Raw genomic sequence first — 215,873 nt, 5'->3', positions numbered from 1 at the left:
CCAGGCCGACCTCGTAGGACTTGGGGCCAATGCACGGGCCGACGACGCCGGTGATGCGCTCGGGCTTGGCGCCCAGCTCGACCATGCAGTCGACGGCGGCCTGCACCACGCCGTCCAGCGCCCCGCGCCAGCCGGCATGGGCGGCGGCCACGATCCGAGCCTCGGGATCGACCAGCAGCACCGGCGCACAGTCGGCCGCCAGGGCGCCGCAGATCACGCCCGGCGTCTTGGTCACCACCGCGTCGCCCTCGGGCCGGACATCGCCCCACGAGCCGTCGGCCTTGATCGCGATGGTCGAGTGGATCTGGTAGCAGGTGTTGAGGTCTTCCGGATCGCCGCCGAACCAGCGCGCGGCGCGGGCGCGGTTCTCGACCACGTCGGCCGGATCGTCCTTGCTGCCGCGTCCGACGTTCAGGCTGTCGTAGATGCCGGTCGAGGTTCCGCCTTTGCGCGTGAAGAAGGCGTGCTTCACCCCCGGCAGGCTGGACAGCAGCGGCGACTGGATGGTCGGCAGGTCGGGCTTCTTGACGGTCATGTCGCGTCCTCGAAGAGGGGGGGCGAAAGGTCGGGCGCGGTCAGGCACGCGACCTTGAACAGAGCGCCCATCTGCGCCTCTCCGATCAGCCGATCAAGCTGTCTTGCGACCTGATCGGCGCGATCGGGGCGAGCCGTAGCCAACGCCTGGGCGCGGGCTTCGATGCCCAGGGCGGTCAGGAACTCGCGCTGAGTGATGACGGGACCGGCTTTCGCGCCGGTCTCGCGCGCGGCGGCGACCACGGCGGGGAAGTCGGCCCAGACGGTCAGGTCGGCCAAGCCGGCGGTCTTCAGCGGATCGACCTTCTGGTGGCCCTGGATCGCCTGCAGCGTATCGCCGGCCTCGGGCTGCGCGCGGCCGTAGTCGATCAACAGCGCCGCGCCGCCGTCGGCCGCGAGGCGGTGGGCGATGTCCGAGGCGAGGGCCGCCTGGGCGGGGGAGGATTCCCAGATCTGGCCAATGCTCCCTTCCCCCTCGATGGGGGAAGGGTTGGGGATGGGGGTGACTTCGGCGGTGGCGGCTTGGCGGCGGCGCGCTTCATCGTGCGCAGCAGTCACCCCCACCCCTGCCCCTCCCCCATCAAGGGGGAGGGAGGTCTTCCCTAGATTTCGAAGCCCGAACGCCAACGCGCCGTCCTCGCCCAGTCCGATCACCCGTTCGGCCCAGCCGTCCTTGGTCCGCACGAACTGCCGCGCGGGCAGGCAGTCCAGGAGCTCGTTAGCGACCAGGATCATCGGACCGGCCGGGACCTCATCCAAACGGCCCACCCAGCGCGGCGCATCACCCAGCTTCGCCGCCTGCCGAGCCCGCAAAGGCGCCGACACTTCGACCAGCCACACCTCAGCCGCGGCCAGAAAGTCAGGCTCCAGCTTCCCCGCCCGCAGCAGGTCGCTCATCAGCGTACCGTCGCCCGGACCCATCTCGACCAGGCGGAACGGCGAGGGTCTCCCCATCCGCGTCCAGGTCTCGATGGCCCACAGGCCGATCAGCTCGCCGAACATCTGGCTGACCAGCGGCGCGGTGATGAAGTCGCCGCCGGCCCCCAGATCAGGGCGCATGGCGTAGTAGCCGTCGCGCGGGTCGTGCAGGCAGCGGGTGAAGAACTCGGGGACGCCGATCGGCCCGTCCTGGGCGATCTGCGCCTTCAGGCGATCAAGCAGGCTCATGGGCCTCTTCGACCACCGGTTCCTTGAACGCCTTCCACATCAGCCAGCCGCCGACCAGGATCATCGGGGTCGACAGCAGCATCCCCATGGTCAGGCCCAGCGGGAAGTCGGGCATGCCCAGGTCGGGGTTGCGGACATTCTCCAGCGACAGCCGGAACAGGCCGTAGGCGATCAGGAAGGTCGCCACGATCGCCCCGCGCCGCTGCAGCCACTTCAGGCGGTAGACGGCGAAGGCCAGGATCGCGAACAGCAACAGGCCTTCCAGCCCGGCCTCATACAGCTGGCTGGGATGGCGCGGCAGCGGTCCGGCCGGGCAGATGTGCTGCGGGTGGCTGGCCTGGATGGTGGCGTTGCAGAAGATCATGCCGAACGGGCTATCGGTCGGACGGCCCCACAGCTCGCCGTTGATGAAGTTGGCGATGCGGCCGAAGAAGATGCCGATCGGCGCGACCGGCGCGATCAGGTCGCCCAGCTTCAGCACGTCGATCTTCTGCTGGCGGGCGAAGAACCAGATCGCCGCGCACACGCCCAGGAAGCCGCCGTGGAACGACATGCCGCCTTCCCAGACCTTGAAGACGTCCAGCGGATGCGCCGCCAGCCAGATCCGCTGGTCCTGGTTCAGCAGCATGTAGAAGAAGATGTAGCCCAGCCGCCCGCCCAGGATGATGCCTAAGGTGATCCACAGCACCAGGTCGTCGATCTGCAACGCCGTGGCCGTCGGCGTGCGACCGCCCCACAGGCTGGGCGTGCGGGTCATGCGGATGGCGAAGCGCCAGCCCAGCAGGATCCCCGCCACATAGGCCAGGGCGTACCAGCGCAGGGCCAGCGGCCCCCATTGCAGCGCCCAGGGACCGATGTGAACGATCGGGTCGATATCGGGGAAAGGCACGCGGCGAGGCTCCGTGCGAGACAAGTGGTCGCACTCCTATAGCCTTGGGTCTTCGCTTTCATCCACCGTTTCCCATATAAGGACGGTCGCCCACCCTCGGGCCTCTCGGAACCACGATGCACAGCCAGAACCCCTTCCTCGACGAATTCGCCAAACTGACCCAGGCGGCCATGGGCATCGCCCAGACGGCCGGCGAGGAGGCGAAGACCGCGATGCGGGCCCAGGCCGATCGTCTGGCGGCTGAGTTCGACCTGATCCGCCGCGACGATTTCGAGGCCCTGAAGGCCGAGGTCGCCGCCCTGCGCGAAGAGGTCGCCAGCCTGAAGGCGGCCAAGAAAGCGCCCGCCAAAAAAACCGCGGGTTCAGGCGAGTAGCCGAATCACCGCTCGCTCGCGACGTGAAGCGAGTTGAGACGAACGCAACGAAGCAGATTAGTGTCCCCTGGTACGTGAGCGATTCATGGCGAGGGCAACCCCCGCCGTCGCGGGCGGGGACGTAGGTTTTTCATGGACACCCAACCGGAAGACGACGACGTCCTGATGGCTCTCGATCCCCTCGAGGTGGTCGAACATGTGCTGTCGGCCGAAAATCTCACCTTTGATCGCACCGAAGACGGCGACCTGGCGTTCGCGCTGAAGGGCGACTGGAAGGACTACGAGCTGTGGTTCGCCTGGCGGCCCGAGGCCGACTGCCTGCAGCTGTGCCTGTCGCTGGACCTGCGCGCGCCGAAGTCCAAACGCGCCAACGCCTATGAGCTGCTGGCCCTGATCAACCAGCGCGTCTGGCTGGGCCACTTCGAGGTCTGGACCGAGGACGGTGAAGTCGTGTTCCGCCACGCCCTGGCCCTGCCGGCCGGCGAGCGCCCGACCATGGCCCAGGCCGCCTCAATGATCGACGCGGCGGTGGAAGCCGCCGACCGCTTCTTCCCGGCCTTCGAATTCCTGCTCCAGGGCGCCAAGACCCCGGACCAGGCCATGGCCGCCTGCATGTTCGAGACGGTGGGCCAGGCCTGATCTGCCGCTTGGCCCTTGGCCGAGACGGTTTCGAAGCTTAAGGGCTCCGGCGAGACATCGTCGGAGCCTTTTCCATGACCCCCATCCTTCTCCTCGGCGCCGGACGCATGGGCGGGGCTCTGGCCGAAGGCTGGCGCGACGCCGGCGCCTTCTCGGCCGCCGACCTGATCATCCGGGATCCGAACGTCGACGCCGCTGCGTTTGACGGCGCGGTGGTCAATCCGGCGTTGGAGGCGCTGGGCGCGGCCAAGACCGTGCTGCTGGCCGTGAAACCGCAGATCTGGCGCGAGGCGGTCAAGGACGTGGTCCCGCACCTGGCGGCCGACGCGGTGGTGGTGTCGATTGCCGCCGGGGTGCGGGCGGCGGATATTTCCGAGGCGTTCGGTGGCCGTCGCGTGGCGCGGGTGATGCCGACGACGGCGGTGGCGATCGGGCGCGGGACGGCGAGCATCTTCGCCGAGGATGCTGATGCTCGCGCGGCGGCTCACGCGTTGTTCGCGCCGGTGGCGACCGTGGTCGACCTGCCCAGCGAAGACCTGATGCACGCGGCGACGGCCGTGTCGGGTTCGGCGCCGGCTTATCTGTACGCCTTCGTCGAAGCGCTGGAGGCTGCCGGCGCGGCCCAAGGCCTGAACGCAGAAGACAGCGCGCGGCTGGCTCGCGCCACGATCATCGGCGCGGCGGCCCTGATGGAGCGCGGCGGCGAGGAGCCGGCCGAACTGCGCAAGCAGGTGACCTCGCCGGGCGGCACCACGGCGGCGGCGCTGAGCGTGCTGATGGGCGAGGGTGGGTTCGGCGACCTGCTGCCCAAGGCCCTGGACGCGGCGGTGAACCGCTCCAAAGAGCTGGGCGGCTGAGCCAAGATCCTCCCCCTAACGGGGGAGGTGGCGCGAAGCGCCGGAGGGGGTAGTTGTCCTGGCCCGGTCTCTTCCCCCTCCGTCGTCGCTGCGCGCCGACACCTCCCCCGCTAGGGGGAGGATCTTCTTGTCGCGGCCGGCATTCGGAGCCATCTGAATCACCATGACCGCCGAAACCCTAGACCGCGCCGCCGACGCCGCCCTGGCCCTCGCCGCCGACAAGGCCTGGCCCGCCGTCACCCTGCGCGACATCGCCATCCGCGCCGACCTCCCGTTCCCCGACCTCTACGCGGCCGCGACCAGCAAGCCCGCCGTCCTGGCCCACCTCTCCGCCCGCTTCGACCACGCCGCCCTGGCGATCGACTACCCCGAGAACGCCGAACCCCACGACCGCCTGTTCGACGCCGCCATGGCCCGCCTGGAGGCGATGGAGCCCCACCGCGCCGCCCTGCTGGCCATCGCCGGTTCCGAAGGCCCGCTGGCCTCGGCCGCCCGCTTCCCCCGCATCGCCCGCGCCATCCTGGAAGCCGCCGGCGTCCCGGCCACCCCGCCGCGCCTCATCGCCATGACCGCCGTCTGGGCCCGCATCGTCCAGGTCTGGCGCGACGACGAAGGCGCTCTGAACCGCACCATGGCCGAGCTGGACAAGCGCCTGAAGCAGATGGCCGACCGCCTGAAGCAGATCGGCGCCGGCTACGTATGACCCGCTTCCCGGTCGCCTGCCCCGAAGTCCCCGTCGCCAGCCTCACCGAGGGCGTCGTCTACTGGCGCGACAAGCTGGGTTTCACGGTCGACTGGGCCGAGGCCGAGCTCGGCCTGGCCGGTCTCTCGCAGGGCGACAGCCGCATCTTCATGGCCGACGCGGCCTATCGCGAACCACTGGGCGCGCGCGGGCCGGTCACGCTGTGGCTGAACGCCAACGACCGCGCCGAGGTCGACGCCATCCACGCCCGCTGGGCCGCCGCCGGCGCGCTCATCGCCGAGCCGCCGCAAGCCCAGCCCTGGAAGCTCTACGAGTTCTTCGCCCGGGACCCGGACGGCAACCACCTGCGGGTGTTCTACGACTTCGGCTGGGAAGAGCGGGGCTAAGCAGCGGGCCCGTCCTCGTCCTTCGACAGGCTCAGGATGAGGACTACTTTTCACTGCGTATCAGTAGAAACCTCATCCTGAGCTTGTCGAAGGACGAGGTTTCGACCCCTAGCCCGGCAGCCGGATCAGGGCCCTCAAGCCCCCCATCATCGACCGCGACAGCACCAGGTCCCCGCCCAGCCCGCGCGCCATGTCCCGCGCGATGGCCAACCCCAAGCCCACGCCCTTCTCGTTCTGGTTCCGGCTTTCGTCCAGGCGCGAGAATGGCTTGAAGGCCTCTTCGTACTTGTCCTCGGGGATCCCCGGCCCGTCATCGTCGACGGCGATCTCGACCCCGCCGGTGAGCCGCGCCGTGGCCGTGACCTTCACCCGATCCGCATGGGCCACGCCGTTGTCGATCAGGTTGGCCAACGCCCGGCGGAAGGCCAGCGGCCGCAGCCTTGCCTCCAGCCCTCGGGTGATCTCGGTCTCGATCATCGCCCCGCCGCGCTCGGCGTCAGCGACCACCCCTTCGACCAGTTCGGACAGATCCACGACCCGCGCGTCCTCCCCGCCCTCGCCGCGGGCGAAGGCCAGGTACTCGTCGATCATGTGCTCCATCTCGGAGAGATCGCCCTTCATCGCCTCCAGCTGCTCGCTGGGTTCGGACATGGCCATTTCCAGCTTCAGGCGGGTCAGGGGCGTGCGCAGGTCGTGGCTGACGCTGGCCAGCAGGGCCGTGCGCTGCTCGATGTGGCGGACGATGCGCGCCTTCATGGCGATGAAGGCGTAGGCGGCCTTGCGCACTTCGCGCGCGCCGTGCGGCTTGAAGTCGGGATCCTCGCCCCGGCCGAAGGCGTCGGCGGCGTCGGCCAGGCGCTCGATGGCCCGCACCTGGTTGCGGATGAACAGGATGGCGATCGCCGTCAGCAGCATGGTCGCCACCACCATCCACAGGATGAAGATGTGGCCCTGGGTGGCATAGGCCCGGTCGCGCAGGGCGTAGATCTGCAGCACGCCCCCCGGCACCTGCACGCGGATGTCGATATAGGCCGTGTAGCGGGTGGTATCGAACCAGAACGGGTTGTCGAGCCGGTCTTCCAGCGCCCGGTCCAGCGAGCGGTCCAGGGCCGCGAACAGCGAGGGGCGGTGGCCCGTCGGCAGCTTCTTGCCCGGCTGGAAGGCCAGGGACAGCGACATCGAGTCCTCGGCGCGCTTGGCCAGCTTGTCGACGGCGGCGGGGCTGGGATCGTCCTCGTAGGACTGCACGGCCCAGGCGATGTCGCCGGCCAGGCCCTCGGACAGGCGCGAGGTCACGGCCTGCCAGTGGGCGTCGAAGAAGGCCCAGGTCACGGCGATCTGCATCACCGCCACCGGCAGGATGATGATCAGCAGGCTGCGCCCGAACAGGGTGGTGGGCAGCAGGCGCTTGAGCGGTCGAGGGATGTTGAAGCGGGCGCTAAGCGGCATCAATCCGGCGCCAGCCTGTACCCGACCCCCCGCACCGTCTGCAGATAGCGCGGGTTCTTCGGGTCGGGCTCGATCTTGCGGCGCAGGCGGGTGACCTGGACGTCGACGGCGCGGCCGGTGGCGTCGGCGGTGTCGCGGGCCAGTTCCAGGCGGTCGACCGGCTCGTGGGCCGAGCGGGCCAGGCGGCGCAGCAGGGTGACCTCGGCCTCGGTCAGGCGCACGGCTTCGCCGTCGCAGGTCAGCTCGCCCCGGTCGCTGTCGAAGGCGCAGTTGCCCAGGCTGAGCGCCTTGCTGCCCGTCGGCCGGGCCTGCGAGCGACGCAGGATGGCCTCGATGCGCAAGAGCAGCTCCTGCGGCTCGAACGGCTTGCCCAGATAGTCGTCGACGCCGCTGGACAGGCCCTCGATGCGGTCGGCGGTCTGATCGCGGGCGGTCAGCATCAGGATCGGCGTGCGGCCGCTCTCGCCGCCCTTGGAGCGCAGGCGCTTGGTGAAGGCGTAGCCGTCCTCGCCCGGCATCATCACGTCCAGCACCATCAGGTCGAAGTCGAGCGCGCCGAACAGCCGGTCGGCCCCGGCCGCGTCGGCGGCGGCGGTGACCCGGAAACCGGCCCGGCTGAGGAATTCCTTGATCAGCTTGCGCAGGCGGTCGTCGTCGTCGACCACCAGGATGTGGCGCTCGCGGCGCTCTTCCGGAGTCATGGAGTCGTCCGTCGCGGGGCGCCGATGCCCTGACGCGGACCGGCCAGGGCGGCCAGGATCCGCCGCGCGCCCGCCACGCCGTCCAACCCGCCGGTGCGATAGGCCCGCGCCAGCAGCGCCCGCAGGCGCTCGGCCGTGCGCTGCTCGAAGGCCACGCCTTCGGGGGTCAGGGTCGCGGGGCGGCGGCGGCCATCCAGGTCGCCCGAGCCGCGCTCGACCAGGCCGGCCTTCTGCAGGTCGGCCAGGGTGCGGCTGGCGGCTTGTTTGGACAGGCTGGTCAGCTTGGACAGGTCCTGCACCCCGATGCCCGGCCGGCGGCGCAGCAGGAAGGCCGCGCGCCAGTGCGAGCGACCCAGCCCCAGGGTCTCGCTCTCCAGCGCCGCGTCGACGGCGGCCCACAGGGCGGCCTCGGCCAGCAGGATCAGTTCCAGCCCGCCATCCAGTTCCTCCTCGCGGAGGATCAGACGGGGATCGTCCGAACCGGGCTGTAGCGGGGCTATCATCACCAAGAGTCCATTTTATTTGACGCGTTGGCCCTCGGGGCGTCTAAGGGCCGGGTTTCCCATAAGGAGGTCTTGGGCCGATGTCTCTGGTTCCCTTCGACGATCGTGACGGCTGGATCTGGCTGGACGGGCAATTTGTACCCTGGCGCGACGCGAAGGTGCATATTTTGACCCATGGCCTTCACTACGCTTCGTCGGTCTTCGAGGGCGAGCGGATGTACGGCGGCGAGATTTTCAAGCTGACCGAGCATACCGAACGCCTGTTCAAGTCCGCAGAGATCCTCGATTTCAAGATCCCGTACAGCGTGGCCGAGATCGACGAGGCCTGCAAGGCGACGGCGGCCAAGAACAATCTCACAGATTGTTATGTTCGTCCGATCGCCTGGCGCGGCAGCGAAATGATCGGTGTTTCGGCGCAACAGACCAAGATCCACGTCGCCATCGCCGTGTGGGACTGGCCCAGCTACTTCGATCCGGCCACCAAGGCCAAGGGCATCCGCCTGACCTGGGCCAAGTACCAGCGTCCGGACCCCAAGACCGCCCCGGTCGCGGCCAAGGCCGCCGGCCTCTACATGATCTGCACCATCTCCAAGCACGCCGCCGAGAAGGACGGTTACGCCGACGCGATGATGCTGGACTATCGCGGCTATGTGGCGGAAGCCACGGGCGCGAATGTGTTTTTCGTCAAGGACGGCGCGCTGCACACGCCCAAGCCCGACTGCTTCCTGGACGGCATCACCCGCCGCACGGTGATCGACATCGCCCGGAGCAAGGGCATCGAGGTCATCGAGCGCCACATCCAGAAGGAAGAGCTTTCGACCTTCACCGAGTGCTTCATCGTCGGCACCGCCGCCGAGGTGACCCCGGTCTCGGAGATCGGCGAGTTCAAGTTCACGCCCGGCAAGCTGTCGCTGGACCTGATGGACACCTATGCGGCCCTGGTGCGGAACGAGGAACTGCAGCCGGCGTAAGCTGACTCAACCTCGTCACAAGAAGTGATGACGCCACCCGGGGCTCTCCCGGGTGGCGTTTTTCTTAGATGGGTAGAGCATCGCAAAAAACACTCGTGGGAGGAGTATTGCGATGACCGACACCTTGTATGTGCTTCATCAGGGCTACGGGAACGACGGCGCGCTGTGGTGCGCCACGTGGGACGGGACGACCTGGTCGGCCGATACGCCGCTGAATGCCGGCATCACCGGTGGGCCGGCGGTCGTGGCCTATCGCGGCGTGATCCACGTGTTCCGGCAGGGCAGCGGCGACAACGAAGGCGTGCTGCTGCACACGACCTGTGAAAACGGGGTGTGGTCGGCCGATCAGTCGCTGGGCGCGGGCCTGTCGTGGAACCCCGCCGCCGTCGTCTATGACGACAAGATCTGGCTCTTCCACCAGGACGGCTCGAATTCCGGCGCGATGTACCACATGACCTATGACGGGACGAACTGGTCGGCCGACACCCAGATCCCGCTGGGCATGGCGTTCAGCCCCAGCGCCACCGTTTTTCGCGGCAAGATCTACCTGTTCCACATCGGCTACGAAGGGCGGTGGTTCAATCACGCCGACCTGCGGGTCTGGTACACGGTCTATGACGGGACCAGCTGGAGCCAGGACACGCTGCTTGCGCCGCCCTACGTGGCGGGCTGGCCGTCCGTCACGACCCACGGCGATCGCCTGTACGTCTTCTACCAACGCTACGACCAAGGGGCCACCGGCAAGATGAGCGCCATGCGCTACGACGGCTCGGAATGGACCTCGTTCTTCACCCTGCCGTGCGGGATGTCGGAGAGCCCCGCGGCGGTCAGCTTCAACGGCTATGTGCGGGCGTTCCACGAAGGCTACAACGAGGACGGCACGCTTTGGTACGTGCACTGGGACGGCAATGCCTGGGCGGCGGACATCCAGTGTCCGCCGATGATGTCCGACACCCCCGGCGTGGCCGTGCTGCCGGGCGGCTGAGCCCTACTTCCCCGCCGCCGCCATGGCCGCCGCGACTTCCGCCCGCGCCATGGCGATGTCGCGTTCGAAGGCTTCCGACGCGTGCTCGGCGCCGTAGATCACCGCGCCGGACATCACGCCGGCCTCGGTGGCGCTGACGGTGTGGCTGCCGCAGATCCAGCGGCTCTGGGCGTAGTCGCGGCCGCGGGCGTACAGGGCGTCGGCGCGCGAGGGGACCACCTCGGCCAGGATCATGGCGACGTGCTCGCCGAACGCCGAGTGGCCCGACGGATAGTCGGGATTGGCCGTCAGGTCGGCGCGCTTGGGCTCGCAGACGGGCGCGGCGTCCTTGCCGACATACGGTCGCTGCGTGCCCCAGTGGGTCTTGGCCAGGCCGACCACCGAGCGGTCGTCGCCGGCGCGTTCCAAGAGGGCGTTGAGGATCGGGGCGTTGGCCGGGGTCAGGGTCACGTCCAGCGCGGCTTCGAAGTGGTGGAAGGCCGTGCCCGTGACGTCGTCGGTCGCCTGCTTCCAGCGCGGGGTGTCCTTCAGGGATCGGGTCTGGTCGAAGATCGCCGCGTCGGCCAGGGCGCGGGGCGAGCCGGGCTCGGGCGGCTGGGCTAAGATCTTGGTCAGGTCCGGACGGGCGGCGGGTTGCAGATAGCCGCGCGTCGGCGCGCCGGGCAGGGCCTCGATCGCCAGGCCGTTGCAGGCCTTGGCGGCGCGGACGGGGTTGCAGACGGCGACGTCGCCGCCGGTCAGGCGCACGGTGTAGCCGCCCGGCAGGCGCGGGTCGGCCCACATGTAGTCGGTCGAGACATATTGCGCGCCGCTGGTCAGGGCGGCGGTGCGCTGGGCGACGTCGTTCTTACGCGCGGCCCAGGTGTCGGCGTCGGCGCGGGTGCGGACGATGAAGCCGGCCTTCACGGCGGCGGCGATGCGGTCCTTCTGGCCGATCGGATCGTTGAGTGTCAGGTAGGCGGCGGCGGGCGAGGCCTCGTCGGTGTTGATGAACACCGCCCGGCCTTCCAGCGAGGCGCGCTTGCCGCGATAGATCGCGACCTTCTCCGGGGACTCGTCGAGCGCGAAGAACACCTTGCCGCGCGCCGCGCCCAGCTTGGGCCAGCCGCCGGCCAGGACGCCCTCGCGCAAGGTCTTGGCCTTGCCCTGCACCTGGTCGGGGGTGATCAGGCGGTCGTCGCCGAACACCGAGCGGATCTCGGCGTCCAGGTCGTCATAGAGCTTTTCGGTGAAGACCAGAGGGACCACGCCGCCGGGGATGGTCGCCGCGCCCTCCTTGGCGTTCATCATGATCAGGATCGGGGCGTGGTCGCGGTGAGCGTCCGACCAGGCGCGGACCTCCTTCAGGCAGGCCACGAAGGTCACGCACGAGCTGCGGAAGTCGACGTCGGGCATGTGGATAGTCTTGAAGCCCGGCTTGGCCATGGCGGCGGCGACCTCGGGGGTCATCACCGTCCCGCGTCCGAACACCGTCAGCGGCTTGGCGTAACGGCCACCATCCGGATCGGCGACGATGTCGATCTCCAGCTGGCGGGCGCCGGCGTTCAGCTGCTCGGCCAGCGGACGGTGGCCGTAGTCGATGCCCAGGGCCGGCTGGCCCTTCGCCGCGACCATGGCCGCCATCTCATCGGCCGGCGGCAGTAGCTTGTAGGAATTGTGGGTGCCCACGGCCATCAGGTCGTTCATGCCCAGAGCGTCCATGCGGGCGCGGACGCAAGGCGCGCTCTCGTCGCCGGCGGGGCAGGGCGTGGCGGCGACCGCGAGGGCGGCGAGCAGGGGCAGCATGGGCGAACTCCGGGAACCAGAGCGTCGCAGTTATCGGCGGTTTGTGAAGCTTTGACGTCAGGGGCGGATCGCCGGCCAGGCGACTGGACTTGATCGAAGCGGCGTTCTTGGGTTTCTGCCTCCCAGGGTAGAGCTTGGGCGCGCATGAAGCCGACCGACGACGAACAGCCGCCGTTTCCGCCGGATCACCGCACCGGGTGGGAGATCGCGGGCGTCTATACGCGGGCGTGGTTCTGGCTGCTGGCCTGGCCGGTGGGCGTGGTCGGACTTCTGCTGATCCTCAGCCAGGCGCCGTTCGGGGACTACGCCTGGGGGCGATGGGCCTTCAAGGGGCTGCTGTTCTGCGGCGGGATCATCGCCCTTGTCTTTGGCCTCATGGCTTTCAACCTGGCCTTATCGTTCTTGTCCTTGCCCTTCAGGCGCAAGCGCGCGACGCCGGAGGCGCCGCGGCGCATCGCGCGGCTTTCCCCGGCCCAGATCGAAGACGAGATCGCGGACGCTCGCGAGGTCTTGGGCTTCCTCCGCGACCCTCGAAAACGGCGCGGCTGGCAGCGGTGGCTGGCGTGGCTGGAAAGACAGTCGAATATTCCGCCAGCGGAGCGTTCGACCCTCGCGCCAGGGGTCTATCACGCGAAGAAGCCGGCCTGGATCAAGGCGAGCCTGGGGGGCGTGTTCATGGTCGCTCTCACGGTCTGGCTGACCTGGGACCGCGATCCATGGGCGCGTTGGGGTATTGCAGGCTTTGTCGGCCTGATCACGGTGGCCGGGCCCGCCGTCCATTTTGGCGAGCGCCTGGAGCTCACGAACGACAGCCTGGCCTACTATCGCTTCGGTCGTCTCCGGTGGACGGTTCCGCGCGAGCACATCGCGACCAAGGGTGAGGATATCGAGACGTCGTCGTACGCGCTCCACGACCTCCGCACCGGCAAATGGTTGGCGTCGATCAATGGCGAGACCTTCGGCGCCGAGATCGTCGAGGCCCTGGCCGACCTCTTCCCGCCGTTGATCGAACGGGAAGAGGCCTGATCCAGAGGCCTTAAGCCGCCTCCTGCTCCTCGTTCGCGGGCACTTGGCGAATGAGATAGTCGAAGGCCGACAGCGAGGCCTTGGAGCCTTCGCCCATGGCGATGATGATCTGCTTGTACGGCGTGGTGGTCGCGTCGCCCGCGCCGAAGACGCCGGGGATCGACGTCTCGCCGCGATAGTCGACCTCGATCTCGCCGCGGTTGCTCAGCGCCACGCCCGAGTCCTTCAGCCACTCGGTGTTGGGCACCAGGCCGATCTGGACGAACACGCCTTCCAGGTCGACGCGGTGGACGCTGTCGTGGTTGCGGTCCTTGTAGGACAGGCCCGAGACCTTGCCGGCGTTGCCGTGGATCTCGGTGGTCATGGCCGAGGTGACGATCTTGACGTTGGGCAGGCTGGCCAGCTTGCGTTGCAGGACGGCGTCGGCGCGCAGCTGGCTGTCGAACTCGATCAGCGTCACGTGGGCGACGATGCCGGCCAGGTCGATGGCCGCCTCGACGCCGCTGTTGCCGCCGCCGATCACCGCCACGCGCTTGCCCTTGAACAGCGGGCCGTCGCAGTGCGGGCAGTAGGCCACGCCCTTGTTGCGGTACTCGGCTTCACCGGGGACGTTGACGTTCCGCCAACGGGCGCCGGTCGACAGGATGACGGTGCGAGCCTTCAAGGACGCGCCGTTCTCCAGCTTGATCTCGTGCAGGCCGCCCGGCGCCTTGGCCGGGACCAGGCCGACGGCCTTCTGCAGGTTCATCACGTCGACTTCGTAGTCCTTGACGTGCTGCTCCAGCGCCGAGGCCAGCTTGGGGCCTTCGGTGTGCGGCACCGAGATGAAGTTCTCGATGGCCATGGTGTCCAGCACCTGGCCGCCGAAACGCTCGGCCGCCACGCCGGTGCGGATCCCCTTGCGGGCGGCGTAGATCGCCGCGGCCGCGCCGGCCGGACCGCCGCCGATGACCAGCACCTCGAAGGCGTCCTTGGTCTTGATCTTCTCGGCGGCGCGATCGGCGGCGCCGGTGTCCAGCTTGGCCAGGATCTGTTCGACGTCCATGCGGCCCTGGCCGAACGGCGCGCCGTTCAGCAGGATGGTCGGCACGGCCATGACCTGGCGTTCCTCGACCTCGGCCTTGAACAGGGCGCCGTCGATGGCGACGTGGGTGATGCGCGGGTTGAGGGCGCTCATGGTGTTCAGCGCCTGCACCACGTCGGGGCAGTTCTGGCAGGACTGCGAGAAATAGGTTTCGAAGCGGTAGTCGCCGTCCAGCGCCTTGATCCGCTCGATCACCTCCGCGTCGATGCGCGGCGGGTGGCCGCCGACGTGCAGCAGGGCCAGCACCAGCGAGGTGAATTCGTGACCCAGCGGCAGGCCGGCGAAACGGACGTCCGCATCGCCCGAGGCGCGGGTGATGGCGAACGAGGGCTTGCGCGCATTGTCGCCGGCCAGGTTCAGGCTGACCTTGTCCGACGTCGACGCGACGTCTTCCAGCAGCGCCAGCATCTCCTTGGACCCCGCGTCATCGGCGAGGGAGGCGACCAGTTCGATCGGCTGGCGCAGGTTCTGCAGATAGGCAGTCAGTTGAGTCTTCAGACCAGCGTCCAGCATGAGGCGCTCCCAAAAAGCTGAGGGGGAGGAAAGGTAGGCGTTCGAATGTCGGGGGAGGAGATCGAACGCAGCGAACGATCGGGTAGGTCGCGCCGCCGCCTACTGAGCGGCGGCGCGGGTAGCTAAGTCTTAGATTTTGCCGACCAGGTCGAGCGACGGGGCCAGGGTCTTTTCACCCTCTTCCCACTTCGCCGGGCAGACTTCGCCCGGGTGCGAAGCCACGTACTGGGCGGCCTTGATCTTGCGCAGCAGCTCGATGGCGTTGCGGCCGATGCCTTCGGCGGTGGTTTCCGTGAACTGGATCACGCCTTCCGGGTCGATCAGGAAGGTGCCGCGGTCGGCCAGGCCGACGCCCGGACGCATCACTTCGAAGTTGTTGGTGATCGTGCCCGAGGGGTCGCCGACCATGTGGTACTTGATCTTGCCGATGGCCGGCGAGCTGTCGTGCCAGGCCTTGTGCGAGAAGTGCGTGTCGGTCGACACGGCGTAGATCTCGACGCCCAGGCGGGTGAAGACGTCGTAGTTGTCAGCCAGGTCTTCCAGCTCCGTCGGGCAGACGAAGGTGAAGTCGGCCGGGTAGAAGAAGACCACCGACCACTTGCCCTTCAGGTCGGCGTCGCTGACGTCGACGAACTTGCCTTCCTTGTACGAGGTGGCGGTGAAGGGTTTGATCTCGGTGTTGATCAGCGACATGAGACGCTCCGGTTGAAAAACGATGCGCCCTTGTAGCGAACGGGTTTCCGATTAATCAAATTGATAAAACTAGTTCTGACGATAGAGTGGATCTATCAATCTCGCAAAAGCGAGATGGGTCCGGGGTTTGACGGCCGGCCGGGTTGGTCGGATGATGAATTATCGAATGTCGAGTACGGTTTTTGGGCGGGTCGTGCGTAAGGCGCGGTCATAAAAACTTGTGGGAAAGCTTGGCCGTGGAGGCGGATGAGCGCTCCTCCCCCCGTTGGGGGAGAGCCATGTCGCCTAGGTCAGCCGCCGTAATCGAAGTTGGACGGCTTCTTCGACTTGCCACCGAAGGCGTAGCTTAGACCCAGCGTGAAACGGCGCGAATTGTTGTCGTAGTCCACGCTCTGTCTCAGGCCAGGCTGGGTGACGTATTCCCGGGCCTGGCTGGTGTTGAGCACGTCGCGCGCAGTGGCGACCAGCGACAGGCGTTCGTCGATCTTGTGGCGAAAGCCCAGGTTCAGCGTGCTGCTGGCCGGCGCGTAGCCTTGCGGCGTCAGGCGCTTGGCGCGGAGCTGGGCGTTCAGCTGGAAAAGATCGGCGGAGGTGATCTGGCAGTTCAGCGAACCCTTGCCACCGACCAACAGCGCCGAACGGCTCTTCGCGCCGGTCAAGCCTTCGGCGTCGATCTCGGAATAGGTCGCCGTCGTGCTGGCGGTGTAGGTGAGCCTGGAGGTCAGTCGCCCTCCCACCGATAGCTCCAGACCGACGTTGCGCTTGCGGCCCAGGTTCTGCTTGGTCGACAGCAAGGTCCCGGCGTTCAGCGGCGTGACGATGTCGGTGACCGTATCGCGGATGTCCCGGTAGAACACCGTCGCCAGATGATAGGCCGGGCCGTCGCGATACTCGTAGGAAGCCTCGACGCCAAGGGTTTCCTCCGGCTTCAGGGCCGGGTTGCCGGCCGTGACCGTCAGCGCGCCGGCGGTGTTGGGGAACGGGTTCAGATCGTCGGGATCGGGCCGCTCGATGCGTTGTGTGTAGGACCCCTTCAACTGGCGCTGATCGTCGAGGGCGTAGCTGAGGTGCAGTGACGGAAAGGCGCGGGTGTCGGTGTCGCGATGCGTCCCGCCCAAAGTCAGCTGCTCGGTCGTGATCCGCGCGCTCTCGACGCGCAGTCCCATCAGTGCGGTCAGCTTGCCGAACGGCCGCTCCAGCGTCGCATAGGCCGCGGAGACCACCTGGCCGTAGTGGAAGCGGTTCGTCAGGCTGGGGTCCGGGCGAGCCGTCGCCGCGTCTGCTCCGCGCGCGCCGCCGTTCTCGTAGAGATAGCCGTCGTCTTCGACCTGGGCGCCGGCCGTCAACTTGGCGTCCTTCGGCAAAGGTTTGCGGTAGTCGGCGGAAAGCCGCGTCAGGGTCTGGTGCTGGTCGAAGTCCATGGCCTGATAGGCGCCCGACGCCGGTGCGCCGCTCAGGTAGGCGTAGGGTTGGCGGTCCTTGTTGATTGTCGCGCTGTGATCAAGGTCCAGCGTCAGGTCGTGATCCTCGCCGGCGAACTTGCGCACCAGCTGAGTCTCGATCTCGTCGTCATAGACCCGATAGGTCTTGCGGCCGACGCGCGTGGACGAGGTCTCGCGTCCCGGGGCGCGGATGTCGAAGGCGTCCGCCTCATGGGTGACCCAGTCGAGCCGCAGGTGGTGGGCGTCGGCGGAAAGCTGCGTGCGCTCGCCGGCCGCGTATTCGGCCGACAGATGGAGGTTGCCGAAATAGGCGGATGTGCGCCCCTGATAGACGCCGTCGCTCTCGACATCGCCAGACAGGTCACGGTGCTCGCGGGTCCTTTTCTTGAGGATGTTTCGCCGGACGGAAAGGTCACCGTTCAGCGACAGCTTGCTGGAGTTGTAGCCGACGTTCCCCGCGCCGTTCGCCAGGCCCTGGTCGCCGACATTGGCCTGCAGTGAGCCGGTGATTCCGGCCCCCTTGGCCTTCTTGCTGATCAGGTTGATAACCCCGCCCGAGCCGTTGGCGTCGAAGGCGGCCGACGGGTTGGTGATGATCTCCACCCGCGCGTATCGGTCGGCGGGCAGCTGTTGCAAGGCGGCGGCGCGACCCGCGCCCTTGAACAGGCCCGAGGGCTTGCCATCGACCAAGATGGTGACGTTCGGATCGCCGCGCAGCGAAAGGTTCCCCTCCGGATCGACCTCGACCGACGGCAGATTGCCCAGCGCATCGCCGATCGAACCCGTCTTGACCTGTAGGTCGTCGGAGAGGCTGTAACTCCGGCGATCGATCCGGGTCTGCACGCCCGCTTGCGAGGGCGCGGAGATGACGACTCCGTCGATCTTGTTGGCTGGCGCGGGCGACGCGGGGGCTTGGGCTAGGACGGGTTGAGCGACAAAAATAACGGCGAGGCCCAACTGGCCAAGCAAAACTCTCATCGCCGCATCTCACCCTGAAGGCTGTAAAAAACCGAGCAACCTAGGGGTGGCGGCCGAGGCGCTGTCAAGCTTGGGTGGCGGCGGGCTGCTGTATTTTCCGCGAAGGTTCAGGACGCACGGTCGCAAGGTCTCAAAGCAGATGCGTCCTGCTCGAACCGGCTTGGTTCGGATGTCCGCAATGGACCAGCTTCGCAGGCCACCCTCTCCCGCAAGGGGAGCGGGACATCACCCCTGGATCTTCGCTTCCAGCTCGTTGAGCCGCGCCCGCGTCGCCGCCAGGTCCGGGCCGAACCGCGCCGGGTCGGCGGCGGCGAGGCGGCCGGCGATGTCGTAGCTTTCGCGGTAGAGGTCCAGGGCCCGCATGCGGTGGCCGCGGTCTTCGCGCAGGTCGGCCAGGCGCTCCAGATTCACCGACAAAGCGCGCTGGGCCTGGGTGTCTCCGGCTTCGCGGCCGCCGCGCGAGCGGCGTAGGGCCAGGGCCTCCTCGAAGGCCGACAGGGCGGCGTCCAGGCGGCCCTCGGCCTCGGCGGCGTCGCCGACGCCGGAGAGCGCGCCGGCCAGCAGTTCGGCGCTGTCGTCGTTCGGACGGGCCTGGCGCACCGAGCGGGCGTAGGAGACCGAGGTCTCATAGGCCTCGGCGGCGTCGTCGGCCTGGCCCTGGCCGCGCGCGAAGTCGCCCAGGTCGCGATAGACGACGGCCAGCTCCTCGTCGGTATGGGCGACGCGCTTCATCGACTGCAGGATGCGGGCGGCTTCGGCCCACGAGCCGTCGTGGCTGAGCGCGACCAGGCGGGCGCGCAGTTGGGCGAAGGTCTCGGGCTTGGGCGGCGAAGGCGGCGCTTCCGGCTGCGGCGCCGGGGCGGCGACCGGCATGACCGGCGGCGCGACGGGCTGCGGTTGCGGAGCTTGTGCCGGGGCCGGCGTGTGGACCGGCGGGGCGCTCACGGGCTGGGCCTGCACGGCGGCCGGCTCCAGCTCCATCCCGAACGCCATCGGCGCGGGTTTCTTCTTGCGCTTACGGCGGGGTAGCAGGGCGGCGATGATGAGCCCTCCGCCCACGATCGCCGCCGCCGCACCGGCTGTGGGGCGATGCGGCTCGAACGGTCCGAGATCGAGAGACGTGGCCCATGTCCCCAGCGAGCCCCAGCCCGCCACCACGTATCCCGATGTCGCCAGGAGCACCCCCAAGATGATCCCAACCAGTCGCGCCAGCATCACGTCCCCCCGAACGTCACCCAGAAAAAGGGCGTCCCACCGCCAGGGCGCACAAGTCAGCGTACCACCCTATCCCCGTCGAGCCGTCTCAACCGGCAGGGGAAGCTAGCGGCGACGCTGACCCGTTGGTAGGCGCCTGGCGCGGACGGCGCCTCTAAATCAGCCATGCGCGAGGACGCGGATAGCCCTCGCCACGGACCAGATAATAGATGCCCATGATGCAGCGGACCACGAACCACAGGCCGACCGCCCCCAGAATGAGGCCGCCGGCGATGATCATCGGCAGGCCGACCAGCACGATCAGCATCGGGATGCCGAACAGGATCAGCGCGCCGCCGATCAGGAACCAGGCGATCGACAGCCAGAAGGTCCGGATGGCGAAGGTGTAGTGGCTCTCGTTGATCGGTCCGGCGCCGTCGCGGTTCGCATAGGCGACGATCAGGCCGATGATGAAGGTCAGGCCGTTGGTGAAGCCCAGCAGATACAGGCCGTAGACCACGGCGGGCAGGATCTTGTCCTCTTCCGCGCGGGGGGCGATGACGGTCGTGTCGGTCATGGCTTAGAGCATCCAGTTCTTGGGAGTGGGATAGGGTTGGCCCTTCAGCAGGACCGACAGGCCGACGACGCCGCGCACCACCAGCCAGACACCCGTGGCGACCAGGGCGACCATGCCGATGCCGACCGGCGTCAGGATGATGCTGACCACGCTGAACGCCAGAGCCAGCCAGAAGGTGCGGATCTGGAATTCGTAGTGGCTGACCAGCCACTCGGGCGCGTCCTTGCGGCTGATATAGGCGATGATCGCCCCGATCAGGCAGGTGAGACCGCCGGTCGGCGCGCCGGCGATGTGCAGGGCGTAGACCACGCCGGGCAGGGTCTTGTCGTCCTGCAGCCGGGGCGGCACGGCGGGGTCGCCGAGGGGTTCTGTAACGGGGTCGGACAAAGCTTGAGCCTAAGAGAACGTCGTTGGCTCAATGGTCGCGCGGTTGGCGGTGCGATGCAAATGAAGGTGGCGTAACTTAGATGCTCCCCCGCGATGCGGGGGAGCTGTCGCGGAGCGACTGAGGGGGCTAGCTGGAGGTCGGCCGAGCTGGCCCCCTCCGGCCCTCTGGGCCACCTCCCCCGCATCGCGGGGGAGGATCTTAGGGCAGCAGGTCCGTCGGCGGATCGTGCGGGTCGAAGGTCGCGCCGCGGTTCAGCCAGGGCAGGGCGGCCAGCATCAGGATCAAAACAAAGCCCATCCGCGCGGCCATCTCGATGCCGACCGCGGCCATGCCGGCGGTCAGCGAGAACATCAACATCGCAACCGCGCCGAAGGCCAGGAGGCCGATCACCCAGGTGAAGGCCTCGCGCACCTGGAACCCGGCCGTGCCGAACCGGGCGCGGGGCGAGAGGTCCGCCCCGACGGCGGCCAGGGCGCGGGCCAGGGTTGAGAAGCTGGCCAGCCGGTCCTCGAACCGGCCGGGGCCGACATAACTCTGCGAGGTGATGATCAGCCGGCGGCGACCGAAGGTGATCAGCAGACTGCGGCGGCGGCCCTCGCGATCGGCGGCCAGGCGGTAGCGGGTCAGGCTCGACAGCGGGAACTGGCGGACGATCTTGCCGCGCGTCTCGGTCAGCGTGCCGGCGTCCAGGGTCCAGACCGTTTCGGGCTGGAAGGGGGCGAGCCGGGCGCTGTGCGAGACTTCCAAAGGCTAGCTCCGGACGGCGGTGATCTCGACGCCGGCGGCGGCCGCGTGCGGGGCCAGGGCCTCGGGCTTTTCGATCCGCACCCGGGCGCGGGTGACGCGGGGGTCGAAGAAGCAGGCCTGGGCCAGGCGCTCGGCGAAGGTCTCGACCAGGCCGACATGCCCCTCGGCGGCGATGGCGCGGGCGGCTTCGCCGATGCGCTCGTAATTGACGGTGTCGCCCAGGCGCTCGAAGTGGCTGGCGGCCACGTCCAGCTCGACATCGACGATCAGGGTCTGGGTGCGGCCGTACTCGTGGTCGTAGACGCCGATGCCGGCGTCGACCTTGAGGCCGCGCACGAAGACCTTGGTGACGATCACGCGGGCCAGGTCCTGCGGCGCGGTGTTTTCGGCGAGGGGCGAAGCGGCCAAGCGTGGCCTCCTACGGAGCAACAATATCCGGCGTTTGCCAGCCCAGGTGCTGGCCGCCGTCCACGGCGATCATCTGGCCCGTGACCGACGTTGCGTCAATCAGATAGCGCAGGGCGGCGGCGACCTCGTCCGGCGTGGCGCGGCGCTGCAACAGCACCCCGGCGGCCTCGGCCTCGAACTCGCCGGGGGCTTGGTGCACCGAGGGCAGGGTGGGGCCGGGGCCGATGGCGTTGACCCGCACGCGCGGCGCCAGGGCCTGGGCCAGCGTCTGGGTGGCCCACCACAGCCCGGCCTTGGCCAGGGAATAGCTGAAGAACTGCGGGTTCGGGCGCAGCACCCGCTGGTCGACGATATTGATGACCAGGCCCTGCGTGTCGGCCGGCAGCGCCGCCGCGAAGGCCTCGGCCAGCACGATCGGGGCGCGCAGGTTGGTCTCGAGGTGCAGGTCCCAGGTCTCGCGCGACAGCCCGCCGACGCGATCGTCCTCGAAGGCCGAGGCGCTGTTGATCAGCAGGGTGAGGGGACCGATCTCGGCGGAGGCGGCGATCAGGCCGCGCACGGCGGTCTCGTCGGACAGCTCGGCGCGGACCAGGACCGCGCGGCGGCCCAGCGCCCGCACGGCCTGCGCCGTCTCCTCGGCTTCGTCAGCCGAGGCGCGATAGTGGACGGCGACGTCGTAGCCGGCGCGGGCGGCCTCAAGGGCCAGGGCCTTGCCGATCCGGCGCCCCGCGCCGGTGACCAGGGCCGCGCCGCGGGTGCCCATTAGTCGATGCGGCCGAACTCGACGTAGTTCAGGGCGAGCACGACGCCCAGGAAGATAACGATGACACCGATCGCGAGCATGGCGCGGCTCCGGAAGAGAGAACAGGTGTTGCGGCTTTAGCCGTGCGCGGCCTGGACCGCAAGCCGTGGGGCCGCCCTCGTCCTTCGACAGGCTCAGGATGAGGGCTACTGTTGGGGCGGTTCACTAGAAAACCTCATCCTGAGCTTGTCGAAGGACGAGGTTTTCGGGCCCTCGGTGTTGAGGCTAGAACACTCAAATGCTCTGGCGACGCCGCATCGAACCCTTCACCCGGCCCCTGGTCTACGCCTTCTTCCGGTTCAGGCGCGGCCTGACCCTGGGCGTGCGAGCGGTGGTCACCAATGACGCCGGCCAGGTGCTGCTGCTCCAGCACACCTACATCCACGGCTGGTACCTGCCCGGCGGCGGGGTCGAGCGCGGCGAGACGGCCGAGACCGCCGTCGTGCGCGAGCTTGAGGAGGAGGCCGGCGTCCGCGCCCTGTCCCGCCCGCGCCTGGTCTCGGCCCACAGCAACGAGGTCGTCCACCCCGGCGACCACGTCCTCGTCTACCGCGTCGACGCCTGGGAGCCCTGCGCCTCGGACGCCGCCGGCGAGATCCACGAGCTGGGCTGGTTCGACCCGAACGCCCTGCCAGAGGGCGTCTCGCCCGGCACCCGCCGTCGTCTGGCCGAGATCTTCGGTCAGACTCCGACCGATCCGATGTGGTGACCCCTTCACACCTGAACGCCGATCACATTAAATGCTTGTTTGAAACCGCCCGCCGCCTCTCCAATTAGAGCGGGCTCCAATCCAAGGGCAGGAGAACGGCATGCGCGAGTACACCAAGTTCTACATCGACGGCGCCTGGGTCGATCCCGCGACGCCCAAGCCGCTGGACGTCATCAACCCGGCCACCGAAGCGGTCGCCGGCGTGATCTCGCTGGGCTCGGAAGCCGACGTCGACAAGGCCGTCCGCGCCGCCCGCAAGGCGTTCGAGACCTTCAGCCAGACCAGCCGCGAAGAGCGCATCGACATCCTCGAGCGCATCATCGCCGAGTACCAGAAGCGCTTCGAGGACATGGCGAAAGCCATCACCGAGGAGATGGGCGCCCCCGCCTGGCTGGCCCAGCGCGCCCAGGCCGCCATGGGCATCGCCCACGTCCAGACCGCCGCCGCCGTGCTCAAGGGCTACAAGTTCGAGGAAGACCGGGGCACGACCCGGATCGTCAAGGAGCCGATCGGCGTCTGCGCCTTCATCACGCCGTGGAACTGGCCGGTGAACCAGATCGCCTGCAAGGTTGCGCCGGCCATCGCCACGGGCTGCACCATGGTGCTGAAGCCCTCGGAAATCGCGCCGTTCAGCGGCTATGTCTGGACCGAGATCCTGCACGCCGCCGGCGTCCCGGCCGGCGTCTTCAACCTGGTCAATGGCGACGGCCCCACGGTCGGCGCGGCGCTGTCCAGCCACCCGCAGGTCGACATGGTCTCGTTCACCGGCTCGACCCGCGCCGGCATCGAGGTGGCCAAGAACGCCGCCCCGACCGTCAAGCGCGTGCACCAGGAGCTGGGCGGCAAGAGCCCCAACATCATCCTGGACGACGCCGACTTCGCCCGCGCGGTGGGCGGCGGCGTGGCCTCGGTGATGATGAACTCGGGCCAGTCGTGCAACGCCCCGACCCGCATGCTGGTCCCCGGCCAGCGCATGGACGAGGTCATCGCCATCGCCAAGGCCGCCGCCGAGGGCCACACGGTCGGCGACCCGAACGGCAACCACAAGATGGGCCCGGTGGTCTCCGAGGTGCAGTGGAACAAGATCCAGGGCCTGATCCAGAAGGGCATCGACGAGGGCGCCACCCTGGTCACCGGCGGCGTCGGCCGGCCGGAAGGTCTGGACAAGGGCTACTACGTCAAGCCGACCGTCTTCGCCAATGTGAAGCCCGACATGACGATCTCGAAGGAAGAGATCTTCGGCCCGGTGATCTCGATCCTGGGCTACGACACGGTCGAGGAAGCCGTCACCGTCGGCAACGACACCGAGTACGGCCTGGCGGCCTATGTCTCGGGCACCGATCCGGAGGGTGTCCGCGCGGTCGCTTCGAAGCTCCGCGCCGGCCAGGTGAACCTGAACGGCGCCAGCCCCGACCTGATGGCCCCGTTCGGCGGCTACAAGATGAGCGGCAACGGCCGCGAGTGGGGGGATCACGCGTTCGGGGAGTTCCTCGAGACGAAGGCGATCCTGGGGTACGCGCCGAAGGCGGCGGCGGAGTAGGGGTTTACTGAGGTTGGACTTGGAGAGGGCGGGGCCGGGAGGCTCCGCCTTTTTCATTCTAAGCGTTTCTTGTTGCCAACAATAATCCAGAATGACGGCTCGCTTGCACTTGGATCATGTCGGATTTTAGCTTCTATGCCTGAGCCATTTAGTATTTTCGCCAATAATTTAGCTCGAGGTCGAAGGCTTTTTTCATATCGGTCTTGATTGAAGGCTATTGTTACAAATTCATCTGTTGCGAATAGGCCGATTATTCGGTCGCCAGTTGTCTCATGCGCTCCATGATCAGGAGCAACTTTCTCCCAACCAGCACTCTCTAGAGCTTCAATTACGCTGTAGGCTAACCGTACACTCTCTCGATCGTCAGCGGCACCAGGCTCAAATTTCTGACCTTTGAAGGCGGACAGCTTTTGGGAAATCGCTTTGATCGCTTCCGGCGTCAGATATCTCCAACTTGCCTGCGCCTTTAGTTTTTCCGTCTCCAGCCTTGCTATTGCGGTCTCTGCTTCTAAGCCTGCGGCGCGAACAGCCAGCTCAGCAGTTTCTTGTTTGGCTTTCCTTGCTGCTGAATTCGCTTCTGCAGCGCCTCTCAGTGCTTCGGCGATTCTAACCTCAGCCTGTTTTTCACGAAGATCAGCTCTGTGATCTTTTTCGGCGCTGCTGAGCGCCGAGATGAAGCCGCCGATTGTGGCCAGGACGGCAGCGAAGACGCCTGTCCAAGTTGCGACGGAGGCGACTAGAGCAAGCGTCGCATCACTCATCTTGCGCATAGCCTTCGCATCTTTCTCTCTTTTCCTGGCGGATTACATTCACCGACCGCCTCCAGGGGCGGAGCCAACCTTGCATTTCTTGGAAGCTGCAGCGTGCCGGACTGACCCGGTCAGTCAAGGACCGCCCACCGGAAACCCTCTCTCATGGAGAGAGGGAGGGGCCCGCGCCGGAGGCGTGGGAGGGTGAGTGGGTAGGCTGAGCCAGTGGACGATCTTGGCGCCGTTGCGGGCGATGTGCCGGCGCGCCGGCTGAGGGTGTAACCACTCACCCTCCCGCCGCTGCGCGGCGGGCCCCTCCCTCTCTCTAAGAGAGAGGGTTATAGTCGCTCAATGACCGCCGACTCTCCGCCGCCCGACGAGACCCCCATCCAGCGCGCTCTGCGCCTGAAGCAGGCCGCTCTCGACGCGCGGCCGAAACCGCCGCGGGGCGGCAAGTTTCAGCGACAACAAGCCAACCGCAACGCGGCGGGCGATTCCAGACCGTGGGGGAGCCGCTGATGGCCGGCCTGAAGGACAAGCGTGGGTTCATCGACAAGGAGCGCCTGGATCTCTCCGAGCGTCAGGCCGTCGAATACTGGATGAAGCGTTGGGGCGTGACCCGCGACCAGATCACGGCCGCCCACCGCAAGGTCGGCAAGATGACCAAGGACATCGCCGCCGAGCTGGGCAAGAAGCGCTAGGTCTTCGAGGCTTCCACCCACACCTGGTGCTGATCGTCATAGGCCCGCTGGAACGCCGGCCTAGCCTCGGCGCGCGCCACATAGGCCGTGAGCGTCGGATAGTCCGCCAGCACCCCTGACGAGCCCAGCCGCCGCAGCACCCCGACCATCATCAGGTCGCCGGCGCTGAAGGCCCCATCCAGCCACTCGGCGTCGCCCAGGCGGGCGGCCAGCTGGTCCAGCCGTGTACGGACGGCCTGCTCCAGCATCGGCTGACGGGCTTCGAACCACGGCTTGTCGCGCTCCAGGATCGTGGCCATGCCGAACTCGACGATCGGCGGCTGCATCGTGCTCATGGCGGCGAACATCCAGGCCAGCGCGCGGGCGCGGCCGTCGGCGTCGGCCGGCAACAGTCCTGCATGGTTCAGGGCGATGTGGTGCACGATGGCGGCCGACTCGAACAGCACGAGGTCGCCGTCCTCAAAGGTCGGGATCTGGCCGAACGGCTGGATCGCCACGTGCTCGGCTTCCTTCATCTGCGCGAAGGTCACCAGCCGCACGTCATAGGACTGACCGACCTCCTCCAGCGCCCAGCGCACCTGCATGTCGCGCGCCAGGCCTCGGCCGCGGTCGGGGGACGCCTTGAAGGCGGTGATGGTGGGGCTCATGACGATGTCTCCGCGCTGTTGGGCATCCTAAGGACGAATGGCCAAAGCGCATCCCGACATGGGCGTGAATTTTCTTTCGCGTTGGCGGGCAGGCCGGAGGGCAGGTTTTCTGAAATCGAGTCCGGCCCCGGAAAAAGAAAATCGTCCGTATTTTTGATCAATCGGGCGGGCGTTTTATTTCTGTCCTGCAAGAAAAACCGCGCGCCATAGGCGGATTTTATTAATCCGATCGGGCGTTCGATTTTGTGTTATCGTAGCTCATGCGCACAATCACAGACCGAATTGTTCTCACCGTCGCTCACCGCGAAGGCTTTTGGAGCGTGGAGCAGGAGGGCGCCTATTTCGGCCAATCCTCCGAAAAGGAGGTGGCCAAGGCCGCCGCCACGCGCCGAGCGCGTGACTTGCAGGACGGCGGTCGCCCCTGCCAGATCCGGATCAGCGGCGAGCACGGCTTCTGGGCCAAGGCGCTGTGAACAAGGTTTCTTCCATGAGCAAGGCTCCGCCCAAGCCTGCACCGCCGCCCGCCGTGCTGTTCCAGCGCCAGATCCAGGACGCCCTCACCGGCGGCGCCGGCCTGGCCGACCTGACCCTGCGCCTGACCCTGGGTGACTCCCGCCGCCTGCGCCGCGATTCCGACTTGCCGCTGGACGCGATCAGCTATCGCGACGGGGTGATGTGTTTTCTGGGTGTGAAGGTGGTCGAGGGCGGGGTTGAAGCCAGCGTGCTGGAGCGCGGCGAGTAGGACCAGAGGTAGGCTGGGCCCTCCCAGATCCTCCCCCTAGCGGGGGAGGTGGCGCGAAGCGCCGGAGGGGGTAGTTGTCCTGGCCCTGCCTCTTCCCCCTCCGTTGGCTGCGCCGACACCTCCCCCGCTAGGGGGAGGGTCTATGAGCGTTCAGCCGTCGCTATCCCCGGCGTTCGCGAGATCGACCCGAGCGAAATCAACGCCTTGTCGATTTTACACGCCCCTGAATGATCCGCGTTCAGCCCCGCTCCATACTCTTCCTCACCCGATAGCGCGGAAGGGACGTCCGGCCGGCGATCGTGACGGCTGTCGGGGGTGGTCGAGCGGGAAGCGCTCGCCGGGGTCTCTTCGGAGGCTCGTCTTCGCGACGGATCCAGGCGCAGGCTCCCTGAAACATCGGGACAAAGCCCTGGCGGCGACGACTTAGGCGAACGCAACAGGCACGGGCTGAAATCGCCTGTGCATTCCGGAGGGAAGCCAAACCCTCCGACCGTCGAAGGCGCGTTCGGGAGCGGGTTAAAACCCCGCGCCTCGGAGGCTTTCGGATAACGGCCGCGCGGAGCGTCCTGGCTTCGTCGAAACGGTATTCAACTTCCACACTCCGGACGTCGTCCGGCGCTCCGCAGTCCCTTCCACCCCTTCAGCGGCTTGGCCGCGTGAGGCCGAGAACCCTTGCCCTTGTGACCCCGCCAGCCCACGGTCGCCCGCAACTGACTCGCGGAGAGGTTTGATGAGCGCGGACTGGAGCGGCGGCTATGCGGTCGAGACGGGCTACACCTACCACACCTATCCGGAGCTGAATCCCGTCCGCGCCGCCCTGCCGCTGCTGCTGAAGGGCGTGCGGGCGCCCAAGATCGAGACGGCCTGCGAGTTGGGGTTCGGCCAGGGCTGCTCGGCGGCGGTGCATGCGGCGGCTCAGGCGGACATCGAATGGTGGGGCTGCGACTTCGCCCCGGCCCATGCGGTCTTCGCGCGGGACCTGGTGGCCGCCAGCGGCGCGCCGGCGCGCTTCACCGACGACTCGTTCGAGGAATTCGCCGCTCGTCCGGACCTGCCGGACTTCGACTTCATCGCCTTGCACGGCATCTGGAGCTGGGTCAGCGACGAGATCCGGGGGCAGATCGTGGCCTTCCTGCGCCGCAAGCTGAAGCCGGGCGGCATCGTCTACATCACCTACAACACCATGCCCGGCTGGGCGACGGCCGCGCCGCTGCGCCACCTGATGAAGCGTCATGTCGACCTGATGGGCGCGCCGGCGCGCGGGCCGCACGCCAATCTGGACGCCGCTCTGTCGACCATGCAGCGGTTCTTCGCCCTGGATCCGGCCTATGCGCGGGTCAATCCCGGCGTGGTCGACCGGCTGGACGGGCTGCTGCGCCAGGACCGCACCTATCTGGTCCACGAATATCTGGGCGGCCACTGGCAGCCGATGTGGTTCGCCGAGCTGGAGCAGCGGTTGGCGACGGCCAAGCTGTCTTTCGGGGCCTCGGCCTGGATGGCCGACCATATCGAGGGGCTGAACCTGTCGCCCGACATGCTGGGCTTCCTGGCCGAGCTGCCCGATCCGTCGCTACGCGAGACCTTCCGCGACGTGGCGGTGCAGGCCCAGTTCCGGCGCGACTACTGGCTGCGGGGCGCGCAAGGCTTGAACCCGGCCGATCAGCGCCGCGCCCTGCGCGACCAGCGCGTGGTGCTGGCCAAGCCCGTCAGCCAGCGGCCGGCCAAGACCACCGGGGTCTATGCCGAGACGACGCTGGAGGGGCCGGTCTATGACGTCCTCTACGACGTGCTGAAGGATCACCAGCCGCGGTCGCTGGGCGAGCTGGAGGCGGCGCTGCCGGCGGGGACGCCGCTGCCGGACCTGACCCAAGCGGTGGTGGCGCTGATGAGCCAGGGGGCGGTGCTGCCGGTCCAGACGGCCGAGACGGCGACGCGCTCGGCGGGCACGGCGCGGGCGCTGAACCTGGAGCTGGCCCGGCGGGCGGCGGAATCGACGGATCTGGGCGTCCTGGCCTCGCCGGTGACGGGCGGGGCGCTGAACGCCTCGCGCTTCGACCAGTTGTTCTGGCTGGCGATGCAGGAAGGCGGCGGGCCGGACGACTGGGCGCGGCATGCGGTCGGCGTGCTGGCGGGGCAGGGACAGACCCTGGTCTCGGGCGGCGCGCCGATGTCGCCCGACGCGGTGCGGGCGGCGCTGGAGGCCCAGGCGCGGAACTTCGCCGAGGTCGAGCTGCCGTGCTGGCGCGGGCTCGGGGTGGCCTAGGAGGGAGAGACAACCTGCCGCAGGGTCGGCCTGCCATCGCCCTGTCATCGTTTGCATGATCTCCTCGCGAGTCGGTGACGAGGATCGGCGGAGCGACCGGATGGCGGGCGTGGACGTTGGCGGCGTTGAACTAGACTTTGCCTGCCCTCGGTGCGGGAGCCCGGCGCGTGCGGCGATTGAAGCCGTGCGCATGCTGCCGGTGATCGACTGCCTGGCCTGCGGCGAGCGGTTCGGCGTCGACCTCGAGGCCTTCAGCGCCCAGGTCACCCAGGCCGAGGCGGCGGCCAAGGCGGCCCGCAAGAAGCGGAAGGCTTAGGGGGCTTCCCCGAAGGGCAACCTTGCCGCGCGCGGGGTTTCCGCTACCGTCAGGATAACAACGATAACCTGAGGGAGTGAGACCATGTCGCCGCCAGACGGCGCGTCGCCCTCGCGCGACGTATCCAGCGTGCCGTTCAAGCCCCTGGCCATGAAAGGCCCCGACGTCAGCGTCGAGCGCCGGGCCGACGGGACCATCGTCATCACCTCGAACCACGCGCCGGGCCAGGGTCCGCGCTCGATCGCCCACCTGATCGCCGCCAAGGCCGCCGAGCATCCGGACCGGCCCTACATCAAGCAGCGCGAGCCCGGCCACGGCCCCTGGCGCGGCGTCACCTACGGCCAGGCGCTGCGGGCGATTGAAGGCATTGCCCAGTGGCTGCTGGATCGCGGCCTAAAGGCCGACGACAGCGTCATGATCCTGTCGGGCAATTCGATCGAGCACGCCCTGATCACGCTGGGCGCCTACACCGCCGGCGTCCCGGCCGCGCCGATCAGCCCGGCCTACAGCCTGATCTCGACCGACCACGCCAAGCTGAAGCACTGCTTCGACAAGGTCGCGCCCCGCGTCGTCTTCGCCCAGAACGGCGCCCTGTTCACCAAGGCGCTGGAGACGCTCAAGGGCATCGACCCGACCATCGCGGTGATCACGCTGGACGGCGAGGGGGCGATCCCGTTCGCCGAAGTTGCCGGAACCGAACCAACGACGGCCGTGGCGGCGGCGCTGGAAACGGTCGGGCCCTCGACCGTAGCCAAGTACCTCTTCACCTCCGGCTCGACCGGCCTGCCCAAGGCCGTGCCCCAGACCCACGGCATGATGGCCGGCGTGATCGCGGGCCAGGAGGGTATCCGCACCGATACGCCGGAGCCGGACGAAGTTCCGCAAAGCCTCGAGTGGATGCCTTGGAGCCATATCTCGGCCGGCAATATCGGCTTCAACGGCGTGCTCTGGGCCGGCGGCACCCTGCACATCGACGAGGGCAAGCCGCTGCCGGGCATGTTCGAGACGACGATCAAGAACCTGTACGAGGTCTCGCCGATCGTGTTCGGCTCGGCCCCGATCGCCTTCTCGATGCTGGCCGAAGCGATGGAGAACGATCCGGCGCTGCGGGCCTCGTTCTTCAAGAACCTGCGCTACATGGGCTATGGCGGCGCGACGCTCAGCAACGACGTCTACAATCGGATGCAGGCCCTGGCCGTGGCCGAGACCGGCCAGCGCATCCCGCTGACCACGATGTACGGCGCGACCGAGACGCAAGGCATCACCGTCACCCACTGGATCACCGAGCGGGTCGGGCTGGTCGGCCTGCCCCTGCCGGGCATCCAGCTGAAGCTGGCGCCCAGCGGCTCCAAGTACGAGGTCCGCGTGAAGGGGCCGACCGTGGCGGCCGGCTATCACAAGGATCCTGAGCGGACCTCGGCCGCCTTCGACGAGGAAGGCTTCTACAAGCTGGGCGACGCGGCGCGGTTCGTGGATCCGGAGGACCCGGCCAAGGGCCTGGTGTTCGACGGCCGGGTGACCGAGGATTTCAAGCTGGACAGCGGCACCTGGGTCAGCGTCGGCGTGCTGCGGCCCGACATCGTGGCGGCGTGCAGTCCCTACATCCACGACGCGGTGATCACCGGCCAGGACAAGCCGTTCATCGGCGCGATGCTGTGGCCCTCGCCGGCGGGCCTTGCGGCCCTGGTCGCCGATCCGGGACCGGGCACGCCGCTGGAGAAGCTCGTTTCGATCCTGCGCGACCGGCTCGGCGCCTTCAACGCGGCGGCTGGCGGTTCGTCGCGGCGCATCGGCCGCTTCACCATCCTGACCGAGCCACCCTCGATCGACGCCGGCGAGATCACCGACAAGGGCTACGTCAACCAGCGCTGCACGCTGGATCGACGGGTCGAGCGGGTCGAGGCGCTGTACGCCAAGGACCCGGGCGAGGGCGTGTTCGCGGTCTAGATCACCAGGAAAGGCCGCCGCGCACCAGCACGGCGGTCTTGTCCGACATGCCGTAGGCCATCAGCTCGGCCGGCTTGGCGGGCGGGGCCTTGGCCAGTTGCGGCCAGCCGTCGTGATACTCCAGCGCGGCCACCTCGACCTTGCCAGCGGTCGTGGTCGTGAAGCTCAGGGTCACGCCGTTCGGATCGGGGGCGTGATAGGTCAGGTTCGACCACTTGCCGGCCTCGGCGTTCAGGGTGATCGGCCGGCCATTCAGGCGCGGCGCGCTGAGCGGGGCGCTGGGGCGCAGGCGGATGCTGACCAGCTCGGCCCCAGGCGCCGGGATCAGGCGGATCAGCAGACGGTCTTCAGCGCGGTCGACGGTCAGTTGCGGAGCGGCGACGGGGGCGGCGCGGGTCTCGGACATCCAGACCGGCTCGCGCCAGAACGGGGCCAGGGCCTGCCTCTTCGGTTCGGAGCCGCCGTCGTCGGGCAGGGTCCGCTTCGTCCAGGCGTCCAGGCGCGGCTGGTCGGCGACGCGCCAGGCCTTGCCGGTCGAGAGGTCGGCGACGTGCAGGGCGGTGGTGATGGCCGGACGCTCGGGCTCGCCCCCCAGGCGGGCGGCGTTGGCGATCAGGGCGATCCCGGCGATGGCCAGGACGCCGGCGGCGCGCCAGGCCCAGCGGGTGGCGGCGAAGTCGTGGGCCAGGGGCGACAGGGCGGGCGCCGCCAGCATGGCGAACAGGGCCAGAATCGCCGGCTCCAGCAGGCCGACGCCGGCGAAGGTCCAGGCGCCCCAGGCGCTGAGCTGGGCGGTCGACAGGGTGGCCAGAACGCAGAGGGCCAGCGTGAGGGCCAGGGCCACCCGCTTGTCCCGCGTGCCGCCGACGCCGATGACGAGGGCCGCGCCGACCGCGGCGACCAGCAGTGGCCAGGTCAGCATCACGGTGGCGCCGGGGGCCAGGACCTGGGCGGTGGTCGCCAGGACCAGCAGCACGATCATCCCGCCGATCCAGGCGCCCAGGGCGTCGGTCTTGAAGCCCAGGGCCAGGGCGGCGAACACACAGGTCGCGACGCCCAGGCCCAGGCCGATCGGATCGAAGCCGCCGGCCAGGCTGCACGCGCCGCCCAAAGCCAGGGCGACGACGCAGGGGATGACCCGCTTGGCGCCCCGCGCCTGGGCCGTGGCGACGCCCAGACCAGCGGCCACCGCCAGGATGCCCGCGCCCCACAGCAGGTGGTCGAAACGGACCAGCAGGCCGTAGTAGCGCTGGACGTCCTGGATCATCAGGGCGCGCCCGGCCAGGTGCAGGACGAGGCCGGCGCTCGAGGCGATCAGCAGCAGGCCCGCCGCGCCGCGGGCGATCTCCCAGCCGCTGGCGGCGCCCAGGGTGATCGTGCGCCAGGTGGTGACGGCGATCAGCACGGCGGCCAGGCCCAGCAGCACCCAGCCGACCACCGGCGGATAGCTGACCAGGAACAGGCCCAGCACGTCGGAATAGATCGCGTTGTCAGTCTTGGCCGGCAGGGCCGGGGCGTCGGCCAGGGCGCGGATGGTCGGCAGGGCCTGGTCGCCGATGTGCTGCAGGCTGCCGCGCTCCAGGTGATCGGGGCGGGCCAGTGGCGTGTGATAGGCCAGCTGGTCGTCGATGAAGGCCAGGTTCAGGCCCGGCAGGCCCTTGCGCACCGCGTGGGTAAAGTCGGTGTCGTTGGGCATCTTCTCGTAGACGGTCGAGGCCATCGAATTGGCCGACGGGCCCTTGGCCTCGCGGGCGAAGACGCCCATCAGCGCGCCGTTGCCGGGGCCGGTCTGGAACATGGCCGCGCGGCCGGCGTCGCCTCGGGCTTCCATGTTGAGGACCAGGCCGACGCGGCTCAGCATCGGGTCGCGAGCGAAGAAGGCGTCGGCGCCCAGCAGGCCCGCTTCCTCGGCGTCGGTGAACAGGAAGATCACGTCGCGCAGGTGCGGCCCGTCGGCCTTGAGGGCGCGGGCGATCTCGAGGGCGGCGGCCGTGCCGGTGGCGTCGTCGGCGGCGCCGGGCGAGTTGTGGACCGAGTCGTAGTGGCTCATGACCAGGATGGCCGGCAGCTCGCGGTCCTTGCCCGGCAACACGCCGACCAGGTTCTGCACCGCCGCCACGCCCAGGGCGCGGCCGTCCTTGCCATAGGGCAGGAAGCCCTCGCCCGGCCGCACCGAGACCTCCAGGTCCATGCCGTTGATGCGGGCCAGCAGGTGGTCGCGGACCTTGGCGATCTCGGTCGAGCCGGTCGGGTGGGGCTTCTGGGCGATAGCGGCGACGTCGGTCATGGCGCGGTCGGCCGAGAAGGCGGCGGCCGGAGCGCTGGCGGGCACGGACGCGGGCGGTCGCTGGCTCCAGGCGCCCAGGCCCAGGCCGATCACGAGGCAGATCCAGAACCCGAGGAAGCGGATCGTCTTCATGGGCGTGGCTCCGGCGTGTCTACGAATCCCCCAAGCCATGCTGAGGTGATGCGGCCTGCTCGGAAACCCCTCCCGATACGGAAAAGGGCGACCCGGTCGCCCGGATCGCCCTTCCTCTTCCGAAAGCCGGCCGCGCTACGAGGCGCGACCGGTTCCCCCTCCCGGCTAGAACTTCGAGCGCAGGGTCACCCCGTAGGTGCGCGGCGCGCCCAGGAACGCATCGTAGGTGATGGTGTCGTTCGCCGGGACATAGGTGTTCTGCGTGGCGCCCAGGCCCGAGGAGCCCTGCAGGAAGCCGTTGAAGGCGACTTGCGTGTACTTCTCGTTCAGCAGGTTCTGGGCCCACAGTTCGGCGGTCCAGCGGTCGTCGGCCGAACCGACGCCCACGCGGCCGTTCACGACGGTGAAGGCCTTCTGCATCTTCGGCGGGAACAGGTCCGAACCCGTGTTGTACGAGGACGAGTACTTCGCGCCGATGTTGAAGCGGGCCTTCAGGCTGTCGCCAACCGGGGTTTCGTAGGTCAGCGAGCCCGAAGCCGAGTACTTCGGGGCCAGCGACATGCGGCTGCCCGGCAGCAGGGCCAGGGCGTTGGTCGGGTCGTTCGGGATCGCCTGGTTGCCGTACTTGGTCAGGGCGTAGGTCAGGCCGCTCTGGACCATCAGGCCCTTGATCGGCGTGAACCACAGGAAGTCGGCGTCGATACCCTTGGACTTCACTTCCGGGATCGAACGGACCGCGAACGAGGTGCCCAGGAAGGTGTTCAGCTGGAAGTCGGTGAACTTCTGATAGAAGCCGCTGACGTTGAAGAGCACCGTGCGATTGAACAGGGTGTTCTTGACGCCGATTTCGTAGCTGTCGACGAACTCGGCCGGGAACGAGGTGTCGAGGATCGGGGTCACGCCCGAGCCGCCGGTCGGCAGGCCGTTCGAGGACTGGGTGCGGTCCAGGTTGTAGCCGCCGCCCTTATAGCCGCGCGCGAACGAGGCGTAGCTGAAGACCTGCGGGGAGAAGCGGTACGAAGCCTTGACCGTGCCGCTCCACTCCTTGTCCGTCCGCGTCTGCTGGGTGCCGCGGCCGTTGAACAGCGGGTTGGCCCAGGGCAGGCACATGTTGCCGATGACCGTGGCCGCGTTGGCCGCGCCCACGATGCCGGCGACGCGGGCCTGGCCGGCCGGGGTCAGCACCGTGCCGCAGCCGACGCCGCCGTCGCTGGTGGTCTGGTAGGTGTCGAGCTTCTTCTCTTCCGAGGTGTAGCGCAGGCCGGCGGTGATCTCGAACGCGTCGGTCACGTGCCAGGTGTCGTTGGTGAACAGGGCGACCGTCGTGGCCCGCTGGTTGTAGCGGTCATACAGGCCTTGGCCCGGCGTGAAGGTCGTGTTCGGCGCGCGGCCGGTCAGGGCCGCGATGAAGTTGGCCACGCCCGCCGGATTGGCGGCCGAGCGCGACAGCAGACGGCCCAGATACTGCTCGTAGTCGTTGCCATAGAGGAAGTTGGCGCGGGTCTCGAGCCGCTCGTCGGCCAGGAAGGCGCCGAACATCCAGTCCAGCTTGTCGCTCTTGCCGGCCAGGCGCAGTTCCTGGCTGTAGGTGCGGAACTCCGAGAAGTTGCTGCCATCCTTGTTGCGATAGGCGATGTCGGCGAGGCTGAAGTCGGAGTCCTGGCCGTTGTCGGTGCGCCAGTTGCGGATGGCCGAGATGCTGGTCAGCGTGCCGATCGGCAGGTCGATGTCGCCTTGCAGCGAGACGCCCATGTCCTCGATCTTGGCCGGGGCGCCGCGGTTCGAATAGGCCACGCGCTTATAGGGATCGGCGGTCATGGCGATCGGCGCGGCCTGGCCCGAGACCAGGGCCAGGATGCCGGCCGTCGGGCCGGTGCGGATCTGCACGGCGCCGCAGCAGTTCTCGTCGCGGCGGCTGTAGTCGGCGATCACCCGGAAGGTGGCCTGATCGTCCGGGATGAACAGCAGCTGGCCGCGCACGGTGTAGAAGTTGGAGTCGGCGTCCTGGTCGCGCGTGGACGGGCCCTTGCCGGTGACGACGTCGTTGAAGCCGTCGCGCTTGCGGGCGGCGACATACAGGCGGCCGGCCAGCTTGTCTTCGTACAGCGGACCGGTGACCGAGGCCGAAGCGCCCTTGGCGTCGTAGTTGCCGAAGGTCAGCTCGCCGTTCGCGCCGAAGCTGAACTCGGGCTCCTTGGTGACCACGTTGATGACGCCGGCCGAGGTGTTCTTGCCGAACAGGGTGCCTTGCGGGCCCTTCAGCACTTCGATGCGCTCCATCTCGCCCAGGTCGCCGAAGCCGACGCCGTTACGGGGACGGTAGACGCCGTCGATCACCACGCCGACCGAGCTTTCCAGGCCGGGGTTGTCGCCGACGGTGCCGACGCCGCGAATACGGGCGGTGGTCGAGGCTTCCGACGAGGTCGAGGTGACGGTGAGGCCCGGAGTCAGGATCGTCAGGTCCTTGATGTCCCGGACGCCGGTGTCCTGCAGCAGCTTGGCGCCGACGGCGGTGACCACCACCGGCACGTCCTGCAGGTTCTGTTCCCGCTTCTGGGCGGTGACGATGATGCTGTCGATGGTCTGGGTATCGGCTTCCTGAGCCTGCGCGACGCTGGTAGCGCCAAGACCGGCGAGGACAACAGCGGACGCAGTGCCGCAAAGCACCTGGGTGAAGCGCATTTCCTACCTCGGTTTGTTGGCCGAAAGCGCTTGCCCGCCCCCGGCTTGTTTTTCGTTGGTCCGTCGAACGATTGTTCGAATGGATGGCCAAGGGTTAGGCGCCGTATACGGGCTCGGCAAGCAAAATCCCTTGTCGTGGCTAGGTTCGGAAGATTTCTGTTGCCCGGAAGCGACAGCGTTCGTTCGCCGTCATCGAAATTCGAAAAGGGCTTGCGCGGTCGCCGGGGCGCTCTCATCTGGCGGCCATGAGCCTCTCGTCCGCCTACCGTCCCGATCCGCGTTTCCAGACCCTGGGGCGCGACTTTTCCGATCCGGTCGAGGCGGCCGATTTCCCGCAGACGATCCTGCGGTTCCGCAACGATCGGGCGGCCGCCACGGTGGGCCTCGAGGCGTTAAGCGACGATGGCTGGATCCGCCACTTCGGCCGCTTCCAGCCCCTGCCGGACAACCAGCCGCTGCCGCTGGCCATGCGGTATCACGGCCACCAGTTCCGCGTTTACAACCCCGACCTGGGCGACGGGCGCGGCTTCCTGTTCGCGCAGCTGCGCGAGCAGGGAAGCGACCGCATCCTCGACTTGGCCACCAAGGGCTCGGGCCAGACGCCATGGTCGCGGGCCGGTGACGGCCGCCTGACCCTGAAGGGCGGCATGCGCGAGATCCTGGCCGCGTCGATGCTGGAGGCCCTGGGCGTGCCGACCTCGCGCGCCTTCTCGCTGGTCGAGACCGGCGAGGCCCTGACTCGAGGCGACGAGCCCAGCCCGACCCGCTCGGCGGTGCTGACCCGGCTGTCGCACAGCCACATCCGGTTCGGGACCTTCCAGCGCCAGGCCTATTTCGATCGGCCCGACCTGATCGGCGTGCTGGTCGACCACGTGGTCGAGACCTACTACCCGCACCTGGCCGACGCGCCCGATCGTCCGGCGGCGCTGCTGCAGGCGATCATCGCGGCCAGCGCCAAGCTGCTGGCGCGGTGGATGGCGGCGGGTTTCGTGCACGGGGTGCTGAACACCGACAACATGGTCGTCACGGGGGAGAGCTTCGACTACGGCCCCTGGCGCTTTCTGCCGCGCAATGATCCGAACTTCGTGGCCGCCTATTTCGACCACCAGGGGCTCTACAGCTTTGGCCGCCAGCCCGAGGCGATGTTCTGGAACCTGCAGCAGCTGGCCGCTTGCCTGACCCTGGTCGGCGATCAGGCGGGGCTGCTGGCGGCGCTGAACGGCTTTTCCGACGCCTATCGCCTGGCCCTGCGCGGCGCGATCCTGGATCGGCTGGGCGTGAAGAGCCGCGATCCGGATGCTGACGTCGAGCTGGTCAACAGCGCCTTCCGCGCCCTGGCCGAAGGGGGCGAGGGGCTGCGCTGGGAGCCGTTCTTCTTCGACTGGTTCGGGGGTGAGGCTTCGACCGGCCGCGCCATGGACGGCCCGCGCGCCGAACTCTATCGCACCGAGACGTTCGAGACTTTCCGCCGCCAGCTGGCGTCCTTCGAGCCTGACCGGCCCGAGCGTCTGGCCGATCCGGTGTTCCAGCGTCCGGAGCCGGAGGAGATGCTGATCGAGGAGGTCGAGGCCCTTTGGGCGCCGATCGCCGAAGCGGATGACTGGTCTCCGCTGCATGCCAAGCTGGACCGGATCGAGGCGGCCCGTTCCGCTTACGCGCTCGGAAACCAAGGCGACAAAAACGCCGCACCCTGAAAATTTTCGTTCGCCGGCGGAACAACCGTCAAGGTTCCGTCTTACAACTCCGGCACAGTGCCCTCGACGAACGCCGGCCGGAGAGTCCCGATGCGCATCTTCCAACCGATCATGCTGGTCTGCGCCGTGGCCATGTCGTTCATGGGCGCGCTGGGCATTCCGGGCTGCTTCCGCGCGATCGGCGAGTGCCTGCGCGACCGTCCCGAGCCCGCCTAAGCACCAAGCTGACTAGGCTCTGAGCGCTTCCGGCTCGACCGCCGCGTCGCCCATCAGGTCGGCGCGCGCCTTGACCGGGAAGACCGCCAGGAAGCGTTCCAGGAACAGCCACGTGGCGTGATCGTGATCCAGGTGATGGGTCAGGAGGCCAATCGGCTCATCCCATTGGCCGGTCAGGCGACGCTGCTGCAGCAGTCGCCGCATACGGATCAGGAATTTCCACTGGCCCCGGAAGCGGGCGCCGTCCTTCCAGCGCAGCACGTCCAGGTGGGCGTCCAGGCGGGCCACGCCATCCTCGACGCCGGCGTCCTGATTGAAGCCCGAGACCGCGCGTAGCGGCGAGTCGGGCAGGGCCGCCAGCAGCTGCGGCTGAAGATTGTTCCACGGCGGCACGAACAGCGACGGGCTGACGCCAGCGCGGTGGAAGGCCATGACCGTGGCGCGCAGCTGGTTGCGGACCCACTCGATCTCGTCGGTCTCGACGATCTCGCCAAAACCCCGGCCCTCGGGCTGGCGGTTCTGGTGGGTGAAGCCGTGCACGGCGATCTCGACGTGCGGGTGGCGCTCGATGCGGCGGACCAGCAGCGGCAGGTGCGGACCGGCGATGGCGGCCAGGGTCAGCGGAGCCTGGTGACGGCGCGCCAGGTTCAGCAGCTGTTCCAGCGCCCCGGTCGGGCCACGGGCGTCATCGTCGCGCCACCACAGCACCGGCGCATGACCGGCTTTCGTCCAGAGCCGCAGCTCCGAACCCAGCACCAGACGGAAGGCGAAGGGCAGACGGGCCGACACGAAAGGCGACCCTACTGAGCGGCTTCGACGCGACGCAGCGGCACGGGGGCCGGCGCCACGACCGGACGTTCCTCGGCCTCGGCCTTGGCGCGGTTGCGCAGGATCTCGCGGGCCCGCAGGTTCGACAGGATCGGGTACAGGCCGGCCATCAGCGAGATCAGGAAACCCAGCTCGCCTTCCGTGTAGCCCTTGCGCGAGACGTAGCATTTGAAGAAGCGGCGCACGCCGCGGAAGGCGTCGTCGGGCACGCTCTTGATCTTGCCGCTGTCGGCCAGGTCCTGGGCGCGAAGGGCGGTGTAGCGGCCCAGGCGCGCGAACATGTCGGCGATGTCTTCGTCGACCATGTGCTGGATCGGCTGGGTCAGGCGACCGCCGAAACGGCCTTCCAGCTTGGCGCCCGGATGGACGCGCTCGGCCTTCCACGACTTGTGGCCACGGCGGAACAGGCGGGCGACCGACGAGGTGCCGAACGAGCCGCCCCAGCCGTGGCGGACCAGTTGGTCGCCGACATAGTTGTCGACCGGGATCTGGTACCAGTCGGCCGCGTCGGCGGCTTCGATGGTGTCGCGGATTTCCTTGGCGAAGGCCGGGGTCACGCCTTCGTCGGCGTCCAGCTCCAGGATCCAGTCGCCGGTGCAGCGGGCGATGCCGGCGTGCTTGCGCGGGCCTTCGATCGGGAAGATGCCGGACACGACCTTGGCGCCGTAGTGGCGGGCCACGCCTTCGGTGCCGTCGCTGCAGCGGTCGGCGACCACGACGATCTCATCGCAGAACGACAGGGCCGACAGGCAGGCGTGCAGACGCTGTTCTTCGTTGTGCGCGCAGATCAGGGCCGAGAGCTTGGCCATGGCGTTTTCCTCGATCGAACAGCCACGCCCCCGCAGCCGTCTCGATGAGTTGACGTCGCCGCGCGGGGCCGCCCCCCGCCCGCGCGTCAATAAATGTGTAAGCTTTGCAACAAATGGCCCGGCGAGGGCGCTAGAAGTTGGCCGTCAGGGCCAGGCTCCAGGTGCGGGGACGCTGCGGCGTCACCTGGCGGACCTGGCCGAAGCTGAAGGGGTTGCCGTAGGCGAAGGTGTCGCTGGAGCTGTTCCAGGGATTGCTGACGAACAGCGCCGCGCGCCAGCGGTCGGTCATCAGCTGGGCCGACAGCTTGCCGGTGTAGTAGCCGCCCATCGACGGCGAGTAGCGCGGGTCGAAGGTCAGGCGCGACTCGCCGATGTAGCCGGTCTCGGCCGTCAGCATCAGCGTGGTCAGGGCCGTGATCGGCCGCTGATAGGTGACCAGGCTGCCGAACGAGACGTCCGGCACGCCAGGCAGGCTGGCAGTGTCGGCGATGCCGTAGCCGGGCTCGATGCGGGTCAGCTTGGGCTCGTTGAACAGCGCGTTGCCGCTGATGGTCAGGTGCGGCGTGGCGCGCCAGGCGGCCTCGATCTCCAGCCCCCGGTTGCGGCCGTCGCCGATATTGGCGGTGTAGGACAGGCCCGAGGCGAAGTACTGGTCGGTCTGGATGTCGCGCCAGTCGTCATAGAACAGCGCCGCCCGCAGGTTCACCCGTCCCCGGAACGGATTGAGCGTCGCGCCGATCTCGTAGTTGCGCAGGTGGTCGGGCCGGAAGGTCCGCCGCGTCTCGCTGGGCGTGGTCAGGCCGCCGGAGTTGAAGCCGCCGGCGCGATAGCCTTCCGAGCTGAGGGCATAGATCAGGCCGCCGCCGGACAGGTCGCGCTGCACCGAGACCTTGGGCGAGAAGCCGCTGAACGAGGCCTCGCGGTCCAGGTCGCGCGAATTGCCGGGATAGGGCGCGGTGACGTACGAACGGGTGTGGACCGTGGTCTTGAACGCCCGCCCGCCCACGGCCGCCTTCCAGCCGGCGCCCAGGTCGTAGGTCGCCTCGCCATAGAGGGCGTATTCGTTCAACCGGTCCTTGCGGTCCTCGTCGTAGTAGCTGCGGGTGACGTTGCCGACGCGGGCGCGCAGGTCGGCGTCGCCTTCCTCGATGCTGGTCGCCAGGAAGCCGCCGACCATGAAGCGCAGGCGGCCGATCTCGGGCGCGGTGTAGATCAGGTCCTGCACGGCCATGCGCACGCGGGCGGACTCGTCGTACAGGCCCAGCTCCAGGCCCGTTTCGGCGAATTCGGTCAGGGCCAGGGTGGCGTCGTAGCGGCTGGCGTAGCGGTGGGTGACATAGCCGGTGACCGACTCCAGCTGACCCCAGTCGCCCGATCCGGAGATCTTCATCGAGGTCTCGGCCAAGCGATTGCGGTGGGTCTCGCGCACCTGGTTGGCGCGGCGCGGACCGCCGGGGGCCAGGGTGACGTACTGGGTGTCCTTGGACGAGACGCTCTGCACCGTCGCGCCCAGCTTGACCTGCCAGTCGCCCAGGTCCAGCCGCCAAGCGGCGCGGCCGCCCCGGCGCGTGGTCTTGTCGACGTTGGACAGGCGCAGGTTGACGTCGTCCAGATAGCCGCCGTCGACGTCGTGATAGGCCACCGCCCGCAAGGCCGACTTCTCGCCGATCGGCGCGTTGACCACGCCTTCGAAGCGATAGCTGTTCGAGCCCGACTCGGTGGTGGCGATGGTCGTACCGACGGACGCCGAATAGGTCGAAAGCTCCGGCGCGCGGGTGACGATGCGATAGATGCCCGACAGCGAACCGCCGCCGTAGAGGGCGCCCTGCGGACCGCGCAGCACCTCAACCCGGTCGACGTCGATCAGGCGCAGGTCGGGGTCGGGGGCGTTGTAGTTGACCGGCACGTCGTTGAGGTAGGTGCCGACCGTCGACTGGGTGCGGCCGGTGAAGGTGCCGTCCGACAGGCCGCGCAGCAGGATCTTGTTACGTCCCGCGCCCAGGTTGGTGGTGATGAAGCCGGCCGTCTGGCGGGCGACCGACGAGGTTTCGCCGACGCCGGTGTCCTGCAGTTGCGGGGAGCCGATGACGCTGACGCCGCCGGGCAGGCTGCCCAGGCGCGCGGGACGCTTGCCGGCGTTGATGATCAGGGGGGCCAGGGGCGCGACGGGTTCCGGCGTCGCGATGATCGCCCTGGCGATGACCAGCGGGCGAGGCGGCGGGGCCGGGCGAGCGGCCGAGAAACGGACGGTCTGGCTGTCGATGAAGCTGTAGGCGCAGCCCTTGCCGGCGGTGGCGCGGTCCAGCGCCTGACGCAGGTCGAAGGTCCCTACCAGCGGAACGCCGGGACCTTTGCAGGCCTCGACCCCGCCGATCGTGACGCCCATGCGGACGCCCAGCTCGATCAGGGTCTCGGCGACGGTGGGCTTGCGGATGTCCAGACGCGCGCGCGCCGGCGCCGCGGCGCTTGCTTGTGCGCTGGCGCCGATACCCAGAAGACTGGCGGCAAGGAGAAGCGAGGCCCGTCTCAGGATCGGGCCCGCGCGTCAGTTCGGCGTGGAGGTCTTTCCGCGCAGGACAATCGAATCATCAGTCGGCGTCGCCGCAATCGGCATGAGGCTGGTCAGGCGGCGGACCATCGCATCCTGCCCATCCACGATCAATACGCCGGAGAACTTGAGATTCGCCGTGTTTTCACCTTCGAGGCGAAGCGGACGCTCGAAGTAGTGGTTCATGTCGCTGACGATGCGGCCCAGCGGCTGGTCGCGATAGACCAGACGGCCTGAGCGCCAGCCCACCTGATCCTCGGCCGCGACGTTGCGGACGACGATCCCGGTCGCGCCTTCGACATGCTCCAGCATCTGGCCGGGGCGCAGGCGCACGGGCGAGTCCTCGCCGTCGGTCGAGACCTCGACCAGGCCGCGCAGCACGGTGACGGTCAGCTGACCGTCGCGGCGGCGGACGTCGAACTTGGTGCCGACCACGCGCACGGTCTCGTCGCCGGCGGTGATCAGGAAGGGGCGGGCCGTGTCGTGGGCCACGTCGAACAGGGCCTGGCCGTCGTGCACGGTGACGCGGCGGGCTTCCTTGTCGAAGCGGACCGACAGGTGCGAGTCGGTGTTCAGGTCGATGTGGCTGCCGTCGGCCAGCTGGACCGCGCGGTTCTCGCCCTTGGCGGTGGTGTACAGCGTGTCGGGCTGGGGCAGCAGTTCCCCCCACGGCGCGACGACGATGGCGACGGCCGCCGCGGCGGCGGCGGCGCCCAGACCGCCCAGCCAACGCCAGTCGATCGTGAACGCCCGCTTCGCCGCCACGGCGCGCTTCGGAACGGCCAATTCCCCCCGGACGGCCGAACCTCGCTGGAAGATCTCCTCGTCGACGGCCTGGATGGCGTCATACGCCTCCTGCGCACCGGGCTCGCTGAGCCAGGCGTCAAACGCCAGCCAGTCGGTCTCTTCGACCTCCGGCCGCTGCAGTCGGGTCAGCCAATCGGCCGCCTCTTGCAGATGTTGCGCTGACCGGCTCATCCGGTGTTGCTCCGACGAGGATCCATCATCCCCCAGACCGTAGACGGCGCCGATGAGCATCGTCCCCCATGTGCGAATGCATAAATCACCGGAGACGCCTCGTCAGGGTCTTTAAGGCCGAGCTTATGTGTTTTTCGACGGTGCTGACGCTGATGCCCATGCGTTTTGCGGTTTCGACATGGCTGTGGCCGTCCAGTTTGTGCAGCTGGAAGGCCTGACGGGTCTTCTCCGGCAGGTCCTCGACCGCTTCGACCAGGGCCTTCAGCCGCTGACGGCCGGCTACGATCTCGTCCGCCGCCGGTTCGTCGGCGATCTCCTGACCGGCGAAGTTGGTGGTGTTGACGCTGCGCCACTCGTTGTCGCGCGTCCCCGACCGCTTCTGGCTGCGCAGGCGGTCCAGCATCAGGTTCTGGCCCATGCGGTGCAGCAGGGCCGACGGATTGTCGATCGGACCCACGGCCTCCATGGCGCTGATCTTGAGATACAGATCCTGGATCAGGTCCTCGGCCTCGGCGCGCGAGCCCAGGCGCGCGGCGAAGAAGCGCACCAGATTGGCGCGCTTTTCCTCGTACAGGCCCAGCAGTGCGGCCTTGTCCGAGTCCGCTACGCTCAAAAGATCACCCACATCCGCCAATCGACGCCCCCAGGGCGCAGCACTATCCATCTTTTTGGCGGAAAGACGATCGTTTGTTCGACCGTCAGTCGCCACCCCCGGGACGCTGGATAGGCTACCGCGCGGGCCGCGAAAAGGCGCTTTGCGGGTCCAATAGCGGCGTTTTTCCTACCGAAGCTTCGAAAACACTCCGGTCGAGACAGGGCGGCGCTCGCCCGTCCGATATATTTCTGTGGCGAAATGTCGCGGCGGTCGCCAGAGCGCGGCGCCGTCTTTCGCAGCGCTGCCGTGGGGCGCGAAATGTCCGGGTTCGGCGCGCCTGGACAATGTAATCCATTGTAAAATCAAGGCCGCAACCTCTGGTCCCGTGCGCGCACGTGCTCTTTAACCTTGTTCAACGCGAATGGGAGCGCGCGATAAGAATGAGCCGGATCAGCGCCATGCCGCAGCCCTCGGGGCGTCGCCGCCGTCTGGCGCCGCTGATCCTCGCCATCGGTCTCGCCGCGCTCATCTGGTTGGCCATCGCCCTGGGCGGCGCGGCCGTCGGCGCCTGGCTAGCGTGAGCTTTCTGGTAAACGTGACCGGAAGCTCAACCCGCGCTATCTTCTGAACGATCGTGGTTCTCGGGGCGAAAAACATCATGCGCGCACCTATGCTTGTCCTGGCCGGGACGGCGCTCCTGGCGCTGAGCGCCTGCGCCACGCCGCGCGCGGTGGGGCAGGGCGATGTGTCCGCCGTGAAGGGCGCGGCGGTCGCTGCCTTCTCCAGCCAAGCCGATGGCGACGACGCCGCCTTCGCCAAGGCCGTGCAGGGCCAGGCCATCAACCGCCTGGGCGGCGTGACCGGCGGCCAGCCCGCCTATCTGGTCCAGGTCGGGGTGGCGGTCGCGCCGCTGGCCATGGGCGTCTCGTCCGCCGCCGGCGCCCTGGACACGACCGCGTGGCGCAGCCAGGCCGAGAAGCGCCGCTGGTGGCAGTTCTGGGGTCACAAAGGCCCGGCCCGCACGGTCACCTTGGCGGTCGTCGACGCCAAGACCGGCAAGACCACGGCCTGGTCGTCGATCCGCGTGCGCAAGGGCGAGCCGGCCGACGTGGCAGACCTGCTGGTCTACGCCCTACAGGCGCCCGCCCTAAAGACGCCCACTAAGAGCTGAAGCCGGTTCCACGCTGAGGCCGTGGCGCGGCAGGCGTACGGTGAATTCGGCGCCCACGCCCGGTTCGCTGCGGCACGAGACTTCGCCGCCATGGCGGGCGACGGCGGCGTGCACGAAGGCCAGGCCCAGACCCACGCCATTGGTCGCGAAGTCGTGGCCGGGACGCTCGAAGCGTTCGAACGGCCTGAAAGCGGTGGCCGCCTCTTCGCGTGAGAAACCCGGACCCTGGTCGGCGATGGCGACATTGGCGGTCGGGCCGGTGGCCGAGGGTTCTTCCGACAGGGTGACGGTGATGGTCGAGCCCTCGGGGCTGTACTTCACCGCATTGCCCAGCAGGTTGACGAGGGTTCGGGCCAGGACGCTGCGATCGCCCAGCACCATCAGGGGCATGTCGTCGCCGACCTGCTTGATCTTGATCTTGCGCTGCGCCGACTGGGGCCAGACCTCGTCGATGGCCTCGATGGCGACGTCGGACAGGTCAACGGGCTCCAGCGACACCGGCGTCACCTCGGCCCGCGCCAGCTGCACGAAGCCGTCGGCCAGGGCCAGGGTGCGCTTGGCATAGGCCGACATGCGTTCGGCCAGCTCGGGCGGCACGTCGGGCGTGGTGGCCAGCAGGGCCAGGATCGAGGTCTGCGGCGAGCGCATGTCGTGGGTCAGCAGTTGCAGGGCCTGCTCGCGCTGGCGCATGGCCGCCGTCAGGATCGAGATGTCGGCCAGGCGCACGATCCAGCCGGCCCCGGCCCCCACTTCGTTGGTCCGGAACACGGTCTGCAGCTGGTAGGCGCGACCATCGGGCAGGTGCAGGTCGATCGGGTCGTGACGCTCGGTTTCCTGCGGCCAATCCAGCTCGAAGCGGCGGCCCAGCGGCTCCAGGGTGTTGATCAGATCGGCCAGGGACGCGCCGTGCAGCACCGCCTGCGATGGTCGGAACAGCATCTGGGCGGCGGCGTTGGCGGCGATCACCCGGCCGCGCGCGTCGGCGACCAGGGTGGCGTCGGGCAGGCTGAACAGGGCGTCGGCCGAGAAGCGGCGCAGGTCGTCGATGCGGGTGATGGCCTCGCCCAGGTCCAGCGCCTGGCGGGCGACGACGTCGCTCTCGAATTCCTTGGCCGTCTCGCGGGCGGGCGCGCCACGGCCCCGGACGATGCCGCGCACCCGGGTCAGCTCACGGCTCAAGAGGTCGTTGACCCGGCCCAACTGCATCCAGCCCCAGACCAGGGCGACCAGCTTCAGCCCGATGACCGTGGTGATCGGCGACAGCCAGAAGTGGCCCAGCCAGAACATCGCCGCCGAATAGGCCAGGCCCAGCAGGCACAGGCCGATGGTCAGCACCAGGTTGGCGCGCGGCGGCAGGACCAGGAAGCCCACCATCAGCAGCCACAGCAAGGTGAGGCTGAAGGCGACGCGACCCCACGGCCCGGCCGGCTTGACCATCAGGCCGCTGCGCAGGCCGTCCAGGATCGAGGCCTGCAGCTGCACCCCGGTCATGCTGGCGGCGTCCGGCGTCACCGGGGTCGGGAAGGCGGGGCCAAGACCCGGCGCGGTCAGGCCGACGAAGACGGTGCGGCCGGCGATCAGCGAGGGCGGCACCTCGCCTTCCAGCACGCTGGCGAAGCTGACATGGCGATAGATCGACGGCGGGCCGGCGAACGGGATCAGCAGGGTCTGGTCCAGGCCGCGGGTCGGATCGCGGTCGCCGGGCGTGCGGGTGGCGCGGTGGACCACGGTCATCAGGTCGGGGCTCAGCGCCGGGCCATTGGCCTCGAACGGGGCCATGCGGCGCACCACGCCGTCGTCGTCGAACCGCACATGGGCCAGGCCGACGCCGGCCGCGCCGTGAGCGATCTCGGGCGTCGAGCCGACGATGCGTGGGGGCGCGTTCCCTCCGGCGTCCTGCAGGAACTGGGGCAGATAGACCTTGCCCGAGCGGGCGATCGCCTCGCCGAGGGCGCGGTCGTGGGCGGCATCGGGCGACGGCTGGCTGAACAGCACGTCGTAGACGATGGTCTTGGCCCCGGCGTCGTTCAGCCGGTCGACCATCGCGCCGTGCACGTCGCGCGACCAGGGCCAGGCGCCCAGCTCGGCCAGGCTGCGGTCGTCGATGTCGACGATCAGGATCGAGGCGTCGGGCGTGCGGCCGTTGGAGCGGGCCAGGACGTCGTACAGCACGTCGTCCACCCGCTTGGGCGGCGAGACGGCGAAGACGGCGAACACCAGGCTGGAGACGATCGCCAGCAGCAGCCATGACAGCAGGCGGCCCCCACCGATGATGGAGGCGCGCTGGGCCCTGGCGCCGCCCTGTGTCACTTGCCGATCTGCAGGGTTTGCAGCGCCCCGACCTTCTCGGTCGTCGTCCCGTTCTTGAAGCGGACGGCGACGACGCGCCAGGCATAGGCGCCGGGCGGCAGGTCGGTCAGGGTCACCTGCGGTTCGGACAGGCCCGGCTGGTCGACCAATGCGACCTTGCCGCCCTCATTGAACAGCTGGAAGCGATAGACCCGCACGCCGTCGCCGGCCGAGCTCCAGCGGAACAGGAACTTGCGGTGCTTGCCCTCGCGGGTGTCGCCCGGCGCGCCGGCGTCCAGGGTGTCGAGGTCGCGGTCGAAGCTGTAGTCGGCCGGGAAGCCTTCCAGCCCGCCGCCGTCCAGGGCCGTCAGGCGAACGAAATAGGTGCCGTTGGCGACCTCGCCGAAGTCGGTCGCGGGTTCCTTGACGGTGGCCTCAGCGAAGATGTCGACAAAGCCGGCGTCGCGCGACAGCTGCAGGCGATAGGACGCCGCGCCGGCGATCGGCTGGACGGTGAAGTGGACGGTCTTGTCGCCTTGCGTCTGACCGCCGTCGCCCAGCTTGGGGGCGGGCAGCAGCTTGACCGGCGCGCTGACGCCGCCGGCCGTGGCGCTGACGCCGAAGCCGGCCGGCACGGGCGGATTGGCCGAGGCCACGGCGCCCGGATCGACGCCCACGGCGCCCTTCAGCACTTCGGTCTGGGCCTTGTCGCCATCGGCGCCGACGCGGAACTCGGTGCCGCGCACGGCCGAGACCGAGACCGGCGTGCGGACCTCGAACTGGCCAGCCGGATTGGTGGTCGGGGTGGCCGAGATCGTGCCGCGGCCCTGGTCCAGCTGGAACACGCGCTGCGGGGCGTTGTTGATCAGCACCTGGCGCAGTTTGGCGATGCGCACGCGGGTGTTGGACGGCAGGGTGACGCGCGAGGCGTCCTCCAGCTCGAAGGTGGCGAAGGCATTGGCGCCGGTGATCACCACCTGGCCCTCGGTCAGGGCCATGCCGACGCGGGCCGGGGCGCGCTGGCCGTTGGTTTCGATGAACACCGGGCCGGTGAAGGCCGACAGGCTGGCGGCGATCGGCGTCGACTTCAAAAGGTTCGGGTCGATGTTCAGCTGCGAGCCCGGACGCAGGCGCGTCGGCTGCTGCACGCGGTTGGCCTTCTGCACCGTGCGATAGTCGCCCGGCTTGTTCAGATAGGCGCGGCCCAGGCCGATCAGAGTGTCGCCCGGCTTGACCACATAGGCCACCGGCGCCTCGCCGGCCGGCCTGGCTTGCGCATACGCGCTGCCGCCCAGCATCGCCGCCAGGATCAGACCCGCCCCCACAGCCTTGGTCATGGTCTTCAGTCTCCCCCGCCCGCGCTCGCTTCCGCCGTCTCGGGATCGCAGGCTTCCAGACGATAGCCGAAACCGTAGACCGTGCTCAGTCGGAAACCGTTGCTGGGCCGCAGGTGCAGCTTGGCGCGCAGGCGTGAGACGTGGGCGTCCAGGGTCCGGGTCTCGAGATCGGGCCGCTGTCCCCAGATCCGGCGCAGCAGATATTCGCGCGACAGCGGACGGGACAGGTTGTTGAAGAGCAAGCTGGCCAGCTGGAATTCCTTGGGCGTCAGGGCCTCGACGTGACCGTTCCAGCTGGCGGTCTGGGCGCCGGGGTCCAGGCGGTACTGGCCGTGCTGCTCGGTCTGCGGCTGGACCGGCGGACGGTGGATGCGGCGCACCACGGCGTTGACCCGCGCCAGCAGTACCTGAGGTTGCAGCGGCTTGACGATGTAGTCGTCGGCGCCGGCGTTCAGGCCCGCGACCAGGTCGGCCTCGATCGAGCGGCTGGTCAGCAGCAGCACGGGCGGCGCGGTGGCCGGATCCTCGCGCAGCAGCTTCAGCGTCTCCACGCCCGACAGCTCGGGCATGTTCCAATCCAGAATCACCAGGTCGAACGTCTGCTTGCGCAGCTCGGCCAGGAAACGCGAAGGTTGGGTGAAGCTGGTGCACGTGAAACCAGCGGGATCTAGCACAGAGGCGACAAGCGCATTGTGGCTTTGATCGTCGTCGAGCAGGGCGACTTTCATCTGGTCCATTAAGCTGGGAGGTGGCGCGCCTCGCGGGGGAGCGAGACGCGCCGCGGTCAGCTCACTGTCGGTGGGGCGACGAGAAGGCGACCAGCCATCCATCTCTACCTTGCCCCGCCCTTGGTTGCTCGACTTTGAGCAGCATTTTTACAATGCTTTACAGTCCAGTCGAACCCTCTTTCATGTCCCGAGGCGGACGATTGAACCCAGAGCGGGCGCCAGATCGCCCGTGGGGCGAACTCCCACGCCGGAAAGCCCCAACCAGGACGCCATAAGGGCTAGCTCGCCGGCCAGCCTGGTAGCGGTATCGGCGTTCGCGTTAGGTTCGGCATGGGCGGCTAGCACCAGGAGCTTGCCGGCCTTGCGGTCAGCTTTCAGGTCCACGCGGGCGGTGATCGCCTCGTCCTGAAGAAAAGGCAGAACATAGTAGCCGTGGGTGCGCTTGTGGGCCGGGGTATAGATTTCCAGTCGCACGCGGACGCCAAATATTCGTTCCGTCCGGTCGCGGAACCAGATCAGGTTGTCGAAGGGCGAGAGCAGAGCGTTGGCCTTCACCGCGCGAGGGCGGCGGGTTTCTGGCCACAGATAGGCCGGAGCATCCCAGCTCGTTACTGCGACCTTCAGTAGAGTGCCGTCGGCGACTAGGGACGCGACGCCGTCGCGGGCGTCGGTCACGCCAAGCCGGAAATAGTCCCGCAAGTCGCGCTCGGTGGCCACGCCCATGGCGCGGGCCGAGATCTTCAGCAGTTCGCGGCAAGCCTCTGCGCGATCGGGCGTCGGGGTGTCCAGGATCGCCTTGGGCAGCACCCGCTCGGGCAGGCCGTAGACGCGCTCGAAGCTGCCCCGGCGCGTGGCGGTGGTCAGGCGGCCGGTCCAGAACAGGCACTCCATGGCCCGCTTGCCCTCGCTCCAGCCCCACCAGCCGCCTTCGCCCTTGGCCCCCAGCTCCAGCTCCGAAGCCGCCATCGGACCGCGCTCGGTGACGGCCGCCAGGGCCTGGTCGATGAAGTCGGCGTGGCTATGCAGGAAGGCCGAGACGTTTTTCCAGACACCGACGCCCTGAGCGGCGTCCTCCATGCGCCAGCGCAGGTGCGGATGGATCCACAGCGGCGTCAGCGAGGCCTCGTGCGCCCAGTACTCAGCCAGCGCGCGCTTCTTCCCCCAGGCCAGGTCGTCCAGCAGGGTCCGGTCGTAGGAACCCAGGCGCGAGAAGAACGGCAGGTAGTGCGAGCGCGAGAGAACATTGACCGAGTCGATCTGCACGACGCCCAGGGCCTCGATCGTGGAGAGCAGGTGGCGCTTGCCGGGCGCGGCCGGGCGGGGGCGTCCGAAGCCCTGGGCCGCCAGGGCGATGCGCCGCGCGTCCTTGGCGGAAAGGGTCTCGACCATGCGGGCAGTTGAGCTTGCGTCGGGACGGGGCGCAAGGCAGTGAGACCGCTAACAATCTGGGAGCAGCGTCCATGACCGTGATCGAAAAGGGCTCGGCCCGTCTCGTGCTCGCGCCCGAGGTCGGCGGCGCGATCGCCGCCTTCACGATCGACGGCCGCGACGTGCTGCGGCCGATGGCGGACGGCGCGACCGACGCCTTGCTGGCGTCGAGCTTCCCGCTGGTGCCGTTCTGCAATCGCATCCCGAACGGCCGCTTCACCTTCGAGGGGCGCGAGGTCGTGCTGCCGCCGAACCTGGCGGGCCATCCGCACACGCTGCACGGCCAGGGCTGGCGCGCGGCCTGGACGGTGGAGAAAGCCGAGGGCGGCGAGGCGGTGCTCTCTTATGACCACGCGCCCGGCGACTGGCCGTGGGCCTATCGCGCCGAGCAGCGCCTCGTGCTGAGCGAGACCGGTTTGCGCATAGAGCTGACCGTGACCAACGTCGGCGACACGGCCATGCCGGCCGGCCTGGGCTTCCACCCCTACTTCCCGCGCCGCGACGGCGAGGTGCTGACGGCCGCCAATGATGGCGTCTGGATGATCGACGCCGATGTGCTGCCGACCGTCCACCATGCGGGGCCATGGGAAGCCGACTGGGCCGCCGGCGCGGCGGTCGAGGGCCATGGCCTAATCGACCACTGCTACACCGGCTGGAACCAGCGGGCGGTGCTCTCCGCGCCCGGCCAGCCGGACACCGTCGTCACCGCCTCGGCCGAGTGCCGCTGGCTGCACGTCTATGTGCCGCCGGGCGAGGGCCACTACTGCGTCGAGCCCTGCGCCAGCCGCCCCAACCCGTTCGGGGAAGGGGAGACCGGCATGGTGACGCTTCAGCCGGGCGAGAGCCGCGGTATCTGGATGGAAGTGGTTACGGGGTAATCCCGGCCTGGGCCTTCAGCCGGGCGACCATGTCGTTCGACAGATAGCCGTCCGCCGGCAGCTGGTTGCTCTGCTGCCAGGCGCGTAGGGCCTTGCGGGTGCCGGCGCCGATGACGCCGTCGGCCGGGCCGGGATTGAAGCCGACACGGGCCAGGGCGATCTGGGCGGCCATGCGGTCGGCCAGGGCCAGGGGCGTCTCGACCGGCCAGGCGGTGACCAGCGGCCCGCCGCCGCCAAAGCGGTCGGCCAGCAGGCCGATGCCCAGGGCGTAGGACGTCGAGTTGTTGTAGGTGCGGATCGCGAAGTGGTTCGGCAGGGCCAGGAAAGCCGGACCAGCCGCGCCCGAGGGCAGGATCAGCATCGCCGGCTGGGCGGCGTCGGCCGCCGTCCAGGGCAAACCGTCGGCGCGGCGCACGCCTCGCGCTTCCCACCAGGCGGGGATTTGCTTTTCGACCTCGGTGACCGAATAGTCGAAGCCAGCCGGCAGGATCACTTCCTTGGCCCAGCCCACGCCGGGCTTCCAGCCGCCCTTGGCCAGCAGATTGGCGGCCGAGGCCAGGGAGTCGGCGTCCGAGCCCCAGATGTCGCGCTTGCCGTCGCCGTCGAAGTCGACGGCCGTGGCGCGATAGCTGGACGGGATGAACTGGGTCTGGCCCATGGCCCCGGCCCACGAGCCCTTGAGCTGGGCGCGGGTGACCTCGCCCGAATCGATGATCTTGAGGGCCGCGATCAGCTCGCCCTCAGCCCAGGCGCGGCGGCGGCCGTCGGCGGCCAGGCTGACCATCGAGCGGACGACGTCGAAATTGCCCTGCAGCTGGCCGAACGCCGACTCCATGGCCCAGACGGCCAGCAGGATGTCGCGCGGCACGCCGTAGCGGGCCTCGATGGTCGGCAGGAAGGCCAGCTCGTCGCGCTTGCGGCGGCCCACGGCCACGCGGTCGTCGCTGATCACCCCGGCGATATAGGCGCCGACCGGCTTGGAGAATTCCGGCTGGCGGCTGTCCAGGCTGATGACCTTGGGATCGGGCGTGACGCCCGACAGCTCGCGGTCCAGCAGCTGCGGCGACAGGCCGGCGGCCAGGGCGCGGCCCCGGAAGTCCAGCAGCCAGGTGTCAAAAGCCAGCTCTCCGGCCGGCACGGGCGTGGCCGGACCCTGAGTCGGCGCGCTGGGCTGGGGCCTCGGCGCGGGCGGCGGCGGCGGGCTGACGGCGGTCAGCGGCCCCTGCGGAGAGGTGTCCGCGCAGCCGGCGAGCAAGAGGACGAGAAAGACGCGACGATCCATGGCCATGAGGCGGAAGCTACCGGGGTTCGAGTAAAAGCTTCAATCACAAGCGCGCCAGACGGGTGAAGTTCCCCTGAAGCCCCGAAGACTCTATTGTGAAAGGCCCTTGAGCGCATTGACTCCGAGCCGCGTCGCACTTATACGCACCGCCTCCGAAACACCCCGGATGTTCCGGCCGTCATCTTGTACGCGCCCGAACCTCTCCGCCGAAGTACAGAGACGGTCATGAAGGTTCGCAGCTCGCTGAAGTCGCTGAAGGGTCGCCACCGCGACTGCAAGATGGTTCGCCGCAAGGGCGTCATCTACATCATCAACAAGACCGACCCGCGCTTCAAAGCCAAGCAAGGCTAATGACCTTGTCGCGTCCCAGAGCCGTTCTCTGGGATGTCGGCAACGTCATTGTGCGCTGGGATCCCCGCGCACCGTACGCGAAGATGTTCAAGGAACCGGCCGATCTCGACCGGTTCCTTTCGCATGTCTGCACCATCCCCTGGCACGTCGAGCACGACAAGGGCGTCGGCTTTCCTGAGAACGCCGCGCCGCTGATCGCGCGCTTCCCGGAGCATGCCGACGCGATCCGCGCCTGGGATGAGCGTTTCCACGAGATGCTGTCGGGACCTATCCCTGAGACGGCCGCGGTGATCGACGCCCTGGCCGAGCGCGACGTGCCTCAGTTCGCGCTGACGAACATGCCCCAGAGCAAGTGGCTGGCGGTGCAAGCGATCTCGCCCCGCCACTTCGGCTATTTCCGCGACGCCATCGTCTCGGGCGACGAGAAGGTCATCAAGCCGGACCGGCGGATCTACGAGATCGTGCTGGAGCGCACGGGCCTCCAAGCCTCCGACCTGCTGTTCATCGACGACAGCATCGCCAATATCGAGGCGGCTGCGGACATGGGCTTCCACACGCACCACTTCACGGATCCGGCGCAACTGCGCGCCGCGTTCGAGCGGCACGGGCTGCTCTAGATTTCCCAACTGGGGAGAACTCGCATGAACGTCGGTTTTGTCGGCCTGGGCGCCATGGGCGCGGCCATGGTGCGCAATCTGCTGGGCAAGGGCGTGTCGGTGACGGTGTGGAACCGCTCGCGGGCCATTGTCGACGAACTGGCCGCCGAGGGCGCGATCCCCGCCGCGACCGCCGACGAGGCCTTCGCCGCCGACATCGTCCTCTCCATGCTGGCCCACGACGCGGCCATGCGCGAGGTATTGGTCGACAGCGGTGTGCTGGCTCGCGCGAAGAAGGGCGTGGTCCACGTCAATCACGCCACCATCTCGACCGATCTGGCCGCCGAGCTCGCGACCCTGCATGCCGAGCTGGGCCTGGGTTATGTCGCCGCCCCGGTGTTTGGCCGTCCGCCCGTGGCGCAGGCCGGGGGCTTGAACGTCCTTTCGGCCGGTTCCGCCGACGCCGTGGCCAAGGCCCAGCCGGTGCTGGAGCTGTTGGCCGCCAAGGTCTGGCCGCTGGGCGAGGATCCGGTCCGCGCTAACGCCCTGAAGCTGGCCGGCAACTTCATGATCGTCTCGGCCATCGAGAGCATGGGGGAGGCCGTCGCCCTGGGCGAGGCCTATGGCGTCGCCGCGCCCGACCTCCTGGACATGCTGTCGTCCACCCTGTTCGCCGCGCCGATCTACAAGATCTACGGCGCGATGATCGCCGAGCGCCGCTACACCCCGCCGGGCTTCGCCGCCGAACTGGGCCTGAAGGACGTGCGGCTGGTGCTGGACGCCGCCGAGGCCAAGGGCCTGTCCATGCCGCTGGCCGACCTGGCCGAAGCCAGCCTGGAGTCGCTGCTGAGCGGCGACGACAAGAACCTCGATCTGGCCGCCATGGCGGAGATCGCCCGCGCCAGGATCGAAGGCAGGTAACAGTGGAAGGTCGCTGAATCCCGCTTCCCAGGGGCGCGGCTTCGAACTAGGTTCCGCGCCTCCCAATTCCAGCCTTCTCGCGAGATCTCCGCATGGCCGACGACGCCGTTCCCCACGCCGACGTTCTGAACAGCACCGCCCAGGGCCAACTGAAGTCGATCGTCGACCGCGTCGAGCGGCTCGAGGTCGAAAAGGCCGAGATCATGGAGCAGATCAAGGAAGTCTATAACGAAGCCAAGGGTAACGGCTTCGACGTCAAGGTGCTGAAGAAGGTGGTCCGCCTGCGCAAGCAGGACCGCGCCAAGCGCCAGGAAGAAGACGCCATCCTGGACCTGTACCTCTCGGCCATCGGCGAGATCTAAGTTTTTCCGGGTGCTTTGGCGCGCTGGGTCGGGGATAGTCCTCCGCGATGCGCGCCAAGCCGCCCGATCCTAAAGAACAGGCCAAGAAGGCTGCGCTGAATGCCCTCAAGCGGGCCAAGCGCGCGGCCGAGAAGTCGGGCGTCGAGCTCTCCGAATGGGAGGGCGAGTTCCTGACCAGCGTCGCCCAGCGCGTCGAGACCTACGGCCGGGCCTTCGCCGATCCCGAAAAGGGTGGGCGCGGCCAGGCCCTGTCGGGCAACCAGACGATCAAGCTGAAAGAAATCGTCCGCAAGGCCAAGGGCGAGAAGAAGCCCATGAGCCGCGGCAAGGGCTTCCAGCGCCGTGGGCGTCCGGAACCCGAGCCGGAAAGCGACGAAGGCTGACGTTCCCGCGACCAGGCCGGACGTCCGCGCGACGGTTTCGCGCTTAACTCCTCCTCTTCTGGGGAGAAAACACATGGAAACCGGCAAGTCGTCCTGGCGCGATCTCGCGCTGACCATCCTGCTGGCCACGGTCGTGGCCGGGACCCTCGATATCACCGACGCCTGCCTCTGGTGGGGGATCACCAAGGACGTGCCGCCCGAGCGGATCTTCCAGTCGATCGCCAGCGGCCTGCTGGGCAAGGCGGCCTTCAAGGGCGGGGCGCAGACGGCGGCCCTGGGCTTGGCGCTGCATTTCGCCATCATGGCGGTGATGGTCGCCGTCTATGTCGTGGCCAGTCAGCGACTTAGAGTGTTAACGCGCCGACCCGTCATCATGGGTCTCGCATACGGTGCAGCTACATACGTCGTGATGAACTATGTGGTGCTGCCTTTGTCCCAGGTCGGACCCCGCGGACCGTTTGTATTGTCAAGCTTCATCAATGGTCTAGCTGCGCATCTGTTCTTGGTCGGTCTCACTATCGCCATGATTGCGACGTCACGAGAAAAGATGACAAGCACAGCCTGAAGTTTGTCCCAAAGGCTTACCAAAAACTGTCGTTCGCCCATCACTGTTAAGGTCTTGGTAACGCTCCAGGCGGAAAATGTGAATGATTGTAAATAGTTAACAGTTATCCTGTTGTGGGGTTCTAGGTCGCGGCTGCTCACGGCGACCTCAGTCTCGATGCGCGCGGGCGAAAGCCTGGATCGGCCGCCGAGCGGACACCACGGCCCCTTCGGAATAGGGACAATGGCGACGACCTATCAATATCTGCTGCGCCGCAAGGCGGAGCTGGAAACCCGTATGATCGAGGCGCAGCGGCGGGCTCAGGCCCCATTCGAGAGCGAGTTGCGCGCGATCATCCTGGCGCTCGACGCGCTGAAGCAGGCCGGCATGGCCGAGCGGCTGTCTTCGGGCGAGCCGGCCTCGTTCGCGCCGCCGCTGGCGGCGGCCCCCGCGCCGGCGCCGACTCCGGCCAAGCGCGGCCGGCGAGGGCGCACGACCCGCGACATGATCCTGATGACCCTGGCCCAGGCGCCAGGCCTCAACGAGGCCGAGATCGCCCGCCAGCTGGATCACCGCTGGAGCCGTCCGGTCACCCCGGTCCAGGTCGGTCGCGAACTGGAGCAGTTGGAAGTCGAAGGCCTGGCCAAGCGGTCGGGTCCGGGCTGGATCCGGCTGGACGACCAGGTCCAGGACGACGAAGAGCGACCGAGCCTAAGCCTGGTCGCTCCTGGTCACTAGCAGAATAGACTGTCATCCCGGCCAAGCGCGAAGCGCGCAGAGCCGGGACCGCCGGAAGCTCCGAGCCTGTTGCGGTCCCGGGTCTTCGCCCGGGATGACAGGTTAAGCGCGGGGTTTCACCGACACCGGCCGGGCCGGCTTCAGCAGCGCCTTCAGGCGCTGCTCGCGCGAGATGGGTCGGAAGATCATCAAGCTCGCCATCAACCCGCTTCCTTCATGTCGACTTCGATGCCCTGCTCGCGGACCTTGCGATACAGGGTCGAGCGGCCGATGCCGAGGCGGCGGGCCACTTCGCTCATATGACCGGCATAGACGTCGATCGCGTGCTGGATCAGGTCGCGCTCGATGTCCTCCAGCGTCCGCAGGTGACCACGGTCGTCGAGGATGCGCACCGGGGCCTCGGCCGCCGTCGTCGGGGCGGACATGGCCGCGTGGGCGGCTTGTAGCAGGGCGGCCGGCGGCGGGCTCGGCGCGACCGAGACAGCCTCGATCGGCGCGGCCAGGCCCGAGATGGCCGGGAAGTCGAACGGCTGCAGGTACGGAGCGTCGGCCAGGACGATGGCGCGATAGACCGTGTTCTCCAGCTGGCGGACATTGCCCGGCCAGTCGAAGGCGGTCAGCAGCGCGATCGTTTCGGGCGAGGCGCCGATGACTCGCTTGCCTTCCTCGACGTTGAAGCGACGGATGAACGCCTCGACCAGGGCCGGGATGTCCTCGCGGCGCTCGCGCAAGCTGGGAGCCTCCAGCGGGAAGACGTTCAGGCGGTAATACAGGTCCTCGCGGAAGCGGCCGGCCGCGACGGCCTGCTGCAGATCGCGATTGGTGGCCGAGACGATGCGGACATCGACCTTGATCGAGCGCTTGGAGCCGATCGGATCGATCTCGCCCTCTTGCAGCGCGCGCAGCAGCTTGACCTGGACGTCCAGCGGCAATTCGCCGACCTCGTCCAGGAACAGGGTGCCGCCGTCGGCTTCCTTGAACTTGCCCAGGTGCTTGTCCGAAGCGCCGGTGAACGAGCCCTTCTCGTGGCCGAACAGGATCGACTCGACGAGGTTCTCGGGGATGGCGCCGCAGTTGACGGCCACGAACGGCTTGCCGGCGCGGTCGGACGAGCCGTGCACCGCGCGGGCCAGCAGCTCCTTGCCGACGCCGCTTTCGCCGGTGATCAGCACGGGGATGCCGCTCTTGGCGGCGCGTTCGCCCATGCGCTTGACCATCGACATGATCGGCGAGCCGCCAATCAGGTCGGCGAAGGTGGTCTTGCCGCCGGCGCGCTTGGTCAGGCGTTCGACCTCGCCCTTCAGGTCGCCCATCGACAGGGCGTTGCGGATCGAGACGGTGATCCGCTCCGGAGAGGCGGGCTTGATGAAGAAGTCGGCGGCCCCGGCCTGCATGGCCTTGACCACGGTGTCGACGCCGCCGCTGGCGGTCAGCACGATCACCGGCTGGGTGAAGCCGCGGGCGCGCATTTCCTTCAGCGTGTCCTGGCCGTTCAGGCCGGGCATGACGAGGTCGAGCAGGATCACGTCAGCCGGAGCGCCGGACGTCAGGTGCGCGATCGCCGCGTCGCCGCCCTCGGCGTGCGAGACCGCGAAGCCTTCGCGCTCGAGCACCGCCTGGATCAGCCGACGTTGTGTCGGGTCGTCATCGACGACAAGGACCGTTTTGGTCATTAGGCACATCCACCATACCGGCCACGCTCGCATGGAGCAGGGCTCTTGTTGGTTCAGAGTGATACAGTAGCCGGGTAAACACCGGCTTTCGGAGACGTGCCCAGAACCTTAAGCTTTAGCCTTAACAGCGCGTTACGGGGAGGCGGACATGGTCGACACGGAGCAACTGCAGGCGCTGGCCCTGGACCTGCCCGAGGTGACCGGCGGGGTGAGCCCGGAAGGCCAGTTCGGCTTCGAGGTCGGCGGCAAGGGCCTAGCCTGGGCCTATCTGGCGCGCGAGAAGCCCAAGGCCAAGCGCGTGCCGGTGCCGGGCGTCGTCGCCATCCGCTGCACGATGGAGACCAAGGAGCTCCTGTTGGAGGTCGGCGCCGAACGGTTCTTCACCGACGATCACTATCGCGGCTATCCGGCGATCCTGGTGCGGCTGGATCACATCGAGGCCGACGAACTGGCTGGACTCCTGCGGCAGGCCTGGAAGATCGTGGCCCCCAAGGCGATCGCCAAAAGGTACGAGGTCTGAGGGGCATGTTCGTTGGACACTATGCGGCGGCCCTGGCCGCCCGGGCGGCCGAGCCGCGCGCGCCGCTGTGGAGCTATGTCCTGGGCTGCCAGGCGATCGACATCGCCTGGTGCGGGCTGATCCTGGCCGGCGTCGAGAAGGCCGGGGTCGATCCCAGCCTGCCCGGCAGTTCCCTGGTGCTCAGCTACATGCCTTACACCCATGGCCTGCCGACGGCGGTCTTGTGGTCGATCGCGGTCGGAGCCGGGCTGATGCTGCTGCTGAAGCTGCCCCGGCGTGTGGGGATGGTCCTGGGCCTCGTGGTGTTTTCGCACTGGCTGCTCGACTTCCTGGTCCATCGGCCTGACCTGCCGCTGCTGTGGAATGGGCCGATGGTCGGCCTGGGCCTCTGGAACTATCCGCTGCCCGAGCAGGTGCTGGAGATGGGCCTCTTGGCCCTGGCCGGCGCGGCCTGGGGCTGGCGGCGCGGCCTGGAGGGGCAAGGCTGGAAGGCGCCCCTGGGCTTCCTGACCTTCCTGCTGTTCCTGCAGGTGGTGCCGATGCTGTCGCCGCTGAGCGAAGGCCGGCTGTCGCTGGGTGGCTCGCCGCTGGTCGCTTACCTCGTCACGTGCATCGCCGCCTGGATGGCCGAGCCGACCGTAGCAAAGGCCTGACAGGCTCGTGCATTGCGCGGAGGGGGGCGGGAGGCCTATCTCCTGACGCATGAACGCCCCCTTCAAGCCCGAAGCCCCGCCCGAATGGAACCTGGCCGACCTGTATGTCGGCCGAGACGATCCGCGTATCGAGACCGACCTCTCCGCCGCCAAGGCCGCCAATGACGAGCTGGCCTCGCTGGAGGGGATGTTCCTGGAGGCCCGCAAGGAGCCCCAGCGCCTGGGCGTGCTGCTGGATCGCGGCATTTCTCTCTATGAGCAGGCCACCAACGGCCTGTGGGCTGTCGGCGCCTATGCGGGCCTGGCCGCCTCGGTCGCGCGCGACGACCCGGCCTGGGCCAAGTTCGAGGCGGATCTCCGCGCCCGCTCCTCGCAGATCGCCGCTGAGAGCCTGTTCTTCACGCTGGAACTGAACCAGCTGGAAGACACCGAAATCACCGCCGCGCTGAAGGCCCATCCCGACGCCGCTCGCTGGTCGCCGTGGCTACGCCGCGTGCGCCTGTCGCGGCCGCACGAGCTGTCGCCGGAACTGGAGCGCTTCATCGTCGACAAGGCCCCGGCCGTCGCCAATTGGGTGCGGCTGTATGACGAGACCTTGGCCAAGCTCACTGCCAAGGCCGACGACGAGACCCTGACCCTGCCCGAGGCGCTGAACCGCCTGTCCGACCCCAGCGCCGCGCGCCGCAAGGCCGCCGCTGACGGCCTGGCCAAGGCCCTGGAAGAGCGCGCCTCGACCCAGGCCCTGGCGCTCAACACCCTGGCCTTCGAGAAGCAGGTCGAGGACCGCTGGCGCCACTACGAGACCCCTGCCCAGTCGCGCCACCTGGCCAACGAGGTCGATGGCGACGCCGTCGACGCCCTGGAGCAGGCGGTGGTCGAGGCCTATCCGCGCCTGTCGCACCGCTACTACGCGCTGAAGGCCAAGGTCATGGGCCTGGACGTCCTGGACTACTGGGATCGCAACGCGCCCCTGACCGCCGCCGCCCCGCGCGCCTACGCCTGGGACGAGGCCAAGGGCATGGTGCTGGAGAGCTTCCAGGACCTGGCCCCCAAGTTCGCCGACGCCGCCCGGGTGTTCTTCGACCGCCCGTGGATCGACGCCCGCCCGCGCGCCGGCAAGCAGTCGGGGGCCTTCGCCCATCCGGTGACGGCCGACCGCCATCCGTTCGTGTTCATGAACTATATGGGCGAGCGCCGTGACGTGCTGACCCTGGCCCATGAGCTGGGCCACGCCGTGCACCAGACCCTGTGTCAGCCGCTGGGCACCCTGCTGGCCGACACGCCCCTGACCCTGGCCGAGACGGCCTCGATCTTCGGCGAAGGGCTGGTGTTCGACCGCCTGCTGGCCGAGGCCACGCCCGAGGACCGCAAGGGCCTGCTGGCCGGCAAGATCGAGGACGGCCTCAACACCGTGGTCCGCCAGATCGCCTTCCACCGCTTCGAGCGCCGCTTCCACGAGGCCCGGCTGGAAGGCGAGCTGTCGCCCGACCAGATCGGCGGCCTGTGGCTGGAGGTGATGGGCGAGAGCCTGGGTCCGGCCGTGAAGCTGAACGAAGGCTATGAGCACTACTGGGCCTATGTCAGCCACTTCTGCCACGCGCCGTTCTACGTCTACGCCTACGCGTTCGGCGACCTTCTGGTGCGCGGCCTGATGGAGAAGCGCCGCGAGGATCCGGCGAAATTCGCGCCGCTGTACGAGGACCTCCTCGCGGCGGGCGGCACGCGCACCTATGTCGAGGCCCTGGCCCCCTTCGGCCTGAACCCCAGGGACAAGGCGTTCTGGGCCGCCGGCTGTACGCAGCTGGAGCGGCTGGTGGACGAGTTCGAAGCCCTCGTCTGACGGAGCGACGCGACATGCCCACCCAGGAACGCTTGGCCGATTTCATCGCCACCGTGGTCCGCAACGAGCATGTCGAGGCGATCGAACGCTTCTACGCGCCGCACGCGTCGATGCAGGAGAACAACGCCCCGCCGCGCGTGGGGCGTGACGTGCTGGTCGCCCACGAGGCGGCCGCCCTGGCGCGGCTGGCCAAGATGGAGACCGAGCCGGCCGGCGACGTGATCCACGACGGCGATCAGGTGGTGATCCGCTGGGTCTTCCACATGACCGGCAAGGACGGCGTGACGCGGCGCTTTGAGGAGCTGGCCCACCAGCACTGGGAGGGGGACCTGATCGTTCGCGAGCGGTTCTTCTATGATCCGAGCCAGTTCGCCTGATGGCCGAAGATCCCGAACGCGATCGGCTATCGGGCCGGCTCTCCCGCTTCGCCAAGGTTGGGGCGGGGTTGTCGGGCGCGGCTGTCAGCTATGGCGCGAACCGGGTCTTCGCGGGCGACGACGCCAACGCCCGCAACGCCAAGGCGCTGAAGGCGGCGCTGGGCGGGCTCAAAGGGCCGCTGATGAAGGCGGCCCAGATGTTCGCCACGGTGCCCGACCTCCTGCCGCCCGAGTTCGCCAAGGAGTTCGCCGAGCTCCAGACCAACGCCCCGGCCATGGGCTGGCCGTTCGTACGTCGGCGGATGGCGGCGGAGCTGGGCGCGGACTGGCAGGGCAAGTTCAAGAGCTTCGAACACGAGGCCGCCGCGGCCGCCTCGCTGGGCCAGGTGCACCGCGCCACGACCCACGACGACCGAGCCATCGCCGTGAAGCTCCAGTACCCGGACATGCAGAGCGCGGTCGAAAGCGACCTGGGTCAGCTGCGCGCCCTGATCGGCCTCTTCAAGCGCATGGACGGCTCGATCGACCCGTCCGAGATGATCGTCGAGATCGGCGACCGGCTGCGCGAGGAGCTCGACTACGAGCGCGAGGCCAAGATGATGGCCGTGTACGGCAACTTCTTCGCCGGCCGTGATGATATCCGCACGCCGACGCCTGTGCCGGAGTTATCCACAGGGCGCCTGCTGTCGATGACCTGGCTGGACGGGCAGGGGCTCTTGGCCTTCAAGACCGCCCCGCAAGAGGTCCGCGACCGCATCGCCGCCCTGCTGTTCGAGGCCTGGTGGAGCCCGATGACCCACCTGGGCGTCATCCACGGCGACCCGCATCTGGGCAATTACAGCTTCACGGGCGAGGGCGCGGCGCATCTGAACCTGCTGGACTTCGGCTGCATCCGCATCTTCCCGCCGAAGTTCGTGGCGGGCGTGGTGCGGCTCTATCGGGCGCTGTCGAACGACGACCGCGCCGAGCAGATGGAGTCCTATCGCAGCTGGGGCTTTACCGGGCTGAACGACGATCTGGTCGACACCCTCAATGTCTGGGCCCGCTTCATCTACGGTCCGCTGCTGGACGACCGGGTCCGCACCGTGGCCGACGACGTCCCGCCCGGCGAGTACGGCCGCCGCGAGGCCTTCAAGGTGCGCCAAGCCCTGAAGGCCAAGGGGCCGGTGACCATCCCCCGCGAGTTCGTGTTCATGGACCGGGCGGCCATCGGCCTGGGCGCGGCCTTCCTGCACCTGGGCGCCAGCCATAACTGGAAGCAGCTGTTCGAGGCGTCGCTGGAGGGGTTCTCCGAAGAAGCCGTCGCCGAGCGGCAGCGGGCTGCGCTCGGCGCGGTCGGGCTCTAGTTCTCGTACTCGCTGAGCAGCCCTTCCAGACGCCGCTGCTCAGGCTTCATCACCAGGAAGTAGCGGCCCAGATTCCAGCCGACGCTGGCGACCATGGCGACGCCGAAGACGAACAGCATCTGCCAGGCGTCGCGCTCGGTGGCCTTGCCGACGTCATGCAGTTGCCAGACGCTGGTGATCATCGGCGCGAAGAACACGGGCAGCATCATCCAGAAGATCCTCATATTGGTCCGCGCCCGGCGGTTGGCCGCCAGCATGGCGGAGAGCGTGTCGCGCACGGAGCCGCGATCCGAACACCGGCGGTGGCGCAGCAGGATCGTGGCGACCAGCACCGCCGCCACGATCAGCCAGCAGACACCCAGCATGGCCATCCCGCCCCACTCTCGCGCCAGGTCCAGGCGGCCCGAGATGACCGATTGAATCGCGATGCTCGTGAAGATCGTCATGGCGGTCACAGGCAGGACGAACAGTAGCAATTCGCCACGGCGGCGGGCTTTCAGCGACTTCATGACTTCCTCCATCAGATAGGCCTTGGCCTTCTCGTCCGGCGTGTTGGCCGGCGAGTTCCAGGCGGCTTCCAGGTGTTCAAACTCCATCGCCGGAGCCCTCCACGAGCTTGGAGACGCGCTGACGGATACGGGTCAGGCGCGCCCCGACATTGGTTTCGGTCAGGCCGTGCAACTGGGCGATCTGGGCGTAGGCCACCCCGTCCAGCGACAGCAGGATCAGCGACCGCTCCACCGGCTCCAGCTGGCGGATGGCGGCATAGAGGCGCTCCAGCAGGGCCTCCTGCGGATCGGTCCCCGCGTCGCGCATCAGCAGCTCGGCCTCGATCGCCACCCCACGCAGCCGGCGGCGGGTCTCGCCGCGCCGCCAGGTGAGGGCGGCGTTGTGGGCCACGCGGTAGGCGAAGGCGCCGGCCACGCTCACATCGTCGAACCGGGGCCGCGCCTTCCACAGGGCCAGCGACAGCTCCTGCAGGAGGTCGTGCTGGTCGGCCGGGGCGGCGAAGGCGCGGGCCGTCCGGTGCAGCATCGGCAGATGCGGCGCCAGCCAGGTCGCGAAATCGTCCTCAGTGCGGCTCATCTGCCCCCCGTTTCGAAAGGTTAGATGCCGGCCAGGGCGTCGTCCTTACGGAAGGCTTTTCTTTTTTCAAACGCTCGTTAGCCTGATCTTATGTCCGACGACCTGACAGACGCCCAGACCGCCGCCGTTCCCGAGGGCTTCACCCAGCTGAACTGGTCCCGAGGCTTCGGCCGCCAGATCGGCCCGCTGTTCGAGCACCGCGAGGGCCCCGGCCAGGCGCGCCTGGCCTTCCGGGTCGAGGAGCACCACACCAACGGCCTGGGCAACTGCCACGGCGGCATGCTGATGAGCTTCGCCGACATGGCCTGGGGGCGGATCATCTCGCTGCAGAAGTCCTACAGCTGGGTCACGGTGCGGCTGATGTGCGACTTCCTGTCGGGCGCCAAGTTGGGCGACTGGGTAGAAGGCGAGGGCGAGCTGATCGGCGAGGAGGACCTGCTGTTCACCGTGCGCGGCCGCATCTGGGCTGGCGACCGTACCCTGATCACCGGCACCGGCGTCTTCAAGGCGCTGAGCCCCCGCAAGCCGCGCCCCGGCGAACTGGCCTATACGGAGGCCGCAGGTGGCTGACGACCAGGCCCAGCCCGCTTCGCTGCTGGCGCCGTTCGCCGGCGAACCTCCGCCGGCCCCGGCCTGGTTCGACGCGGCCATCGCCCAGGAACCCGAGCGCTCGAGGATCGCCGTTGAGGGCGCGCAGATCGAGCTCCTAACCTGGGGCGAGGTCGGCAAACCGGGCCTGCTGTTCCTGCACGGCAACGGCGCCCATGCCGACTGGTGGAGCTTCATCGCGCCGTTCTTCGCGAAAGACTGGCGCGTGGCGGCGATCTCGTGGTCGGGCATGGGCGGCAGCGACTGGCGCGAGGCCTACAGCGCCGAGCTGTTCGCGGCGGAGATCTTTTCGGCTGTCGAGGCCGCTGGCCTCGAAGCGGGCGGCGTGAAGCCGATCGTGGTCGGTCACTCGTTCGGCGGTTTCCCGACCCTGTACTGCGCCGCGCGCCATCCCGAGCGCCTGCGCGGCGCGATCATGGTCGACAGCAGCATCCAGCCGCCCGAGAAACGCTGGAAAGGCCCGCCGCCGCGCTCGGGCCTGGGGCAGCGGGTCTATCCGACCTTGGAGGAAGGCCTGAACCGCTTCCGCCTGGCCCCGCCCCAGCCCTGCGAGAACCTCTACATCGCCGACTACATCGCGCGGCGGTCACTGAAGGAAGTCGAAGGCGGCTGGACCTGGAAGTTCGATCCGGACCTCTGGCACAATTTCCGGATGCCGGATCTTGGGCTGCTGTTGCCGCAGATCGCTTGCCCGGCGGCCTTGATGTGGGGCGAGCGGTCGAACCTGATGCGCAGCGACACCTTGGACTATATGCTGGAGCAAATGCCCAAGGACTTGCTGCTCTTGCCCCTGCCCGACGCCGACCACCATGTGATGATCGATCAGCCCCTGGCCTTCGTGGCCGGGCTTCGCGGACTGCTGGCGGCCTGGGCTTAAGCCGTGGCTGGCCCCGTTCTCGTCTACGCCCCCGATCGTGGGATTGGCGACCTGATGTGGCATCTGCCGACGATCCGGGCGATCGCGGCGACGACGCCGGAGGGCAAGGTCGTGCTGGTCGCGCGGCCGTCCAGCCGGGCGTCCGAGGTGCTGAAGGTTGAGCCGAGCGTTGAGCGCGTGCTGTTGGCTCCGCACTACAAGGACAAGCTGAAGGGCGTGCGTGAGACGCTGGACTTCTATCGCCTCTGCAAGGCGCAGAAGCCCCGAGCCGTCTGGATTCTGGAAAAGATCGACCGCCCCGCCATCGCCGCCTTCCTGGCCGGCGTGCCCGAGCGGCGGGGGTTTGGCCTGGGCCACGGCCAGGAGAGTTTCCTGACCACCGGGCCCTACCTGCCCAAGGCCATGCGGCCCGCCCACCGGATCGACAAGCTGGAGGCCTTCGAGAAGGCCCACGGCCTGGTCGTCGCCAGCCGCGAGCCCGAGCTGAAGCTGGACCCGCAGGCCATCGCGGCGGTGAAGGCCCGATACGCCGACAAGCCCGGTCCGTGGCTGGCCCTGGGCATCGGCGCCAGCGAGCCCGCCCGCACCTGGCCGGCCGAGCGGTTCGCCGAAGCGGCCGAGCGGCTCTCCGACCTGTTCGGCACGGTGTTCTGGGTCGGCGGTCCGCATGAGGCCGAAACGGCGAAGGCCGCGATCGGCGACCTGCCGGGCAATGTCGTGGCCTGCGACCTGCCGCTGGACCAGTCGGCGGCGCAGATCTCGCTGTCGGCGGGCTTCCTGGGCAACGACTCGGGGGCGCTGAATGTCGCCGCCGCCGTCGGCACGCCCTGTGTCGGACTGATGGGCACCGCGCCGGTGCCGGCCTATTCGAAGTGGCTCTCGCGCCTGGACGGGGGAGAAGGTCGAATCACGGACATCACGACGGACCAGGCCGTCGAAACCGTACGCAGCCGCTTCCTTAAGGAAGGCTGGGGCAATTCGCCCGCTTGAGCCTTCAGGCCCTCCGTTGTATCGGGCGGGCTCGGTATCTTCCCTTTTGCTTCCAAGGACGACACATGGCCGGCGATTATCACCGCGGTGAGATGGACATTTCGGAACAAGCGGCGACGTTCGCCGCGTTCAACGGCATGACCAAGTGGGGCTCGCTGGGCGTCGCCGTCCTGCTGCTGTTCATCACGCTGCTGTTCTGCACCCCGACCGGCTTCATTGGTAGCGCTATCGCCGCCGTGGTGCTGCTGGCCGCGGGTATCTTCTTCCTGCGTGATAAGCCCGTTCCGGCCCACTGACACCGGTAGACATCGGCATATTTTTTCCCTGACCTGCACGTCATGCCTCGACAAGAGGCAAGACTATCCCCTACAGAGCGCCTCATGCTGGTGAGCAAACAGCGCTCTGGGGAGGGGTATGCCGATGGCCGTTATCGCCGTCACAAAAGAGACCCGCGCGAACGAAACGCGGGTCGCGGCCACGCCTGAAACCGTCAAGAAGCTCGGCGCGGCCGGCTTCTCGGTGGTGGTTCAGGCGGGGGCGGGGACGGCCGCGTCCTATCTCGACGCCGACTATGAAGCGGCCGGCGCCAAGATCGCCAAGACCGCGAAGGACGCCCTGAAGGACGCCGACGTCCTGTTCAAGGTGCGCGCGCCCGAGTCGGCCGAGATCGCGGCCCTCAAGAAAGGCGCGATCGTCGCCGCCGCGCTCAATCCATACCAGGACAAGGAAACGCTGGACGCCCTGGCCAAGGCCGGCGCGACCGCGATCGCCATGGAATTCATCCCGCGCATCACCCGCGCGCAGGTGATGGACATGCTGTCCAGCCAAGCCAACCTGGCCGGCTACCGCGCCGTGATCGAAGGCGCTGAAGCCTACGGCAAGGCCCTGCCGATGATGATGACCGCCGCCGGCACTGTCGCCGCGGCCAAGGTGTTCATCATGGGCGTCGGCGTTGCCGGCCTGCAGGCCATCGCGACCGCTCGCCGCCTGGGCGCGGTGGTCACCGCCACCGACGTGCGTCCGGCCACCAAGGAGCAGGTCGAAAGCTTGGGCGCCAAGTTCCTGGCCGTCGAGGACGAAGAGTTCAAGAACGCCCAGACCGCCGGCGGCTACGCCAAGGAAATGTCCAAGGAATACCAGGCCAAGCAGGCCGAGCTGGTGTCCTCACACATCGCCAAGCAGGACATCGTCATCACCACGGCCCTGATCCCGGGCCGCGCCGCGCCGAAACTGGTCAGCGCCGCCCAGGTGGCGTCGATGAAGCCGGGCTCGATCCTGGTCGACCTGGCCATCGAGCAGGGCGGCAATGTCGAAGGCGCCAAGCTGAACGAGACCGTGGTCACCGCCAACGGCGCCAAGATCCTGGGTCACGCCAACTTGCCGGGCCGCATCGCCGCTGACGCCAGCGCGCTCTACGCGCGCAACCTGATGGCTCTGGCGACCCTGTTCACCACGAAGGAAGGCGCGTTCGAGCCCAACTTCGAGGACGAGATCCTGCAGGCCGCCGTCGTGACGCGCGGCGGCGAGATCGTCCATCCGAACCTGAAGACCGCCTAGCCACACACATCGAGAGAAGGGAGGCTCCCATGGAAGCCGTCGACCCCACAGTGTTCCGTCTGGCGATCTTCGTGCTCGCCATCTTCGTCGGTTACTACGTCGTCTGGAGCGTGACGCCCGCGCTGCACACGCCGCTGATGGCCGTGACCAACGCCATTTCGTCGGTGATCATCGTCGGCGCCCTGCTGGCCGCCGCGGCCCACGGCGCCAATAGCGACCTGGCCGGCGGCGCGATCGCCGGCTCGACCTGGATCTCCAAGGGGGCCGGCGCGATCGCCGCGGCCTTCGCGGCGGTCAACATCTTCGGCGGCTTCCTTGTCACCCAGCGCATGCTGGCGATGTACAAGAAGAAGTCGAAGTAAGCGGCGATTGGGGGAGCAAAGATCATGAACGCCAATCTCGCCGCCATTCTCTACATCGTCTCGGGGGTGCTGTTCATCCTCGCGCTGCGTGGCCTGTCCAGCCCCGTGACCAGCCAGACGGGCAACCGTAACGGCATGATCGGCATGGCCATCGCCGTCGGCACCACCCTGGCCACCCTGTGGAGCCAGGGCGCGCTGGACGTCGTGACCCTGGGCCTGATCCTGGGCGGCGTCGCCGTCGGGGGCGCGGTCGGGGCGATCATCGCCCGCAAGGTCGCCATGACCTCGATGCCGCAGCTGGTCGCCGCCTTCCACAGCCTGGTCGGCATGGCCGCCTGTCTGGTGGCCGTGGCCGCCATCTACACGCCCGCCGCCTATGGCATCGTGGGCGAAGACGGCGCCATCCACCTCAACAGCCTGATCGAGCTGTCGCTGGGCCTGGCCATCGGCGCCATCACTTTCACCGGTTCGGTCATCGCCTTCGCCAAGCTGAACGGCAACATGGGCGGCGCGCCGATCCTGCTGCCGGCCCGTCACCTGCTGAACATCCTGATCGCGGCCGCTATCGTGGCCCTGGTCGTGGTGCTGGTGATTTCGGGCGGTTCGGCGATCTGGGCCTTCTGGGGCATCTTCGCCCTGAGCCTGCTGATCGGCGTCACCCTGATCATCCCGATCGGCGGCGCGGACATGCCTGTCGTGGTGTCGATGCTGAACAGCTATTCCGGCTGGGCGGCGGCGGCCCTGGGCTTCACGCTCGAGAACACCACCCTGATCATCACCGGCGCTCTGGTCGGCTCGTCGGGCGCGATCCTGTCCTACATCATGTGCAAGGGCATGAACCGCTCGTTCGTCTCGGTGATCCTGGGCGGCTTCGGCGCCGACGCGGCGGCCTCGGCCGGCCCTGGCGGCAAGGTCGAGAGCCGTCCGGTCAAGCAGGGCTCGGCCGACGACGCGGCCTTCATCATGAAGAACGCGTCCAAGGTCATCATCGTCCCCGGCTACGGCATGGCCGTCTCCCAGGCCCAGCACATCCTTCGCGAGATGTGCGACAAGCTGAAGGAAGAGGGCGTCGAGGTGAAGTACGCCATCCACCCCGTCGCGGGCCGGATGCCGGGCCACATGAACGTGCTGCTGGCCGAAGCAAATGTCCCCTATGACGAGGTCTTCGAACTGGAGGACATCAACAGCGAGTTCTCGACGGCCGACGTGGCCTTCGTGATCGGCGCCAACGACGTCACCAACCCGGCCGCCAAGACCGACCCCACCAGCGCCATCTACGGCATGCCGATCCTGGACGTCGAAAAGGCCCGCACGGTCCTCTTCATCAAGCGCGGCATGGCCTCGGGTTATGCCGGCGTCGAGAACGAACTGTTCTTCCGCGACAACACGATGATGCTGTTCGGCGACGCCAAGAAGATGGTCGAAGGCATCGTGAAGGGGCTCTAGGGCTTCTCACCGCTACGAACGACGAAGGCCCCGGCAGCGATGCCGGGGCCTTTTTCGTGGTCGCTCCAAACGAAACAGAAGCCCCAGGGTTACCTGGGGCCTCTGTCGCGGGGTGCGGGGAGGTGGGGAGTTTGGGGGTAAGCGGTACTGAAGTTCGTGGGCCTTGCGATCACTGGGCGGCGACTTCGACCGGGGTGGTCTTGGCCAGGGCCAGAGCGTTGCGTTGGCGTTGCGACAGCTGGCGTTCAGCGTTCTGGTGGGCTTCGGTCATGCAGGCGCGGACGGTCGATTGCAGCTCGCCGCGGTTAATCTTGGCGCGGCAGACGGTTTGGCTGGCGGACTGGACGCGGGCCTTGAAGATCTTGGCGTCGGCGGGCTTGGCCAGGTTCAGGTCGGCGAAGGAAACGGTGATGCTCGAGTCGCTCGCTTCGGCGGCGTTGGCGGCTTGGGTCAGGCCCAGGACCGGAACGGCGGCCAGGCTCAGGCTGGCGACGGTGGTCAGGCTCATGATGAACTTGCGCATTTGAAGATCCCTCTGGTTGGGCGCTGTTCTTGTGCGCCGATGAATATTGAATACTGTCCAGAGTTCTCGAAGTCCCGTTACGTCTCCTTCATGACGTGTAATTAAAGAAGTGACGCGCGTTTAATGAAATGAACTTGGCGTAATGTTTCATGTCTATTCCTGTAATGGGCGTCGAGCTTCGCCGCGTGGTTAGTGAATGGTTAAGCTGCGCCCTGTTTTCGCCCTATGGGACCTTCATAGACCGCCGCCATTCACCAAGCCGAAAGGTCGGGTGTGAGAGTAAAGCCGCCTGCGCGCGGTCCTCTCGACCTGACCGAACGTCGAAGAGGAAGCGGTTTGATCTCCAAGAGCCTGGCTGTCCCGCCTCAGCATCTGCGCGTCGCCTTCTTCACCATGCTGGGCGTCGCCGCCATGGCCGGGACCCTGAACGGCGCGATGGCGCTGGGCGAGTGGGTTGCCGGACCTGCGCCGGTCATAGAGCCTGCTGCGGTCGTCGTTCCCATCGCGCCCCCGGCCAAAGAGGCTGAGCCCGAGACGCCGCCGCCCGCCTTCCAGTTCGCCGCGCCGCTGCCCGGCCGGGTGATCAATTCGCCGTTCGGCCTGCGCCAGCTGCCCTGGGAAGAGAACGGCCGCCTGCACGAGGGCGTCGACATCGCCGCGCCCGGCGGGGCGGCGGTGAAGGTCGCCGCCGACGGCGTGGTCAAGGCCACGGGCCTGTCGCCCAGCTACGGCCGCTACGTGCTGGTCATGCACAAGGGCGGGCTGACGACCCTCTACGCGCACCTGGCCAAGCCGGCGGCGGGCGTCAAGCGCGGCGCCTATCTGCATCGCGGCGACACGGTCGCCTTCGTCGGCAATTCGGGGCGCTCGACCGGCTCGCACCTGCATTTCGAGATCCGCAAGGGCGACAAGGCCCTGAACCCGACCTTCTTCCTGGATCGCAGCTTCGCAGAGGCCTCTGACCTGCCGCTGAAGGCCGCCGGCCGCGTCTCGCGCAAGGTGCACAAGGCCACGGTCTCGAAATGGCCTCCTGGCGTTCTGGCGAAGGCCGGAACCGCGCCTGGCGGCGTCAAGGTCGCCCGCCTGAAGAACGGCCGCGTCCGCGCCACCATTCCAGTCGCTACGGTTCCGGCGCCGGCGGTGCAAGCGGTGAGCGCTTCGGCGGGTTCGACCACCTAAAGCTCCGTTGTCGTCGTAACGCGTCTCGACGCGTCACAAAGCGTCACTACATTGAGCGGCATGATCCAGTTTCTCGGTCGCGGCGTCGCGGGCTTGGCCCTGCTGTTGGTTTCGTACATCGCCGTGGGCGGCGTGGTCAGCGCCGTGGGCGCGCCCAAGATGCGGGGGCAGCTGGTCGAGATCGAGCCGGGGCGCACGCTGCGGCTGGTCTGCGAAGGTCCCAAGAGCGATCGTCCCGTCGTCTGGCTGGAGGCCGGCGCGTTCGGCTTCGCGGCCGACTGGGGCGGCACGCAGGAAGCCCTGACCGCCGCCGGCTGGCGCTCGTGCGCCTATGACCGGGCCGGCATGGGTTTCTCGCCCAAGGGACCCAGCCCTCGCGATGGCGTCGCCATCGTCACCGACTTCGAAAAGCTGGTCGCCGCCTCGGGCGAGCCTGGCCCGTACATTCTGGTGGGCCACTCGATGGCCGGCCTGCGCCTGCGGGAATATGCGGGGCGCAATCCGGAGAAGGTGGCGGGCATCGTGCTGGTCGACGCCGCCACGCCCGAGGCCGCCCAGGACCCGAGGATGGCAGGCTTCATCAAGACCTTCGCCAACGCTTCCAAGTGGGCGGCGCGCGGGGCCTCGCTGGGGCTCTACAAGCCGCTGGTCCACACCCGCCTGGGCGACAAGATCGACCTGCCGCCGGCCGCCAAGGCCGAGAAGGGCTGGGCCTTCGCCAATGGCCGCCACAACCGCGTCGCGGCCGAGGAGGTCGGGCTGTGGAAGCAGGCCTCGGACCAGGCCGCCCAGCAGCCGGACTTCGATCCCAAGTGGCCGGTCGCCGTGGTCACCGCCGGCCCGGTCGCGGGCCGCGAGGACCGCAAGGAAATGCAGGCCGCGCCGGCGCGCCGCTCGCAGCACGGTCTGGTCGACCATGTCGAGGCCGCCACCCATACCCTGCTGATCGGCCGCCGCTTCGCCGACCACATCGTCCGGGCCGTCGCCTTCGTGGCCGACGCTTACAAAAAGGGCTGATACAACTTTCGAGAGGTCGATTCGGGAGGTCTCCATGGTCAACGCGGTCACCCTGGAGGGCGTCAGCAAGACCTATGACGACTTCCACGCCGTGCGGGACGTCAGTTTCGAGGTCCCCGCCGGCCGGATCACCGGCTTCCTGGGCCCCAACGGCGCGGGCAAGACCTCGACCATCCGCATGATCCTGGGCCTGCTGCCGGTCAGCGCGGGCGCGATCACGGTGCTGGGCGAAAACGACGCCCAGAAGGTGCGCGAGCGGATCGGTTTCCTGCCCGAGGAGCGGGGCCTCTACAAACGCATGACCCCGATCGACGCCATCGCCTTCTTCGCGGGGCTGAAGGGCGTGCCGGAGGTCGAGGGGCGCAAGCGGGCCAAGGCGATGCTGGAGGCCCAGGGCCTGGGCTACGCCATGAAGAAGCCGATCAAGGACCTCTCCAAGGGCATGGCCCAGAAGGTCCAGCTGCTGTCGGCCCTGGCGCATGAGCCCGAGCTAGTGGTGCTGGACGAGCCGTTCTCGGGGCTGGATCCCGTCAACCAGCAAGCCCTGGAGGCCATGATCCGCGAGATCGCCGCGGGCGGGGCCACGGTGCTGTTCTCGACCCACGTGATGCAGCACGCCGAGCGCCTGTGCGACAAGGTCGTGCTGATGGCGCGGGGCCGCAAAGTCTTTGACGGCAACGTCTCCACCGCCCGCCGTGCGGCGCCGCGCGCTCTGGTGCTGGAGGGCGAGCTTTCGGCCGAGCAGGTTATGGCTCTGCCAGGCCTGGGGGCCGTGACCTCCGAGCCGCTGCCGGACGGGGGCTGGCGGCACGTCGCCGTGCTGTCGGAGACCGACGCCGGCCACGACGCCCTGAAGGCCGCCTTCGCCCGTGACCTGTCGCTGCGACGGTTCGAGCTCAAGGAGCCCAGCCTGCACGACGCCTTCATCGTCCTGACGGGAGGCCAGGCATGAGCCGGCTGCTGAAGATCGCGCGCCGGGAATACCTGGCCTATGTCCGCACCGTCGGCTTCTGGCTGTCGATCGTGGCGCTGCCGATCGTGCTGGGGATCAGCATATCGGCGCCGCTGATCATGATGAAATCGGCCAAGCCCGAGCGGCTGGCCATTGTCGACCTGACCGGCCAGACCATGGGTCCCGCCCTGGCCAAGGCCATCGTGCTGGACCAGAACCGGGACGCCGCCCGGGCCCTGCGCGCGGCCGCCCTGTCGGCGGCTGGTCCCAAGGCGCAGGAAGAGGTCCGCAAGGCCCAGGCGCAGGGCGGAGACGCCGCCGGCCGTGAAGTTCTGGCCCGCTACAACCCCTCGGCCGCCGCCCGCTACAAGCCGCCCCGCGCCAAGGTCATCGTCCTGCCGCCGCCCGCGCAGACCCAGGAGGCCGCCGACCCGCGCGCCGCTGGCGCCATCGCCCGTCGCGAGGTGGGCGAGAAGCGGCTCGATTCGGTGCTGGTCCTCAGCGGCCGCGACGACGCCATCGTCATGGACCTGTGGAGCCGCAACCTGGCCGCCCCGGTGCTGGAGAACGACCTGAAGAGCGCCGTGGGCGAGATCATGCGCGAGCGGGCCCTGGCCCGCGCCGGCGTCTCGGCCCAGACGCTGAAGGCCGCCGACGACCTGCGGCCGGCCTTCAACAGCCTGTCGCCCAAGGCCGCCTCGGGGGAGAAGGTCAGTCTGCGCGACCGTCTGCCGACCATCGTCGGGTTCGCGGCCGGCATGCTGCTGTGGTCGATGATCCTGACCGGGGCCAGCATCCTGCTGAACAGCGTGATCGAGGAGAAGTCGTCCAAGATCCTCGAGGTGCTGCTGTCCTCGGCCTCGGTGCCCGAGATCATGGGCGGCAAGATCCTGGGCGTGGCGGGCCTGACCCTGACCGTGCTGGGCGTCTGGGCCATGGGCGGCTGGCTGGCCCTGCTGAACTTCGCCCCGGGCTTGGCCGGCGACCTGGTGGCCGTGCTGCTGGGCAAGGGCCTGCTGTTCTATTTCGGCGCCTATCTGGTCGGCGGCTACCTGATGTACGCGGCCCTGTTCGCCGGTGTCGGGGCCTTCTGCGAGAGCCAGCGCGACGCCCAGACCCTGCTGGGGCCGATCATGATGGTGATGACCATTCCGGTCGTCTTCATGGGCCAGGCGATCCGCTCGCCCGAGGCGCCGATTCTCAACGCCCTGTCCTGGATCCCGCCGTTCACGCCGTTCCTGATGCCGGTGCGCATCGCCGGCGATCCGCCGCTGGTCCAGGTGATCGGCACCACGGCGCTGATGGCCGTGACGGTCGTGGCGATCATCGCCTTCTCGACCCGCGCCTTCCACGTGGGGGCCCTGGCGACGGGCAAGATCGACCTGAAGACCCTGATCGGCCTGATCGTCCGCAAGCAGGCGGGTTAGGCCCGGAAACGACCGCCAGAAACGACGAAAGCCGCGCGGAGCACCGCGCGGCTTTCGAAATCTTCAGCGAGGAAGAGGTCCGGTTCTACCGGGCCGGCTTCTTCGGCATCGGCAGCAGGCCTTCGCGCTGGGCGCGCTTGCGGGCCAGCTTGCGAGCGCGACGGACGGCTTCAGCCTTTTGGCGAGCGCGCTTTTCCGACGGCTTTTCATAATGCACGTGCCGCTTCATTTCGCGGAACGAGCCTTCGCGTTGCATCTTCTTCTTCAGGGCCTTCAGCGCCTGATCGACGTTGTTGTCGCGGACGAAAATCTGGACCAGGGGTATCTCTCCATTCGACAGCCCGACCAATATTCCCAAGTCCCTCTTGAGGGGCCGGGCGGGCGAACAAAACCGGGTAACCTGAGAGGGGTGCTCCCAGGCGATGAGGCGGGGCTGATAGCAGAGCGAAGGGCCGCTGTCCATGCGCGACGCGGCCTAAACCTCGGTGTAGACTCGGATTTATGAACCAAACCGCTCAGACCCCTGATGACGCCGCCGGTCAAGCTTCCGGTCGGACCTGGGCCGACGATGCCGAACAGCGCGTGCTGGACGAGGCCGTGCGGCTGGCGCCCAAGGCCGGCTGGAACGCCGGTCTGGTCTCGCGAGCCCTTGCGGCGGCAGGGCTCAGCGACGCCGAGGGCCAGCTGCTGCTGCCCGAAGGCCCCCGCGACCTGGCCGCGCTCCTGTCGCGACGCCATGACGCGGCGGCGCTTGTCCGTCTGAAAGCGTTCGATGTCGCCGCCCTGAAGATTCGCCAGAAAATCCGCGAGGGCGTGATCGCCCGCCTGGACGCCGCCCAGGAACACGCTGACGTGATGCGTCCGCTGGCCGCCTTCCTGGCCTTCCCGACCAACCTGGCGCTGGCCCTGCGCCTGACCTGGGAATCGGCCGACATGATCTGGCGCTGGGCCGGCGACACGGCGACCGACGAGAACCACTATTCCAAGCGGGCCATCCTGTCGGGGATCCTGATCTCGACCCTGGCCGTCGACCTGGCCTCGGGCCGGATCTCGGCGCTCTCGCACCTGGACGCGCGCATCGACAACGTCATGGCCTTCGAGAAGTGGAAGGCGGGCCTGAAACCCATGGACCTGGCCAGCGAGGTCGTCGCGGCCCTGGCCAAGATCCGGTTCGGGAAATGACTGGAATCTGCTCCCCTCCTGGGGGAGCTGTCGGCGGAGCCGACTGAGGGGGCATCGCCGGCCTATGCCGAGCTGCCCCCTCCGGCCCTACGGGCCACCTCCCCCAGCGGGGGAGGAGAATATCTTAGCCCCCGAAGGCGGCCGTCAGGCGGTCGAAGTGGGCCTGGACGGGGCGCGGAGCCTCTTCGTTGGGCGATTCCACGTACATGCGGCGGTCCAGGTGGCGGACACGCTCGTACAGGCGCTCAGAGCGCGTCAGCAGGTGCGTGAGGCCGAAGGGCAGTTCCTCGATGGCCGGAGCCTCGCCGGTGGCTTCCTCGCCCAGGCGGTAGCTTTCCGCACAAGCGGCTTCCGGCGGCATCTCGCCTTCACGCACGGCGCGCTGCACCAGCAGCCATGAGGCCACCTGCATCAGGCGGGTGGTCAGGCGCATGCTCTCGGTGGCGTAGCCCAAGGCGGCGTTGCGCGAGAGGATCTTGCTGTCATGCCGGCCAGCGCCATCGAGATAGGCGGCGGTCTCTTCGACCAGCTGCATGCCTTCCTCGAACGTGCGGTCGAACAGTTCCGATCGCGCGAAGTCCTGGATCACTCCGGCGCGCCAAGGCGTGTCCGCGAACGCGTTCACTTCGGTCATAGCTACTCAATGCCCCTTCGAAAGGCCGCGAGGACGTCTCGCTTGGTGACGGAACTGCAACGCCCGTGCCAAGACCAACCGTCCCGTTTCGCGACCCGCCCCCTTTCGAACCGACGACGCTCTTACTGTAGAGTTGCGTCCGAAAGCGGATGAACGCTTAAGACGCCAGTAACCTCACCGAAACCTTAAAAGAGCTTTTAGTCCAGGCGACCAAACAGCGCATTTGCCGCGTCGCGCCCCGCCTTTTTCTTGGTCAGCTGGGCCTTGGTGCGTTCGATTTCGGCCTGCAGGGCCTCGATCCGCTCCTCCAGTTCCGCGACACCGTAGATCTCGAGATCCTCGTGGGTGGTCTCGTTCAAAGCACGTCCGCTGAAGGCGCGGGCTTCCGCAGGCTCTTCGAACATCGGCTTTTCTCCCTTTTCCGGGCGATATCTGACGCCTACCTAGGTCTCAAGGCAAGCTTCACGAGGTTTGAGGTCCATGACGCAGACGATGACGGCGATCGCGATCGAAGGCGGCAAGGGCCCTGCCGAGGCCCTCCATCCCGTAGACCTTGAGCGTCCCGCGCCGGGACCGGGCGAGATCCTGATCAAGGTCGCCGCGGCCGGCGTGAACCGTCCCGACCTGCTGCAACGCATGGGTTTCTACCCGCCGCCGCCCGGCGCGCCGGCGATCCTGGGCCTGGAAGTGGCCGGTGAGGTTGTCGTGGCTGCTGGGCGCTGGAACGTGGGCGACAAGGTCTGCGCCCTGGTCGGTGGCGGCGGTTATGCGGAATATGTCGTGGTCGACGCCCGCCATGCCCTGCCGATCCCGGGCGACCTGGATCTGGTCCACGCCGCGGCCCTGCCCGAGACCGTCTTCACCGTCTTCGCCAACGTGTTCGAGCACGGCGTCCTGAAGGCCGGCGAGACGCTGCTGGTTCATGGTGGAACGTCCGGAATCGGAACAACCGCGATCGCCATGGCCAAGGCGGCCGGCGCCAAGGTCATCGCCACGGGGCGCGGCGCCGACAAGAAGGCCAAGGCGCTGGCGCTGGGCGCCGACATCGCCATTGACACCAAGACCGAGGACTTCGCCGAGGTGGTCAAGGCCGCCGGCGGCGCTGACGTCGTGCTCGACATGGTCGGGGCCAGCTATTTCGAGAAGAACCTCGACGCGCTCAATACCGGCGGCCGCATCGTCTACATCGCCAGCCTGGGTGGGGCGGTGCTGGAGGTGCCGGTGATGAAGGTCATGCAGAAGCGCGCCGTGATCACCGGCTCGACCCTGCGGCCCCGCTCGGCCGACGAAAAGGCCCGCCTGGCCGCCGAGGTCGAGCGCGTCGCCTGGCCCTGGGTGGCTGCCGGCAAGCTGAAGCCGCTGATCGATGCGACCTTCCCGTTGGCGGACGCGGCCAAGGCTCACGCGCATCTGGAAGCGGGCGAGCATGTGGGCAAGGTGGTGCTGACGGTGTGAGCGTCTGGCTCTCCCGCGTGACGTGCTTTATCTGCCGTGCGAAGCGGCAGTGTCTGCGCGGGAGGGGAAGCCCATGAAACATGTGATCGCGGCCGCCATGGGCCTGGCTTTGATGGGCGCGAGCGCCGCCCGGGCTCAGGACGCCGTCGACTTTCGGGGCGCGGCCCTGGGCATGACCCTGGACGCCTGGCGCTCGGCGCCGATGCCCAAGCAGCTGAAGGAAGAAGCCGCGCCGGTCTGCTCGAACGACGGCGACCAGCCCAGCTATCTCGCCGAGGAGGCGCTCCAGACCGCCGAGGTCGCCGCCGGCGTGGTGATCTGCACCTATGGCTTCCCGGCCGGCTACGGCTTCATCGGCCAGCAGGTCGGCGACGCCGAGGCGTTCAAGGTCCTGTACCGGTTCTATCAGAACCGCCTGTTCGAAATCCGCATCACGGCGCAGGTCGAGGCCACGCCGACCTTTCTGGCGGCGCTGAAGGAGCGCTTCGGCGCGCCGACCAGCGCCAGCAAGCGCAAGGTCTTCAGCTACATGTCCGAGACCACGACCTGGGACCGTCCCGATGAGTCGGTCGTGGTCAGGTCGCCCTCGCCGCAAGCCAACTGGATGGAGGTCGTCTATGCGGACAAGGCCGTCGCCAAGACGGTCGCGGCGGCAAGCAAGTCCGCCTCGGGCGCTGACAAGCTCTAAAGCTGTGTTTTCAGGATCTTGCCGAAGGTCCCCCGTTCCCTTTTCGCGGGAACGGGATTATAGGTTTTCCAACATCCGCCCGGCCGAAAGGCCGGGCGCCGTCATTTCTGGAGGACCGATGTCCGACATCCTGATGCCCAAGGCGACCGCCGTCTGGTTGGTGGACAACACCTCGCTCAGCTTCGAGCAGATCGCCGATTTCTGCGGTCTGCACCCGCTGGAAGTGCGCGGCATCGCCGACGGTGAAGTGGCGCGCGACATCCGCGGCGCCGACCCGATCGGCAACGGCCAGCTGACCCGCGAAGAGCTGGACAAGGCCCAGGGCAATCCGGACTACCGCATGAAGGCCCAGGTCAGCCGTCACGCCGAGCTGCTGAAGCCGGCCAAGAAGGCTCCGCGCTACACGCCGGTCTCGCGCCGTCAGGATCGCCCGGACGCCATCGCCTGGTTCCTGCGCCACCACCCCGAAGTGACCGACGCCCAGATCTCGAAGATCCTGGGCACCACCAAGGCCACGATCGAGCAGGTCCGCGCCCGCACCCACTGGAATGCGGCCAACATCAAGCCGATCGACCCGGTGACCCTGGGCCTGGTCGGCCAGCTGGAGCTGGACGCGCTGGTCAAGAAGGCCGCCGAGAAGAAGGCCAAGGACGACCTGAAGAAGGGCATCCTGCCGGAAGACCCGACCCTGCGCCCCGCCGCCGAAGCCGGCCAGTTCGAGCCCGAGGTCGAGGAAGAGGAAGAAGACTTCCGCGCGCCCCGCGGCGACATCAAGGCCGAGGACGTGTTCGGCAAGTCGTCGGGTTACGTGGACGAGGAAGAAGACGAGGACTGATCCTCGGCTCCCTAGCCAGAAAAAGCAGAGGCCCCGCTCCTTGCCGGAGCGGGGCCTCGTGTTTTTCGGCTGCTATCCTAGCAGCTAGTGAAGTCGCGCCCTGAGGCCCTCGATCTCCTCCTTCAGCCGAAGCTTCTGCCGCTTCAGCTCCATAAGCATTGTAGCGTCGCTACCGGGTCTACTGGTCTCCTCCTGGATCTTGCGATCAAGGTTCTCGTGACGGGACCCAAGCTCGCGGATACGGGATTCGATGGCCATGGCTCTCGGCTCCATTGCTGTTGGAGAAGAAAGTGAACACCCGCTGCGCGGCGCTGTCAGATCACATATGATTGCAAGCGGCCCCGCTTGACGTGGCGCAGTTTGCTCCCAAGACGGACGAAAATTCACCATGATGGACGCTTCGAAGACCGTTGATCGCCAAAGGCTGGTGGTCGGGATCACGGGCGCTTCGGGCGTCGTTTATGGCCTGCGAACCCTGGATGCGCTGCGCGAACTGGGGGTCGAGAGCCACCTGGTGGTGTCCAAATCGGCGGCGCTGACGCTCGCCCAGGAGGCAGATCTCAGCGTCGCCGAGGTCAACGCCATGGCCGACGTCGTGCACCGCACGGCCGACGTCGGGGCCGCCATCGCGTCCGGCTCATTCCGCACCTTGGGCATGATCGTCGCCCCCTGTTCGGTCCGTACGATGAGCGAAATCGCCACCGGCGTAACGTCTTCGCTGCTGACCCGCGCCGCCGACGTCACCCTGAAGGAGCGCCGCACCCTGGTGCTGATGGTGCGCGAGACGCCGCTGCATCTGGGCCACCTGCGCACCCTGACCAAGCTGGCCGAGATGGGCGCGGTGATCGCCCCGCCGCTGCCGGCCTTCTACGCCAAGCCCGCGACGATCGCCGAGATGGTCGACCAGTCGGTGGGCCGGGCGCTGGACCTGTTCGACCTGGCCTGGACGCCCGTGAAGCGCTGGGGCGAAGACCTGGCGACGATCTCCGGCAAGAGCGAAGGTTAACGCTGGTGCGGTTCTGGGACTGGGCGTTGGAAGCTTACGCGCGACAACCTGTCGCGGAAGCCTGCCTGGCCCTGCAGGACGCCCACGGCCAGAACGTGCCCTGGCTGCTCTGGGCCGCCTGGATGGCCGGGGAGGGGCGCTCCGCCGACCTCAAGGACGCCGCTCGGATGATGCGCGCCTGGGACGTCGAGATCGGCGCGCCGCTGCGCAGCGTGCGCCGGGCGCTGAAAGCGCCGCGTCCGCCCGTCGACGAGACCGCCAAGGAAGCGCTGCGCGACGCGGTCAAGGCCGTCGAGCTGAAGGGCGAGCGGGTTTTGATGGAAAGCCTGGAGGCCTTGAGCGGGCCGCCGGGCGCCCCGACGCCGGTTCTGGACGGCCTGATCGCCGCCAGTGAAGCTTCCGGCGACCCGCCGCGTCGCAGCGCGCTCGAAAAGCTCGCGCAGGCCCTTGCTAAACCTTTGGGCTGAGCGCCTTTACCGGCTGTCAGCCTTTGCTATCTATCACCCCTTGATAGGGGCCCCACCGAGATGACGTCCATGAACGACGATGATCCGTCGGAAGATACCGACATCGCGATCGAACGTCGCCTCGCCGACCTGCGCGAGGAGCACAAGGACCTCGACGACGCCATCCAGGCGCTGGAAGAACGCTACCAGCCCGACATGCTGCAGATCGCTCGTCTGAAGAAGAAGAAGCTGAGCCTCAAGGACGAGATCGGTCGTCTGGAAGACCAGCTGACCCCCGACATCATCGCCTAGGGACTAGGCCGCTTCGCGGGCGGCTTCCAGGTCACGCACCGTCTGCAGCAGGCGGCCGGGGGTGATCGGCTTTTCCAAACGCGCATCGGCGTGCTGGTCGGCCTTCAGCAGGCGCGCGTCGCAGGCCGAGGCCATCAGGGTGACCGCGCCGGGGCGCGTCTTGCGCACGGCGCTGACCAGCTCGCCGCCGCTCATGCGCGGCATCGAATGGTCGGTGATCACCAGGTCGGGCGCGAAGCTGTCCAGGGCCTCGAAAGCCTCCTGGCCGTCCTGGCACAGCAGGACGTCGAACCCTGCTTCCGTCAGGGTGATCTCGTAGATCATCGAGAGAACCGGATCGTCCTCTGCGACCAAGATGCGCTGCATGTAACCCGCCCAGTCATGCTTAACAGACTATGAACGTGTTACCGCACCCACCGGGTTCCAGTCGCCGTGCGATAAGGTCGCATGACTGACGGTTGTCTAACCGACCGCCTTACGCTTCCGGACGAACATCGCCGCATCGGCCTCGGCCAGGGACACTTCGGGATCGGCGCCGGGTTCGATCTCGCGCACGCCGAACGAGACGTGCAGGGGAGCCGACCACTCGCCGAACTCCACCGGCTGGCTGCGGATCGCTTCGGCCAGGCTCTGGGCCTTGGCCATGGCGGTTTCCTTGTCGGCCTGGGCCAGCAGCACGGCGAACTCGTCGCCGCCCATGCGGCCCACCAGATCGCTCTCGCGCACATTGGCCAGCAGGCGCTTGGCCACCGCTTTGAGCGCCTCGTCGCCGGCGGCGTGGCCGAAGCGGTCGTTGACGCTCTTGAAGTTGTCCAGGTCGAAGAACACCAGGCTGGCCGACGAGCCGTAGCGCTGGGCGAAGGCCGAGACGCGCTTGGTCTCGCGCAGGAAGGCGCGGCGGTTCAGCACCGGGGTCAGGGCATCCATGTCGGCCAGGCCCTGCGCCTCGTTCAGCCGCAGCTTCAGCATGGCGACCTCGTTCCGCAGGTCGTCGATCTCGGTCATCAGGGTCTGCAGGGCCTCGATGACCTTGGGGGACATGTCCGCCTCGGTCAGGCCCAGAAAGGCGGCGCTGTCAGGCGCGGTGACCTCACGGGCGACGACCTGATTTCCGGCGCGCACAAGGGCGCGCTTGCGGATAGCGGCGAAAGGTTCGGTCCGGGCGCCGGTGATCTTCATGTCTCAACAGGGAATCGCAATGGCACAGCTGCGCCATGGTTAACGGGAACGGCGTTCGACGCAATCGGGGGTGCTGATTGGTCACACGCGCAAACCGTCGCATGCTCGACCTATGGCTGATTAGAAGAGCGGTCTTCGGACGTTCTGTGTCGTTTTGCACTTGCGCGGATGGGGCAGCGCGCATACGGGGCGGCCTTCATTCACCGCGCCGAGGGACGACGCGATGACTCAGACCACGCCACCTGTCGCCATCATCATGGGCAGTCGTTCGGACTGGCCGACCATGAAGGGCGCGGCCGACGCGCTGGACAGCCTGGGCGTGGCCTACGAGGCCAAGGTCGTCTCGGCCCACCGCACCCCGCAGCGCCTGTTCGAGTTCGCCACCGGCGCGGAAGCCGCTGGCTACAAGGTGATCATCGCCGGGGCCGGCGGCGCGGCGCACCTGCCGGGCATGGCCGCCTCGATGACCAACCTGCCGGTGCTGGGCGTGCCGGTGCAGTCCAAGGCCCTCAGCGGCCTGGATTCCCTGCTTTCGATCGTCCAGATGCCGGGCGGCATTCCGGTGGCGACCCTGGCGATCGGCGAGGCCGGGGCCAAGAACGCCGGCCTGTTGGCCGCCCAGATCCTGGCCCTGTCGGATCCGGCCCTGGGCCAGCGCCTATCGGCCTTCCGCGCCGCCCAGACCGAGAGCGTCGCCGAGAGCGTCGAGGACTGAATTGATGGCTGAGTTCCCCCTCGTTCCCGGTTCGACCATCGGCATCCTCGGCGGGGGACAGCTGGGCCGCATGCTGGCCCTGGCCGCCGCCCGCCTGGGCTTCGATGTCGTCATCCAGGACCCCGAGGAGAACTCGCCCGCCGGCCGCGTCGCCGCCCGCCAGATCGTGGCCGCCTATGACGACCGCTGGGCCCTGAAGCGCCTGGCCGACGCCTGCGACGTGGTCACCTACGAGTTCGAGAATGTGCCGGCCGACACCGTCTCGGAGTTGGCCGCCCTGGGCGCGGTGGTCTCGCCGGGCGCCAAGGCCCTGGCAGCCGCTCAGGACCGCGTGGTCGAAAAGAGCTTCCTGGCCGAGATTGGCGTGCCGACCGTGGCCTTCGCCCCCGTCCATGACAGCGACAGCCTGGCCGCCGCGCTTGCCAAGATCGGCGCACCGTCGCTGCTGAAGACCCGCCGCGAAGGCTACGATGGAAAGGGCCAAGCCTGGATCCAGAAAGCCGCCGACGCCGAAGCCTCGTTCGAGAAGATCGGCCGACGGTCGGCCATCCTGGAAGCCCCCGCCGACTTTGGCCGCGAACTGTCGGTGATCGCCGCGCGCGGTCGCGACGGCGAGATCGCCTGCTACCCGGTCGCCGAGAACCACCACGAGGGCGGCGTCCTGCGCCGCACCGTGGCGCCGGCCAAGATCACCCAGGCCACCCGCGACCAGGCCGAGAAGATCGCCGCCAAGATCCTGACCGCCCTCGACTATGTCGGCGTCATCGGCGTCGAGCTGTTCGAACTCGCCGACGGCAAGCTGCTGGTCAACGAGTTCGCCCCGCGCGTCCACAACACCGGCCACTGGACCCAGGACGGCTGCGAGGTCGACCAGTTCGAACAGCACATCCGCGCCGTCGCCGGCTGGCCGCTCGGGCCGACCGCCCCGCACCACCATGTCGAGATGACCAACCTCTTGGGCGCCGACGTCGACGCCTGGCGCAAGCTCGCCGCCGAACCCGAGACCCGCGTCCACCTCTACGGCAAGGGCGAGGCCCGCGCCGGGCGCAAGATGGGCCACGTGAACCGGCTGCGGCCGCTGCGGGACTAGTCGCGAGCTTCCTTCTCCCCTTGCGGGAGAAGGTGTCAGCGAAGCTGACGGATGAGGGGTTGATGACCCTGTCCGTTGAACGCAGCTGTTTCTTTCTTCGACCCCTCACCCGACCTGCTTCGCAGGTCACCCTCTCCCGCAAGGGGAGAGGGATGATGGCTCAGTCCTCCTCGTCCGCTCCCGCCAGGTCGGCGGCGTCGAAGTCGTAGTCCAGCAGGTCGCCGGGCCGGCACTCCAGGGCCGCACACAGGCGGGCCAGGGTGCGGAAGCGGATGCCTTTCACCTTGCCCGAGCGAAATAGGGACAGCTGGGTTTCGCTGAGGCCGACCTCCTGGGCCAGGTCGCGGGCCTTCAGGCCTTTGGCGACGATCAGGGCGTCCAGGGTGACGCGAACGGGCATCAGATCATCTCGTCCAGCTCGGCCTGCGCCGCCAGGGCCTGGTCCATCACGCGGCCCAGCAGGAACAGGGCGCCGCCGATCATGCCCAGCGTCATGCCCGGCACGTCGAAGTGGAAATAGCCACCCTTGGTCGCCCCGACCAGCCGCATCAGGTTGCTGACCACGAAGACGCTGCACACCCCGCCCGCGCCCAGGGCCAGGCCGACACGGCGCAGGGCCGGGGGCAGGGCGGCCTGGATCAGTCGGCCCTTGGAGAGGTCGCCCAGGGTCTGGCCGATCGTCCAGACGCCGAACAGGTAGCAGGCGGCGGGAAGGTTCCAGATCGTATAGGCCACGATCCGGTCGAACCTGAGCGGCGCCTTGTGCATCAGGACCATCAGCGGCGGGACGATCCAGGCGATCGCCGCCAGCAGCAGGCCGACGCTGGCGACCATGAACACCGCCAGCCAGCGGAACTGGCTGCACATGCGGCGGAAATTCTCGACGTCCTTCGCGCTCACGGCGGCCTCCGATCCTGTCTCATCTTTAATCTTGACTTAAAGATGATCGCTTCGCAACTTTATATCTAACTTAAACGGAAAGGGCGTTGCGACCATGCCTGCCGCTATCGAGACCGAAGGCCTTTCCCGTCGTTTCGGCCCCCGCCTGGCGGTCGACGCGGTGTCGATGACCGTACCCGAACGGGCCGTGTACGGCTTCCTGGGCCGCAACGGCGCGGGCAAGACCACGACGCTGAAGATGGTGCTGGGCCTGATCCGCCCGACCTTGGGCGTCGCCAGGGTCTGCGGCCTGGACGTGGCCCGCGACCGCATCGGCGCGGCGCGCAAGATCGGGGCGCTGCTGGAGGCGCACGGCTTCTACGGCAACCTGACCGGCCGCGAGAACCTGGCCCTGACCGCGACCCTGCTGGGCCTGCCCGCGCGCGAGATCGACCGGGTGCTGGCGGTGGTCGAGATGACGGCCGACGCCGGCCGCAAGGTCGCCGGCTATTCGCTGGGCATGCGCCAGCGCCTGGGCCTGGCCCGCGCCATGCTGGGCGCGCCGCCGGTGCTGGTGCTGGACGAGCCGACCAACGGCCTGGACCCCGACGGCATCGCCGACATGCGCCGGTTCCTGAAGAGCCTGCCCGAGCGCACCGGCGCCACGGTGCTGCTCTCCAGCCACCTGCTGGGCGAGATCGAGCAGACCGCCACCCATGTCGGCGTCGTCAATGACGGCCGCCTGGTGCTGGAGGGCGAGCTGTCGCGGCTGAAGGCCGATCTGGCGCCGGAGATCGTCGTGCGCACCGGCGACGACGCCAAGGCGATCCAGGTGTTGGCAGGCCAAGAGCTGTCACCGGTCACGACCGAGGCGGGCCTGGCGATCCCCCTGCGAGCGGGCGAGGACGTCGACCAGACGACCGCCGCACTGAACCGGACCTTGGTCCAAGCCGGTCTGCCCGTGTTCGCCATCGGCCCGCGGGATCGATCGCTGGAAGACATCTATCGCCAGGTTTCCGCCCCCCAACGCCAAGCCGAGGTCGCCTGATGCTGGCCGTCCTGTCCGTCGAACTGCGCAAATTGAACCGCTCGCTGGCCGCCGTCCTCGCGCTGGCCGCGCCAGCCCTGATCGCGGTCTTCGCCTTCTTCGTCCTGCTGCGCGGCAGCAAGCCGCCGCCCTGGGAGATGCTGCTGCAGGCCTCGACCGGCATCTGGGCCTATTTCATGCTGCCGATGAGCGTGACGGCCCTGACCGCCTTGGTCGCGCACATGGAGCACGGCCCGCGCGCCTGGGACCATCTGCGCGCCCTGCCGGTTCCCCGCTGGCGGCTCTACGCGGCCAAGGCGATCTGCGTGGTCGGGGTGGTGGCGATCATGACCGTGCTGAACCTGGTGTTCACGATCGCCGCTGTCCATCTGGCCGGAGCGATCAAGCCGGTCGTGGCGCCGGTGGGGAACTCCGACCTGGCGCGGTTCGCCGTGCTGAACGCCAAGGTGCTGGCGGCGGCCGTCCTGGTGATCGCCATCCAGCTGTGGATCGCCCTGCGCTTCGCCAGCTTCGTGCCGGCCCTGGCGGTCGGCATCGGCGGGACCTTCTTCTCGGTCGTGGCGACCTCGGCCAAGGAGGGCGTGTTCTTCCCCTGGCAGATGCCGGTCAACATGCTGGCCAAGGAAGCCTGGCGGGTCGAGACGGCGCTCGCACTGGGCGGCGGGCTGGGCCTGATCGCCTTGGCGATGGTCATCGTCCACCTGGCGCGCCGCGAGGTGTTGTAACGCCGCCCCGGGCTCTCTAGGACCGTCTTGACGAACAGGGGGACGCCCATGGCCGAACAGGCGCTCATCGGATTGATCGGCGGCATGAGCTGGGAGAGCTCGGCCCAGTACTATCGGCTGATCAACGAGGCGGTGCGCGAGCGACTGGGTGGCGTGGCCTCGGCGCGGACCCTGATGTGGTCGTTCGACTTCGCCGAGATCGAGCACCTGCAACACGCCGGCCGCTGGCCCGAGCTGTCGCGTCGCCTGGCCGACGCCGCCCGGGCGCTGGAGGCCGGCGGGGCCGACTTCCTGGTCCTTTGCACCAACACCATGCACCGCGAGGCCGACGAGATCGAAGCGGCGGTGCAGATCCCGCTGCTGCACATCGCTGACCCGACGGGCGAAGCGATCAAGGCCGCCGGCGTGACGACCGTGGGCCTGCTGGGCACGGCCTTCACCATGGAGCACGAGTTCTATCGTGGCCGGCTGGAGAAGAAGCACGGCCTGACCGTGCTGACCCCCGACGCCGACGACCGCGCCGCCGTGCACCGGATCATCTACGAGGAACTGGTCGCCGGCCGCGTGCTGGACACCTCGCGCGAGGTCTACAAGGCGGTGATCCAGCGGCTGGTCGAGCGCGGCGCCCAGGCGGTGATCCTGGGCTGTACCGAGATCATGCTGCTGATCGGCCAAGAGGACAGCGCGGTCCCGGTGTTCGATACCACCACCCTGCATGCCATGGCCGCGGTCGACCACGCCTTGAAAGGCGCCGCCTAGCCGATAGGGTGCCGCTTCGCTCTAAGTTGCGGAGTTCCCTGATGCGTCTGCGCCTTGCCCTGCTCGCCAGCCTTTCGATCCTGGCGGCGAGCCCCGTCCTGGCCCAGACGGCTTACGAGTCCGTCGACCCCTTCATCGGCACCGGCGGCGATGGCCACACCTTCCCGGGCGCGGTCGTGCCGTTCGGCATGGTGCAGCTGAGCCCCGACACCGACATCCTGCCGTTCAAGCAGAGCTATGCCCGCGCGGCCGGCTACCGGTTTGGCGACCCGACCATCCTGGGCTTCTCGCACACCCACTTCTCGGGCGCGGGGCACTCGGATCTGGGCGACATCCTGCTGACCCCGGTCAGCGGCGAGGCCAAGCTGGAGCCGGGCGAGGTCGACAAGCCGGGCTCGGGCTATCGCTCGCGCTACAGCCACGCCAGCGAGGTGGCTCAGCCGGGCTACTACGCCGTCACCCTCGACGACAGCCACGTGCGGGCCGAGCTGACGGCGGGCCTGCGCACGGGCCTGCATCGCTACACCTTCCAGAAGGGCGACCGCGCCCAGGTGCTGATCGACCTGCGCAGCTCGATCTACAACTATCCGGGCAAGGTGCTGTGGTCGCGACTGCGCGTGGCCCCGGACGGGACGATCACCGGCTATCGCGAGACGCGCGGCTGGGCGCCGGGTCGCAAGCTGTTCTTCGCCATCAAGTTCGATCGCCCGCTGGTCGGACAGGCTTTCCACAACAAGGAAGCCGACATCCCTTACAAGGGCTTCGCCCAACCGGGCCGCACGCCCGAGGACCGCGCCCAGGTCCAGGGCCGAGCGCTGGTCGGCGTGTTCGACTTCGGCCAGATCGATGGCCCGCTGACCGCCAAGGTGGCGCTGTCGTCGGTCAGCGAGGACGGCGCGATCGCCAACCTTTCCAGCGACGAACCGGGCTTCGACTTCGACGCCCAGCGCGGACGCGCCAAGGCGGCCTGGGAGAAGGCGCTGGGGGCGGTGGACATCCAGGCCCCGGCCCCGATGAAGAAGACCCTCTACACGGCGCTCTACCACACCCTGCTGGCCCCCAGCGTCTTCGCCGACGCCGACGGCCGCTACCGGGGCCCTGACGACCAGGTGCATGAGGGCCAGCTGGACGGCCGCAAGTTCACCTTCCACTCGACCTTCTCGCTGTGGGACACCTTCCGGGCCGAGCATCCGCTGCTGACCCTGGTGCAGCCGGCCGACTACACCAACGATGTGGTCAACTCGCTGATCGCCTCGCAGCGCCAGAGCCCCTACGGCCTGCTGCCGGTCTGGCAGTTCCACGGCCAGGAGACCTGGACGATGATCGGCTACCACGCCGTGCCGGTCATCGCCGACGCCTGGATGAAGGGCATCCGCGGCTATGACGGCAAGGCGGCCCTGGACGCCATGGTCAAGAGCGCGACCTACGCCCCGTACGGCGGCCTGGGCGACTACATGAAGCTCGGCTACGTCCCGATCGACAAGGAGCCCGAGGCGGCGTCCAAGACGGTCGAGTACGCCTATGACGACTGGACCATCGCCCGCATGGCCCGCGCCCTGGACAACGACACGGTCGCCAAGGCCTTCGAGAAGCGCGCCGGCTACTGGCGTAACAGCTTCGACCTGAAGACCGGCTTCCTGCGGGCGCGCAAGTCCGACGGAACCTATCGCGAGCCCTTCAACCCGACCGCCATCAACTACGGCTCGGACTATACCGAGGGCAACGCCTGGCAATATTCGTGGTTCGCGCCGCAGGACCTGGGCGGGGTGGTCACGGCGCTGGGCGGCGACGTGGCGACGATCAAGAAGCTGGACGCCATGTTCGACTTCGACAACTCGAAGATCGACTACAGCCATGCCGAGGACATCGCCGGCCTGATCGGCCAGTACATCCACGGCAACGAGCCCAGCCACCACGTGGCCTATATGTACAACTACGCCGGCGCCCCGTGGCGAACGCAGGGCCGCCTGACCCAGATCATCAAGAGCCAGTACAAGCCCACGCCGGACGGCCTGTCGGGCAATGACGACCTGGGCCAGATGTCGGCCTGGCTGATGTTCACCAGCCTGGGCTTTTATCCCGTGACCCCGGCCTCGAACGAGTACGCCATCGGCCGGCCGTTCGTGGACAAGGCGGCGCTGAACCTGCCCAACGGCAAGCGCTTCACGGTGCGGGCCGAGGGCATGTCCGACGCCAAACCCTACGTCGCCAAGGTCACCCTGAACGGCAAACCCCTGACCCGCGCCTTCCTGCGCCATGAAGAGATCATCGCCGGCGGCGAACTGGTCTTCACGATGAGCGCCACGCCGAACAAGACCTGGGCGACGAGGGCGCAGGATCGGCCGACGTCGATGACGGGTTACAGATAGGCGCGACGCTCAGCGTAGTGACAAGCGCACAAAGTTGGCGTTATGTTCTGGGTAGGAGTTCTCATGACCCGCCCGACGAAGACCGCCGACTTCGTGACGCCGCCGATCCTTTCGGCGCGGTCTCGTGCGCTGTTGTCGGACGCCGAACGCGCTCAGCGTGGTCGGGCTCAGGTCGCGGCAGGCGACTATCTGGACGATGATGAACTGGACGCTTTCCTGGACAACTTGATCCCTCCAGACGAGGCCTGATCGGGCCTTGGTCTGGAAGGTCAGGCTATCCCCAGACGCGCAGGCGGATCTGCAGGGCGTCGCGAGATAGTTGAGCCAGCCTGGCGCGGGACAATCGGCGCGCAAAAGACTCAAAGAAATCTGGGCGGGCATCAAAGGGTTGCGCACTAACGCTTTGCGGCATCCCGTCTTCGAGCCGACCGGCGGGCGCAAGTGCAACATCTCGGGTGGCTACGAGATCCACTACGATGTCTTTCCGAACCCGCCTGGGTCCGGCCGGTCGGGGATCGTGGTCGTATCGTTCGTCAAGAGTCCCTACCAAGACTACGCGACCTTCGAGGACCGCTAGTAAGGCAGCTGATCCGGCGGAGGCTGTCCCGGCGTGCTCGGCTGCAAGGTCTCCGCCGCCTTGGCCGCCGCGTCCAGTTCCGACGCCGCCCGTGCGAACTCGGCCGATAGCGTCTCGTAGTAACCGTTGCGCGGGTCGGGCTCGGTTTGCGGAGCCGGGTCGGGCAGCAGCCAGGCGAAGTCGCGGACCGCCAGGGTCTGGTGGGCGGTCATCATGAAGCGCCGCCAGATGCTGGCCGGGATGTCGCCGCCGACCACCTTGTTCATCGGCTTCTCGTCGTCATTGCCGACCCAGACGCCGGTGACGTAGTCGGGGGTGAAGCCGACGAACCAGGCGTCGCGCCAGTTCTGGCTGGTGCCGGTCTTGCCCGCCGCCGGGCGGCCGAAGGCGGCGCGCTTGGCGGTGCCGTCCGAGACCACCTTCTTCATCATCTTCACCATGATGCTGGCGTGGCCGATGTCGTAGACCCGGCGTTCGGCGGCCGGCGGGGCGTGCTGGAAGAGGCCTCGGCCGTCCTGGGTCATGATCGACTCGATGACATACGGCTCCAGCCGCACGCCGCCCTGCTGGAACACCTGGAAGCCCGAGGTCAGCTGCAGCAGGTTCACCTCGTACGAGCCCAGCGACACCGAGAGATCCGGCACGGGCGGCAGGGACGTGATGCCGAAGCGGCGGACCAGGTCGCCGATGGCAGCGCCGCCGGCTTCCTTGCCCAGCTTCACGGCCACGGTGTTGGTCGAGGTGATTAGGGCCTGTTCGACGGTCATCGGACCGCGATAGCCGCCGCTGTAGTTCTCAGGGCTCCAGTCGCCGAACTTCACGGGCTCGTCGACGCGGATGTCGGTGGGTAGCACGCCCTTTTCGACGGCGGCGGCATAGATGAACGGCTTGAAGGTCGAGCCGGGCTGGCGGCGGGCCTGGACGGCGCGGTTGAACGGGCTCTCGCCATAGCCCGTGCCGCCGACCATGGCGCGGATGGCGCCGTCGCCCGACAGGGACAGCAGCGCCGCCTGGGACGCGCCCGAGCGGGTGGTCTCGGTGGCCATGGTCTGACGCACGACCTCGGCGCCCTCGTGCTGCAACAGCGGGTCGATGGTCAGGCGCACCACCAGGTCGGGCGCATTCTGGCCGGCGATCTTCACGGCCTCGGTGGTGGCGTAGTCCAGCACCCAGCCGTAGTCGCCCTCGTCCTGCAGGGCCATCGGCGACAGGCGCGGGGTGTCGTCCAGCGCACGGCTTTCCTGCTCGGCGGTGATCCAGCCTTCCTTGCGCATATTGGCCAGGATCAGGCGCGAGCGGGCCAGGGCGCGCTCCATGTCGTTGGTCAGAGCCAGGCGCGACGGGGCCTTGGGCAGGCTGGCCAGCAGGGCCGATTCCGACAGGGTCAGCTGGCTGGCGGGCTTGCCGAAATAGGTCTGGGACGCGCCGTCGACGCCATAGGTGCCGGCCCCGAAATAGATGCGGTTCAGATAGAGCTCGAGGATCTCGTCCTTGGTCAGGACCTGCTCCAGCTTATAGGCCAGCAGCATCTCCTGCAGCTTGCGCTTGACCACCCGGTCGGGGGTCAGGAACAGGCCCTTGGCCAGCTGCTGGGTCAGGGTCGAGGCGCCCTGCTTGGTGCGGCCGCCGCGCCAGTTGACCCAGGCGGCCCGGGCGATGCCCTGGGCGTCGATGGCCCCGTGCTTGTAGAAGCGCCGGTCCTCGGCCGCCAGGAAGGCCAGGGGGACGTAGTTGGGCACCGAATCGACCGTGATGCGCTGGCCGTAGCGCGGGCCGCGCGTGGCGATCACCTGGCCGTTGCGGTCCTCGAAGCGGATGCCGGGCGCGCGATTGACCGCGAACAGCGCCGCGCGCGAGGGCAGCTGCGGCGTATCCTTCAGATATTTGAACCAGACATAGGCGGCGCCGCCGCCGACGGCGAGCACGCCGATCAGGAACGAGACCAGCAGCACGCCCCAGATCCAGCCCCACTTGCGGGCCTTCTTCTTGGCCGCGTGGTGCTTCAAATCAGCGCGGAACGGCTCCTCGGGCGGAGGAGGGGGCGCAGGCGGCGTCGGTGACCGAGGCGGCGGCGGGCTGTCGGAGAGCTTGAACGGATCCTTCAGCGGCGGCTCGGAAGCCCACGGATCATGGGGTTGCGCAGGCGCGCCAGGGCTCTGTCCCTGCCCACGCTTGGACGGATCCTTGTCGTCGAACTTGTAAGGCGGCAGCGTCCAGTCGTTCACGGTCTGCGTCAGGCTCTGTTTGGTCGCCGGGTCAATCGGGTTTAGGACGGCGCCATGACGCCACACAAATATTTCTGGCAGACGAAGACGCTCGTCGAAATGACCGTCCCCGAGTGGGAAAGTCTATGCGACGGCTGCGGACTTTGCTGCCTCGTTCGCTTCGAAGACGAAGATACCGGCGAAATCATCCCGACGCGCGTGCACTGCCAGCTGTTCGACGAACATCGCTGCCAGTGCAAGGACTATCCGAACCGCAAGAAAACGGTGCCGGACTGCATCAAGCTGACGCCGCACAATATCGAGGATCTGGAGTGGATGCCGCCCTCCTGCGCCTATCGCCGGCTGCATGAGGGTAAGGACCTGCCGCAATGGCATCCGCTGGTCACCGGCGATCCGGACAGCACCCACAAGGCCGGCGTCTCGATCCGCGACCAGACGGTGTCGGAGCTCAGCTTCGTCGACGCCGAGGACGCGATGGACTTCGTGGCGACGGATCTGATGCGCGATCGCGGGGATGATCCGTATGAGCCGGAGGAAGACTAGGGCCCAGATACAGAAAAGGCCGGCCCGCGAACGCGGAGCCGGCCTTTCGTCGCCCTTACGGCGAGAAGCGGTGAGCTTCTTACTTCTTCGCGGTGAAACCGGCGAACTTGGCGTTGAAGCGCGAGACGCGGCCGCCACGGTCCAGCATCTGGGCGTTGCCGCCCGTCCACGCCGGGTGGGTGCGCGGGTCGATGTCGAGCGCCAGGTTCGCGCCTTCCTTGCCGTAGGTCGAACGGGTTTGATAGTTCGAGCCATCCGTCAGGGTGACGGTGATGAAGTGGTAGTCGGGGTGAATGTCTTGTTTCATGGCGGCGATCCAGTCCGACTAAGCCGGCGAGTGTGAATTGGGGTAAGCGCCATCCTGCGCACGCGCGGGGTGGCCCTCGAAGACGGGCGGCTATAAAGAACCCGCGCGATTTTGGCAAGGGACTGTTGATGACTGACGTGAACGCCGGCGAGCAAAAGGCCGATGGCCGCCCCGGCGCGGGAGCCGAACTGGTCCAGGGCATGGCCGAAGCCAAGGCCCGCCGGCCCCGCCGCAAGGACATCCGTCCGCTGGCCCACCTGCTGCCTTTCGTCGCCGCCCACAAGGGCGACGGCTTCGCCGCGGGGTTCTTCCTGCTGTTCTCGACCGGCGCGACCCTGGGGCTGACGGCGGCCTTCAAGGAAGTGATCGACCACGGATTCGCCAAGGGCGCGGGCGCTGAGATCAATAGCGCGTTCCTGGGCCTGGGCGCGGTGGCCATGGTGCTGGCGATCGCCACGGCCCTGCGATTCTTTTTCATCACCCGCCTGGGTGAGCGGGTCGTGGCCGATGTGCGCCGTGCGCTCTATGGCCACACCCTGACCCTGGACCAGCAGTATTTCCTCAAGACCCGCACGGGCGAAGTGCTGTCGCGCCTGACCACCGACGTCTCGCTGATCGAGCAGCTGGTCGGCGCCTCGGCCTCGATCGCCCTGCGCAACATCCTCAGCCTGGTCGGCGGCCTGGGCTACATGGCGGTGGTCTCGCCCAAGCTGGCGGGCTTCATCGTGCTGATGGTGCCGGTGATCCTGGCCCCGATGTTCCTAGTCGGCCGCCGCGTGCGCAAGCTGACCGTCACGGCCCAGGACAAGTTCGCCGACGCCGTGGGCTATGCCGGCGAGAGCCTGGACGCGCTGGAGACCGTGCAGGCCTTCGGGCGTGAACGCGCCTCGTCGGTGCGCTTCGGTGGCGCGGTGGACGAGGCCTACAAGGCCTCGGTGCGCCGGATCACCACCCGGGCCACCATGACGGCCATGGTCATCACCCTGGCCTTCGGCGGCGTCACCCTCTTGCTATGGAGCGGCGCGCGCCTGGTTCTGGCCGGCGAGATGACCGGCGGCACCCTGGCGCAGTTCGCCATGCTGGCGGTGATGGCCGCCGGTTCGATCGGCGCCCTGGGCGAGGTGTGGGGCGACGTCCAGAAGGCCTCCGGGGCCATGGACCGTATCGCCGAACTGCTGAACGCCAAGCCCGACATCGCCGCCCCGCCGGCCCCGAAAACCTTGCCGGCCCCGGCCCAGGGCGCGATTGCCTTCGAGAACGTGGTCTTCGCCTATCCCGGTCGTCCCGACCTGCCGGCCCTGAACGGCTTTGATCTGGCCGTGAAGCCCGGCGAGACCGTGGCCCTGGTCGGTCCCTCGGGCGCGGGCAAGAGCACCGTCCTGCGGCTGCTCCTGCGGTTCTATGACCCGCAAAGCGGCGGCATCCGCCTGGACGGCGTCGACCTGCGCGACGCCGCGCCGGACGAGGTGCGTGAGCGCATGGCCCTGGTCGCCCAGGACTCGCCGCTGTTCTCGGGCTCGGCGATGGACAACATCCGCTTTGGCCGCGCCGACGCCACCGAGGCCGAGATCCACGCCGCCGCCGAGGCCGCCCAGGCCGCAGGCTTCCTGTCGGCCCTGCCGCAAGGCTTCGACACCCCCGTCGGCGAGCGCGCCAAGACCCTGTCGGGCGGCCAGCGTCAACGCCTGGCCATCGCCCGCGCCCTGGTCCGCCAGGCGCCGATCCTGCTGCTGGACGAGGCTACCAGCGCCCTGGACGCCGAGAGCGAGCGCCTGGTCCAGCAGGCCCTGACCGCCGCGATGGAAGGCCGCACCACCCTGGTCATCGCCCACCGCCTGGCCACGGTGCTGAAGGCCGACCGGATCGTGGTGATGGAAGAGGGCAAGGTGGTCGAGCAGGGCACGCACGCTGAGCTCTTCGCCAAGGGCGGCCTCTATGCCCGCCTGGCCAGCCTGCAGTTCGGGGTCGCGGCGGCTTAGACCGCCGCGCCCAGGATCACCGCCAGCACCGCGACGATCAGCACCACGCCCTCGACGGCGTGGATCAGCACCGCCAGCCAGCTGGACCGGAAGATCTGGGCCGGCAGGCTGTAGCAGAGGCAGCTGATCAAGAGGCCCGGCATGATCCAGAACTTGTGGACGTGATAGGCGGTGAACAGCACGCCGTTGCCCAGCCACGCCCAGCGGCCCCAGGCCTTCTCCATGCGTGGCAACAGCACGCCGTGGAACAGCAGGGCCTCGCCCAGGCCGTAGTTGAACAGGCTGGAGACCAGGGCCAGGACCAGGATGTCCCAGCGTCCCCGGGCGTCCGGTGTCGCCAGGTGCTCGATGAAGGCGAAGGCCGGGGTGTGGGCCGCCAGGGCTTGGCCCAGGGGCGTACCCTGGAACCAGCCGCCGGCCATGTCGTCGCCGACGAAGCCGACGGCGGCGAACACCGGGACCAGCAGGAAGGCCGCGATCGCCGGCTTCCCGCGCCAGGTCGGCGTCGCCAGCCACAGCCGCCGGGCCAGGGCGGCGGGCCGGAAAGGCACGCCCTCCAGCTTCAGCACGATCACCGACAGCACGGTCTGCCAGGCCATACCGGCGACCATCAACCACCAGAAGGTGAGGCCCGGCAGCGGATCGCCGGGCGTCATCAGCCGAGGCGCGACCACCCAGGCCAGCGCCGCCATGGGCGCGGCGGCGGCCAGCCAGATCAGCAGGATGGTCGCCGTCCCGCTGGCCGGCTTGGCGGGGACCAACACGGGCACGAGCGCGTGGGAGCGATCGATCGCGCTCACGGCTAGAACCGCCGCACCAGGCTGACGAAGGTCCCGACCGCGTGGTCCTTGGCCATCAGCGGGCTGTCGGTGATATCCTTGTCGAACAGCTCGACCTCGCCGGCGGCGATCACGTACAGGCGGTCAGTGACCTGGTAGCGGGCCTGGACGCCCAGCGAGGGGACCAGCACCCCGCCGGACGCCGCGCGGGCCGTGCGGCCATATTCGAAGGCCCGGGCCACGCCGGCTTCCTTGACGCTGAGGCCGTACAGCCAGGTGGCCAGTTTCTTGTCCTTCCACGAGACGCCGGCGACGACGTCGACCGACAGCTTCTCCAGCGGCTGGGCCGACAAGGTGAGGTCGAGATTGACCTCCTGGCCCTTGGTCTCGCTGCTGACGTCGCGCAGATATTCGACGCTGAGGGTCGCAGGGCCGGCCGTGCCGCTGACGCGGCCGCCGACATCGACGCCGGTGCTGCGCTTGAGGAAGGCGAAGTCGCGGGTGTCCTTGGGATCGACCAGCTGGAAGCGCGGCGCGACCCGGCCCTCCAGCTTGAAGTGCTCATTACCCCAGGCCTTGACCGCTAGGCCCGACAGGTCGGCCGTCAGCCGATCGGTCTGGTAGACGAACAGCGGCAGGACGCCGGTCTGGGTCTTCTTCTTGGCGGTCGCGTACGGGTTGGTGGTGGCGTAGACGCCGGCGCCCAGCAGGAAGAGGCGCTCGGGCTGCTCGGTTTCCTGGGCGTGTGCGGTGATAGGGGCCAGGGCCAGGACGCAGGCGGCCAGGGAAAAACGAAGGATCATGACTGTTCTCATGCAGTGGGAGGAACAGTCGTCTAACTGGCTCAGCTTGCGCCTAGGCGCCTTCCGGACGGGTAGGCTCGAAGCATTGGGAGCTTCCTAACCTGCGGGTTCGGACATCAGGGGCGGAAGGCGCTGGGCGGCTGGCCGGCGTGTTTCTTGACGGCGGCGTTGAAGGTCGAGCGCGAGTTGAAGCCGACGTCGTAGGCGATGGTCAGGATCGGCTCGTCCGAGGCCTTGATCCGCGCGACCGCCTCTTGGACCCGCCAGCGATTGACGTAGTCGAAGAAGCTCTGGCCCAGGTGCTCGTTCAGGGCCTGGGACAGGTGGTTGGGCGTGATGGCGATGCGGCTGGCCAGGGCGCTCAGCGACAGCAGCGGATCGCGATAGAGGGCGTCGGCGCGCATGGCCTGCTCCAGCCGCGCGGCGATCTCGACCTGGCGCGCCTCGGGCAGGGCCGAGCGGGCGTATTTCTCGGGCGAAGGCAGGACCTTCGGGGTCTCGGTCTCCTGGGTGTAGATCGGCTTCTGTGACAGGCCGAACAGGCCGATGGCCGCTGTCCAGCCCAGCTCGATCGCGGCGGCCGCCACGTCCAGCCAGTGGGCGTTGGCGCCGATGGACAGGGCCGACTTCACCGCGCCCCAGGCCCAGGCGGCCAGCATGATCAACACCAGCGCCCGCAGCCAGCTCAGGGTGCGGTCCTCGATGTTGGAGAACAGGTCGCGCACCCGCCGCACGTGCCGGCTCAGCACCACCAGGGCGGCGGCCAGATAACCCAGGGTGACCAGCAGGAACAGTGCCACGAACAGCAGCTGCAGGATGCCCGACACGGCGTCGGTCTCGGCCAGGCCATAGACCGCCAGCCGCGTGCGCGCCGGCAGCACGAAGAACGGCGAGGCGATCAGCACCGCCACGCCCGCCGGCCAGCCGATCCGCCAGACGCGAGCAAAGGTCCAGCGGTCCGGCTCGCCGGTCATGGCCAGCACATAGGCCAGGATCGACGGCCCCAGGAACAGCGACAGCGCCCACAGGATCCCGGTCGTCCACGGATGGGCGCCATAGACCCCGATGCGGTCCAGCAGCAGATCGACGCCCGAGATCCCGCTCAGGGCCAGGAACACCGCCAAAGCCGTCGCTGGCGCTTCCTTCCAGTCCCGCCGCAACCCCAACTGCGCGGCCGCGAACAACCCGATCGCGGCCGTCGCCGAAGACAGGATCAGCGCCGGAGCGTCGACCATATGACGATCACCCCCGCGATCCCGGTTTCGAAACGGCGCGGAGAGTGTCTTGGAATGGAGAGCGGCGCAATTGGGCCTGCGAGCTTGGTGGTCTATAGTGCGGACAGGAGCAGACGTATGCCGAACAAGGTCCTGACCGCCGAAGTCCCCGCGCTGCTCGCCGACGAGGTGGAGCGTCTGGCCAAGCGCATGGAGCGGTCGCCGGATTGGGTGGTCGAACAGGCGCTAGGGGCATTCGTCGATCGAGAGGCGCGCCAACACGCCATGACCCTGGAGGGCATGGCCGATGTCGACGCTGGCCGCTTTGTCAGCCAGGCGGAGATGGAAGCCTGGGCTGATGGTCTCGATCCTGATCGCGCGCCGCTCACGCCGCGCTGATGAGGATCATCTGGACGGGCAGGGCGTCGTCCGATGTGGCGCGGCTGCACGAATTTCTCGCCGACGTGAACCCGCGCGCCGCCAAGGCGGTCGTGCAGAGGCTTGTCGCGGCGCCACGACGTTTGATCGAAACGCCGCGCGCCGGTGAGCGTCTTGCGGCTTTCATTCCGCGAGAAATCCGCCGGCTTCTGGCAGGCGACTACGAGTTTCGCTACGAGCTCATCGACGACACGATCTATGTCCTGCGCGTCTGGCACACGCGCGAGGATCGCTGACCTACTACTTCCGCAGATCCGCTGGCGTGGTCGGTTCGCTGATCACGCGTTCCATGGCTTTCCAGCGGGCGTCTTCGGACTTGCCGGCGCGGTAGACGTGGTCGCGGACCATGTCCTGGCCGATGTTGTAGTTGATCACGTACGAGCGGTAGGTCTCGACGAAGGACACCCGCTTCTCGGCGCCGCCGCGCGAGTACAGGCTGTATTTCATCATCGCCTGGACGGCCTGTTCCTTGGTCATCCGGCCGGCCAGATATTCGGCCGCGATGGTGTTGCCGGCGCTGGCCAGGGCGCCCTTGGCTTCCTGCAGCTCGCCGTAGGCCTTGGCGGTCGCGGGATCCAGGCCGGCCAGCGGATAGAGCTTGTCACGCTCGAACGTGGTCTTGGCGTCGCCCGGGAAAGCCAGCTCGATACCGAAATTGGCGCTGCCCTCTGCGATGAACGATTGCGGCGAGAACAGCGGATAGACGCTGAACTCGACCCAGCCCTTGTCCTTGGTCAGCTTCTGCTCGAGCAGGGCGTTCAGGACGTGGTGGCCGGGATAACCCTCGTGGCAGCCTAGGTCCAAGGCGCGGCTGATATAGATCGGCAGGTCGGTGTTGATCTGGATCAGGCTGTGGGCGTTGCCCTTGTACCAGTTGTAGCCGCTCCACGGCTTCTTGGTGACGAACTCCATGTCGAAGCGTTGGCCGGCCGGCAGCTTGATGTGCGCTTCCGTCTTGGCCTTGCAGGCGGCGATGCCGGCCTGCATCACGGCCTCGACCTTGTCGGTCGGGATCACGTAGCGGTTCTGGAAGGCGTCGACGCGGGCGGCCAGGTCGCCCTTGCCCGGGACCAGCTTCTCGATCTTCGCCAGGATGGGGTCGTAGCTCTTCAGGGGCTTGAGCACCGGGCGGACGCTGAACAGGCCTTCGGCCTCGTCCTCGAAGCTGAACTTGTCGCCGGCGATCATGGCCAGGCGGGTCTGGGCGGCGCGCAGCTGGCCCTTCAGGAAGATCTTGCGGCGGCGCTCGTCGGGGGCGAGGTCCTTGTCGGCGATCTTGCCCAGGGCCGCCTGCAGCCGGTCGGCCTCCTTGCGCAGCGCCGAGACGGGGCGCGGGTTGGCCTTGGCGGCGGCCTCCCATTCCTTCGGGCCGTAATAGGCGTCGACATAGCCGTCTTCGCGCTGGCCGGCCTCCAGGGTCAGGTGGACGAAGTCGACGGCGATCTTGCCCAGGGCGTCGGAGCCAGGAGCGGCCAGAGCGGGCGCGGCCAGGGACACGGCGGCGAGGGCCGCCAGCGCGGCGGCGGCGTTGCGGATCTTCATGGACTTCCCCAGCGAGCGTCGAAAGGCGGCACGCTGCACCGCCTTGCCCCGCTTCGGCAATATCGAGGAACGATTTAGCTGCGCGCGGCGACGGCCAGGGCCGGGAAGTCGCTGAACACGCCGTCGACGCCGGCCGCGTACAGGGCCTTGAACACCGGCGTCACGTCGCCGTGCAGGGCCAGGAAGGCCGGATCCTGGGGATCGCCCTTACGCAGGCTCGCCGGCAGGAAGTAGTTCTCGGCGCGCACGGTCCAAGGATGGACCGCCAGGCCGGCGGCATGGGCGTTCTTGACCAGGTCGGTGGCCGGCAGCAGGGCCTGCTTGTCGTTCGGCACGACCAGGCTCCAGTTCGGACCCAGGCCGTCGGCATAGACTGCGACGTCCTTCAGGCCCTGGGCGGTGATCAGGTCGGCATACTTCACGTTCGGCAGGTCAGCCGGGCCGCCTTCGCCGTCGACCAGCAAAACCAGGCGCGCGGCGGTCTTGGCCTTCAGCTTCTTCAGCGGGCTGACCTCGAAGCACTGCACGAACACCGGCGCGGTGGCCGAGTTCAGGTCCAGGGCCTTCAGCTTGGCGACCAGGCGGTCTTCGGTCGGCAGGCCGATCGAGGCGAAATAGGTCGGGTGCTTCAGCTCGGGATAGACGCCGATCGTGCGGCCGGTGCGCTGGGTGCCGGCGCGGGCGATGGCCACGACTTCTTCGAAGGTCAGGATCTGGGCCTGGCCGTCGAAGGCCGCGCTGGTCGGACGCAGCTGCGGCAGCCGCTCGCGGGCGCGCAGGGTCTTGATCTCGGCCAGGGTGAAGTCTTCGGTGAACCAGCCGGTGATCTGCTGGCCATCGATGGTCTTGGTCGCCTTGCGGGCGGCGAATTCGGGACGGCTGGCGACGTCGGTCGTGCCGCCGATCTCGTTCTCGTGGCGGGCGACGAGGTGGCCGTCCTTGGTCGGCACCAGGTCCGGCTCGATGAAGTCGGCGCCCTGCTCGATGGCGCGCTCATACGACAGCGCCGTGTGCTCGGGCCGCTCGCCGCTGCAGCCGCGATGGCCGATGACGATCGGCTTCTTGGTCTGGGCGAAGGCAAAGCCGGGCAACAGCGTGCCGGCGAGCGCGGCGGTGGTCATGGCGCGACGGGTAAGCAGGGTCATGGGCGCGGATTTAGCGCCCGGATGTGACGGTTTGGCGAGAGCCTTCAGGCTCTCGCCATCACAAAAACCTACGCCGCCCGCAGACGCTCCAGGATCTGCGGGTAGAGGTCCTGGTTGCTGGCCAGGATCGACTTGCCGTTGACGACGTCCAGGTCGTTCTCGTCGATCGTCGAGACCTTGCCGCCCGACTCCTGGATCATCAGCACGCCGGCGGCGATGTCCCACGGGTTGAGGTTGCGCTCCCAGTAGGCGTCGAAGCGGCCGGCGGCGACCCAGGCCAGGTCCAGGGCGGCCGAGCCGAAGCGGCGCACGCCGGCGACCTTCTGGCTGACCTGGTGCAGCTCCTTCAGGAACTGGCCGTGGCCCGGCTTGCCGGCGAACGGCACGCCGGTGGCCAGGATGCTCTCGTCCAGGTGACGGCGGGCGGCGACACGCAGGCGCTTCTCGGCGCCCAGGAACGCGCCCTTGCCCTTTTCGACCCAGAACAGGTCGTGGGTGATCGGGTTGTAGGTAACGCCGGCCACGACGCCTTCGCCTTCACGCTGCAGGGCGATATTGACCGCGAAGTGCGGGATGGCGTGCATGAAGTTGGTGGTGCCGTCCAGCGGGTCGACGATCCAGGTGTGGGTCTTGTCGGTGCCCTCGATCATGCCGCGCTCTTCGCCCAGGAAGCTGTAGCCCGGGCGGGCCTTGGTCAGGATCTCGAACAGGGTCTGTTCGGCCTTGATGTCGGCATTGGTGACGAAGTCCGCCGCGCCCTTCTTGGAGACCTGCAGTTCCGTGACTTCGCCGAAGTCGCGGGCCAGGCCGCGGGCGGCCTTCCGGGCCGCGTCGATCATGACGTTCAGGAGGGCGGAAGGCGTGGCCACGGGCGGATATCCTCAAGGAATTGCCGTCGACGCCCGCCGGAAAGTCCGGCGGCGGAGCGGTAGGTCGACGGTGTGAAAGAACGGGCGCGGAACCTAATCGTCCACAGGCCCGATGGCAAGATGGGCCTGATTCAACAGGCTTAACGGCCTTTTTCACCGAACCATGTCACGTCGATGGGGGCTGTCTCGTCCTGTTCTCGACACCAACTCGAGAGGGCGACATGCGCTGGATCGCGATCGGACTGACGGTTCTGTTTCTGGGCAATGGCCTGGTGATGCTGACCGTCCCTTATCCCTGGTACCTGACCATTCCCGGCGTCATCCAGACCGGGCCGTTCAACGACCACTTCGTGCGCGACATCGGCGCGACCTATCTGGCCTGCGGGATCGGGACCCTGCTGGGCGCGCTGGACCTGCGCCGGCACGCGGGGGCCGTGGTCGTGGCGGCGGCGTTCCAGGGCGCGCATGCGATCATCCACGTGATCACGCCCTTCTGCGGGACCAGCCTGCCGTGGCCGCTGCTGGCGCGGGACTTTCCGGGCGTGTTCCTGCCGACCCTGCTGACGATCTGGCTGGCCGTGGCGGCTGTGCGCGCGAAGGAGGCCTGAGATGATGAAGGCGATCATCGCGGCCGCCATTGGCCGGTTCGAGAAGCGCTACGACTACGACGCGACCTATATCCGCGACCTGCTGGAGGCCAGCCCGAAGGCAGCGCGGGCCTTCCAGGGCGTGCGGACCCTGTCGGGCTATCGCGAGGGCGCGCCGGCCGCGGCCCTGTCGGCGGCGGGGCTGGTCGCCACGATGAGCGAGGACTGCGGTCCCTGCGTCCAGATCGGCGTGAGGATCGCCGAGGAGAATCACGTGGCGGCCGAGGTGCTGCGGGGGATCCTGACCGGCGACCACGTCCTGATGGGACCGGACGCCAGCCTGGCCTGGCGCTTCGCCAAGGCCTCGCTGGCCCGCGACCTGGAACGCTCGGACGCCCTGCGCGACGACGTGCTGGAGCGCTGGGGTCCCAAGGGGCTGTCGGCGATCGCGCTCGCCATCGCCTCGGCGCGGGTCTATCCCACGGTCAAGTACGCGATGGGACACGGCAAGGCCTGCTCGCGGGTCGAGGTGGGCGGAGAGGCGGTGGCGGTGCGCTCATGACGGCGGCTGATGCGATCTTCGAAGGGCGACGCTCGGCCATGACCGGCCTGGCCTACCGCATGCTGGGCTCGCGCGCCGAGGCCGAGGACGTGGTGCAGGACGCCTGGCTGCGCTGGCGCAAGGTCGATGCCGAGACGGTTGAAGAGCCCGGCGCCTATCTGAACCGCGTGGTCACGCGCCTGGCCCTGGACCGCCTGAAGTCGGCCCGCGCCCGCCGCGAGGTCTATATCGGCGAGTGGCTGCCCGAGCCTGTGGTCGAGCCCGACTTCGAGGCCGGCGGCGACGCCGACCTGTCGGTGGCCTTCCTGCTGGCGCTGGAGCGGCTGACCCCGCTGGAGCGGGCGGCGTTCCTGCTGCACGACGTTTTCGACACGCCCTTCGCCGAGATCGCCGGCGTGTTGGGGCGGAGCGAGACGGCTTGCCGCCAACTGGCCTCGCGGGCCCGCGAGCACGTGCGGCGCGACCGGCCGCGCTATACGCCCAGCGCCGACGAGGAGCGCAAGCTGACCACGGCCTTCTTCCAGGCCCTGGTGACCGGCGACGAGGTCGCGCTGCGCGATCTGCTGGCCGAGGACGTGGTCTGGCACGCCGACGGCGGCGGCAAGGCCAACGCCAACCTCAATCCGATCTATGGCGCGACCAAGCTGGTAGCCATGCTGCAGGGCATCCGGCGCAAGTTCCCGCCGCCGGCCGACACGACCGTCCGCCTGGCGCGCGTCAACGGCCAGCCGGGCCTGGTGCTGGCGTCAAACGGCGTCGTCTTCCAGACCATGAGCCTGGAAATCGAGAACGGCCGCATCAGCGCCGTCTACACGATGCGCAACCCGGAGAAGCTCTCCGGGCTTGACGCCTGACCTAGGGCAACTCCGCCTTCGGCAGGGTGTCCTTGCTCTCGCAGGCCAACTTGCCGGCCTTGCCGACGGCGCCGGAGATGTCCTCGATCTTGGCTTCCTTGCGCCAGCCCTTGGGCAGGCCCTTGGTGCCGTCGAAGTCCATGCCAAGGTCCATCCACTTGTCGGCCGCGCAGTCCAGCGCGAAGACCAGGATCGGTCCCTTGCTGGCCGGCCAGTTCCGATAGGCGCCGTTGGCCTTGCCCTCGGCGATGCGGGTGACGATCAGGCCGCTGGTCTGGTCGACGCGGGTGAAGTCCGCGTCGTAGTAGGTCTTGGTCTCGCCCGGAGCCAGCTTCCAGGTCTCAGCGGTCGCGGCGCCGGAAAACGCCAGGACCGGTACGCTAAGCAAACACACCACGAGTCGCTTCATGTCAGCGTCTCCCCCTTACCTGTTGTTCGCTGGGGAAGACGCTATGCCTGTGTGCAGTGCGTCACAATATCACTGTTATTCGAAGCTCAGCGCGCGGCGAGACCCTCGGCGATAGCCGCATTCAAGGCCGCGACAGCCGCATCGGGGCCCTGCGGATGCGCCCAGACCCCGGCCGAGACGGCCAGGAAGTCGGCGCCAGCCGTGGCCAGGGGCGCGGCATTGGCGGCGGTGATGCCGCCGATGGCCACGCACGGGACCTCCATCGTCTCCTGCCAGATGGTCAGGATGTCGGGCTCGGCGGTGGTCGGGGCGTCCTTGGTCGAGGTCGGGAAGAAGGCCCCGAAGGCGACGTAGTCGGCGCCGGCCTCGGCGGCCTCCATGGCCAGGTGGCGGCTGTCGTGACAGGTGACGCCGACCATGCGCTCGCCCATCAGCTTGCGGGCGTCGCGATAGGCCATGTCGCTCTGGCCGACATGCACGCCGTCGACCGGCAGGCGGGCGGCCAGGTCGGGGCGGTCGTTCAGGATCACCGCCACATCATGGGCCTGGGCGATCGGACCCAGCACGTCGACCGCCGCCTTGATCACGTCGTCGGGGACGTCCTTCAGGCGGATCTGCAGGGCGGCCACGTCGCCGCCTTCCAGGGCCTTGGCCAGCTGGCGGCCAAAGCCGGCCAGGTCGTCCAGGGCGGGCGGGGTGATCAGATAGAGGCGGCAGGGAAGCGTCATGAGGCGGCCTTTATGCCAATTTCAGGACGCTTGCGACACCTGGTCGCTGCTAACCAGAGTGAGAGTCAGTTGCAAAGTCCGTCGGGACCGGCTAGATGAGAATGACAATCAAACCGGGTAGGGCGTTCGTACCTTGTACGTCTGTAACTGTAACGGCATCCGCGAGCGCGAAGTGCGCGCCGCCATCGACGCTGGCGCCAGCCGGCCGGCCGACATCTTCCGTTCCAAGGGTTGCCAGGCTCAGTGCGCCAAGTGCGTCTGCGAAATGCGCCAGATGATCCAGGACAATCGCGAAGCGCTTGCATTCGCGGCCGAGTAATCGGCAAAAAGCCAATAAATTCAGCTATCGCGAGGCACTCGCACAGATTTCTGTGAGAGCGCGAAACACTCGCACACATTCAGGTTGAAGCCCGTTTCGGCTTGCCCCAGGTTCCCGCCGAGATCCGAACCTTAAGGAGGCCGCCATGCAGGGCGATCCCAGCATCATCCGACTGCTCAACGCGGTGCTCACCAACGAGCTGACGGCGGTCAACCAGTACTTCCTGCACGCGCGGATGTACGACAACTGGGGCTTCAAGCGCCTCGGCAAGATCACCTACGACGAATCGATCGGCGAGATGAAGCACGCCGACATGCTGATCAACCGCATCCTGTTCCTGGAAGGCCTGCCCAACCTGCAGGACCTGCACAAGCTCAAGATCGGCGAGACTGTTCCGGAATGCCTGAACAGCGACCTGCAGGTCGAGATCGGCGGCCGCGAGACCCTGATCCCGGGCATCGTCCAGTGCGAACAGGCCCGCGACTATGTCAGCCGCGAGCTGCTGCGCGTGATCCTCAGCGACACCGAGGAGCACATCGACTTCCTGGAAATGCAGATCGGCCTGGTCAAGTCGCTGGGCGAGCAGAACTACCTGCAGTCGGCCATGGGCGAACTGCCGGCCTAAACCGGCCGCTCCATAAAGACGCGGGCGGTCTCATCCAGTCCGCGCGCCAGATGTTCGCGCCGGATCTCCAGGAGGTCCGGCGCTAATTTTTGGTCGTCGATGTCGAGGAAGCCCAGCCGCCGATAGTAGGGCGCGTTCCACGGCACGTCGCGGAAGGTCGACAGCGTCAGGCGCACCGTTCGTGCGCCTACGGCGTCGATCAGGGCCGCGCCGATACGTCGGCGCTCGAAGGCCGGCAGGACGTCGATCTGCTCGATGTAGAGACTGTCGCCGACGGGGCGGAACATCACGAAGGCGGCGACCTGGCCTTCGACATCCGCGACCAGCAGGCCGCCCGACGCGATGCGGTCGGCCAGCACCGACGCCGGCGAAGGCTCGTCGGCGGCCAGGGCGTCCATCAGGCCGATGAAACGCTGAGCCGAGGCCCGCTCGATCTCTCGAACGGCCTCGATCTCGGAGGACAGGGCAGGGCGAATGGCGACGGTCACGCCGCCATGCTGGCCCGCCGGGCAGGCGAGGTCTAGGCCGCGCGGGCGCCCGGACGACGTTGGGCGGCGATCGGCGCGGCGGCTTGGCCGGTCTTGAAGCGCGTCATCAGGTGCGTCAGTTCGTGGGCCTCGGTGCGCAGGTTGGCGGCGGCGGCGGTGGTCTCTTCCACCATGGCCGCGTTCTGCTGGGTCACCTGGTCCATCTGGTTGACGGCGCTGTTGACCTGGTTGAGGCCGGTGGCCTGTTCCTGGGCCGAACGGGCGATCTCGCTGATCAAGCCGTCGATCTCGCCGACCTTGCTGACGATGCCGTCCAGCGAGGCGCCGCTTTCGCCGACCAGCTTCACGCCGCGATCGACCTGGGCGGTCGAGTTGGCGATCAGGGTCTTGATCTCCTTGGCCGCATCGGCCGAGCGCTGAGCCAGGGCCCGCACTTCCTGGGCGACGACCGCGAAGCCGCGACCGGCTTCACCCGCTCGCGCAGCCTCGACGCCGGCGTTCAAAGCCAGCAGGTTGGTCTGGAAGGCGATCTCGTCGATCACCCCGATGATGTTGCCGATCTGGGCCGAGGACTTCTCGATCTCGCCCATGGCCGTGATGGCCTGCTGGACGACCTCGCCGGAGCGGCCGGCGTCGACGCGGGCGGCCGAGGCGGCGGCCGAAGCGCGCTTGGCGCCCTCGGCGCTGCGCACCACCGTGGCGGTGATCTCGTCGAGGGCGGCGGCGGTCTCTTCCAGGCTGGCGGCCTGTTGTTCGGTGCGGCGCGACAGGTCGTCCGAGGCGTAGGACACCTCGTCGATGCCGGCCTGCATGCTGCCGGTGCGCTGGACGATGGTCGAGACCGTGTCGCGCAGGCAGTCGATGGCGGTGTTGAAGTCGTCCTTGACCTGCTGGTAGCGCGGATCCATCGCCGCTTCGATGTGCTCGCTGACGTCGCCGCGGGCCAGGCGGCCCAGGCCGTCGGCCAGCACGGTGACGACAGTGTTGTCCTGGTCGGCCTTCTTGCGGGCGGCCTCGGCGGCGGCGCGTTCCAGCTCGACGGCCGTGATGTCGGAGGCGAACTTGATCACCTTCACCGGCTTGCCGTTCTTGTCGAACAGCGGGTTGTAGGAGGCCTGGATCCAGATCTCCTTGCCGCCCTTGCCCACGCGCTTGAACTTGTCGGAGAAGAACTCGCCGCTGTTCAGTCGGCGCCAAAAGTCGCGGTATTCGCCGCTCTTGGCGTAGTCGTCCTCGACGAATAGGCTGTGGTGCCGACCCTGGATTTCCGAGAGGCCGTAACCCAGCGTCTTCAGGAAGTTGTCGTTGGCCGTGATGATCGTGCCGTCGAGATTGAACTCGATTACCGCCTGGCTGCGGTGAATAGCGGCGATGATCGCCTCCATCTCGGCGATCTGGCTCGTGGCCTTGCTGTCGTCCTGGCGCGCCCGGAAGAAGGACATCGGCGTTTTCCCTGTCGCGTGAGGTCACCACCTTGGCGACGCCTGCATCTCACGCTTCGGCGAAAAGTTGCGCTGCGAAACTCAAAAGAGCCTTAACGCGGTGAAGCTCTCGGTTGAATGTCAAAAGATCGGGTGTCTCCAAAAGGCAAATGAAAACAGCAACATGATGCCAAAGTCTAAACTCGTCGTTTTCCTTAACGCGTCATCCGGTCGCACGAGACTTTAGGATAGATCGAGTCAGGGTTGCACCTCGCGGAGTCGGCCTCCCGACACGCCAGGGGCGTTTTCGGGTGGCGCCGCGCGAGGATCAGGCCATCATGCGGATCAGGCCCCGCTGAAGCTGGAACCAAGGCTCAGCTGGGCTGTTTGACCTTGCGAGTTCACGAGGGAGTCCCGCCATGCATATCGCCAACGGAAAGTCGCGCGAGCGCGCCCTGGCCGGTCGCGAAGCGTTCCAGCTCGATCAGCGGGAGGCTGGCGTTCACCCCGCGGCGCAGATCGCCCTGGGCGCGGCCCTGGCTGGCGGCGCGATCTTCGCCGCCCTGATGATGGGCCGTCGTCACGAAGCCGTGCTGGACGACGAGATGTACGCGGTCGAGTTCGCCGAGATGCACGAGCCGGTGGCCCACCAGCCCAAGCCGCTGACCAGCCTGCTGCTGCCGCCGCTGTTCATCGCCATGACCCTGTCGGGCCTGCGCACCTGGAACGCGCCGTCCAGCCCCGCTCGCACCCGCGCCCTGACCATCTGGAGCCTGGTGCAGGGCTTCAACGCCCTGTGGCTGGGCCTGGGCGCGCGCCGTGTCGGCGGCCAACTGGGCGCGGCCACGGCCTCGCTGGCGGCCTCGGCGGCCTATGCCCTGGAGGCCCGCAAGGTCGGCGGCGGCGTGGCCCCGGACCTTGGCTGGGTCGGCATCGCCAACGCCCTGACGGCGCAGCTGTGGCGGCGCCCGCTGGTCCCGCGCGTTCCGACTATCCATTAGGACGGCTCAGGGGATCTTCAGCAGGCGATCCAGGCTGAAGGTCCCACCGCCGCGCGCGATCAGGAAGAGCAAGAGGCCCGCCCACGACAGGTGGGTCGGCCAGGCGTCGGGATAGACGAAGATCTCGATCACCGCGGTCATGCCCAGGAATGCGAGCGCGGACAGACGCGTGAACAGTCCCAGCACCAGCAGCACCGAGAACAGGTGCTCGGCATAGGTCGCCGCATGCGCCGCCACGACCGGCGGCAGCAGGGGCACGTGGTACTCGCTCTCGAACAGGGCGTAGGTCCCGTCGGTGATGTGCAGCAAGCCATCGACCTTGGTGCGGCCCGACTGGAAGAAGATCGCCGCCACGCCGAAGCGGGTGACCAGGGCCAGCACGTCTTCGCTCAGCAGCTTGCGAGCGGTCTGGGCGAAGGCGTCGAACGGGGCGCGGAGCGAGAGCGCGGTCATGAAGTGAAGACTCCCTCGGAGATCAGGACGGCGAACAGTGACGCCAGGTTGGCGGCGGGATCGGCCTCGAAGACGCGCTGGGCGGCCTGCGCCGAGGTGAGGCCGTCGCGGCAGGCGCGCAGGAAGGCGACTTCGGTGCTGCCGATGACGCGAGCGGCGACAGCGCCGCCCTGGCGGACCAGCAGCAGGGTCTGCGCCTGATCCAACAGCTCAAGGTCCTCGCGGCCCTCGCGGACGGCGATCCACAGGCCGGGCAGGCCGGCCTCGAAGCTGGCGAAGCGGACGCTGGGGTGCAGGGGCAGGTTTGTGTCGGCCAGGACATCGGGCGTCAGGGCCGCGAGCGCTTCGGCCGTCAGAACCTCCGCCTCGGCGGCGAACAGGCACTCGGTCCACAGGCGGTCCAGGTGGGCGATCCCGGCCAGGTACGGTGTGTCGTCGGCGGGCGGGAAGCGCTCCAGCCAGGCCGGGAAGGCCTCGCCATAGTCCAGCAGGGCGGCGCTGGCCGGCGGGGCCTCGCGGGCGAACAGGGCGGCGGCGGCGCGGAACCAGTCCTCGCCGACCATCGAATGCACGGTCGGGAAGTTGGCGGCCAGGGCGTCGACGCAGCCCTTGGCGATGGTGTTACGGTAGACGGAGAGGCCGGCCTGACCCTCGCCGGGCGCGAGCCAGGGCGACAGGGCCGAGGGGCTGCCAGCGAGGGCGGCGACGAAGGCGTCCTGGAAATCCAGCAGCTCAGGCATGGACGGTCTCCAGCGCGGCGAGCTCGGCGGCGGCGCGATCGCGCTCAGCCATCAGCACTTGGAAGGCGGGAATGTCGTCGTCGCGCTCGATCAGCGTGGGGCGCGGGCCGATGCGGCGGATCAGGCGGCGATAGAGCACCCAGACGGGCTCGGCCACCGGCGCGCCATGGGTGTCGATGAGCAAGGGCGAGCCGCCGGCGTCGGCGCCGTGGCCGGCCAGGTGGATCTCGCCGACCGCCTCGGCGGGCAGGGCGTCCAGATAGGCCTCGGCGCTGTAGCCCAGATTGCTGGCGCTGACGAAGACGTTGTTGACGTCGACCAGCAGGCCGCAGCCGGTCTTGGCGACCAGGGCGGCGAGGAACGCGACCTCGTCCAGGTCGTGGCCGGTCAGGGGCAGATAGAGCGAAGGGTTTTCGACCAGCACACGGCGACCCAGGACGTCCTGCATGCGGCCGATATTGGCGGCGATGCGGGCCAGGGCCGCGTGGGTGCGGGGGAAGGGCAGGAGGTCGGGCTGGTGCGCGCCACGATGGGTCGACCAGGCCAGGTGCTCGGACACCACGAAGGGCTCGAACCGGTCGACCAGGCGCTTGAGGGCGGCCAGGTGCTCGGGATCCGGATCGGCGTCGGCGGCCAGGGACAGGCCCACCCCGTGCAGCGACAGCGGCCGGCGTTGGCGGATGGCTTCTAGCGCCGCGAGGCGCGGTCCGCCGGCCGACATGTAGTTCTCGGGATGGACCTCGAACCACAGCCCCTCGGCGTCGCGCGCGAGGGCGTCGTCATAGTGCTGGGATTTGAGGCCGAGGCCGGCGGTGATCATCGGGGGTATTCCCAAAGCCCGATCTCCCCGGCGCCGCCGGGGAGATCGGAAGCTGGCCTTACATCTTCGGCGTCAGCGAACCCATGCCGGTCGGGGTCTTGATCGTGACGCAGGTGCCCTTCTTGACCATCTTCCAGGCGTCGCCCTGGTAGTCGACCTTCGAGGTGCCGGCGCACGAGGTGCCAGCGCCGGCCTTGCAGTCGTTCTCGCCGGCCTTGGCGACGCCGTAGCACTTTTCCTGGTCGCCCTTGGCCTTGCCGTGGTCGTCGGCGGCGGCGATCGAGACGCCGGCCGACAGGGCCAGGACGGCGGCGAGGGCGGCGGTGGCAGCGGTGCGGTTCATGGGGTTCTCTCCTTTGGGCGTTTCACGCCGGAGCGGCTCTGCTGGCCGCCCGGTCGATGGGAATTACGAAGCGACACCGCGAGAGGTTACACCGCTCAGCGAACAAAATTTCGGCGCGGTTTCACGGTCCAGGTTCCGGCGCGGCGCGCGGGCGTGTAACCATCCGCCCCTCGCGCGCGAATAGGGGCTTGCGTGACGGATACCGAAACCCGTTTGAAGGCGCTGATGCTGCGCGGGCTGGACGGCGACGCCGCCGCCTATCGCGAGTGTCTGGCCGGTCTCGGCGTTCGGCTTCGCGCCTATTTCGCGCGGCGGATGTCCGGCGCGCCCGGCGATGTGGAGGATCTTGTGCAGGAGACGCTGCTGGCGGTGCATCTCAAGCGGTCGACCTGGGATCCGTCCCAGTCGTTCACCGCCTGGGCGCATGCGGTGGCGCGCTACAAGCTGATCGACCACTGGCGACGGCGAAAGATCCGCCAGACCCTGCCGATCGAGGACCACATCGAGTTTCTGGCCGCCGACGAGCCCGACCCTGGCGTCGGCCTTGAACTGGATCGCGCCCTGGCCAGCCTACCGGAGAAACAACGAATCCTGGTTTCCGACGTCAAGCTGACGGGGCTGAGCCTGGCCGAGGCCGGGGCCCGCGCGGGCATTTCCGAAGGCGCCGCCAAGGTCGCCCTGCACCGGGCGCTGAAGGCCCTGGCCGAAAGGATGCGCCGTGCGGACGGATGATCTGATCGACGCCCTGGCCCAGGACGCGGGTCCGACGCGCGCGCCGCCCAAGCGTCTGGCGATCGTCGCCGGTCTGGGCGCGCTGGCGGCCCTGGTTCTGGTGCTGGCCTGGCTGCACACCCGTCACGACCTGATGCTCGCAATGCGCGGCGGCATGTTCTGGATGAAGGCGCTCTATACCGGGGCGCTGGGCCTGGCCGGCTATCTGGCCATCGAGCGCCTGTCGCGGCCGGAGGGCTCGGGCCGGCGCGGCTGGATGCTGGGCGGGGCGGTATTGGGCCTGTTTGCCCTGGCCGGCGTTGTCCAGGCGATCATGAGCCCCGACATCCAGATGGCCCTGCACATGCTGCGCGGCCACTCGTGGCACGTCTGCAGCCGCAACATCCTGATGCTGGGCCTGCCGATGCTGGTCCTGGGCCTGTGGGCGGTGCGCGGCATGGCCCCGACCCGGCCCGTCGCCGCCGGCTTCGCCACGGGCCTGTTCGCGGGCGGCGTCGCGGCCACGGTCTACGGCCTGCACTGCGCCGAGAACACCTTCACCTTCGTGGCCCTCTGGTACAGCCTCGGCGTGCTGTCGCTGGCCGTCCTGGGCGCGCTGATTGGGCGTTGGGCGCTGCGTTGGTAGGCAGACCGGATGTCCCTAGAAGTAGCGACGATCACGTTTCGTATCGTCGCCTTAGGGTCGATTGACAAACCCACGTTCCGCCAATGAAGTGCCGCCTCTTTTCGCGAATGAGACGCGAGAAGCTTCACTGAAACGCCAGCCGGCTCTGTGGGGAGAGGCGCGTGACGATCGACGACACCCTTGCTCCGCTGGATGCGGGAGCGAGCGGCGAGCGCCTTGGCGCACCCATCTGGTCGACCGCGACCCTACCCTGGCGGCTGGCCGAGATCGGCGGCGCCGGCGCCTTGGCGGGCGTGCTGATGATTCTGCTGTGGCTGGACGTGCGGTCCGACCTGACCGAGGCGGCGGGGCAGGCCTTCTTCTGGATCAAGGCCGCCTATCCGGCCGGCGTCGCCCTGTGCGCCCTGGTCGCGGCCACCTGGCTGGCGCGCGGACGGCCTGGCGGCGTCACGGTGCTGGTTCTGGCTGGCGCGGGCGCGGTCGGCATGCTGGTCGCCGCCGGCGTGCAAAACGCGGCCATGAGCCCGGCCGCGCTGATCACCCTTCACTGGCCCAACGCGCTGGTGTGCCTGGGCAACATCCTGGTCATCGCCGCCCCGATGCTGGCGCTGACCGTTTTCGGCCTGCGCGACGTCGACTTGCTGCGACCCGCGCCAACCGGTTTTGCCTGTGGCCTCTTTTGTGGGGGCGTCGCGGCGACGGTCGACGGCTTGCACTGCTGGCAGGGGACCTACGCCTTCGTCGGTCCCTGGTTCACCCTGGCCATGCTGGTCAGCGGCGGGATCGGGGCCGGCGCGATCAAGCTGCTCGCCCGTCGCCGCCGCTTTCTGGCGGCCGAATAGAAAAGGCCCCCCGGATCGCTCCGGGAGGCCCTTTCGTCTTCAAGCTCTAGAGCGCCTTATTCGGCGGCGGCCTTGGCCGCGCCAGCGCCGAACTTGGCGTCCAGCTCGCCGGCCGTGTAGCGCTTGGCCATGGTCGCGGTCGACAGCGCCTTGATCTTGTCGGCGTGGCCGGCCGAGCCGAACTCGACGAAGCGCGCCTGGCAGACCTTACGCATGGCTTCCTTGGCCGGCTTCATGTAGGCGCGCGGGTCAAACTCGCTCGGCTTCTCGGCCAGCAGCTTGCGGATCGCGCCGGTGATGGCCATGCGGTTGTCGGTGTCGACATTGATCTTGCGCACGCCGTGCTTGATGCCGCGCTGGATCTCTTCGACCGGCACGCCCCAGGTCTGGGGCATCTCTCCGCCGTACTGGTTGATGATGTCCTGCAGGTCCTGCGGAACGCTGGACGAGCCGTGCATCACCAGGTGGGTGTTGGGCAGGCGGCGGTGGATTTCCTCGATCACGTTCATGGCCAGGACGTCGCCGTCCGGCTTGCGCGTGAACTTGTAGGCGCCGTGGCTCGTGCCCATGGCGATGGCCAGGGCGTCGACGCCGGTGGCCTGCACGAAGTCGACCGCCTGGTCGGGATCGGTCAGCAGCTCGTCGTGGGAAAGCTTGCCCTCGAAGCCGTGGCCATCCTCGGCCTCGCCCATGCCGGTCTCCAGCGAGCCCAGAACGCCCAACTCACCCTCGACCGAGACGCCGCAGCTGTGGGCCATCTGGACCACCTTGCGGGTGACGTCGACATTGTACTCGTAGGTCGCCGGGGTCTTGGCGTCTTCCATCAGCGAGCCGTCCATCATCACCGAGGTGAAGCCGTACTGGATCGCCGTGGCGCAGGTCGCCGGGCCATTGCCGTGGTCCTGGTGCATGCAGACCGGAATGTTGGGATAGATGTCGACCAGCGCGTCGATCATCTTGGCCAGCATGATGTCGTTGGCGTAGTTCCGCGCGCCGCGCGAGGCCTGGATGATGACCGGCGAGTTGACGGCCTCAGCCGCCTCCATGATCGCCAGACCCTGTTCCATGTTGTTGATGTTGAAAGCGGGCAAGCCGTACTCATGCTCGGCGGCATGATCCAACAGCTGGCGCAGCGTGATGCGAGCCACGTAATTCTCTCCTGCAAGCGTGAAGTAGGTTGAGGTCGTTTCTTGTTTTTGGGGCCGTGACGCTTGTGCGTTCTCTGCCCGGGTCAGTCATTGGTCAGTCCGGCGCGGATCTGCATGATCCGCGCCAGGACAAGTCTCTTTAAGCCTCGAGTGCGGCGACGCCCGGAAGCGTCTTGCCTTCCATCCACTCGAGGAACGCGCCGCCGGCGGTCGAGACGAAAGTAAAATCGGCCGACACGCCCGCGTGGTTCAGTGCAGCGACAGTATCACCGCCGCCCGCGACCGCCACAAGCTTACCCGATTTCGCCAGGGATGCAGCGTGTTTTGCCGCCGAAACCGTCGCTTCATCGAACGGAGGCACTTCGAAAACGCCCAACGGGCCGTTCCAGATCAGCGTGATGCTTGAATCCATGGCGGCCAGCAGGCGCTTGGCGCTTTCCGGACCGGCGTCCAGGATCAGGTCGTCGGCCTGAACTTCGTTCAGCGCACGGACGGCGGTCTCGACGCCGGGGGCGACCTTCTTGGCCACGACCACGTCGACCGGCAGCAGCAGTTCGCAGCCGGCGGCGTCGGCCTTGGCGATGATTTCGCGGGCGGTGTCGGCCAGATCCTTTTCGCAGAGCGAGCCGCCGACGTCGTGGCCTTGCGCGAACAGGAAGGTGTTGGCCATGCCGCCGCCGATCGCCAGGCGATCCAGCTTGGCGACCAGGTTGTTCAAGAGATCCAGCTTGGTCGAGACCTTGGAGCCGCCGACGATGCCGATCACCGGCTTCTTCGGATTGCCCAACGCGGCGTCCAGGGCTTCCAGCTCGCGCTGCATCGACAGGCCCGGATAGGCCGGCAGCAGCTTGGCCAGGCCTTCGGTCGAGGCGTGGGCGCGGTGGGCGGCGCTGAAGGCGTCGTTGACATAGATGTCGCCGTTGGCGGCCAGGGCCTTGGCGAACTCGGCGTCGTTGCTCTCTTCGCCGGCGTGGAAGCGGACGTTCTCCAGCAGGGCGACGCCGCCGTTCTCCAGGCCATCGACGACCTTGGCGGCTTCAGGACCGATGGCGTCCGAGGCGAAGGCGACCGGCTGCTCCAGCAGCTTGCTCAGCGGCTCGGCCACGAAGCCCAGGCTCATTTCCGGCACGACCTTACCCTTGGGGCGGTCGAAGTGGGCCAGCAGGACGACCTTGGCGCCTTGCTTGGACAGGTAGTGGATGGTCGGCAGGGCCGCGCGCAGGCGGGTGTCGTCAGTGATCTTGCCGCCGTCGACGGGGACGTTGAAGTCCACCCGGACCAGGGCGCGCTTGCCGGCGAGGTCGGCGGTGTCGAGGGTGCGGAAGGTCATCGGGAGGATCCTGAAATTCGGTGCGTTGGATCCTCGTCCTTCGACAAGCTCAGGATGAGGATCCAAGAGAGCAGGCATCACACTAGCCCTCATCCTGAGCCTGTCGAAGGACGAGGGCGGCCCAGCGAGAGGCCAAGGAAAACCCCCGTCCTTGGAAGGGCGGGGGCTCTGTAGTCCTTAGAGGAACTTGGCCATCTCGAGGGCCGTGTCGCTCATGCGGGTCGCGAAGCCCCACTCGTTGTCGTACCAGCTGAGCACGCGGACCAGCTTGCCTTCGATGACTTGCGTCTGGGGCAGGGCGGCCGTCGAGCTGGCGGCGATGTGGTTCAGGTCCGACGAGACCAGCGGATCGGTCGTCGTGAACAGCACGCCCTTCATGTCGCCGTCGGCGGCGGCCTTCAGGGCGGCGTTTACTTCGTCCACCGTGGTGTCGCGCGACGGCACGACCTTAAGGTCGATGACCGAGACGTTCGGGGTCGGGACGCGGATCGACGAACCGTCCAGCTTGCCCTTCAGGGCCGGCAGAACCAGGCCCAGGGCCTTGGCGGCGCCGGTCGAGGTCGGGATCATGCTCAGGGCCGCGGCGCGGGCGCGGTAGAGGTCCTTGTGCATGGTGTCCAGCGTCGGCTGGTCGCCGGTGTAGCTGTGGATCGTGGTCATGTAGCCACGCTCGATGCCGACCAGGTCGTGCAGAACCTTGGCCACCGGGGCCAGGGCGTTGGTGGTGCACGAACCGTTCGAGACGACGATGTCGTCGGCGGTCAGGGTTTCGTGGTTGACCTTGTAGACGATGGTCTTGTCGGCGCCGTCGGCCGGAGCCGAGACCAGCACGCGCTTGGCGCCGGCTTCCAGGTGCAGGGCGGCCTTGTCGCGGGCGGTGAAGATGCCGGTGCACTCGAACGCGATGTCGACGTTCAGCTCATTGTGCGGCAGGTCCTTCGGGTCGCGGATCGCCGTGACCTTGATCTTGCCCATGCCAACGTCGATCCAGTCCTCGCCCGAGGTGACCGTGCCGGGGAAGCGGCCGTGGACGCTGTCGTAGCGCAGGAGGTGGGCGTTGGTTTCGACCGGACCCAGGTCGTTGATCGCGACGACCTCGATGTCGCGGCGGCCATGCTCGGCGATAGAGCGCAGGACCAGACGTCCGATGCGGCCGAAGCCGTTGATGGCGACGCGAATAGCCATGGGTCTTTCTCCTGTTATGGCCGCCGAGCTGATGCGATCGGCGTTCCCTATTTAAGGGCGCGTTTTGCGGGGGAAAGGCGCGAAGTCAAGCCCGAGAAACTGACACGCCTTCCGTAAATGCTGCTATGGGCTCGGCATCGCCCAAATCTCGCCCCTGCGTCTGGCATAGACGGGCTCGATCTATATGTTGCGTTGCATGATTGGAAATTGCCGATGATCCCGGCCGACGGTACGGCCCTCGACCTCGCCGTGCGCCGTTTGGAGCGTGCAATGGCCTCGCTTGAGCAGCGTCTCGCGGCCAAGGCGGCCGAGCCCGTCCGCGCGCCCGCGCCGATCGCGACCTCGGCCGAGCCGAGCCTGTTTGACGACCAAGAGCGCGCCCGCCTGATCGCCGACCTGGACGCCGCGCGCGAGCGCGAAAAGGCGCTGGAGGAAGCCGGCGAGCAGGCTTCGGCGGCGCTGGGCCGCGCCATCGCCGAGATCCGCTCGGCCCTGGGCGACGAAGCCGTGGCCAATGACGATCACGCGCATGACGACGAGGTCGTCCCGTCCGACCAAGACCGGGATCTGTTCGACGATCCGAAGGAGGGCTGACCGATGGCCCAGGTGACCATCCATGTGAACGGCCGCCCCTACATGGTCGGCTGCGAGGACGGCCAGGAGCCGCACCTGACCGAGCTGGCCCGCCTGTTCGATCGTCAGGTCCGCCAAGTCAGCAGCGACGTCGGCCAGCTGGGCGAGACCCGGCTCTTCCTGATGGGCGCCCTGCTGCTGGCCGACGAGCTGTCGGACATGAAGCTTCGCCTGGCCCACGCCAACGCCGAGATCAGCCGCCTGAACCAGGAAGGCACCAAGGCCGAGATCGCCGCCATCCGCGCGCTGGATGCGGCGGCCGAGAAGATCGAGAAGCTGGCGGCGGAGTAAGTCAGTCGGCGAAAGCGGCGTCGACGTTTTGTCCGCCGTGGAAGATCCTGATAATCACGATCGCCTTTGCCGTGACGCTAAACGCGATCGCGCTGCGTCGCTCGAAGCCGAGCAGTCTCAGTCCCGGTCGGATATCGTCACGACGGACACCCTGTTCCGGAAAGCTCGCTAGGCTGGCGCATCGGTCATCGAGGCGTGTGACATACGCCATGGCTGCGTTGGGCGCGCCTCGATCGGCGATGCAGTCATACAGGTCGTGAAGGTCGTCGAGCGCTTCTGGCGAATAGACGACCGTTCTGGTCACGGTTTGGTCTTCAGGCGCTCGGCGTGATGGGCGCGGATCGAGGCCATCACATCCTTGGCGTCGATCGCCCGGTTAGGATCGTCCAGCATCGCGTCGTAGACCGGCGCTACATCCTCACGCAGCCAACGTTCCACGGCCGCGTCCCGTTCCTGCAAAGCGCGAACACCAGCGCGCACGACCTCGCTGGCGGACGCATAGGTTCCGGCCGCAACCAGGTCATCGATATAACGAGACTGCTCGGCGGGCAGACTGACAGTGCGCTTGCTGACTGTGGTCATGAGAGCCTCCGTCGCCACAGTAGCAGGCGGTATGAAGGTTGCATACCGCGTCCGCGTCACCGCGTCACCGCGTCACCGCGCCGCTAGCAATCCGCCCTCCGAACCCCTATCTTGATCAGTGGCGGGTCATGCTGTGGCTCTCGTCGAAGATTTCTTATCCCAGGGACCTTAATCTCTCTATCGGGACCTGTTCCCTCCCGTGGCCGTGGCTGCGGGAATACGGGGCCCACCTGTTACTGACAGGTTCGAGTGGATTGAAACGTCTTCACGGTTCTTCGCGGCGCCGCCACCTTTCTCCCCTATAAGCGGTCGATGACCATCGCCGACCCCCTCGCGGCCAAGATCGCGCTGCGCGTCTTCCTGCGGAACCAGCGCAAGCAGCTGGCGCTCGAACATCCCGAAGCCGACTGGATGATCGCCGATGTGGCCCGCGAACCGCTGGCCAGGCTGTTCCCCAGCCCCGAAGGCAAGATCGCAGCCCTCTATCACGGCCTGGGCTCGGAGGTGTCGCCGCGCATCCTGGCCGACCAGATGGCGGAGGCCGGCTGGGTCCTGGCGCTGCCGGCGGTGCTGGACAAGGACGATGGCGAGATGGTGTTCCGGCGCTGGGACCGTGCGACGGCTCTGGTCCACGACGCCATCGGCCTGCGCAGCCCCCCGCCCGAAGCGCCGGTGGTCGAGCCCGATCTGGTGATCGCCCCGCTGCTGGCCTTCCAGAGCGATGGCCTGAGGCTGGGACAGGGCGGCGGCTACTACGATCGGGCGCTGGAGGACCTGCGGGCGCGCAAGCCCGACGTCTTCGTCCTGGGCCTGGCCTACAGCGGCCAGCAGGTGGAAAATCTGCCGCACGAGCCGCACGATCAAAGGCTGGACGCCATTCTCACCGAAAAAGAGTATATGGCCGTCAAAGACATGGGCCGCTGAGGCCCGCACCAAGGACTTTCGATGCGTTTCGCCTTCTTCGGTGATGTCGTCGGCAAGTCGGGCCGTGACGGCCTGGCCGACCATCTGCCCGATCTTCGCCGCCGTCTCGGGCTCGAGTTCGTGATCATCAACGCCGAGAACGCGGCGGCCGGCTTCGGCATCACCGAGAACACCGCGCGCGAGCTGTTCGAGGCCGGCGCCGACTGCTTGACCCTGGGCAATCACAGCTGGGACCAGCGCGAGGCCCTGACCTATATCGTCCGCGAGCCGCGCCTGATCCGTCCGGCCAACTACCCGATCCTGTCGGACGCGCCGGGCCGGGGCAGCCATCTCTTCCAGACCGACAGCGGCAAGACCGTCTTCGTCGTCAATCTGCTGGGCCGCGTCCACATGGACGCCATGGACGACCCGTTCGCCGCCGCCGACCGCGAGCTGGACAAGGCGCCGCTGGGCCAGGTGGCCGACGCGGTGATCGTCGACATGCACTGCGAGGCCACGTCCGAGAAGATGGCGATGGGCCACTATTGCGACGGCCGCGCCTCGCTGGTGGTGGGCACCCACACCCACGTTCCGACCGCCGATTGCCAGGTCCTGCCGGGCGGCACCGCCTACCAGACCGACGCCGGCGCCTGCGCCGACTATGACAGCGTCATCGGCAACCAGAAGGACGAGCCGCTGCGCCGCTTCACCACCAAGATCAGCGGCGGGCGTTACCAGCCGGCCTCGGGTCCGGCGACGGTGTGCGGCGTGTTCGTCGAGACCGACGACCGCACGGGCCTCGCCGTCCGCGTCGAGCCGATCCGGGTGGGCGGGCGTCTGCAGCAGAGCATTCCCGAGGTCTAACCTTCGGTTCAGCTTGCGGCTGTCGCAACTCCTGCTTCAGATGGCGCCTCCATCCTAACGGAGACACCGCCATGACCGACGCCCTCTACACCGCCAAGGCCCACGCCGTGGGCGGCCGCCAAGGCACCGCCAAGACCGACGACGGCCATCTGGACGTGACGCTGGGCTATCCCAAGTCGCTGGGCGGTGACGGCAGCGGCACCAACCCCGAGCAGCTGTTCGCGGCCGGCTACGGGGCCTGTTTCCTCGGCGCGCTGGGCCTGGTCGCGCGCAACACCGGCGTCAAGCTGGGCGAGCACAGCCTGGACAGCGAAGTCGACCTGATCAAGGACGAGACCAGCTTCCACATCGCCGTGCGCCTGAAGCTGAATGCGCCGGAGCTGGACCGCGAGACCGCGCTGAAGCTGCTGCACACCGCCCACGAGGTCTGCCCGTACTCCAAGGCGACCCGTGGCAATGTCGATGTGCAGCTCGAGGTCGCCTAACCCTCCGGGAAGAACTTGAAGAAGGGCTCGGCCTCGGTCAGCACGCGCTGCACCGACGGCCGGTCCTTCAGCCGCTCCAGGTACGACAGGCACAGCGGCCAGCGGCCGTCGAAGGTCTGGACCTTGTCGGCATAGAACAGCGCCGGCAGCGCCGCGCAGTCGGCCAGGCCGAAGTCGCCGCACATCCAGGCGCGGCCGTCGGCCAGCACGCTTTCCAGGCGGTCGCAGGCCTGGGCCAGCTGGCCATAGGCCTCGTCGACGCCGAAGCCGTCCTTGGCCTCGAGCGGACGCAGGCGGTCGGCGACGATCTTCTGCATCGGCGTCTGGACGTAGTTGTCGAAGAACCGGTCCCAGAACCGCATCCGCCAGGCGAAGTCCGGATTGCTCGGCGTGAAGCGCACGCGACCGGGATAGTGGGCGTCCAGATAGTCGAGGATGACGGTGGTCTCGATCACCGTCTCGTCGCGGGCGTCGTCGCGCAGGGCCGGCATCTTGCCCATCGGCGACAGCTTCAGGAACGCCTCGCGCCCGGCCGGATCGCCCAGATCGACCAGCACGTTCTCGAACGCGATGTCGTTCTCGTAGAGGCCGATCAGCACCTTCCAGCAGAACGAGGCCAGCGGGTGGGCGTGCAGCGTCAGGCTCATCGGGCGCTCCAGATACTTAAGTTATTGCCTAACTATATCGACGATCGGCGTTACGCAATACCCCTCGGGGGTGACAAAACCCGCCCTCGGACGCTAGAAGCGCCCACACTCCACTTTTCAGATCAGAGACAGAGCCTCCGAATGGCCGGCCACTCGAAATTCAAGAACATCATGCACCGCAAAGGCCGCGCCGACGCCGCGCGCTCCAAGCTGTTCTCCAAGCTGTCGCGGGAAATCACCGTCGCGGCCAAGACCGGCCTGCCCGATCCGGCCATGAACCCGCGCCTGCGCCTGGCCGTGAACAACGCCAAGGCCGAAAGCCTGCCCAAGGACGTCATCGACCGCGCGATCAAGAAGTCGCAGATGGGCGATGCGGCCGACTATTCGGAAATCCGCTACGAAGGCGTCGCCGCCGGCGGCGTCGGCATCATCGTCGAGGTGCTGACCGACAACAAGAACCGCGCCGCCGCCAACGTCCGGTCCTACTTCACCAAGATCGGCGGCAATATGGGCGCCACCGGCTCGGTGACCTTCAACTTCGATCACGTCGGCCAGATCACCTACCCGGCCAAGGCCGCGTCGGAAGACGACATGATGGAAGCCGCCATCGAGGCCGGCGCCGACGACGTCACCTCGGACATGGACGAGGAAGGCGAAGGCCACACCATCTACACCGCCTTCGAGAGCCTGAACGAAGTGGCCGCCGCCCTGGAGGCCAAGTTCGGCCCGGCCGGCAACACCAAGATCGCCTGGCGTCCGAAGATGCAGGTTCCGGTCACTGGCGACTCGGTGGCCACGCTGATGAAGCTGCTCGACCTGCTGGACGACGATGACGACGTCCAGAACGTCTACTCGAACGAAGACATCAGCGACGAAGACCTGGCCAAGCTGGGTTGATGACCATGTCCCGCGCCTTGAACGCCCTGCCAAGCACCCTGGAAGTCGTCGATCTTCCGGGCCTGCCCAACCACTATCGCGGCAAGGTGCGGGACAATTACGACCTGCCGGACGGCCGCCGGGTGATCGTCGCCTCGGACCGCCTCAGCGCCTTCGACCTCAACCTGTGCGCCGTGCCGTACAAGGGCCAGGTGCTGACCCAGACGGCGCGCTATTGGTTCGACGTCACGGGCGACATCTGCCCCAACCACGTCGTGGCCTATCCGGATCCGAACGTGCTGATCGGCCAGCGGCTGGAAATGCTGCCGGTCGAGCTGGTGGTGCGCGGTTATCTGGCCGGGACCACCTCGACCTCGATCCTGACGCTGTACAACAAGGGCGAGCGCCAGATGTATGGCGTGACCCTGCCGGACGGCCTGCGCGCCAACCAGCGCCTGCCGCAACCGATCCTCACCCCGACCAGCAAGGCCGCCGACGGCGACCACGACGCGCCGCTGTCGCCCGACCAGATCCTGGAGCAGGGCCTGCTGACGGCCGAGCAGTGGGACATCTTGAGCGCCTACGCCCTGGCCCTGTTCGCGCGCGGCCAGGAGTTGGCGGCCCAGCGCGGCCTGATCCTGGCCGACACCAAGTACGAGTTCGGCCTGGACGCCGACGGCGCCATCGTGCTGGCCGACGAGATTCACACGCCCGACAGCAGCCGCTTCTGGAAGGCCGCGACCTATGAGGCGCGCTTCGAGGCCGGCGAGCGTCCCGACAGCTTCGACAAGGACTTCGTCCGCGCCTGGGTCGCCCAGCGCTGCGACCCCTATAACGACCCGATCCCGGAGATCCCCGAGGAGCTGATCCGTCAGACCTCCGACGTCTATATCGAGGCGTTCGAGACCATCACCGGCCAGACCTTCGTGAAGCCCGACGCGGCCGAGCCGGTGCTGGACCGCGTGCGGCGCAATTTGGACAGCTATCTGGCGGGCTAAGGCGGGGCGGGGATCGCTCAAGCTCCCCGCTCGTTACAGCCGGCATGGACTGGCTGCTGTCTCCCTACGACTACCTTCCCATCGTCGGCGCGGTGATCGCCGGCGGGGCGATCGGGCTGGAGCGTGAATATCGCAGCCGGCCCGCCGGCCTGCGCACCCATGTGCTGGTCGCCTTGGCCTCGGCCCTCCTGATGATGGCCGCCGTGCATCAGGTGCGGTGGATGAACGACACGCCGCTGGAGGTGGTGCGGATCGACCCGGTGCGGATGGCGCACGGCGTGCTGACCGGGGTCGGCTTCCTGTGCGGCGGGGTGATCTTCCAGCAGGGCTTCTCGGTCCACGGCCTGACGACGGCCGCCTCCCTGTGGATAACTTCAGCGATCGGTACGCTGTTCGGCGTTGGTCTCTACGGCCTGGCGGTGGTCGGCACGGTGATTGCCCTGGTGGTCCTCAGCGCCGCCCGCTTCCTGGATCACCGCCTGCCGCAGAAGAACTTCGCCGAGATCCGTGTGCGGTCGCGCCGCGAGGCGATGCTGCGTGAAGGCGACTTTCGCGACTTGCTGGGCGCCTTCGAGCTGAAAGGCGCACGGCTGGATCAGCGGCTGGTCGACGGCGGGACGATCTTCGAGTTGTCCGGGATGTTCTCAGGCAAGGACACGCTTCCGCTGTCAGCTGTGGCCGATCGGCTGCGCGAAGACCCTCGGATCGTCGAGTTCGATATCCTTCCTCGTAAGGACTGATCTTCTCGCCGTCACACCAGCCCGCTAGACTGCGCGGATGGTTCTGCGGGTTCACATCGACACCGATTGCGGCGTGGACGACGCCCTGGCGCTGGCCTTGCTGGCGCGCTCAAGGCAGGCCGTCGAGGTGGTCTCGATCTCGGCCGTGTTCGGCAACACCTATGTGGATCAGGCCGCGGCCAACGCCCGGGGCGTGCTGCGCCTGGCCGGCTGCGGGGCCGAGGTCTATATCGGGGCCGGCGCGGGCCTGGCCAAGCGCCGGGTCGAGCGCATGCGGCCGGCCCACGGCGTCGACGGCCTGAACGGCGCGGGCTTTTCTCAGCGCTGGAAGCTGCCGGAACTGGATCGCGGCCACTCCACCAACTTCCTGGCCTTCGCCGCCCGTCGCAAGATCAGCGGCCTGTTCCTGGGGCCGTTGACTAACCTGGGCAAGGGTTTGCTGGAGGATCCCGTGGCCTTCCGCGGCTGGCGTCCGACGATCGTGGCCGGCGCCTTCGCCGTCGAGGGCAAGGCCAAGGGCGGCGCGGACTTCAACAGCTGGAGCGATCCAGAAGCCCTGCAGCGCACGCTGGAGGCCGGGACCATGCCGCGCCTGATGCCGCTGGACGTCACTCACCAGGTCGAGGTCACCGCCGACGATCTGGCCAAGGGCGCGGTCTGCTGTGGTTCGCCGCTGTCGCAGCGCCTGACCAAGGCCGCCCAGGCCTACATCGCCTTCCACCAGCAGGTGTGGGGCGGCGAGGGTTGCCGGCCGCACGACGCGGTGGCCGCCGCCAGCCTGGTCGCGCCCGAGCTCTTCACCTTCGAACCGGCCCGCCTGCGGGTCACCGTCGACGGCGAGCGCCTGGGCCGCGTCGACCGCATCGACGGCGCGCCCAATGCCGAGGTCTGCACCAGCGTCGACGTCGCCGCCGTCAAGCGCCTGATCCTGGGCGGGCTGTTCGGCTGGGGCGCGGTCGAGGCGGCCTAGGGCCTAGTGCGGCTGGCCCCACTGGGCCGCGCGTTCGCGGACCAGATCACGCATGAACTGGTCCAGGTCGGCCAGGCGGCGATCCATCTCGGCCACCGGCACGCCATTCCAGACCGCATGGTCATAGACCGACCGCGCCTCGCGCAGGCTTTCGCCGGCCCGGTATCGTTCGGCTATGTAGAGGGTCTCGAGGAGCTTGGTCGGGCGGTCGATCTTCTCGTGCTTCATCGACCAGTAGCTGACCATGTACTCGGTCAGGATCCCATCGTCCGACGAACTGACCATCGGCGTCTCCCTTGTGGTTGAGGCCGAGATAGGGAGCCGACGGCTGAGCGCAACCGCGTCGATGCAGATGCTCGAATGTGCGAAGGCCGCCCGACGGCCCGTTGACCCGGCAAGCGGCGTCTCGTAGACCGAACTCAACCTCCGAATGAGTATGTGTGATGGCGACGATTATCGGAACTGACGGCGACGACAAGATCGAGGTTCCGGGCCTGGGCGACTATCAGGTTCTGGCCGGCGCCGGGGCCGATACGATTTCAATCATCGGCACGGCCTCGCGCGACGCGCGGGTGGTCACGGTCGATGGCGGCAGTGGCGATGACGTCATTACGATGGAGCTCTACGGGGCCCAGGCGGTCACCGTTCACGGCGGCGATGGCAACGACGTCATCAAGACCGGGTTTGGCGGGACGCTGTACGGTGACGCCGGAGCCGACACCTTCGCGATCTTGGGCTTCGGCAGCGGCAACCTGACGTTCACGATCGCCGACTTCTCCAGCGAGGATAAGCTCGACCTCCTGCCGGCCCTGAAGTCCTCGACGGTCTGGAGGGAGGGCAACGACCCGTTCGACCCGGTCTTTGGCGATTTGCGTCTGGTTCAGGCGGGCGCCGACACCATCATCCAGGGCGACTGGAAATTCGGCGACTGGGTGTCGATGGGCGTTCTCAAGAACGTGCAGGCGTCCAGCCTCACGGCCGCTCAGCTGGGTTTCAAGCCCAGCGTCGCCGACATCAGCTTCTACTCGGTCACCCCGCTGACCCAGACCTTCGCCGAGGGCGGGAAGGTCGAGTTCACGGTCACCTTGCCCAAGGCGGTCAGCAACTACGTCAATATCGACTTCAACCTGACGCCGGACTCCACCGGTTCGGGCGGGGTCAGCGCCAGCGCCCACTTCGCGCCCGGCGAAACCAGCAAGACGATCTCGTTCCTGATTCCCGACGACGCCAAGGCGCTGGGCTATTTCTTCTTCTCGTCGACCACGTCGCCGACATCCGGCTTCATGACCGACCCGCGCACGCCGCCCACCTTCAGCTATGTGGACAACGATGCGGGAGGCTTCAGCGTCTACATCACGTCGGTGCGGGACGCCTATCAGGCGATGACGATGAACGTCACGCCGCTGCCCAACGACAACCCGTGGTTGAACGTCTCGTACTACCGACCCGAGAGCACGACCCGATCGGCGATCGTCCAGCTGGAGAAGCTGGTGCTGGGCACGACCTCGGTCGCGCTCACGGCCTACCAGTTCTTCACCGGAAAGACGCCGGGGGCGGCGGGACTGGCCTATCTTGTCAACTCGCCCGACAACGCCAGCGACCTGAACGACAAGGCCGGCATCTACGCGGGGATGAACACCGAGAACCGCTACATCAACTTCGCCGCCAATCTCGGGCTGGTCGGCGATGGCAAGGCGGCCTTCGCGACGGCCTATGGCGGGCTGACGTTCGTTCAGGCGGTCGAGAAGGCCTATGACGCGGTGATCGGCAAGAGCTTCGCCCAAGCCGCTGGCGTCAATGTTCAGGCCGCCATCGACAGCGTCGTCGCGGCCAAGGGCTATTTCGACGCCCTGGCCAGCGAGCGTATGGGCGGCTTCGACCACGACCTGGCCATGAAGGCCGGCGTGGTGGGCTATCTGATCGTCGAGGGGCTCAAGGCCAATGTCGGCGTCTATGCCCGCGCCGTCGAGAACTTCTACCTCGACTTCGCCGACGGCACGGCCCAGCACAACATCAACCTCGTGGCCGTCTATGGTCCGGGGACCCATCTCGACGCGATGTGACGCCGCCGGCCCAGCGCCTACTTGCCGCCCGCATAGTCCTTGATCAGGGCGTAGAGGAAGTCGCGACCCTCGTAGAGCGACTTGACCCGCATGCGCTCGTTCAGGCCGTGGATGCCGTCGCCGTCCGAGCTGCCGAACAGGCCTGAGACGCCGTAGGTCGGGATGCCCGCCGCGTTGGTGTGGACGCCGTCGGTGGCGCCGGTCAGCAGGATCGGCACGACCGGCACGCCGGGCCACAGCTTGGCGGCTTCCTTTTCGATCGGGCCCATGATCGCCGGGGTCAGGGGCGGGGGCGGCGAGACGCTGTTGGGCTCGTGGGCCAGGGTCACGGCGACGGGGGCACCAGTCAGTTCGGCCAGCTTCGTGCGGACCTCCTCGACCGGCGTGCCGGGCAGGATGCGGCAGTTGACGTTGGCCGTGGCGCGCTGGGGCAGGGCGTTGGGCGCGTGGCCGGCATTGACCATGGTCGCCACGCACGTGGTGCGCAGCATCGAGTTCCACATCGGGTCGGCGGTGACCGCCTTCAGCGCTGCCGGGTCATTGATGTCGGCCACCAGGGCCTTCATCGCGGCGGCCTGGGCGGGGTTCACGCGGCCCTGCATCTTGGTGAAATAGCCGCGCGTGGCGTCGTTGAAGCGCGGCGGGAAACCATAGGCGCCGATGCGGTCCAGCGCCGCCGACAGCTGGTAGATGGCGTTGTCCGGCACGGGGCGGCTTGAGTGGCCGCCGGGGTTGGTCACCGTCAGGGTGAAGTCCTGATAGACCTTCTCGCCGCCCTGGACCTCCAGCACGACCGGCTTGTCGTTCTCGTCCAGCAGGCCGTCGGCGCCCTCGTTCAGGGCGAACTCGGCGTCGACCAGGGGGCGGTGGTTCTTCACCAGGTCCTCGATGCCGTTATAGGCCTCGCTTTCCTCGCCGCAGGTCAGGGCCATCTTGATGTCGCGCTTGGGCTTGAAGCCCGCCTGCTTCAGGCGGACCAGACTGTCGACCCAGATGGCCGCCTGGGCCTTGTCGTCCGACGTGCCGCGCCCGAAGAAGTAGCCGTTCTCCTCGACCAGTTTGAACGGGTCGCGGGTCCAGTCGGCGCGGTTGGCCTCGACGACGTCGATGTGGGCAAGGAGGAGCATCGGTTTCGACTTGGCGTCGGTCCCGTGGAGGATCGCGACGAGGGAGCCTTCCTTGGGATGGCCATCGGCGACCACGACCTTGATGTCGGCCTCGGGGAAGCCCGCCGTCTTCAGCCGCGCGCCCATGGCTTCGGCTGCGGCGGTGCAGCTGCCGACCGACAGCGTGGTGTTGATCTCGACCAGCTCCTTGTAGAGGTCGCGGAAGGCCAGCTGGTCGGGGCGGACGGTCTTGGGCGGTTCGGCGGTCTGTGCGTTCGCCAGAACCGGCGCGGCCAGAAGCGCCGCCGTCATCATCCAAACCGACCGTTTCATCCGTACTCTCCCCAATAAGCTTGGGCGGGAGGAGAGCTTGCCTAACCGACGCGCGCAAGGGGCCGCGTTCATAGATCGTTAGCAATACAGGGGCTTTTCCTGAGGCGCGGATCAGACGATGTTGCGAGAACACATGATGAACGCCATTCGTATTCTCGGACTCGATCCTGGCCTCCGCCGCACCGGCTGGGGCGTCGTGAGCGTGCTCGGCTCGCGGGTGACGCACGTGGCCCACGGCGTCATCACGCCCGACGAGAAGGCCGCCTTCTCCGATCGCCTGCTGCATCTCTTTGAGGGGATCTGCGCGGTGATCGAGCAGCACAAGCCCGATGAGGCGGCGGTCGAGGAGACCTTCGTCAACACCAACGCCCAGTCGACCCTGAAGCTGGGCCACGCCCGCGCGGCGGCGATGATCGCCCCGGCCCGTGCTGGCCTGCTGGTCGCCGAATATTCCAACGCCATGGTCAAGAAGGCGGTGGTCGGGACCGGCGGCGCCGACAAGGCCCAGGTCGCCTTCATGATCGCCCGCCTGCTGCCCACCGCCGGCTCGCCGACGGCCGACGCTGCCGACGCCCTCGCGGTCGCCATCGCTCACGCCCACGCCCGCACGGCGAGGAGAGTCGCATGATCGGTCGTCTGCGCGGCGCCGTCGCCGAGGTCGGCGAGGAAGAGGCCCTGATCGACGTCATGGGCGTCGGCTATGTCGTCCGCTGCGGCCACCGCACGCTGCAACGCCTGCCGGCTCTGGGCGAAGAGACCCTGCTGCACATCGAGAGCCAGTGGAGCGAAAGCGCCGGCCTGCGCCTCTATGGCTTCGCGACGCGCGAGGACCGCAAGGCTTTCGTGCTGTTGCAGGCGATTCAAGGCGTTGGCCCCAAGGCTGCCATGGCCGTGCTGGACGTGCTGTCGCCGGCCGAGCTGGCGTCGGCCGTGGCTCGCGAAGACAAGGCCGCCGTCGGTCGCGCCAGCGGCGTGGGGCCGAAGCTCGCTCTGCGCATCGTCACCGAGCTGAAGGACAAGCCGATCACGGATGGGCCGGTGCTGATGACCGCGCCGACCTCGGCCAAGTCGGCCCCCGCCAAGCCCGCGCCCACCGGCGACGCCGTCGCCGCCCTGATGGGCCTGGGCGTGGCGGAAGTGAACGCCCGCCGCGTCGTCGAGGCCGCCGCCGCCCAGCTGGGTGAAGAGGCCAGCGTCCAGGCGCTGATCAAGGCCGGCTTGCAGGAGCTGGGCCGGTGACCAGGATCATCTCAGGCGATCCTCAGCACGGCGACCAGGTCCCGGCGACCGATCGCGCCCTGCGGCCCCAGACCCTGGCCGAGTTCGTCGGCCAGGAGCAGGCCAAGGGCAATCTGCGGATCTTTATCGAGGCCGCCAAGGGCCGGGGCGAGTCCCTGGACCACGTGCTGCTGTTCGGCCCCCCCGGCCTGGGCAAGACCACCCTGGCCCAGATCGTCGCCCGCGAGCTGGGCGTGAACTTCCGCGCCACCTCGGGTCCGGTGCTGAACAAGCCCGGCGATCTGGCCGCGATCCTGACCAATCTCGAGCCGAACGACGTCCTGTTCATCGACGAGATCCACCGCCTGTCCTCGAACGTCGAGGAGATCCTCTATCCGGCCATGGAGGACCATGTGCTGGACCTCGTGATCGGCGAGGGACCTTCGGCGCGCTCGATCCGCATCGATCTGGCGCCCTTCACCCTGGTGGCGGCCACGACGCGGGCGGGCATGCTGGCGACGCCGCTGCGCGACCGCTTCGGCATCCCCATTCGCCTCGAGTTCTACACCCCGGCCGAACTGCGCCACGTGCTGCTGGGCGCGGCCCGCAAGATGGGCGCGCCGCTGTCCGACGACGGGGCCGACGAGATCGCCAAGCGCGCCCGCGGCACGCCGCGCGTCGCCGGCCGCCTGCTGCGCCGGGTCCGGGACTTCGCCACCGCCGACGGCGCGACCGTCATCGACCGCAAGGCCGCCGGCCTGGCCTTGGCCCGCCTGGAGGTCGACGAGGTCGGCCTCGACAGCCTGGATCGCCGCTACTTGCGCGCCATGATCGAACATTACGGCGGCGGCCCCGTCGGCGTGGAGACCATCGCCTACGCCATCGCCGAGGCCCGCGACGCCGTCGAGGACGTCATCGAGCCCTATCTGATGCAGCAGGGCTTCATCCAGCGCACCCCGCGCGGCCGCATGGCCTGCGGCAAGGCCTACCTCCACCTGGGCCTGACACCACCCGCCGCCCCGCCGGGGACGGCGCAGGGTGCACTGTTCGACGAGGGCTAGCTATCTTCCCGCGCACCGTGGCGGATGCGAAGGATGATCACGGCGTCGTCGTGGATACGGTATCGGATCAGGTAGGGATGGATGATCGCCAACTCGCGCATACCTCGCGGAGCCTGTCGGCCGCGCTCGGGATGATCGGCTAAACTGTCGGCTGCTGCTTGCAGTCGCCGAGCCAATCGCGCGGCGGCGGTCATGTTGAACGCAGAGACGTAGCCGTAGATGCTTCTGAAATTGGCGACCGCTTCGGCCGACCAAATGACTTGCCGCACTAATCGCCGACTTCGGGCGGCGGCTGCGGATTACCTTCGGCTAACGAGGTCAGCCAGCGGCTGACGGCCTCATGGCTGATCACTCGCCCGGCAGCAACATCGGCTTCGGCGCGCGCGTCTGCGGCCGCCTCGGCGGCGGCGTCGATCTCGTCGAAGATGGCGGGCTCGATCTTCATGCCAAGAAGGCTAGCACAAAAGAGGAACATGTCCAGCGCGACCCGCATGGGTTGAGGTTCTCTTTGGGGCTGACGTCTGGGATTTCAGCCGCTAAGCAGTCCCCATGACCACCCCGCCCGAACCCACCGCCGGCGTGTTCTCCGGCCGCGAGCACCAGCTGCCGGTGCGGATCTATTACGAGGACACCGACTTCTCGGGGATCGTCTATCACGCCAACTACCTGCGCTATCTGGAGCGGGGGCGGAGCGATTTCTTTCGGATGGTTGGGATCTCGCACACCGAGTTGGCTCAGCAGGACACGGCGTTCGCGATCATCCACATGACCCTGGACTTCAAGCGCTCGGCGCGGATCGACGACGCCTTGGTGGTGCGCACGACCTATGACCGGGTGAAGGGGGCGCGGCTTTACGTGACCCAGCGGGTCACGCGCGGCGACGAGGTGCTGATCGAGGCCAAGGGCGAGGCGGTGTGCATCACCCTGGACGGCCGTCCGCGCCGACCGACGGCGCAGATGCTGGCGCAACTGGCGCCTTGGCTGGCCGACGCGCAGGACGCGTGAGGCGAGAGCAATGCGTTTTTTCGGATCCCTCTAAGATTGTCATAGTTTCACCCAAGCGTCGCTTCATGTCATACGGCGCGTAGTAAGACTTTTCAGACGCCCCAACGGAGCCAAACCCGCATGGACGCCTCGGCCGCCGCACCGAATTTCTCGTTCTTCGCCCTCTTCATGCAGGCCGACTGGGTCGTCAAAGGCGTGATGATCGGCCTGATCCTGGCGTCGCTGGGCTCGTGGGCCGTGATCCTGGACAAGCTGTTCCGCTTCACGAACCTGAACCGCGCCGCCGACCGCTTCGAGGAGCAGGTCTCGGGCGGGCGTTCGCTGGAGGACGTCGCCGGCGAGGCCGGGGCCAATCCGCGTCACGCCCTGCCGCGCATGCTGCAGGCGGCCCTGAAGGAATGGCGCGACGCCAAGACCAAGGGCGCGATGAGCGAGAACCAGGCCGCGTTCCTGGTCGCCCGCATCGACCGCATCCTGGACACCCAGATCGCCCGCGAGACCAGCAAGGTCGAAGAGGGCCTGGGCAGCCTGGCCATCGTCGCCACCGCCAGCCCGTTCATCGGCCTGTTCGGCACGGTCTGGGGCATCATGCACGCCTTCCAGAACATCGCCCTGTCGAAGAACACCTCGCTGGCCGTCGTGGCCCCGTCGATCGCCGAGGCCCTCTTTGCCACGGCCGTCGGCCTGATCGCCGCCATCCCGGCCTATATCGCCTACAACAAGTTCTCGACCGACGCGGGCAAGTACGCCGGCCGCCTGGAAGGCTTCGCCGACGACCTGTCGACCGCGATCCAGCGCCGCCTGTCGGAACGGGTCTAAGCCCATGTCGATGTCGTCCAGCGACGCCTTCGCCACCAACAGCGGCCGTGGTCGCCGCCGTCGCGGCCGCCGCTCGCGCGGAGCCCTGTCCGAGATCAATGTCACGCCCCTGGTCGACGTGATGCTGGTGCTGCTGATCATCTTCATGATCAGCGCCCCGCTGCTGACCGCCGGCGTGCCGCTGGAGCTGCCCAAGACCGAAGCGGCCGCCCTGCAGAACCAAGAAGAGCCGATCACCGTCTCGATCCGCAAGGACGGCGGCATCTTCGTCGGCGAGACCCAGATCCCGTTCGAGAACCTGGCGCCGCGTCTGACGGCGATCGCCGGCAACGGCTACGACAAGCCGATCTTCGTCCGCGCCGACGGCGGGGCGACCTATTCGGTCGTCGCCCAGGTGATGGCGGGCCTGTCGAACGCGGGCTTCAACAAGATCAACCTGATCACCGAGACCGGCGGCCCCTCCACGGGCGCGGCTCCGCGCGACGCCCAGCCAGAGGGCGCGGGCGACCTGCGGCCGGCCCAATAGGCGCTGCATGAGCGCTCGCCGCGAACAACAGATCTCTCCGGGCCTGGTCGGCTCGATCGCGCTGCACGGAGCCGTGGCGGCGCTGATCGCGTTCGGCCTGCCGTGGAAGACGTCCAAGCCGATCACCATTGGCGAGTCGGTGCCGGTGACCATCGTCACCAACGGCCCGACCAACGTCCGCCCGGCCGAAGAGGCCCTGGAAGAGCAGACGGCCCAGGCGCCGGATCCCGTGCCGGAGGCCACGCCGCAGCCGCCGGCCCCGACGCCCGCGCCCACCCCGACGCCGGCCCCCGCGCCGCCGCCCAAGCCGACTCCGACGCCCAAGCCCGCGCCGACCCCGACGCCGGCCAAGCCCAAAGAGACCAAGAAGACCGACAACGACTTCTTCGCCTCGCTGGAAGCCTCGATCGCCAAGTCCAAGAAGGCGACCGGCAAGCCGACCGCCAACGCCCCCAAGGGCCCGGCCCGCGCGGAGACCTCGGTCTCGGCCCGCCCGGCCATGGGCGCGGCCACGGGCCTGTCCGCCGCCGCGCTGGGCCGCCTGCAGGGTGAGGTCCAGGACCGCTGGAACCCCAATTGCGAGGTCGAGGGCGGCGCCAATGTCAGCGTGCGGGTGGTGTTCGTGATCGGCCCGGGCGGTCGTGTCGTCGGCCAGCCGGAGTCGCCGGGCACGTCTTCGCCCGATCCCGTGGTCAAGGCCGCCGCCGACCGCGCCGTGCGCGCGCTATTCGCCGCTTCGCCGTTCGCCTACCTGCCGCAGGACCTGTACGGTCAGAAAATCGCCCTCAACTTCAACGCAAAACAGGCCTGTTCGCGTTGATGCTGGGACAAAGGAAGAAGGAAGCCCCGATGCGTCTGAAAGCCCTGGTGCTCATGGCCGCCGTCCTGCTGGGCGGCGCAGCGTTTGTGACCCCGGCCGCGGCGCAGATCGAGGTCGACATCAATTCGGGCGCGGTCAAGCCGCTACCGATCGCGGTGCCGGCCTTCTCGGGCGCCACGCGCGGCGCCGAGATCGCCCAGGTCATCACCGGCAATCTGGAGCGCTCGGGCCTGTTCCAGCCGCTGAACGTCTCTGGTGTCGCGGACAAGCTGACCGACGTGAACGTCCAGCCGCGCTTCCCCGACTGGCAGGCGACCGGGGCCCAGGCCCTGATCAATGGCCAGGTGACGGTCGGCCCGGACGGCGGCCTGCGCGTCGACTTCCGGCTGTGGGACGTCTTCAGCCAGCAGCAGCTGCTGGGCCTGCAATTCTCGTCGACGCCGGACAACTGGCGCCGCGTGGCCCACAAGATCAGCGACGCCGTCTATGAGCGCCTGACCGGTGAGAAGGGCTATTTCGACACCCGCGTGGCCTTCGTCGCCGAGAGCGGCCCGAAGCTGAACCGCGTGAAGCGCCTGGCGATCATGGATCAGGACGGCGCCAATCCGCAGTACCTGACCGATGGCTCGTACATCGTGATGACGCCGCGCTTCTCGTCGACCAGCCAGGAACTGACCTACATGGCCCTGCGGCCGACGGGGTCGTCGATCTACCTGCTGAATCTTGAGACCAGCCGCCAGGAGACGATCGGCAAGTTCCCCGGCATGGTGTTCGCCCCGCGCTTCTCGCCCGACGGCGGCAAGGTGGCGTTCTCGGTCGAGAAGGCCGGCAACAGCGACATCTACATGATGGACCTGCGCAGCCGCGCCTCGACCCGCATCACCACCGACCCGGCCATCGACACCTCGCCGTCGTTCTCGCCGGACGGCACCAAAGTGGCGTTCAACTCCGACCGCGGCGGCCAGGCGCAGCTGTATGTGATGAACACGGACGGTTCGGGCGTGCGCCGGATCTCGTATGGCGGCGGCCGCTACACGACCCCGGTGTGGAGTCCGCGCGGCGACTTCATCGCCTTCACCAAGCAGACGGGCGGTGAGTTCCACATCGGCGTGATGCGCCCCGACGGCAGCGACGAGCGCCTGCTGACCACCAGCTATCTGGACGAGGGTCCGACCTGGGCGCCGAACGGCCGGGTGCTGATGTTCTTCCGCGAAGGCTCTTCGGGCAATCCGCGCCTGTGGACGGTGGACATCACCGGCCGCATCCTGCGTCCCGCCGCCTATCAAGGTTCGGGGTCTGACCCGGCTTGGTCGCCGCTGCTCAACTGATTGACACAGAGAACGTCTAAATCCGGCAACCTGAGCCACGTACAGGCGTTCATGGCTCAGGTTTCTGAGCGCGGGCTATTCGCGCCGGAAGTGAATCCGCATCGTGTGTCGACCATCTGACATCATTGTGAGGTTTGGTCAGACATTTTCCGGGTCCATTCCAAGCTGAGCTTAGGTATGGGTCAGATCCAGAGTTCGTAGACTGAGGAGAAACTGGATGAGCTTCGACACCAAGCGCGCCGTTAGACTGGCGCTCGTCGGCGTTGCCGCTGCCTCGCTCGCCGCCTGCGCTTCGCGCCCGAAGCCCCAGCCTGTCGCGCCGACCGAGCCGCCGGCCCCGACCCAGCCGAGCCAACCCTACACCCCGCCGGCCCAGCCGCCGGTCTCGTCGGGCGTGCTGCCGGGTTCGGTGCAGGACTTCGTCGTCAATGTCGGCGACCGCGTCTATTTCGACACCGACGAATATTCGGTCCGCGCTGACGCCCAGCCGGTCCTGGCCGGTCAGGCCCAGTGGCTGAACCGCTACCAGTCGGTCCGCGTCCGCATCGAAGGCAATGCCGACGAACGCGGCACCCGCGAGTACAACCTGGCTCTGGGCGCTCGCCGCGCCAACGCCATCCGCGAGTTCCTGATCGCTCAAGGCGTGGCCGCGGCCCGCATCGAGACGATCTCGTTCGGCAAGGAGCGTCCGCTGGACGCCGGCACCAGCGAAGAAGCCTGGGCCAAGAACCGTAACGGCCGCACGGCCATCACGGACGGCGCTCGCTAAGCCAAGAAATGCTAGGGCGGCATCTCTTCGGAGTTGCCGCCCTAGTTTTGTCCGCGTCCTATCGGTAGATCTCGGTCATGAAGCTCAAAACCGCCTTACTCGCCGTTCTGTTCGCCTCATCGGCCGCTGTCGCCGTGGCCCAGACCCCGCTGCCGCCCGCCGATCCGCTGGACGACCGCTCGGCCAAGCGCGTGGAGCGGATGGAGAAGGTGGTGCGCGAGCTGCGCGCGATCGTTTTCCAGGGCCGTGACACCGGCAAGCCCGTCGTGGTGCAGCCGGCCGAGACCGACGCCCAGATCGCCGCGCTGAACGAGCGCGTCGGCGACCTGGAACAGACCCTGACCAAGCTGAACGGCCAGAACGAGACGGCCAATTTCGAGCTGACCAAGGCCAACCGCGCCGCCGCCGAGCAGAAGTCGCGCGCCGACTCGCTGGAGCAGCGCCTGGCCGCCGTCGAAAAGACCCTGGCCGACCTGCAGACGGCCGCCGCCGCCCAGGTCGCCGCGCCGGCCCTGGGGACGACCCCGCCGCCGCCCGCGCCGCCGGCCGATCCGGCCGTGGCCTTCAAGCAGGCCAAGGACCTGCTGTTGGCCGGCGACTACGGCAATGCCGAACAGGCCTTCTCGGCCTTCGTGGCCAACTATCCGGAAAGCACCCGCTCGGCCGAGGCCAAGTACTGGTGGGGCGAGACCCTGTTCGTGCGCGAGGCCTATAGCGACGCCGCCGGGGCCTATATCGGCGCGATCCGCGGCTGGCCGCAGACGACCTGGGCGCCGGACGCCACCCTGAAGCTGGCCCGCTCGCTGGTGGCGCTGAAGAAGACCCCGGACGCCTGCCGCACCCTGGACGAGCTGACCAAGCGCTATCCCAAGGCCCCGGCCCAGGTGACCTCGCGCGCGGCCTCGACCCGCGTCGCGGCGAAGTGCTCCTAGACACGGTCCGGGCCGCCTTTGAGCGGCGGCTCGACCCGGCCTCCGCCGCCCCGCTGGCCGTCGGCTTCTCGGGCGGCGGCGATTCCCTGTTCTTGCTGAAGACGGTCCTGGATTTGGGCCGTCCCGTGCTGGCTCTGGTGGTCGATCACGGACTGCAAGCCGGCAGCGACCGCTGGACCGCCGAAGCCGTCGCCAAGGCGCGCGCCTTGGGCGCCGAGGCTCAAGCGCTGGCCTGGACGGGCGACAAGCCGAAGACGGGCCTGCCCGCCGCCGCTCGCCGCGCCCGGCATGCCCTGCTGGCCGAGGCGGCGCGCGCCGCCGGCGCGAAGATTCTCCTTCTGGGCCACACCGCCAGCGATCTGTTTGAGGGCGCGGTGATGCGGGCCGAGGGCTCCAGCGTCTCCGATCCCCGCGAATGGGCGCCGTCGCCCGTCTGGCCGGAAGGGCGAGGCGTCTTCCTGTTGCGGCCGCTGTTGGCGCTGTCTCGTAACGAGATCCGCCAGGCCCTGGCCGATCAGGGCGAGACCTGGCTGGATGATCCGGCCAATACCGACCTGCGCTACGCCCGGGCGCGGGCTCGCGCCGCCGGAGCAGGGGGGGCTTCTCCGTCCGAGACGGCGCCGCCGCCACCGCCCCGCTTCACCGTCGACGCCGTCGGGACGATCCATCTGCCGCGCGACGTCGCCGCCGCCCATTTGGCCGCCGCCCTGCTGTGCGCGGCCGGGACCGAACGACCGCCGCGTGGCGAGCGTCTGGAGCGTCTCATCCAACGGATCCGATCCGGCGAGGCCTTCGCCGCCACCCTGTCGGGCGCGCGGATCGAGGCCGGCGACGATGTCCTGATCTGCCGCGACGCCGGCGAGACTGCGCGGGGCGGCCTGGCCCCGCTGGAGCTCACACCCGGCCAGACCGGCGTCTGGGATGGTCGCTGGGAAGTCACGGCCGGGGCCGCGCCCCTGACCGTCACCGCTCTGAAGGGCAGGGCCGCCAGCCTCTCCGCCGCCGATCGCGCCAGGCTGGCCGCCATCCCCGCCTCGGCGCGGCCCGCCTTGCCGTTGATCCTGAGTCCGCTTGACGGCCCGGAGCTTGCACCCGAAGGAGAAGCGCGCGCGCGCCTGCTCGTTCTGGGTCGCTTCGAGGCCGCTGTCGGCCTTTGCGACCAAGAATCCGTGACCTGATGTCACGTGCATGGCGCTTGCGCGTTCAACCGCCTATCTTGGTGGGTCAAGAGCTATCGTTGGAAAGACGACGCGTATGAATTTCAGGAACCTGGCCATCTGGCTGGTGATCGTGGCGGTGCTGGCGGGCGTGTTCGTCGTCAGCCAGAACGCGCGCACGAAGAGCGGCGGCGAAGTCAGCTACTCGCAGCTGCTCAAGGACGTCGACGCCGGCAAGGTCAAGTCGGCCGAGATCGCGGGTCAGACCGTTGTCGCCAAGACGGCCGACAACAAGACGCTGACCGTCAATGCGCCGCTGAACTCCGACGAGCTGGTCAACCGCATGGTGGCCAAGAACGCCGACGTGAAGTTCAAGAGCGGTTCGATCAGCTTCCTGGCCATCCTGGTCCAGCTGCTACCGATCCTGCTGGTCGTGGGCGTCTGGCTGTTCTTCATGCGCCAGATGCAGGGCGGCGCCAAAGGCGCCATGGGCTTCGGCAAGTCCAAGGCCCGCCTGCTGACCGAGAACAAGAACCGCATCACGTTTGAAGACGTCGCGGGCGTCGACGAGGCCAAGGAAGAACTGCAGGAGGTCGTCGATTTCCTGAAGGACCCGGCCAAGTTCCAGCGCCTGGGCGGCAAGATCCCGAAGGGCGCGCTGCTGGTCGGCCCTCCCGGTACGGGTAAGACCCTGATCGCCCGCGCCGTCGCGGGTGAGGCGGGCGTGCCCTTCTTCACGATCTCGGGTTCGGACTTCGTCGAAATGTTCGTCGGCGTCGGCGCCAGCCGCGTGCGCGACATGTTCGAGCAGGCCAAGAAGAACGCCCCCTGCATCATCTTCATCGACGAAATCGACGCCGTCGGTCGCCACCGCGGCGCCGGCCTGGGCGGCGGCAACGACGAGCGCGAGCAGACCCTCAACCAGCTGCTGGTCGAGATGGACGGCTTCGAGGCCAATGAAGGCATCATCCTGATCGCCGCCACCAACCGTCCCGACGTGCTGGACCCCGCGCTGCTGCGTCCGGGCCGCTTCGACCGTCAGGTCGTGGTGCCGAACCCCGACGTCGCCGGTCGCGAGAAGATCATCCGCGTGCACATGAAGAACGTGCCGCTGGCCGCCGACGTCGACGTCAAGACGCTGGCGCGCGGCACCCCGGGCTTCTCGGGCGCGGACCTGGCCAACCTGGTCAACGAAGCCGCCCTGACGGCCGCCCGCAAGAACCGCCGCATGGTCACCATGCACGACTTCGAGCACGCCAAGGACAAGGTCATGATGGGCGCCGAGCGCCGCTCGATGGCCATGAGCGACGCCGAGAAGAAGCTGACCGCCTATCACGAGGGCGGCCACGCCTTGGTGGCCCTGCGCGTCCCCGTCGCCGATCCGGTCCACAAGGCCACGATCGTGCCGCGCGGGCGGGCTCTTGGCATGGTCATGCAGCTGCCGGAAGGCGACCGCTATTCGATGAGCTACGACATGATGACCTCGCGCCTGGCCATCATGATGGCCGGCCGGGTCGCCGAGGAGCTGATCTTCGGTAAGGAGAAGATCACCTCGGGCGCGTCCAGCGACATCAGCGCCGCCACCAGCCTGGCCCGCAACATGGTCACCCGCTGGGGCTTCTCGGACCAGCTGGGCACCGTGGCCTATGGCGACAACCAGGACGAAGTGTTCCTGGGCCACTCGGTCGCCCGCACCCAGAACGTCTCGCCCGAGACGATGGTCACGATCGACGCCGAAGTGCGCCGCCTGGTGAAGGGCGGCGAGGACGACGCGCGCCGCATCCTGACCGAGGAGCTGGACCACCTGCACTCGGTGGCCAAGGCCCTGCTGGAGTTCGAGACCCTGAGCGGCGACGAGATCATCGGCGTCATGAAGGGCGAGATGCCCAAGCGCGACGAGGACGAGAGCAACAAGGAAACGGTCGCCGCGCCGTCCCTGGTGCCGCTGTCGCCAGGCGCGGGCGCCAGCGTCACCGCCTAGGACTGTTCTGGTTCGAAGATCAAAGCCGGCTCGCGAGGGCCGGCTTTTTTCTTGCCCCAAAGCTTGGAACCGGCCGCGCGGGGACGTCGTTCAAAAAGCTTGGCTGCGTAGGCGCGGCCGAGGGGCTCTGCTATTGGAAACCATGTCTTCCGTTGACGAGTCCCTGGGCTCGCCCTCCAGTTCATCCGTGGCGCCCGCTTTCCTGATCGGTGGCGGCGAGATGGCTTCTGCCCTGGCGACGCGTGATTGGTCCGATACCTCGCTGGGCGCGCCCGAGACCTGGTCTCCCGCCCTGAAGGTCGCCGCCGGCATGATGCTGGCCTCGCCGATCCCGGCCTTCCTGGCTTGGGGGCCCCAGACGCTGCTGCTGCACAACGACGCCGCACGAAGCTTGTTGGCCGCCAACAACATCGCCCTGGGCGCGCCGTTCGCCGAGGCGTTCCCGGTGCCGGCCGGCCTGCCGCTGCTGGAGCGCGCCCTGAAGGGCGAGAGCATCGTGCAGGAGGCGATCGGCTTTTCCCGCGCCGACGGCGAGGCGGCCTGGTGCAACCTGATGTTCGCGCCGGTGCGCGACGAGGCCGGCGCGGTCGCCGGCGTCCACATCCTGTGCAACGACATCACCGACCGTGTCCGCCGCGAGCAGGCCCATCTGGAGGACGAGCGCCGCTATCGCGCCCTGTTCGAGTCGATGGACGAGGGCTTCTGCATCATCGAGTTCCTGGACGGTCCGTTCGGACCACTCAGTGACTACGTACACATCATGGCCAACGCCGCCTATGAGCGGCACGCGGGCATCCCCAATGTCGTGGGCCAGAAGCTGCGCGAGATGGTGCCGGCCGAGGCCGACGCCTGGGTGGCCCGCTATGGCGAGGTGCTGCGCACCGGTCAGCCGATCCGTTTCGAGCAGGAGCTGGTGGCCACCGGCCGCCACCTGTCGCTATCGTCGTTCCGCATCGAGCCGCCCGAGCTGCGCCAGGTGGCGGTGCTGTTCCAGGACATCACCGCCCGCAAGCAGGTCGAGGCCGAGCTGCGCCTGCTGAACGAGACGCTGGAGATCCGCGTCGCCGAGGCCCTGGCTGGTCGCCGCCTGCTGGCCGACGTCGTCGAAGGCGCCAGCGTCTTCGTCCAGGTGGTCGACAACAACCTGACCTGGCTGGCTATCAACAGCGCTTCGGCGGGCGAGTTCGAGCGGATTTTCGGCATGCGGCCGAAGGTCGGCGACAACATGGTGGAGCTGCTGGCCGGCTATCCCGAGCATCAGGCCCAGGTGCGAAACGTCTGGTCGCGCGCCTTGTCCGGCGAAAGCTTCATGGAGACCGATGAGTTCGGTGATTCCGAGCGCGAACGTCGCCACTACGAGATGCGCTTCCATCCCTTGTATGATCTGAACGGCGAGCGGATCGGCGCCTACCAGTTCGTCTATGACGTCACCCAACGCGTGGTGGAGCAGGAACGCCTGCGCGAGACCGAGGAAGCCTTGCGCCAGGCCCAGAAGATGGAAGCCGTCGGCCAGCTGACCGGCGGCCTGGCCCACGACTTCAACAACCTGCTGGCCGGCATTTCGGGCTCGTTCGAGATGATCGGCGCGCGGCTGGCCCAGGGCCGCGCGGCCGATGTCGAGCGCTATTTGGCCGCCGGCCAGGGCGCGGCGCGGCGGGCGGCGGCCCTGACCCATCGCCTGCTGGCCTTCTCGCGCCGCCAGACCCTGGCCCCCAAGCCGGTGGTCATCAATCGGCTGATGGTCGAGTTCGTCGAGCTGGTGCGCCGCACGGTCGGCCCGAGCATCGAGGTCGAATATGTCGGCGCCTCGGGCCTGTGGCCGACCCTGGTCGACGCCAACCAGCTGGAGAACGCGCTTCTCAACCTGTGCATCAACGCCCGCGACGCCATGCCGGACGGCGGGGTGATCACCATCGAGACCGGCAATCGCTGGCTGGACGCGCGCACCGCCCGCGACCACGGGCTGGAGCCGGGCCAGTACGTCTCGGCCTGCGTCAGCGACACCGGCACGGGCATCGACAAGGCGACGCTGGAGCGCGTGTTCGACCCGTTCTTCACCACCAAGCCGATCGGCCAGGGCACGGGCCTGGGCCTATCGATGGTCTATGGCTTCGCCCGCCAGTCGAACGGCCACGTGCGGATCTATTCCGAGGTCGGGCAGGGGACGATGGTCTGCCTCTACCTGCCGCGCCGGCTGGGCGAGGAGGACGAGATCGAGACGGTCGAGCAGCCGGCCGGTCTCGCCCCGGTCAAGGCCGGCAAGACCGTGCTGGTGGTCGACGACGAGCCGACCGTGCGGATGCTGGTCGTCGATGCGCTGGAGGAGCTGGGCTATGCCTGCCTGGAGGCCGCCGACGGCTCGGCCGGCCTGCGGATCCTGCAGTCGACCGCCGAGATCGACTTGCTGATCACCGATGTCGGCCTGCCGGGGGGCTTGAACGGTCGCCAGGTCGCCGACGCGGCCCGCGCCTTGAAGCCCGAATTGAAGGTGCTGTTCATCACCGGCTATGCCGAGAACGCCGTCCTGAACCACGGCCATATCGAGCACGGCATGGAGGTGCTGACCAAGCCGTTCGCGGTCGGCGACCTGGCCGGCCGGGTCGACCGGATGCTGCGCGAGGCGTAGAAGGCGCGGATGGTCAGCATCCAGCGTCCCCTCGTGATGGGGATCGTCAACGTCACGCCCGACAGCTTCTCGGACGGTGGCAAGTTCGTCGCCGCCGCCGACGGGATCGAGCACGCCCGCCGCCTGATCGCCCAGGGCGCCGATATCCTGGACATCGGCGGCGAAAGCACCCGGCCGGGCGCGGCGTCGGTCTCGGAGTTCGACGAGATCCTGCGGGTGGTCCCGATCATCGAGGCGATCCGCAAGGCCAGCGACATCCCGATCTCGGTCGACACCATGAAGCCCGGCGTCGCCCGCGCGGCGATCAAGGCCGGGGCGACGATCTGGAACGACGTGGCCGCCCTGCGGTTCTCGCCCACCGCGCCCGAGGTCGCCGCCGAGTTGGGCTGCGACGTCGTGCTGATGCACATGCTGGGCGAGCCGGGGACCATGCAGGACGACCCCCGCTATGGCGACGTCGTCGCCGAGGTCGAGGCCTTCCTGCTGGCGCGGGCCTTCACCGCCATGGCCGCCGGTGTGCCCAAGGAGAAGATCTGGCTGGATCCGGGCATCGGCTTTGGCAAGACGGTGGACCACAACCTGGCTTTGCTGAAGGCCCTGCCGCGCTTCGTGGCCCTGGGTTATCCGATCCTGCTGGGCGCCAGCCGCAAGCGGTTCATCGCCGGCATCGATCCTTCGGCCGGCGAAGCCTCTGACCGCCTGGGCGGCTCGCTGGCCTCGCATCTCGCGGGCGCGGACGCGGGCGTGGCGGCGGTGCGCGTCCACGACGTGCGCGAGACGGTGCAAGCCCTGGACGTGCAGGCCGCGATCAAAGCTATTTGAAGTCCCGCTTAGGGAACCCCTTGCGCGGTAAGGCTTAGGCGCATCCGCACGCGAGTCTGGGTTGATTGCGACTCCTGGCCTCGCTTGCGGGTTGGGGAATCACCGCGCTTAAATATCTGGGGACGGCCTATCGAAAGCACCCGCAAAGATGCGCTCGCGACATGCCCTGATTATCGAAGACGAGATCCTGATCGCGCTGGAAATCGAAGAACTGCTCAAGGAGCAGGGGTTCACCAGCATCGCGATCGCGGAGAGCCCGCTGGAGGCGCTCGACTGCGCCCTGAAGCGAAAACCCGACCTGATCACCGCCGACTACCGGATCGTCGACGGCACCGGCGTCGAGGCCGTGAAGATGATCATGGCCCACCTGGGTCCGATCCCGGTGGTCTATGTCACCGGCCACGCCAAGGCCCTGGATGGCCAGCAAGAGGGCGTCGTGGTCCAGAAACCGATCCGTCCCAACATCCTGGCAGGGGCCTGGCAGCACGCGCTGCAGGCGGCGTAGCGGACCTTCCGAATCCCGCCTAAACAGCGGGGATGTCAGACGCTCATAAGGGCCGCGTCCTCGTCATCGCCGGATCGGATTCCGGCGGCGGCGCGGGGATCCAGGCCGACATCAAGACCATCACCGCCCTGGGCGGCTACGCGGCCACCGCGATCACCGCCGTGACGGTGCAGAACACCCTGGGCGTCACCGGCGTCCACCCGATTCCGCTCGAGGTGATCGCCGCCCAGGCCCGCGCGGTGCTGGACGACATCGGCGCCGACGCCATCAAGACTGGCATGCTGGGCGACGCCGCCGTGGTCGAGACCGTGGCGGCCGCGATCGATCACGCCAATAAGAATGGGGAGGGCAAGGTCCCGGCCGTCATCGACCCCGTCATGATCGCCAAGGGCGGCGCGTCCTTGCTCGCCGAGGCCGCCATCGGCGCGGTGAAGAGCCTGATGATCCCCCGCGCGGCGCTGCTGACGCCCAACGCCCCGGAAGCCGCCGCGCTGACGGGCCTTGTCGTCGAGACCACCGACGACCTGCGCCGCGCTGGCGAGGCCTTGCTGATGATGGGCGCCCAGGCCGTTCTGATGAAGGGCGGGCACGTTGCCGGAGACCGCGTCGTCGACGTGCTGATGACCACCGAGGGCGAAACCACCTTCGAGGGCGAGCGGATACAGACCCGCCACACGCACGGCACCGGCTGCACGTTGGCTTCGGCCTGCGCGACCGGCCTGGCTCAAGGCCTGCCGCTGGAAGCCGCCGTCGCCCGCGCCTGGAACTATGTCCACGAGGCCATGCTGCGCGCGCCGGGCTTCGGCGCTGGCCATGGCCCCCTCGATCACGGCTGGACCCTTCGCCAATGACCGACACGCTTGAAGACCGCTTGCGCGAGATCGTCCGCGCCACGCCCACGACTTGGGAAGTGCTGCGCACCGTCCGCGATCTGGATCTGCCCGACTGGATGATCTTCTCGGGCGCGGTCTACCAGCCGGTCTGGAACCACCTGACGGGCCGCGACCTGGCCTACGGCATCAAGGACTACGACGTCGCCTATCACGACGACAGCGACACCTCGTACGAGGCCGAGGACATCGTCATCCAGCGTGTGGCCGCCGCCTTCGAGCCGCCGCTGCGCGAGCTGGTCGAGGTCCGCAATCAGGCCCGTGTGCACCTGTGGTTCGAGAAGAAGTTCGGCGCCGACGAGCCTTATCCGCCGCTGGAGGACAGCGCCGCCGCCCTGAAGCGCTTCGTGGCCACCGCCTTCTGCGTGGGCGTGCGGCTGGAGAAGGACGACAGCTTGAGCGTCTGGGCGCCGTTCGGTCTGGAAGACCTGTTCGCGATGCGCCTGAAGCCCAACCCGCTGCGGGTGAAGGGCGCGGGCGGCTGGGAGCGCACCACGGGCTCGGCCAAGGCCCGGTGGCCTGAGATTTCGATCGAAGGCTAGATTGTCACCGGGACAATAAAGGCTTTGCCCACCGTCCCGGCCGCGCATAACCACGATGTCCAGTCTGGGAGATCGCCATGCGCCAGTGGACTATCGACGCCTTCGCCAGCGGCCCGTTCAAGGGCAATCCGGCCTGCGTGGTCGAGCCGTTCGATGCGTGGCCATTAGCGACTTGGATGCAGGCCCTGGCGGCCGAGAACAACCAGGCCGAGACGGCCTATCTGCTGAAGACCGCCGACCCTGCGCGCTACGGCCTGCGCTGGTTCACGCCGGCCCTGGAGGCCCCGCTGTGCGGCCACGCCACCCTGGCGGCGGCGCACATGCTGTTCAAAGAGCTCGGCGTCGATGTTCCACTGCTGACCTTCGATACCTTGTCGGGGCCGCTTACGGTGCGCCGGGCGGGCGAGGGGCTGGAGATGGACTTCCCGGCCGACCCGCCACGCCAAACCGACATCCCGGCGGGTCTCGCCGAGGCCCTGGGCGCCACGCCAGTTGAGGTCTGGGCCGGGGCCTATCTGATCGCGGTGATGGACGGCGAGGCCACGGTGCGCGGGCTGAAGCCGGACCTGACGGCGCTGAACAAGATCGAGGGTGAAGCCACCGGCGGCCCAGGCCAGACGGTGGTCGTGGCGGAGGCCGATCCGGACAAGCCCTACGCCGTCGTCAGCCGCTTCTTCGCGCCCGGCTTCGGCATCCCGGAGGACCCGACCACGGGCTCGGCCCACTGCATCCTGATGCCGCTGTACGGCGACAAGCTGGGCGCGGATGTCCTGAAGTTCCATCAGGCCTATCCCGGCCGGGGCGGCGACCTGGAATGCGAAAACCGCGGCGCGCGCGTTCTGTTGCGCGGCCGCGGCTTCACGGTGGTGGAGAGCCGGCTCCGGGTGGAGCCGGCTTAGGAAGGTTCTAGCCCTTAGCGACGCGGGCCGTGGCCGTAGCCGTAACCATAGTCACGGTCGTGGCGCTCGTAGCGGATCTGGGCGCTGATGCGGTCGAAGCGACGATCGAGGTCAGCGCGTTCCCAGCCGCTCAGGCCGCCGCGGCGATACTGGGCTTCCAGGCGAGCGGTCTGACGCAGGTCGGCGCGCAGGCGGGCGGCTTCCGAGCGGGTTAGGGAGTGGTTACGCACGCCCTGGTCGATACGGCGCTCCAGCATGTCCTGGCGCTGGTTGATCGACTGGGCCGAAGCCACGGCGGGAACGGTGGCGGCCGCCAGGGCCGAGACCGCAACGATCGGGATCAGGATCTTCTTCATCGGTTCGGTTCCTTTCAGATCTCTGCGTCGCACCCGTTTGGCTTGGGGAAGTGGGGGAAGCGACGTTGAGCTAAGAGAAACACGCCCAGCCTGAAGCGGTTCTGAGCCGCTCGTTATGTTCTGTTCATCTTGTGTCGAGGGTTCGACTTAGGTCGCGGGCCGTGCCAAGGATTGGGGTGGGACTCAACCCAAGCGTTATAAGTGAGCGGCGTTGATGCAGCTGGCCGATGTCCGGATCATCTCCGGCGCCATGACCGGATGTGTGGTTGATGGCCAGTTTCTACTGGAGTCGCCTCACGATCCCGGTGGAGATCCCGCGCCGTCGGCGCGGGAGCGGATTTCCTTCTTCATGGGCGGTTCGTTCGGCGCCTGGCTTCACTTGAGTGAACTGTTCGAAGAGCGCCCCGGTTTTTTCTCGCGCGCCTGCGCCAACAACCGGCTCGCTTTGCGCTTACCAGTTGATTTCGCGGCTTTGCTCGCCAGGCGGGCTGGGTCGCCCGGCGAAAGCGCTTCAGGCTACGTGGAATGGGCGGAGCTCTCGATGGAGAGCGAGTTCGGCTGGGTTTCGGGGCGGATACCGTCCCTGCGGGTCGAGGTCAGCGTCTCCGAGGCTGGCTTGGGCGTGAGCCTCAGCGGCGAGGTGGGGCCGCTAGTCACTTCAGGCACGTTCCTGAAGCCCGGATCGCCCGTCCCGGTATTGGCCGATAGCCGGATCAGCGTGGACATCGTCATTCCGTGGGCGTTTCTGATCACGCAGGGATCTCCACTCGCCAGACACGGAAACAAGTTCCGCACCTCGGGTGAAACGAGTGACACGCCTTTTGATTTCAATCGTCCGGGCCTGTCCGGGGTCGCCTTCGACAGAGATGGCGGGACGCCATTCTTCGAAGGGCGGTTCGCCGTTCAGCGTGGAATAGGTCGCCCCTATGTGCGGGCGCAGATCGACGACAAGAGCTTGTTGGCGGAGCCCTGTGGCCATCCTGTGCTCTGGCCGGATGGCTTTGCGACCCGGTCACCTTCCGATTCGGCGATCACCTACAGGCTCTGGCTCTTCGGGCTTGGCTACGACGCCTTGGCCCAGATCCTGAGCGGAGAGACCTCGGGACACCTTGAATTGAAAGGCGATGGCGTCGGCTATCTCACGGAGGCCACCTGGCTGGGCTCGGTGGCGGGTCGTCACGTGATCTCGGCCTGCCGCATCGACCTGGCGCTGGGCGAGACCGAGCTGGTCGTGAAGATCGAGGGCGAGGTCGATCGGATGCTGCAGCATGACGGGCCGCCCTTGCCGCCGACGCTTGGCCCGATCTTTTGGGTCACCATGAGGATTCCCGTGGCCTTCCTGGCGGCCCGCGGCATCGATCTGCTGGCGTGGGGGCGGCGCGAGAAGCTGGCGCTCGACCCCAGTCGGGCGCCCTAAGCCGCCTGCGCCAGCCGCGCGGCGGTCATGGCCGCTTCGATGGCGGCGTAGAGCTTGGTGACCTCGATCGGCTTGGCGACGTGGCCGTCCATGCCGGCGGCCAGGTAGCCTTCGACCTGGTGGGCCAGGGCGTTGGCGGTCACAGCCACGATCGGGGTGCGGACGCGGCCCTCGGCGGCTTCCAGCGTGCGGATCGCCTGGGCGGCCTCGACGCCGTCCATGCCGGGCATATGGATGTCCATCAGCACGATGTCGAACTTGGCGGCCTTCCAGGCCTCGACGCAGGCCGCGCCGTCGGCGACCAGCACCACCTCGGCGTTCAGCGGCGCCAGGACGGCCTCGACGACCTTTTGGTTGGTCGGATTGTCGTCGGCGGCCAGCACGCGCAGGGCGTTCGATCCGACGACCGGGGCGGACGCTTCGGCCTCGACTTCCGGCGGCGGCGCGGGCGCGTGGCCGTCGTCGATATAGTGGACGTCGGTCAGCGCTTCTTCGCGCGGCAGCGAGACCAGGACGGTGAAGGTCGAACCGCGACCCTCGCGGCTCTGGACCTTGATCGAGCCGTCCATCAGGGCGGCCAACTCGCGGCAGATGGCCAGGCCCAGGCCCGAGCCGCCGAAGCGGCGGGTCGTGGTGCTGTCGGCCTGGACGAACTTGTCGAACAGGCGCGGCAGGATCTCGGGCGAGATGCCGATGCCGGTGTCGGCCACGTCGATGCGCAGGCCCGAACCGTCCTCGGCCGAGGCGAAGCGCACAGCGACGGCGCCTTCCAGCGTGAACTTCAGGGCGTTGCTGATCAGGTTGCCCAGGATCTGGCGCAGGCGGTCGCTGTCGCCGCGCCAGACGCCCTGCGCCTCGGGGGCGATGGCGACCTCGAAGGCCAGACCCTTGTCGCGGGCCTGGGGCGCATAGGTCTCGCGGATGGCCTGGGCCAGCTGGGCGATATCGAACGGGCGGTCGGTGATCTCCAGGCGGCCGGCCTCGATCTTGGACAGGTCCAGCACGTCGTTCAGCACGCCCAGCAGCAGGGCGCCGGACTCGCGGATCACCTTCAGGCGCTCGCGTTGCTTGGAGCCCAGGTCGTCCATGGCCATGACCTCGGCCATGGCCAGCACGCCGTTCAGGGGCGTGCGGATCTCGTGGCTCATATTGGCCAGGAAGTGCGACTTCAGAACGTTGGCGGCGTTGGCGTCGTCGCGCGCCTTGACCAGCTCGGCCATGGCGCCGCGCAGGTCGTGGTCGTTGGCCTCGAGGCGGCAGACCAGGTGGTTGAAGCTGTCGGTCAGGCTCTGGAAGACGTCGTCGTCCGAGGTCTGTTCCACGGCCTTGAACCGGCCGCCGACGGCCGTCTCGTGCATGGCTTCCGACAGGCGCTCCATCGGGCGGGCCAGGCGGCGGGCCAGGCTGTTGGCCAGCAGGATCGCCAGGCCGGCCGCGCCGAAGAACAGGGCGCCGGTCAGGGCTAGGTCACGCGCCAGGGTCTGGCCCAGGCCCGGATGTTGGGCCACCAGCACCAGGGTGCCGACGGTCTGCGAGGACAGCTTGATCGGCCGCGTCAGGGTGTCGGCGTCGGTGGGATTGGCCGCGCCCAGCTGGGCGACGGTGCGGCCCTTGGTGTCCATGATCCGCACGGCCGCGACGCTGGGCGCCTTAGCCACGGCTTCGAGCGCCCGGTAGACGCCGACCATGTTGTGGTCGGCCAGGGGGGCGGCGGCGCCGGCGGCGGCCATCTGAGCCAGGATCTCGTGATTGGCGCGGGCTTCCTGCCGCGCGACGCTCCACTGCTGCAGCATGAAGCACAGGCAAGCAGCCACGAGGGCGAGAACGGTCGTGGCCAAGGCCACACCGGCGATTCGCGCCTGTAGTGGCGCGTGTGTCGCGGCAGTGCTCGCGCTGTTGTTGTGCTTTTCGCCCATCAGCGTTCAGGAACTCAATCGTCGCGACAGTATGCCTGAAGGTTCCTAACGCTTCGCTTCCAAGGGCAGTGAGAGTCGCGCGACAAAACAACGCTAGGGCGCATTTTTGCGTTGCTTTGGCTTTAACAATCTATTTACCTTTTCCATTAGTGTTTCGTTAACGGAGGCGGGCGTGGAAAAGGTTTTTGTTGCTAAGCGAGTGGCCAGCAAGCTGGTTTCGACCGAGACGGCTGTGGACGCCGCGGTGACCGAAGTCGCCGAGATGATGGCCGAGCTGATGCAGGCTCGTAAGGATCTGGGCTTGTCGGCCACGTTCGGCCACGGCGTCACCGCCAAGGTCGGCGACGCCATGCAGGCGCTGATGGCCGCGCGCACCGCGATGGTCGAGGCGCATACCGAACTGGACGAGACGCGCCTGCGCCTCGGCATCCGCACGCGGATGGTCGGCGATATCAAGCCGCAGGACGAGGTCCGCGGGTCGGCCCTGCGCGAGGTCGTCTAAGGTCCTCGCTAAAAATACATTGCAATAGTTTAATACCTTTGGGCCTCTAATCTGGGTTAGAGGCCCAAAGCATGTTTGCGTTCCTGCAACTGTTATTCTGGATCAATTGGCCGCTGCTTGCCGCGGCCTGCCTGTGCGCGTGGCGCTGGGGCGGTCGAGCGGAGCGCAGCGGCGCGATGCTGGTCCTGTCGACCTTCGTCGCCGTCCTCCTCGCGGGCCTCATCCATGGCAAGGAACTGGTCCAGGGTCTGTATCTGGCGCTGGACGGCTTGATGGCCCTAGGCCTGCTGCTGCTGGCCCTGCGCCACGCCACGCGCTGGCTGGGCATCGCCGTGCTGCTGCAGGGGGTGCAGTTCAGCCTCCATGCCTATTATCTCGTGGACGGCAAGCGGTACGACAACATCTACATCCTGGTGAACAACCTGGTCAGCACGGGCGTCCTGGTCTGCATCCTGGTCGGCACGTTCCTGGCCTGGCGCAAGCGGAACCAGCCCGAAAAATAATTGCCGCGATCGGACGATTGGTCGCGGCTTTCGCAAAATCTCTCCTTGCAATCCGCCTCGAAACGAGGTTCTTCGCCGGCGGGCCACACCCCCCCAACGGGGTGCAGTCCATCTGTAAGGATGGGAGACATCGCTATGACTACCCTCGCCAAGCCGGCAATCCGTCCGGCTCGCCCCGAGTTCTCTTCCGGCCCCTGCGCCAAGCGCCCCGGCTGGACCCCCGAAAATCTTCAAAACGCCGTGCTGGGCCGTTCGCACCGGTCGAAGCTGGGCAAGGCGCGCCTGAAGGCCGCCATCGACCAGACGCGCGAAGTGCTGGAAGTGCCGGCCGACTTCCTGATCGGCATCGTCGCCGGTTCGGACACCGGCGCGGTCGAGATGGCCATGTGGTCGATGCTCGGCGCCCGCCCCGTGCAACTGATGGCCTTCGAGTCCTTCGGCAAGGACTGGGTCACGGACGTCACCAAGCAACTGAAGCTGCCCGACGTCGAAGTCCTGAGCGCTCCTTATGGCGAGCTGCCGGATACGTCGAAGGTCGACCCGGCCAAGGATCTGGTCTTCACCTGGAACGGCACGACCTCGGGCGTGCGTGTCCCGAACGCCGACTTCATCTCGGCCGACCGTGAAGGCATCACCATCTGCGACGCCACCTCGGCGGCCTTCGCGCAAGATCTCGACTGGGCCAAGCTCGATGTCGTGACCTTCTCCTGGCAGAAGGCGCTGGGCGGCGAAGGCGCCCACGGGATCCTGATCCTGTCGCCGCGCGCCGTGGCTCGCCTGGAAAGCTACACGCCGGCCTGGCCGATGCCGAAGCTGTTCCGCATGACCAAGGGCGGAAAGATCGCCGCCGACATCTTCGAAGGCGCGACGATCAACACGCCGTCGATGCTGTGCGTCGAGGATGCGCTGGACGCCCTGAAGTGGGCCGCCTCGATCGGTGGCCTGGAAGCCATGCAGGGCCGCGCCGACCAGAACCTGGCCGTGCTGGCCGACTGGGTCGCCAAGACCCCGTGGGTGGACTTCCTGGCGGCCACGCCGGAGATCCGCTCCAACACCTCGGTGTGCCTGAAGGTCGTCGATCCCACGATCGCCGCCCTGCCGGAAGACGCCCAGGCCGACTTCGCCAAGAAGCTGGCCAGCCTGCTCGAGAAGGAGGGCGCGGCCCTCGACATCGGCGGCTATCGCGACGCCCCGGCCGGCCTGCGCATCTGGTGCGGCGCCACGGTGGAAGCCTCGGACCTCGAGGCCCTGACGCCCTGGCTCGACTGGGCCTTCGCCACCGTCTCGGCCGAACTGGCCGCCGCTTAATCTGACTCATTGCGGCTGAAATCCTCGTCCTTCGACTAGCTCAGGATGAGGATTTCAGAGTGCCGCCTCTCAGTAGCCCTCATCCTGAGCCTGTCGAAGGACGAGGGCGCGCACCCAATTCTCCGCAAGGAAATCCCAAATGACCGCTCCTCGCGTTCTCATCGCCGACAAGCTCAGCCCCGCCGCCGTCGACATCTTCAAGAACCGCGGCGTCGCCTTCGACATCAAGGTCGGCCTGTCCAAGGACGAACTGATCGCCGTGATCGGCGACTATGACGGCGTCGCCATCCGCTCGGGCGCCAAGCTCGACAAGGACGTCATCGCCGCCGCTCACAAGCTGCGCGTCATCGCCCGCGCCGGCATCGGCGTCGACAATGTCGATATCCCGGCCGCCACGGCCAAGGGCATCGTCGTGATGAACACGCCCTTTGGCAACTCGATCACCACGGCCGAGCACGCCATCGCCATGATGTTCGCCCTGGCCCGCCAGATCCCTGCCGCCGACGCCTCGACGCAGGGCGGCAAGTGGGAGAAGAACCGCTTCATGGGTGTTGAGCTGTACGCCAAGACCCTGGGCCTGATCGGGGCCGGCAACATCGGCGGCATCGTCGCCGACCGCGCCCTGGGCCTGAAGATGAAGGTCGTGGCCTACGACCCCTTCCTGTCGCCGGAACGCGCCGTCGAGATCGGCGTCGAGAAGGTCGAGCTGGAAGAGCTGCTGGCCCGCGCCGACGTCATCACCCTGCACACCCCGCTGACCGACAAGACCCGCAACATCCTGTCGGCCGAGAACCTGGCCAAGACCAAGAAGGGCGTGCTGATCGTCAACTGCGCCCGCGGCGGCCTGGTCGATGAAGCCGCCCTGCGCAAGCTGCTGGACGAAGGTCATGTCGGCGGCGCGGCCTTCGATGTGTTCACGGTCGAGCCGGCCAAGGAAAACCCGCTGTTCGGTTCGGACAAGGTCGTGGCCACCCCGCACCTGGGCGCCAGCACCAACGAAGCCCAGGAGAACGTGGCCCTGCAGGTCGCCGAGCAGGTCAGCGACTACCTGCTGACCGGCGCCGTCACCAACGCCCTCAACAGCCCGTCGATCACGGCCGAAGAAGCCCCGAAGCTGAAGCCGTTCGTGGCTCTGGCCGAGAAGATCGGCGCCCTGGCCGGCCAGATGGTCGACTTCGGCGTCACGGCCATCGACATCGCCTACGAAGGCGAAGTCACCAACCTGAACGTCAAGCCGATGACCTCGGCCGCCCTGGCTGGCGTGCTCAAGCCGATGCTGGCCGAGATCAACATGGTTTCGGCCCCGGCCATCGCCAAGGAACGCGGCATCACCGTCTCGGAAAGCCGCCAGGAACTCAGCCCCACCTATGACAGCCTGATGCGCGTCACCATCACCACCGAGAAGGGCAAGCGCGCCTTCGCCGGCACGGTGATCGCCGGCGCCCCGCGCGTCGTCGAGGTCAAGGGCATGGAGCTGGACGCGGCCTTCTCGCCGGCCATGCTGTACATCAACAACCTGGACAAGCCGGGCTTCATCGGCGCGCTGGGCATGCTGCTGGGCGAGGCGGGCGTCAACATCGCCACCTTCAACCTGGGCCGCGTCTCGGCCGACGAGGACGCCATCGCCCTGGTCGGCGTCGACCAGGCCCCGGCCGCCGACCTGCTGGCCAAGATCCAGGCCCTACCGCACGTGAAGGAAGCGCGCGCGCTGACGTTCTAAGGAAAAGATGCTCCCCCGCGATGCGGGGGAGCTGTCACGGAGTGACTGAGGGGGCTAATGCGGCCTGGGCCGAGCTGGCCGCCTCCGGCCCTCTGGGCCACCTCCCCCGCATCGCGGGGGAGGAGCTAGGATCCCAAATGTCCCTGCTCGTTCCCCGCAAGATCAGCTGGCCGGGTTTCCTGGTCTTCCTCGGCGCAGTGGTGTTCACGCTGTATGCGGCTCTGGCGCCCGGCGACGACACCGCCGGTCTGATCCCGTGGGACAAGGCCAAGCACTTCATCGTCTTCTACGGCCTGACCTTCCTGGCCTCGATCGCCCTGCCGCGCAGCCGGCCGTGGAAGATCGGCGTGGTGCTGCTGGGCTTCGGTATCGCCATCGAGATCCTGCAGGGCCTGCCGATCGTCGGCCGTGACGCCGACGTGTTCGACGTCGTCGCCGACACCCTGGGCATCGGCTTCTATTTCGGTCCGATCATCGTCACCCAGTGGATGAGCCGCGACGCCTAGGCCGGCGTCCCGCCGCGTCCGGCGCCGTCCTTGAACCGCGCCGCGCCCGCTCGGGCCTCGCGACGCAACGGCTCCAGCCCGCCACGACCCTCGACCTTGAGCGCCTCGGCCAGGTCGACATCCCATTGCGCATAGGCCGAGGCGCGGTCGGCGCGCAGGCAAAGCTGTGGGAAGGCGGCGATCTGCCGGGCCAGCTCATGCGCCGCCGCCAGGGCCATGCCCCTCGGCACGACACGGTCGGCCAGACCCCACGATAGCGCCTCGGCCGCCCCGACCGCGCGGCCGGTCAGGATCATGTCCAGCGCCCGGCCCTGGCCGACCAGGCGCGGCAGCCGCACCGTCCCGCCGTCGATCAGCGGCACGCCCCAGCGCCGGCAGAACACCCCGAAGGTGGCGTCGTCGGCCGCCACCCGCAGATCGCACCACAGGGCCAGCTCCAGCCCGCCGGCCACGGCATAGCCCTCGACGGCGGCGATCACCGGCTTGGACAGGAGCCGCCGCGTAGGCCCCATCGGACCCTCGCCCTCGGGATCATAGCGCTCACCCTCGCCGGACGCGGCGACGGCAAGGTCGAAGCCCGCGCAGAACGTCCCGCCCGCGCCGGTCAGGATCGCCACGGCGGCGACCTCGTCGGCCTCGAAGGCGTCGAACGCCGCGCGCAGCTGCAACGCGGTCTCGGGATCGACCGCGTTGCGTTTGTCCGGACGGTTGATCGTGACGATCCAGACCGGGCCGTCGGTTTCGAGTTGGACTTCGGTCATGTCGCAGTCTCCATGGCCAGTTCGCGATAGGCCGCCACCAGGGCGTCCAGGCTGAAGGCCAGGTTACGCCCACTGGGATTGGGCAGCACCCAGGCGATGGCGCCGGCGAAGGGCTCGACCTGCCGACCCCAGGCGACCTCGCGGCGGCCGATCATGGCGCTGTAGGCCGCCTTGCCTAGGAAAGCGACGTAGGCGGGCTTCCAATGGCGGACCCAGGTCTCGAACCCGGCGGCGGCGTCCAGGAAATCGGAACGCGCCAGGTCGTCGACACCCGCCGTCGGCCGCTCGACCACGCTGGTGATCCCCAGGCCATAGTCCAGCAGGCTGGCGTCGTCCTCAGCGGCGACCAGGTGCGGCGTGAAGCCGGCCAGGTGCAGCACGCGCCAGAACCGGTTACTGCGCCCGACGAAGTGATGCCCCTCGGCGGCGGCCGACAGCCCTGGGTTCAGCCCGCAGAACACGACGGACAGGCCAGGCGCGACGATGTCCGGGAGGGGCTTAGACATTGAGCGCCCGCGTTCCGCTGAGAAAGGGACTGCCCCGCAGATAGAACCGCAACGGCCGGTCGGCATCCTTGGTGATGCCGATCCGCACCCCTACGCCGATCTCGGCCGGCTCGTGGTCGTCATGCGCCAGCCACAGCGGACCTTCCGCGCAGAGGTCGAGGCCGTCGGCCCAAGGGCCGATCTGAAGCGCCTGGGTCAGCCGTCCCGGACCTCGCGCCAGGTCGCGCAGTTTCTGGGTACGGCGATGAGCCTGCATCAGGGCGATGCCCTCCAGCGGTTCCAGCGCCCGGATCAGGACGCCGGCCCCGATCCCCTCGACCTCGCTGGAGACGTTCAGCATCCAGGACACGCCGTAGTTCAGATAGACATAGGCGTGGCCGCGCTCGAGGAACATCGGGCGCGTGCGCGGCGTCATCCCCCGGAAGGTGTGGCTGGCCGCGTCGCCGATGATGTAGGCCTCGGTCTCGACGATCCGTCCGCTGATCACGCCGTCGGGCGTCTCGCGCACGACGATCTTGCCGATCAGGAAGCGGGCGAGGGTCTCGGTGTCGGTCGGCAGCTCGTCGCGCGTCAGCCTCTTCACCAGCTGTCCACCCGCACTTCCCACGGCCGGTTCATCCCCGCCGCCGCGTCCATCCCACCGACGATCCAACGCCGGGTGTCGGCGGGGTCGATGACCGCGTCGATCTCCAGGGCGGCGGCCATGCTGGTCGCCTTGCCGGCCGCGTAGAGCCGGGCCACCAACTGGTCGTAGAGGGCTTTCTGCTTCACCGGATCGGTCTCCGCTTCCAGTTCCTTGCGGTAGCCCAGCTTGACCGCGCCCTCCAGCCCCATGCCGCCGAACTCGCCGGTCGGCCAGGCGGCGATGAAGGCCGGGGCGTGGAAAGATCCTCCCGCCATGGCCTGGGCGCCCAGGCCGTAGCCCTTGCGCGTCACCACCGTGAACAGCGGCGTGCGCAGCTTGGCCCCGGCGATGAACTGGCGGCTGACCCGGCGCACGGCGGCGGCGTCCTCGCTGTCGGGGCCGACCATGAAGCCGGGGGTGTCGCATAGGCTGAGCACTGGCAGGGCGAAGGCGTCGCACAGTTGCAGGAACCGCGCGGCCTTCTCGGCCCCGTCGCAGTCGATCGCCCCGCCCAAATGGCGTGGATCATTGGCGATCAGCCCCATCGGCCGGCCTTCGATGCGGATCAGGCCGGTGACCATGCCGGCCGCGAAGCCGCCGCGCAGTTCCAGGAACGAACCTTCGTCGACCAGTAGGTTGATCAGTGTACGGACATCGTAGATGCGCAGGCGGTTTTCCGGGATCGCGTTCCGCAGCCGCCGCTGGTCCGGCGCGATCCAGGTCGCCAGCGTGCCCTGGAAATAGGACAGCGCCTGCTTGGCCAGTCGAGTGGCGTGGGCCTCGTCGTCGGCCAGGATGTCGATGACGCCATTGGCCCACTGATGCGCCGACGGGCCGATCTGCTCGGGCCGGAAGACGCCCAGGCCGCCGCCCTCGATCATCGCCGGCCCGCCCATGCCCAGGTTGCTGTCACGGGTGGCGATGATGATCTCCGACAGGCCGGCGATCGCGGCGTTGCCTGCGAAGCAGCGGCCGGCGACGACGGCGATCTTGGGGACCAGGCCCGACAGCTGGGCGAAGCTGCGGAACGTCGGCACGTCCAGCCCCGCCACCGCCGTGGTGTCTGTGTCGCCGGGCCGCCCGCCGCCGCCCTCGGCAAACCATACGACGGGCAGGCGTTGGTCGGCGATGACGCTCATCAGCCGGTCGGACTTGCGGTGGTTCATCGCGCCCTGCGTGCCGGCCAGGACCGTGAAGTCGTAGGCCAGGGCCGCCGTCCGCGCCTTGTCGGGCGGGAAGAGCGCGCCGTTGACTCTGCCGACGCCCGTGATCAGCCCGTCGGCCGGCGTGCTGGCGATCAGGTCCTCGACCGAGCGCCGCCGCTTCTGGGCCGCGATGGCCAGGGCGCCGTATTCCAGGAAGCTGCCGGGATCGACCAGGTCGTCGATGTTCTCCCGCGCCGTGCGATGGCCGGTCTTGCGCCGCTTGGCGACGGCGTCAGGGCGGGCCTCGTCCAGGGTGTAACGGTGGCGGGCGACGACCTCGGCCAGGTCGGGACGGATGGCGTCGAGATCTTCGGCGACGGCTTCGACGGCCTCGCCGCCGGCGACCTCCATCGGTTCCAGGAACACCAGCGGCTGGCCCTCGGCGACGGTGGCCCCGGGTTCGGCGGCGATCTTCAGCACGCGTCCGCCGGATGTGGCGTGGACCAAATGCTCCATCTTCATCGCCTCCAGCACCGCCAGGGCCTGGCCGGGGCGAACGAGATCGCCTTCATTGACACTGATCGAGCCGACGGTGGCCGCTAGCGGTGCGGCGATGGCGACGGAGCCGCCGAGGGTCTCGAAGTGAGCGTTGCCCTCCGAAGGCAAAGGTAAGCCGGCGACGAGCTCAGCCGCATGGTCCTCGATGAACCGCGTCGTCGGCGCCTCGGGTGCGGCCGCCAGGATCGCTCGCACCAGAGGGGCGGTGGTCGCCACGCCCGTGATCTGGAACTCCGCCAGCGCGCGATCGAGGCGGGCAGCGGCTTCGGCGTAGGTGCGACCGCGCGCGATCACCTTGGCCAGCAGGCTGTCATAGGCCGCGCCGACGGCCGCGCCCGCTCCGACGCCGGCGTCGACCCGCACGCCTGGACCGCCCGGCGGGCTCCAGACGCCGATGGTCCCACTGGAGGGCTTCACCTGGCCGTCGGCGGTCAGGGTCTCGGCATTGATCCGCGCCTGGATGGCGACGCCGAAGGCCGGGGGGGCCTCCAGGTCCAGTGGCTTGCCCGCCGCCAGGTCGAACTGCAGCCGCACCAAGTCCAGCCCCGTGACCTCCTCGGTCACGGTGTGCTCGACCTGCAGGCGCGGATTGACCTCTAAGAAGTAGGGGGTGTCGCCCTCGACCAGGAACTCGACGGTGGCCAGACCGCGATAGCCGGCGCACAGCACCTCGGCGTGTCGCCACAGGTCGGTCCGCAGCGGCTCGGGCAGGGCGGCTGGGGCGATCTCGACCAGCTTCTGGTTCCGGCGTTGCAGCGAGCAGTCGCGGTCGCCGATAGCCAGCACACGGGTCCCGTCGCCGGCGATCTGCACCTCGATATGCCGCGCCCGCTCGACCAGCTTTTCGGCATAGAGCCCGCCGTCGCCGAACGCGGCCTCGGCCTCGCGCGCACAAGCGGCGAAGGCGGCATCCAGTTCGGCCGCGTCGCGCACCGCACGCATGCCGCGCCCGCCGCCGCCGGCCCGGGCCTTCAGCATGATCGCGCCGTGCTGGCCGAAGAACGCTCGAGCCTCATCCAGCGTGATCGCGCCAGTCCCGGGGATCAGCGGAACGCCGCGCTCTGCGGCTAACGCCCGCGCCAAAGCCTTGTCGCCGAAGGTTTCCAGATGCTCCGTTGACGGACCGATGAAGACGATCCCGGCCTGCGCGCAGGCGCGCGCTAGGGCGGGGTTCTCCGACAGGAAGCCGTAGCCGGGATGCAGGGCGTCGCAGCCCTCCGCCTTGGCCGCCTCAACGATCGCGGCGATGTCCAGATAGGCCCGCGCGCCGGTGCCAGGCAGAACGACCGCGCGGCCGGCGACGTGGGCCGTGTCGCCCTCGGCATGGACCCTCACGCTCTCGATCCCGGCCTCCGCCGCCGCGCGGGTGATGCGGACAGCGATCTCGCCACGGTTGGCGATCAGGACGCGGGACAAGGGCATGCGGGTTCCCCGAAATGAGCGGGCTTCATACGGCCGTTTGACGCACCTTCGCTGGTCTCGCTTGACTCTCCAAGAGCGAAAGATCAGAACAAAAGTAGAACAAGGAGTTGGGAATGGCCGGATCGCGCGAGGCGCGTCTTGCGGCCCTGAGAGGCCAGATCGCCGCGATCCAAGCGGGGACTCGGACTCCGACTCCGGTCCTGCCGTTCGGGGACCCGGCCATCGACGGCTGCTTCCCGGGCGGGGGCCTGCCCCTGGGCGGCTGGCATGAGGTGACGGGCGCGGGACTGCAGGACGAGACGGGCGCGGCGACGGCCGCTTTCGTCGGTCTGCTGCTGCGACCGCTGGTGAAGACGGGGGCGATCGTCTGGGTCGCCCGACGCAGCGATCTGTTCGCGCCGGGCCTGTTCGGCCTGGGCTTTCCGGCCGAGCGGCTGATCCAGGTCCGCACCCGCGACGAGGCCGAGACCCTGTCGGTGCTGGAGGACGCGCTGTCCACCCAGGGCGTCGCCGCCGCCGTCGGCGAGGCCGAGGCGCCCGACCTGACCGCCGGCCGCCGCCTGCAGCTGGCCTGCGAGAAGCGCGGCGGCTTCGGGGTGCTGCTGCACCGGCGGCCCTATGGCGGGGCCAGGAAGACGGCCGCCTCCGGCTCGGCCTCGTTCAGCCGCTGGCGGATCGGGCCGTCGCCGACCCCGCCGCCGGTCGACGATATCGGCCTGGGGCCGCCACGCTGGCGGGTCGAACTGGAACGCTGCCGGGGCGGACGCTCTGGCGCTTGGATCTTGGAAGCACAGGAGGCCGGCCATGGCCCGCATCCTTTCCGTCTGGTGTCCCAACTGGCCGATCACGACGTGGCGCCGACGGAACCCGGACTACGACTGGTCGGCTGAGGCGCCTCCGTTCGCCTTGCTGGCCACGGAAGGCGGAACCCGTTGCCTCGCCGCAGTAGACGACAAGGCGCGCGCCCTGGGCCTGTCCGCCGACCAGAAGGCCGCCGACGCCATGGCCCTGGTCCCGACCCTGGTCACCTTCGACTACGACCCGGCCGCCGACCGCGTGGCGCTGGAGGCCCTGTGCGACTGGTGCGTGCGGTTCTCGCCGGCCGTGGCCATCGACGGGACCGACAGCCTGTTCCTCGACATCACCGGGACCGACCACCTGTGGGGCGGCGAGGCGACTATGCTGGTCGACCTCGTCGCGCGGCTGGCGCGCTGGGGCGTGCCGGCGCGGGCGGCGATCGCCGACACGCCCGGCGCGGCCTGGGCCTTGGCGCGCTACGGCGACGACCTGGCCATCGCCGCGCCCGGCGCGCAGCGGGCGGCGATCGAGAGCCTGCCGGTCGCGGCCCTGCGTCTGGAGGACGCCGCCGAGGCCCAGCTGCCGCGCCTGGGCCTGCACCGCGTCGGGCAACTGCTGGTCCTGCCGCGCGCCCAGCTGGCCAAGCGGTTCGGCCTGGCGACGACGCTGCGTCTCGACCAGGCGCTGGGCATGGCCGCTGAGGCCCTGACCTTCCGCCGCCCGGCCACGCCCTGGTCCGACCGCCTGGCCTTCTTCGAGCCAATCAGCGCGCCCGAGGACCTGGCTCGCGTGGCCGGCGACGCCCTGGCCCTGATCTGCCAACGGCTGGAGGCCGAGGGGCGCGGCGCCAAGCGCTTCGAGGTCGTGTTCCATCGCCTGGACGGCAAGGCCTATCCGGTGCGCGCGGGCCTGGCCCGGATCGGCCGCGACGCCAAGCGGCTGACCAAGCTGATCGTCCCCAAGCTGGACAAGGTCGATCCCGGCTTCGGCATCGAGGTCGTTACCGTCCACGCCTGGGCGGTCGAACCCCTGGCGGCCGCTCAGGAGCGCCTCGACGCCGATGCCGATGCGACCCTGGACGAGACCCTGGCCCCGCTGATCGACCGCCTGGTCAACCGTCTGGGCGAGAACCGCGTGTGGCGGGCGGATCCTTATGAGAGCCACGTTCCCGAACGCTCGGTGATCCGCAACGCGCCGCTGGACCCACGGGCCAGCGCGAAATGGGATCCCGACCGCCCGCGCCCGGTGCGGCTCTTCAAACGCCCCGAAGCCATCACCGCCATCGCCAAGCTGCCCGATGACCCCCCGATGCAGTTCACCTGGCGCGGCCGCGCCCACCGCGTCCGTCGCGCGGAAGGGCCTGAACGCATCGGCCAGGAATGGTGGCGCGCCGGGGTGGGAGAGGCCGACACGGGACCGGGCAAGATCCGCGACTACTACCGGGTCGAGGACGACGTCGGCGGCCGGTTCTGGATCTACCGGCAAGGCCTGTTCGGCGAGGCGGAGACGCCAAAGTGGTGGATCCATGGGTTGTTCGGATGAGCGCTTACGCCGAACTCCAGACCACGACCAACTTCTCGTTCCTGCGCGGCGCCTCACACGCGGAAGAGCTGGCGATCGCGGGCGAAGCCTTGGGCCTCGCCGCCATCGGCATCGCCGATCGCAACAGCCTGGCGGGCGTCGTGCGAGGGTGGGCGGCGGCCAAGAAGCGCAACTTCCGCGTCCTGACGGGCTGCCGGCTGGACTTCATGGACGGCACGCCCAGCCTGCTTTGCTACCCGTCGGATCGGGAAGCCTTCGGCCGTTTGACGCGCTTGCTGACCGTTGGCCAACGCCGGGCTCCGAAGGGCGAGTGCCATCTGTCCTGGCAGGATTTCCTGGACCATTCGGATGGCCAGCTGGGCCTGATCATCCCGCCGAAGATGCTGGATGAAGCCTTCGAGCGCGACCTTGCGCGCATGGCCGGCGATCTGCGGGGACGGTCGTGGCTGGCGGGCGCCCGCGCCTACGCCGCCCAGGACCTGAAGCGTCTCTCACATCTAGACGCCCTGGGGCGTGAGGCCGGCGCGCCGATGGTCGCCACCAATGACGTGCTCTATCACGGCCCCGAGCGGCGACCGCTGCAGGACGTGATCACCTGTGTTCGCGAGCACTGCACGATCCAGGAGGCGGGCTTTCGGCTAGAGGCCAATGCCGAGCGTCACATCAAGGCGCCCGCCGAAATGGCGCGCCTCTTCGAGCGCTGGCCAAGGGCGGTCGAGCGCACGAGCGAGATCGTCGAACGGATCGGCTTCGGCCTGAGTGATCTCGATGAGAAATACCCTGATGAGCCCGTGCCGCCGGGCAAGACGGCCATGGAATACCTGACCGATCTGACCTGGAAAGGCGCGGCTTGGCGTTACCCGGGCGGGGTAGACCCGAAAGTCGAGGGGCAGCTCAAGGAAGAGCTGCGGCTGATCGAGAAGATGGATTACCCGAACTACTTCATCACCGTGCACGACATCGTTCAGAAGGCGCGGGAGATGGGAATCCTGTGCCAGGGGCGGGGCTCGGCCGCCAATTCCTCAGTCTGCTACTGCCTGGGCGTCACGGCGATCGACCCAACCGAACACCGTCTGCTTTTCACGCGCTTCATTTCCGAAAACCGCGGCGAGCCACCGGATATTGACGTCGATTTCGAGCACGAGCGGCGCGAAGAGGTGATGCAGTACGTTTACGAGCGCTACGGGCGCGAATACGCCGCCATCTGCGGCACGGTGATCCACTACCGACCGCGCAGCGCCATTCGTGATGTCGGCAAGGTTCTGGGTTTGACCGACGACGTCACCAACCTGCTGGCCGCGACGGTCTGGGGAAGCTGGGGCGATGACCTGCCGGAAGAGCATCTGCGCAACGCGGGCATCGACCCTGATGCGCCGGAGATCGCCCGTGCGGTAGCCTTGGCCACCGAGTTGATGGGCTTCCCTCGTCACCTGTCGCAACACGTGGGCGGCTTTGTCCTGACTAAGCGACGGCTCGACGAGACCGTGCCGATCGGCAATGCGGCCATGGACGACCGTACCTTTATCGAATGGGACAAGGATGACATCGACAGCCTGAAACTGATGAAGGTCGATGTGCTGGCGCTTGGGATGCTGACGGCCATCCAGCGCGCTTTCGGTATGCTGAGGAACGACCATGGCCAGCCGATCGTCGATCTGGCCGACGTCCCCAAGGAGCTATCCGGCGTCTACGACATGCTGTGCAAGGCCGACAGCATCGGGGTGTTCCAGGTCGAGAGTCGGGCGCAGATGTCGATGCTGCCAAGGCTGAAGCCGCGCGAGTTCTACGACCTGGTCATCGAGGTGGCGATCGTCCGGCCAGGACCGATCCAGGGTGACATGGTGCATCCGTATCTGAAGCGGCGGAACGGCGAGAAGGCGGAATTCCCCGAGCCTTTGAACGAACCGCACTGCAAAGGTGAGCTTCGCGGCATCCTGGGCAAGACCTATGGCGTGCCGCTCTTCCAGGAACAGGCCATGAGCCTGGCCATTGAGGCGGCCAAGTTCACGCCGGACGAAGCCGACGGCTTGCGCAAGGCCATGGCCACTTTCCGTAACCTGGGCACACCCGCCGAGTATCGGGACAAGTTCGTCGAAGGCATGGTCAGGCGCGGCTACGAACGTGACTTCGCCGAGCGGTGCTTCAAGCAGATCGAGGGCTTTGGCCACTACGGCTTTCCGGAGAGCCACGCGGCCAGCTTCGCCAAGCTGGTCTACATTTCGGCCTGGATCAAATGGGCATGGCCGAACGTGTTCTGCGCGGCGCTGATCAACTCGCAGCCGATGGGGTTCTATCAGCCAGCGCAATTGGTCCGGGATGCGCGTGAGCACGGAGTCGAAGTGCTGCCGCCCGACATCATGGCCAGTCTGTGGGACTGTACGTTGGAGCCGATGACAGCGGGCTTCCGCGCGCCGCGCATCCGCGAAGACAAGATCGCCGACTACGCCAACAGCCACCGTTGGAAAGCGGTCCGTCTGGGCTTCCGCCAGATCAAGGGGCTGAAGGAGAAGGGCGACATCGCGCCGCTGTTGAAAGCCCGCGCCGAAGGCGCCCGCACGCCCGCCGAGTTCGCCCAAGGCGGCGTGCCGCAGCGCGCGCTCGAGCTCCTGGCCGAGGCCGACGCCTTCGCCTCGGTCGGCCTCACCCGCCGCGAGGCGCTGTGGGCCGTGAAGGGGCTGAAGGGAGAGCACAAGGCGCCCGTGCAGGCCCCGCTGCTGGCCGGCCTGCCGCTGTTCGAGGACAAGGTCGCCCTGCCGGTCATGGGCGATCCGCAGGAGGTGGCCGAGGACTACCGCACCACCAGCCTGTCGCTGAAGGCCCATCCGGTGGGCTTCTACCGGCCGATGCTGGCGCGGCGCGGGGTGATCACGGCTGAAGAGCTGCTGACGGTGAAGGACGGGACCAAGGTCTCGGTGGCGGGCCTCGTCCTGATCCGCCAGCGGCCGGGCACGGCCAAGGGCGTGGTGTTCGTGACCCTGGAGGACGAGACGGGCGTGGCCAACGCCGTGGTCTGGAAGGACCGCTTCGAGGCCGACCGCAATGTGGTGATGACCGCCTCGTTCCTGGTCGTGCACGGTCGGGTGCAGCGGGCCGAGAACGTCATCCACGTGGTGGCCGAAGGCTTCACCGACCTCTCGGCGCACCTGTCGACCCTGAGGGACGAGCCTGGCGCGCCGGCCCCACGCGTGCGGCAGAAGGTTTCGGGGCGGCTGCTACGGAGCCGGGATTTTCACTGACGGCCACAGGCGGCGCAGGCCCCAGTACGCGGCTCCCGCCACGATGAAGCTGGGCAGGGTCGCACCCAGGTCCGGGAGCAGGCGGCTCAAGGCCTGGTAGGCGGCGACGCCGGCGACCCAGGCCAGCAGGGCGGGCAGGCGGACGCCGCCGGACGCCGCGATCGTCGCGCGGCGACGGATCACGAAGTGGTCGGTCAGCAGCACGCCGAACAGCGGCGCGAAGACCGAGCCGATCAGCAGCAGGAAACCCTCATAGCGGGCCAGCGGCGCGAACAGGGCGATGGTGGTGCACAGGCCGCCGAAGATCAGCGCCAGGTTGGCGGGCTTGGCCGGGACCAGGGTGGCGGTCGAGACGGCGGCCGAGTGGATGTCGGCGAAGGTGTTGTCGGTCTCGTCGATGACGATCAGGAACAGCGCGATGCCGCCGCCGCTGGCGGCCAGGGCGGTCAGCAGCAAGCCGTCGCCGCCGCCTGACGCCAGGGCATAGGCCGCGCCCAGGCCCATGAACCAGATATTGGCCAGCAGGTAGCCCAGGGCGCTGCCCTTGAACATGCCGCCGCTCGTGCGACCAAAGCGGGTGTAGTCGGCGATCAGCGGCAGCCACGACAGCGGCATGGCGATGACCAGGTCGACGCCGGCGCCGAAGCTCATCTCGCCGGTCCCGGCCTTGGCGAACAGGGCGGCCAGGTCGTGCTCGGCCAGGAGGCGCCAGCTCAGCCAGCCCGCGCCGGCCAACAGCAACCACAGGCCATAGGCGCGCAGGAAACGGCGGACGAATGACAGGGGGCCGACGATGGCCAGCCAGGTGGCCAGCAATCCGAACACCAGGGTCCAGATCATCGGGCTGGAGACGCCGAAGGTCTGCTTGGCCAGGGCGTCGGCGGCGTCGCGCATGGCGATGATCTCGAACGCGCCCCAGCCGACCAGTTGCACGGCGTTCAGCACGGTGGGGACGGTCGCGCCGCCCGCGCCCAGGGTCAGGCGCAGGGCGCCCATCGATGAGAGGCCGGTATCGGCCCCGACCACGCCGGCGGCGGCCAGCAGCAGGGCGCCCAGCACCGAGCCCGTGACGATCGCCGCCAGGGCCGCGCCCAGGCTGAGCCCAGGCACCAGGAACGCGCCGGCTTGCAGCACCAGCAGGCCGATCCCCAGGCTGAACCACAGCGAAAAGGCGTCGCGGGCCGTGAAGGCGCGGCGCTCCGCCGGGACCGGGGTCAGGGGATCATAGGTGTCGTCGAGCTGAGCCATGGCCCCGTTTAGCAGCTGACCGGCGCCCACGCGAATTGCGGGTTTATGGCCAAGCTGTGTCGCGCCGGCCGTGAAAGCGTCACCATTCAGTCGAATCAATGTCTGGTTGCGGGCGCGCTCTTGGGGTTGAGGCCACGGGGGTGGCTTAGGGGGATGCGATGGACTTGAGCCTGTTGGCGCTGGGCGGCCTGGCGGCCGCGCTGGCCTTGGACGCCGCGCCCGACCCGGTCCCGGCGGCGCCGCGTGAGACACCGGTGTCTTGCGACGAGGTCGAGGGCGAGGCCGCCAAGGCCAAGTGCCGGCGCGAGCGCAACGAGCTGGACCCCCTGACCATCGAAGGCGCCAAGCCCGGCGACACCGAAGGCCTGCTGGAACCGGAGCTGGAGCTGGACGAGGAGGCCATCCGCACCCTGGGGGCCAATACGCTGGGCGATTTGATCGCCAAGCTGGCGCCGGTCCTGGCCAATGCCCGGGGACGCAGCGACGAGCCGCCGATCATCCTGATCAACGGCCAGCGCACGACCGGCAATATGAGCGATATCCCGACCGAGGCGATCCTGCGCATCGCGCCGCTGCGTGAGGAAGAGGCCCTGGCCCACGGCTATCGCGCCGACCAGTTGGTCATGAACGTCATCCTGAAGAAGCGCTTCAACGCCACCACCGTGACCAACGAGGGCCAGTGGCTGGTAGAGGGCGGCCGGGCGTCGAGCGACCAGTTGGTCAACCTGTTCAAGGTTCAGGGCGAGGGACGAACCCTGGCGACGGCGCGTTATCATCGTGACTCGCCATTGTTCGAGGACGAGCGCGGCGTGGTCCGCACGCCCGTGGCCGGCAGCGCCGAGGCCCTGGCCGACCAGGTCGTCGTCGGCGGCGACCTGACCGCCGCCCGCACCCTGCTGCCGCGCACCGAGCAGGCCAAGCTGGAGATGACCCACACCCGCCCCTTGCGCGGCGGAACCATCGCGACGCTGGGCGGCGATTTGCAGGTGGGCAGCAGCGTCAGGTTTCGCGGCTTGCCGGGCGTGGCGCTGGATCCGCCTGGCGACCTCGACATCTATCGCTACATCGACGCGCCCGAGGCCCTGAAGGTGCGCAACGACACCCGCAAGGTCGGGGTGGTCGCCGGCCTGTCGGGCCGCAAGACGCACTGGCGCTGGAACCTGGATGGCGGCGTCGACCGCAGCGAGAGCGCCTCGCGGATCGGACGGGGCCTGGACACCAGCGCCCTGCGCGCGGCCGTGGCGGCGGGCGAGGTCGATCCTGTCGTAGCGATTCCGGACGGCCTGATCCGCTACGCCCCGCGCGACACCGCCGACTCCGTGGCCACCAGCGCCAAGCTGGACATGACGTTGAACGGAACCCTGGCCGGCCTGCCGGCGGGGCGCATGCGGGCCACGGTCCGTCTGGGCGCCGATCATCGCCGGTTCGATTCCGAGAGCGTCCGCTCGGGCGTGCGTGTCGACCAGGTCCTGACCCGCGATCGCGCCACCGTGCAGGCCAGCCTCGATACGCCGCTGGTCGACAAGGCCGGACCGCTGGCCTTCCTGGGCAAGCTGTCGCTGAACGCCAACGGCCAGTACGAGCAGTTCTCCGACATCGGCGGCCTGCTGACGGCCGGCGGCGGGGTGAACTGGACTCCGATGAAGCGCCTGAACGTCTCGGCCGACTATGGCTGGGAGGAGGGCGAGCCGACGCCCCAGCAGATGAACGACCCCGTCCAGCAGACCGCCGCCACGCCGGTCTATGACTACGCCACCGGTCAGACGGCGTTCGTCACCCTGACCTCGGGCGGCAATCCGAACCTGCGGTCCGACAGCCGGCAGCTGGTCAAGCTGGGCGTCAACTACAAGCCGTTCGAGACGCGTGATCTGCGACTGTCGACCAACTATGTCCGTACACGGATTGATGATCCGATCGCGGGTTTTCCCTCGGCCTCGGCGGAGCTGGAAGCGGCCTTTCCCAGCCGCTTCACCCGTGACGCCCAAGGTCGGCTGACGGCCATCGACACGCGGTCCGTCAACTTCGCCCATGCCGACACCGAGGACCTGCGCTCTCGCGTGACCTATGTCCGGCGCTGGGGCGGACCCAAGCCGGGGACCGGGCCCAAGTCGGTGTTCATCGCGCTGAACGACCGCTGGCGGCTGCGCGACGACGTGACGATCCGCGAAGGCATGGCCCCGTTGGACAAGCTGAAGGGCGCGTCGCTGGGCCAGTTCAACGCCTCGCCGCGTCACGAGATCAACCTGTCGGTCAATCTGGGCCTGCCCGGCTATACCTTCACCGCAGCGGGCTTCTGGCGCAGTCCAACGCGCGTCGATGGCGGCGCGCGGGGCCAGGACCTGCGGTTCTCGACTCCGCCGGTCCTGATCCTGATGACCACCGTGGACCTGGGCGCCAACAAGGCGTTGGCCAAGGACCGCCCGTGGCTGAAGGGGACCAAGCTGAACCTCGGCCTGGAGAACGTCTTCGACAGCTACATGCACGTCCGCGACAGCCAGGGCCGCACGCCGGAGGCCTATCAGGAGGCCCTGGTGAAGACGGCGGGCGGGCGCGCGGTGCGGGTGAGTTTGCGGAAGCAGTTTTGAGCGGGAGGGAGGTTCTAGGACCTAGTCTGACGCAGGGCATGTCGGCAGCCTGGACTAGGACGCCCGGATCTTCACCACCTTGGACGGGCCGACCTGGCGCAGGTCTTCGACCAGGTCGAACAGATGAGCGCGGACGGCGGCTTCGTCGCCGGCTTCGGCCAGGGCGTCCAGGGTTTCCAGGCGTTCGTCGGCGATGATCGGGGCGGCCGAGAGGCGCAGGGCCTCCATGATGCCGGGGGCCTTGGGACGGGCGACTTCGTTCACGTCCAGCAGGGTCTCGGTCAGCTTTTCGCCGGGACGCAGGCCGGTGATCTGGATCTCGATGTCGCGGCCAGGGACCAGGCCCTGCAGCTCGATCATCCGTTTGGCCAGGTCGATGATCTTGACCGGCTCGCCCATCTCCAGGGTCAGCACGCCGGCCTCGTCGGCGTCGGCGGCGATCATCGAGAGCGCGACGGCGCGCAGCACCAGCTGCACGGCCTCGGGGATGGTCATGAAGTAGCGCTCGACCGCCGCGTCGGTCAGGGTGACCGGGCCGCCACGGGCGATCTGCTGCTGGAAGATCGGCACGACCGAGCCGGCCGAGCCCAGCACGTTGCCGAAACGCACGATGCTGACGCGCATGTCGCCGCCGCCGCCGTACTGACGGGCCACGGCTTCGGCCACGCGCTTGGCCGCGCCCATGACGCTGGTCGGGGCCACGGCCTTGTCGGTGGAGATCAAGGCCAGGTGCGCCGCGCCGCAGGCCTTGGCGGCGGCCGCGACGTTGCGGGTGCCCAGCACGTTGGTGCGCACGCCCTCGCAGGGGTGGTTCTCGACCAGGGTGACATGCTTCAGCGCCGCGGCGTGGAAGATGATGTCGGGCTTCATCTCGGCGAAGACGCGGGTGACGCGCGAGGCGTCGCGGACGTCGCACAGCACTTCGCGGCGCAGCAGGCCGGGGTGGCTGTCGGCGATCTCGCGGTCGATGTGGAACAGATTGTATTCCGAGGTGTCGACCATGGTCAGCTGGGCGCAGCCGCTGGCGGCGATCTGGCGGCACAGCTCCGAGCCGATGCTGCCGCCGGCCCCGGTGACCAGCACGCGGCGGCCCGAGACCAGGGCGCGGACGGGCTCGGGATCCAGGCGCACGGGCGGCCGGCTCAGCAGTTCTTCCAGGCTGATCTCGCGCAGGGCCGGGCCGCTGGCGGCGGCGCCCATCTCGACCACGCCGTGGCGACGCAGCAGGCGCACGCCCTCGGTCTTCAGCCGGCCCAGGCGCTCGGCCCCGAAGGTGCTCATGGCGCTGTCGGTCAGGAACAGGATGGCGGACGGCGACAGACCGCTGTCGCGCAGACGGGCCAGCACGCGGTCGAAGTCGGCGATGGCGCCCAGCACGCAGACGCCGCGCAGCTCGTCGCCGGTCTCGCGGTCCATCGGCGAGACGACGCCGATCGGGGTGTAGCGCTCGCCCAGGCCCGCCGGGGCGCGCAGGAAGGCGTCGGCCTCGCCCGCAGAGCCGACGATCAGCAGGCGCGGCAGGGCCGGGTGCATCGACGCGGGACCCAGGCGCAGCACCGAGTCCAGCAGCTGGCGCTCGTGCAGGCTGCGACGGATGACGCGCAGGGCCGACAGGAAGGTGCCCTGGAACAGGGCCGCGCCGGCCACCGTGCGCAGGCCGCCGTCGATGCCCGGATGGGCAAAGCGGGTGATGACCATGAAGGTCGCGGCGGTCAGGAAGGCCGAGCGGAACAGGCGCAGGTGGTCGCTGGCCGAGACGAAGCGCCAGGGCGCGCGCTCGACCCGGAACAGCAGTTCGACAACCAGGGACGCCAGGGCGTACAGGCCCGCCTGCACCAGCGTGTCCGTCGTGAAGGGCATGTCGATGACGAGATACCGGCCGACCAGCAGGGCCACGAAGGCCAGCAGGACGTGCGTTCCGATCTTGCCTACATGCCCCATGAAACGAACCTCTCGAGCCTGAAGGCCGGGGCGGGCCCCGGTGGAATCGTTCAAGCAACTAGCACGGCAATCCGTCGCCGTCGCGGTTTCAGCCGCGATGCAGGGGCAGAACTTCGACGACATCGTTCGCCGAAGCAGCGGGCGCGCCCGCGCGGCGACGCACCAGAGCATCCGCCCGCGCGAAGACGCCGACCAGCGAGGAATCCTGATCGGGGAAAACGCTGGCGACGGTTCGCCCCTCGGGATCGACCGACAGGGCCGCGCGCATCCAGTGTTCACGGGGGCCGCCGGCGGGCAGCGGGGCGGCCAGGCGGGCCGGGACCAGGCGGACCTCGGGATCGCCGTCCGCCAGGGCCGTCAGCAGCGGCCGCAGGAACAGCTCGGCGCAGACCATGGCCGAGGCCGGGTTGCCGGGCAGGCCCAGAACGCGGCGGCCATTACCGAGGCGACCGCTCCAGGTGGGTTTGCCGGGGCGCACGGCCACGGTCTCGACGACGAGCTCAAGGCCCAGCGTGCGCAGGGCCGGCTTGACCAGGTCGTGATCGCCGACCGAGGCGCCGCCGACGGTGACGATCAGGTCGGCCTCGACGGGGTGGACGGCCTCAGCGATGGCCGGCGCGTCATCGGCCGCGGCGGTCAGGCGGAAGGCTTCGCCGCCCCAGGCCTGGATCAGCGCGGCCAGGGCGAACGAGCCGCTTTCGAAGATCTGGTCCGGACGGGGCGCAGCGCCGGGCGGGACCAGCTCGTCGCCGGTGGCCAGGATCGCCACGCGCGGCCGACGGGCGACCGGGACCTGGGCCAGGCCCGCCGAGGCGACCAGGCACAGCCGCCACGGATCGATGACGACGCCGGCCTCCAGCAGGACATCGCCAGCCCGGAAGTCGCCGCCGGCGGGGCGGGTGTTGGACTTGGGATCGGCGCCGGCCTCGAAGCGAACGGTATCGCCCTCGCGGACGGCCTCTTCCTGGATGACGACGATATCGGCGCCGGCCGGGATCGGGGCCCCGGTGAAGATGCGGACGGCTTCGCCGGCCTGGACCACACGCGTGAAGGCCTTGCCCGCCGCGCTCTCGCCCGCGACCGCAAAGGCCTTGCCCGGCGCATAGTCGGTTCGCCGGATCGCCCAGCCGTCCATGGCCGAGGCGTCAAATGGCGGCTGATGGCGGTCGGCCACGACAGGCGCGGCCAGGACGCGGTTCAGGCTTTCGGTGAGCGGAACGGTCTCGACGCCCAGGCGAACGGCGCCGTCCAGGATCCGGGCGCGCGCCTCTTCGACCGTGAGGTTCTTGAGCGGGCGCGCGTCCGTCACAGGCTTAGCCGACGAACGCCCGCTCGATCACGAAGTCGCCCGGCTCGGCGTTGGAGCCTTCCTTCAGGCCGTGGGCCTCCAGGAGATGGGCGGTGTCCTTGATCATGGCCATCGAGCCGCACAGCATGGCGCGGTCGTGCTCGGGATCGAACTTGACCTGCTCCAGGCCCAGATCGGCGAACAGCTTGCCGCTCTCGATCAGGTCGGTGAAGCGGCCCTGACGCTCGAACGCCTCGCGGGTCACGGTCGGGTAATAGACCAGCTGGGCCTTGGCTTCGTCGCCGACCAGCGGGTCCTCGTGGATCTCGCTGGTGAAGAGGTCGCGATAGGCCAGTTCCTGCACTTCACGCACGCCGTGGGCGACGATCACCTGCTCGAAGCGGCTGTAGGCGTCGGGGTCGCGGGCGACAGACAGCCAGGGCGCCAGGCCCGTGCCGGTGCCGAACAGGAACAGGCGCTTGCCCGGGCGGACGGCGTCCAGCACCAGGGTGCCGGTTGGCTTCTTGCCCAGCAGGATGTCGTCGCCTTCCTGGATCTGTTGCAGGCGCGAGGTCAGCGGACCGTCCGGCACCTTGATCGAGAAGAACTCCAGTTCCTCGGCGAAATGCGGCGAGCCGATCGAATAGGCGCGCAGGATCGGCTTCTTCTCGTCCTCGCGCGGCGGCAGGCCGATCATCACGAACTCGCCCGAACGGAAGCGGAAGCTGGCCGGACGGGTGATGGCGAAGCTGAACAGGCGGTCGGTCCAGTGTTTCACCCACAGCACCTTCTCGGTGAAGTACGGGGCTTCTTTCACGGGAGCGGCAGCGGTCGCGGTGGCCGTCATCTGAACTCTTTGAATCCTTGGCGCGCGGAGGCGCGGAAGAGGGCGGATGCGCCGGTCGGCTCGGCGCGGATGGACGCCGCTACGGCCCTGTAGGCGGCTGCTGTCTCATTTGAGCACGGCCGTCTCCATGTCAACGCCGGTTGTCTAAAGCCGACTTTGGAAAAACTCAGCGTTCAGGGCGCGGGCGCGGCGCTGTGTCGGGGAGTCGAAAGATCAGCGCAGTATTCGCGAGCCCACAGAAAGCGGCGTCTCGGTTTGCGAACAAATGTTCAGATGAGAAAGGCTGTCAGCTGTGCGCGGCATGGGATTGCACTGGGCTGGACGAAGCTTCGGAGCTTCGTGCGTCTGTCGTCCGGTTAAGGACAATCTTTTTCCCAATCTGTCAAAATCGCCGAACCGGTTTTTCGAAAGCGTCAAAAATGTGATTGCCGCTCTTTGAAACGAGGCGCAGACTTCCTTTTGCTTCGTTCGCGGAGCCAACGATACGGAGGAACGTATGCGGGTTAGGTTCATAGGGGCCGCCGCGGCGGCCGGTCTGTTAGCGTTTGGTTTGGCTGGTTGCAGTGACGGCGGCGCGAAGACGAAAGTCGCGCAGGCCAATCAAGTCGTCGTGGAAGGTACGCCTGTCACGGCATCGGGCTGCGTCAGGCCCGTCGAGAACACCAGCTGCCTGGTCGTGAAGGGCCGAGGCGGTGGTTATTACGACATCAGCAGCGCCAGCCCGGCGCCGGACCTGTCCAAGGGCGTGGCGGTTTCGCTGCGCGGCACGGACAGTGGCAAGAACACCCAGTGCGGGCGCGAGCTGACGAACGTGAAGTTCTCGTACCTGGGCATCCAGTGCGGCGCCACGATGCCGGCCAGCGCTTCGACCGCTACCGACAAGGACGCCAAGACCAAGCAGGAAAAAGCCGGCTGATCGAAACCAGCCGCGCTTGATCCGTAAATCCTAGCCCTCGCCGGAGCCCGGATCCGTCCGGGTCTTCGGCGAACGGGTGCTGTCGGCCGCACCTGGCGGCTCGGTGGCCGGCCTAGGCGGTTGGCCCTCCCGAGACGCGGGACGCTGGTTCTCGTGCTCGACTTCTCGGTTCGACGGCCGATTCGAAGGCAGGTCGTCGTTCGAGGGCTGAGGTTGGGGTGAAGAAATGCTGGGCATGGCGAAATAACGCCGTGGTCGGGGCTTCCGATCCCCAAAAGGGGTCTTCTTCGCGCGGCTCGAAGCCCCGAACGGCGGGGTTGTGGGCACCTAAAGCCGTCAAACCGTTGCGCCGCGCTTGCTCGCCGCATGCGACCCTGCTAAATGGCGCGGCTCTGGCGACAGGACATGGCGCGCCGAGGCTTCAAAGCCTCCCGGCGCGCTGTCTGTCTCCGGATGTCCGTCGGCCCGAAAGGGCGGTCGGAATGCAGGAGTGTAGCTCAGCTGGTAGAGCGTCGGTCTCCAAAACCGAAAGTCGTGGGTTCGAGTCCCCCCACTCCTGCCACTATATGTTTCCGACGGGCCGCGTGACGGCCCGCAGTTTTGGAAAGTCGTGAGCCTCTAGAGCATGGCCAGGAAACCGGGATCCAGCCCGTCCGCGATCAAGAACCGCGCCGCTAAGACGGCAGCGGCGATGGCGCCCGCCGGCGCTGGCGCGACGACGGCAGCCGCCGCTCCCGCCGCCCCCAAGAAGCGCACCAGCCCGGTGCAGTTCTTCCGCGAAGTTCGCGCCGAAGCCCGCAAGATCACCTGGACCACCCGCAAGGAGACCTGGATCACCTCGGTGATGGTCTTCATCATGGTGGTCATGGCCTCGCTGTTCTTCATGGCTGTCGACGGCGGCATGGGCTTCGCGATGAATCAGCTCCTGAAGCTGGCGACCTCGGGATAAGATAGAGCGATGAGCACCGAAACCGCCTCGAACCCGAACCACAAGTGGTACATCGTCCACGCCTACTCGAACTTCGAGAAGAAGGTGGCCGAGAGCATCCGCGAGCAGGCCAAGAACCAGGGCCTGGAGGAGAACTTCTCCGAGATTCTGGTGCCGACCGAAGAGGTCGTCGAGATCCGCCGCGGTCGTAAGGTCAATGCCGAGCGCAAGTTCTTCCCGGGCTACGTCCTGGTGAAGATGAACCTCTCGGACGAAGCCTACCACCTGATCAAGAACACCCCGAAGGTCACGGGCTTCCTGGGCAGCGGCTCCAAGCCGATGCCGGTTTCCGAAAAGGAAGTCCAGCGCATCGTCGGCGCGATCGAGGAAGGCGTCACCGCCCCGAAGGCCGTGGTGCTGTACGAAGTCGGCGAGAACGTCCGCGTCACCGACGGCCCGTTCGCCAGCTTCAACGGCTCGGTCGAATACGTCGACGAGGAAAAGGCCCGCCTGCGCGTCACCGTCTCGATCTTCGGCCGCGCCACTCCGGTGGAGCTGGAATACAATCAGGTCGAGAAGATCGCTTAATCGCGATTGGCTTGAAGTCTTTGAAAAGCCCCGCGTCCCAGGACGCGGGGCTTTTTGCTGTTTAGTCCTCGATCGCCTCGACGCCCTGGCGGTCCAGTTCCGCCAGGTGGTCGCGCATGGTCTTGAGCTGCTCGGGCGTGTGACCCGTCCAGCGGGTCAGCTCGCCGACGATCCGCAAGGGATAGGACGTGCGATACGAGCGGGTCGGATTGCCGGGGAACTTCTTGTCGGTGAGGTTGGGATCATCCTCGATCGGGCCGGTTGGCTCGACCACATAGATCCGCTGTGGCCCGTCGCCCTGGGCCAGTTCCGCGCCCCAGATGGCGGCGTCCAGGGTCGCGGTCAGATAGGCATAGGCCGCCTTCCTGCGCCGGCCGTAGTTGGAGGCGTAGCCGGCGCTGATCAGATCGCCCAGGTTCAGGTCCGCTTTCGTGCCGTGATAGAACGGTTCAGCGCCTGGTGTGACGGTGGTGGTCATCGATCAATGGCCCTTCTGTGATGGAGACCCGACGGTCCCCGCGTCGAGGGCGCTACAAACTGCGCATAAATCGCCGTTCGCCAATTCTTGAAATCGGATATTTCAGCCCCAAATCCCCTTCAAGCGGGGGCGAGGACGTCGGTTCGGGGTTTGCCAGAGTGGCCAACTCGGCGCATTTTCCGCCTCCCGAACCCGGAGATCGTCTCGATGAAAGCGCCCCGCAAACTCGTGATCTTGGCGGTCGCGCCCGTCTCCCTGAGCGTGGTCCTGTTGCCGCTGGCCAACCGCCTGCCGCTGCCCGACGGCCTGATCGGTTGCGCCATCGGCAGCCTGTTCGGGCTGTCGCTGGTGGGCCTGCTGGCGATGGCCGGCAAGGCCAAATGCGCCTCCTAAAGCAGCCTCCGCACACAATCCGAAACAGGTCTTGAGGCCCCCGAATCCGCGTGCGACTTGCTGTCCACGCGAATGTGACTACTCTGTAACTGGAGCGTCCGGGGCTGAGCGAGCGCGATGGGGGGGCCTATCACCAAGTCGCAGACAGGGGACAACGGCCATGCCGTGGTGGTTTCGATGCCTCTCGAGGTTATCGAAGGCGACTGCGCGCGGCTGTCATCGGATGACCGTATGGTCGACGATCCGGTGGTCGCCACGGTGGCCGCCTACGTCCTCCAGACCCTGCAACCCTATGCCCCGGCGGGCCAGGCCATGACGCCGAAGACCGACATCATGACCGACCTGCACATCGACTCCCTGAGCGTGATGAACGCGGTGCTCGACATCGAGGACCACTTCGACATCTCGATCCCACTCAATCGACTGGCCCAGTTCCGCACCGCCGAGAACTTGGCCGCCTACATCGTCTCAAGACTCGGAAAACACTGAATTGGGCATCTTCGACACCCATTCCGCCCTGATGGCGCGCTACGAAACCGCTCGCGCCTCCGGACAAATGCCCACGGGCGTGGTGATGGACAGGCTGCTGTCCGCCACCGAAGCCGAGATCAACGGTCGAAAAACCGTGACCGTCGGCACGCACAACTATCTGGGCCTGGCCTTCGATCCGGCGTGCATCGAGGCCGCCGCTGAAGCCGTGCGCCGCGAGGGTACCGGTACCTGCGGGTCGCGGATCGCCAACGGCTCGTTCTCCGAGCACGTGGCCCTGGAGCGCGAAATCGCCGATTTCCACGGCATGGCCCATGCAATGGTCTTCTCGACCGGGTACCAGGCCAACCTCGGCGTCATCTCGACCCTGGTCGGGGCCGGCGACTTCCTGCTGCTGGACGCCGACAGCCACGCCTCGATCTATGACGCCTGCAAGCAGACCCAGGCCAGCGCCATCCGCTTCAAGCACAACGACCCGGCCAGCCTGGAGGCGCGCCTGCGCCGCGTGAAGGACGAGCCGGGCAACAAGCTGGTGGTGGTCGAGGGCATCTATTCGATGCTGGGCGACATGGCCCCGCTGAAGGAGATGGTCGAGGTCGCCCGTCGCTACGGCGCCTACATCCTGGTCGACGAGGCCCACTCGATGGGCGTGCTGGGCGAGCGCGGCTGCGGCCTGGCCGAGGCCGTCGGCGTGCTGGACAATGTCGACTTCATCGTCGGCACCTTCTCCAAGAGCCTGGGCGCGGTGGGCGGTTACTGCGTCTCCAACCTCGAGCAGTTCGACATCCTGCGCGTGGCTTGCCGCCCCTACATGTTCACCGCCTCGCTGCCGCCGGCGACCGTGGCCTCGGTGCGCGCCGCCCTGGCCGCCGTCCGTGAACGCCCGCAGCTGCGCGAGAAGCTGTGGAACAACGTCAACCGCTTCTACGGCGCCCTGGCCGACGCCGGCTTCCAGCTGGGCTCGATCGCCAGCCCGATCGTCGCCGTGTGCCTCGACTCCGAGCTGACGACCCTGGCCATGTGGCGGGCGCTGCTGGACCGCGGCTACTACGTCAATGTCGGCCTGCCGCCGGCCACGCCGTCGGGCGAGAGCCTGCTGCGCTGCGCCATCTCGGCCGCCCACTCCGAGGCTCAGCTGGACGGCTTGGCCGAACAGCTGATCAGCCTGGGGCGGGAGTATGGCGTCCTGCCCCAGGAAGACCTGCGTCGGGCCGCTAAGGCCTGACGTCCCTACGCCTGCCTAGCCAGACATAGAAGCTGGGCAGTACGAGCAACGTGAGCACGGTGGAGGTCAGCAGACCGCCGACCACCACCGTCGCCAGCGGCTTCTGCACCTCCGCGCCGGGCCCGATGGCCAGCGCCATCGGAATGAAGCCCAGGATCGCCACCAGCGCCGTGGTCAGCACCGCCCGCAGACGGCCGACCGTGCCGTCGATGACGGCGGCGGCGAGGTCGGTTTCGCCCTCGATCCGCTGTTTGATGCTCTGCATCAAGACGAGGCCGTTCAGGGTCGCCACACCCGAGACGGCGATGAAGCCGACGGCCGCCGAGATCGAGAACGGCATCCCTCGCAGCAGCAGCGCCAGCGCTCCGCCAACCAGGGCCAGGGGCACGCAGGCGAAGACCAGCGCCGCCTCCGTCGCCGAACCTAGGGCGAAGAACAGCAGCACGGCGATCACCAAGAACACCACGGGCACGATGATCGCTAGGCGCGCGCTGGCCCGTTCCAGGTTCTCGAACTGACCGCCCCAGTCCAGCCATGAGCCGGGCGTCGGCTTGACGTCCCGGGCCACGGCGGCCTGGGCGTCTTTGACGAAGCCGCCCAGGTCGCGACCGCGCACATTGGCCTGAACCACGATGCGGCGCTTGCCGTTCTCGCGGCTGACCTGGTTGGGCCCCTCGGCGGTGTCAAAGCGGGCGATGCTGGACAGCGGGACGGCGCTGCCGCCCTCGCTTTCCGAGACCACCGGCAGCTGGCCCATGGCCGCCGGATCGGCGCGCTTGGCGTCGTCCAGGCGCACGACCACGTCGAACCGACGGTCGCCCTCCAGGATGTGGCCGGCCTCGCGTCCGCCCAGGCCGATCTCCAGGGCGTCGGCCGCGTCGCTGGCGTGGACCCCCAAGGCCGCCGCGGCCGTGCGATCGACGCTGGCGGTGATGGTCGGCTGGCCCGAGATCTGCTCGACCTTCACATCCGCCGCGCCAGGCACCCTGCGCAGGGTCGCGGCCACCTGGTCGGCCGTCCGGCTCATGGCCGCGAAGTCGTCGCCATAGACCTTGACCGCCACGTCCGAACGCACGCCGGCGATCAGCTCGTTGAAGCGCATCTGGATCGGCTGGGTGAACTCGTAGGCGTTGCCGATCAGCTTTGAGAGATCGCCTTCCATCCGCTCGACCAGCTCGGTCTTGGAGAGGCCGGGATTTGGCCAATCCTTGCGGGGCTTCAGGATCACGAAGGTGTCCGAGGCGCTGGGCGGCATCGGGTCCGAAGCGATCTCGGCCGTACCGGTGCGGGTGAAGACCAGGGCGACCTCCGGCTGGGCCGAAAGCGCCTTTTCGACCTCGAACTGCATGGCCTGGCTCTCCTCCAGCGAGATCGAGGGCACGCGGCTGGCCTGAACCAGCAGGTCGCCTTCATCCAGCGTCGGCGCGAACTCGCGACCCAGAGCGAAGAAGGCGACGAGGCCAAGCATCAGCGCCAGGACGGCGCCGCCGGCCACGGCCTTGGGTCGGGCGACGGCGGCGCGCAGCACCGGTTCGAAGCGCGTGCGGACGGCCTTCATCGCCTTGGTCTCGCCGTGACCCTTGGGCTCGCGCACCGCCAGGGCGGTCAGGGCCGGCACCAGGGTCAGGGACAGCACGAAGGCGCCGGCCAGGGCGAACATCACCGTGGCGGCCATGGGCGTGAACATCTTGCCCTCGACCCCTTCGAAGGTCAGCAGCGGGGCATAGACCAAGAGGATGATCGCCTGGCCGAAGGCGGCGGGGCGGGCCATCTCCTTGGCGGCCTCGACCGCGACCGACAGGCGCTCGCCGGCGGTCAGGTCGCGGCCTTCGGCCTGGCGGCGCAGGGCCAGGCGGCCCAGGGTGTTCTCGATCACCACCACGGCCCCGTCGACGATCAGGCCGAAGTCCAGCGCCCCCAGGCTCATCAGGTTGCCGCTGATCCCGAACCTGCGCATGGCGATGGCGGCGATCAGGAACGACAGCGGGATGACCAGGGCCGTGATCAGGGCGGCGCGGAAATTCCCCAGCGCGAAGAACAGCACCGCGATGACCAGCAGCGCCCCGACCGTCAGGTTGTGCTCGACCGTCCGGATGGTGGCGTCGACCAGGCGGGTGCGGTCCAGCACCGGCTTGACCAACACGTCGGGCGGCAGGCTGGCGGCGATGGCCTTGAGGCGCTCGTCGACCCGCGCGGCCACGGTGCGGCTGTTCTCGCCGACCAGCATCAGGGCCGTGCCGATCACCACCTCGCGGCCATTCTCGCTGGCAGAGCCCAGGCGCGGGGCGTGGCCCAGGGCAACGGTGGCGACGTCCGAGACCTTCACCACGGCGCCGTTGCGACGGCCGATCGGGGTGTCGGCCAGCTCGGCCAGGCTTTTCACCCGCGCGTCGGTGCGGACGATATAGGCCTCGCCGCCACGCTGGACGTAGCCGGCCCCGGCGATGCGGTTCGAGTGCTCCAGGGCCTCGACCAGCTGCGGCAGGCTGATGCCGCGCGCCGCCAGCTTGGCCGGGTCGGGATGGACGGCGTATTCCTTGACGTAGCCGCCCAAGACATCGACGCCGGCGACGCCGTCCAGGGTCTTCATCTGCGGGGCCACGATCCAGTCCTGGACCGTGCGCAGATAGGTGGCCTTCTCGATGTCGGTCCGCAGGGTCTCGCCCTCGGGCGTGACGTAGGGAACACCGGTGCGCGCGGCGGCGCCCTTGAACTCGACGGTCCAGATGTAGACCTCGCCCAGACCTGTGACGGGCGGACCCATGCCGGGCTCCAGGCCGTCGGGCAGGCTGGCGCGGGCGGCTTGCAGGCGCTCATTGACCAGGGCGCGGGCGAAATAGAGGTCGGTGCTCTCGGTGAACACGGCGGTGATCTGCGAGAAGCCGTGCCGTGACAGCGAGCGGGTCTCGACCAGGCCCGGCGTGCCCGCCAGGGCCGTTTCGAGCGGGAAGGTCACCTGGCGCTCGACCTCCTCGGGACCGAGGGCCGGGGCGACGGTGTTGATCTGCACCTGGCGATTGGTGATGTCAGGCACGGCGTCGATCGGCAGGCGCGACAGCTGCTGCAGGCCGAACGCGAACAGCGCCACGGCCAGCAGGACGACGATCCAGCGGAAGCGGACGGACAGGTCGATGAGGCGGTTGAGCATGATCAGTCCTCGTGCCCCGCTTCGCCCTTGCCGAGCTCGGCCTTCAGCCGGAAGGCGCCCTTGCCGGCGAGGGTCTCGCCGCCGGTCAGGCCTTTCAGGATCTCGATGGAGCCGGCGGCCGTGCGGCCGGTGACGACCGGCGTGGCGCGGAAGCCCTTGGGCTCGGCGACGAACACCACGGTGCGGCCCTCCAGGGTCTGGACAGCGTCGGCGGGCACGGTCAGGCCGCCTGCGCCCTTGGCCAGGATCACCCGAGCCGAGACGATGGAGCCGATCTGCGGGGCGGGCGCGGTGGGTTTGGCGCGCACCACGGCCGCGCCGGCGCCCAGGGCGCTGGGGGCCACGGCGATGATACGCGCGCCGGCCTCGCCGCCGTCGGGCCGCTGGACCAGCACGTCGTCGCCGACCTTGATCGCATTGGCCGAGGCCGGCGGGGCGTCGAAGACGTATTCGACCGCGCTCTGATCGGCGATCTCGGCGACGAGGCCGCCTTGGGTCAGGAACCCGCCGACCCGCGTGTCGATGCGGGTGACGATCCCGGCGATCGGCGCGCGCAGGGTGGCGACGCCGCCGGCGCTGGGCGCGCCTTGGGCGGCGACCTGGGCGCGGGCGGCGCGCAGCTCGGCCTGGGCCTTGTCGGCATTGGCCTGGCTGGCCTCCCAGTCCTGGCGGGCGACGACGCCGGCGTCGAACAGGCGGCGGTCGCGCGTGGCGGCGGCCTGGGCGGCGCGGGCGCCAGCCGAGGCGGCGTCGACGTTGGCCCGCGCTCCGGCCCCCTCGGCGCTGCGCAGGGTGGCGATGGCCGCGCCGGCGGCGACGCGATCCCCGGCGGCGACATGGACGCGCTCGACCGTGCCCGACACCGGCGCGCCCAGGGCGGCCGAGGCGTTGGCGGCCAGCGTCACGCGGCCGGGCAGCACCAGCTCGGAGCCACCGCCGCGTCCGACCGTGGTGGTTAGCACGCCGGCCTTGGCGGCGTCGGTGGGCGAGAGGGTGACGAAGCCTTCTTCGTGAGGGGCCTCTTCCTTCGCGTGGCCTTCAACGGCGACTGGGGCCTTGTCGGTCAGACGACCCAGGCCAAAACCCATGCCGGCGGCAGCGACCAGGGCGATGGCCGCGCCGGCCAGGAGCAGGTTGCGGTTGGTCATTGGGCGCCTCCAAAGGCGATCTGTCCGTTGGCCTGGGCGAGATCCGCGCAGGCCTTGGCGCGCGCCAGGCGCGCCTCGATGTGGCGTTGGCGGGCGGCGACCAGGTCGCGGCGCGCGGAGAGCAGTTCCAACAGGGGCAGCTTGCCGGCCTCGTAGCCCAGCTTGGCCAAGCGGTAGGCCTCGCGGGCGGCGGCTTCACCCTCGCGAGCGGCGGCGGTCGAGCGTTCCGCCGCGCGAGCCTCGCCCTCGGCCCCGCGCCGGTCGGCCGTGGCGTCGGCCTGGGCGATCAGCAGGCGCGCGCGAGCGGCGTCGGCCTCGGCCTGGGCCGCCTTCACCGCGCCTCGGTTGCGGTCGAACAGCGGCAGGGGCAGCGAGACCCCCGCGACGGCGGCGGTGGCGTCGTCTCCCGCCAACCGCCGAACGCCGAAGCTGACCGTGACGTCGGGCGCGGCGCGGCGGCGTTCCAGATCGAGCTTGCGCACGGCGGTCTGCTGTTCAGCCTGGGCCACGGCGACCGCTGGAGGCTGGGCGCTGGCGGCGGAGACGGTCCAGACGCGGTCCAGCACCCCCGGCGTCACGGCGACATAGCTCTGCTCGCCGCCGATCAGGGCCGACAGCCGCGCGAGGGCGGCGCCGGCTTCGGCTTCGGCGCGGGACTGCTCGGCCTGCGCCGCCGACACCGCCGCCTGGGCCTGTAGGGCGCGCAGTTCGGCTTCCTTGCCGTTATCGACTAGCAGCCGCGCGGCGCGGGCGTCGGCCTGGGCCAGCTCGACGCCGTCCCTGGCCAGGACCAGCCGCTCGCCGGCCGCCTCGGCGGTGGCATAGGCCACCGAGAGGTCGCGGGCGAAGGCGACCCGGTTCTGGCTGGCGCGCGAGCGAGCGGTGCCGACCTCGGCCCGTGCTACGGCGACACGCGCGCCGCGCTTGCCGCCCAGCTCCAGGGTCTGGCCGACCGACAGAGTGGTCTCGGCGCTCTGGAAGTCGCGATAGGGGCCGTCGCCGCCGACGTTCTCGACCTGCAGGTCCAGGGTGGGATTAGGCCGGGCGCGAGCCTGGAGAGCGCGGCCTTCGGCGGCGCGCGTCTCGGCCTCGCCGACGATCAGGCGTGGGGCCGAGGCCTCCCGCAGCAGGGTTTCGAGGGGCGGCGCGGTCTGGGCCGCGGCGGCGCTATACAGCGCGCCGCAGGCGACGGACGCCAAGGCCGCACGCAGCGGCCATCGGTTCGATGACATGAAGATTCCTCGCGATGACAGGACGACGGCGCGCGGGATGCGCGCGAGCCGTCAGGCGCGAGGCGGGTGGTCGAGCGGGGAGGGGCTGTGCGAGGCCGGCGCCAGGGCGGCGACCAGGATGTGCTCGGCGGTCTTGGGCGCTGGCGCGGAGACGGCCAGGACCGGCGCGTCGATCAGCGAGCCGCCATGATGGCAGTGGCCGCCCAGGCAGCAGGCGGCCTTGCAGGGCGCGCTGTCGTGCTTCTGGTCGGCCTGGATCGTCTGCTCGGCGCTGGCCGGACGTTCGTCGCAGACGCAAGCGGCCGAGGCGACGGCCGGGATCAGGACGAGCAAGGCCAGGACGCAGGCGACCAGAAGGCCTCCCAGGTTCCGCTGCCATGTCGTCGTCTTGACCATGGCCGCTCTATAGCTTTTGCGAACGACTCTGAGAACGCGTTACATAATCACACGCGATCGGCCCGCCCCCCATTGCGGCCTTTGACTCCGTGTCCCCCGCCTGCTACACGCCCCGCCTCGCTCCCGGACCTCGCGTCCTGGGGCGTGCTTGTCGTTATGGCGACAGGTTCAAATCCGTGGAAGGGCCGCCAAGCCCGCACCACGGCTCACAAGTGAGGACACTATGGCTAAGAAGATCCTGGGCTACATCAAGCTCCAGGTGAAGGCTGGCTCGGCCACGCCTTCGCCCCCCATCGGCCCGGCTCTGGGTCAGCGCGGCGTCAACATCATGGGCTTCTGTAAGGAGTTCAACGCGCGCACCGAGAACGTCGAAAAGGGCACCCCCCTGCCGACCGTGATCACTGTCTACCAAGACAAGTCGTTCACCTTCATCACCAAGACGCCCCCGGCGACGCACTACCTGAAGCAGGCCACCGGCCTGAAGTCGGGCGCGAAGCTGACCGGTCGTGAGACCGTCGGTGAAGTCACGCGCACCCAGCTGCGCGAGATCGCCGAAAAGAAGATGAAGGACCTGAACGCCAACGACATCGAGGCCGCGGCCAAGATCATCGAAGGCTCCGCCAAGGCCATGGGCCTGAAGATCGTGGAGGCCTAATCACATGGCTAAGCAACCCAAGCGCATTCAAGCCTGGACCGGCGACCGCGACGCGACCCACACGGTCGAAGCCGCCATCGCCCTGGTGAAGGCCAACGCCAAGGCCAAGTTCGACGAGTCGATCGAAATCTCGGTCAACCTGGGCGTCGACCCGCGTCACGCCGACCAACAGGTCCGCGGCGTCGTGAACCTGCCGTCGGGCACCGGCCGTGACGTCCGCGTCGCCGTCTTCGCCAAGGACGCCAAGGCGGCTGAAGCCACCGCGGCGGGCGCCGAGCACGTCGGCGCCGAAGACCTGTACGAAAAGATCGCCGGCGGCTTCATGGACTTCGATCGCGTCATCGCGTCGCCGGACATGATGGCCCTGGTCGGTCGCCTCGGTAAGGTGCTGGGCCCGCGCGGCCTGATGCCGAACCCGAAGGTCGGCACCGTGACCCCGAACGTCGGCCAAGCCGTCAAGGACGCCAAGGGCGGCGCCGTCGAGTTCCGCGTCGAGAAGGCTGGCATCGTCCACGCCGGCATCGGCAAGGCCTCGTTCACCGACGAAGCCCTGGTCATCAACGTCAAGGCTCTGATCGAAGCCCTGAACCGCTCGAAGCCCTCGGGCGCCAAGGGCATCTACGTGAAGCGTATCGGCCTGTCGTCGACGATGGGCCCGGGCTTCAAGGTGGACGTCGCCTCGGTCGGCTAATCGCTGATTGAAGCCAAGAAATGAGAAGGGCGGGGCCTTGCGGCTCCGCCCTTTTTCTTTGATCCAAGGCGCATGAGCCAAGACGACATTCTCGACGTCGCCGTGATCGGCGGCGGGCCGGCCGGGCTGATGGCGGCCGAGACCGTGGCGCGGGCCGGGAAGTCCGTGGCCGTGTTCGAGAAAATGCCGACCTTCGGGCGCAAGTTCCTGATGGCCGGGCGTGGGGGGCTGAACCTCACCCATTCCGAAGACTTCGAGCGGTTCGCCCAGCGCTATGGCGCGCGGTCGGAGGCTCTGCGTCCGATGCTGGAGGCGTTCGCGCCCAAGGACCTGGTCGCCTGGGCCGAGGGGCTGGGGCAGCCGACCTTCGTCGGCGCCAGCGGCCGGGTGTTTCCCAAGGCGATGAAGGCCTCGCCGCTGCTGCGGGCATGGCTGGCGCGGCTGGAAGGGCTGGGCGTGCAGCTGCGGACGCGCGCCGAATGGACCGGCTGGAGCGGCGACGGCGGGCTGTTGATCAATGGCGAGGTCGTGCGCGCCAAGGCGGTGGTGTTGGCCCTGGGCGGGGCCAGCTGGGCCAAGCTGGGCTCGGACGCGGCCTGGGTCCCGACGCTGGCGCAGATGGCCGACATCGCGCCGTTCCGCGCCGCCAACTGCGGCTTCGACGTCACCTGGAGCGCCGTGTTCCGCGAGCGTTTCGCCGGGGAACCGCTGAAGAACGTGGCCCTGCGCCACGGCGAGGCCAGCGCGCGGGGCGACGCCATGGTCGCCGGCTATGGCCTGGAGGGCGGGGCGATTTACGCCCTGGCCGCCAGCCTGCGCGATGCGATCGAGGCCAAGGGGCGGGCGGTGCTGACCATCGACCTGCGCCCGGACATCCCGGCCGAGACCCTGGAGCGCCGCCTGCAAGCGTCGCGCGGCGGCCAGAGCCTGGCCAACTTCCTGCGCAAGGCGGTCAAGCTGTCGCCGGTCGAGATCAATCTGCTGCGCGAGGCGCATGGCCTGGACCTGCCGGCCGAGCCGGCGGCGCTGGCGGCGGCGATCAAGGCCGCGCCGATCGTGCTGACCGGCGTCCAGCCCCTGGACCGCGCCATTTCGGCGGCAGGCGGCGCACGCTTCGAGAGCCTGGACGGCCTGGCGTTGAAGGGCCGCCCCGAGGTGCTCCTGGCTGGCGAGATGCTGGACTGGGAAGCCCCGACCGGCGGCTACTTGCTGCAGGCCTGTTTCGCCACCGGCGTGGCGGCGGGCGAATTGGCCCTAGCGCGCCTGAAATAGGGCAATTTCGCTGACCTTTGCGTCACGCCCGCTATGTCGGGAACTTGACCGAACATCGTTATTTGATCATCGTTCGGCATCCGCCCAAGGGGGGAGGGATCCCATGACGACTATCGATCAAGCGCGCGCCGCCGTCGGCGCGCGATCCGACGTGCTGTCCGGCGAGCGCACAGCGTTTATCGATCGCTGGATCTATGTGTTCATGGCCGCCAGCTTCGTGGCGATCGTGCTTGTCGGCTTCGTTCCGGACTCTCTGGACAAGGTCGCGGCGGTACAGGCTGGGCAGCGGCCGCCGTTCCCGCTGGTGCTGCACCTGCACGCCCTCTTGATGGGCGGCTACCTGCTGTTGCTGCTGACCCAGACAACGCTGGTGGCGACCGGCCGTGTCGCCTCGCATCGTCTGCTGGGCGTGGCGGGCGCGGTGCTGGCGGCGGCGCTGGTGGTGGTCGGCTTCATTCTCATCCCGACCATGTACCATCAGGTGTTCGTCGGGACGCAGCTCGCGCCGCCGCCGGCGAGGGCCCAGATGGCGCAGCTTCTGGTGTTCATCGAGAACATCATGCTGCTGCAGCTGCGCGTCGGGTTTCTGTTCCCGATCCTGGTGTTGATCGGCGTCGGAGCGCGCAAGACCGATCCCGGCTTTCACAAGCGGATGATGATCCTGTCCATCGCGACCGCCCTGTCGGCCGCCTTCGACCGGGTCACCTGGATCCCGACCACCATGCCCGCAAGCCCGCTGTCTTCGGATCTCTACGTGCTCCTGGCGATCGCTCCCATGTTTCTATGGGACGTCCTCCGCAATCGGGGCGTCCATCGCGCCTACTGGGTCTGGCTGGCCATTGCCGCGCCGTTCACGATCGCGGTCCACGCCCTGTGGGACACGCCGTTCTGGCACGCCACGGCCAAGCGGATCATGGGCGTCTGACTACTTCATCGCCGCGCGGATCTTCGCGGCCATGGCCTCCAGGTCCTTGGGATCGGCCGGCTTGTTCTCGACCAGATAGACCGGCTTGCCCGCCACGCGCGGGATAACGTGGACATGCAGGTGCGGCACGCTTTGGCCGACGCCGTTGTTCTGCAGGATCAGGAAGCCTTCCAGCCCCAAGGCGTCGACCTCCGCCTGGCCGATCTTCTGGGCGACGGCCATGACCTTGGCGATGTCCTTGGGATCCATCTCCAGCAGGTTGCGGGCCTTGGAGGTCTTGGAGATCACCAGCACGTGGCCGGGCTCCAGCGGGGCGCGGTCCATGAAGGCCAGGACGTCGGCGTCCTCGTAGACCTTGTAGCTGGGCGCCTCGCCCCGGATGATGCGGGCGAAGATGTTGCTCGGATCGTAGGCGCCCTTCAGCGGCGGGAAGGGCGCGGTCGCGGCGCTCTTGGGCTCGAAGCGGGCCAGCCAGCGGATCACCTCGCCCTCCAACGCGATGCGCGCGTCCGAGAAGCTGTGGTCGGTGGCCATGTAGGTTTCGGTCAGAGCCTTGGCGCCGGCCCCCTTTGCCGCGTCGGCCAGCTTGCGGGTCGTGGGCGCGCCGGCGAACTCGGCGCCGATCAGCAGCAGCGGGCGGTCGGCGATCTTGGCGGTCAGCTTCTCCAGGTCCAGCTTGTCGGCGTCGCGCTCGATCTCGGCGACCAGGGCTTCGGGCGTCGTGGCCAGGGGGGCGGTGTCGGGGCGCATGGCCTCGATCACGGCCTTGCGGGCGTCGGGCGAGGTGATGCGTTCGCTGCGCGAGCCGATGTCCCAGGAATCGATCAGCACCGCCCCGGCTACGCGAGGCTCGGCGGCGACGGCGTCGGCGGCCATGAAGCCGCCCATGCTGTGGCCGGCCACGACGATGCGGGCGGGGTCGATGTGATATTTGGCGACGTTGGCGGGATCCAGCAGCCAGGCCACGGCCGCCTCACCGTCGGCGCGAGCGTTGGCGAAGCTGAACTTGCCCTGGCTGCCCCACGAGCCGCGATAGTTGATCCGCATGGCGTTCCAGCCGGCGCGGCGCACGGCCTGCAGCAGGTCGATATTGGTCTCGTTGCCCGGGAAGCCGTGCAGGAACAGCATCGTCGGATGCGGTCCCGCGCCCGAGGCGGTGTAGAGGATCGCATTGACCTTCGAGCCGGCGATGTCGACCTGGAAAGCGGCCATGTCGGCCGGGCGGTCCTTGTCGCGCGCCGGATCGGCGACCACGGCGCGGGGCGTCGGCGGGAGCTTGGGTTCGGCGAAGGCCGGGCCAGCCATGGCCAACAACAGGGCGCACGCCCCGGCGATAAGCTTGCGAGTCATGGAGCCCCTCCTGCCAGTTCTTGGTCGGGGACGCTGCTATCTCTCAGGCCAAACAGCAAGGGAGGACGGCATGGCTTCGATCCACAAGGACATCCTCATCGACGCGGCGCCTGACGCGGTCTGGGACGCCGTGCGCGATGTGGGCAAGATCCACGAGCGGCTGTGCCCGGGCTTCGTGACCGACACCGAGATGGTCGACGACGGCGCGGCCCGCCTGGTGACCTTCGGCAACGGCATGGTGGTCAAGGAGGTCATCGTCGACAGCGACGACGTCCGCCGCCGCCTGGTTTGGACGGTGCAGAGCGAGCGCCTCTCGCACCACAACGGCGTCATGCAGGTCTTCGATGCGGGCGAAGGCCGCTCGCGCGCCGTCTGGACCGCCGACGTCCTGCCCCACGCGGCCGCCGAAACGGTCGGCCCGATGATGGGGATGGGTCTGGAAGCGATGAAGAAGCGGCTGGAGGCCTAGACCACGGCGACGATGGCGCGGAAGAGCTCGGCCTTGGCCTCGTCGGGGGTGATCTGTCCCGCGGCGGCCACGCGCGACAGCGTCTCGGCCGCGCCCAGCATCGCCCACAGGCGCGCCGTCGAGATCGCGCCGGCCGGGGCGAACGGCGCCAGCAGCGCCCGGCAGGTCTCCAGGAAGGTCGTCAGATAGGCGTGCTTGGCCGCCTCCAGCGCCGGCGAGCCGGCCAGGGCCGCCAGCACGCCGGGGATCTCGCGGCCCTGCTTCAGCACGCAGTCGACATAGGCCCCGGCGATCAGTCGGGCGCGGGCTTCCAGCGTGGCTTCGGCGCCGGCGAGGGCGGTGTCCATGGCTGCGTTCTGGACGGCGTCATAGGCTTCGTAGAGCGCGATCAGCAGGCCGTCGCGCGTGCCGAAGTGGTCGTAGACCACCGGCTTGGTCACGCCCGCGCGCTCGGCCAGCCGACCCAGGGTCAGGGCGTCGGTCCCTTCCTCGCGGATGATCGTCCACGAGGTCGCCAGCAGTTGCCGCAGGCGGTCCTCGCGGGTCAGGCGGCGGCGGGGCGACGCGGTTGACATGGCTATATACCAAAAGTAACTTACCAAAAGTATATAGGATCCGACAAGACCCTCCAACGCTTTCCGAGGAGTGCTCCCATGCATGCTCTCGTCGTTCTCTCTCATCCCGTCCCTGGCTCCCTGACCCACGCCGTCGCTCAGGCGGTCGGGGAGGGGTTGGCCGCCTCAGGCGAAGACCACAGCTTCGAGATCGCCGACCTGGCGGCCGAGGGCTTTGACGCGGCTTTCGCCGCTTCGGACATCGACGCCCACCTGCGACGCGGACCGGCCTCGGCGGCGGTGCTGGCCGAGCAGGCGCGGCTGGACAGGGCCGACGCCCTGGTGCTGGTCTATCCCGTCTACTGGTGGTCGATGCCCGGCCTGCTGAAAGGCTGGATCGACCGCGTATTCGCCAACGGCTGGGCGTATGAGGAGCGCGGCGACGGGACCACCGAGAAGAAGCTGGGGCGGCTGGCCGTGCACCTGGTCGCGATCGGCGGGGCCGACCTTCGCACCTATGCCCGCCACGGCTATTTTGGGGCCATGCGCACCCAGATCGACCATGGGATCTTCGGCTATTGCGGCGCGCCGGTGGTCACGTCCGAGCTGCTGACGGGCTCCGAGCCGCCGGCCGCTCACCTGGAGCGGGCCCGGGCGATCGGACGGAAGATCTTCGCCGGCGGTCGCGCGCGTGAAGCCGCCTAAAGCGCCCTGTTGATATCCCGCGCATCTTCGTCTATACGGCGCGCCTCTTCGACGGACTCTAGGGTCCGCTGGAGAACCTGTTTGAGAACTACGGGGCGTGGGGTCACCAACGCCGTAATCGAGGAAGGGCCCTTCCTCACCGTCGGGAGACAGGGATAGAGACGCCAAGTCTTCCTGCTCGTGACCTAAAGGTCCGAGACCGGAACGCGGCCGACTTTCCTTGAAACAGGCATATGCGACTCGCAAGCGGGAGCAATTCCGCATGGGACCGCATCTGGCTGCCGGAATGGTCCGGCCGCTGTTATTGAGTAGGAGACCGCAATGGACCGCGCTCAAAAGCAGGAATCGATCGAGTCGCTGAAAAGCGTCTTCGCCGATGCCGGCGCTGTCGTCGTGACCCACTACATGGGTCTGACCGTTGCGGAAATGACCGACCTTCGTCTTCGCCTCCGCAAGGAAGGCGCCGCGATCAAGGTTGTGAAGAACACCCTGGCCCTCAAGGCTCTGGACGGCTCGCTCGGTGAAAAGGGCGACACGCTCTTCACCGGCCCGGTCGCCATCGCCTATGGCCCGGACGCTGTCTCGGCCGCGAAGATCGCGGTGCAGTTCGCCAAAGAAAACGACAAGCTCAAGATTGTCGGTGGCGTCCTGGACCAGACCAACGTGCTGGACGAGAGCGCCGTTCGCGCTCTGGCGACCCTCCCGTCGCTGGACGAACTGCGTGGCAAGCTTATCGGCCTCATCCAGGCTCCGGCGACCAAGATCGCTGGCGTCCTGCAGGCTCCGGCCGCCCAGCTGGCTCGCGTCTTCAATGCCTACGCGACCAAAGACGCCGCGTAACGGTCATCCCCGCAAATCTATCCCAATCTCTCTAAGGAACTGACACATGTCGAAGCTCGAAAAGCTGGTCGAAGAACTGTCCACCCTGTCGGTGCTGGAAGCCGCTGAACTGTCGAAGCTGCTGGAAGAAAAGTGGGGCGTCTCGGCCGCCGCTCCGGTCGCCGTCGCCGCTGCTGGCGGTGGCGCTGCCGCTCCGGCCGAAGCTGCTGAAGAGCAAACCGAGTTCACCGTTGTCCTGGTCGACGGCGGCGACAAGAAGATCAACGTGATCAAGGAAGTCCGCGGCGTCCGTCCGGACCTCGGCCTGAAGGAAGCCAAGGACCTGGTCGAAGGCGCTCCGCAGAACGTCGTCGAAAACGTCTCGAAGGCTCAAGCCGACGAAGTCGCCAAGAAGCTGACGGAAGCCGGCGCCAAGATCCAAATCAAGTAATCTGGCCCCTGCGTTCGCAGGGATCAGGTTCCTTTTGGAACTGCCGAACGGCCTCGGAGGGAAACCTCCGAGGCCGTTTTCTTTTGGGCGTTAGCCGGCCGAGGCCGCCGGCGCCGGAGGCGGCTTGCCTTCGGTGAAGCGCACCAGGTCGCTCATGGTGAAGTGGCCCTCCACCGCCGACGGCAGGGTCGGCCGCCAGGTCGGCCACTGGGCCAGGAACGAGTGGCGGTCCTCGATCATCAGGCCGGCCAGCACCTCGGCGATGATCGTGCCGCCTACCGGACCCAGGTGGACGCCGTCGGTCAGCTCGGCCTCGCGCAGGATGTAGAACCAGAGCGGGGTGTTGGTCCCCAGGGCCGGGTGGTCCGCCAGGACCTTGGCGCGGGCGGTCTTGCGATCGGCGTCCTCGTTATCGAAGAGCTCTTCGGCGGACAGTTCGGGGACCGACAGGCGCCGGGCGACGCTCTGGCCGGACGGCAGCTCCATCCGCCAGCCGCGCAACAGGTTCAGAACCGCCAGGGACCGCAGTTCTATCGGCAGATGCTGGTGGTCCGGCAAGCTTTCCAGCGGATCGACCAGCACGGTGTCGAGCTTGTAGGAGGGCTGCGGCAGCACGGCGCCTGCCGGAACCTCGCCGTCCGGCTCGAGATCCGGATAGAAGAACGCCCAGTCGATGGACCAGAAGTCCGGCAGCTCCCGGAAGCCGTTCAGGTTGGCCAGCGGCTGTGGCAGCTCAGGGGGGAACAGCGAGAAGATCGGGATCCGGTTGAACGTCGCGTCCTTGCCGTGGAAGGGCTGGACGTTGGGCTGGGCGCCGGTGACGATGTGGTTCAGCGAGTAGCTGGGGCGCACCTGCGAGTGGCCGTAGCGATAGGCCGCCACCGCGAACTCGACCGGCATGTAGGCGTAGCGGCCCTTGGAGTCGTAGACCGCCAGGTCCGGGAACTCGCCCTGGCCGCCGATGATCTCCTCATAGGTCTCCGGGCCCAGGATGCGCGGCAGGAAGTCGTGCAGCACGATCCACTGATAGTGCCAGCGGACGATCCTCTGGGCCTCCAGGAAATCGCCATCGGCCTCGGTGTCCAGCACGCGGTTGTGGAAGCGCAGGAACAGGCTGTGCAGCTGGGAGACGATCAGGTTCTCGTCGTTGCGCTTGTCGCCGATCAGGGCGCGGCGCACGGCGGCGGTGTTGCGGGGCAGGTCCGGCCGGTCGTTGCGCGACTTGTCGAAGTCCTTGTCGTCGCCCAGCAACAGATGCTTGCCGTCCTCCTCGTACAGGAAGGGCTGATCGTCTGGACCCGAGCCGTAGACGGAGTCGAGGTCCAGCCTGGGCGTGCGGAAGTCCTGCAGGGCGTCGGGGTCGTTGAAGCGGTCCAGCGACGACACCGGATCGAACGTGATGTCGTGGTCGATGAACTGGCCCAGATAGGTGTAGCCAGCCGGGATGGCCGGATTCTCGTCCTCGGGCTCGGGCACATCAAGCGCGACGTCGACCGGTTCGCCAGCGGCGATCTTGGCGTCGAACTCGCCCTGGACCATCGTCTGCGCGAGGGCGATGAGCGCGGCGCGGGCTTGATCGTCTCGCTCGCCGAACACCGCCGGCGGGAGGTTGCGGAACATGCGGCCAAAGCGGGCGTCCCGGATGCTGGACTGCGGGACACCAAGGAGGCCGCGCACGGCCGAGCCGTGACGTGAGGAGGCCATCGCCCAATCCTTTCAGGAGGGAGGTGAAGCGTGTTTGGGAAAGCTGGAGCGCGGCGAGGGACGAAAGCGCACAGACGCGTGGCCGCACGGGCACTTAGGTTTATTCGCTCGTAAAAGTAGCATCTGGTCAAGCTTCAGATTTGAGAAGTATTTGCGATGCGCGCGCCTGCTTGCGGCTTGGGCGCCCGCGCCTAAGGTTCTGGGCTCGAGCGCAGGAGGAATCACCATGGCGGCGCAGCGGCCCATTCATCGTCGTGGCGTGATCGCCGGCGGCGTTGCGACCCTGATGGCCGGACCGGCCCTGGCCGCCGACGGCCTAGGCGGCATCGTCATGCCGGCCTCGCTGACCGACAGCGAGCTGCGCGGCCTGTCGCCGACGGGCGGCAAATCGTACTGGGCCTCGGGCTCGAAGGGCTGGCTGATCCGGGGCAAGGGCGAGCGGCAGGATCCCATGCGGATCATCGGCGCCGAGGACCTGGATTTCCGGGGGCTGCACGCCTTCGGCGACAATCACCTGCTGGCCATGAGCGCTGGCCCCGGCCCGAAGTCGCAGCTGTGGCGCACCAAGGACGGCGGCAAGACCTGGAAGCGGATCTACACCAACCAGGACCCGGACGGCTTCTGGGACTCGATCGCCTTCGTCGACGGCCGGCGCGGCTTCATCCTGGGCGACCCGACGCAGGGGCGCTTCACCGTGCTCTACACCGCCGACGGCGGCGAGACCTGGACGCGGCTGAAGCCCGAGGGCGTGCCGCCGGCCGCGCCGAACGAGGGGGCCTTCGCGGCCAGCAACGGCTGCATCGCGATCGGCAAGCGCGGGCAGGTGGCCTTCTGCACCGGCGGGGCCGGCAAGGCGCGGGTCTATCTGTCGCGCGGCGGAGGCGGGGTGTTCGTGGCCATGGACACGCCGATCCTGGCCGACGCCGGGACCAACGGCGCGTTCGCCGTGGCCTTCGACAAGCACAATACGCTGTGGGTCTGCGGCGGCGACTACAAGAACCCGACCGCCAAGGGCGTGAACCTGGCGCGGCTGGATCCGGGCCGGGTCACCTTCGAAGCGGTCGACGCCCCGCCGGGCTACCTGTCCAGCGTCTCGGTCGACGGCTCGACGGTCATGGCCACGGGCCTGGCCGGCACGATCGTCAGCCGCAAGGGCGGGGCGTTCGAGCGGATCTCGCCCGCGCCGATGAACGCCGTGCGCTTGACCTCGGAGAAGTCCGGGGTGCTGTGCGGACCCGGGGGCTCGATCGGTCTCTGGAGGGCCTAGCGGAACCATTCGCGCCGGGCCCACGTTCACCCGCCATGCTCAAGATCGCCGGTGTCCTGCTCGTCCTCATGATCGTCTTCGGCGTTCTCGGCTTCGTCGTCGACGTCGCTGGCGCGATCACCAAGGTCGCATTCTTCGTCTGCCTGATCGCCCTGGGCGTCTCGCTGGCCATGAAGGCTTTCAAGAAGGAAGCCTAGCGGAACGGGGTTCGCTGAAAGCCTGACCGCACAAGGTTGTGGGAAACCGCAAGAGCGTATTTACGCCAGTTTACGAATCCCCCTTTTCTTCCCCGCTCCTATCCCCTATATCCCCGCGTTCACGATTACATCGGCGGAGCGCCTACGCGCGTCCGTATTACGCCCCGAGGCGCGGTCAGCCGCCCTCCGACCAGCGCGAAGGGGCGCCCTAAAGCTTCCGGTCCCGGTCGCTTTTTAGGGGAATTCCAGCGTCCGCAGCTCCCTCTAGGAGGCGAGCGGCGAGGGTGGACGCTAGGCACATTCGAATTCACGCGCGGATTCCGTCCGCGCCGCAGGGAAACAAAATGGCGCAATCCTTCACCGGCAAGAAGCGGATCCGGAAGTCTTTCGGCCGCATTCCCGAGGCTGTGCAGATGCCGAACCTCATCGAGGTTCAGCGCTCGTCCTACGAACAGTTCCTGCAGCGCGAGGTCCGTCCGGGCCAGCGTCGCGACGAGGGCGTGGAAGCGGTCTTCAAGTCGGTGTTCCCGATCAAGGACTTCAATGAACGCGCGGTGCTCGAATACGTCTCGTACGAATTCGAAGAGCCCAAGTACGACGTTGAAGAGTGCATCCAGCGCGACATGACCTTCGCGGCGCCGCTGAAGGTCAAGCTGCGCCTGATCGTGTTCGAAACGGAAGAAGAAACCGGCGCCCGTTCGGTCAAGGACATCAAGGAGCAGGACGTCTACATGGGCGATATCCCGCTCATGACGGACAAGGGCACCTTCATCGTCAACGGCACTGAGCGCGTCATCGTCTCGCAGATGCACCGCTCGCCGGGCGTGTTCTTCGACCACGACAAGGGCAAGACCCACGCCTCGGGCAAGCTGCTGTTCGCTGCTCGCGTGATCCCGTACCGCGGCTCGTGGCTGGACTTCGAGTTCGACGCCAAGGACATCGTCTACGTCCGCATCGACCGCCGCCGTAAGCTGCCGGCCACGACCTTCCTCTATGCCCTGGGCATGGACGGCGAAGAGATCCTGACCACGTTCTACGACGTCGTCCCGTTCGAGAAGCGCGCGGGCGGCTGGGCCACCCCGTACAAGCCCGAGCGCTGGCGCGGCGTGAAGCCGGAATTCCCGCTGGTCGACGCCGACACCGGCGAAGAAGTGGCGCCGGCTGGCACCAAGATCACCGCGCGTCAGGCCAAGAAGTTCGCCGACGCGGGTCTGAAGACCCTGCTGCTGGCGCCGGAAGCCTTGACCGGCCGCTACCTGGCCCGTGACGCCGTCAACTTCTCGACCGGCGAGATCTATTCGGAAGCCGGCGACGAGCTGGACGTTCCGGCGATCCAGGCCCTGGCCGACCAAGGCTTCGACACCATCGACGTGCTGGACATCGACCACGTCACGGTCGGCGCCTACATGCGCAACACCCTGCGCGTGGACAAGAACGCCGTCCGTGAAGACGCGCTGTTCGACATCTATCGCGTCATGCGTCCGGGCGAGCCGCCGACCGTGGAAGCGGCCGAAGCGATGTTCAAGTCGCTGTTCTTCGACGCCGAGCGCTACGACCTGTCGTCGGTGGGCCGCGTGAAGATGAACATGCGTTTGGAGCAGGACGTGTCGGACGAAGTCCGCATCCTGCGTAAGGACGACGTCCTGGCCGTGCTGAAGGTCCTGGTGGGCCTGCGCGACGGTCGCGGCGAAATCGACGACATCGACAACCTGGGCAACCGTCGCGTCCGCTCGGTCGGTGAGCTGCTGGAAAACCAGTACCGCGTCGGCCTGCTGCGCATGGAACGCGCCATCAAGGAACGCATGTCGTCCGTCGACATCGACACCGTGATGCCGCACGACCTGATCAACGCCAAGCCGGCCGCCGCCGCGGTCCGCGAATTCTTCGGCTCCTCGCAGCTGTCGCAGTTCATGGACCAGACGAACCCGCTGTCGGAAATCACCCACAAGCGTCGTCTCTCGGCCCTCGGCCCGGGCGGTCTGACCCGTGAGCGCGCTGGCTTCGAAGTCCGCGACGTTCACCCGACCCACTACGGCCGGATCTGCCCGATTGAAACGCCGGAAGGCCCGAACATCGGTCTGATCAACAGCCTCGCGACCCACGCCCGCGTGAACAAGTACGGCTTCATCGAGAGCCCGTACCGTCGCGTGAAGGACGGCAAGCCGCAGGACGAAGTCGTCTACATGTCGGCGATGGAGGAATCCAAGCACGTCATCGCCCAATCGAACATCGCGGTGTCCGAAGGCGAGATCGTCGACGACCTGGTTCCGGGCCGCATCAACGGCGAACCGACCCTCCTGCAAAAGGAGACGGTCGACCTGATGGACGTGTCGCCGCGCCAAGTCGTGTCGGTGGCCGCCGCCCTGATCCCGTTCCTCGAAAACGATGACGCCAACCGCGCGCTCATGGGTTCGAACATGCAACGTCAGGCCGTGCCGCTGGTGCAGTCGGACGCCCCGCTGGTCGGCACCGGCATGGAAGCCGTCGTCGCCCGTGACTCGGGCGCCGTCGTCATCGCCAAGCGCACCGGCGTCGTGGAACAGATCGACGGCACCCGTATCGTCATCCGCGCCACGGAAGAGACCGATGCCGCTCGCTCGGGCGTCGACATCTACCGGATGTCGAAGTTCCAGCGTTCGAACCAGTCGACCTGCATCAACCAGCGTCCGCTGGTGAAGGTGGGCGACCGGATCAGCGCCGGCGACATCATCGCCGACGGTCCGTCGACCGAACTGGGCGAACTGGCCCTGGGCCGCAACGCGCTCGTCGCGTTCATGCCCTGGAATGGCTACAACTTCGAAGACTCGATCCTGATCTCCGAACGCATCGTCCGTGACGACGTCTTCACCTCGATCCACATCGAGGAATTCGAAGTCATGGCCCGCGACACGAAGCTGGGTCCGGAAGAAATCACCCGCGACATCCCGAACGTCGGCGAGGAAGCCCTGCGCAACCTCGACGAAGCCGGCATCGTGGCGATCGGCGCCGAGGTCCAGCCGGGCGACATCCTGGTCGGCAAGGTCACGCCGAAGGGCGAAAGCCCGATGACGCCGGAAGAAAAGCTGCTGCGCGCCATCTTCGGTGAAAAGGCCTCGGACGTCCGCGACACCAGCCTGCGCCTGCCCCCGGGCGTCGCCGGCACGATCGTCGACGTGCGCGTGTTCAACCGTCACGGCGTCGACAAGGACGAACGCGCCCTGGCCATCGAACGCGCCGAGATCGACCGTCTGGGCAAGGACCGCGACGACGAGTTCGCGATCCTGAACCGCAACATCTCGGGCCGTCTGCGCGAGCTGCTGGTCGGCAAGGTCGCTCTGTCGGGTCCCAAGGGCCTGTCGCGCGGCGAGATCACCTCGGAAGGCCTGGCTCAGGTCGCTTCGGGCCTGTGGTGGCAGATCGCGCTCGAAGACGAGAAGGCGATGGGCGAACTGGAAAGCCTGCGCCGCCTGTTCGACGAGAACCGCAAGCGCCTCGACCGTCGTTTCGAAGACAAGGTCGACAAGCTGCAGCGCGGCGACGAACTGCCTCCGGGCGTCATGAAGATGGTCAAGGTCTTCGTGGCCGTGAAGCGCAAGCTTCAGCCGGGCGACAAGATGGCCGGCCGTCACGGCAACAAGGGCGTCATCTCGCGCATCCTGCCGATCGAGGACATGCCGTTCCTCGCCGACGGGACGCACGTCGACGTCGTTCTGAACCCGCTGGGCGTGCCGTCGCGCATGAACGTCGGTCAGATCTTCGAAACCCACCTGGGCTGGGCCTGCGCCAACCTCGGCAAGCAGATCACCAACCTGCTGGAAGACTGGCAGCACGGCGGTCAGAAGCAGGCGCTCGTCGAGCGTCTGACCGAGATCTACGGCCCGGACGAAGAACTGCCGGACACCGAAGAAGGCCTGATCGAGCTGGCCAAGAACCTGGGCAAGGGCGTTCCGATCGCCACCCCCGTGTTCGACGGCGCGCGCATGGACGACATCGAGGGTCACCTCGAAATGGCCGGCGTCAACAAGTCGGGTCAGTCGATCCTGTTCGACGGCCTGACCGGCGAGCAGTTCAAGCGTCCGGTCACGGTCGGCTACATCTACATGCTGAAGCTGCACCACCTGGTCGACGACAAGATCCACGCCCGTTCGATCGGTCCGTACTCGCTCGTCACGCAACAGCCGCTGGGTGGTAAGGCCCAGTTCGGCGGTCAGCGCTTCGGGGAAATGGAAGTGTGGGCTCTGGAAGCCTACGGCGCGGCCTACACCCTGCAGGAAATGCTGACGGTGAAGTCCGACGACGTGGCCGGCCGGACCAAGGTCTACGAGTCGATCGTCCGCGGCGACGACACGTTCGAAGCCGGTATCCCGGAAAGCTTCAACGTGCTGGTCAAGGAAATGCGCTCGCTCGGCCTGAACGTCGAGCTGGAGAACAGCTGATCCGGATCTCCGCTCCCGCCTGATGGCGGGAGCGGCCCCATCAGCCGCTTTTCCAACTCTATGAATTTTCGCGGGTAATCCCGCAGAAGGAACCAAGATGAACCAGGAAGTCCTGAACATCTTCAATCCGGTCCAGGCCGCTCCGACCTTCGACCAGATCCGTATCTCGCTGGCTTCGCCGGAAAAGATCCGCTCGTGGTCGTTCGGCGAGATCAAGAAGCCGGAAACCATCAACTACCGCACGTTCAAGCCCGAGCGTGACGGCCTGTTCTGCGCCCGTATCTTTGGCCCGACCAAGGACTACGAATGCCTGTGCGGCAAGTACAAGCGCATGAAGTACAAGGGCATCATCTGCGAAAAGTGCGGTGTCGAAGTCACCCTGGCCCGCGTCCGTCGCGAGCGCATGGGCCACATCGAACTGGCCTCGCCGGTCGCCCACATCTGGTTCCTGAAGTCGCTGCCGTCGCGTATCGCCATGATGCTCGACATGCCGCTGAAGGACATCGAGCGCGTCCTGTACTTCGAATACTACATCGTCACCGAGCCGGGCCTGACCCCGCTGAAGCAGCACCAGCTGCTGTCGGAAGACGACTACATGCGCGCCCAGGAAGAGTACGGCGACGACAGCTTCACCGCCGAGATCGGCGCTGAGGCCATCCAGAACCTGCTCAAGGCCATCGACCTCGAGAAAGAGGCCGAGCGTCTGCGCGAAGAGCTGTCCGGCACCGTCTCGGACATGAAGCAGAAGAAGTTTTCGAAGCGCCTGAAGATCCTGGAAGCCTTCCAGGAGTCGGGCAACCGTCCCGAGTGGATGGTGCTGACGGTCGTTCCGGTCATCCCGCCGGAACTGCGTCCGCTGGTGCCGCTGGACGGCGGCCGCTTCGCGACCTCGGACCTGAACGACCTGTATCGCCGGGTCATCAACCGTAACAACCGCCTGAAGCGCCTGATCGAGCTGCGCGCGCCCGACATCATCATCCGCAACGAAAAGCGGATGCTGCAGGAGTCGGTCGACGCCCTGTTCGACAACGGCCGTCGCGGTCGCGTCATCACGGGCGCCAACAAGCGTCCGCTGAAGTCGCTGGCCGACATGCTGAAGGGCAAGCAAGGTCGCTTCCGTCAGAACCTGCTGGGCAAGCGCGTCGACTATTCGGGCCGTTCGGTCATCGTGGTCGGTCCCGAGCTGAAGCTGCACGAGTGCGGCCTGCCCAAGAAGATGGCGCTCGAGCTGTTCAAGCCGTTCATCTATGCGCGTCTGGACGCCAAGGGCCTGTCGGGCACCGTCAAGCAGTCCAAGCGCATGGTCGAACGCGAGCAGCCGCAGGTGTGGGACATCCTCGAAGAGGTGATCCGCGAGCACCCGGTCATGCTGAACCGCGCCCCGACGCTTCACCGTCTGGGCATCCAGGCGTTCGAACCGAAGCTGATCGAGGGCAAGGCCATCCAGCTGCACCCGCTGGTCTGCGCCGCGTTCAACGCCGACTTCGACGGCGACCAGATGGCCGTGCACGTCCCGCTGAGCCTGGAAGCTCAGCTGGAAGCGCGCGTCCTGATGATGTCGACCAACAACATCCTGTCGCCCGCCAACGGTCGCCCGATCATCGTGCCGTCGCAGGACATCGTCCTGGGCCTGTACTACCTGTCGGTCGCCCGCGAGGGTGAGCCGGGCGAAGGCAAGATCTTCGCCGACCTGGGTGAAATCGAAGCCGCCATGGACGCTGGCGTCGTCTCGCTGCACGCCAAGATCAAGGCGCGCCACACCGAGATGACTCCGGAAGGCGTTCTGCTGCGCAAGGTGATCGACACCACGCCGGGCCGGATGAAGATCGCCGCCCTGCTGCCGCACCACCCGCAGATTGGCCACCGCCTGATCGAAAAGGCGCTGACCAAGAAGGAAATCGGCAATCTGATCGACATCGTCTACCGCCACTGCGGTCAGAAGGCGACGGTCATCTTCGCCGACAAGGTCATGGGTCTGGGCTTCAAGGAAGCCGCCAAGGCCGGCATTTCCTTCGGCAAGGACGACATCATCATCCCGAAGCGGAAGGAGGCGATCGTCGCCGAAACCCGCTCGCTGGCCGAAGAGTACGAGCAACAGTACGCCGACGGCCTGATCACCAAGGGTGAGAAGTACAACAAGGTCGTTGACGCCTGGGCCAAGGCTACCGATCGCGTCGCCGACGAGATGATGGCCGAGCTTCAGATGAAGCATAAGGACGAGAACGGCCGCGAGAAGGAAATCAACGCCATCTACATGATGGCCCACTCCGGCGCCCGTGGTTCGCAAGCTCAGATGAAGCAGCTGGGCGGCATGCGCGGCCTGATGGCCAAGCCCTCCGGCGAGATCATCGAGACCCCGATCGTCTCGAACTTCAAGGAAGGCCTGACCGTTCAGGAGTACTTCAACTCGACCCACGGCGCTCGTAAGGGCCTGGCGGACACCGCGCTGAAGACCGCCAACTCGGGTTACCTGACCCGTCGTCTGGTCGACGTCGCGCAGGACTGCATCATCGTCGAGGAAGACTGCGGCACCACGCGGGGCATCACCCTGCGCGCCGTCGTCGAAGGCGGCGACGTGCTGGTCTCGCTGGGCACCCGCGTTCTGGGCCGCTTCACGGCCGAGGATGTCAAGGATCCGGGCACCGGCGAGCTGGTCGTTCCGGCCGACACCTATATCGACGAGAACATCGCCGACGCCATCGAGGCTGCGGTCGTTCAGTCGGTGAAGGTCCGCTCGGTCCTGACCTGCGAAGCCAAGGTCGGCGTCTGCGGCGCCTGCTATGGTCGCGACCTGGCCCGCGGCACGCCGGTCAACATCGGCGAAGCGGTCGGCGTCATCGCCGCCCAGTCGATCGGTGAGCCCGGCACGCAGCTGACCATGCGTACGTTCCACATCGGCGGCACCGCCCAGGTGGCCGAGCAGTCGTTCTTCGAAGCGTCGAACGACGGTACGGTCCGCGTGATCGGCCCGACCGTTGTCGGCGCCGACGGCGCCCTGGTCATCATGAGCCGCAACACCTCGGTGAGCGTGCTGGTCGATGGCAAGGAACGCGAGACCTACAAGCCGCCGTACGGCGCGCGCCTGAAGGTCAAGGACGGCGACACCGTCAAGCGCGGCCAGCGCCTCGGCGATTGGGACCCCTACACCACCCCGATCATCACCGAAGTGGCCGGTCGCGTCCGCGCCGAAGACCTGGTGGATGGCCTGTCCATCCGCGAGGAAGTCGACGAAGCGACCGGTATCGCCCAGCGCGTCGTCGCCGACTGGCGCACGTCCGCTCGTGGTTCGGACCTGCGTCCGGGCATGGGCGTGCTGGCCGAGGACGGCTCGTACAAGCGACTGTCGAACGGCGGTGAGGCCCGTTACCTCCTGTCGGCCGGCGCCATTCTGTCGGTCGCCGATGGCGACGAAGTGAAGCCGGGTGAAGTCATCGCCCGTATTCCGACCGAAGGCGCCAAGACCCGGGACATCACCGGTGGTCTGCCGCGCGTCGCCGAACTCTTCGAAGCCCGCCGTCCGAAGGACTGCGCGGTCATCGCGGAAATGGACGGCCGTGTCGAATTCGGCAAGGATTACAAGAACAAGCGCCGGATCAAGATCACGCCGGACGTCGACGCCGATGGCAACCAAGCCGAAGCGGTCGAGTTCCTGATCCCGAAGGGCAAGCACATCGCCGTCCACGACGGGGACTACATCTCCAAGGGCGAGTACATCATCGACGGCAACCCGGATCCGCACGACATCCTGCGCATCCTGGGCGTCGAAGCCCTGGCGAACTTCCTCGTCGACGAGATCCAAGAGGTCTATCGACTGCAAGGCGTGCCGATCAACGACAAGCACATCGAGACGATCGTTCGTCAGATGCTGCAGAAGGTCGAGATCCTCGAGCCGGGCGACACGGGCCTCATCAAGGGTGACCACCTTGATAAGCCCGAGTTCGACAAGGAACAGGACAAGGCTGTCGCCCGTGGCGGTCGTCCGGCTGTGACCCAGCCGGTGCTGCTGGGCATCACCAAGGCCTCGCTGCAGACCAAGAGCTTCATCTCGGCCGCGTCGTTCCAAGAAACGACCCGCGTCCTGACCGAAGCCTCGGTGCACGGCAAGACCGACACCCTGGAAGGCCTGAAGGAAAACGTCATCGTGGGTCGCCTGATCCCCGCCGGTACGGGTTCCTACCTGCGCAGCCTGCAGCGCGTCGCCGCCAAGCGCGACGAGCAACTGGCCCAGCAGCGCGAAGAAGCGATGGAGCCGCTGCCGGCCGAGATCGCTCTGGCCGACAGCGAATAAGCCTCGGCTTCAAGCAACTAACGGAAAGGCCCGGGATCACTCCCGGGCCTTTTTGTTTTCAACGATGTCGCGCGGGTTAGCGCGGCTCGCGCACGTAGATGGTCTTGGTCGAGCGGCCGCGCAGCAGCAGGCCCAGGACGATGCCGAGGCCGGCGGCGATGCCCACGGCCCGGGCCGGCTTCTCATGCACCCAGGCTTCCAGGTCGCCGTAACGGTGCTGGAACTCGTCCGAGGCTTGGGCGGCGATGTCCTTCACACGGGCCCGGGTCTCGCCCAGGGCTTCGGCGGCGACGTCCCGCAGGCTGTCATAGGCGTCGTGAGCGGCGCCGCTGACCGCCTTCAGCTTGGGTTCGACCTTGGCGCGGGCCCGGTCGGCGGTCTTGGCGGCGTCGGAGGTCAGGCTGTCGACATAGTCGGTCATGATGGGGCTCGGGAGCAGGAGGAGGGCGCACTGCGCCGCTGGGACGCTTGCACAACCCGCCCCGCCGGGGACCGTTCCGCACGCTGGCTTGGGTTAGGCCTGCTGGTGGTGCGACAAGGAGCTCGGCCCCAGCTTCTGGGCGGGCCGCTCGATGAAACGGAAGCTCAGCCAGCCCGACAGAACCGCCATCGGCATGACGAAGGCCGCCATGAAGGCGACCCGCGTGGGCGGCGGCAGCGCCGCCAGGGCCGGGGTCTTGGCGATGATCAGCCCGGCCGCCGAGATGAAGAAGCCGTGGAACAGGTAGACGCCGTAGGAGGCGTCGGCCAGGAACCGCACGACCGGGTTGGCGCACAGGGCCTTCACGACACTCGGGGCGACGCCGCTGGCTTCCAGCTGGCCAAGACCCAACATCGCCAGGAACACCACGATCGACACCGGCCACAGGTCCGAGGCGTGGTGCTCGAAACCTGTCAGCGCCAGGGCCGCGACGATCAGGGCGATCCGCTCGACCTTGCCGACGCCTTGGCTGAGCAGCCGGAAGATGAACATGCCGGCCACGAAGTACTGCAGCTTCAGGGGCAGGAAGGACGGCGCGGTATAGCCCCACTTGGCGAACACCAGGGCCGTTGACGCCAGGGCGATAGCGCCGGCGACGATCCCGACCGCCAGATAGCCGAACCGCCGCACGCCCAGCCACAGCAGCGGGAAGGCGACGTAGAACTGCATCTCCAGGCTCAGACTCCAGTCCGGCAGGAAGGTCGAGAACGCGTATTTCGGAAGCAGGCCGAACAGGAACGAGATGTGCAGGGCGAAGTTGGACAGGGTGTAGTGGATGCGCGCCGGATCGTTGTTGCCGCCCGCCGGCCACCACGACGGCGTCATCGCCTGGTGCGCCTGGTAGCCGGCCAGGAACAGGCCGCCCGCGACGAAGGCGATGATCAGGGAGACGTAGTAGGCCGGGGCGATGCGGAAATAACGCCGCAGCAGGAAGGTCTTCCAACGACCCTTCTGGTCATCGCCCTTGGCGTCCTGCGCCTGCGCGACCAGGCACATCAGGAAACCCGAGATCATCATGAACAGATCGACGGCGATCCCGCCGTTCGGCAGCGGCAGGCCGTACCAGCCGCCCCAGATCATGACGTGCGCGGCCATCACCCAGAAGGCGGCGATGCAGCGCATCAGGTCGATGAACGCCCAGTCTTTTTTCATCTGTCGGTCCCTGCCCAGCAGTCCAAGGCCATAGCTGACTCGGGGAGAACGCGCCTTAAGTCCCTCTTGCGGTTGAGCGCCAAACCTCGCATCCCTGCGACGCGACCTTGAGTTCGTCGCCAAGAACGACAGGGTGGGGAGCCCAGAGACCGCATGACCACGACCTCGACGGGCGCCGTCGCGCCCGCCAAGAGCCACTATGTCATCCTGGACGGCCTGCGCGGCGTCGCGGCCCTGATGGTGGTGGTGTTCCACCTGTTCGAGGCCTGGTCGGGCGGTGATCCGGAAAAGCAGATCATCAACCACGGCTACCTGGCGGTGGACTTCTTCTTCCTGCTGTCGGGCTTCGTGGTCGCCTATGCCTATGACGACCGCTGGGCCTCAGGGATGAGCCAGTGGGACTTCTACAAGCGCCGCCTGGTGCGCCTGCAGCCGATGATCATCGTCGGCGGCCTGATCGGGGCGGCGCTGCTGGCCTTCCAGCACGGGTCGCTGTTTCCCAAGCTGGCGAGTGTCACCACCTGGCAGGTGCTGGGCGTGCTGCTGCTGAGCTTCGTGATGATCCCGCTGCGGCCGTCGGCCGAGATCCGCGGCTGGGGCGAGATCTATCCGCTGAACGGCCCGCAGTGGTCGCTGTTTTACGAATACATCGCCAACATCCTGTACGCCGTGGGCCTGCGGAAGCTGCCCGTCCGCTGGCTGGGCGCGCTGGTCGCGGTGTCGGGCCTGGCGCTGGTCGGCCTGCTGGTGCTGGGCCCGCGCGGCGACGTGATCGGCGGCTGGGCGCTGGACGCCAACGGCGTGCAGATCGGCCTGACCCGGGTGATGTTCCCGTTCTTCGCCGGCGTGCTGCTGATGCGCCTGGGCAAGCGGATCAAGGTCAAGAACGCCTTCGCGGTCTGCTCCTTACTGCTGATCGTGGGCCTGTCGCTGCCGCGCTTCGGCGTCGAAGAGCAGCGCTGGATCAACGGCCTCTACGAGGCGGCCTGCATCATCGTGCTGTTCCCGCTGATCGTGGCCATCGGCGCGGGCGAGAAGGACGTGGACGGCCCCAGCGTGCGCATCGCGCGGTTCTTCGGCGACCTGTCGTACCCGCTCTACATCACCCACTATCCGCTGATCTACATCTACACGACCTGGGTCGTGGACCAGAAGCCGTCGATCGGGCAGGGCGCGCTGGTCGCCGTGGGCGTGTTCGTAGGCGCGGTGACGATCGCCTGGGCCTGCCTGAAGCTCTATGACGAGCCCGTCCGGCGCCGCCTGGCGGGCAGGTTCTTAAGTAAATCTGCGTCGTAACGTCGCGCAGCGTGACTATGACGCTTTCCGAACAATGTTATTAATCAGCGCTTTAACTATACCGTTCATCCCGGAATTTGATTTCGCTCAAATTTCCGGGCCTCCATGCGCGCCAGCATCTCCACCAAGGTCAGCCTGACCATCGCCTCGGCCTTCCTGGTCCTGACCCTCGCGGTCCTCGGGATCGTGGCCAAGAGCTCCCTGGACTTCGCCCGCAAGCAAGCGACGCAGGCCCAGGAGTCGAGCATGCGGGTGGCCTGGGACGTGATCGGCGAGCGGGGCAAGACCTTCACCCGCCAGGGCGATACGCTGCTGGTCGGCGACCATCCGGTGAACGGCGACTTCGCCGGCGTCGATCAGGTCAAGGCCTTGGTCGGCGGCACCGCCACCGTGTTCATGGGCGACAAGCGGGTCACCACCAACGTCACCAAGCCGGACGGCTCGCGCGCCGTAGGCACCAGCCTGGCCAAGGGCCCGGTCTATGACGCCGTTCTGGGCAAGGGCGAGCCCTACCGGGGCGAGGCCAAGATCCTGGGCAAGCCGTTCTTCGTCGCCTACGACCCGATCAAGGACGCCTCGGGCGCGGTGATCGGCGTGCTTTATGTGGGCGTGCCGCAGGCCGACTACTTCCAGCCCGTCTATCACCAGCTGACCATCCTGGCCCTGACCTGCCTGCTGCTGGGTCTGGCCGGCGGTTGCGCCTCGGTGCTGATGACCCGCCGCCAGCTGTCGCCGCTGTCGACCCTGCGCGACGCCATGAGCCGGGTGATGCGCGGCGACCTGACCGTGACCCTGCCGTTCGCCGGCCGCGCCGACGACATCGGCCTGATGGCCGACGCCGTGCATGGCTTCCGCGACGAGGCCCTGGAGAAGAACCGCATCGCCGCCGACGCGGCCGCCCATCGCGAAGCCTCGGAAGCCGAGCGCGACGCCGCCGGCGCCGACAGCGCCCGCCGCGCCGCCGAGCAGGCCCAGGTGGTCAAGCGCCTGGCCGAAAGCCTGCACCGCCTGTCGGCGGGCGACCTGACCGTGCGCCTGACCGAACCTTTCGCCCACGACTACGAGGGCCTGCGCGCCGACTTCAACCGCGCCGTCGAGGGCCTGGAAGGCGCCATGTCCGCTGTGGTCTCGGCCGTGTCGGGCCTGAACAGCGGCGCCGGCGGCATCGCCTCGGCCGCCGACGACCTGTCGCGCCGCAGCGAACAGCAGGCCGCCAGCCTGGAAGAGACCGCCGCCGCCCTCGACGAGATCACCGCCACCGTCCGCCGCACGGCCGAGGGCGCCAAGGAAGCCCACAGCGCCGTCAGCGCGGCCCAGGTCGAGGCCGGCCGCTCGCGCGACGTCGTCGCCTCGGCCGTCGAGGCCATCGGCGGCATCGAGGCCTCGTCCCGCCAGGTCGCCCAGATCATCGGCGTCATCGACGAGATCGCGTTCCAGACCAACCTGCTGGCCCTGAACGCCGGGGTCGAAGCCGCCCGCGCGGGTGAAGCCGGCCGTGGTTTCGCGGTCGTGGCCCAGGAAGTCCGCGCTCTTGCCCAGCGTTCGGCCGATGCGGCCAAGGAGATCAAGGTCCACATCGGCGACAGTGAGCGCCAGGTGGCCTCGGGCGTGTCGCTGGTTGGCGCGGCCGGCGAGACCCTGCAACGCATTGCCGGCCAGGTGGGCGCGATCAGCAGCGTGATCACCGAGATCGCCGCTTCGGCCCAGGAGCAGGCCGCCGGCCTTGGCCAGGTCAACACGGCCGTGAACCAGATGGACCAGGGCACCCAGCACACCACGGCCATGGCCAGCCGCTCGGCGGCCTCCAGCCAGTCGCTGCTGGACGAGGTGCGAGGCCTGGCCGAGCTGGTCCAGCGCTTCCGCGTGGGCGCCGTTGCTTCTTCCACGCGTCGCGCGGCCTAAGGCAAGGCTTCGTTAACCACGTTTGGTCAGGGTCTGCCGCAGAGTAACGGGGGCCGTCCATGCGCGCCGTCTTCATCAAGGGTCCGTCACGGTACGACGCGACCCGGCTTTTCACCGATGAGCTGGCCGCCGCCTTCACGGCCGCCGGGCACGAGGCGGTCGTCGTCGACGCCGTGGGGCAGGCCGATCTGGCCGCGACCCTGCGCGCGGCGGCGGACAAGCCGACAGACCTCGTCCACACCTACGGCATCCTGGGCGACGCCCGCACGCTGATCGGCCAGTCGCTGGGCGAGATCTTCGCCGCGCCGCACGTGCTGCATCACGTCGACTATCCGCTGAGCCACCTGAACCAGCTGGAGGCCACGGCCCGCGAGACGGTGATCCTCACGGTCGATCCGTCCCACGTCGAGGCGATCCACGGGACCTTCGGGCCGGACCACTTCGCCCACGTCGCCTTCTGCCCGCACGCGGCGGTGGGCGAGCCGGCGCAGGCTGATGCGGACGCCGAGACCTTCGCCCAGCAGCGGCCGATCCCGATCCTGTTCGCCGGCTCGTTCCAGCCCGTGGGGGCCGTCCCTTGGGCCGAGGAGGGGACGGGCATCCGCCAAATCTTCGATCGCGCCTTGGACCTGGCCTTGGGCACCGAGTTCCTGCCGGCCCTGGAGGCCCTGGACAGGTCGCTGCGCGATTTCGGCGAGGATCCGGCCCATCCGCGCTACGAACGCATGCGCCGCTACGCCACCTGGGTGCACGAACAGACGCGCCAGCTGCGTCGGCAGGCCCTGCTGGAGTTGGCGGGCCAGGCCGGTCTGCCGGTGTTCTGCGTCGGCGCGGGCTACGAAGGCTGGATCGAGCGACACAAGAGCTTCCGCCTGGGTCCGGCGATGACCCTGACCGACACCGTCGCCCTGATGGGCCGGGCGCAGGTGGTGCTGAACGCCAACGCCAATTTCGGCCGCGGCTCGCACGAGCGTCCGCTGACCGCCATGCTGGCCGGCGCGGCCGTGGTGACAGACGGCGCCTGGTGGACGGAGCAGTTCGAGCCGGGCCGCGAAGTCCTGTCCTACCACTGGACCCGGCTGGAGACAGATCTGGCCGCCTTGGCCGCGCTCGTCGCGAACCCGGAGATCGCCTACGGCATCGGCCTGGCCGGTCAGGCGCGCGCTGTCGCCGCCCATCGTTTCGAGCACCGGGTCGACGCCATCATCGCCGCCGCGAAGGCCGCCTAGGGTCTACTTCTTCTGCAGCTCCAGGAACCGCCGCGCGCGGTCGGCGCTGTCGGCCTCGCGGCGCTTCTGGTCGACGACCGACTTGCGGGCGCGGCCCAGCCCGTCCTGCTCGGCGCCCAGGACGAAGGGGATCTCCTTCATCGTGCCGGGCTGGTCCTTGCTGCGATGGTCGACGCCCGGCGCCATGGGCGCGTCGAGATAGCGGCGATAGGCCTCCTGGGCCGCGCCCTGGGCTTCCAGCTCGCGGCGCCTGGCGGCGGTCATGCCCGACAGCGGGTCGCCCTTGGGCTTGGCGGCGCCGAAGCGCTCGTCGCACTTCTCGCGTTCGCGGCGGGTCAGGCCGACGGCGTCGGCGCTGATACAGCCGGTGCTGGTGCGCAGGGCCGAGCGCAGGTCGCCGGCCGTATCGCCCGGCAGAGGCGCGGGCCGGATGGCCGTGCCGGGCCGCGTGACGCCGACCGCCGGGATGCTCAGCGTCGGGACCCCAGCCGGAGCCGGCCGCGCGGGCTGGCGCACCTGGAACGGCAGGACGGGGGAGGGCGCCTGCGCCTCGGTCGCGGCGGCAGGACGGGGTTTGGGTTGCTCTTCGGTCCTGGGCCGGATCAGGTCGACCGTCACCGTCGGCAGGTCGTCGGCGATCAGGTTCTCCAGCAGCGGCGGCGCGGGCAGGGCCAGCCAGGCCAGCACGACCACGTGCAGCAGCAGCGAGCCGGCGAGAATCGTCGCCCGCCTCCTGTCCTGCCCATTGATCCGCACGCTAACGCTCACCCGTCCTCTTGGCGCTGGCCCCCGCCTTCCCCACATGGAGAGAGCGGGCTCGCAAACAAGTCGCTCCATTGGACCGTGAGCAAGCGCAGCTTGCGGTGGCGAAAACTTGGCCGCAAACCCAGCCTTAAGCCGGCGTTAACCGACGCGGGAACAGGCGGTTGACCTTTGGCGGCTTCGCGAGTACATACCGCGCTCTTTTTCGAGGCGTGCGTTCGCGTGCGTCCTGATGAGCTTTTTCCCCTCGGGGAGAAAAACCCGCCGGTGTGCTTCCCGCGCCCCGGCGAGTTTCGTGTTTATCGGGTCTCCAAGCGGAGCCTTGAACCAAGAACAACAAAGACAAGGACCTGAAGCGCCCCGGCCGAAAGGCACACGCTTCCATCAGAGCAGAGACTTAATGCCTACCATTAACCAGCTCATCCGTAAGCCGCGCTCTCCGAAGCCGGTCCGGAACAAGGTGCCGGCCCTGAAGGGCTGCCCCCAACGTCGCGGCGTTTGCACGCGCGTCTACACCACGACCCCGAAGAAGCCGAACTCGGCTCTCCGTAAGGTCGCCAAGGTCCGTCTGACCACCGGCATCGAAGCCGTGTGCTACATTCCGGGCGAAGGCCATAACCTGCAGGAGCACTCGGTGGTGCTCATCCGCGGCGGCCGCGTCAAGGATTTGCCCGGCGTCCGTTATCACATCCTGCGCGGCGTCCTCGACACCCAAGGTGTCAAGGATCGTAAGCAGCGTCGTTCGCTCTACGGCGCCAAGCGTCCGAAGTAAGGAAAAAGAAGAATGTCCCGCCGCCGTCGCGCCGAGAAACGCCAAGTCCTGCCGGATCCCAAGTTTGGGGACCTGATTGTCACGAAGTTCATGAACTACGTGATGTACGAGGGCAAAAAAGCCGTCGCCGAAAACATCATCTATGGTGCTTTCGACATCCTGGAAAACAAGCGCAAGGACCAAGGTCCGCTTGAGACCTTCCACTCCGCTCTGGACAACGTCGCCCCGGCGATCGAAGTCCGGTCGCGTCGCGTTGGCGGCGCCACCTACCAAGTGCCGGTTGAAGTCCGTCCGGACCGTCGCCGCGCCCTGGCCATCCGTTGGCTGGTGACCGCTGCGCGCAAGCGTGGTGAAAACACCATGACCGAAAAGCTGGCTGGTGAGCTGCTCGACGCTTCGAACAACCGCGGCACCGCCGTGAAGAAGCGCGAAGACACCCACAAGATGGCTGAAGCCAACCGGGCGTTCTCGCACTACCGCTGGTAAGCTTTTCGCTTCCAGCACTCTTTCAGGCGCGGGCGGTTTGAGATAAACCGCCCGCGCCGCACGTTTAATCCCGGTCGTGTCCGTCCAGGGCCGCCCCGTTTCGCAGAGCGATCGCTATGCCCCGCACGCATAAAATCGAAGACTACCGCAACTTCGGCATCATGGCCCACATCGACGCGGGCAAGACGACGACGACCGAGCGGATCCTGTACTACACCGGTAAGTCGCACAAGATCGGCGAAGTCCACGACGGCGCCGCGACCATGGACTGGATGGAGCAGGAGCAGGAGCGCGGCATCACGATCACGTCGGCCGCGACGACCGCTTTCTGGAACGAAAAGCGCCTCAACATCATCGACACCCCCGGGCACGTCGACTTCACCATCGAAGTCGAACGCAGCTTGCGCGTCCTCGACGGCGCCGTGACGGTGCTGGACGGTAACGCCGGCGTCGAGCCGCAGACCGAAACCGTCTGGCGTCAGGCCGACAAGTACAAGGTTCCGCGGATCGTGTTCGTCAACAAGATGGACAAGATCGGCGCCGACTTCGACAAGTCGGTCGAGTCGATCCGCGACCGTCTGGGCGCCAAGGCCGTGCCGATCCAATTCCCGATCGGTTCGGAATCGGCTCTGAAGGGCCTGGTCGACCTGGTCCGCATGAAGGCCGTGGTCTGGGATAACGATGGCCTGGGCGCGACCTATCGCGACGAGGAAATCCCCGCCGACCTGCTGGACAAGGCCGTGGAAGCCCGCGCCTACCTGGTGGAAAACGCCGTCGAACTCGACGACGACGCCATGGAAGCTTACCTGGGCGGCGAAGAGCCCTCGGAAGAAGTCATCAAGAAGTGCATCCGTAAGGCCGTGCTGACGGGCGCCTTCTATCCGATCCTCTGCGGCTCGGCCTTCAAGAACAAGGGCGTGCAGCCGCTGCTGGACGCCGTCGTCGACTACCTGCCGTCGCCGGTGGACATCCCCCCGACCAAGGGCATCGACTTCAAGACCGAAGAAGAAGTGGTCCGTAAGGCCTCGGACGAAGAGCCGCTGTCGGTTCTGGCGTTCAAGATCATGGACGACCCCTTCGTCGGTTCGCTGACCTTCTGCCGCATCTACTCGGGCAAGCTGGAAACCGGCATGTCGCTGCTGAACTCGACGCGCGACAAGCGCGAGCGCGTCGGCCGCATGCTGCTGATGCACTCGAACAACCGCGAAGACATCAAGGAAGCCTATGCCGGCGACATCGTCGCCCTGGCTGGCCTGAAGGAAACCCGCACGGGCGACACCCTGTGCGATCCCCTGAAGTCGCCGGTCATCCTTGAGCGCATGGAATTCCCGGCCCCGGTCATCGAGATCGCCGTCGAGCCCAAGTCGAAGGCCGACCAGGAGAAGCTGGGCGTCGCCCTGCAGAAGCTGGCCGCCGAAGATCCGTCCTTCACCGTCTCGACCGACTTCGAAAGCGGCCAGACGATCCTGAAGGGCATGGGCGAACTGCACCTGGACATCAAGATCGACATCCTGAAGCGGACCTACAAGGTCGAAGCCAACATCGGCGCGCCGCAGGTTGCCTATCGTGAATCGCTGGGCCGCAAGGTCGACATCGACTACACGCACAAGAAGCAAACCGGTGGTACGGGCCAGTTCGCCCGCGTCATGCTGACCTTCGAACCGGGCGAGCCGGGTTCGGGCTTCGTGTTCGAAAACGCGATCGTCGGCGGCGCGGTGCCGAAGGAATACATCCCCGGTGTCCAAAAGGGCCTGGAATCGGTCAAGGACAACGGCCTGCTGGCCGGCTTCCCGCTGATCGACTTCAAGGCGACCCTGACGGACGGCAAGTTCCACGACGTTGACTCGTCGGTCCTGGCCTTCGAAATCGCCTCGCGCGCCGCCTTCAAGGAGCTGCGCGAAAAGGGCGCTCCGAAGCTGCTCGAGCCGATCATGAAGGTCGAGGTCGTGACCCCGGAAGAGTATCTGGGTTCGGTCATCGGCGATCTGAACAGCCGCCGTGGCATGATCCAGGGTCAAGACATGCGCGGCAACGCGACTGTCGTGAACGCCTACGTCCCGCTGGCCAACATGTTCGGTTACGTGAACACCCTGCGAGGCATGTCGCAAGGCCGCGCTCAGTTCAGCATGGTCTACGACCACTACGATCCGGTGCCGCAACACGTCGCCGACGAAGTGATCAAGAAGTACGCCTAAGCCTTTCCTCGCGGAAAAGCCTAGACGACGGATTGGGAAGGGGCTCTATGGGCCCCTTCCGACTAACCCCAGACGTCCAACCTGTTTTGATAAAGGCCCCTCTGGGGTCCTGGAGCTAAGAAGATGGCCAAGGAAAAGTTCGAACGTAATAAGCCGCACTGCAACATCGGCACCATCGGTCACGTTGACCATGGCAAGA

General features: G+C 68.0%; 222 protein-coding genes, 1 tRNA gene, 1 other RNA gene and 7 pseudogenes (1 of these 231 running past the window's edge). 139 read left to right on the top strand and 92 right to left on the bottom strand.

The window, feature by feature from the left end; genetic code table 11:
- The 3 genes in view from pgeF to lgt are tightly spaced (each overlapping or abutting the next) and all read right to left on the bottom strand, a layout consistent with a single transcriptional unit that may run on beyond the window.
- Positions 1–535, bottom strand: the 5' portion of a protein-coding gene (gene pgeF, locus AC07NF_RS21895; RefSeq protein WP_494627257.1) for a peptidoglycan editing factor PgeF. The gene continues 257 nt to the left of window position 1, outside the view; 535 of the gene's 792 nt are visible here — the first part of the coding sequence; the start codon lies at positions 533–535; its stop codon lies beyond the left edge, outside the window.
- The gene (locus AC07NF_RS21890; RefSeq protein WP_494627259.1) at positions 532–1,701 is read right to left on the bottom strand and encodes a class I SAM-dependent methyltransferase; all 1,170 of its coding nucleotides are present in this window, start codon (positions 1,699–1,701) and stop codon (positions 532–534) included. Before AC07NF_RS21890 ends, pgeF begins: the two co-directional genes overlap by 4 nt.
- Positions 1,688–2,590, bottom strand: coding sequence for a prolipoprotein diacylglyceryl transferase (gene lgt / locus AC07NF_RS21885; RefSeq protein ID WP_492815485.1), 903 nt, complete (start codon positions 2,588–2,590; stop codon positions 1,688–1,690). The genes AC07NF_RS21890 and lgt overlap by 14 nt, the downstream gene beginning before the upstream one ends.
- Before the next feature lie 116 nt (positions 2,591–2,706).
- Between lgt and AC07NF_RS21880 the strand changes: the two genes are divergently transcribed.
- The 6 genes and pseudogenes from AC07NF_RS21880 (at position 2,707) to AC07NF_RS21855 (ending at position 5,549) form a co-directional block, all read left to right on the top strand.
- Positions 2,707–2,964 carry an accessory factor UbiK family protein gene (locus AC07NF_RS21880; RefSeq protein ID WP_454717979.1) on the top strand — a complete coding sequence of 86 codons (258 nt, stop codon included), beginning with the start codon at positions 2,707–2,709 and terminating at the stop codon, positions 2,962–2,964.
- A gap of 132 nt (positions 2,965–3,096) precedes the next feature.
- A complete protein-coding gene (locus tag AC07NF_RS21875; protein WP_223392991.1) occupies positions 3,097–3,603 on the top strand; it encodes a type III secretion system chaperone family protein in 507 nt (168 codons plus the stop codon).
- Between the two features lie 74 nt (positions 3,604–3,677).
- Positions 3,678–4,460 (top strand): pyrroline-5-carboxylate reductase, encoded by a 783-nt coding sequence (proC, locus tag AC07NF_RS21870; protein ID WP_494627262.1) that lies wholly within the window; start codon positions 3,678–3,680, stop codon positions 4,458–4,460.
- Positions 4,461–4,479: 19 nt separating this feature from the next.
- Positions 4,480–4,571 (top strand): annotated as a pseudogene (locus tag AC07NF_RS21865) (NlpC/P60 family protein); the annotation flags it as partial.
- Positions 4,572–4,623: 52 nt separating this feature from the next.
- Complete coding sequence (locus tag AC07NF_RS21860; RefSeq protein ID WP_494627264.1) at positions 4,624–5,163, top strand: TetR family transcriptional regulator; 540 nt, start codon at positions 4,624–4,626, stop codon at positions 5,161–5,163.
- Positions 5,160–5,549, top strand: coding sequence for a VOC family protein (locus AC07NF_RS21855; RefSeq protein ID WP_494627266.1), 390 nt, complete (start codon positions 5,160–5,162; stop codon positions 5,547–5,549). The genes AC07NF_RS21860 and AC07NF_RS21855 overlap by 4 nt, the downstream gene beginning before the upstream one ends.
- Positions 5,550–5,657: 108 nt before the next feature.
- Here AC07NF_RS21855 and AC07NF_RS21850 read toward each other — a convergent pair whose 3' ends face one another.
- From AC07NF_RS21850 to AC07NF_RS21840, 3 genes are read right to left on the bottom strand one after another with little or no spacing between them, the layout of a single operon-like run.
- Positions 5,658–6,998: an ATP-binding protein gene (locus AC07NF_RS21850; protein ID WP_492815481.1), complete on the bottom strand. Its 1,341-nt coding sequence runs from the start codon at positions 6,996–6,998 to the stop codon at positions 5,658–5,660.
- Entirely contained in the window at positions 6,998–7,699 is a 702-nt protein-coding gene (locus AC07NF_RS21845; RefSeq protein ID WP_492815480.1) for a response regulator, read from the bottom strand. Before AC07NF_RS21845 ends, AC07NF_RS21850 begins: the two co-directional genes overlap by 1 nt.
- Entirely contained in the window at positions 7,696–8,202 is a 507-nt protein-coding gene (locus AC07NF_RS21840; protein ID WP_492815479.1) for a MarR family winged helix-turn-helix transcriptional regulator, read from the bottom strand. Before AC07NF_RS21840 ends, AC07NF_RS21845 begins: the two co-directional genes overlap by 4 nt.
- Positions 8,203–8,282: 80 nt before the next feature.
- Between AC07NF_RS21840 and AC07NF_RS21835 the strand changes: the two genes are divergently transcribed.
- Positions 8,283–9,173 (top strand): branched-chain amino acid aminotransferase, encoded by an 891-nt coding sequence (locus tag AC07NF_RS21835; protein WP_494627270.1) that lies wholly within the window; start codon positions 8,283–8,285, stop codon positions 9,171–9,173.
- A gap of 112 nt (positions 9,174–9,285) precedes the next feature.
- On the top strand, positions 9,286–10,158 hold the full coding sequence (locus AC07NF_RS21830; RefSeq protein ID WP_494627273.1) for a DUF8189 domain-containing protein: 873 nt from the start codon (positions 9,286–9,288) through the stop codon (positions 10,156–10,158).
- Between the two features lie 3 nt (positions 10,159–10,161).
- Here AC07NF_RS21830 and AC07NF_RS21825 read toward each other — a convergent pair whose 3' ends face one another.
- Both AC07NF_RS21825 and AC07NF_RS21820 read right to left on the bottom strand, forming a co-directional pair.
- A complete protein-coding gene (locus AC07NF_RS21825; protein ID WP_494655333.1) occupies positions 10,162–10,539 on the bottom strand; it encodes a phosphatase PAP2 family protein in 378 nt (125 codons plus the stop codon).
- A 288-nt stretch (positions 10,540–10,827) separates the two neighbouring features.
- Positions 10,828–11,943 (bottom strand): annotated as a pseudogene (locus AC07NF_RS21820) (phosphatidylinositol-specific phospholipase C1-like protein); the annotation flags it as partial.
- Positions 11,944–12,087: 144 nt separating this feature from the next.
- On the opposite strand from AC07NF_RS21820, the gene AC07NF_RS21815 reads away from it, so the two are divergent.
- A complete protein-coding gene (locus AC07NF_RS21815; RefSeq protein WP_494627275.1) occupies positions 12,088–12,969 on the top strand; it encodes a hypothetical protein in 882 nt (293 codons plus the stop codon).
- Positions 12,970–12,979: 10 nt separating this feature from the next.
- Here AC07NF_RS21815 and ahpF read toward each other — a convergent pair whose 3' ends face one another.
- From ahpF to AC07NF_RS21770, 9 genes are all read right to left on the bottom strand, one after another.
- Complete coding sequence (gene ahpF / locus AC07NF_RS21810) at positions 12,980–14,566, bottom strand: alkyl hydroperoxide reductase subunit F (protein ID WP_494627277.1); 1,587 nt, start codon at positions 14,564–14,566, stop codon at positions 12,980–12,982.
- 129 nt (positions 14,567–14,695) lie between these two features.
- Positions 14,696–15,259: an alkyl hydroperoxide reductase subunit C gene (gene ahpC, locus AC07NF_RS21805; RefSeq protein WP_492815474.1), complete on the bottom strand. Its 564-nt coding sequence runs from the start codon at positions 15,257–15,259 to the stop codon at positions 14,696–14,698.
- A 290-nt stretch (positions 15,260–15,549) separates the two neighbouring features.
- A complete protein-coding gene (locus AC07NF_RS21800; RefSeq protein ID WP_494627279.1) occupies positions 15,550–17,544 on the bottom strand; it encodes a TonB-dependent receptor domain-containing protein in 1,995 nt (664 codons plus the stop codon).
- A 360-nt stretch (positions 17,545–17,904) separates the two neighbouring features.
- Positions 17,905–18,894 (bottom strand): tetratricopeptide repeat protein, encoded by a 990-nt coding sequence (locus tag AC07NF_RS21795; protein ID WP_494627281.1) that lies wholly within the window; start codon positions 18,892–18,894, stop codon positions 17,905–17,907.
- A 154-nt stretch (positions 18,895–19,048) separates the two neighbouring features.
- Complete coding sequence (locus tag AC07NF_RS21790; RefSeq protein WP_492815471.1) at positions 19,049–19,450, bottom strand: DUF4870 family protein; 402 nt, start codon at positions 19,448–19,450, stop codon at positions 19,049–19,051.
- A gap of 3 nt (positions 19,451–19,453) precedes the next feature.
- Positions 19,454–19,798 (bottom strand): DUF4870 family protein, encoded by a 345-nt coding sequence (locus AC07NF_RS21785; protein WP_494627284.1) that lies wholly within the window; start codon positions 19,796–19,798, stop codon positions 19,454–19,456.
- Between the two features lie 238 nt (positions 19,799–20,036).
- Complete coding sequence (locus tag AC07NF_RS21780; RefSeq protein WP_494627286.1) at positions 20,037–20,585, bottom strand: hypothetical protein; 549 nt, start codon at positions 20,583–20,585, stop codon at positions 20,037–20,039.
- Positions 20,586–20,588: 3 nt separating this feature from the next.
- The gene (folB, locus tag AC07NF_RS21775; protein ID WP_492815468.1) at positions 20,589–20,993 is read right to left on the bottom strand and encodes a dihydroneopterin aldolase; all 405 of its coding nucleotides are present in this window, start codon (positions 20,991–20,993) and stop codon (positions 20,589–20,591) included.
- A gap of 10 nt (positions 20,994–21,003) precedes the next feature.
- Positions 21,004–21,756 (bottom strand): SDR family oxidoreductase, encoded by a 753-nt coding sequence (locus tag AC07NF_RS21770; RefSeq protein ID WP_494627290.1) that lies wholly within the window; start codon positions 21,754–21,756, stop codon positions 21,004–21,006.
- Positions 21,757–22,033: 277 nt separating this feature from the next.
- Here AC07NF_RS21770 and AC07NF_RS21765 point away from each other — a divergent pair, with 277 nt between their 5' ends.
- Both AC07NF_RS21765 and AC07NF_RS21760 read left to right on the top strand, forming a co-directional pair.
- Positions 22,034–22,504, top strand: coding sequence for an NUDIX domain-containing protein (locus tag AC07NF_RS21765; protein WP_494627293.1), 471 nt, complete (start codon positions 22,034–22,036; stop codon positions 22,502–22,504).
- Between the two features lie 100 nt (positions 22,505–22,604).
- Positions 22,605–24,044 (top strand): aldehyde dehydrogenase family protein, encoded by a 1,440-nt coding sequence (locus AC07NF_RS21760; protein WP_494627295.1) that lies wholly within the window; start codon positions 22,605–22,607, stop codon positions 24,042–24,044.
- A 53-nt stretch (positions 24,045–24,097) separates the two neighbouring features.
- Here AC07NF_RS21760 and AC07NF_RS21755 read toward each other — a convergent pair whose 3' ends face one another.
- On the bottom strand, positions 24,098–24,814 hold the full coding sequence (locus AC07NF_RS21755) for a hypothetical protein (RefSeq protein WP_494627297.1): 717 nt from the start codon (positions 24,812–24,814) through the stop codon (positions 24,098–24,100).
- A 330-nt stretch (positions 24,815–25,144) separates the two neighbouring features.
- On the opposite strand from AC07NF_RS21755, the gene AC07NF_RS21750 reads away from it, so the two are divergent.
- Positions 25,145–25,312 carry a hypothetical protein gene (locus AC07NF_RS21750; RefSeq protein ID WP_454761479.1) on the top strand — a complete coding sequence of 56 codons (168 nt, stop codon included), beginning with the start codon at positions 25,145–25,147 and terminating at the stop codon, positions 25,310–25,312.
- The gene (locus tag AC07NF_RS21745) at positions 25,312–25,494 is read left to right on the top strand and encodes a DUF3606 domain-containing protein (RefSeq protein ID WP_198574899.1); all 183 of its coding nucleotides are present in this window, start codon (positions 25,312–25,314) and stop codon (positions 25,492–25,494) included. The genes AC07NF_RS21750 and AC07NF_RS21745 overlap by 1 nt, the downstream gene beginning before the upstream one ends.
- On the opposite strand, the gene AC07NF_RS21740 is transcribed toward AC07NF_RS21745, so the two are convergent.
- Positions 25,491–26,141, bottom strand: coding sequence for a glutathione S-transferase family protein (locus AC07NF_RS21740; RefSeq protein WP_494627300.1), 651 nt, complete (start codon positions 26,139–26,141; stop codon positions 25,491–25,493). The two genes, AC07NF_RS21745 and AC07NF_RS21740, sit on opposite strands and share 4 nt — an antisense overlap.
- A 320-nt stretch (positions 26,142–26,461) precedes the next feature.
- Here AC07NF_RS21740 and AC07NF_RS21735 point away from each other — a divergent pair, with 320 nt between their 5' ends.
- The 5 genes from AC07NF_RS21735 to AC07NF_RS21715 all read left to right on the top strand — a co-directional run bounded on the left by AC07NF_RS21735 (position 26,462) and on the right by AC07NF_RS21715 (position 31,409).
- Positions 26,462–26,614: a hypothetical protein gene (locus AC07NF_RS21735; RefSeq protein WP_492815462.1), complete on the top strand. Its 153-nt coding sequence runs from the start codon at positions 26,462–26,464 to the stop codon at positions 26,612–26,614.
- A gap of 14 nt (positions 26,615–26,628) precedes the next feature.
- Positions 26,629–26,883, top strand: a complete 255-nt coding sequence (locus AC07NF_RS21730; protein WP_494627302.1) for a hypothetical protein — start codon at positions 26,629–26,631, stop codon at positions 26,881–26,883.
- A 730-nt stretch (positions 26,884–27,613) separates the two neighbouring features.
- Positions 27,614–29,146 carry a methyltransferase regulatory domain-containing protein gene (locus AC07NF_RS21725; RefSeq protein WP_494627304.1) on the top strand — a complete coding sequence of 511 codons (1,533 nt, stop codon included), beginning with the start codon at positions 27,614–27,616 and terminating at the stop codon, positions 29,144–29,146.
- A 184-nt stretch (positions 29,147–29,330) separates the two neighbouring features.
- The gene (locus AC07NF_RS21720) at positions 29,331–29,462 is read left to right on the top strand and encodes a hypothetical protein (RefSeq protein ID WP_494627306.1); all 132 of its coding nucleotides are present in this window, start codon (positions 29,331–29,333) and stop codon (positions 29,460–29,462) included.
- A gap of 84 nt (positions 29,463–29,546) precedes the next feature.
- Complete coding sequence (locus AC07NF_RS21715; RefSeq protein WP_494627308.1) at positions 29,547–31,409, top strand: AMP-binding protein; 1,863 nt, start codon at positions 29,547–29,549, stop codon at positions 31,407–31,409.
- 1 nt (position 31,410) lies between these two features.
- Here the strand turns inward: AC07NF_RS21715 and AC07NF_RS21710 are convergent, their stop codons facing one another.
- Both AC07NF_RS21710 and AC07NF_RS21705 read right to left on the bottom strand, forming a co-directional pair.
- The gene (locus AC07NF_RS21710) at positions 31,411–33,828 is read right to left on the bottom strand and encodes a M20/M25/M40 family metallo-hydrolase (protein WP_494627310.1); all 2,418 of its coding nucleotides are present in this window, start codon (positions 33,826–33,828) and stop codon (positions 31,411–31,413) included.
- Positions 33,829–33,993: 165 nt separating this feature from the next.
- Positions 33,994–36,510: a TonB-dependent receptor gene (locus AC07NF_RS21705; protein WP_494627312.1), complete on the bottom strand. Its 2,517-nt coding sequence runs from the start codon at positions 36,508–36,510 to the stop codon at positions 33,994–33,996.
- Positions 36,511–36,755: 245 nt separating this feature from the next.
- Here AC07NF_RS21705 and AC07NF_RS21700 point away from each other — a divergent pair, with 245 nt between their 5' ends.
- Both AC07NF_RS21700 and AC07NF_RS21695 read left to right on the top strand, forming a co-directional pair.
- Complete coding sequence (locus AC07NF_RS21700; protein ID WP_494627314.1) at positions 36,756–38,204, top strand: protein adenylyltransferase SelO; 1,449 nt, start codon at positions 36,756–36,758, stop codon at positions 38,202–38,204.
- A 90-nt stretch (positions 38,205–38,294) separates the two neighbouring features.
- Positions 38,295–38,420 carry a hypothetical protein gene (locus AC07NF_RS21695; RefSeq protein ID WP_291880321.1) on the top strand — a complete coding sequence of 42 codons (126 nt, stop codon included), beginning with the start codon at positions 38,295–38,297 and terminating at the stop codon, positions 38,418–38,420.
- Positions 38,421–38,432: 12 nt separating this feature from the next.
- Here the strand turns inward: AC07NF_RS21695 and AC07NF_RS21690 are convergent, their stop codons facing one another.
- The 5 genes from AC07NF_RS21690 to AC07NF_RS21670 all read right to left on the bottom strand — a co-directional run bounded on the left by AC07NF_RS21690 (position 38,433) and on the right by AC07NF_RS21670 (position 44,196).
- Positions 38,433–39,209 (bottom strand): polysaccharide deacetylase family protein, encoded by a 777-nt coding sequence (locus tag AC07NF_RS21690; protein WP_494627316.1) that lies wholly within the window; start codon positions 39,207–39,209, stop codon positions 38,433–38,435.
- An 11-nt stretch (positions 39,210–39,220) separates the two neighbouring features.
- Positions 39,221–40,057, bottom strand: coding sequence for a glycosyltransferase family 2 protein (locus AC07NF_RS21685; RefSeq protein WP_494627318.1), 837 nt, complete (start codon positions 40,055–40,057; stop codon positions 39,221–39,223).
- A 130-nt stretch (positions 40,058–40,187) separates the two neighbouring features.
- Positions 40,188–42,443, bottom strand: a complete 2,256-nt coding sequence (locus tag AC07NF_RS21680; protein ID WP_494627321.1) for a TonB-dependent receptor — start codon at positions 42,441–42,443, stop codon at positions 40,188–40,190.
- 159 nt (positions 42,444–42,602) lie between these two features.
- Positions 42,603–43,583: a FecR family protein gene (locus AC07NF_RS21675; protein WP_494627323.1), complete on the bottom strand. Its 981-nt coding sequence runs from the start codon at positions 43,581–43,583 to the stop codon at positions 42,603–42,605.
- 85 nt (positions 43,584–43,668) lie between these two features.
- Entirely contained in the window at positions 43,669–44,196 is a 528-nt protein-coding gene (locus AC07NF_RS21670; protein WP_492815450.1) for an RNA polymerase sigma factor, read from the bottom strand.
- Positions 44,197–44,618: 422 nt separating this feature from the next.
- Here AC07NF_RS21670 and AC07NF_RS21665 point away from each other — a divergent pair, with 422 nt between their 5' ends.
- Together AC07NF_RS21665 and AC07NF_RS21660 are read left to right on the top strand one after the other, a co-directional pair.
- The gene (locus tag AC07NF_RS21665) at positions 44,619–44,759 is read left to right on the top strand and encodes a hypothetical protein (protein ID WP_494627325.1); all 141 of its coding nucleotides are present in this window, start codon (positions 44,619–44,621) and stop codon (positions 44,757–44,759) included.
- Positions 44,760–44,836: 77 nt separating this feature from the next.
- The gene (locus AC07NF_RS21660; RefSeq protein ID WP_494627327.1) at positions 44,837–45,349 is read left to right on the top strand and encodes a hypothetical protein; all 513 of its coding nucleotides are present in this window, start codon (positions 44,837–44,839) and stop codon (positions 45,347–45,349) included.
- On the opposite strand, the gene AC07NF_RS21655 is transcribed toward AC07NF_RS21660, so the two are convergent.
- From AC07NF_RS21655 to AC07NF_RS21640, 4 genes and pseudogenes are all read right to left on the bottom strand, one after another.
- The gene (locus AC07NF_RS21655; RefSeq protein ID WP_494627590.1) at positions 45,326–47,623 is read right to left on the bottom strand and encodes a CHASE2 domain-containing protein; all 2,298 of its coding nucleotides are present in this window, start codon (positions 47,621–47,623) and stop codon (positions 45,326–45,328) included. The genes AC07NF_RS21660 and AC07NF_RS21655 overlap by 24 nt on opposite strands.
- 32 nt (positions 47,624–47,655) lie before the next feature.
- Entirely contained in the window at positions 47,656–48,975 is a 1,320-nt protein-coding gene (locus AC07NF_RS21650; RefSeq protein ID WP_494627329.1) for a FecR family protein, read from the bottom strand.
- Positions 48,976–48,980: 5 nt separating this feature from the next.
- Positions 48,981–49,805, bottom strand: a complete 825-nt coding sequence (locus tag AC07NF_RS21645; RefSeq protein ID WP_492815446.1) for a response regulator transcription factor — start codon at positions 49,803–49,805, stop codon at positions 48,981–48,983.
- A 55-nt stretch (positions 49,806–49,860) separates the two neighbouring features.
- Positions 49,861–51,092, bottom strand: a pseudogene (locus tag AC07NF_RS21640) (winged helix-turn-helix domain-containing protein).
- A 71-nt stretch (positions 51,093–51,163) separates the two neighbouring features.
- Here AC07NF_RS21640 and AC07NF_RS21635 point away from each other — a divergent pair.
- Positions 51,164–52,009, top strand: a complete 846-nt coding sequence (locus AC07NF_RS21635; protein WP_494627331.1) for an aldose 1-epimerase — start codon at positions 51,164–51,166, stop codon at positions 52,007–52,009.
- Here AC07NF_RS21635 and AC07NF_RS21630 read toward each other — a convergent pair.
- Positions 51,999–53,297 carry a lytic murein transglycosylase gene (locus tag AC07NF_RS21630; RefSeq protein WP_492815444.1) on the bottom strand — a complete coding sequence of 433 codons (1,299 nt, stop codon included), beginning with the start codon at positions 53,295–53,297 and terminating at the stop codon, positions 51,999–52,001. The two genes, AC07NF_RS21635 and AC07NF_RS21630, sit on opposite strands and share 11 nt — an antisense overlap.
- Positions 53,298–53,516: 219 nt before the next feature.
- Here AC07NF_RS21630 and ykgO point away from each other — a divergent pair, with 219 nt between their 5' ends.
- From ykgO to AC07NF_RS21595, 7 genes are all read left to right on the top strand, one after another.
- Positions 53,517–53,642 carry a type B 50S ribosomal protein L36 gene (gene ykgO / locus AC07NF_RS21625; protein WP_004616427.1) on the top strand — a complete coding sequence of 42 codons (126 nt, stop codon included), beginning with the start codon at positions 53,517–53,519 and terminating at the stop codon, positions 53,640–53,642.
- Positions 53,642–54,259, top strand: a complete 618-nt coding sequence (locus AC07NF_RS21620; protein ID WP_494627333.1) for an HAD family hydrolase — start codon at positions 53,642–53,644, stop codon at positions 54,257–54,259. The genes ykgO and AC07NF_RS21620 overlap by 1 nt, the downstream gene beginning before the upstream one ends.
- Positions 54,260–54,283: 24 nt before the next feature.
- Positions 54,284–55,159, top strand: coding sequence for an NAD(P)-dependent oxidoreductase (locus tag AC07NF_RS21615; protein ID WP_494627335.1), 876 nt, complete (start codon positions 54,284–54,286; stop codon positions 55,157–55,159).
- 92 nt (positions 55,160–55,251) lie between these two features.
- Entirely contained in the window at positions 55,252–55,521 is a 270-nt protein-coding gene (gene gapR, locus AC07NF_RS21610) for a nucleoid-associated protein GapR (RefSeq protein ID WP_172269802.1), read from the top strand.
- A 47-nt stretch (positions 55,522–55,568) separates the two neighbouring features.
- Positions 55,569–55,904: a hypothetical protein gene (locus tag AC07NF_RS21605; protein ID WP_492815441.1), complete on the top strand. Its 336-nt coding sequence runs from the start codon at positions 55,569–55,571 to the stop codon at positions 55,902–55,904.
- Positions 55,905–55,977: 73 nt separating this feature from the next.
- Positions 55,978–56,469, top strand: coding sequence for a hypothetical protein (locus AC07NF_RS21600; RefSeq protein WP_494627338.1), 492 nt, complete (start codon positions 55,978–55,980; stop codon positions 56,467–56,469).
- A gap of 222 nt (positions 56,470–56,691) precedes the next feature.
- Entirely contained in the window at positions 56,692–57,186 is a 495-nt protein-coding gene (locus tag AC07NF_RS21595) for a hypothetical protein (RefSeq protein WP_492815439.1), read from the top strand.
- A 102-nt stretch (positions 57,187–57,288) separates the two neighbouring features.
- Here the strand turns inward: AC07NF_RS21595 and AC07NF_RS21590 are convergent, their stop codons facing one another.
- Positions 57,289–57,387: a hypothetical protein gene (locus AC07NF_RS21590; RefSeq protein WP_494627341.1), complete on the bottom strand. Its 99-nt coding sequence runs from the start codon at positions 57,385–57,387 to the stop codon at positions 57,289–57,291.
- On the bottom strand, positions 57,387–58,859 hold the full coding sequence (locus AC07NF_RS21585) for a sigma-54-dependent transcriptional regulator (RefSeq protein WP_494627343.1): 1,473 nt from the start codon (positions 58,857–58,859) through the stop codon (positions 57,387–57,389). Before AC07NF_RS21585 ends, AC07NF_RS21590 begins: the two co-directional genes overlap by 1 nt.
- 148 nt (positions 58,860–59,007) lie before the next feature.
- Between AC07NF_RS21585 and AC07NF_RS21580 the strand changes: the two genes are divergently transcribed.
- From AC07NF_RS21580 to AC07NF_RS21560, 5 genes are read left to right on the top strand one after another with little or no spacing between them, the layout of a single operon-like run.
- Positions 59,008–59,379: an MmcQ/YjbR family DNA-binding protein gene (locus AC07NF_RS21580; RefSeq protein WP_494627345.1), complete on the top strand. Its 372-nt coding sequence runs from the start codon at positions 59,008–59,010 to the stop codon at positions 59,377–59,379.
- Between the two features lie 5 nt (positions 59,380–59,384).
- Positions 59,385–60,032, top strand: a complete 648-nt coding sequence (locus AC07NF_RS21575) for a hypothetical protein (RefSeq protein ID WP_494627347.1) — start codon at positions 59,385–59,387, stop codon at positions 60,030–60,032.
- Positions 60,033–60,081: 49 nt separating this feature from the next.
- Positions 60,082–61,872, top strand: a complete 1,791-nt coding sequence (locus tag AC07NF_RS21570; RefSeq protein ID WP_494627350.1) for a M3 family oligoendopeptidase — start codon at positions 60,082–60,084, stop codon at positions 61,870–61,872.
- 14 nt (positions 61,873–61,886) lie between these two features.
- Positions 61,887–62,249, top strand: a complete 363-nt coding sequence (locus tag AC07NF_RS21565; RefSeq protein ID WP_494627353.1) for a nuclear transport factor 2 family protein — start codon at positions 61,887–61,889, stop codon at positions 62,247–62,249.
- Positions 62,249–63,595, top strand: a complete 1,347-nt coding sequence (locus tag AC07NF_RS21560; protein ID WP_494627355.1) for an ABC1 kinase family protein — start codon at positions 62,249–62,251, stop codon at positions 63,593–63,595. Before AC07NF_RS21565 ends, AC07NF_RS21560 begins: the two co-directional genes overlap by 1 nt.
- On the opposite strand, the gene AC07NF_RS21555 is transcribed toward AC07NF_RS21560, so the two are convergent.
- Both AC07NF_RS21555 and AC07NF_RS21550 read right to left on the bottom strand, forming a co-directional pair.
- The gene (locus AC07NF_RS21555; RefSeq protein WP_492815431.1) at positions 63,592–64,191 is read right to left on the bottom strand and encodes a hypothetical protein; all 600 of its coding nucleotides are present in this window, start codon (positions 64,189–64,191) and stop codon (positions 63,592–63,594) included. The two genes, AC07NF_RS21560 and AC07NF_RS21555, sit on opposite strands and share 4 nt — an antisense overlap.
- A complete protein-coding gene (locus tag AC07NF_RS21550) occupies positions 64,181–64,681 on the bottom strand; it encodes an RNA polymerase sigma factor (RefSeq protein ID WP_494627359.1) in 501 nt (166 codons plus the stop codon). The genes AC07NF_RS21555 and AC07NF_RS21550 overlap by 11 nt, the downstream gene beginning before the upstream one ends.
- Positions 64,682–64,771: 90 nt before the next feature.
- Here AC07NF_RS21550 and AC07NF_RS21545 point away from each other — a divergent pair, with 90 nt between their 5' ends.
- The 7 genes from AC07NF_RS21545 to AC07NF_RS21515 all read left to right on the top strand — a co-directional run bounded on the left by AC07NF_RS21545 (position 64,772) and on the right by AC07NF_RS21515 (position 70,522).
- Positions 64,772–65,251: a PaaI family thioesterase gene (locus AC07NF_RS21545; protein ID WP_494627361.1), complete on the top strand. Its 480-nt coding sequence runs from the start codon at positions 64,772–64,774 to the stop codon at positions 65,249–65,251.
- Entirely contained in the window at positions 65,244–66,167 is a 924-nt protein-coding gene (locus tag AC07NF_RS21540; protein ID WP_494627363.1) for an alpha/beta fold hydrolase, read from the top strand. The genes AC07NF_RS21545 and AC07NF_RS21540 overlap by 8 nt, the downstream gene beginning before the upstream one ends.
- Positions 66,168–66,221: 54 nt before the next feature.
- Positions 66,222–67,157: a glycosyltransferase family 9 protein gene (locus AC07NF_RS21535; RefSeq protein WP_494627592.1), complete on the top strand. Its 936-nt coding sequence runs from the start codon at positions 66,222–66,224 to the stop codon at positions 67,155–67,157.
- A gap of 65 nt (positions 67,158–67,222) precedes the next feature.
- Positions 67,223–67,453: an aa3-type cytochrome c oxidase subunit IV gene (locus tag AC07NF_RS21530; protein WP_295113935.1), complete on the top strand. Its 231-nt coding sequence runs from the start codon at positions 67,223–67,225 to the stop codon at positions 67,451–67,453.
- Between the two features lie 118 nt (positions 67,454–67,571).
- On the top strand, positions 67,572–68,714 hold the full coding sequence (locus tag AC07NF_RS21525; RefSeq protein ID WP_494627366.1) for a Re/Si-specific NAD(P)(+) transhydrogenase subunit alpha: 1,143 nt from the start codon (positions 67,572–67,574) through the stop codon (positions 68,712–68,714).
- Between the two features lie 29 nt (positions 68,715–68,743).
- Positions 68,744–69,076, top strand: a complete 333-nt coding sequence (locus tag AC07NF_RS21520; protein ID WP_291880266.1) for a proton-translocating transhydrogenase family protein — start codon at positions 68,744–68,746, stop codon at positions 69,074–69,076.
- A gap of 24 nt (positions 69,077–69,100) precedes the next feature.
- Positions 69,101–70,522 (top strand): NAD(P)(+) transhydrogenase (Re/Si-specific) subunit beta, encoded by a 1,422-nt coding sequence (locus AC07NF_RS21515; RefSeq protein ID WP_492815426.1) that lies wholly within the window; start codon positions 69,101–69,103, stop codon positions 70,520–70,522.
- A 169-nt stretch (positions 70,523–70,691) separates the two neighbouring features.
- Here the strand turns inward: AC07NF_RS21515 and AC07NF_RS21510 are convergent, their stop codons facing one another.
- A complete protein-coding gene (locus AC07NF_RS21510) occupies positions 70,692–71,045 on the bottom strand; it encodes a UrcA family protein (RefSeq protein ID WP_494627370.1) in 354 nt (117 codons plus the stop codon).
- 336 nt (positions 71,046–71,381) lie between these two features.
- On the opposite strand from AC07NF_RS21510, the gene AC07NF_RS21505 reads away from it, so the two are divergent.
- The 4 genes from AC07NF_RS21505 to AC07NF_RS21490 are packed head-to-tail and all read left to right on the top strand — an operon-like array spanning position 71,382 to position 75,620.
- Positions 71,382–72,224 (top strand): M23 family metallopeptidase, encoded by an 843-nt coding sequence (locus AC07NF_RS21505; protein WP_494627372.1) that lies wholly within the window; start codon positions 71,382–71,384, stop codon positions 72,222–72,224.
- A gap of 60 nt (positions 72,225–72,284) precedes the next feature.
- The gene (locus AC07NF_RS21500; protein WP_492815423.1) at positions 72,285–73,241 is read left to right on the top strand and encodes an alpha/beta fold hydrolase; all 957 of its coding nucleotides are present in this window, start codon (positions 72,285–72,287) and stop codon (positions 73,239–73,241) included.
- A gap of 34 nt (positions 73,242–73,275) precedes the next feature.
- The gene (locus AC07NF_RS21495) at positions 73,276–74,193 is read left to right on the top strand and encodes an ABC transporter ATP-binding protein (protein ID WP_494627375.1); all 918 of its coding nucleotides are present in this window, start codon (positions 73,276–73,278) and stop codon (positions 74,191–74,193) included.
- Complete coding sequence (locus tag AC07NF_RS21490; protein ID WP_494627378.1) at positions 74,190–75,620, top strand: ABC transporter permease; 1,431 nt, start codon at positions 74,190–74,192, stop codon at positions 75,618–75,620. The genes AC07NF_RS21495 and AC07NF_RS21490 overlap by 4 nt, the downstream gene beginning before the upstream one ends.
- Positions 75,621–75,705: 85 nt before the next feature.
- Here AC07NF_RS21490 and rpsU read toward each other — a convergent pair whose 3' ends face one another.
- The gene (gene rpsU / locus AC07NF_RS21485) at positions 75,706–75,939 is read right to left on the bottom strand and encodes a 30S ribosomal protein S21 (RefSeq protein WP_198576648.1); all 234 of its coding nucleotides are present in this window, start codon (positions 75,937–75,939) and stop codon (positions 75,706–75,708) included.
- A gap of 182 nt (positions 75,940–76,121) precedes the next feature.
- Between rpsU and AC07NF_RS21480 the strand changes: the two genes are divergently transcribed.
- Complete coding sequence (locus AC07NF_RS21480; RefSeq protein WP_494627380.1) at positions 76,122–76,802, top strand: COQ9 family protein; 681 nt, start codon at positions 76,122–76,124, stop codon at positions 76,800–76,802.
- A gap of 124 nt (positions 76,803–76,926) precedes the next feature.
- On the opposite strand, the gene rcdA is transcribed toward AC07NF_RS21480, so the two are convergent.
- On the bottom strand, positions 76,927–77,436 hold the full coding sequence (gene rcdA, locus AC07NF_RS21475; RefSeq protein ID WP_454717908.1) for a protease adaptor protein RcdA: 510 nt from the start codon (positions 77,434–77,436) through the stop codon (positions 76,927–76,929).
- 197 nt (positions 77,437–77,633) lie between these two features.
- Entirely contained in the window at positions 77,634–77,840 is a 207-nt protein-coding gene (locus tag AC07NF_RS21470; RefSeq protein WP_492815419.1) for a DUF1192 domain-containing protein, read from the bottom strand.
- Positions 77,841–77,916: 76 nt separating this feature from the next.
- Between AC07NF_RS21470 and AC07NF_RS21465 the strand changes: the two genes are divergently transcribed.
- From AC07NF_RS21465 to AC07NF_RS21455, 3 genes are all read left to right on the top strand, one after another.
- On the top strand, positions 77,917–78,891 hold the full coding sequence (locus tag AC07NF_RS21465; protein ID WP_494627383.1) for an NAD(P)H-quinone oxidoreductase: 975 nt from the start codon (positions 77,917–77,919) through the stop codon (positions 78,889–78,891).
- A gap of 73 nt (positions 78,892–78,964) precedes the next feature.
- On the top strand, positions 78,965–79,579 hold the full coding sequence (locus tag AC07NF_RS21460) for a hypothetical protein (protein WP_494627385.1): 615 nt from the start codon (positions 78,965–78,967) through the stop codon (positions 79,577–79,579).
- A gap of 118 nt (positions 79,580–79,697) precedes the next feature.
- Complete coding sequence (locus AC07NF_RS21455; protein ID WP_492815417.1) at positions 79,698–80,414, top strand: DUF1013 domain-containing protein; 717 nt, start codon at positions 79,698–79,700, stop codon at positions 80,412–80,414.
- Between the two features lie 84 nt (positions 80,415–80,498).
- Here AC07NF_RS21455 and AC07NF_RS21450 read toward each other — a convergent pair whose 3' ends face one another.
- Positions 80,499–80,672 (bottom strand): YdcH family protein, encoded by a 174-nt coding sequence (locus AC07NF_RS21450; protein WP_454717904.1) that lies wholly within the window; start codon positions 80,670–80,672, stop codon positions 80,499–80,501.
- A 130-nt stretch (positions 80,673–80,802) separates the two neighbouring features.
- Between AC07NF_RS21450 and AC07NF_RS21445 the strand changes: the two genes are divergently transcribed.
- From AC07NF_RS21445 to AC07NF_RS21435, 3 genes and pseudogenes are all read left to right on the top strand, one after another.
- Positions 80,803–81,420, top strand: coding sequence for a UbiX family flavin prenyltransferase (locus AC07NF_RS21445; protein WP_494627387.1), 618 nt, complete (start codon positions 80,803–80,805; stop codon positions 81,418–81,420).
- A pseudogene (locus AC07NF_RS21440) lies at positions 81,371–81,887 on the top strand (TIGR02444 family protein); the annotation flags it as partial. The gene AC07NF_RS21445 and the pseudogene AC07NF_RS21440, both read left to right, overlap by 50 nt.
- Before the next feature lie 60 nt (positions 81,888–81,947).
- Complete coding sequence (locus AC07NF_RS21435) at positions 81,948–82,178, top strand: YdcH family protein (RefSeq protein WP_492815414.1); 231 nt, start codon at positions 81,948–81,950, stop codon at positions 82,176–82,178.
- A 3-nt stretch (positions 82,179–82,181) separates the two neighbouring features.
- Here the strand turns inward: AC07NF_RS21435 and AC07NF_RS21430 are convergent, their stop codons facing one another.
- Positions 82,182–82,544, bottom strand: coding sequence for a response regulator (locus AC07NF_RS21430; protein ID WP_492815413.1), 363 nt, complete (start codon positions 82,542–82,544; stop codon positions 82,182–82,184).
- A gap of 96 nt (positions 82,545–82,640) precedes the next feature.
- Entirely contained in the window at positions 82,641–83,357 is a 717-nt protein-coding gene (locus AC07NF_RS21425; RefSeq protein ID WP_492815412.1) for a GGDEF domain-containing protein, read from the bottom strand.
- A gap of 223 nt (positions 83,358–83,580) precedes the next feature.
- Here AC07NF_RS21425 and purE point away from each other — a divergent pair, with 223 nt between their 5' ends.
- Both purE and AC07NF_RS21415 read left to right on the top strand, forming a co-directional pair.
- Positions 83,581–84,072, top strand: coding sequence for a 5-(carboxyamino)imidazole ribonucleotide mutase (gene purE / locus AC07NF_RS21420; RefSeq protein WP_494627390.1), 492 nt, complete (start codon positions 83,581–83,583; stop codon positions 84,070–84,072).
- A gap of 4 nt (positions 84,073–84,076) precedes the next feature.
- A complete protein-coding gene (locus AC07NF_RS21415; protein ID WP_494627392.1) occupies positions 84,077–85,162 on the top strand; it encodes a 5-(carboxyamino)imidazole ribonucleotide synthase in 1,086 nt (361 codons plus the stop codon).
- 160 nt (positions 85,163–85,322) lie between these two features.
- Here AC07NF_RS21415 and AC07NF_RS21410 read toward each other — a convergent pair whose 3' ends face one another.
- Both AC07NF_RS21410 and AC07NF_RS21405 read right to left on the bottom strand, forming a co-directional pair.
- Positions 85,323–85,562: a helix-turn-helix domain-containing protein gene (locus AC07NF_RS21410; RefSeq protein WP_494627394.1), complete on the bottom strand. Its 240-nt coding sequence runs from the start codon at positions 85,560–85,562 to the stop codon at positions 85,323–85,325.
- Positions 85,562–86,029: a DUF2975 domain-containing protein gene (locus AC07NF_RS21405; protein WP_494627594.1), complete on the bottom strand. Its 468-nt coding sequence runs from the start codon at positions 86,027–86,029 to the stop codon at positions 85,562–85,564. The genes AC07NF_RS21410 and AC07NF_RS21405 overlap by 1 nt, the downstream gene beginning before the upstream one ends.
- A 127-nt stretch (positions 86,030–86,156) precedes the next feature.
- Between AC07NF_RS21405 and AC07NF_RS21400 the strand changes: the two genes are divergently transcribed.
- The 6 genes from AC07NF_RS21400 (at position 86,157) to AC07NF_RS21375 (ending at position 91,519) form a co-directional block, all read left to right on the top strand.
- Entirely contained in the window at positions 86,157–87,089 is a 933-nt protein-coding gene (locus AC07NF_RS21400) for an ABC transporter ATP-binding protein (RefSeq protein WP_494627396.1), read from the top strand.
- Positions 87,089–87,814: an ABC transporter permease gene (locus AC07NF_RS21395; protein ID WP_494627399.1), complete on the top strand. Its 726-nt coding sequence runs from the start codon at positions 87,089–87,091 to the stop codon at positions 87,812–87,814. The genes AC07NF_RS21400 and AC07NF_RS21395 overlap by 1 nt, the downstream gene beginning before the upstream one ends.
- A 48-nt stretch (positions 87,815–87,862) precedes the next feature.
- The gene (locus tag AC07NF_RS21390; protein ID WP_494627401.1) at positions 87,863–88,573 is read left to right on the top strand and encodes an aspartate/glutamate racemase family protein; all 711 of its coding nucleotides are present in this window, start codon (positions 87,863–87,865) and stop codon (positions 88,571–88,573) included.
- Between the two features lie 8 nt (positions 88,574–88,581).
- Positions 88,582–90,942, top strand: a complete 2,361-nt coding sequence (locus AC07NF_RS21385) for a GH92 family glycosyl hydrolase (RefSeq protein WP_494627403.1) — start codon at positions 88,582–88,584, stop codon at positions 90,940–90,942.
- Positions 90,943–91,005: 63 nt separating this feature from the next.
- Positions 91,006–91,191: a hypothetical protein gene (locus AC07NF_RS21380; protein WP_492815401.1), complete on the top strand. Its 186-nt coding sequence runs from the start codon at positions 91,006–91,008 to the stop codon at positions 91,189–91,191.
- A gap of 70 nt (positions 91,192–91,261) precedes the next feature.
- Positions 91,262–91,519, top strand: a complete 258-nt coding sequence (locus AC07NF_RS21375) for a hypothetical protein (RefSeq protein WP_494627405.1) — start codon at positions 91,262–91,264, stop codon at positions 91,517–91,519.
- On the opposite strand, the gene pbpC is transcribed toward AC07NF_RS21375, so the two are convergent.
- Positions 91,516–93,744: a multimodular transpeptidase-transglycosylase PbpC gene (pbpC, locus tag AC07NF_RS21370; RefSeq protein WP_494627407.1), complete on the bottom strand. Its 2,229-nt coding sequence runs from the start codon at positions 93,742–93,744 to the stop codon at positions 91,516–91,518. The genes AC07NF_RS21375 and pbpC overlap by 4 nt on opposite strands.
- 54 nt (positions 93,745–93,798) lie before the next feature.
- Here pbpC and AC07NF_RS21365 point away from each other — a divergent pair, with 54 nt between their 5' ends.
- Positions 93,799–94,287, top strand: coding sequence for a YcgN family cysteine cluster protein (locus AC07NF_RS21365; protein WP_494627409.1), 489 nt, complete (start codon positions 93,799–93,801; stop codon positions 94,285–94,287).
- Between the two features lie 79 nt (positions 94,288–94,366).
- Here the strand turns inward: AC07NF_RS21365 and rpmE are convergent, their stop codons facing one another.
- Complete coding sequence (gene rpmE, locus AC07NF_RS21360) at positions 94,367–94,594, bottom strand: 50S ribosomal protein L31 (protein ID WP_454717888.1); 228 nt, start codon at positions 94,592–94,594, stop codon at positions 94,367–94,369.
- A 125-nt stretch (positions 94,595–94,719) separates the two neighbouring features.
- On the opposite strand from rpmE, the gene AC07NF_RS21355 reads away from it, so the two are divergent.
- Positions 94,720–96,573, top strand: a complete 1,854-nt coding sequence (locus AC07NF_RS21355; protein ID WP_494627411.1) for an ABC transporter transmembrane domain-containing protein — start codon at positions 94,720–94,722, stop codon at positions 96,571–96,573.
- Here AC07NF_RS21355 and AC07NF_RS21350 read toward each other — a convergent pair.
- The 3 genes from AC07NF_RS21350 to AC07NF_RS21340 all read right to left on the bottom strand — a co-directional run bounded on the left by AC07NF_RS21350 (position 96,570) and on the right by AC07NF_RS21340 (position 99,390).
- A complete protein-coding gene (locus AC07NF_RS21350; RefSeq protein WP_494627412.1) occupies positions 96,570–97,373 on the bottom strand; it encodes a CPBP family intramembrane glutamic endopeptidase in 804 nt (267 codons plus the stop codon). The two genes, AC07NF_RS21355 and AC07NF_RS21350, sit on opposite strands and share 4 nt — an antisense overlap.
- Positions 97,374–97,375: 2 nt before the next feature.
- Positions 97,376–98,155: a MipA/OmpV family protein gene (locus AC07NF_RS21345; RefSeq protein WP_494627413.1), complete on the bottom strand. Its 780-nt coding sequence runs from the start codon at positions 98,153–98,155 to the stop codon at positions 97,376–97,378.
- Positions 98,156–98,271: 116 nt separating this feature from the next.
- The gene (locus tag AC07NF_RS21340) at positions 98,272–99,390 is read right to left on the bottom strand and encodes a helix-turn-helix domain-containing protein (RefSeq protein WP_494627415.1); all 1,119 of its coding nucleotides are present in this window, start codon (positions 99,388–99,390) and stop codon (positions 98,272–98,274) included.
- 117 nt (positions 99,391–99,507) lie between these two features.
- Here AC07NF_RS21340 and AC07NF_RS21335 point away from each other — a divergent pair, with 117 nt between their 5' ends.
- Both AC07NF_RS21335 and AC07NF_RS21330 read left to right on the top strand, forming a co-directional pair.
- The gene (locus tag AC07NF_RS21335; protein WP_494627417.1) at positions 99,508–99,768 is read left to right on the top strand and encodes a CopG family ribbon-helix-helix protein; all 261 of its coding nucleotides are present in this window, start codon (positions 99,508–99,510) and stop codon (positions 99,766–99,768) included.
- Positions 99,768–100,043 carry a type II toxin-antitoxin system RelE/ParE family toxin gene (locus AC07NF_RS21330; protein WP_494627419.1) on the top strand — a complete coding sequence of 92 codons (276 nt, stop codon included), beginning with the start codon at positions 99,768–99,770 and terminating at the stop codon, positions 100,041–100,043. The genes AC07NF_RS21335 and AC07NF_RS21330 overlap by 1 nt, the downstream gene beginning before the upstream one ends.
- 4 nt (positions 100,044–100,047) lie before the next feature.
- Here AC07NF_RS21330 and AC07NF_RS21325 read toward each other — a convergent pair whose 3' ends face one another.
- The 3 genes from AC07NF_RS21325 to AC07NF_RS21315 all read right to left on the bottom strand — a co-directional run bounded on the left by AC07NF_RS21325 (position 100,048) and on the right by AC07NF_RS21315 (position 103,363).
- Entirely contained in the window at positions 100,048–101,349 is a 1,302-nt protein-coding gene (locus AC07NF_RS21325) for a hypothetical protein (protein WP_494627421.1), read from the bottom strand.
- Positions 101,350–101,423: 74 nt separating this feature from the next.
- Positions 101,424–102,494, bottom strand: coding sequence for a glycerophosphodiester phosphodiesterase (locus tag AC07NF_RS21320; protein ID WP_494627423.1), 1,071 nt, complete (start codon positions 102,492–102,494; stop codon positions 101,424–101,426).
- A gap of 68 nt (positions 102,495–102,562) precedes the next feature.
- Positions 102,563–103,363, bottom strand: a complete 801-nt coding sequence (locus AC07NF_RS21315; RefSeq protein WP_492815391.1) for an inositol monophosphatase family protein — start codon at positions 103,361–103,363, stop codon at positions 102,563–102,565.
- A gap of 221 nt (positions 103,364–103,584) precedes the next feature.
- Between AC07NF_RS21315 and AC07NF_RS21310 the strand changes: the two genes are divergently transcribed.
- Genes AC07NF_RS21310 through AC07NF_RS21300 form a run of 3 tightly spaced genes read left to right on the top strand, consistent with a single transcriptional unit; the run spans position 103,585 to position 105,366 of the window.
- Positions 103,585–103,971 (top strand): hypothetical protein, encoded by a 387-nt coding sequence (locus tag AC07NF_RS21310; protein WP_494627426.1) that lies wholly within the window; start codon positions 103,585–103,587, stop codon positions 103,969–103,971.
- Position 103,972: 1 nt separating this feature from the next.
- On the top strand, positions 103,973–104,512 hold the full coding sequence (locus AC07NF_RS21305) for a hypothetical protein (RefSeq protein WP_494627428.1): 540 nt from the start codon (positions 103,973–103,975) through the stop codon (positions 104,510–104,512).
- Complete coding sequence (locus tag AC07NF_RS21300; protein WP_494627430.1) at positions 104,509–105,366, top strand: sigma-70 family RNA polymerase sigma factor; 858 nt, start codon at positions 104,509–104,511, stop codon at positions 105,364–105,366. The genes AC07NF_RS21305 and AC07NF_RS21300 overlap by 4 nt, the downstream gene beginning before the upstream one ends.
- Before the next feature lies 1 nt (position 105,367).
- On the opposite strand, the gene AC07NF_RS21295 is transcribed toward AC07NF_RS21300, so the two are convergent.
- The gene (locus AC07NF_RS21295) at positions 105,368–105,775 is read right to left on the bottom strand and encodes a hypothetical protein (RefSeq protein ID WP_492815387.1); all 408 of its coding nucleotides are present in this window, start codon (positions 105,773–105,775) and stop codon (positions 105,368–105,370) included.
- Positions 105,776–105,861: 86 nt separating this feature from the next.
- Positions 105,862–106,503: a thiamine phosphate synthase gene (gene thiE / locus AC07NF_RS21290; protein WP_492815386.1), complete on the bottom strand. Its 642-nt coding sequence runs from the start codon at positions 106,501–106,503 to the stop codon at positions 105,862–105,864.
- Positions 106,504–106,636: 133 nt separating this feature from the next.
- Between thiE and AC07NF_RS21285 the strand changes: the two genes are divergently transcribed.
- Together AC07NF_RS21285 and bfr are read left to right on the top strand one after the other, a co-directional pair.
- Positions 106,637–106,822 carry a (2Fe-2S)-binding protein gene (locus tag AC07NF_RS21285; protein ID WP_454717874.1) on the top strand — a complete coding sequence of 62 codons (186 nt, stop codon included), beginning with the start codon at positions 106,637–106,639 and terminating at the stop codon, positions 106,820–106,822.
- Positions 106,823–106,967: 145 nt separating this feature from the next.
- Positions 106,968–107,447, top strand: a complete 480-nt coding sequence (gene bfr, locus AC07NF_RS21280; protein ID WP_494627434.1) for a bacterioferritin — start codon at positions 106,968–106,970, stop codon at positions 107,445–107,447.
- Here bfr and AC07NF_RS21275 read toward each other — a convergent pair.
- Together AC07NF_RS21275 and AC07NF_RS21270 are read right to left on the bottom strand one after the other, a co-directional pair.
- The gene (locus AC07NF_RS21275; protein WP_494627436.1) at positions 107,444–107,935 is read right to left on the bottom strand and encodes a GNAT family N-acetyltransferase; all 492 of its coding nucleotides are present in this window, start codon (positions 107,933–107,935) and stop codon (positions 107,444–107,446) included. The two genes, bfr and AC07NF_RS21275, sit on opposite strands and share 4 nt — an antisense overlap.
- Positions 107,936–107,967: 32 nt before the next feature.
- Positions 107,968–109,377: a methyl-accepting chemotaxis protein gene (locus tag AC07NF_RS21270; protein ID WP_492815384.1), complete on the bottom strand. Its 1,410-nt coding sequence runs from the start codon at positions 109,375–109,377 to the stop codon at positions 107,968–107,970.
- 398 nt (positions 109,378–109,775) lie between these two features.
- Between AC07NF_RS21270 and AC07NF_RS21265 the strand changes: the two genes are divergently transcribed.
- On the top strand, positions 109,776–110,357 hold the full coding sequence (locus tag AC07NF_RS21265; protein WP_494627438.1) for a tryptophan-rich sensory protein: 582 nt from the start codon (positions 109,776–109,778) through the stop codon (positions 110,355–110,357).
- Positions 110,358–110,363: 6 nt separating this feature from the next.
- Here the strand turns inward: AC07NF_RS21265 and AC07NF_RS21260 are convergent, their stop codons facing one another.
- Genes AC07NF_RS21260 through AC07NF_RS21245 form a run of 4 tightly spaced genes read right to left on the bottom strand, consistent with a single transcriptional unit; the run spans position 110,364 to position 112,713 of the window.
- On the bottom strand, positions 110,364–110,810 hold the full coding sequence (locus AC07NF_RS21260; RefSeq protein ID WP_494627440.1) for a DoxX family protein: 447 nt from the start codon (positions 110,808–110,810) through the stop codon (positions 110,364–110,366).
- Positions 110,807–111,550, bottom strand: coding sequence for an HvfC/BufC family peptide modification chaperone (locus AC07NF_RS21255; protein WP_494627442.1), 744 nt, complete (start codon positions 111,548–111,550; stop codon positions 110,807–110,809). Before AC07NF_RS21255 ends, AC07NF_RS21260 begins: the two co-directional genes overlap by 4 nt.
- Positions 111,543–112,370, bottom strand: coding sequence for an MNIO family bufferin maturase (gene bufB / locus AC07NF_RS21250; protein ID WP_494627445.1), 828 nt, complete (start codon positions 112,368–112,370; stop codon positions 111,543–111,545). The genes AC07NF_RS21255 and bufB overlap by 8 nt, the downstream gene beginning before the upstream one ends.
- A gap of 58 nt (positions 112,371–112,428) precedes the next feature.
- Positions 112,429–112,713 carry a BufA1 family periplasmic bufferin-type metallophore gene (locus AC07NF_RS21245; RefSeq protein ID WP_492815379.1) on the bottom strand — a complete coding sequence of 95 codons (285 nt, stop codon included), beginning with the start codon at positions 112,711–112,713 and terminating at the stop codon, positions 112,429–112,431.
- Positions 112,714–112,905: 192 nt separating this feature from the next.
- Between AC07NF_RS21245 and AC07NF_RS21240 the strand changes: the two genes are divergently transcribed.
- The 3 genes from AC07NF_RS21240 to AC07NF_RS21230 all read left to right on the top strand — a co-directional run bounded on the left by AC07NF_RS21240 (position 112,906) and on the right by AC07NF_RS21230 (position 114,912).
- A complete protein-coding gene (locus AC07NF_RS21240; protein ID WP_494627447.1) occupies positions 112,906–113,445 on the top strand; it encodes a sigma-70 family RNA polymerase sigma factor in 540 nt (179 codons plus the stop codon).
- On the top strand, positions 113,432–114,070 hold the full coding sequence (gene nrsF, locus AC07NF_RS21235) for an anti-sigma-F factor NrsF (RefSeq protein WP_494627449.1): 639 nt from the start codon (positions 113,432–113,434) through the stop codon (positions 114,068–114,070). Before AC07NF_RS21240 ends, nrsF begins: the two co-directional genes overlap by 14 nt.
- A gap of 161 nt (positions 114,071–114,231) precedes the next feature.
- Positions 114,232–114,912, top strand: a complete 681-nt coding sequence (locus AC07NF_RS21230; protein WP_494627451.1) for a DUF1109 domain-containing protein — start codon at positions 114,232–114,234, stop codon at positions 114,910–114,912.
- Between the two features lie 56 nt (positions 114,913–114,968).
- Here AC07NF_RS21230 and fba read toward each other — a convergent pair whose 3' ends face one another.
- From fba to gap, 3 genes are all read right to left on the bottom strand, one after another.
- Positions 114,969–116,060 (bottom strand): class II fructose-bisphosphate aldolase, encoded by a 1,092-nt coding sequence (fba, locus tag AC07NF_RS21225; RefSeq protein WP_494627453.1) that lies wholly within the window; start codon positions 116,058–116,060, stop codon positions 114,969–114,971.
- Between the two features lie 139 nt (positions 116,061–116,199).
- Entirely contained in the window at positions 116,200–117,390 is a 1,191-nt protein-coding gene (locus AC07NF_RS21220; protein WP_494627455.1) for a phosphoglycerate kinase, read from the bottom strand.
- A 177-nt stretch (positions 117,391–117,567) separates the two neighbouring features.
- The gene (gene gap / locus AC07NF_RS21215) at positions 117,568–118,575 is read right to left on the bottom strand and encodes a type I glyceraldehyde-3-phosphate dehydrogenase (protein WP_494627459.1); all 1,008 of its coding nucleotides are present in this window, start codon (positions 118,573–118,575) and stop codon (positions 117,568–117,570) included.
- 213 nt (positions 118,576–118,788) lie between these two features.
- Between gap and AC07NF_RS21210 the strand changes: the two genes are divergently transcribed.
- Both AC07NF_RS21210 and AC07NF_RS21205 read left to right on the top strand, forming a co-directional pair.
- Positions 118,789–119,169, top strand: coding sequence for a DUF4164 family protein (locus AC07NF_RS21210; RefSeq protein WP_494627461.1), 381 nt, complete (start codon positions 118,789–118,791; stop codon positions 119,167–119,169).
- A gap of 3 nt (positions 119,170–119,172) precedes the next feature.
- Complete coding sequence (locus tag AC07NF_RS21205; RefSeq protein ID WP_291880144.1) at positions 119,173–119,499, top strand: cell division protein ZapA; 327 nt, start codon at positions 119,173–119,175, stop codon at positions 119,497–119,499.
- 1 nt (position 119,500) lies between these two features.
- Here the strand turns inward: AC07NF_RS21205 and AC07NF_RS21200 are convergent, their stop codons facing one another.
- Positions 119,501–119,803 carry a type II toxin-antitoxin system RelE/ParE family toxin gene (locus AC07NF_RS21200; protein WP_494627463.1) on the bottom strand — a complete coding sequence of 101 codons (303 nt, stop codon included), beginning with the start codon at positions 119,801–119,803 and terminating at the stop codon, positions 119,501–119,503.
- Positions 119,800–120,081 carry a type II toxin-antitoxin system ParD family antitoxin gene (locus tag AC07NF_RS21195; RefSeq protein WP_492815370.1) on the bottom strand — a complete coding sequence of 94 codons (282 nt, stop codon included), beginning with the start codon at positions 120,079–120,081 and terminating at the stop codon, positions 119,800–119,802. The genes AC07NF_RS21200 and AC07NF_RS21195 overlap by 4 nt, the downstream gene beginning before the upstream one ends.
- 125 nt (positions 120,082–120,206) lie before the next feature.
- Between AC07NF_RS21195 and ssrS the strand changes: the two genes are divergently transcribed.
- From ssrS to AC07NF_RS21175, 4 genes are all read left to right on the top strand, one after another.
- A non-coding RNA gene (ssrS, locus tag AC07NF_RS21190) (6S RNA) lies at positions 120,207–120,369 on the top strand.
- A 24-nt stretch (positions 120,370–120,393) separates the two neighbouring features.
- Positions 120,394–121,005 carry a 5-formyltetrahydrofolate cyclo-ligase gene (locus AC07NF_RS21185; RefSeq protein WP_494627466.1) on the top strand — a complete coding sequence of 204 codons (612 nt, stop codon included), beginning with the start codon at positions 120,394–120,396 and terminating at the stop codon, positions 121,003–121,005.
- Between the two features lie 21 nt (positions 121,006–121,026).
- Entirely contained in the window at positions 121,027–121,848 is an 822-nt protein-coding gene (locus tag AC07NF_RS21180; protein ID WP_494627468.1) for a TIGR00282 family metallophosphoesterase, read from the top strand.
- Positions 121,849–121,919: 71 nt separating this feature from the next.
- On the top strand, positions 121,920–122,333 hold the full coding sequence (locus tag AC07NF_RS21175; RefSeq protein WP_454717853.1) for an organic hydroperoxide resistance protein: 414 nt from the start codon (positions 121,920–121,922) through the stop codon (positions 122,331–122,333).
- Here AC07NF_RS21175 and AC07NF_RS21170 read toward each other — a convergent pair.
- Positions 122,330–122,980 (bottom strand): glutathione S-transferase family protein, encoded by a 651-nt coding sequence (locus AC07NF_RS21170; RefSeq protein ID WP_494627470.1) that lies wholly within the window; start codon positions 122,978–122,980, stop codon positions 122,330–122,332. The two genes, AC07NF_RS21175 and AC07NF_RS21170, sit on opposite strands and share 4 nt — an antisense overlap.
- A 141-nt stretch (positions 122,981–123,121) precedes the next feature.
- Here AC07NF_RS21170 and AC07NF_RS21165 point away from each other — a divergent pair, with 141 nt between their 5' ends.
- Genes AC07NF_RS21165 through AC07NF_RS21150 form a run of 4 tightly spaced genes read left to right on the top strand, consistent with a single transcriptional unit; the run spans position 123,122 to position 126,564 of the window.
- Positions 123,122–123,877 (top strand): YebC/PmpR family DNA-binding transcriptional regulator, encoded by a 756-nt coding sequence (locus AC07NF_RS21165; protein WP_494627472.1) that lies wholly within the window; start codon positions 123,122–123,124, stop codon positions 123,875–123,877.
- Between the two features lie 5 nt (positions 123,878–123,882).
- On the top strand, positions 123,883–124,854 hold the full coding sequence (locus AC07NF_RS21160) for a phosphoribosylaminoimidazolesuccinocarboxamide synthase (RefSeq protein ID WP_494627596.1): 972 nt from the start codon (positions 123,883–123,885) through the stop codon (positions 124,852–124,854).
- Between the two features lie 44 nt (positions 124,855–124,898).
- The gene (locus AC07NF_RS21155) at positions 124,899–125,594 is read left to right on the top strand and encodes an MgtC/SapB family protein (RefSeq protein WP_494627474.1); all 696 of its coding nucleotides are present in this window, start codon (positions 124,899–124,901) and stop codon (positions 125,592–125,594) included.
- 37 nt (positions 125,595–125,631) lie between these two features.
- Positions 125,632–126,564, top strand: coding sequence for a nucleoside hydrolase (locus tag AC07NF_RS21150; protein WP_494627476.1), 933 nt, complete (start codon positions 125,632–125,634; stop codon positions 126,562–126,564).
- A gap of 3 nt (positions 126,565–126,567) precedes the next feature.
- Here AC07NF_RS21150 and AC07NF_RS21145 read toward each other — a convergent pair whose 3' ends face one another.
- Positions 126,568–126,849, bottom strand: a complete 282-nt coding sequence (locus AC07NF_RS21145; RefSeq protein WP_492815362.1) for a hypothetical protein — start codon at positions 126,847–126,849, stop codon at positions 126,568–126,570.
- A gap of 158 nt (positions 126,850–127,007) precedes the next feature.
- Here AC07NF_RS21145 and AC07NF_RS21140 point away from each other — a divergent pair, with 158 nt between their 5' ends.
- On the top strand, positions 127,008–128,627 hold the full coding sequence (locus AC07NF_RS21140) for a hypothetical protein (protein ID WP_494627478.1): 1,620 nt from the start codon (positions 127,008–127,010) through the stop codon (positions 128,625–128,627).
- A 17-nt stretch (positions 128,628–128,644) separates the two neighbouring features.
- Here AC07NF_RS21140 and AC07NF_RS21135 read toward each other — a convergent pair whose 3' ends face one another.
- Positions 128,645–130,066 carry a M20/M25/M40 family metallo-hydrolase gene (locus tag AC07NF_RS21135; protein ID WP_494627480.1) on the bottom strand — a complete coding sequence of 474 codons (1,422 nt, stop codon included), beginning with the start codon at positions 130,064–130,066 and terminating at the stop codon, positions 128,645–128,647.
- Between the two features lie 121 nt (positions 130,067–130,187).
- On the opposite strand from AC07NF_RS21135, the gene ruvC reads away from it, so the two are divergent.
- From ruvC to ruvB, 3 genes are read left to right on the top strand one after another with little or no spacing between them, the layout of a single operon-like run.
- Positions 130,188–130,694 carry a crossover junction endodeoxyribonuclease RuvC gene (gene ruvC / locus AC07NF_RS21130; RefSeq protein ID WP_494627598.1) on the top strand — a complete coding sequence of 169 codons (507 nt, stop codon included), beginning with the start codon at positions 130,188–130,190 and terminating at the stop codon, positions 130,692–130,694.
- Positions 130,691–131,305 (top strand): Holliday junction branch migration protein RuvA, encoded by a 615-nt coding sequence (gene ruvA, locus AC07NF_RS21125; RefSeq protein WP_494627482.1) that lies wholly within the window; start codon positions 130,691–130,693, stop codon positions 131,303–131,305. Before ruvC ends, ruvA begins: the two co-directional genes overlap by 4 nt.
- Positions 131,302–132,345 carry a Holliday junction branch migration DNA helicase RuvB gene (ruvB, locus tag AC07NF_RS21120; RefSeq protein WP_494627484.1) on the top strand — a complete coding sequence of 348 codons (1,044 nt, stop codon included), beginning with the start codon at positions 131,302–131,304 and terminating at the stop codon, positions 132,343–132,345. The genes ruvA and ruvB overlap by 4 nt, the downstream gene beginning before the upstream one ends.
- Here the strand turns inward: ruvB and AC07NF_RS21115 are convergent.
- Positions 132,342–132,614: a type II toxin-antitoxin system RelE/ParE family toxin gene (locus AC07NF_RS21115; protein WP_494627486.1), complete on the bottom strand. Its 273-nt coding sequence runs from the start codon at positions 132,612–132,614 to the stop codon at positions 132,342–132,344. The two genes, ruvB and AC07NF_RS21115, sit on opposite strands and share 4 nt — an antisense overlap.
- The gene (locus AC07NF_RS21110; RefSeq protein ID WP_494627600.1) at positions 132,614–132,790 is read right to left on the bottom strand and encodes a CopG family transcriptional regulator; all 177 of its coding nucleotides are present in this window, start codon (positions 132,788–132,790) and stop codon (positions 132,614–132,616) included. Before AC07NF_RS21110 ends, AC07NF_RS21115 begins: the two co-directional genes overlap by 1 nt.
- 104 nt (positions 132,791–132,894) lie before the next feature.
- Between AC07NF_RS21110 and ybgC the strand changes: the two genes are divergently transcribed.
- The 15 genes from ybgC to AC07NF_RS21035 all read left to right on the top strand — a co-directional run bounded on the left by ybgC (position 132,895) and on the right by AC07NF_RS21035 (position 147,966).
- Entirely contained in the window at positions 132,895–133,350 is a 456-nt protein-coding gene (gene ybgC, locus AC07NF_RS21105; RefSeq protein WP_492815358.1) for a tol-pal system-associated acyl-CoA thioesterase, read from the top strand.
- 120 nt (positions 133,351–133,470) lie between these two features.
- Positions 133,471–134,169, top strand: a complete 699-nt coding sequence (tolQ, locus tag AC07NF_RS21100; RefSeq protein WP_492815357.1) for a protein TolQ — start codon at positions 133,471–133,473, stop codon at positions 134,167–134,169.
- 4 nt (positions 134,170–134,173) lie between these two features.
- Complete coding sequence (locus AC07NF_RS21095; RefSeq protein WP_492815356.1) at positions 134,174–134,695, top strand: ExbD/TolR family protein; 522 nt, start codon at positions 134,174–134,176, stop codon at positions 134,693–134,695.
- A gap of 7 nt (positions 134,696–134,702) precedes the next feature.
- Entirely contained in the window at positions 134,703–135,515 is an 813-nt protein-coding gene (gene tolA, locus AC07NF_RS21090) for a cell envelope integrity protein TolA (RefSeq protein WP_494627489.1), read from the top strand.
- Positions 135,516–135,544: 29 nt separating this feature from the next.
- A complete protein-coding gene (tolB, locus tag AC07NF_RS21085; RefSeq protein WP_494627491.1) occupies positions 135,545–136,843 on the top strand; it encodes a Tol-Pal system beta propeller repeat protein TolB in 1,299 nt (432 codons plus the stop codon).
- 202 nt (positions 136,844–137,045) lie between these two features.
- Complete coding sequence (gene pal, locus AC07NF_RS21080) at positions 137,046–137,612, top strand: peptidoglycan-associated lipoprotein Pal (protein WP_492816555.1); 567 nt, start codon at positions 137,046–137,048, stop codon at positions 137,610–137,612.
- A gap of 77 nt (positions 137,613–137,689) precedes the next feature.
- Positions 137,690–138,544, top strand: coding sequence for a tol-pal system protein YbgF (ybgF, locus tag AC07NF_RS21075; RefSeq protein WP_492815353.1), 855 nt, complete (start codon positions 137,690–137,692; stop codon positions 138,542–138,544).
- Positions 138,535–139,722 (top strand): tRNA lysidine(34) synthetase TilS, encoded by a 1,188-nt coding sequence (gene tilS / locus AC07NF_RS21070; RefSeq protein WP_494627493.1) that lies wholly within the window; start codon positions 138,535–138,537, stop codon positions 139,720–139,722. Before ybgF ends, tilS begins: the two co-directional genes overlap by 10 nt.
- Before the next feature lie 76 nt (positions 139,723–139,798).
- Entirely contained in the window at positions 139,799–141,682 is a 1,884-nt protein-coding gene (ftsH, locus tag AC07NF_RS21065) for an ATP-dependent zinc metalloprotease FtsH (RefSeq protein ID WP_494627495.1), read from the top strand.
- A gap of 142 nt (positions 141,683–141,824) precedes the next feature.
- A complete protein-coding gene (locus AC07NF_RS21060) occupies positions 141,825–144,308 on the top strand; it encodes a PAS domain-containing protein (RefSeq protein ID WP_494655332.1) in 2,484 nt (827 codons plus the stop codon).
- 9 nt (positions 144,309–144,317) lie between these two features.
- On the top strand, positions 144,318–145,130 hold the full coding sequence (gene folP, locus AC07NF_RS21055) for a dihydropteroate synthase (RefSeq protein WP_494627497.1): 813 nt from the start codon (positions 144,318–144,320) through the stop codon (positions 145,128–145,130).
- Positions 145,131–145,278: 148 nt separating this feature from the next.
- Complete coding sequence (locus tag AC07NF_RS21050; RefSeq protein WP_492815348.1) at positions 145,279–145,635, top strand: response regulator; 357 nt, start codon at positions 145,279–145,281, stop codon at positions 145,633–145,635.
- A gap of 32 nt (positions 145,636–145,667) precedes the next feature.
- Positions 145,668–146,486 (top strand): bifunctional hydroxymethylpyrimidine kinase/phosphomethylpyrimidine kinase, encoded by an 819-nt coding sequence (thiD, locus tag AC07NF_RS21045; protein ID WP_494627499.1) that lies wholly within the window; start codon positions 145,668–145,670, stop codon positions 146,484–146,486.
- Positions 146,483–147,067 carry a nucleotidyltransferase family protein gene (locus AC07NF_RS21040; RefSeq protein WP_494627501.1) on the top strand — a complete coding sequence of 195 codons (585 nt, stop codon included), beginning with the start codon at positions 146,483–146,485 and terminating at the stop codon, positions 147,065–147,067. The genes thiD and AC07NF_RS21040 overlap by 4 nt, the downstream gene beginning before the upstream one ends.
- A gap of 77 nt (positions 147,068–147,144) precedes the next feature.
- Complete coding sequence (locus AC07NF_RS21035) at positions 147,145–147,966, top strand: PhzF family phenazine biosynthesis protein (RefSeq protein ID WP_494627503.1); 822 nt, start codon at positions 147,145–147,147, stop codon at positions 147,964–147,966.
- Positions 147,967–147,980: 14 nt separating this feature from the next.
- Here the strand turns inward: AC07NF_RS21035 and AC07NF_RS21030 are convergent, their stop codons facing one another.
- Positions 147,981–148,322 carry a hypothetical protein gene (locus AC07NF_RS21030; RefSeq protein ID WP_494627505.1) on the bottom strand — a complete coding sequence of 114 codons (342 nt, stop codon included), beginning with the start codon at positions 148,320–148,322 and terminating at the stop codon, positions 147,981–147,983.
- Between the two features lie 211 nt (positions 148,323–148,533).
- Here AC07NF_RS21030 and AC07NF_RS21025 point away from each other — a divergent pair, with 211 nt between their 5' ends.
- Positions 148,534–149,739 carry a hypothetical protein gene (locus AC07NF_RS21025; protein WP_494627507.1) on the top strand — a complete coding sequence of 402 codons (1,206 nt, stop codon included), beginning with the start codon at positions 148,534–148,536 and terminating at the stop codon, positions 149,737–149,739.
- Here the strand turns inward: AC07NF_RS21025 and AC07NF_RS21020 are convergent.
- Positions 149,736–151,746: pseudogene (locus AC07NF_RS21020) on the bottom strand (ATP-binding protein). The gene AC07NF_RS21025 and the pseudogene AC07NF_RS21020 overlap by 4 nt on opposite strands.
- 81 nt (positions 151,747–151,827) lie before the next feature.
- Between AC07NF_RS21020 and AC07NF_RS21015 the strand changes: the two are divergent.
- From AC07NF_RS21015 to AC07NF_RS20995, 5 genes are all read left to right on the top strand, one after another.
- Entirely contained in the window at positions 151,828–152,157 is a 330-nt protein-coding gene (locus tag AC07NF_RS21015; protein ID WP_492815342.1) for a hypothetical protein, read from the top strand.
- A gap of 71 nt (positions 152,158–152,228) precedes the next feature.
- Positions 152,229–152,660 carry a hypothetical protein gene (locus tag AC07NF_RS21010; RefSeq protein ID WP_494627509.1) on the top strand — a complete coding sequence of 144 codons (432 nt, stop codon included), beginning with the start codon at positions 152,229–152,231 and terminating at the stop codon, positions 152,658–152,660.
- A gap of 135 nt (positions 152,661–152,795) precedes the next feature.
- Positions 152,796–153,968, top strand: a complete 1,173-nt coding sequence (locus AC07NF_RS21005; RefSeq protein ID WP_494627511.1) for a phosphoserine transaminase — start codon at positions 152,796–152,798, stop codon at positions 153,966–153,968.
- Between the two features lie 139 nt (positions 153,969–154,107).
- Positions 154,108–155,688: a phosphoglycerate dehydrogenase gene (gene serA / locus AC07NF_RS21000; RefSeq protein ID WP_494627513.1), complete on the top strand. Its 1,581-nt coding sequence runs from the start codon at positions 154,108–154,110 to the stop codon at positions 155,686–155,688.
- Between the two features lie 137 nt (positions 155,689–155,825).
- Positions 155,826–156,194 carry a VanZ family protein gene (locus AC07NF_RS20995; RefSeq protein ID WP_494627515.1) on the top strand — a complete coding sequence of 123 codons (369 nt, stop codon included), beginning with the start codon at positions 155,826–155,828 and terminating at the stop codon, positions 156,192–156,194.
- On the opposite strand, the gene AC07NF_RS20990 is transcribed toward AC07NF_RS20995, so the two are convergent.
- From AC07NF_RS20990 to AC07NF_RS20975, 4 genes are read right to left on the bottom strand one after another with little or no spacing between them, the layout of a single operon-like run.
- A complete protein-coding gene (locus tag AC07NF_RS20990) occupies positions 156,191–156,955 on the bottom strand; it encodes a crotonase/enoyl-CoA hydratase family protein (RefSeq protein WP_494627517.1) in 765 nt (254 codons plus the stop codon). The genes AC07NF_RS20995 and AC07NF_RS20990 overlap by 4 nt on opposite strands.
- Complete coding sequence (gene mug, locus AC07NF_RS20985) at positions 156,952–157,461, bottom strand: G/U mismatch-specific DNA glycosylase (RefSeq protein ID WP_494627518.1); 510 nt, start codon at positions 157,459–157,461, stop codon at positions 156,952–156,954. The genes AC07NF_RS20990 and mug overlap by 4 nt, the downstream gene beginning before the upstream one ends.
- Complete coding sequence (locus tag AC07NF_RS20980; protein ID WP_494627520.1) at positions 157,454–158,044, bottom strand: DNA-3-methyladenine glycosylase; 591 nt, start codon at positions 158,042–158,044, stop codon at positions 157,454–157,456. Before AC07NF_RS20980 ends, mug begins: the two co-directional genes overlap by 8 nt.
- Complete coding sequence (locus tag AC07NF_RS20975; protein WP_494627522.1) at positions 158,041–161,211, bottom strand: acetyl-CoA carboxylase family protein; 3,171 nt, start codon at positions 161,209–161,211, stop codon at positions 158,041–158,043. The genes AC07NF_RS20980 and AC07NF_RS20975 overlap by 4 nt, the downstream gene beginning before the upstream one ends.
- 113 nt (positions 161,212–161,324) lie before the next feature.
- Between AC07NF_RS20975 and AC07NF_RS20970 the strand changes: the two genes are divergently transcribed.
- The 3 genes from AC07NF_RS20970 to AC07NF_RS20960 are packed head-to-tail and all read left to right on the top strand — an operon-like array spanning position 161,325 to position 166,787.
- Positions 161,325–162,101, top strand: coding sequence for an ImuA family protein (locus AC07NF_RS20970; protein ID WP_494627524.1), 777 nt, complete (start codon positions 161,325–161,327; stop codon positions 162,099–162,101).
- On the top strand, positions 162,016–163,551 hold the full coding sequence (locus tag AC07NF_RS20965) for a Y-family DNA polymerase (RefSeq protein WP_494627526.1): 1,536 nt from the start codon (positions 162,016–162,018) through the stop codon (positions 163,549–163,551). Before AC07NF_RS20970 ends, AC07NF_RS20965 begins: the two co-directional genes overlap by 86 nt.
- Positions 163,548–166,787 carry an error-prone DNA polymerase gene (locus AC07NF_RS20960; RefSeq protein WP_494627528.1) on the top strand — a complete coding sequence of 1,080 codons (3,240 nt, stop codon included), beginning with the start codon at positions 163,548–163,550 and terminating at the stop codon, positions 166,785–166,787. Before AC07NF_RS20965 ends, AC07NF_RS20960 begins: the two co-directional genes overlap by 4 nt.
- Here AC07NF_RS20960 and cytX read toward each other — a convergent pair.
- Positions 166,764–168,035: a putative hydroxymethylpyrimidine transporter CytX gene (cytX, locus tag AC07NF_RS20955; protein ID WP_494627530.1), complete on the bottom strand. Its 1,272-nt coding sequence runs from the start codon at positions 168,033–168,035 to the stop codon at positions 166,764–166,766. The genes AC07NF_RS20960 and cytX overlap by 24 nt on opposite strands.
- Before the next feature lie 158 nt (positions 168,036–168,193).
- Between cytX and AC07NF_RS20950 the strand changes: the two genes are divergently transcribed.
- A complete protein-coding gene (locus AC07NF_RS20950; protein ID WP_494627532.1) occupies positions 168,194–170,620 on the top strand; it encodes a TonB-dependent receptor in 2,427 nt (808 codons plus the stop codon).
- 54 nt (positions 170,621–170,674) lie between these two features.
- Here AC07NF_RS20950 and AC07NF_RS20945 read toward each other — a convergent pair whose 3' ends face one another.
- The 3 genes and pseudogenes from AC07NF_RS20945 to AC07NF_RS20935 form a co-directional block, all read right to left on the bottom strand.
- A complete protein-coding gene (locus AC07NF_RS20945) occupies positions 170,675–172,561 on the bottom strand; it encodes a polysaccharide biosynthesis protein (protein ID WP_494627534.1) in 1,887 nt (628 codons plus the stop codon).
- A gap of 88 nt (positions 172,562–172,649) precedes the next feature.
- Positions 172,650–173,870, bottom strand: a complete 1,221-nt coding sequence (locus AC07NF_RS20940) for a molybdopterin molybdotransferase MoeA (protein ID WP_494627536.1) — start codon at positions 173,868–173,870, stop codon at positions 172,650–172,652.
- Positions 173,871–173,874: 4 nt separating this feature from the next.
- A pseudogene (locus AC07NF_RS20935) lies at positions 173,875–174,805 on the bottom strand (ferredoxin--NADP reductase).
- Between the two features lie 387 nt (positions 174,806–175,192).
- Here AC07NF_RS20935 and AC07NF_RS20930 point away from each other — a divergent pair.
- From AC07NF_RS20930 to nusG, 4 genes are all read left to right on the top strand, one after another.
- A complete protein-coding gene (locus tag AC07NF_RS20930; protein WP_492815324.1) occupies positions 175,193–175,612 on the top strand; it encodes a hypothetical protein in 420 nt (139 codons plus the stop codon).
- A gap of 486 nt (positions 175,613–176,098) precedes the next feature.
- A tRNA-Trp gene (locus AC07NF_RS20925) sits at positions 176,099–176,174 on the top strand.
- Between the two features lie 63 nt (positions 176,175–176,237).
- The gene (secE, locus tag AC07NF_RS20920) at positions 176,238–176,561 is read left to right on the top strand and encodes a preprotein translocase subunit SecE (RefSeq protein ID WP_492815323.1); all 324 of its coding nucleotides are present in this window, start codon (positions 176,238–176,240) and stop codon (positions 176,559–176,561) included.
- A gap of 9 nt (positions 176,562–176,570) precedes the next feature.
- A complete protein-coding gene (gene nusG, locus AC07NF_RS20915) occupies positions 176,571–177,128 on the top strand; it encodes a transcription termination/antitermination protein NusG (protein ID WP_291880015.1) in 558 nt (185 codons plus the stop codon).
- 61 nt (positions 177,129–177,189) lie between these two features.
- Here nusG and arr read toward each other — a convergent pair whose 3' ends face one another.
- Positions 177,190–177,606: an NAD(+)--rifampin ADP-ribosyltransferase gene (arr, locus tag AC07NF_RS20910; RefSeq protein WP_494627539.1), complete on the bottom strand. Its 417-nt coding sequence runs from the start codon at positions 177,604–177,606 to the stop codon at positions 177,190–177,192.
- Positions 177,607–177,813: 207 nt separating this feature from the next.
- Between arr and AC07NF_RS20905 the strand changes: the two genes are divergently transcribed.
- From AC07NF_RS20905 to spt, 3 genes are all read left to right on the top strand, one after another.
- Entirely contained in the window at positions 177,814–177,999 is a 186-nt protein-coding gene (locus tag AC07NF_RS20905; protein WP_494627541.1) for a hypothetical protein, read from the top strand.
- Positions 178,000–178,176: 177 nt separating this feature from the next.
- Entirely contained in the window at positions 178,177–178,488 is a 312-nt protein-coding gene (locus AC07NF_RS20900; protein ID WP_492815320.1) for an acyl carrier protein, read from the top strand.
- A 1-nt stretch (position 178,489) separates the two neighbouring features.
- On the top strand, positions 178,490–179,713 hold the full coding sequence (gene spt / locus AC07NF_RS20895) for a serine palmitoyltransferase (RefSeq protein WP_492815319.1): 1,224 nt from the start codon (positions 178,490–178,492) through the stop codon (positions 179,711–179,713).
- On the opposite strand, the gene AC07NF_RS20890 is transcribed toward spt, so the two are convergent.
- Genes AC07NF_RS20890 through AC07NF_RS20875 form a run of 4 tightly spaced genes read right to left on the bottom strand, consistent with a single transcriptional unit; the run spans position 179,703 to position 185,637 of the window.
- Positions 179,703–182,861 (bottom strand): efflux RND transporter permease subunit, encoded by a 3,159-nt coding sequence (locus AC07NF_RS20890; RefSeq protein WP_494627544.1) that lies wholly within the window; start codon positions 182,859–182,861, stop codon positions 179,703–179,705. The genes spt and AC07NF_RS20890 overlap by 11 nt on opposite strands.
- A 2-nt stretch (positions 182,862–182,863) precedes the next feature.
- A complete protein-coding gene (locus AC07NF_RS20885; protein WP_494655331.1) occupies positions 182,864–184,009 on the bottom strand; it encodes an efflux RND transporter periplasmic adaptor subunit in 1,146 nt (381 codons plus the stop codon).
- The gene (locus AC07NF_RS20880) at positions 184,006–185,241 is read right to left on the bottom strand and encodes a TolC family protein (protein ID WP_494634025.1); all 1,236 of its coding nucleotides are present in this window, start codon (positions 185,239–185,241) and stop codon (positions 184,006–184,008) included. Before AC07NF_RS20880 ends, AC07NF_RS20885 begins: the two co-directional genes overlap by 4 nt.
- 51 nt (positions 185,242–185,292) lie before the next feature.
- On the bottom strand, positions 185,293–185,637 hold the full coding sequence (locus AC07NF_RS20875) for a hypothetical protein (protein ID WP_492815315.1): 345 nt from the start codon (positions 185,635–185,637) through the stop codon (positions 185,293–185,295).
- A 223-nt stretch (positions 185,638–185,860) separates the two neighbouring features.
- Here AC07NF_RS20875 and rplK point away from each other — a divergent pair, with 223 nt between their 5' ends.
- From rplK to AC07NF_RS20855, 4 genes are all read left to right on the top strand, one after another.
- Positions 185,861–186,292 (top strand): 50S ribosomal protein L11, encoded by a 432-nt coding sequence (rplK, locus tag AC07NF_RS20870; protein ID WP_172269646.1) that lies wholly within the window; start codon positions 185,861–185,863, stop codon positions 186,290–186,292.
- Positions 186,293–186,296: 4 nt separating this feature from the next.
- On the top strand, positions 186,297–186,983 hold the full coding sequence (gene rplA, locus AC07NF_RS20865) for a 50S ribosomal protein L1 (protein ID WP_492815314.1): 687 nt from the start codon (positions 186,297–186,299) through the stop codon (positions 186,981–186,983).
- 72 nt (positions 186,984–187,055) lie between these two features.
- Entirely contained in the window at positions 187,056–188,255 is a 1,200-nt protein-coding gene (locus tag AC07NF_RS20860; protein WP_494634022.1) for a BaiN/RdsA family NAD(P)/FAD-dependent oxidoreductase, read from the top strand.
- Positions 188,256–188,358: 103 nt separating this feature from the next.
- Positions 188,359–189,180, top strand: a complete 822-nt coding sequence (locus tag AC07NF_RS20855; protein ID WP_494634020.1) for a hypothetical protein — start codon at positions 188,359–188,361, stop codon at positions 189,178–189,180.
- On the opposite strand, the gene AC07NF_RS20850 is transcribed toward AC07NF_RS20855, so the two are convergent.
- Entirely contained in the window at positions 189,181–190,530 is a 1,350-nt protein-coding gene (locus AC07NF_RS20850) for an alpha/beta fold hydrolase (RefSeq protein ID WP_494634018.1), read from the bottom strand.
- Between the two features lie 70 nt (positions 190,531–190,600).
- Between AC07NF_RS20850 and AC07NF_RS20845 the strand changes: the two genes are divergently transcribed.
- Positions 190,601–190,999: an SRPBCC family protein gene (locus AC07NF_RS20845; RefSeq protein ID WP_494634015.1), complete on the top strand. Its 399-nt coding sequence runs from the start codon at positions 190,601–190,603 to the stop codon at positions 190,997–190,999.
- Here the strand turns inward: AC07NF_RS20845 and AC07NF_RS20840 are convergent.
- Positions 190,996–191,574 (bottom strand): TetR/AcrR family transcriptional regulator, encoded by a 579-nt coding sequence (locus AC07NF_RS20840; RefSeq protein ID WP_494634013.1) that lies wholly within the window; start codon positions 191,572–191,574, stop codon positions 190,996–190,998. The genes AC07NF_RS20845 and AC07NF_RS20840 overlap by 4 nt on opposite strands.
- A gap of 78 nt (positions 191,575–191,652) precedes the next feature.
- Between AC07NF_RS20840 and AC07NF_RS20835 the strand changes: the two genes are divergently transcribed.
- The 3 genes from AC07NF_RS20835 (at position 191,653) to rplL (ending at position 193,528) form a co-directional block, all read left to right on the top strand.
- Complete coding sequence (locus AC07NF_RS20835; RefSeq protein WP_494634011.1) at positions 191,653–192,258, top strand: NAD(P)H-dependent oxidoreductase; 606 nt, start codon at positions 191,653–191,655, stop codon at positions 192,256–192,258.
- Positions 192,259–192,579: 321 nt separating this feature from the next.
- Positions 192,580–193,098 carry a 50S ribosomal protein L10 gene (gene rplJ / locus AC07NF_RS20830; protein WP_492815307.1) on the top strand — a complete coding sequence of 173 codons (519 nt, stop codon included), beginning with the start codon at positions 192,580–192,582 and terminating at the stop codon, positions 193,096–193,098.
- A 46-nt stretch (positions 193,099–193,144) separates the two neighbouring features.
- Complete coding sequence (gene rplL / locus AC07NF_RS20825) at positions 193,145–193,528, top strand: 50S ribosomal protein L7/L12 (RefSeq protein ID WP_492815306.1); 384 nt, start codon at positions 193,145–193,147, stop codon at positions 193,526–193,528.
- Between the two features lie 90 nt (positions 193,529–193,618).
- Here rplL and AC07NF_RS20820 read toward each other — a convergent pair whose 3' ends face one another.
- Positions 193,619–195,232: a peroxidase family protein gene (locus tag AC07NF_RS20820; RefSeq protein WP_494634009.1), complete on the bottom strand. Its 1,614-nt coding sequence runs from the start codon at positions 195,230–195,232 to the stop codon at positions 193,619–193,621.
- A 226-nt stretch (positions 195,233–195,458) separates the two neighbouring features.
- Here AC07NF_RS20820 and AC07NF_RS20815 point away from each other — a divergent pair, with 226 nt between their 5' ends.
- The 4 genes from AC07NF_RS20815 (at position 195,459) to rpoC (ending at position 205,399) form a co-directional block, all read left to right on the top strand.
- Positions 195,459–196,499, top strand: coding sequence for a WD40/YVTN/BNR-like repeat-containing protein (locus AC07NF_RS20815; protein WP_494634008.1), 1,041 nt, complete (start codon positions 195,459–195,461; stop codon positions 196,497–196,499).
- Between the two features lie 35 nt (positions 196,500–196,534).
- A complete protein-coding gene (locus AC07NF_RS20810) occupies positions 196,535–196,696 on the top strand; it encodes a hypothetical protein (RefSeq protein WP_492815303.1) in 162 nt (53 codons plus the stop codon).
- A 344-nt stretch (positions 196,697–197,040) separates the two neighbouring features.
- Complete coding sequence (rpoB, locus tag AC07NF_RS20805; RefSeq protein WP_492815302.1) at positions 197,041–201,111, top strand: DNA-directed RNA polymerase subunit beta; 4,071 nt, start codon at positions 197,041–197,043, stop codon at positions 201,109–201,111.
- Between the two features lie 97 nt (positions 201,112–201,208).
- Positions 201,209–205,399, top strand: coding sequence for a DNA-directed RNA polymerase subunit beta' (rpoC, locus tag AC07NF_RS20800; protein WP_494634005.1), 4,191 nt, complete (start codon positions 201,209–201,211; stop codon positions 205,397–205,399).
- Positions 205,400–205,475: 76 nt separating this feature from the next.
- Here the strand turns inward: rpoC and AC07NF_RS20795 are convergent, their stop codons facing one another.
- Together AC07NF_RS20795 and AC07NF_RS20790 are read right to left on the bottom strand one after the other, a co-directional pair.
- On the bottom strand, positions 205,476–205,820 hold the full coding sequence (locus AC07NF_RS20795; protein WP_492815300.1) for a glycine zipper domain-containing protein: 345 nt from the start codon (positions 205,818–205,820) through the stop codon (positions 205,476–205,478).
- Positions 205,821–205,913: 93 nt separating this feature from the next.
- Positions 205,914–207,032 (bottom strand): acyltransferase family protein, encoded by a 1,119-nt coding sequence (locus AC07NF_RS20790; protein ID WP_494634002.1) that lies wholly within the window; start codon positions 207,030–207,032, stop codon positions 205,914–205,916.
- A gap of 153 nt (positions 207,033–207,185) precedes the next feature.
- Between AC07NF_RS20790 and AC07NF_RS20785 the strand changes: the two genes are divergently transcribed.
- From AC07NF_RS20785 to AC07NF_RS20775, 3 genes are all read left to right on the top strand, one after another.
- Positions 207,186–208,328, top strand: a complete 1,143-nt coding sequence (locus AC07NF_RS20785) for an acyltransferase family protein (RefSeq protein ID WP_494634000.1) — start codon at positions 207,186–207,188, stop codon at positions 208,326–208,328.
- Between the two features lie 105 nt (positions 208,329–208,433).
- Positions 208,434–210,230 carry a methyl-accepting chemotaxis protein gene (locus AC07NF_RS20780; protein ID WP_494633998.1) on the top strand — a complete coding sequence of 599 codons (1,797 nt, stop codon included), beginning with the start codon at positions 208,434–208,436 and terminating at the stop codon, positions 210,228–210,230.
- 59 nt (positions 210,231–210,289) lie between these two features.
- On the top strand, positions 210,290–211,459 hold the full coding sequence (locus AC07NF_RS20775; protein WP_494633996.1) for a glycosyltransferase family protein: 1,170 nt from the start codon (positions 210,290–210,292) through the stop codon (positions 211,457–211,459).
- A 3-nt stretch (positions 211,460–211,462) separates the two neighbouring features.
- Here AC07NF_RS20775 and AC07NF_RS20770 read toward each other — a convergent pair whose 3' ends face one another.
- Together AC07NF_RS20770 and AC07NF_RS20765 are read right to left on the bottom strand one after the other, a co-directional pair.
- Positions 211,463–212,227, bottom strand: coding sequence for a hypothetical protein (locus tag AC07NF_RS20770; protein ID WP_494633994.1), 765 nt, complete (start codon positions 212,225–212,227; stop codon positions 211,463–211,465).
- A gap of 124 nt (positions 212,228–212,351) precedes the next feature.
- A pseudogene (locus AC07NF_RS20765) lies at positions 212,352–212,598 on the bottom strand (hypothetical protein).
- 23 nt (positions 212,599–212,621) lie between these two features.
- Between AC07NF_RS20765 and rpsL the strand changes: the two are divergent.
- The 4 genes from rpsL to AC07NF_RS20745 all read left to right on the top strand — a co-directional run.
- Complete coding sequence (gene rpsL / locus AC07NF_RS20760) at positions 212,622–212,993, top strand: 30S ribosomal protein S12 (RefSeq protein WP_004624021.1); 372 nt, start codon at positions 212,622–212,624, stop codon at positions 212,991–212,993.
- 12 nt (positions 212,994–213,005) lie between these two features.
- Positions 213,006–213,479 (top strand): 30S ribosomal protein S7, encoded by a 474-nt coding sequence (gene rpsG, locus AC07NF_RS20755; protein WP_007661568.1) that lies wholly within the window; start codon positions 213,006–213,008, stop codon positions 213,477–213,479.
- Positions 213,480–213,595: 116 nt separating this feature from the next.
- Positions 213,596–215,674, top strand: coding sequence for an elongation factor G (gene fusA / locus AC07NF_RS20750; protein ID WP_492815294.1), 2,079 nt, complete (start codon positions 213,596–213,598; stop codon positions 215,672–215,674).
- 123 nt (positions 215,675–215,797) lie between these two features.
- On the top strand, positions 215,798–215,873 hold a 76-nt coding region (locus tag AC07NF_RS20745), incomplete at its 3' end, for a hypothetical protein (RefSeq protein WP_334349513.1).

Source organism: Caulobacter sp. GW821-FHT10A06, assembly GCF_059415805.1.
Note: the sequence above shows the minus strand (reverse complement) of the source record. Positions and strands in the feature narration are given on the sequence as shown.

Excerpts from the sequence above, each read along its gene's own strand:
- AC07NF_RS20960 (WP_494627528.1), top strand. The coding sequence starts at position 163,548 with ATGAGCGCTTACGCCGAACTCCAGACCACGACCAACTTCTCGTTCCTG.
- arr (WP_494627539.1), bottom strand. The coding sequence starts at position 177,606 with ATGACCACCACCGTCACACCAGGCGCTGAACCGTTCTATCACGGCACG.
- gap (WP_494627459.1), bottom strand. The coding sequence starts at position 118,575 with ATGGCTATTCGCGTCGCCATCAACGGCTTCGGCCGCATCGGACGTCTG.
- AC07NF_RS21160 (WP_494627596.1), top strand. The coding sequence starts at position 123,883 with ATGTCCCGCGCCTTGAACGCCCTGCCAAGCACCCTGGAAGTCGTCGAT.
- AC07NF_RS21880 (WP_454717979.1), top strand. The coding sequence starts at position 2,707 with ATGCACAGCCAGAACCCCTTCCTCGACGAATTCGCCAAACTGACCCAG.
- AC07NF_RS21450 (WP_454717904.1), bottom strand. The coding sequence starts at position 80,672 with ATGGCCATCGAATCCCGTATCCGCGAGCTTGGGTCCCGTCACGAGAAC.
- AC07NF_RS21685 (WP_494627318.1), bottom strand. The coding sequence starts at position 40,057 with ATGGCCAAGCTCTCGGCCCTGATCTGCGCGCACAACGAAGAACAGCGT.
- AC07NF_RS20875 (WP_492815315.1), bottom strand. The coding sequence starts at position 185,637 with ATGGTCAAGACGACGACATGGCAGCGGAACCTGGGAGGCCTTCTGGTC.
- AC07NF_RS21495 (WP_494627375.1), top strand. The coding sequence starts at position 73,276 with ATGGTCAACGCGGTCACCCTGGAGGGCGTCAGCAAGACCTATGACGAC.
- AC07NF_RS21550 (WP_494627359.1), bottom strand. The coding sequence starts at position 64,681 with ATGAGCCGCACTGAGGACGATTTCGCGACCTGGCTGGCGCCGCATCTG.
- AC07NF_RS21560 (WP_494627355.1), top strand. The coding sequence starts at position 62,249 with ATGGCCGAAGATCCCGAACGCGATCGGCTATCGGGCCGGCTCTCCCGC.
- AC07NF_RS21755 (WP_494627297.1), bottom strand. The coding sequence starts at position 24,814 with ATGCGCAAGATGAGTGATGCGACGCTTGCTCTAGTCGCCTCCGTCGCA.
- AC07NF_RS20930 (WP_492815324.1), top strand. The coding sequence starts at position 175,193 with ATGCGGGTTAGGTTCATAGGGGCCGCCGCGGCGGCCGGTCTGTTAGCG.
- AC07NF_RS21525 (WP_494627366.1), top strand. The coding sequence starts at position 67,572 with ATGCCGATGGCCGTTATCGCCGTCACAAAAGAGACCCGCGCGAACGAA.
- AC07NF_RS21165 (WP_494627472.1), top strand. The coding sequence starts at position 123,122 with ATGGCCGGCCACTCGAAATTCAAGAACATCATGCACCGCAAAGGCCGC.
- AC07NF_RS21575 (WP_494627347.1), top strand. The coding sequence starts at position 59,385 with ATGTTCGTTGGACACTATGCGGCGGCCCTGGCCGCCCGGGCGGCCGAG.
- AC07NF_RS21725 (WP_494627304.1), top strand. The coding sequence starts at position 27,614 with ATGAGCGCGGACTGGAGCGGCGGCTATGCGGTCGAGACGGGCTACACC.
- AC07NF_RS20780 (WP_494633998.1), top strand. The coding sequence starts at position 208,434 with ATGCGCGCCAGCATCTCCACCAAGGTCAGCCTGACCATCGCCTCGGCC.
- AC07NF_RS21405 (WP_494627594.1), bottom strand. The coding sequence starts at position 86,029 with ATGTGCAGCCAGTTCCGCTGGCTGGCGGTGTTCATGGTCGCCAGCGTC.
- AC07NF_RS21170 (WP_494627470.1), bottom strand. The coding sequence starts at position 122,980 with ATGAGCCTGACGCTGCACGCCCACCCGCTGGCCTCGTTCTGCTGGAAG.
- AC07NF_RS20900 (WP_492815320.1), top strand. The coding sequence starts at position 178,177 with ATGCCTCTCGAGGTTATCGAAGGCGACTGCGCGCGGCTGTCATCGGAT.
- nusG (WP_291880015.1), top strand. The coding sequence starts at position 176,571 with ATGAGCACCGAAACCGCCTCGAACCCGAACCACAAGTGGTACATCGTC.
- AC07NF_RS21570 (WP_494627350.1), top strand. The coding sequence starts at position 60,082 with ATGAACGCCCCCTTCAAGCCCGAAGCCCCGCCCGAATGGAACCTGGCC.
- AC07NF_RS21265 (WP_494627438.1), top strand. The coding sequence starts at position 109,776 with ATGCATATCGCCAACGGAAAGTCGCGCGAGCGCGCCCTGGCCGGTCGC.
- AC07NF_RS20905 (WP_494627541.1), top strand. The coding sequence starts at position 177,814 with ATGAAAGCGCCCCGCAAACTCGTGATCTTGGCGGTCGCGCCCGTCTCC.
- AC07NF_RS21050 (WP_492815348.1), top strand. The coding sequence starts at position 145,279 with ATGCGCTCGCGACATGCCCTGATTATCGAAGACGAGATCCTGATCGCG.
- AC07NF_RS21325 (WP_494627421.1), bottom strand. The coding sequence starts at position 101,349 with ATGAAGATCCGCAACGCCGCCGCCGCGCTGGCGGCCCTCGCCGCCGTG.
- AC07NF_RS21675 (WP_494627323.1), bottom strand. The coding sequence starts at position 43,583 with ATGAGCCGGTCAGCGCAACATCTGCAAGAGGCGGCCGATTGGCTGACC.
- ahpC (WP_492815474.1), bottom strand. The coding sequence starts at position 15,259 with ATGTCGCTGATCAACACCGAGATCAAACCCTTCACCGCCACCTCGTAC.
- ybgF (WP_492815353.1), top strand. The coding sequence starts at position 137,690 with ATGAAGCTCAAAACCGCCTTACTCGCCGTTCTGTTCGCCTCATCGGCC.
- ruvA (WP_494627482.1), top strand. The coding sequence starts at position 130,691 with ATGATCGGTCGTCTGCGCGGCGCCGTCGCCGAGGTCGGCGAGGAAGAG.
- AC07NF_RS20845 (WP_494634015.1), top strand. The coding sequence starts at position 190,601 with ATGGCTTCGATCCACAAGGACATCCTCATCGACGCGGCGCCTGACGCG.
- ahpF (WP_494627277.1), bottom strand. The coding sequence starts at position 14,566 with ATGCTGGACGCTGGTCTGAAGACTCAACTGACTGCCTATCTGCAGAAC.
- AC07NF_RS21270 (WP_492815384.1), bottom strand. The coding sequence starts at position 109,377 with ATGTCCTTCTTCCGGGCGCGCCAGGACGACAGCAAGGCCACGAGCCAG.
- AC07NF_RS21150 (WP_494627476.1), top strand. The coding sequence starts at position 125,632 with ATGGTTCTGCGGGTTCACATCGACACCGATTGCGGCGTGGACGACGCC.
- AC07NF_RS21605 (WP_492815441.1), top strand. The coding sequence starts at position 55,569 with ATGCGCGCCAAGCCGCCCGATCCTAAAGAACAGGCCAAGAAGGCTGCG.
- AC07NF_RS21005 (WP_494627511.1), top strand. The coding sequence starts at position 152,796 with ATGACTACCCTCGCCAAGCCGGCAATCCGTCCGGCTCGCCCCGAGTTC.
- AC07NF_RS21845 (WP_492815480.1), bottom strand. The coding sequence starts at position 7,699 with ATGACTCCGGAAGAGCGCCGCGAGCGCCACATCCTGGTGGTCGACGAC.
- AC07NF_RS21535 (WP_494627592.1), top strand. The coding sequence starts at position 66,222 with ATGTGGCATCTGCCGACGATCCGGGCGATCGCGGCGACGACGCCGGAG.
- AC07NF_RS21140 (WP_494627478.1), top strand. The coding sequence starts at position 127,008 with ATGGCGACGATTATCGGAACTGACGGCGACGACAAGATCGAGGTTCCG.
- AC07NF_RS21580 (WP_494627345.1), top strand. The coding sequence starts at position 59,008 with ATGGTCGACACGGAGCAACTGCAGGCGCTGGCCCTGGACCTGCCCGAG.
- AC07NF_RS20820 (WP_494634009.1), bottom strand. The coding sequence starts at position 195,232 with ATGGCCTCCTCACGTCACGGCTCGGCCGTGCGCGGCCTCCTTGGTGTC.
- rpsL (WP_004624021.1), top strand. The coding sequence starts at position 212,622 with ATGCCTACCATTAACCAGCTCATCCGTAAGCCGCGCTCTCCGAAGCCG.
- AC07NF_RS21705 (WP_494627312.1), bottom strand. The coding sequence starts at position 36,510 with ATGCGCTTCACCCAGGTGCTTTGCGGCACTGCGTCCGCTGTTGTCCTC.
- rplA (WP_492815314.1), top strand. The coding sequence starts at position 186,297 with ATGGCTAAGCAACCCAAGCGCATTCAAGCCTGGACCGGCGACCGCGAC.
- AC07NF_RS21635 (WP_494627331.1), top strand. The coding sequence starts at position 51,164 with ATGACCGTGATCGAAAAGGGCTCGGCCCGTCTCGTGCTCGCGCCCGAG.
- AC07NF_RS21180 (WP_494627468.1), top strand. The coding sequence starts at position 121,027 with ATGCGTTTCGCCTTCTTCGGTGATGTCGTCGGCAAGTCGGGCCGTGAC.
- AC07NF_RS21555 (WP_492815431.1), bottom strand. The coding sequence starts at position 64,191 with ATGGAGTTTGAACACCTGGAAGCCGCCTGGAACTCGCCGGCCAACACG.
- AC07NF_RS20890 (WP_494627544.1), bottom strand. The coding sequence starts at position 182,861 with ATGCTCAACCGCCTCATCGACCTGTCCGTCCGCTTCCGCTGGATCGTC.
- AC07NF_RS21515 (WP_492815426.1), top strand. The coding sequence starts at position 69,101 with ATGAACGCCAATCTCGCCGCCATTCTCTACATCGTCTCGGGGGTGCTG.
- AC07NF_RS21365 (WP_494627409.1), top strand. The coding sequence starts at position 93,799 with ATGACGCCACACAAATATTTCTGGCAGACGAAGACGCTCGTCGAAATG.
- AC07NF_RS21760 (WP_494627295.1), top strand. The coding sequence starts at position 22,605 with ATGCGCGAGTACACCAAGTTCTACATCGACGGCGCCTGGGTCGATCCC.
- AC07NF_RS21400 (WP_494627396.1), top strand. The coding sequence starts at position 86,157 with ATGCCTGCCGCTATCGAGACCGAAGGCCTTTCCCGTCGTTTCGGCCCC.
- AC07NF_RS21770 (WP_494627290.1), bottom strand. The coding sequence starts at position 21,756 with ATGGGCACCCGCGGCGCGGCCCTGGTCACCGGCGCGGGGCGCCGGATC.
- AC07NF_RS20995 (WP_494627515.1), top strand. The coding sequence starts at position 155,826 with ATGTCCCTGCTCGTTCCCCGCAAGATCAGCTGGCCGGGTTTCCTGGTC.
- AC07NF_RS21155 (WP_494627474.1), top strand. The coding sequence starts at position 124,899 with ATGGACTGGCTGCTGTCTCCCTACGACTACCTTCCCATCGTCGGCGCG.
- AC07NF_RS21520 (WP_291880266.1), top strand. The coding sequence starts at position 68,744 with ATGGAAGCCGTCGACCCCACAGTGTTCCGTCTGGCGATCTTCGTGCTC.
- bufB (WP_494627445.1), bottom strand. The coding sequence starts at position 112,370 with ATGATCACCGCCGGCCTCGGCCTCAAATCCCAGCACTATGACGACGCC.
- AC07NF_RS21380 (WP_492815401.1), top strand. The coding sequence starts at position 91,006 with ATGACCCGCCCGACGAAGACCGCCGACTTCGTGACGCCGCCGATCCTT.
- AC07NF_RS21700 (WP_494627314.1), top strand. The coding sequence starts at position 36,756 with ATGAGCCTCTCGTCCGCCTACCGTCCCGATCCGCGTTTCCAGACCCTG.
- AC07NF_RS20815 (WP_494634008.1), top strand. The coding sequence starts at position 195,459 with ATGGCGGCGCAGCGGCCCATTCATCGTCGTGGCGTGATCGCCGGCGGC.
- AC07NF_RS21600 (WP_494627338.1), top strand. The coding sequence starts at position 55,978 with ATGGAAACCGGCAAGTCGTCCTGGCGCGATCTCGCGCTGACCATCCTG.
- AC07NF_RS21040 (WP_494627501.1), top strand. The coding sequence starts at position 146,483 with ATGACCGACACGCTTGAAGACCGCTTGCGCGAGATCGTCCGCGCCACG.
- AC07NF_RS21665 (WP_494627325.1), top strand. The coding sequence starts at position 44,619 with ATGAGCCGGATCAGCGCCATGCCGCAGCCCTCGGGGCGTCGCCGCCGT.
- rpmE (WP_454717888.1), bottom strand. The coding sequence starts at position 94,594 with ATGAAACAAGACATTCACCCCGACTACCACTTCATCACCGTCACCCTG.
- AC07NF_RS20795 (WP_492815300.1), bottom strand. The coding sequence starts at position 205,820 with ATGACCGACTATGTCGACAGCCTGACCTCCGACGCCGCCAAGACCGCC.
- AC07NF_RS21630 (WP_492815444.1), bottom strand. The coding sequence starts at position 53,297 with ATGGCCATGGATCGTCGCGTCTTTCTCGTCCTCTTGCTCGCCGGCTGC.
- AC07NF_RS21695 (WP_291880321.1), top strand. The coding sequence starts at position 38,295 with ATGCGCATCTTCCAACCGATCATGCTGGTCTGCGCCGTGGCCATGTCG.
- rpoB (WP_492815302.1), top strand. The coding sequence starts at position 197,041 with ATGGCGCAATCCTTCACCGGCAAGAAGCGGATCCGGAAGTCTTTCGGC.
- AC07NF_RS20835 (WP_494634011.1), top strand. The coding sequence starts at position 191,653 with ATGCATGCTCTCGTCGTTCTCTCTCATCCCGTCCCTGGCTCCCTGACC.
- AC07NF_RS21395 (WP_494627399.1), top strand. The coding sequence starts at position 87,089 with ATGCTGGCCGTCCTGTCCGTCGAACTGCGCAAATTGAACCGCTCGCTG.
- AC07NF_RS21790 (WP_492815471.1), bottom strand. The coding sequence starts at position 19,450 with ATGACCGACACGACCGTCATCGCCCCCCGCGCGGAAGAGGACAAGATC.
- AC07NF_RS21710 (WP_494627310.1), bottom strand. The coding sequence starts at position 33,828 with ATGAAGACGATCCGCTTCCTCGGGTTCTGGATCTGCCTCGTGATCGGC.
- AC07NF_RS21730 (WP_494627302.1), top strand. The coding sequence starts at position 26,629 with ATGAGCAAGGCTCCGCCCAAGCCTGCACCGCCGCCCGCCGTGCTGTTC.
- purE (WP_494627390.1), top strand. The coding sequence starts at position 83,581 with ATGACTCAGACCACGCCACCTGTCGCCATCATCATGGGCAGTCGTTCG.
- proC (WP_494627262.1), top strand. The coding sequence starts at position 3,678 with ATGACCCCCATCCTTCTCCTCGGCGCCGGACGCATGGGCGGGGCTCTG.
- tolB (WP_494627491.1), top strand. The coding sequence starts at position 135,545 with ATGCGTCTGAAAGCCCTGGTGCTCATGGCCGCCGTCCTGCTGGGCGGC.
- AC07NF_RS21425 (WP_492815412.1), bottom strand. The coding sequence starts at position 83,357 with ATGAAGATCACCGGCGCCCGGACCGAACCTTTCGCCGCTATCCGCAAG.
- AC07NF_RS21255 (WP_494627442.1), bottom strand. The coding sequence starts at position 111,550 with ATGCCTGAGCTGCTGGATTTCCAGGACGCCTTCGTCGCCGCCCTCGCT.
- AC07NF_RS21765 (WP_494627293.1), top strand. The coding sequence starts at position 22,034 with ATGCTCTGGCGACGCCGCATCGAACCCTTCACCCGGCCCCTGGTCTAC.
- AC07NF_RS21415 (WP_494627392.1), top strand. The coding sequence starts at position 84,077 with ATGGCTGAGTTCCCCCTCGTTCCCGGTTCGACCATCGGCATCCTCGGC.
- AC07NF_RS21430 (WP_492815413.1), bottom strand. The coding sequence starts at position 82,544 with ATGCAGCGCATCTTGGTCGCAGAGGACGATCCGGTTCTCTCGATGATC.
- thiD (WP_494627499.1), top strand. The coding sequence starts at position 145,668 with ATGTCAGACGCTCATAAGGGCCGCGTCCTCGTCATCGCCGGATCGGAT.
- AC07NF_RS21435 (WP_492815414.1), top strand. The coding sequence starts at position 81,948 with ATGACGTCCATGAACGACGATGATCCGTCGGAAGATACCGACATCGCG.
- AC07NF_RS20850 (WP_494634018.1), bottom strand. The coding sequence starts at position 190,530 with ATGACTCGCAAGCTTATCGCCGGGGCGTGCGCCCTGTTGTTGGCCATG.
- AC07NF_RS21480 (WP_494627380.1), top strand. The coding sequence starts at position 76,122 with ATGAACCAAACCGCTCAGACCCCTGATGACGCCGCCGGTCAAGCTTCC.
- secE (WP_492815323.1), top strand. The coding sequence starts at position 176,238 with ATGGCCAGGAAACCGGGATCCAGCCCGTCCGCGATCAAGAACCGCGCC.
- AC07NF_RS21205 (WP_291880144.1), top strand. The coding sequence starts at position 119,173 with ATGGCCCAGGTGACCATCCATGTGAACGGCCGCCCCTACATGGTCGGC.
- AC07NF_RS21590 (WP_494627341.1), bottom strand. The coding sequence starts at position 57,387 with ATGGCGAGCTTGATGATCTTCCGACCCATCTCGCGCGAGCAGCGCCTG.
- AC07NF_RS21890 (WP_494627259.1), bottom strand. The coding sequence starts at position 1,701 with ATGAGCCTGCTTGATCGCCTGAAGGCGCAGATCGCCCAGGACGGGCCG.
- AC07NF_RS21855 (WP_494627266.1), top strand. The coding sequence starts at position 5,160 with ATGACCCGCTTCCCGGTCGCCTGCCCCGAAGTCCCCGTCGCCAGCCTC.
- AC07NF_RS21310 (WP_494627426.1), top strand. The coding sequence starts at position 103,585 with ATGCGCTGGATCGCGATCGGACTGACGGTTCTGTTTCTGGGCAATGGC.
- AC07NF_RS21740 (WP_494627300.1), bottom strand. The coding sequence starts at position 26,141 with ATGAGCCCCACCATCACCGCCTTCAAGGCGTCCCCCGACCGCGGCCGA.
- AC07NF_RS21175 (WP_454717853.1), top strand. The coding sequence starts at position 121,920 with ATGACCGACGCCCTCTACACCGCCAAGGCCCACGCCGTGGGCGGCCGC.
- AC07NF_RS21335 (WP_494627417.1), top strand. The coding sequence starts at position 99,508 with ATGCCGAACAAGGTCCTGACCGCCGAAGTCCCCGCGCTGCTCGCCGAC.
- mug (WP_494627518.1), bottom strand. The coding sequence starts at position 157,461 with ATGTCTAAGCCCCTCCCGGACATCGTCGCGCCTGGCCTGTCCGTCGTG.
- AC07NF_RS20775 (WP_494633996.1), top strand. The coding sequence starts at position 210,290 with ATGCGCGCCGTCTTCATCAAGGGTCCGTCACGGTACGACGCGACCCGG.
- AC07NF_RS21410 (WP_494627394.1), bottom strand. The coding sequence starts at position 85,562 with ATGCCCGTTCGCGTCACCCTGGACGCCCTGATCGTCGCCAAAGGCCTG.
- AC07NF_RS21345 (WP_494627413.1), bottom strand. The coding sequence starts at position 98,155 with ATGATCCTTCGTTTTTCCCTGGCCGCCTGCGTCCTGGCCCTGGCCCCT.
- AC07NF_RS21145 (WP_492815362.1), bottom strand. The coding sequence starts at position 126,849 with ATGGTCAGTTCGTCGGACGATGGGATCCTGACCGAGTACATGGTCAGC.
- AC07NF_RS21585 (WP_494627343.1), bottom strand. The coding sequence starts at position 58,859 with ATGACCAAAACGGTCCTTGTCGTCGATGACGACCCGACACAACGTCGG.
- AC07NF_RS20810 (WP_492815303.1), top strand. The coding sequence starts at position 196,535 with ATGCTCAAGATCGCCGGTGTCCTGCTCGTCCTCATGATCGTCTTCGGC.
- AC07NF_RS21815 (WP_494627275.1), top strand. The coding sequence starts at position 12,088 with ATGAAGCCGACCGACGACGAACAGCCGCCGTTTCCGCCGGATCACCGC.
- AC07NF_RS21460 (WP_494627385.1), top strand. The coding sequence starts at position 78,965 with ATGAAACATGTGATCGCGGCCGCCATGGGCCTGGCTTTGATGGGCGCG.
- AC07NF_RS21620 (WP_494627333.1), top strand. The coding sequence starts at position 53,642 with ATGACCTTGTCGCGTCCCAGAGCCGTTCTCTGGGATGTCGGCAACGTC.
- AC07NF_RS21245 (WP_492815379.1), bottom strand. The coding sequence starts at position 112,713 with ATGAACCGCACCGCTGCCACCGCCGCCCTCGCCGCCGTCCTGGCCCTG.
- thiE (WP_492815386.1), bottom strand. The coding sequence starts at position 106,503 with ATGACGCTTCCCTGCCGCCTCTATCTGATCACCCCGCCCGCCCTGGAC.
- AC07NF_RS21320 (WP_494627423.1), bottom strand. The coding sequence starts at position 102,494 with ATGACCCTGCTTACCCGTCGCGCCATGACCACCGCCGCGCTCGCCGGC.
- AC07NF_RS21795 (WP_494627281.1), bottom strand. The coding sequence starts at position 18,894 with ATGCTGGCGCGACTGGTTGGGATCATCTTGGGGGTGCTCCTGGCGACA.
- AC07NF_RS20860 (WP_494634022.1), top strand. The coding sequence starts at position 187,056 with ATGAGCCAAGACGACATTCTCGACGTCGCCGTGATCGGCGGCGGGCCG.
- AC07NF_RS21060 (WP_494655332.1), top strand. The coding sequence starts at position 141,825 with ATGTCTTCCGTTGACGAGTCCCTGGGCTCGCCCTCCAGTTCATCCGTG.
- AC07NF_RS21545 (WP_494627361.1), top strand. The coding sequence starts at position 64,772 with ATGTCCGACGACCTGACAGACGCCCAGACCGCCGCCGTTCCCGAGGGC.
- AC07NF_RS21840 (WP_492815479.1), bottom strand. The coding sequence starts at position 8,202 with ATGATAGCCCCGCTACAGCCCGGTTCGGACGATCCCCGTCTGATCCTC.
- AC07NF_RS21470 (WP_492815419.1), bottom strand. The coding sequence starts at position 77,840 with ATGTTCGAAGAGCCTGCGGAAGCCCGCGCCTTCAGCGGACGTGCTTTG.
- AC07NF_RS21195 (WP_492815370.1), bottom strand. The coding sequence starts at position 120,081 with ATGACCACAGTCAGCAAGCGCACTGTCAGTCTGCCCGCCGAGCAGTCT.
- AC07NF_RS21860 (WP_494627264.1), top strand. The coding sequence starts at position 4,624 with ATGACCGCCGAAACCCTAGACCGCGCCGCCGACGCCGCCCTGGCCCTC.
- AC07NF_RS21330 (WP_494627419.1), top strand. The coding sequence starts at position 99,768 with ATGAGGATCATCTGGACGGGCAGGGCGTCGTCCGATGTGGCGCGGCTG.
- AC07NF_RS20880 (WP_494634025.1), bottom strand. The coding sequence starts at position 185,241 with ATGTCATCGAACCGATGGCCGCTGCGTGCGGCCTTGGCGTCCGTCGCC.
- AC07NF_RS21500 (WP_492815423.1), top strand. The coding sequence starts at position 72,285 with ATGATCCAGTTTCTCGGTCGCGGCGTCGCGGGCTTGGCCCTGCTGTTG.
- AC07NF_RS21830 (WP_494627273.1), top strand. The coding sequence starts at position 9,286 with ATGACCGACACCTTGTATGTGCTTCATCAGGGCTACGGGAACGACGGC.
- ykgO (WP_004616427.1), top strand. The coding sequence starts at position 53,517 with ATGAAGGTTCGCAGCTCGCTGAAGTCGCTGAAGGGTCGCCACCGCGAC.
- AC07NF_RS21300 (WP_494627430.1), top strand. The coding sequence starts at position 104,509 with ATGACGGCGGCTGATGCGATCTTCGAAGGGCGACGCTCGGCCATGACC.
- AC07NF_RS21750 (WP_454761479.1), top strand. The coding sequence starts at position 25,145 with ATGACCGCCGACTCTCCGCCGCCCGACGAGACCCCCATCCAGCGCGCT.
- AC07NF_RS21220 (WP_494627455.1), bottom strand. The coding sequence starts at position 117,390 with ATGACCTTCCGCACCCTCGACACCGCCGACCTCGCCGGCAAGCGCGCC.
- AC07NF_RS21490 (WP_494627378.1), top strand. The coding sequence starts at position 74,190 with ATGAGCCGGCTGCTGAAGATCGCGCGCCGGGAATACCTGGCCTATGTC.
- AC07NF_RS21110 (WP_494627600.1), bottom strand. The coding sequence starts at position 132,790 with ATGAAGATCGAGCCCGCCATCTTCGACGAGATCGACGCCGCCGCCGAG.
- AC07NF_RS21340 (WP_494627415.1), bottom strand. The coding sequence starts at position 99,390 with ATGGTCGACGCTCCGGCGCTGATCCTGTCTTCGGCGACGGCCGCGATC.
- AC07NF_RS21135 (WP_494627480.1), bottom strand. The coding sequence starts at position 130,066 with ATGAAACGGTCGGTTTGGATGATGACGGCGGCGCTTCTGGCCGCGCCG.
- AC07NF_RS20970 (WP_494627524.1), top strand. The coding sequence starts at position 161,325 with ATGGCCGGATCGCGCGAGGCGCGTCTTGCGGCCCTGAGAGGCCAGATC.
- tolA (WP_494627489.1), top strand. The coding sequence starts at position 134,703 with ATGAGCGCTCGCCGCGAACAACAGATCTCTCCGGGCCTGGTCGGCTCG.
- AC07NF_RS21680 (WP_494627321.1), bottom strand. The coding sequence starts at position 42,443 with ATGGGCGTCACGATCGGCGGGGTCGAGGCCTGCAAAGGTCCCGGCGTT.
- rcdA (WP_454717908.1), bottom strand. The coding sequence starts at position 77,436 with ATGACCGAAGTGAACGCGTTCGCGGACACGCCTTGGCGCGCCGGAGTG.
- AC07NF_RS20965 (WP_494627526.1), top strand. The coding sequence starts at position 162,016 with ATGGCCCGCATCCTTTCCGTCTGGTGTCCCAACTGGCCGATCACGACG.
- AC07NF_RS21565 (WP_494627353.1), top strand. The coding sequence starts at position 61,887 with ATGCCCACCCAGGAACGCTTGGCCGATTTCATCGCCACCGTGGTCCGC.
- rplL (WP_492815306.1), top strand. The coding sequence starts at position 193,145 with ATGTCGAAGCTCGAAAAGCTGGTCGAAGAACTGTCCACCCTGTCGGTG.
- ybgC (WP_492815358.1), top strand. The coding sequence starts at position 132,895 with ATGACCACCCCGCCCGAACCCACCGCCGGCGTGTTCTCCGGCCGCGAG.
- AC07NF_RS21210 (WP_494627461.1), top strand. The coding sequence starts at position 118,789 with ATGATCCCGGCCGACGGTACGGCCCTCGACCTCGCCGTGCGCCGTTTG.
- AC07NF_RS21530 (WP_295113935.1), top strand. The coding sequence starts at position 67,223 with ATGGCCGGCGATTATCACCGCGGTGAGATGGACATTTCGGAACAAGCG.
- AC07NF_RS21615 (WP_494627335.1), top strand. The coding sequence starts at position 54,284 with ATGAACGTCGGTTTTGTCGGCCTGGGCGCCATGGGCGCGGCCATGGTG.
- AC07NF_RS21715 (WP_494627308.1), top strand. The coding sequence starts at position 29,547 with ATGTCGCCGCCAGACGGCGCGTCGCCCTCGCGCGACGTATCCAGCGTG.
- AC07NF_RS21305 (WP_494627428.1), top strand. The coding sequence starts at position 103,973 with ATGATGAAGGCGATCATCGCGGCCGCCATTGGCCGGTTCGAGAAGCGC.
- AC07NF_RS21745 (WP_198574899.1), top strand. The coding sequence starts at position 25,312 with ATGGCCGGCCTGAAGGACAAGCGTGGGTTCATCGACAAGGAGCGCCTG.
- serA (WP_494627513.1), top strand. The coding sequence starts at position 154,108 with ATGACCGCTCCTCGCGTTCTCATCGCCGACAAGCTCAGCCCCGCCGCC.
- cytX (WP_494627530.1), bottom strand. The coding sequence starts at position 168,035 with ATGGCTCAGCTCGACGACACCTATGATCCCCTGACCCCGGTCCCGGCG.
- AC07NF_RS21445 (WP_494627387.1), top strand. The coding sequence starts at position 80,803 with ATGATGGACGCTTCGAAGACCGTTGATCGCCAAAGGCTGGTGGTCGGG.
- AC07NF_RS21595 (WP_492815439.1), top strand. The coding sequence starts at position 56,692 with ATGGCGACGACCTATCAATATCTGCTGCGCCGCAAGGCGGAGCTGGAA.
- rplJ (WP_492815307.1), top strand. The coding sequence starts at position 192,580 with ATGGACCGCGCTCAAAAGCAGGAATCGATCGAGTCGCTGAAAAGCGTC.
- AC07NF_RS20990 (WP_494627517.1), bottom strand. The coding sequence starts at position 156,955 with ATGACCGAAGTCCAACTCGAAACCGACGGCCCGGTCTGGATCGTCACG.
- AC07NF_RS20885 (WP_494655331.1), bottom strand. The coding sequence starts at position 184,009 with ATGACCAACCGCAACCTGCTCCTGGCCGGCGCGGCCATCGCCCTGGTC.
- AC07NF_RS21835 (WP_494627270.1), top strand. The coding sequence starts at position 8,283 with ATGTCTCTGGTTCCCTTCGACGATCGTGACGGCTGGATCTGGCTGGAC.
- gapR (WP_172269802.1), top strand. The coding sequence starts at position 55,252 with ATGGCCGACGACGCCGTTCCCCACGCCGACGTTCTGAACAGCACCGCC.
- AC07NF_RS20945 (WP_494627534.1), bottom strand. The coding sequence starts at position 172,561 with ATGGGGCATGTAGGCAAGATCGGAACGCACGTCCTGCTGGCCTTCGTG.
- rplK (WP_172269646.1), top strand. The coding sequence starts at position 185,861 with ATGGCTAAGAAGATCCTGGGCTACATCAAGCTCCAGGTGAAGGCTGGC.
- AC07NF_RS21455 (WP_492815417.1), top strand. The coding sequence starts at position 79,698 with ATGTCCGACATCCTGATGCCCAAGGCGACCGCCGTCTGGTTGGTGGAC.
- AC07NF_RS21660 (WP_494627327.1), top strand. The coding sequence starts at position 44,837 with ATGCGCGCACCTATGCTTGTCCTGGCCGGGACGGCGCTCCTGGCGCTG.
- AC07NF_RS21390 (WP_494627401.1), top strand. The coding sequence starts at position 87,863 with ATGGCCGAACAGGCGCTCATCGGATTGATCGGCGGCATGAGCTGGGAG.
- AC07NF_RS21850 (WP_492815481.1), bottom strand. The coding sequence starts at position 6,998 with ATGCCGCTTAGCGCCCGCTTCAACATCCCTCGACCGCTCAAGCGCCTG.
- AC07NF_RS21030 (WP_494627505.1), bottom strand. The coding sequence starts at position 148,322 with ATGAAGAAGATCCTGATCCCGATCGTTGCGGTCTCGGCCCTGGCGGCC.
- AC07NF_RS21650 (WP_494627329.1), bottom strand. The coding sequence starts at position 48,975 with ATGACCAAGGCTGTGGGGGCGGGTCTGATCCTGGCGGCGATGCTGGGC.
- tolQ (WP_492815357.1), top strand. The coding sequence starts at position 133,471 with ATGGACGCCTCGGCCGCCGCACCGAATTTCTCGTTCTTCGCCCTCTTC.
- AC07NF_RS20855 (WP_494634020.1), top strand. The coding sequence starts at position 188,359 with ATGACGACTATCGATCAAGCGCGCGCCGCCGTCGGCGCGCGATCCGAC.
- fusA (WP_492815294.1), top strand. The coding sequence starts at position 213,596 with ATGCCCCGCACGCATAAAATCGAAGACTACCGCAACTTCGGCATCATG.
- AC07NF_RS21185 (WP_494627466.1), top strand. The coding sequence starts at position 120,394 with ATGACCATCGCCGACCCCCTCGCGGCCAAGATCGCGCTGCGCGTCTTC.
- folP (WP_494627497.1), top strand. The coding sequence starts at position 144,318 with ATGGTCAGCATCCAGCGTCCCCTCGTGATGGGGATCGTCAACGTCACG.
- AC07NF_RS20840 (WP_494634013.1), bottom strand. The coding sequence starts at position 191,574 with ATGTCAACCGCGTCGCCCCGCCGCCGCCTGACCCGCGAGGACCGCCTG.
- AC07NF_RS20790 (WP_494634002.1), bottom strand. The coding sequence starts at position 207,032 with ATGAAAAAAGACTGGGCGTTCATCGACCTGATGCGCTGCATCGCCGCC.
- AC07NF_RS21875 (WP_223392991.1), top strand. The coding sequence starts at position 3,097 with ATGGACACCCAACCGGAAGACGACGACGTCCTGATGGCTCTCGATCCC.
- ftsH (WP_494627495.1), top strand. The coding sequence starts at position 139,799 with ATGAATTTCAGGAACCTGGCCATCTGGCTGGTGATCGTGGCGGTGCTG.
- AC07NF_RS21645 (WP_492815446.1), bottom strand. The coding sequence starts at position 49,805 with ATGGATGGCTGGTCGCCTTCTCGTCGCCCCACCGACAGTGAGCTGACC.
- AC07NF_RS21510 (WP_494627370.1), bottom strand. The coding sequence starts at position 71,045 with ATGCGCAAGTTCATCATGAGCCTGACCACCGTCGCCAGCCTGAGCCTG.
- AC07NF_RS20785 (WP_494634000.1), top strand. The coding sequence starts at position 207,186 with ATGACCACGACCTCGACGGGCGCCGTCGCGCCCGCCAAGAGCCACTAT.
- AC07NF_RS21035 (WP_494627503.1), top strand. The coding sequence starts at position 147,145 with ATGCGCCAGTGGACTATCGACGCCTTCGCCAGCGGCCCGTTCAAGGGC.
- AC07NF_RS20950 (WP_494627532.1), top strand. The coding sequence starts at position 168,194 with ATGGACTTGAGCCTGTTGGCGCTGGGCGGCCTGGCGGCCGCGCTGGCC.
- AC07NF_RS21260 (WP_494627440.1), bottom strand. The coding sequence starts at position 110,810 with ATGACCGCGCTCTCGCTCCGCGCCCCGTTCGACGCCTTCGCCCAGACC.
- AC07NF_RS21095 (WP_492815356.1), top strand. The coding sequence starts at position 134,174 with ATGTCGATGTCGTCCAGCGACGCCTTCGCCACCAACAGCGGCCGTGGT.
- AC07NF_RS21010 (WP_494627509.1), top strand. The coding sequence starts at position 152,229 with ATGTTTGCGTTCCTGCAACTGTTATTCTGGATCAATTGGCCGCTGCTT.
- bfr (WP_494627434.1), top strand. The coding sequence starts at position 106,968 with ATGCAGGGCGATCCCAGCATCATCCGACTGCTCAACGCGGTGCTCACC.
- rpsG (WP_007661568.1), top strand. The coding sequence starts at position 213,006 with ATGTCCCGCCGCCGTCGCGCCGAGAAACGCCAAGTCCTGCCGGATCCC.
- AC07NF_RS21465 (WP_494627383.1), top strand. The coding sequence starts at position 77,917 with ATGACGCAGACGATGACGGCGATCGCGATCGAAGGCGGCAAGGGCCCT.
- AC07NF_RS21295 (WP_492815387.1), bottom strand. The coding sequence starts at position 105,775 with ATGAAGCGACTCGTGGTGTGTTTGCTTAGCGTACCGGTCCTGGCGTTT.
- rpoC (WP_494634005.1), top strand. The coding sequence starts at position 201,209 with ATGAACCAGGAAGTCCTGAACATCTTCAATCCGGTCCAGGCCGCTCCG.
- AC07NF_RS20975 (WP_494627522.1), bottom strand. The coding sequence starts at position 161,211 with ATGCCCTTGTCCCGCGTCCTGATCGCCAACCGTGGCGAGATCGCTGTC.